Here is a 230,686-nt window from a genome sequence, read left to right as displayed (position 1 = left end):
TGTGGTTTTAGAGAGCCGTAAAAGTTACTTGATAAAGAAAGAAACCGGACGAACACCTATAAAAACTTAAGCAAAAAGGTTACCTTCGCGGAAACAAGATTTCGCTTTGGAAGTACAAGAATTATTGAAACTATATGCCGCTCACCCGCAAGTGACGGCGCTGGACACCTTACTGAAAAACGATACGTCCCGCAATATATTCCTAAAGGGACTGAATGGCTCGGGTCCGGCAATGACGATCGCCTCTCTTTTTACGAAAGGAAGGGGAAGTTATGTGTGCGTGTTGAACGACCAAGAGGAAGCCGGCTATTTCTATCACGACTTGATGCAGCTTACCGCCAGCAATGAGGTATACTTCTTCCCGTCCGCTTACCGAAGGGCCATCAAGTACGGGCATGTCGATCCGGCGAACGAGATCCTGCGCACCGAGGTACTCAGCCGGTTGCAAGACCCGGACGCCTCTTTCGTGATCGTCACGTATCCGGACGCCTTGGCGGAACGAGTCGTGGCCCGGGAGGTATTGAAGGAGAATACCTTAAAGATCAGCGTGGGTGAGAAGCTGGATAATATGTTTGTCTCCGACGTGCTGGACGAGTATGGCTTCGAGCAGGTCGACTATGTATATGAGCCGGGGCAGTACGCCCTCCGTGGCAGTATCCTCGACGTTTTCTCTTTCTCCAACGAGTTTCCCTACCGTATCGACTTTTTCGGCGACGAGGTGGAGACCATCCGTACGTTCGACGTGGAGACGCAGCTCAGCAAGGAGAAACTGGACAGCATCTATATCGTACCGGAGATGAGCAAGAACGCCAAGGATAGTACTTCCTTGCTAGGCTCCCTTCCCCGGAACACCTGCATAGCGGCGAGAGATCTCGCATGGTGCAAGGAGCGCATCGGAAGCGTATGGAACGACGATCCGGTGGTAGCCGACGAGGAATCCTTCGCCGATATCGACCAGATGCGGAAGAAATTAGTCCGGGGCGAGGACTTCCTACGGGAGGTCTTGGATTTCCGTCGCATCCATTTCGGGGCACGGCCGATGGGAACGGCGGACGCTACCATCCATTTCTCTACGCAAACGCAGCCGATCTATCATAAGAATTTCGACCGGGTGAGCGAGTCGTTCCATAAATACCTCGACGAGGGCTATACATTATATATATTGAGCGATCAAGAGAAACAAGCCAACCGTATCCGGATGATTTTCGAGGATAGGGGCGACAATATCCCTTTCACCGCCGTAAACCGCACGATACACGAGGGATTCGCCGACGATACGCTACGCATCTGCTTTTTCACCGACCATCAATTGTTCGACCGCTTCCACAAGTTCAACTTGAAGAGCGATAAGGCACGAAGCGGAAAGATCACCCTTTCGCTCAAGGAGCTGAACCAGTTCTCGCAGGGGGATTATATCGTACATATCGACCATGGCGTAGGACAGTTCGGGGGATTGGTACGCACCGAGGTGAACGGTAAGATGCAAGAGGCCATCAAATTGATTTATCAGAATAACGATATTATATTCGTCAGCATCCATTCCCTGCATAAATTATCGAAATACAAGGGGAAAGAGAGCGGCGAGCCGCCTAAGTTGAGCAAGCTCGGCACAGGCGCATGGGAAAAGATGAAGGAACGTACCAAGGCGAAGGTGAAGGATATCGCCCGGGACTTGATCCTCCTCTATTCCAAACGCAAGCAAGAGACGGGTTTCGCCTACACGCCGGACAGCTTCATGCAGCATGAGCTGGAAGCCAGCTTCATCTATGAGGACACGCCGGACCAGATGAAGGCTACCGCCGAGGTCAAGGCGGATATGGAAAGTACCCGTCCGATGGACCGGTTGATTTGTGGAGACGTTGGTTTCGGAAAGACCGAGGTGGCTATCCGTGCGGCATTCAAGGCGGTATCGGACAATAAGCAGGTGGCCGTGTTGGTACCCACCACCGTACTGGCTTTCCAGCATTACCAGACGTTTTGTGAGCGCTTGAAGGATTTCCCTTGCAAGATCGATTATATCAGCCGGGCCCGTACGGCCGCGCAAATCAAGGCTACCTTGAAAGAGCTGAAAGAGGGCGAGGTGAATATCTTGATCGGCACCCACCGGATCGTCGGCAAGGATGTACGTTTCAAGGATCTGGGCTTGCTTATCATCGACGAGGAGCAGAAGTTCGGGGTATCCGTCAAGGAGAAGCTTCGGCAGCTGAAGGTGAACGTGGACACCTTGACAATGACGGCCACCCCGATCCCCCGTACCCTACAGTTCTCCTTGATGGGGGCCCGGGATCTTTCCAGCATCACCACGCCACCGCCCAACCGTTATCCCGTGCAGACGGAGGTGGAGCGTTTCAACCCCGATATCATCCGGGAAGCGATCAATTTCGAGATGAGCCGGAACGGGCAGGTATTCTTCATCAACAACCGTATCCAGAACATTTACGAGATGGAAGCCTTGGTACGGCGGGAAGTCCCCGACGCACGGGTAGCCGTGGGGCACGGGCAGATGGAGCCGGAGAAGCTGGAAAAGATCATCCTCGATTTCGTGAATTATGAGTATGACGTATTGATAGCCACCAGTATCGTGGAGAGCGGCATCGACGTGCCTAACGCCAATACGATCATCATCAACAACGCCCAGCAATTCGGGCTTAGCGACCTCCATCAGCTACGCGGACGGGTGGGACGAAGCAATCGGAAAGCCTTCTGCTACCTCCTTTCCCCGCCCCTCACCTCGCTGACGCAGGAGGCACGGCGCAGGTTGCAAGCGATCGAGAACTTCTCCGAGCTGGGTAGCGGTATCCATATCGCCATGCAAGACCTCGATATCCGGGGGGCCGGCAATATGTTGGGGGCTGAGCAAAGCGGTTTCATAGCGGATCTGGGTTACGAGACGTACCAGAAGATCTTGGAGGAGGCGGTAGACGAGTTGAAAAGCGAGGAATTCGCCGATCTTTACGCCGATAACACCGAAGGGCACCGGGATACGGGCAGCGAGTACGTCCGGGAGACCTATATCGAGAGCGATCTGGAATTGATGTTCCCTCCCACCTACATCCCCAACGACTCGGAACGTATTTCCCTATACCGGGAGTTGGATAATATGGAGGAGGAACGTGACATCCTCGCCTTTACGGAGCGCCTGAAAGACCGCTTTGGCAAGATACCGAAGGAGGGCAAGGAGTTGATCCGGATCGTGCGCCTCCGCCGCATGGCCAAGAAACTGGGCATGGAGAAAGTGGTCCTGAAGAAAGGGCAGATGAGCCTCTTCTTGGTGAATAACCCGGACAGCCCGTATTACCAAAGCGAGGCGTTCGGCAAGCTGCTGGGCTTCATCCAAAAGCATCCCCGTGAATGCAACCTCCGGGAGCAGAATGGCAAGCGAAGCATCGTGATCAAGAACGTCCCTACGGTGGAAGCGGCATGCGGCTACCTGCAAGAGATGGAAAAAATAAACTCAACCAACTTTTGACACATCCTCTTACAAACACGAAAAGATATGGAAAAGAAAACGATTATAGACCTTTTTGAGAGTTCAGCCAAGCGATTCCCGAGTAATCCTTTTTTATGGGAGAAGACGGGCAAGCGATTCGAGCCAACCACTTACGCCGAGGTTCGCGACCTCGTCTATGAGGAAAGCGCCGGCCTCATATCGCTGGGTGTGCGAAAGGGGGATAATATGGCTTTACTGAGCGAAGGGCGCAACGCGTGGATCATCGGCGAGCTGGCCATGTTCTACGCCGGGGCGACGAACGTGCCCCTATCGATCAAGCTGGAGGAGGCGAACGACCTCTTATTCCGCCTCGTCCACGCCGACGTGAAATATATCATGGTATCGGGCCAGCAACTCAAGAAAATCCGGGCGATCAAGGATAAGCTCCCCGCCGTACGGAAGATCATCGTACTCGACGAGCAAGCGGAATACCAAGACCGTGAGATGCCGCTGTCCGAGATACGCCGGATGGGGAAGGTCTATCTGGGTATTCATCCGCTAGAGGAGTTCTTGGCGATCGGGCAATCGCTGGGCAACGATGATTACGCCACCATCACCTATACCTCCGGCACGACCGCCGATCCGAAAGGCGTGATCCTCACCCACCGCAACTATACGGCGAACGTGGAGCAAGCGCTCACTTGCGTGGATATAGACGATACGTGGCGTACGCTGGTGATCCTCCCGTTGGACCATTGCTTCGCCCACGTGGTAGGATTCTACATCTTCATGTCGAAGGGGGCCTCGGTAGCGACCGTGCAGGTAGGGCGCACCGGTATGGAGACCTTGAAGAATATCCCTATCAATATAAAGGAGTTCAAGCCGTACCTGATATTAAGTGTCCCCGCCTTGGCGAAGAACTTCAAGAAGAATATCGAGCAGGGTATCCGAGCGCGAGGCAAGAACGCCGTCCGCCTTTTCAACCTAGCCTTACGGATCGGTTATATCTATAACGGGGATAGCGACGAGGAGGAAGGAAAAGGTTTCCGCGTCCTCTTGAAGCCACTGGTCCGTTTGTTCGACAAGCTATTGTTCGCGAAAGTCCGTGAGAACTTCGGGGGCGAGCTGAAGTTCTTTATCGGAGGGGGCGCCTTGCTGGATAAGGACTTGCAGAAGTTCTATTACGCCTTGGGAATCCCGATGTACCAAGGATACGGGCTGAGCGAGGCGACACCGATCATCTCGACCAACGGCCCCCGCCGCCATACCTTCGGCAGTAGCGGCGTATTGGTGCGGCCCCTCGACCTAAAGATCTGCGACATGGACGGCAACGTACTTCCTCCGGGGGAGAAAGGCGAGATCGTCATCCGGGGAGAGAACGTGATGGCCGGCTACTGGAAGAACCCGGCATCGACGGCCGATACCGTAAAGGAGGGTTGGCTGTACACCGGGGATATGGGATATATGCGTGACGGGCTTCTTTATGTGTTGGGGCGTTTCAAGAGCCTGCTGATCGGAAGCGACGGGGAGAAATACAGTCCGGAGGGTATAGAGGAGGCCTTGGTAGAGCATTCCTCTTGCATCGACCAGCTGATCCTATACAATAACCAGAGTCCGTACACGACCGCCCTGTTGGTCCCTAACAAAGAACGGTTGAGGAAGCATCTGGCCCACCAGAATCTGGACCTCACGAGCGATCAAGGCCGGGAAGAGGCCATCCGTATCATCCAGCGCCAGATCGACCGTTTCCGCAAGGGAGGCGACCTGTCTAGTATGTTCCCGGACCGTTGGTTGCCGACCACCTTCGCCATCCTCCCCGAGCCTTTCACCGAGCAAAACGGCATGGTAAACAGCACCATGAAGATCGTCCGGGGCAAGGTAGAGAAAGCCTACGCCGCCCGTATCGCCCAGCTCTATACCCCCGAGGGGAAGAACCCGCAGAACAAGTGGAACAAGGAGGCGTTGTAGAGACGCGGCGTGCTCGCCTACTCCATGCACCCCCGAGAAGGCTCCCTAAGCACGAAGCAGTATTACAACCCGGAATATTATCCGTTCTTGGTTCCTACGTTAGATGACAATGGCAAGCAGATCGGGGATCTGGTACAGCCTGAGGGCGGCACGCGTATCATCGTGATCAAGAAGAAATGATTTATCGGCGAGGCCCGGCCACCAAGGTTGGGCCTCGCATTTTTTACAGATTTGACCTCGCGCCCGATATAAGTCCCATTTCAAATTTGAAATTCCACCTCGCACCCGATGTAAGCCCAGTCTCAAACTTGAAATTCCGTTTCACACCCAATGTAAGCCCCATTTCAAATTTGAAATTCCACCTCGCGTCCAATGCAAGCCCAGTTTCAAAATTGAAATTCCGTTTCGCACCCAATGTAGGCCCCATTTCAAAATTGAAATTCCATTTCATGCCCGATGTAAGCCCGAATATATGAAAAATGCGATAGGTTTTGGTGGCTGGATCCCAAAATTATCATACCTTTAGCACTGTAAAACGGATCTAGCGATCCTCCTAAAATTTTCAGATATGGAAAAAATAACCAAGGTGAATATTATTTATTTACAGAGATTGAACAACGCCGAGTACCGAACCTTCATGGCCCGCTACGGGAACCTGCTCGCGGGTGGCGGAGGCGACTCGGAATCTCCCGACGAGATCAGCTTCGACCCGAACGACCCGCTGGGCATCCCCCAAGAACTTCGTACGGCCTTCGCCACCGATTTCGCCCTGCTGACCGACGCCGTGAACCAATCCTCGGCCAGCGAGGAGACCGCGCAGATGTCCGCCCTCGACAAGGAGAGGGATGATCTCTTGATCTTCATTACTTCCACTATTACCCAAATGACGAAAAGCCCGCTGGCGGCGCAACGCACGGCGGCCGAGAAGCTATACCTTCCCGTGAAACCCTACATCGGAGCCGCGCGCCTCGCCAACTTGCAGGAGACGGCCGCCATCGAGGGCTTGCTGGTAGACCTCGACAAGGCTGGGATGCCCGAGGCGCTGGCGGCGATCAACCTCACCGAGGTAGTAGCAGCGCTGAAAGAGAAGAACAAGCAATACGCCACGCTCACCGAGCAACGCGCCAACGCCAAGGCGGACGACCCCGTAGAGAGCGCCAAGAAAATCCGCCTACGCATGGACGAGGAATACGACGAGATGTCCACCTACGCCTTTGCGCAAAGCGTGGTGAAGCCCACTCAAGAGACCGCCGCCTTCATCAGCCGCCTCAACGCGCTGGTCGACGAGACGAACGCCCTCTACAACCAACGCATAGCGCAGGCGAGGGCCGCAGCCGCCAAGAAACAAGAAGGCGACAAGCCCGCTACCGACAGCGACTCGCCATCAGAGATATAAAATAATGAAGATCTTTTTCGTTAAATAATGAAGCTCGCGTTTTCTACCGCCGGGTTTCCCATCGAGCGGTGGGAAACCCGGTGATTAATGATTATTAATAGCCTCTCCCCCCTCCCTCCCACGAAAAAAACATACCTTTGCCAACAGTATTATCCGTGAAGGAATAACGAGACATTTACATGATAAGATCTATTCGCTATATCACTTTGCTAGTCCTGTTACAATTCGTGACCGGCATTTCCGTCCTATACGCCCAGAGCATAACTTCCGCGTCCGGAATCGTGAGAGACTCCGTAAGCGGGGAACCCCTATCCTACGTATCCGTCATGTTCGAGAACTCGACGATCGGGGCGATGACCGACGATGACGGGGCTTTCAGCCTCCAGAATGACAAAGGACTTACCCGGCTGGTCGTATCCTCGCTTGGATATGACAATAAGGTCGTAAACCTAAAGGCGGGGCAAAAGAACAACGCCCTCAACGTGCTCCTCCGGCCTACCTCGTTCGAGATTGCCGAGGTAGTCGTCAAGCCTAAACGTGAGAAATATTCCCGCAAGGACAATCCCGCCGTGGAACTGATCAAGAAAGTCATAGAGCATAAGAACGACAACCGCATCGAGGCGAAGGACGAGTACCAAAGCGAGGTGTACGAGAAGCTCAGCATGTCGCTGGACGACTTCAACCCCAATCTCGAGAAGAATAAGTTCCTGAAGAAATTCAAGTTCATCAAGAACTATCTGGATACCTCGGAGTTCAACGGGAAACCGATCCTGACGATCTCCGTCCGTGAGACGATCTCCGACCAATACTACCGCAAACATCCCAAGGCGGAGAAGACGATCACCAAGGCCAAGCGCCAGCAGGGTATCGACAAGACCTTGGACGATGGAGGCGCCATCACCGCCAACCTTGAGGAGATATTCAAGGGCGTCAATATCTTCGACAACAATATCAATATCTTGTTGAACCGTTTCGTGAGCCCGCTGTCTTCCACGCTGGCCGTCTCCTATTACAAATATTATATCATGGATACGGTGGACGTTGCCGGAGATAAATGTGTGGATCTCGCCTTCGTGCCCGTAAACAGCCAGAGCTATGGTTTCACGGGCCGCTTGTACATCACGCTGGACGGTAATTACGCCGTCAAGAAATTCCTCTTGAACACCCCGGCGAACATCAACCTCAACTGGGTGGACAAGCTCCGGATCGAGCAAGAGTTCAAGCGGATGCCGGATAGCACTTGGGTGCTCGCCAACGAGAATACCTACGTTAATTTCTATATCGTAAAAGGGGCGCAACAGCTCTATGCCCACCAGCTAAGGAATTTCGATAAGTATCAGTTCGACGTGCAGAACGCCGACTCGATCTTCGGCCTTCTCGGCCCGATCCATGAGTTGCCCGAAGCCACCGCCCAGACCGACACCTTCTGGATACACAACCGCCATGTCCCCTTGAAAGAGAAAGAGAGCGCCTTGGACGACTTGCTGGCGCAACTCCGCAAGGTACCGGCTTTCAACGTGATCATCAAGACCGCCGAGATATTGATCACCGGTTATATCCCGACCACGGCGGACAAGGATAAGAGCAAGTTCGATTTCGGACCGATGAATACCACGTTCAGCGCCAACCATCTGGAGGGCTTCCGCATGCGTGTGGGAGGTATGACGACGGCAAACCTCAACCCGCACTGGTTCGGTAGCGGTTATCTGGCCTATGGCGTAAACGACCGTAAGCTAAAGTATAACGCCAAGCTGACGTATAGCGTGAACAAGAAGAAATATCACGAGGGAGAAAGCCCGGTGAACAACATCTCTGCGATCCAAGAGTACGACGTATATACGCCCGGTCAGGACTTCCTCTTCACCAGCAAGGATAATATGTTCGTGGCATGGAAGGTAGGCGAGCCCATCACCATGATGCAATACATCCGCAAGACCATGCTCCAGTACCAGAAGGAATGGCTGAATGGCCTGACCCTTACCACTTGGGCACGTAACGAGAACAACGAGGCGGCCGGAACGCTCCGCTACGACCGTTACAACGCCGACGGGACATTGACGAACCTAAAGAGTTTCACCAACACGGAGCTAGGGGCCCAGCTTCGTTTCGCCCCGGGCGAGCGTGCCTATAACGGACGAGAGGGTAAGAACTCGCTTTTCAACCTCTCGAAAGACGCTCCCGTATTCAAGCTATCCCATCAAATGGGATTGAAGAACGTGTTGGGGGGCGACTTCAACTACAACCATACGGAGATCAGCGCCGAGAAACGGATCTGGCTCTCTTCCTTCGGACATATCGACGCCTTGGTGACGGCGGGCAAGGTATGGGACAAGGTTCCTTTCCCCTTGCTCATCATGCCGAATACCAACCAGTCCATCACGATCCAGCCGCAAGCCTTCAACATGATGCGTGCGCTGGAGTTCGTAAGCGACCAGTATGTTTCGTTCTACTTCACGTATTATATGAAGGGATGGATCTTAAACCGTATTCCCGGCGTGAAGTGGCTACGTTTGCGTGAGGTGATATCGTTCAGCGGTTTCTACGGAGGACTGACCGATAAGAACAACCCGGCCTTGGACCCGACGGGACTATACCGTTTCCCCGAGGGAACCTCGCCGATGGGCCGTACACCTTACCTAGAGGCCAGCGTAGGTCTGGAGAACATCTTCAAGATATTACGGATCGATTATTACCGCCGGTTGACGTATCTGGACCAACCGAATATCAAGAAGGGGGGCGTGCGTATAGCGCTGCGGTTCTCCTTCTAAGAGAAGGGACGTAGAGAATTGACAGTTGACAGTTAATTTAAGAGAGATAAGAAAAAATGGGGGAGTTGGAACGCAGACCGAACGCTTGGGCGTTGACACCGCTGGTGGTATTCTTATTGACTTATTTGGTGGTATCTATCGTGGCGGGAGATTTCTATAAGATGCCGATAACGGTAGCCTTCGTCATCTCCTCGATCGTAGCGATAGCGATCTCCAAGGGAGGCAAATTAAGCAACCGCATCGAGCAGTTCTGCCGGGGGGCGGCCAACAGTAATATCATGCTGATGGTATTGATCTTCATCCTCGCCGGTGCCTTCGCGCAGACCGCCAAGGCGATGGGTGCCGTAGACGCTACCGTGAATCTGGCGATGTCCATCCTGCCCGGCAACCTGTTGGCGGCCGGAATCTTCCTAGCCGCTTGCTTCATATCCATCTCGGTAGGTACGTCGGTGGGCACGATCGTGGCCTTGGCCCCGGTAGCCGTCGGTATAGCGGACAAGACGGGGATGCCGGACGCCCTTATGCTGGGTGTCGTGGTGAGCGGCGCCATGTTCGGCGATAACCTGTCGTTCATATCCGATACGACTATCGTAGCTACCCGCACGCAGGGTTGCCAGATGTCCGATAAGTTCAAGGTGAATATCCGTATCGCCCTCCCGATAGCGATCCTGACCGGATTGATATACGTGCTGGTGGGAAGCGGCGTGGAGAACGCTTACGCCCCGGCCCCGATCGAATGGGTCAAGGTGATCCCTTATCTGGTGGTATTGGTAACCGCCGTTTGCGGGATCAATGTCATGTTGGTGCTATTCATCGGGATCGTCCTGTCCGGTATAGTAGGTCTGTGGACCGGTAGCTTCGATATCTGGGGCTGGAACGCCTCCATGGGACTAGGTATCACGAATATGGGCGAGCTGATTATCGTGACGCTTCTGGCAGGAGGCATGTTGGAGATGATCCGTTATAACGGGGGTATCGACTGGATCATCCGCAAGCTTACCTCCCGCATCCATTCCTCCAAGGGGGCCGAGATGAGCATAGCGGCCTTGGTAAGTTTCGCCAACCTCTGCACGGCCAACAATACGATCGCCCTCATCATGGCCGGCCCGATCGCCAAAGATATAGCGGACCGGTTCAAGATAGATCCCCGCCGCAGCGCCAGCCTATTGGATATCTTCTCTTGCTTCGTACAGGGAATCATCCCCTACGGCGCCCAGATGTTGATGGCCGCCGGACTCGGGCATGTCTCCCCTATCGAGATCATGCAATATCTTTACTACCCGTATCTATTGGGGGCAGGCGCCTTATTGGCGATCTTATTCAATTATCCGAGGAAATATACGGTAAATTAAATGGATAAACATTATCTTTGCTCACAGTACTCATTTAAAGAATAAGGAGGATCCGTATGACAACTATGGAATTAAGGGCAGACATCTTCGAGAATCTTAATTTCCTGCTAGATAACGAAGAGGCGATGACACAGCTGAAAAAATATCTGTGCCAGCTGCGAAATAAAGTCGAACGGGACAGCCCTTGTAAATATGACGTTGACGAATTGACACAACGTGTACGCCAAGGTGTACAAGATGCCCGCCAAGGCCTAGGACAAAGTCACGACGACCTAGTAAAAGAAGCCGAAGCATGGTAAAAATAAAATGGCAGAAAAATGCCAAGCAAGATTTATTTGACATCTGCAAATATTACCGTTCGGTAAAGCATAGTCCCCAAACTGCCGACAATATAAAGAAGGCCCTGTTTGATGCCGCACGTACACTGGAAATGTTCCCGGATCAAGGAGCGAGAGAACCGGCGTTGACGGATAATGAGGTTTGTTTCAGATACCTTGTTGTCAAACACCATTATAAATTAATTTACTTCCACGAGAAAGATACCTGTCATATCGTTGCGGTTTGGGATTGCCGTAATAATCCCACACTATTACAAGATAAGCTTGGAGAAGAATAAATAAGACGTACAGATCCTCTATGTGAAAACACAATAGTATTCAAAGCAAAAAGACTATTGTGTCCGGGATTGAATACTATTGTGTTCGCTGATGAATACTACTGTGTTCAGGTGGGAACACGGTAGTGTTTGGGAGCGATGGGAATACCGCTGTCGGATTAGCCGAACAAATCCAGCGTAAGCTGCTTCTTCGCGGCTTCCAGTTTACGAAGATGCCGCTTGCCTTGAGGGGTGACGATCTCCATCTTATCGAAACGGGTACGTATCACCGTAGTCACGGTATAGCTCACGTTGACCACCTCTCCTAGCTCCGACAGACGGCGGGCGATCTCCAAGACGCAATCGATGCACATACCGCTCGTGAACGAGATCTTGTCCTCGAACATCTGTTTCTTGAAATCCTCATCTTGCATATAGAAATCGATCGTCTCGCCTCCCTTGTTGTAGATACCTTTCCACCGATACTTACTGTCTTTCAGTACCGGCGAGATGATCTCTATCGTGGCCTTATTATCCTTGACCGTAGGCAGATCGTCGCTACGCAAGATAAAATAATCGAACTGGTCCCGTTTCACCTCCAGCGAACCGGAACGGTTGCGATCCTTCTCGTTCAACTCACGTACCGAGATTTTCGTCACCTTCGGATACCCTTTCAAAGCCTCGTAGAAATTAGACTTACACTTACAGAAACGGGGCGAGGCGTTCAACAGGTCGATCAAGCGGTGTGAAGGCGTAGCCCCCGGAGTCTTCAGCCGTAGTTCACGGCGTAACTTGGACAGCTCATGCTGCATCTCCTCCTCGTCCGCCGGCGTACGATCCATCAGCGGTTGTCCACCTACCGACAAGGAAGGACGGGTCAATATCTGCATCACCAAGTTCAACACGATAGAGATAGAGCGGCTACTCTCCCCAGCCACGCCCAGCTTCTCACGGAAACCACCCTCCTTATCGTAAGGCTCGTTGTAAACCGTCAGCTTCACGTCCAGCATATCCGCCAAGGAACGTATCAGCGTAAGAATCTCCTTCTCACACCGGTGCTTGGTCATGGCATCCATATAATTGGATTTATTATTAAAGGAATAACGTATCTCCAGCTTATTCGCGAATTTTAGAATAGAGTCACTCATTTGTTTCTAGTTTTTCGGTTCTTCTTTCGGTTTACGATCAAAAAACGGGTTCTTCGACGAGGCGCTGACCGGTATCGCCATCACGCATTTACAGTCTCCCAACAGCCCCAGTCGTTGGGCCGCCAAGCCGGCGCTGAACATGACACGAGTATCCACACGCAGGTCCGCCGCCGTAGCGCAAGCCGAGCCGATAGCGATACCCAGATCGACGGAATTAATAGCGCACGGAACCAAGTCCGGCTTCTCCACGCAGGTATCGAAACCACAATGGGCGCAGTTCAAGCCTTGTACTTTCTGGGAGGTACCGATAATCACCACGGCATCGGCACTCTTTATATTCTCGGCGTCACGGAGCAGGAACTTGAATCCGGTCTCGGCCGCTATCTGGATCATCTCATCGGACAAGCGCAAGATATCCCCATCCGTCACCATCGCTATCTCTATGATATCAATACCCTTGCCTTTAGGAGCCGTGCGAGCGGCTGTCATCATACGGCGTGCGGCCTGTAACACAAGCTCATGCCTGATTTCTCTTTCGTTCTGTATCATATCCTTCTAAATTCAGTGAAACAAAATTAAGCAAAATATACGAAACCAAGGCAAACATATGAGGATAGAATTCATAATTCAAGATTAGTCATTCGGTCCGTGGCCTTAAAGGGATAAGCCGGGTATTCATAAATACTGAAGCGAGGCTCCGTCTCTCCCTCACAATAATTCCAGATCGTACGGTACTCATTGACATCCTCGCCCATCTCCTTCAATTGCCTAAGGTAAGCGGCCACGGATTTATTCTCCACGATATAAACCTCACCCATTTGATCGATAATCGGGCTATGCCGACGGCTCCCGTCGTGATCGAACTTAAGAATCCGCTTTCCCTCGGAAGTCAGGCCTATGGTATGGAAAGTCATGCTCTTACCAATAGCGGGCAAGTTCAATACATTACGATCCGTACCTGCGAACAACAACCCGTTTTCCTTCAGGAAACGAACCAAACGCTTGCCTAAAGGACGTTGGTTACGGATCATATCATACAACTCCGCCTGTTTCTCCTCCGGCACCTGCCCGAAGATCTTCTCCTCACGAGCCTCTTGCAACGAGCGGCTATTCGGGGTGTAAACCGCATAATTCTCCAGGAATCCTTTCACGGAGAACGTATAATAGCAAACCACCCCAAGGGCGTTTAAGGTCTGCCGTAATTTCGCCGTATGTCCCTTACGGGAAGCCGAAACCGTATATACCAACTGATTCGTGATCGTCCAGCCCGCCGCCAAGATCGCCTCGATAGCGTGCCTCGCCTCCGGTGTCACCTCTAGTGGAGACTGGAAATGCGTTTGTATATAGAACTGGCTCACGCCGATAGCGGAAGCCTTCTCCTTGAACTCCCTCAATATACCGACCAACTCATCGGTCACACGCAGCGGAAGATAAGCCAGCAACCGGGAACCTAGCCGTACCCGTTGCAACTCGGCGTACTTCTCGCCCTCCGGACGGCTCTCGTTCGCCTTCCGTTTCCGCACCGCCATCTTATATACCGCCTCCAATATCTTACGCAAGGTAGCGTTCTGGCTCATCAAGGCATCCCCGCCCGTTATCAGGATATCCCGTAGCTGGGCGTCTTCCTCGAAATAACGCATCAGACGACGTAACTTCCGGTCCCAACTCTCCTTAGGCTTCAGGGCCTCGAAATCGAAATTCAACCGCTCGCTCTGGAAATCATACATGCGCTGGCAAGAAGCGCACAATCCACCGCAGGCACGCCCCATCGAATCGGGGATCAAGATCGCCACCTCCGGATACCTCCGGTGTATATTATGTCCCTCCGGCAATAGCCAACCCGCCGCATTCGGCTCATCGGCAACGACCATGTCTTCCTTTTCCCACGCCTTAATGCTTCCATACGTATCTACCAGCTCGTTCGAGTACATGATGTACGATCGCACCGTAGCGTCGTCATACCCCTCATGTTCTATATTTAATAGGGAAAGATAATAAGGAGTCACAAAAAAGGGCATCCCCTTCTTTTTGGCACGGGCCAATAAGCTCATCGTCTCGTCCGACAGGGAATATCCCAAAAAGAAGTTCAATTCCGTAGGACTCTTGATCGCCATCGACAAATGGAAACGAGCGGTATTCCACCATTCACGTACCCGGGCCTCTTTCTCCTCATAGGAGATGCCCTCGGCGAACTGAAAACGTGACGAAGGGCTATGGCGTCTTTCTATCTTCTTGATCAAGCAAGAGATGATACGCTCCTTGTTCCTCTCACGGATAGCGATTACCTCCGGGTCAAGCCCGGTCGGCCAACGGCTCATCTGCCTTTTCACCAATGCCCGGTCCGGTAGGATCTCAACCGGATATTCCAATAAATCAAACTGATGGTATAGGTCAATGAATAAATCAGGAGAGACCTCATTTTCCAAATGGCCGATCAGGAACTGCCAAAGATAAGTGACCGTCCGCACCGGAAGACGCTCGCCCGTAGACAGCTCGTCCACGAAAGTATCATCATGCTCAATCAAAAGAAGGATACGTCTCGCCACCGCCATTCCTACGTTTTCTTGGGTACTTTCCTTTTCCGTGAGCCGGGATAAAATAAGAGAACGCAAAGCATCCTTAAAATACTTTGCGTTCTCACTTTCTTCCGCTAAGGTCACCAACCAAGGGAAGCTCTGATTATATACTTTTTTTAGTTTAGAAATGTCGGATACAAGATGTTCTTTTTTTATCATAAGCATGTCATTTTTGTAGATTAGAATACATTTGTAAAGCGCCCTCTTGACGATTTTCTACAAAAATAACAAAAAATACGGCAAAATGCCGTTTATACAAATCTAAAACATCTTAATAAATCCTTACCATACGATCGACGGACAATACTGCGATATCGTATTTTTCAATACCTTTAGATTGATCGGCTTCGTGATAAAACCGGAAGCCCCGGCTTCTTTAGCGGCTTCCATATCAGAGTCGAATACATAAGCCGACTGCATGATTACGGGGATATCTTTCGATAGCTTACGGATTTCTTTCAAAGACTCGATACCCGTCATCTCAGGCATCTTTATATCCATCAAGATCAAGTCCACCTCGTTTTCCTTAAAGAGAGCCAAAGCTTCCAAACCAGTTTTAGCACGGATCAAATTACAATATTTATGTAAAATGGTCTTCAGAAGTAAATAATTACTTTCCTCATCCTCCGCGATTAGCAACGTGGGCTTTCCTCCACTCAAATCATTTTTCACATCCATATATATAACGTTTTATTCTTTTAATCAAAATCAAATAAACTCTGATGAAGCAAAGATAAAACAAATATTAGAAAGTAGACATAAAATTCAAGGAGATATGAGTATTCGGGGAAGTTCTTTTTCCACCCATGCTAGAAAGTTACGTCTATACCTCCCATAAATATCGCCTTCGGCATCGGGAATCCTTCGTTGATGGAATAACGGGTAGCCGTTAAATTCTCTCCTTTGACAAATAGATTCAAGCCTTTATCACGTGTACCGAAACGGTAGGCTGCCTTCGCATTCAAGGTTGTAAAATCTTCCTTCTCTGTACAACCTTCATTGGTATATAGATCAAAGATAGATTGTACATTTACATTTAAAGTAAAACGTCCCGGTTTATAAACAGCCCCTACATAAAATTTTTGACCGGGGGCACCAGGAATAGGCTTACTCATATGCAGATAACTGTAATTTAAGTTCATACTTAAATTCTCACAAATTTGATAACGAGTTTCAAACTCAATACCTTTATTTGTAAAGGTACCCGTATTTAGATTCTTGAAAGGAGGCCTATTATCCCCATTTACGCTCACCGAATAAATCATATCTTTCCCATCAATAAAAAATGCGGTTAACTCAGCATATAAATCACCACCCAAAAAAGATTGTCCGACAGCCACCTCATAATTCAACATACTCTCCGGTTTCAAATCTGGATTTGCAGCTCCCCACATATACATTTCACGAATATTGGGGCTACGAAAACCTTTAGAAACAGAAGCCCGAATCATATTTCCCTCAAAAGGACGAACAGTCACTCCCCCTTGAGGGACCCATTCTCCACCATAAGTACTGCTGTGCTCATAACGAACGCCGGCATTCAAACTTAACATATCAAACAAATCCTGTTGCATAATGACATATCCAGCCGTTTCATTCACAGTTTTGTCAACCAATTCTTTTTCAGAGCCATCGTTATTATCATTCCAAGCATGTCCACCCCAGTTTTTATAATCAATACCTACGGTAAAGTTATTCCCTTTAAACAAACGAAAAGACTCATATAATAAGACACCGACGTTGTGGTCATCAGATCGGAATAAATAAGTCAATGGTTTCTCTCCCGGATCGTAGCCATCATTAATCTTATGATTTCCCCAATTATAAAACAAACGTAAAGCCCCGCTCATTTTCCCATAATTATTTACCAAAGCCATAGATGCCGTACCACGCAGGATATCCATCTTATTATCTAATACAGGAGCCGAGGTCTTCCCTGGATTTTGAAATTTAGATTTAGCTAAGCTAACATCTCCTGTTATCTTATAATGTTCATTGAATGTATATCCCAAATTAGCAAAACCATTAGTAATATTAAAATCCGAATTCGGACGATGTCCGTCAGTACGATCATGGTTAATTGAGACAAAACTACTGAACTTCCCAACGTTAAAACCATTATTCACCATATATTTTTGTGTGTTATAGGAACCATACATCACACGGGCCTGCGTACGCCTTCCTTCTTGTTTATGATGACGAGTGATAATATTAACAACTCCTCCCATAGCGTTTGAGCCATATAATAAAGAACCCGGTCCACGGATAACTTCTACCCGCTCAACATCCGAAGCAACATATGTATCAGGTAATGCATGTCCGAACACACCTGCCCATTGCGGTTGTCCATCAAACAACATCAAAACCTTATTTCCACTCCCTACGCCACGAATATTTACGGTTCCAGCCGCTCCTTCCGAAACACCAAATCCTGTGATTCCTTTTTGTGTCACAAATAATCCCGGCACATACTCCGATAATACAGGAAGCAACGCCGATTCACTGCTAGCCTCAATCTCTTCCCGTTCGATGACCGAGATAGATAACGGCACACTGTTCCGGTTCACATGGATCTTGTTGGCGGAAACCACCACCCCTTTCAAATTGATCAGACTGTCAATCTCTGCCGGATCTATCGCAAACGCCATGGAGCCTATCAACAGTCCGGAAACTAGTAAAAGTTCTTTTCTCATATACTACTTACATCTATAATATTTATCATTTTAAACATCCCGTAGTGGCACGTTCACTAGAAAACGTGTTACCAAGCCTGCAAAAAAAAGCATTAATCCGCCCGGCTCATCACCAACTTACCATGCTTAATGCCTTTGATTGTCGTCAACTTATCCGACAATTCTGTCAAGCGGTGAGCCGTTCCCATCACCGTCACTATATGCAAGCAAAAATTCTGATTGATATAATACTGGGAAGACGACAAGATCACATCCTTATAATTTTGTTGGATACCCGTGATTTTCAATGAGATCTCTTTCTTGACTTGGTCATACATGATCACGATCGTCCCGGCTACGATATGGTTGCATTGCCATTTACGTTCGGCTACATTCTTCTCTATCAGAAAACGAATCGCCTGTGAACGATTGGCGAAGCCATTCTCATTCACATATTGATCCAATGATTCCAACAGATTGTCTTCCAAAGAGACACCAAAACGTTTTAAAGACATAAACCCTTTTTTTATAATTTTCGGTGCCAAAGGTAGTGTTTTTTCAAGAATCTCGGTATTCTATCGGCAGGAAGAGGAAAAATTAGTCGCTAATCACGAAAATTCATTCCGGTATCCCACCATAAGCGGGTACCTCCGGTATCCGGACCTCCCAGATACTCACACAAGGCGGAATATTGAGCCGGGTTACCGGAAATAATGCTAACCGGGAAATTCAAACGACGAATCATCGTTCGCGTATCGATCTTTCCATTGCTTTTATTCACCAAAACCGGGAACAAACGAGGATAACCGGTACGCCTCTGCTCCGCCCAAGCCTCACAGCCCTCGGGGTAACAAGCGATCCATTTTTGGGTAATGATCTTCTCCAGTTTGGTCTCCCTAGAGGCTTCTTCATCCCATGCCGGAGACACCAAGCAAAGCGCCTTCGCCGAATAGTCGGGAGTAAACGTATCCACGAAATCGGCGGCTACATGATCACTTTGTAAATAAGCGTTCGCCTCTCCTACCCTCCATTGATTGAACGATGATCGTACGCCTTGCTCATAGCAAGTCCCGGCGTCCTCCCCGGACCAGCCCCGCAAGGCTGCCTCCGCACGTAAGAACCAAACTTCCGCAGGCGTCATTAAGATAGCGTCCGTTTTCTGGGTAATCGTGCTTCTCGAATGCTCACTATAGCGGGAATGATTAAATCCTGTCCCTTGCCGGATTCCCCGGTACTCCCCGGAATATCCCTGTCCGGTAGCAGGCTCAAAATAACGGGATAATCGAGGGTCTTTATATCCTTTAAGGATCGATTCCATATTAGCGTTCATAAAAACCTCTCCCCACGCCTTATTGATCTCCCCCAGCGGATTCGAGTAGCCGGTTCCGGCGGTAGAAACCGCGACGACCTCATAAGCCTCCTCCAGCAAACCGGCTGGATGTGTCAGCGACTTATGCGCCTCATCCCTTGCCTTATCAGGGTCAGCCATAGCGATACGAATCGCCAAGCGCAAACGTAATGAGTTGGCGAAACGCATCCATTCCCCAAACGTCCTGTAATTCTCCGGCATAATCATATCGAAACGAGAAAAGGTTTCTTCTCCATCATATTCAGACAGCAGGTGAATAGCCTCCCCCAAATCTTGGAAAAAAGCATAATAAGCGTCTTTCTGGGAATCCGGCATTACCCCGGCATCCGACTCCCCAAACTTTGTATACACAATCGGGCCATAATAATCCGAGATCCGATGCATGATCTCTACTTTCAGTATTTTAGCGATCGCATAGAAAGCCGGATATTTATCACGGGAATGATCTTCCGTCTGCTTTATCTCCGTCATGATATATCCATACGTATTATCCCACATCGTACCATTCCAGCCATCCTGCAAATTATAGACCGTATTCCCCAATCCTGCGTTGAAGGGTTTAAAATCATGCATATAACCGGAAAACATATCCGCATTCAGATTTTGCATCGTCTGGAAATGCCAGTTCTTGCCACTCCCCCAATCATAATTAAAATAAATCCCCATCTGGACTACCTTTAGCCAGACACCGAACGTATTATAATCATACGTTTTCTGCTCATCGGTAAAACCCGTATTATCGGTATTATACTCCTCGAATTTACCCGTACAGGAAAAAAAGAGTAATACGGCCAACAGACCTGCCATCTTATTCAGAAATCTCGTCTTCATACGCTTAGAATGAAAGTTTCACATTAAAGCCGACACTTCTCGTAGTCGGTATCCCGAATATATCGATCCCTTGATTGCTATTGCTCGCCGAAAGCACGGCATCCGGATCAAATGGAGCCTTTTTATAAATAAAGAATAGATTCCGGGCGACAAAAGACAGTTCCGCCTTTTTAACAAATTGTTTCCTTCCCAGCAATCTCTTCGGTAGCGTATATCCTAAAGATAACTCCCGCAAACGGATATTGGTAGCATCGTACATATAATATTCAGTCACACCGTTTCGTCCTCCCACCTGCTCATAAAATCCTTTTATGTCATAAATATGATGTCCTTCCAAATCCACATACCCCATCGTACGGGCCTCTCCGGAAACTTTACTCACTCCCGTTTGGTCAAGCACAGCCTGAGTCTGGGCCAGCACATCTCCCCCAAAATGCCCGTCAATCAAGAAATAGAACGAGAAATCCTTATACGTGAAACTATTTCCCCAACCCAATAAGAACGCCGGATTGCAATTCCCCACCTTAGCCGTATTCCCGCTGCCGATCTCTTGGGGCAAGCCGTCCCGACCATACACGATCGCACCATATTTATCCCGCTCAAAAGCTTTCCCATAGATATCACCAAACGAGCCACCTTCCACCAAACGCATCGTATAGCTAGAGGAGAATCCTTCATCTCCTTGAATAAAGCTAGCCAAATCATCATGTAGTTTCTTTACTTCATTTTTATTCCGGGAAAAGTTGAGTGTCGTATTCCATTTAAACTGATTCGTTAAGATAGGAACCGCACCGAACGTCAATTCCACTCCCATATTCTGTATATTTCCCGCATTCACAAAATAATACTTGTATGCGGCTCCAGCGGAAGAAGGTAAAGAGAAGAGTTGATTTTTCGTATTGGTCTTATAGAACGTAAGATCCACGTCCATACGATAATCAAAGAATTTCCATTCGGTACCTATCTCAAAAGAACTGCTCATCTCCGGCTTCAAGGTACCGAACGGAGCCGTATCATTCGGCTGGGGAATCCCGCCCGCAGCGATATGGCCTACCGTATTGCTAACGAATAAGGGTATATCATTACCCACCTTACTCCAAGAAGCCCGTACTTTCCCAAAAGATATCAAGGAAGGCATCGAAAAGGATTTAGGGATAATCCAAGAAAGACCGACTGAAGGATAGAAAAAACCTCTTGATTTACGTTCCGTAAACGCAAGGGTAGATGACCAGTCATTACGTGCGGTCACATCTAAGTAAAGGCTTTCCTTATATCCCAACTGCGCCATAGCAAAAAAGGATTGCATTTGCCGGCGTGCGTCATCCGACTCCTCGATGTAGGCACTGGACGACATGTTAATATTAGCGATCGTAAAGACATTCGGATAATACAAGGAAGCCGTTTTCGAATCCAGCCTCAACGCACTGGTGCGTGTGTCCGTTATGCTCGTACCGATAGCGGCGTTCAAGGAGAAATCATCCCAGCTTTTATTCAATTTGGCCATCAAATCCCCATAGAGCAACGTAGTCTGGTAGGTGTAATAAATGTAACGCCCGTTCTCACCGGCGATACCCGGAGAGGTAGAAGCGTATATTTCCTGCTGATACTTATCATTCACATAATCGATATTTCCACGGCCCTGTAATGTAAGCCAATCTGTCACCTTGAAACTAGCGGAAGCCAACGCCAACACACGGGCACGTTTGTCCTCGTTTTCCGTACGGTTGACCAACCAATAAGGATTTTGCTCAAAATCAGTAATCGTAGTATACCAGTTCTGGACGTTCATATTCCGTTTCTCGTTATATACCTCAAAGTTCTCCTTATAAGGTGTCATATCCATCCCTCTAGGAAACGTGTATAAACCTTGTAACGGGTTCATATAAAATCCCCCGGCCGTAGGTTTTCCTTTGATTGTTTGGAGTATCAAGTTTACCTGCCCCTCCAAGATCAAACGATCATCAAAGAAAGAAGAACTTTCACGGAGATTAAAATTATGCTTGCTTAAATTATTCTTAGGAACGATGCCCCGTGCGGTCGTATTGGCATACGAAAAATAATTTTGCACATGGCTATTCCCTGCCGTAAATATCAATGAGTTAATAGCGGTAATACCCGTCCGGAAGAAATCGCCGACAGGGTCATAGACCGGAAGAGAAGCCCGGTCTCCCCAACAAGTTTCCGCCCCTTCCATCCGTCCGAACTCATTCTGAAACTTGGGGAGACTGATCGCTTGATCAACAGTCAGCGACGAGGAGAAATGAATATTCCGTACCCCGGCCTTACCTTTTTTCGTTTTGATCAAGATCACACCGTTCGCCGCTTGTCCCCCATACAACGCAGAGGCCGAAGCCCCTTTCAAGACACTCAAACTCTCTATATCATCAGGATTTAGATTAGAGATACCATCGCCCGCATCCCGGTTACCGGCATCGGCCGTACCACCAATCGTTGTCAAGGCTTGCTCACTGCTAATGCTCAAGATCGGGACACCGTCTATCACATACAAAGGCTGGTTATTTCCGGATGCGGAACGACTACCTCGAATAATCACCCGGGACGAGCTACCCAGACCGGCGGAAGTCCGGTTAATCTGGAGTCCAGCCATCTTTCCGGAAAGCGTACTCATAAAATTAAAATCCTTGGCCCTTACCAATTCCCCACCTGTGATTAACTGGGTGGCATAAGGCAAGGAAGATTCTTTCTTCTCGATACCAAGAGCCGTAACAACTACCTCGTCCAAAATCTGGGCATCATCCTCCAACTGCACATTCAATGACAATTGCCCCTCATACTCAATTTCCCGTGAACGATAACCGATATAAGAAAAAACCAAAGTAGCCTCCTCGGGAAGCTCCAATACAAAGCTGCCATCCATATCCGTAATCGTACCGTTTCTCGTTCCTTTTTCCACCACATTCACGCAGGCAATAGGCTCTCCTTTGTGATCGGTCACGATGCCTTTTACCTTACCATCCAGCTTTTGTTGCATTTGGATTATCGCCTCTTTCTTATTCAAGATGATCTGGTCATTCATGACCGTATAGACGATCTCCGTGTTCTTAAATAATAAATTTAAAATCTCGAAAACCGTACGTCCGGATAAAGATTTACGCACTTTCTCAGATAAATTGATCACCTGAGCGTCATAAATAAAAGAATAATTGGTTTGACTCTCAATCTCATCCAGAGCGCCAGCCAAGCTAACCGGGGGAGAGATACGAATATAGGATTCCGAACGTTCCTGTTGGGCGCCCAGCGGGAATATACATAATAATAGTAGAATGAAGATATAAATATATAATCTCATAATTTACACACGCACAATTTATCATGGGTAAATGTAAGAATTATTATCTAATACTATTCAATTATAACAAAAAATTCTCGCTTGGAGTACTGTTCTTCACAGATAAGTATCTCCAAACGAGAATAACCATCAGCTTCTGTTAAAGCTCAATATAATCAATCTGTCTGTTTATTTATTTTGAAGATGTGCAATAGTTGGAATTCTTATCCCACCATAACGGAGTAGCCACGATATCACCCTTACCTCCGAGCATAGACTTTCCCTTCTCATACTCAGCGGAATTGATCAAACTTTCCTTTGTAGGATATTTCATTCGTTTGATAAAGTTACCGGGATTCAAGACATCCGTATCGTTGTTGTTGTAAACAGCCTGGTCACGATAAACAGCCACATCCATACGCGGTAGGTTCAAACGACGCTTATCGCTCCAAGCCTCTTGTGCCAAATCAGGTATACCGGCGATATATTTCTGGGTAATGATTTTTTCCAGAGCCGTATTCCCGGCACCTTGCTGATCATCGTATTTTGCGCTTGTACCCGCATCGTTCTTTTCTGTGGAAGCTAAATAAGCATCCGCCTCGGAAGCGACTCCCCAAGTATTGAAAGAAGCACGAACACCAGCCTCATACTCCGACTTCGCGTCACCAGCTATAAAGCCACGTGCATACAACTCGGCCTTCAAGAAATGAACCTCCTCGGAAAGGAATAAATCATACGGACGAGATTTATACGGAGCACCGTCCTTGATAATAAAGCCCAGCTCGGCGCATTGTTTAGATTGATAAATTCCCGTATTGGCTTCCTCCGCCTTAGGCCCGTATACCAAACCTTTCCAATCTCCATTCTCGATACCCGGCTGGAAAACCTTCGGGGCACGAGGGTCCACTTTCTCAGGATGCACGTTAGAAACCGGTACACCGGATGTCTGGTTTACCACACCTTGCGGCCAAGCGACACCACCGATATTATTTACCAATTTCTCAACGGATTTAGACATACAGATCGGACCGCTCCATGTAATCTGGAACATGGTGTAATTGTAATCCTGTCCCCAAGAGCCATCGGCCTTCGGTGGCATATAAGCGTTATCAGCCTTATCAGAGATCAAACCTGCCGGAGAAGAAATAGCCGCATTCGCCTCTGCGATACATTTCGCCCGATCCACCTCTGTCAGACGGACAGCCAAGCGAAGACGCAAGGAATTAGCGAAACGTTTCCATTTAGACACATCATTCTTGTAAACCAAGTCGATACCCGCATCCGAGAAAATAGGCTGCGCACTATCACTAAAGCCATCCAAAGCGGCAGCAAGTTCAGTGAAATACTCATCATAAATATCCTTTACCGATTTATAAGGAGGATTCGCCTCAACGGTCTCATAAGCGGGGAAAGGCATCGGACCGAATTTATCGGCGGCCAAGGTATGTACATACACACGCCAGATCTTAGCGAAAGCGATCGTATTGGCATAAACATCCTTATCCTTCTCCGTCAAGCTACGAATCACGATATTGAGGGAAGCGATCTGTTTCAAATATTCCTCCCAAGTAAGATTATTCCACTCATCGTTCTGGATATAATTCTTAGTACTCCATGAACCACCATCCACTGTCATTTGCGAATAAAAATCAAGCTGTAACGGCTTCAAACGTTGTTCCACGTTACCTTCGATGATCACGCCACCACGCAATGTAGAGGCCAAACGGGGTTCGTTCATATTATAGTTCACGTCGTCCGTTGGTTTATCCGGGTTCTCATTTATACCCGTCAGGTCGCAACTAGTCACACCTAGCATCATTAACGAACAAGCTGTCAATATCTTTATACTCTTCATAATAATTCCATTTTTAGATTTATGTTTCCTTAAAAAGCCAGATTAATGTTGAAACCTAAGCTTCTCATTGTCGGCATAGAACCGTACTCAATACCTTGGGCGTTACCGGATGTATAAGCTGCTTCCGGATCAAAGCCCTTAGTCTTACTATAGATCATGAATAAGTTACGAGCCACGAAACTCAAACGGGCGGCGGTAAATGGAGTCTTAGCCAACATGGTTCTCGGGAAATTGTAGCCTAAACTCAATTCACGTAAACGAATATTTGTAGCGTCGTACATATAAGCTTCTGTCACGTTATTACTTGAAAGACCGTTCCAATAAGCCTGAGAGGTTATACTCTTTGTATTCGGGGTACCGTCTGCCAATACACCCGGAACTACCATACCGTCACGACCATCCAACGTCATCTCCAAATTACCGGATGAAGCGCCCGCACGGATAGAGCCCATGTAAACATCGCCACCGTAACGCATATCAAACATAAAATTCAATACGAAATTCTTATAAGACAAGGTATTGCTCCAACCCATCATCCATTTCGGCTGGTTATTGCCCAACAGTTCCATGTCACTCGTACGCAAAGGCACGCCATCCTCACCAATGATCACATTACCTTTATCGTCACGTTGATAAGCATATCCATAGATATCGCCGTAAGCGCCTCCTTCATGAGCCACGATCTTCAAGAAAGTAACCGAACCATCACTTAGGATTTGCTCTTTCGTATCATCCGTCAATGAAACCACCTTATTATTATTCTTTGACCAGTTCAATTGAGTATCCCACTGGAATCCGCTTTCCGTAATCACCGGAGTGGCATTCACAGCAATCTCGACACCCTTATTCTCAATATTACCGGCATTGATCATCTTCTTCTTAAAACCGGTCGCAGACGGAACATCGATCTTTATGATCTGGTCCTTTGCATTCTTCTTATAGTAAGCGACATCAACACCAACCCGGTTATCAAAAGCCTTTAACTCAAGACCTAACTCCCATGAATTGATCGTCTCGTTCTTCAAGTTCGGATTGGCCATCCAGTCCTCATTATTCGCACTGAAGATACCACCCTTGATATCGTAATCGATCTTATAGTAATCACGCAACATATAAGCGTCCGTATCATTACCTACCTGAGCCCAAGACGCACGGATCTTACCGAAAGAAAGAATACCCGTGTTATGCCCCATCTTATTTAACATCTGGGTGAAAATCCAGCTGGCACCTACCGACGGGTAGAAATAAGAGTCATTATCTTTCGGAAGTGTTGACGACCAGTCGTTACGAGCGGTTAAGTCCAAATACAAATAGTCGTCCCAAGACAATGATGCCGTAGCATATAGCGAGTTGATTTGTTTACGGTTGCGAGTATACTCACCACCATGTGTCTTACCGTTGGCGATCGCATGGAAATCGGGAATCACAAACTCACCGGATGATTCCTTGTACCATGTAGAATTACGGTACATCATATTACCACCTACCGTACCTACGATACCGAATCGATCCCAGTTGCCTTTAGCAGTCAATAAGAAATCGGAGTTGATCTCGGTGAATTTCTCCATATTGGCAGTCATGCTACCGTTGTTCTCCCAATACGGGTTACCTGTCGCACGGATTGTCTCATACTGGATGGTGTAATTATCCATACCAGAGCGAAGCTTCAAGCTCAACCAATCCGTAAACGTGAAATCCAAGGCCGCAAATCCGATAAAGCGGTCTTTCTTATCCTTGTTCGTATTGCGGTAAGCGGACCAATACGGGTTATTGGCGTTGGCTCCCGTGTCGATCAGATAACCAGCGGGCTTTCCGTCCGCACGTTTCCAATCATTATCTTTATAGGCGTCATAGTCAGAGAAGCCCACACTTCGGGGCATACTTAAATAGTTAAGGAAGATATTATCCGGGTCGCCCGCTAATTTCACACGGTTGTTCGTATGCTGGCTTACATAATTAACCTTCACGTCGGCCGATAACCATTTAGACAGTTTAGCCGTAGAACGCAAGTTGATAGACGTACGATCCATTCCGCTATTCGGAACAACACCCTTATTATCCAAGCGTGTCACGCCGGCACGGAAAGTGATATCCTCGGAACTCTTGCTCAAATCCACGCTGTTTGTCCAAGTGGTACCAGTGCGCAAGAAATCCTTATATAAATCATTGTCTCTCGCCGCATACTGGTAAGAACCCATCGCCATATCCTTAGAAGAACCGTCCATAGCGGCACCCCAGCTCGTCGCTTTATTATTATCGAAAGCGCCGTCGATACCTTGTCCGTATACATCTTGGAACTTCGGGGTTTGCATCGGGTTCTCAGCCGTGAAATTCGAGTTGATACTTACGCCCCAACCTTTATTCTGGCTACCTTTCTTAGTCGTGATCATCACGACACCGTTACCTGCACGGCTACCATACAACGCCGCGGCTGCCGGGCCTTTCAATACGGACATACTCTCGATATCATCCGGGGAGATATCAGAGATACCGGAACCTTTATCCACGTTACCGTTACCCCAATAGTCATCCGTACCACCGCTAAAGTTATCGATAGGTACACCGTCCACAACGATCAACGGCTGGTTATTACCAGTAATAGAGTTATTACCACGAATCACGATACGAGAGGAACCACCGACACCGGTACCATTTTGCTTGATCTGCAAACCTGCTACCTTACCAGCCAAAGCGTTGGCCACGTTAGCATCACGGGTTTGCGTCAGGGACTCACCTTTCAATTCAGACATAGAATATCCCAAAGCCTTTTTCTCACGCTTGATACCCAAAGCGGTTACCACGACTTCATCCAAGGCTTGCGTATCATCGACCAATTGAACCTCGATAGAAGGTTGTCCGGTAAAGACGATCTCTTGCGTATTAAAACCGATATAGGAAACTTGTAAAGTCGCATTGATAGGAACATCCAACTCGAAACGGCCATCCATATCCGTGATGGTACCGTTGGTAGTTCCTTTGACAATTACGTTAGCACCGATAATAGCCTCGCCCGTTTTGTCCGTAACGACACCGACTGCTTTTCGTGTCTGTTGTTGAGCGTTTAAGACTGTGACTTCATGCGTGTTCTCTGCGAAAACCATGGCCGGTACCAAACAGAATGCGCATACCCCCATGTTAATCATTAACGGAATTTTTCGAAAAAGAGAATAACTATTCCCCCTTAAAGCATTTAAGGTTACAATTTTATTCATATTTTTGTAGTGTTACTATTTATAATAAAGTTATTTGTAGCTGCGCCAACAGCTCTTCTTGACTTTTCGTACGGGAGAATACGCCAATATTCTTCCGTATGTTTTTAATCCTTGTTTATTCTTTCTTCATGGGCAGACGTATTTTAGAAGGTTACACATTATTTCTCATTTTGATATTTCCACGACTGAGGTTCCCGATCCACTGTCCTTAACGGTAGGTTTATGTATCGCATACTGGATTCCCGACGCCAATTTCAGGTATTCCAATACTTGAGGCAATTGCTCGTCCTTGAAACGGGCTGTTATTATGGACTTGAGTATCTCGTTATCTTTTACCTCGAATACTACATGATAATGACGTTCCAGCGTTTTCAATACTTTATCCATCGGATGGTTCCTGAAGATAATCTCCCCGTTCTTCCAAGCCGTGTCATATTCGGTATTCACGCCGAACACCTTGATCTTGCCAGCGCCCTTTTGATACTCGGCTTTCTCGTTTGGCTTCAACATCTGTGTCATTCGCTTTCCTCCGGACACGACGTTCAGCTTTACCGATCCCTCTACCAAGGTGGTCTCTATCATACTCTCGTCTTTGTAAGCGGATACATTGAAAGAAGTTCCCAACACCTCTACCGAGTAATCTTTATCCGCTTTCACAATAAAAGGCTTATGGGCATTCTTCGTCACCTCGAAATATCCTTGTCCGGTTAATTCCACCGTACGGGTATCCGCATTGAAGTCCGAAGGATATCTCAATTCGCTATTGGCATTCAGCCAAACCTTAGAACCGTCAGGTAAATCGAACGCCGAAACCACCCCAGGATTCGTGCGTACGGCTAGCGTACGCACGTTCCCTTGACCCTGCTGTATGAACAAATAAGCGGATAAAAGAAAGACTGGAATGAATAACACGGCCGCAGCCCGTTGAATAACACCTAACACTTGTCTTAAAGCTAATCTTTTCTCTTTCTTATGGATTCTTGATTTAAAACGAGACAACGCCTCGTCCGGGTTCACGGTCCGCATGACTTTTAGGCGACTTGCCACTTGAGTCGTAAAATAGACCTGCTCCAACAGTTTCTCGTTTTCTAGAGAGGCGGCCCGCCAGTTTTTCACCTCCGCAGCTTCCTCCTCGGTCAACATCCCATCGATGTATCGGATCAATATGTCTTCGTTTATTTCCATTTTTTCTTGTTTCTATAATTAATACAGTTGAGACAAAAGATGTACTAAACAAAAAAACGATTTTTTTCAAGAAAATTGAATAATGGCAAAAATACCGTTCCTAAAGAAAGGCTCAACAATATCCCTCTTTCTACTGTTTTACCACAAAATGAGACTTCTTATGGTAAAGATTCTTTTAAAACGGATTTATGAGGAGCCAAGTGAGGCGGATGGTTATCGCATTCTTCTCGACAGGCTATGGCCCAGAGGACTGAAGAAAGAGGATGCGAAGTTTGACGAATGGAGAAAAGACATCACTCCATCTAAGGAGTTACGCCAATGGTTCCACGAGGATAAAGACAGGCATTGGGAAGTATTCCAAGGTCGCTACGGGATGGAGATCAAGCAGAACCCGGATTTCATTCCTTTCTTACGAGAGATCGAGAAGCATCCGGTTGTCACTTTCCTCACGGCAGCGAAGGATGTACAACATAGTCATCTACCTATATTAAAAGAAGCCATCGAGGATTTCGAGAAAAACAAATCATAAAAATAAAAAGACCTATGAAAAGTATCGTATTGCTTCGCCACGGCGAAAGTGTATGGAATAAAGAGAACCGGTTCACCGGTTGGACCGATGTGGATTTGACAGAAAAAGGCGTGGCCGAAGCTTATAGGGCCGGCAACCTATTGAAAGAAAAAGGATATGTGTTCAATAAAGCCTATACCTCTTATTTAAAACGGGCCGTCAAAACCTTGAATTGTGTATTGGATCGCATGGACCAAGACTGGATCCCGGTGGAGAAGAGCTGGAGGCTGAACGAGAAACATTACGGATCGCTACAAGGGTTGAACAAGAGCGAGACCGCCCAAAAGTATGGAGACGAGCAAGTCTTGATCTGGCGTCGCAGTTACGATATAGCCCCGCTTCCCCTATCGGAAGGCGACCCTCGTAACCCTCGCTTCGATATCCGCTACAAAGACGTGCCGGATAAAGAGTTGCCCCGTACGGAATCCTTGAAAGATACGGTTGAGCGGATTCTCCCTTATTGGAAAGAGGTTATCTTCCCGACGCTCCGGACCGCCGACCAGATCCTTGTCGCCGCTCACGGAAACAGCTTGCGGGGAATCATCAAATATTTAAAAAACATCTCCGATGAAGAGATCGTTCATCTGAATCTCCCGACAGCCGTTCCATACGTGTTCGAGTTCGATGATGACTTGAAACTCGTGAATGATTATTTCCTTGGCGACCCGGAGGAAATCAAGAAACTCATGGAAGCCGTAGCCAACCAAGGAAAGAAAAAGTAGCGGGATTCATGCCTCTTATCCGGAATTATTCATTAAGTTTGCAACCAAACAAACTTAAACACTATTGTGGACGAGAACGCAGAACGAATTTCACTAGAACTTATCGTAGGAGACGAACAAGCGTTCGACACCGTGTACAAACAATATTACCGGGGATTGTGCGCCTTCGCCTCCCAATATGTAACAGTACCAGAATCGGAGGAGATCGTACAAGACGTGATGATGTGGCTGTGGGAAAACCGAAAATCCCTAGTAGCGGACATGTCCCTGAAATCACTCCTCTTCACCATTGTCCGCAATAAATGCCTCAATACGATCAGCCACATACAGGTTAAGCAACAAGTGCACGAGAGATTGTACGCCAAGTTCCAAGAGCAATTCGAGAATCCTGATTTTTATATAGGAGAACTGATGGCCTTGGCCTCCAAGGCCATCCGGGAGCTCCCGGATGAATACCGTAAGGCATTCGAGATGAACCGTTTCGAGGAAATGACCTACAACGAGATCGCCGAGCGGACAGGCGTATCCCCCAAAACAATCGCATACCGCATCTCTCAAGCGCTCAAGATATTACGGACGAAATTAAAGGACTATATCCCTTTATTGGTATGGCTGCTTTACGAACAAACACGCTCATAACGGAGGAAGCATCCTACCGCCATGAGCGTTTTTTTAATGAGTCAAAAGACTTATTTCACGAACGGTGCTTTCAATAAATAATCCACGCAGCCTTTCACGCCCTCAAACTGGGAACGTCCGTCAGGCATACCCTCCAACTCCACGAAATAATCCTTGATTCCATTCGCGTAAGCTTGCTGGAATATATTCTCGAAATTCATCATCCCGGACTCGCCTAGAATAGCACGGTCCTTGATGTGCAATACCTTAATACGGTTCGGATATTTCTTCAACCACTCTATCGGATCTTGTTGTCCCATCACGGCCCAATAAACATCCATCTCGAAAAATACAAGCGAAGGATCAGTATTCTTCAAGAACAACTCATAGATGCAATCTCCTTTCACACGCCTTCCCAGCTTGGCCTCCGTACTACCCGGATTTACCTTGGCGAACTCCATCTCATGGTTGTGATAGCCGAAAGGAATACCGGCCGCTTTCACGATCTTACCCGCCTCGTTAAAAATCTCGCAGACGAAAGCGGTTTCCTCGGTGCTACGGGTACTCGGTTGCCCGGGCTGGATCAAGTACTTCACGCCTAGTTTGGCATGGTCATCAGCCGTCTTCTTCCAATACTCGGAGATCTGGGAGCGATTGGCCTTCGTGTACTCACGTACCGGAGGATTCACGTGGGAACTGGTGATCTTCAATCCGGCATCATCCACCATCTTCTTGAATTCCATCATGTCTACACCGCCGATCTTGCCTTCCTTGTAACCGGCCAATTCCAGATTCGTGTACCCCATTTGCTTGATCTTTTTCAATCCACCGGGTACATCCGCATAAAGTTCCTTGCCTAAAGAATAGATTTGTAAACCAACTGTCTTAGCGGCCATCGTTTCAGAAGTGACAGGTTTAGCCGCATCTGCGCTCCCGACCTTTCCGGCCATCAGGCCACCCAAGGTGAAAAGGGACGCATTCTTTAAAAAATCTCGTCTATTTATCATGATTATTAGAATTAAGTCAGTCCAAAGATAGAGATTATAATCTAAAAAAAGACCGCATAGGATGGAAAAATCCACCTATACGGTCCACAAATGGTATACATTATATAATAGGACTCGATTAACGGCGAGGCTTGATATCCAACTTCACCGGCTTGATCATATTCTCCGGGCTTAAGATCGTATCCAATTCCTCCTTGGTCAAGATACCATGATCCAGTACCAATTGATAAACGCTAACACCGGTCTCCAACGCCTCCTTCGCGATCTTGGTCGAGTTCTTATAGCCGATTACCGGATTCAAGGCCGTCACCACGCCGATGCTATGATGTACCTCCTCACGGCAACGATCCTCGTTAGCGATAATACCGTCCACGCAACGGGTACGCAAGGTATCGAAACCATTGATCAGCAAATCCACGGACTCGAAGCAGCATTGTGCCATCACCGGCTCCATGGCGTTCAGCTCCATCTGGGCGGCTTCCCCGGCCATGGTCACACATAATTCATTACCCATTACCTTATAAGCGATCTGGTTCATCACCTCCGGGATCACAGGATTCACCTTACCCGGCATGATAGAAGAACCCGGCTGCATAGCAGGCAAGTTAAACTCACCCAAACCGCAACGAGGGCCGCTTGCCAACAAGCGAAGGTCATTACATATCTTATTCATCTTCACGCAAACCCGCTTCATGGCGGAAGCATAGCCTACCAAGCAAGAAGTATCCGAGGTAGCTCCTACCAAATCGGAGGAGAGACGGATATCCCATCCGGTTATCTCACGTAAAGCCGCGATACATTTCTCCGCGTATCCCGGCTCGGCACAAATACCCGTACCGATAGCGGTAGCTCCCATATTAACCACCAAGAAATCGGCGGCGGCCTCATTCAAGTGAGCGATCTCATCCTGCAAGATGCTGGCGAAGCCATTAAAGGTCTGCCCCAACGTCATAGGTACGGCATCCTCCAACTGCGTACGTCCCATCTTGATAATTTGCGAGAACTCCTCCCCTTTCTTACGGAAAGAGGCGATCAATTCCTCCAAATGGGGAAGCAATTGAAGATGCTTAAAATACATACCGATATGGATAGCGGTCGGATATGCGTCGTTCGTGGATTGCGAGCAGTTCACATGGTCGTTCGGTGAGCAGTATTGGTATTCACCCCGCTCATGCCCCATCAGCTCCAAGGCACGGTTGGCGATCACCTCATTCGCGTTCATATTCGTAGTGGTACCCGCTCCGCCTTGGATCATATCCACCGGGAACTGGTCGTGATGTTTACCATCGAGAATCTCCCCACAAGCGGCGATGATAGCGTCTTTTTGCTCTACGGTAAGCAAGCCTAATTCAAAGTTAGCCATGGCAGCCGCCATTTTTGTTATAGCTAATCCTTTAATGAATAAAGGATATTCGCTCAAACGGAATTTACTGATTGAGAAATTCTCGATTCCTCTCAAGGTTTGAACTCCGTATAATGCTTCGGCGGGGATTTCACGAGCGCCGATCAAATCGCTCTCTATGCGAGTTTTTCCAGTTAATTTAGTATCCATATTAGAAATATTAATCGTTTTTTATTGTTTCCGCAAAGGTAGAAACTATTATTTTGAAAGCAAATTATTCTTCGAAATAATAAAAACAAATACCAAAAACGTCAATACACGTCTACACAAGGCTCAATGAATTACAATTTGTCAATAGAGCAGTTTTAATAGACCTTCTGATCTTTTTTATCTCATTCATAAAAAAAGTACGATTTTATTTGCTGTTTGTCAAAGATTCCATATATTTGCTGCCGTAATAACAAAACAGAGTCATGATAACATTCGTAGTAAATACATATTGGTGGTGGCGCTCCGTACAACTCAAAAGGTCGTAAGGAACGAAGACTCGTATGTATATATAAACACTACATAAAGATATAAAGAGGTCTGTCGCACTTGCGGCAGGCCTCTTTTCTTTTTATGGCAAATTCAAAAGGAAAATAACTAAAATAGATAAAAGATGAAAACGTATCAAGTTGACAAGAATGGTTACTATGGTGAGTTCGGCGGGGCTTATGTTCCCGAGATCCTTCATCAATGCGTGGAAAATTTACAGAATACCTATCTGCAAGTGTTGGAGAGCGATAGCTTCAAGGAAGAGTTCGATCAGTTATTGCGTGATTATGTAGGCCGCCCCTCCCCTCTTTACTTGGCCAAACGGTTGAGCGAGAAGTACGGATGCAAGATCTATTTGAAACGGGAAGACTTGAACCATACCGGAGCACATAAGATCAACAATACGATCGGCCAGATCCTCCTAGCCCGCCGCATGGGGAAGACCCGTATCATCGCCGAGACGGGTGCCGGACAGCATGGAGTGGCTACGGCTACGGTATGTGCCTTGATGAATATGGAATGTATCGTTTATATGGGGAAGACAGACGTGGAACGCCAACATGCCAACGTACAGAAGATGGAGATGCTGGGAGCTACCGTCGTGCCCGTGACCTCGGGAAACATGACCTTGAAAGACGCCACAAACGAGGCGATTCGTGACTGGTGCTGTCATCCTTCGGATACGTATTATATTATCGGTTCTACGGTAGGACCCCATCCTTATCCGGATATGGTAGCCCGGCTGCAATCCGTTATCAGCGAGGAGATCAAGAAGCAACTGCTGGAGAAGGAAGGAAGGGATCACCCGGATTACCTGATCGCCTGCGTAGGCGGGGGAAGTAACGCCGCCGGTACGATCTATCATTTCGTGGACGACGAGCGGGTGAAGATCGTCTTGGCCGAGGCCGGCGGCAAGGGCATCCACTCCGGCATGAGCGCCGCCACGATCCAATTGGGTAAAGAGGGCATCATCCACGGGGCACGTACCTTGGTCATGCAGAACGAGGACGGACAGATCGAGGAACCTTATTCTGTTTCCGCCGGCTTGGATTACCCGGGCATCGGCCCGATCCACGCGAACCTCTCCGTAGAGCACCGTGCGCAAATCCTAGCGGTCGATGATGACGAGGCGTTGGAGGCTGCTTTCGAGTTGACCCGTTTGGAAGGAATCATCCCGGCCTTGGAAAGCGCCCATGCCTTGGGAGCCTTGGCCAAGGTAAACTTCAAGCCGGAAGACGTGGTGGTACTGACTGTCTCGGGCCGTGGCGATAAAGATATGGACACTTACATTAATTATAAATTGAGAATTGAAAATTGAAAATTATATGATGGATTATACCTTTAGGACAATAAGCAAGAAGGTGATGGGCGACCTTCATACGCCCGTAAGCATCTATCTGAAGGTGCGGGATATCTACCCGGAATCGGCCCTGTTGGAAAGCTCGGACTTCCACGGAAACGAGAATAGCCTTTCCTTTATAGCGCTCCGCCCCTTGGCGAGCATCGGTATCAACAACGGAGAATGCACGGCTACCTTCCCGGACGAGACCCGTGAGGTTACCCCGCTCACCGAAGACTATAACGTACCCGAGGCGATGAACGCTTTCCTCGGCCGCTTCAAGGTGGAGGGAGCGGACAAGAAGGTCTGCGGATTATTCGGCTACACGGCTTTCGATGCCGTCCGTTATTTCGAGAACATCCCGGTCATGGAAGTTCATCACGAGGAGAACGACGCCCCCGATATGCTATACATATTATATAAGTATATCCTTGTCTTCAATCATTTCAAGAACGAGTTGACCCTAGTGGAGATGCTCCAAGAGGACGAGGCTAGCCGGCTGGAAGAAATCGAGACATTGATCGAGAACCGTAACTTCGCCTCCTATAACTTCCAGACAGCGGGTCCCGAGACCTCCCCGATCACCGGCGAGGAATACAAGGCGATGGTCCGCCAAGGCATCAAGCACTGCCTCAGGGGGGATGTCTTCCAGATCGTATTGAGCCGTCGCTTCGAGCAACCGTTCAAGGGAGACGACTTCAAGGTGTACCGGGCTCTTCGCAGCATCAACCCCTCTCCTTATTTGTTCTATTTCGATTTCGGAGGTTTCCGTATCTTCGGCTCTTCCCCCGAGACGCATTGCAAGGTAACGGGCAGACACGCCAGCATCGACCCGATCGCCGGGACCGCTTTCCGTACCGGTAATATCGAGGTAGACAAGCAGCGTACCGAGGCCCTGCTTGCCGATCCCAAGGAGAACGCCGAGCACGTGATGCTGGTAGACCTCGCCCGCAACGACCTCAGCCGGAACGCCCACGACGTGCAAGTGGATTTCTATAAGGAGGTACAATACTACAGCCACGTCATCCACCTCGTATCCCGTGTGAACGGCGAGATCAACACCGATAGCGACCCGGTAAAGACCTACGTCGATACCTTCCCCGCCGGCACGTTGAGCGGAGCCCCCAAAGTACGGGCCATGCAATTGATCACCGACATCGAGCATCATAACCGGGGCGCTTACGGCGGCTGTATCGGCTTTATCGGTCTGGACGGTGATTTGAACCAAGCGATCACGATCCGTACCTTCGTCAGCCGTGGCAACGTACTTTACTATCAGGCGGGAGCCGGGATCGTGGCTAAGAGCAACGATGAGCGTGAATTACAAGAGGTAAACAATAAGCTGGGAGCCTTGAAGAAGGCGATAGATCTAGCGGAGAAATTAATCAATTGATTATCCGGTTGTAGAGACGGGGCGTGCCCCGTCTCCCACAGTCTGATAGTATTTTAAGTTACCATTTTGAAAGGATGAGACGGGGCACGCCCCGTCTCTACAACAACAACAATATATATAAAATGAAGATATTATTATTTGATAATTACGATTCCTTCACCTACAATTTGCTACATATATTGAAGGAACTGGGTGCGGATGTAGAGGTACACCGCAACGACAAGATCTCCTTGGAAGAGATAGAGCGTTTCGATAAGATCTTACTATCCCCGGGACCGGGCATCCCCGAGGAAGCCGGCATCCTCCTCCCCTTGATCCGCCGGTACGCCCCGACAAAGAGCATCCTAGGTGTCTGCCTAGGCGAGCAGGCCATCGGCGAGGCATTCGGCGCCACATTGATAAACCTTACCGACGTGCATCACGGCGTTTGCTCCGATATACGGATTGTCGCTAAAGATCCTATCTTCGAGGGACTGGAACCGGGTATACGTGTTGGGCGTTATCATTCTTGGGCGGTCTCCAAGGAAAACTTCCCGGATTGTCTGGAAATCACGGCGGTCGATACGGAAGAAGGACAGATCATGGGCTTGCGCCATCGTGAGTACGATGTACGAGGTATCCAATTCCATCCGGAATCCGTGTTGACACCCAAAGGGAAGACAATTATAGAGAACTGGCTGAAACGCTAATTACCTCCTAAGGCACTTATAGTTTCTTCCTAACGAAACATCAGTTTCTCTATGGTGAAACTAATGTTTCTCAAGCAAGAAACAAGAGTTTTCCCCTAGAGAAACAAAAGTTTTTCGATAAAGAAATATCGCAAAACTGCAATATTTTATCATTCAACACATTACAGACATGAAGCAAATATTATACAGATTATTCGAGCACCAATATCTAGGTCGGGAAGAAGCCCGGAATATCCTCCAGAATATAGCGGAGGGACGCTACAACGATTCCCAGATCGCCAGTCTGATCACCGTATTCCTGATGCGCAGTATCTCCGTAGAGGAATTGACCGGATTCCGGGAAGCTTTGCTGGAGATGCGTGTACCGGTAGATTTAAGCGAATACAAGCCGATCGATATCGTAGGTACCGGAGGCGACGGGAAAAACACGTTCAACATCAGTACCTGTTCCTGTTTCGTAGTGGCCGGTGCCGGTTACCATGTCGTAAAGCACGGTAACTACGGGGCTACCTCGGTGAGCGGTGCCAGCAACGTGATGGAGCAACACGGCGTAAAATTCACGAACGATATCGATAAGCTACGTACCTCCATGGATACCTGCCATATCGCCTACCTCCACGCCCCCTTGTTCAACCCGGCGCTGAAAGCGGTAGCTCCGGTACGGAAGAGCCTCGGCGTGCGCAGCTTCTTCAATATGCTCGGCCCGCTGGTCAACCCGGTCATGCCTACTTACCAATTGTTAGGCGTATATAACCTCCCGCTACTCCGCCTATATAATTATACGTATCAAGAGAGTGGTACCCGTTTCGCCGTGGTACATAGCTTGGACGGTTACGACGAGATCTCCCTCACGGCCGATTTCAAGGTAGCCATGCCGGAGAAAGAGAAGCTTTATACCCCGGAGATGCTCGGATTCAAACGTTGCACGGAAGCGGACCTCGATGGCGGAGAGACCCCGGAGGAAGCGGCCCGTATCTTCGACGCCGTATTAGGGAACAGGGCTACCGAGGCCCAAAAGAGCTGCGTGATCGCCAACTCCGCCTTCGCCATCCAAGTGATCTGTCCAGAGAAGAAGATCGAGACGTGTATCGCCGAGGCACGTGAATCATTGGAAAGCGGAAAAGCATTGGCTACATTCCGTAAATTTATATCTTTGAACCAAAGATAAAGAAACATATCCTATGAAAAAGGACATCTTACAAGATATTATCGCCAATAAGCGCATCGAGGTAGCCCGGCAGAAACAGGCCGTAAGCTTACAGACCTTATTGGCTTTAGGTAGCGACCGTATGGAGCGTGACACACGTTCCATGCGTGCGGCGCTGGAATCATCCCCCTCCGGTATTATCGCCGAGTTCAAGCGTAAAAGCCCCTCCAAGGGCTGGCTGCATCCGGGTGCGAATATCGCCGACGTGGTGCCCGCTTACGAGGCCGGAGGAGCCTCCACCTGCTCGATCCTTACGGACGGGGATTTCTTCGGAGGTTCCTTGGGCGACTTGCAAAAGGCCCGCAAGCTGGTGGATCTCCCATTACTTCGCAAGGACTTCATCATCGATACCTACCAACTCTTCCAAGCCCGGGTGATGGGCGCCGACGCTGTCTTGTTGATCGCCGCCGCCCTTACGGAAGAAGAATGCCGGATACTCGCCGAGACCGCCCATAGCCTGCAATTGGAAGTCTTGCTGGAAGTCCATAGCGAGGACGAGCTCAAATACATGAATGCGGATATCGATATGCTCGGCGTGAACAACCGTAATCTCGGCACCTTCCATACGGATGTAAACAACTCATTCAAGTTGGTCGATAAGATGCGAGGCTTCTCCCCTCTTTTAGTGTCCGAGAGCGGAATATCCGAGACCGATACCGTACGCCAATTGCGTGAGGCCGGTTTCCGTGGATTCCTGATCGGAGAGACCTTCATGAAAACCGAGAGGCCGGGCGATACCCTAGCCGATTTTATAGGAGGACTGGCATGATCATCAAAGTATGCGGAATGCGAGACTCCCGGAACATCCAAGAAGTCTCCGCCCTAGCCGTCAACTGGATCGGCCTCATCTTCTACGAACGCTCCCCGCGCTTCATCGGGCAAAGCCCGACGAAGCAGTGGACAGTGGACAGTGGACAATTGACAGTTAAATACCGCTTGTCGCAACTGTCAACTGTCAACTGTCAACTATCAACTAAAAAAGTGGGCGTTTTCGTCAACGCTACCATCGAGTCCATGATGGAGACAGCCTCCGCCTACAAGCTAGACTATCTCCAACTTCACGGTAACGAATCGCCGGAAGATTGCCACACCCTACAGAAAAGAGGATACTCCTTAATCAAAACCTTCCCGATCGCCTCCAAAGAGGATTTCAAGAAGACCAAGGAGTATGAGGGCCGGGTGGATTATTTCCTTTTCGATACGAGATGCGAGGGCTATGGAGGCTCAGGCAAACGTTTCGATTGGTCCATCCTAACCGAGTATAAAGGAGAGACTCCCTTCTTGCTCAGCGGAGGCATCCGTCCGGAAAACGCAGAGGCGATCCGGAACTTCCGGCATCCCCGTTTCGCAGGTATCGACCTCAACAGTGGCTTCGAGATTGAGCCGGGATTGAAAGACATCGACAAACTAAAGAATTTCATCCAACAAATTTTACATCTAACAGTAATGAATCGCATCACAAACTTATTCCAGACCCAGAAAGACGGAATACTCTCCGTCTATTTCACCGCCGGTTATCCGAACTTAAACGATACGGCAAGCATCTTAAAAGCCTTACAGGCTAAAGGTATCCACATGGTAGAAGTAGGAATCCCTTTCTCCGACCCGATGGCAGACGGCCCCGTCATCCAAGAGGCCGCCACGCAAGCGTTGCGTAACGGGATGTCACTCCACCTCCTATTCGAGCAATTGAAAGAGATCCGGAGCGAAATACAGATCCCGATCATCCTGATGGGCTACCTGAATCCTATCATGCAATACGGTTTCGAGAAATTCTGCGCCAGTTGCGTAGAGGCCAGCGTAGACGGAATGATCATCCCCGACCTGCCTTATGCCGATTATATCTCCGATTACAAGGAGATAGCCGATCGCCATGACCTGAAAATGATCATGCTGATCACCCCAGAGACCTCCGAGGAACGAATCCGGCTGATCGATGCCCATACCAGCGGATTTATCTATATGGTATCCAGCGCCGCCACGACCGGAGCCCAACAAGACTTCAACGAACAGAAGCAGGCCTATTTCCGTCGTATCAACGCCATGAACCTACAGAATCCCCGCTTGGTAGGTTTCGGCATCAGCAATAAAGCCACTTTCGAGGCGGCGACAGCTCATTCTTCCGGTGCCATCATCGGTAGCAAGTTCGTCCAGTTACTAAAGAGCGAAGCTACTCCCGCCGAGGCGGTCGATAAGTTACTGGAAGCCCTAAAACAATAGGAACCCTATTCATGTTTACATATAAAAACAGTAAATAGTCCTATGAATAACTTCACTTTTCACAACCCAACCCGTTTATTATTCGGTAAGGGCATGATTGAGAAACTGAGTACGGCCATCCCGATGGTGCATCGCATCATGATCACCTTCGGAGGAGGTAGCGTAAAGCAAAACGGTGTGTACGACCAAGTGATCAAGGCGCTAAAGGATCGTGACTATATCGAGTTCTGGGGCATCGAGCCTAATCCCACCATCGAGACCTTGCGAGAAGCTATCCAGATAGCGAAAGGCAAGCAGGTGGATTTCCTATTGGCGGTAGGCGGTGGCTCCGTCATAGACGGGACGAAGCTAATCTCCGCCGGCATCCAGTACGACGGTGATCCTTGGGAATTGGTACAGAAAGGGTATTACTATCATACCGTGCCCATGGGTACCGTACTGACCCTGCCCGCCACAGGTTCCGAGATGAATAGCGGGGCCGTGATCTCCCGGAAAGAGACGCAAGAGAAATTCCCGTTCTACAGCAATTTCCCCGTGTTCTCGATCTTGGACCCGGAGACGACCTTCAGCCTCCCCCCGTATCAAGTGTCTTGCGGTATCGCCGATACCTTCGTCCACGTGATGGAGCAATATATGACTACGACCGACCAATCCCGCTTGATGGATCATTGGGCGGAAAGTATTTTAAGTACCTTGGTTGAGATCGCCCCGAAGATCAAGGAAGATCCGAGGAATTACGACCTGATGGCAGATTTCATGCTATCCGCCACGATGGGCTTGAACGGCTTTATCGCTATGGGCGTAACGCAGGACTGGGCTACCCATATGATCGGACACGAGCTAACCGCCCTTCACGGATTGACGCATGGAGCGACCTTAGCGATCGTCTTCCCCGGAACCTTACGCACCCTACGCAAGCAGAAAGAGGGCAAGATCCTGCAATACGGCGAACGGGTATGGGGTATCAATAGTGGAACGACAGAGGAACGGGTAAGCCAAGCCATCGAGAAGACCGAGCAATTTTTCCAAAGCCTCGGTTTATCTACCCGCCTCAGCCAAGAGAAGATCGGCAATACGACAATCACCGAGATCGAGAATCGCTTCAATGAACGAAACGCCGCCTTCGGGGAGGCGAAGAATGTAACGGGTAGCGTGGCACGGGAAATATTGGAGAGCTGTAAATAACGTACAACTTGTAGAGACGGGGCGTGCCCCGTCTCTACAAATGGGTATAGGTTTTATCTTAACAGGACTACTACTTGGATCGGGCCATGCGCCCCGAATACCAAGGCTTGTTCAATATCAGCAGTCTTTGAGGGACCGGACATGAAGACTCCGTAATCATAATCCATAGTGGCAGTACGGCGGTAAGCCTCATTCATCGTATGAACCAATTGAGTCTTGTCCAACAAGATCACCAAAGCGTTCGAGATAAAGTACAGACCTTTATAACGTACCTGACGGGGTAACCAGACAGCGGCATTCTCCGCCACGCCGAAACTACCCTCCACCACAGATACGTCCGTCCCGTTCAACTCCCGGGGATCGGTCAGCTCATCCGGGTTAAAGGTAGCGCAAGTAATCTCCTTCAAATTCGAGGCGATACGTTTCGCCTCCGGAAACTCACGGCGGATCACCTCATTCACATCCTCGCCGGGCTTTAACTCGATGGCCTTGCCACCCGCCCCGGCTAACACCTCCGAGAACGTAGCCAACTTATCCGCATAGGTAATCGCCTCCAACGTAAGCTCAGGCATCTCGTGGCGTGCACCCGTATGACGACGGATACTCGCCAATATAGAATCTTTACTACTCATTATCTCACCTTATTATTCTTCCACATATCATTAAACGACTCCTTGGCGAAAGCCGGAAGCTCACGTCCCTTGCCCCAAGCGTTCAAGCCATTGTAGACCATGAAACGAGGCAAATGATTCACTACCGGAGCAAACTTCAACGCCGTATTGAACAATCCCGGACGTTCCATCAGGAACTTCATCCCGAAAGACATCACTTTCTTCTCCTTGCTCGCCTTACCGATCTTATCCAAATCTTGTCGCCAACGGTAAATCTGCTCGCCCAAATCGATCTTTACCGGACAAACGTTCGAGCAAGAAAGACATAAGGAGCAAGCCGATACGTTATCCGAATATTCCTCCGGATTCCTCAGCATACCCAAGTTGATCCCGATCGGTCCCGGAATGAAATATGTATACGAATAGCCACCACTCCTGCGATATACCGGACAGGTATTCATGCACTCGCCACAACGGATACAATTCAACGTACGAATATGATCCGGTTTCGCCAAGATATCACTACGCCCGTTATCCACGATAATGATATGGAACTCTTGTCCCTCGGACGGACGGCGATAATGGGAAGTATAAGACGTGATGGGTTGCCCCGTACCCGAACGAGCCAGCAAACGAGTGAATACGCCCAATGCCTCCAGATTCGGTACGATCTTCTCCATCCCCATCGTAGCGATATGCACCTTCGGGAAGGAGGTTCCCATATCGGCGTTTCCCTCATTGGTACAAACCACGATCTCGCCCGTAGAGGCGACGGCGAAGTTAGCGCCCGTCATCGCCACGTCGGCATGCAGGAATTTCTCACGCAGATTCTTACGGGCGGCATGCGTCAGGTAGGTAGGGTCGATATTCCCTTTCTCCGTTCCCATCTCACGCTCCATCATCTCGCTGATCTGCTCCCGTTTGATATGGATCGCCGGCATCACGATATGGCTCGGGGCCAAATGCATCAATTGCAAGATACGCTCACCCAAATCGCTCTCCACCACATCGATTCCTTTCGACATCAAGAACTCGTTCATATGGCATTCCTCCGTCAGCATCGATTTGCTCTTGATCAGGTTCCGGGCATCATGCTGGCGCAAGATCCGCAAGACGATCTCGTTATGCTCCTCGGCATCTTTCGCCCAATGCACGATAGCCCCGTTGGCGATCGCGTTTTTCTCGAACTCCTCCAGAAGCGTGTCCAGATGGCTGTTGGAGTAAAGCTTGATCTCCGAGGCCAACTCCCTCAACCGCTCCCACTCGGGAAGCGAATGGCTCATCTTATCCCGTTTGGTACGTACCATCCAAAGCGTATGGTCGTGCCAAGCCTCATTCTCCTTATTCTCTAGGAAACGGGCCGCTGCTATAGCATGTTTCGTACTCATAATCCGGACGCTAATATTTGAACGATGTGAATAGTCTTGATCGGAAGTTTCTCCCGCTTGATAACCCCTTCCATATGCATCAGGCAAGAGCTATCCGCACCGGTGATATACTCGGCGCCGGTACTCATATGATCCTTTACCTTGTCTTGTCCCATGCAAGTAGAGACCTCAGGCTCCTCGATGGCGAACATACCGCCGAAACCGCAACATTCGTCCACCCGCCTCGGCTCGAACACCTCGATACCTTTCACCAAGGAAAGAAGATCACGTAACTTGGAATAGTACGGGATATTACGCTCGCTGGGCGACGAGAGATGCAACTCACGCACCCCGTGGCAACTATTATGGATACTCACCTTATGCGGGAAAACGGCCGGCAGGGATTCCGGTCTCACCACGTCGTGCAAGAACTCGCAGATATCATAAATCTTCTTGCTGTTCATACAAACGTGATCCCGCTTCTCCAAGATATGGGGATGGTTCTCTTTTACGAAGGCTACGCAACTGGCCGAGGGGCCTACCACGTAGTCATAGTTCTTAAACTGTTCCTCCATCCGGAGGGCCAAGCGAGCCGCCTCATCCTCGAAGCCGGCGTTCGCCATGGGTTGTCCGCAACAGGTCTGGTCCATCGGATAATCGACATCCACACCCACATGCCTCAACAATTTATACGAGGCGATACCCACTTCGGGGTACACCGCGTTAATGTAACATGGGATAAATAATCCTACCTTCATACTAATTTTATCTTATATATCATATACGACACCGTATATAATTAACACCTACAAGCCCCTCATAGCTGCATATTGGCCCTTACCCTGCTTAATGTCTCGGGAGTCATCAGCAAATAAGAGGCGATATGGGACAAGGGGGCACGCTGCACGATCTCAGGGTGTTCTTTCAATAAGCGGGCATAACGTTCATTAGCGGTCTCGAAACGAAGGAAATCCGCCTTCCGTTGAGACAGGATCAGCGAATTCTCCAACAGGCGGCGATACATGACCTCGATCTCGTAATCCTCGGCGCACAATGCCAATAAAGGATCATGAGGAATGCCATACAGCACCGTATTCTCCAAGGCCTCCACCAACAGATTAGCGGGACGCTGGCGCAAGAAGCTCTCGATGCAAATGAAGATGTTGTCCTCGCTGGCGAAATGCTCGGTCAGCTCTTTCTTATTCTTGAAGTAAAACTGGCGAACCATTCCCTTATAGACATAACCGAGTTGCGTACAAACCTCTCCTTCGCTCAAAAACAGGGCGCCTTTTTTCAATTCTGTCCGGATTAAGATAGAGGCCAGTTTCTGGGCGGCTTCCTCACTGAGTAGAATCGATTGCGCCGCGATCCTGCGAGCTATAAATATCGCTGTATCCATATTCATGGTTGTTTTTGTTTGTTTCCGCAAACTTACGAAATAAATACCACTTGATTTACATCAAGCCCCCATTTATTTATATTCCTGCCAACTCTTGATGCAGATATCATCTACGCTCAAGGTACAGAAGGCTTGAATGAAAGCGCTCGCCAGACGGGCATTCGTAATCAACGGGATATTCAGGTCGATGGCGGCACGGCGGATCTTATAGCCGTTGTCAAGCTCGCCGGCGGAAAGGTCACGAGGAATATTCACGACCATATCGATCTGCTTCTCATGAAGCATCTTAAGCGCCTGCGGTTCTCCCTGCTCGCTCGGCCAGTACACCTTCGTACTCGGAATGCCATTCTCCTCCAAGAAACGGTGCGTACCTCCCGTAGCGAATAGGTTGTAACCTTTCGCCGCCAGCATCTTAGCGGCATCCAGCATGGCTACCTTCTGCTTCGGCGTACCGGTGGACAGGAGGATATTCTTCTCCGGAACCCGTTGCCCGACAGCGAGCATACTCGTCAACACCGCCTCGGATACATCATCGCCCAGACAACCCACCTCGCCCGTGGAAGCCATATCGACCCCTAATACCGGATCGGCTTTCTGCAAGCGGTTGAACGAGAATTGAGAGGCCTTGATACCCACGTAATCCAAATCGAACTCATTCTTATTCGGTTTCTCTACCGGCAAGCCCAGCATGACACGGGTAGCCAACTCGATGAAGTTTATCTTCAGCACCTTGCTCACGAACGGGAAGGAACGGCTGGCACGAAGGTTGCACTCGATCACCTTGATCTCATTGCCCTTCGCCAGATATTGGATATTGAACGGGCCGGAGATATTCAGCTCCTTAGCGATCTGCTTACTGATACGCTTGATACGACGAACCGTCTCCACATATAATTTCTGGGCCGGGAACTGAATCGTAGCGTCGCCGGAATGAACCCCGGCAAACTCGATATGCTCGCTAATGGCATACATCACGATCTCGCCATGATCGGCCACGGCATCCATCTCCACCTCTTTCGCATGCTCGATGAACTGACTTACCACCACCGGATGCTTTTGGCTGACGTTGGCGGCCAATTTCAAGAAACGCTCCAACTCCTCTTGATTCGAGCAGACATTCATGGCGGCACCACTCAGCACGTAACTCGGGCGAACCAACACGGGGAAGCCTACCTCCGCCACGAAGCCATTGATATCCTCCATGGAAGAAAGCTCTTTCCAGCGGGGTTGATCCACGCCGATACGATCCAACATGGCGGAGAACTTCTCACGGTCCTCGGCATTATCGATGCTCTTGGCGGATGTCCCCAAGATATTCACATGCTGCTCGTCCAAACGCATCGCCAAGTTATTCGGGATCTGGCCGCCGGTGGAGACGATCACGCCGTGGGGGTTCTCCAGCTCAAGGATATCCATCACACGCTCGAAGGTAAGCTCGTCGAAATAAAGACGATCGCACATATCATAGTCGGTAGACACCGTCTCGGGATTGTAGTTGATCATCACGGAACGATAGCCCTCCTTACGGATCGTATTCAAGGCCTGCACGCCACACCAGTCGAACTCCACCGAGCTACCGATGCGATAAGCGCCGGAACCCAGCACGACAATCGAGCGATGATCGCCCAAGTACGTCACGTCGTTTTCCGTACCGCTATACGTCAGGTACAGGTAATTCGTCTGCGCCGGATACTCGGCGGCCAAGGTATCGATCTGTTTCACCACCGGAAGAATGCCATGCTCCTTACGGAACTGACGAACCAACATCATACCCTTCTCCACATCCCCGTCGAGACCGATCGCCCGTGCGATCTGGAAATCAGAGAAACCTTGTATCTTCGCCCGGCGGATCAACTCCGGATTGATGCGCCAACGTTGGATCCCCTTCATATCGAAAGCGTGAAGCTCCTTGGAGGTCTGCATGATTCCATATAGTTTCTGTAGGAACCATCGGTCTATCTTGGTAAGCTCATGAATCTGGTCTACCGTATAGCCAGCACGGAATGCCTTCGAGATAACGAAGATACGGCGGTCGGTAGGCTCATGCAAAGCCTTATCGATATCCTCGATCACCAACTCCTTATTCTCCACGAAACCGTGCATACCCTGCCCGATCATACGCAAGCCCTTCTGGATAGCCTCTTCGAAAGTACGTCCGATCGCCATCACCTCGCCAACCGACTTCATGCTGGAACCCAACTCACGAGCCACGCCGTGGAACTTACCCAAGTCCCAGCGAGGGATCTTACATACCACGTAATCAAGAGCCGGCTCAAAGAAAGCGCTAGTCGTTTTCGTCACGGAGTTTTTCAAGTCGAACAAACCGTAACCCAAGCCTAATTTAGCGGCCACGAAAGCCAACGGATAACCGGTCGCCTTAGAAGCCAAGGCCGAAGAACGGCTCAAGCGGGCGTTCACCTCGATCACCCGGTAATCCTCACTCTCCGGATCGTAAGCGTATTGCACGTTACACTCGCCCACGATACCGATATGGCGGATGATACGGATCGCCAACTCACGTAATTTATGATAATCCGTATTGCTCAAGGTCTGCGAGGGGGCGATCACGATAGACTCTCCCGTATGGATTCCCAGCGGGTCGAAATTCTCCATGTTACATACCGTGATACAGTTATCGAAGCGGTCGCGCACCACCTCGTACTCTACCTCTTTCCAGCCCTTCAAGCTTTTCTCCACCAATACTTGCGGAGAGAAAGAGAAAGCCTTCTCTACCAACACGTCCAATTCTTCCTCATTGTCGCAGAAACCGGAACCCAAGCCCCCCAGCGCATAAGCGGCACGGACGATGACCGGATACCCCAGCTCGGCGGCCGCACGGCGAGCGTCAGCGGCGTTCTCCACGGCCTCGCTCTTGATCGTCTTCACGTCGATCTCATCCAGCTTGCGTACGAACAACTCCCGATCCTCGGTATCCATGATAGCCTGCACCGGGGTACCCAATACCTTCACGCCATACTTCTCCAGCACGCCGCTTTGGTAAAGGGCCACGCCACAATTCAACGCCGTCTGCCCGCCGAAAGCGAGCAAGATACCTTCCGGACGTTCCTTCTCGATCACCTTTTCCACAAAAAAAGGAGTAACGGGCAGGAAATAAACCGTGTCCGCGACTCCTTCCGAGGTCTGTACCGTAGCGATATTCGGATTGATCAATACCGTTTGAATCCCCTCTTCCTTAATCGCCTTCAGGGCTTGGCTGCCTGAATAATCGAACTCGCCCGCCTCACCAATCTTCAAGGCTCCGGAACCCAGTATCAGGACTTTCTTTATATCTTCTTTCATTGCTTTCTCTTGTTTATTTGGATTATGAATCTTGACAGCCTCTTGTCAGATGCCTTGATAGCCCCCTGTCAAGCCTCGTGACGGGATGAATCTAAAGCAGGTCGGCAAACTTGTCGAACATGAACTCCGTATCCAGCGGCCCGCTGCAAGCCTCGGGATGGAACTGAGAGGAGAAGAAAGGCTTCGTCTTATGCTTGATACCCTCGTTAGTCCCGTCATTCATATTGATGAACAGCGGTTCCCACTCCTCACCCAGCGTATCGTTATCCACGGCGTAACCATGGTTCTGCGAGGTGATGAAGCATTTCTCCGTGCCTACCATACGTACCGGCTGGTTATGGCTACGATGACCGTACTTCAATTTATAGATAGAAGCACCGCCGGCTTTCGCCAACAACTGGTTACCCATGCAAATACCGCAAATCGGCTTATCCCCGGAAAGCGCCTTACGGATATTCCGCACGGCGGCATCGCAAGTATCCGGATCGCCCGGACCGTTACTGATAAACAAGCCATCGTATTCCAGCTGATTGAAGTCGTAGTCCCAAGGCACACGGATCACCGCCACGTTACGCCTCAACAGGCAACGGATGATGTTATGTTTCACGCCGCAGTCCAAAAGCACGACGCGCTTTAGGAATTGAGAATCGAGAATCGAGAATCGGGAATCGGAGGCTTCCGATAAAGAACAGGTCTGGCTCGTACCATCGGGCAGGTAACAAATAATCTCCTTGCACGATACCCGATCCACATAGTTCACATGCTCATAATCCTCGATCTTCAATTCCCCATTTCCAATTTCGTTATCGGCATCGCCGATAACGATGCGTCCCATCATCACGCCATGCTCACGCAATTTCTTAGTCAACGCACGCGTATCGATACCGTATATGCCCGGGATCTTCTCCTCCTTCAACCAGTCGCCCAAACTGCACTCGGCGTTCCAGTGGCTATACTCATGGCTGTAATCGCTAACGATAATCGCCTCGGCATGGATCTTCTCGCTCTCCATAAACGTAGCGATCCCGTTCGGCTCGAACGTACGAGGCGGGACACCGTAGTTACCAACGAGCGGATAAGTCAACACCATCAACTGGCCTGCGTACGAAGGGTCCGTCAAGCTCTCCGGATATCCGGTCATAGCGGTATTGAACACGACCTCGCCAGCCACCGGTCTCTCATAGCCGAAAGAGTAGCCACGGAAGACGGTACCGTCGTCTAACATCAAAGTTGCTGTTCTGTTTGTCTGCATAGAATCTGTATGTTGTGTCATTTCACTAAATATTCTTCTTCCATATAGTGAATAAAAGCCTCGTTCACTAACCGAGTCCCGCCCGGTGTCGGGTAATCGCCGGAGAAATACCAGTCACCCGGATGCTCCGGACAAGAGGCATGCAAGCCCTCCAAAGTCTGGTAGACGATCTCTACTTTCGCCTGTGTCCCGGCCGGTGTAAGCAACTCCACCATCTTAACGGATATCTCCTCGTCCGTAAACGGGGCGTATATCTCCTTTACGTAATTCACCAACGGACCATCCGCCGCTGTTTGTTGTCGCTTCGCCTTCTGATAAGCGTCCAAGATCACGTATTCCATCCCCCGGTCACGTAACAGGGCCACCGCAGCCTTAAAAGCGATAAACTCGTTCATCCGGGACATATCGATACCGTAATAATCCGGGTAACGTACCTGCGGAGAAGAACTTACGATCACGATTTTCTTCGGATGCAGGCGATCCAAGATACCGATAATACTCTGGCGTAAGGTAGTACCCCGCACGATGCTATCATCTATCACAACCAGATTATCGATAAAAGGTTCAATACTTCCGTAAGTAATATCATATACGTGCGCCGCCAGATCATTGCGGCTATTGCCCTCAGCGATAAATGTACGTAATTTTATATCTTTTATAGCTACTTTCTCCGAGCGGACTCGCATGGAAAGGATTTGCTCCAGTTCCTCTTCCCTGAGCAGGTGACTACGATCGGCGATCCATTCTTTTTTCAGCTTATTCAAATAGTTGTTCAACCCCTCCTGCATCCCGAAATAAGCGACCTCGGCCGTATTCGGGATAAAAGAGAAGACGGTATGATTCAAGTCGTAATCCACCGCTTTCAAGATCGGATGCACGAGATTATCTCCCAAACGCTTCCTTTCCCTGTAAATATCCACGTCGCTACCCCGTGAGAAGTAGATACGCTCGAAGGAACAAGCCTTATTCTCTTTCGGCTCCACGATCTGGGAGATATGCCACTCGCCTTTCTTGTTGACGAGTATCGCCTCTCCCCGATTCAACTCCCGGATATCCTCTACCTGCACGTTCATCACGGTTTGTATAACCGGACGCTCGGAAGCCAACACGATAATCTCATCATCCGCATAATAGAAGGCCGGACGGATTCCCCACGGGTCCCGCACGCTGAACGACTCGCCACTACCGGTGATACCGCAAATCACGAAACCACCATCCCAGCCCGGGGTACAGCGTTTCAGCACGTTCGACAAATCAATTTGATCCTCGATGGCATGCGTGATATCCATCCCTCTCAATCCTTCCGCCTCACACTTTTGGTACAGGCGCTCCACTTCCCTGTCCAGCCGGTGTCCCAGCTGCTCCAGCATGATATACGTATCGGAATATTTCCGGGGATGCTGACCGATCGCCGTGATCTCCTCGAATACTTCATGAACATTTGTCAGGTTGAAATTTCCGCAAACGGCAAGGTTCTTTGCACGCCAGTTATTGCGTCGTAAAAAAGGATGGATATAAGAGATTCCGGATTTTCCGGTGGTACTGTAACGGAGGTGGCCCATATAAAGCTCTCCGGCGAAAGGTAGGTTGGCTTTGGCGAATAGCGGATCGTTGAGTTGCTCGGGGGTTAAATCCTTGTAGTGTTCGTGAACTGCGGCAAATATCTCGGTAATAGCTCCGGTCCCGACGGCCCGTTCACGGAACATATATTCCTCTCCGGCATTTGCCTCTAACTTCACGCAGGCTAAGCCCGCTCCTTCCTGCCCCCTGTTATGCTGCTTTTCCATCAGCAAATAGAGCTTGTTCAGTCCATACATCCAACTACCGTACTTCTCGTGATAATACTCCAAGGGTTTCAGTAACCGGACCATGGCAACACCACACTCGTGCTTCAATACTTCCATTGTCGAATCAACTTTTTGATTTTGCCGCAAAGATACAGACAATACCTAACATATTGTTTAAACAAACATAAAATAATTGACACTTTCACGGAAAAAATGTTTTTATCGGACGTTTGGTTAACAAAGCTTACATTTTATAAGCAAAAGGGAGGGTTTTATTTTCAATCCATAAGCCACTCATTTCCCTCTTGAAAGAGGCCTTTCAAAGATATCCATCCGAGAACCGTAATATTTCCGTAACAGAAAGAAAAACACCAATATTCTTTCTGGCACAGAAATATTCTTGCATAAATTCTTTCTATCATAGAAATAATTCGGTAATTTTGTGCGTAAATATAATTTCCATAGAATGAATACAAATATACTCCAAACACTGGTAACGGCCATGCAACGCCGATTAGCGGCTCTTCCGCAGAGATTGCGACCATTTACCACGGAGTTTGATGAGCTCCCTAAAAACCTGATGCTAACCGGTGCCAGAGGATGTGGCAAATCTACATTTCTACTCCATCATTCACAAGGCAGGCGCTTATTATACTTTTCTGCTGATAATCCGAAGATTATTGGCGAACCGCTCTATGACTTAGTTAGTAGCGTATTCATGCTTGGTTATGAAGGTGTTATTATCGACGAGATTCACTACGCATCAAACTGGAGCATACATCTGAAGGCCTTGTATGATGACTATCCAGGAAAAATCATCTGGATTTCAGATTCCTCATCGTTAGTACTTCGTGATGGCAAAGCCGACTTGTCCAGACGTTATGTAGCGATACAGATGCCTTTAATGTCGTTCAGAGAATTTCTATATCTTGAAACTGGCCAAATATACCCCAAGTATAAACTGGGAGACACAATACTACCTACACAACCAGATGCGGAGCTGTTGAACCATTTCCTCAATTATCGTAGTTACGGTACACGTCCTTTCTACCAAGAGAAAGATTTCGAAGCACGTTACATGGCTATCATCGACAAAATTCTCAATAACGATATACCGTTCTTCCTGCCTAGCATTTCCGAAAACAACCTACGTGTGATGCGAGCCATTATCGGCACACTGGCAAACTCCTCAATACCTCGTGTACAAGTCACCTCCTTATGCTCCGACTGGGGAATAGGAGCGGAAAAACTCTATCAACTACTCTTTGTGATGGAAAGTGTAGATCTATTGAAAATAGTAAGGTACCCCAATGACACGAAAGCCCGTAGCACTGGCGCAAAAATGTTGTTCGCAGATCCATGTGCTTATAAGGTTTTGAATGCAGACCAAGGAACGGAACGTGAAGCCTACACTATCCACTGCTTTTCTAGGGCAGGTTACGAGATAAACGCCATGAAAGACGAGAAGAAAGGTGATTATGTGATTACAAAAGACCATGTATCACAAACCCTAGAAGTTGGAGGAAAAAACAAAAATCCTAAAGAAGCGGACTACGTCTTGAGAGACAACACCGACTACCCTGTAGGCAACGCCATTCCATTCTGGCTCATGGGTATGATGTGGTAGTATTATAGTCATCACCTAAAAAAATAATCACCCAGCCATTCGTCTCCCCCCTTCAAAAAGGAAATGAATGTCCAAGGTGATTATTTTTTATCAGAAAGCAGGAAAATCCCTATCTTCCCCACTCCTTTATCATCTGCTCATTCCGTAAACGACATTACCATCCATAATGACAATATACGTGTTGTTGCTTTACTCCATAAAAATATCTGCTATTGTTTCCCTATACACTCATAAATAAAACCAGCTTCATGAAGTTCATGAGCGTCATAAATATTACGACCATCGATCAATAAGGAATTACGCATAAGTCTTTTAAGTACAGCCCAGCTAGGGATACGGAACTCTTTCCATTCCGTAACTAGCAACAAGGCATCCGCATCCACCGTAGCGTCATACATATCACTCGCATAGACGACCTTGTCACCCAGCCTACGTCTGCACTCCGCCATAGCGATCGGATCATACACCCTGACCGTAGCACCCGCTTTCGTCAGCAAATCAACCAAGATCAAAGAGGTAGCCTCACGCATATCATCCGTCTCCGGCTTAAAAGCCAAGCCCCACAAGGCCACCGTCTTGCCGGATAAGTCTGAAATATGTTTTTGAAGTTTATGAAACAACACGTTCTTTTGCCTCTCATTCACCTCCTCGACCGCTCTCAAGACATTCATCGTATAGCCATTCTTTTCCGCCGTCTTGATCAACGCCTTTACGTCTTTCGGGAAGCAAGAACCACCATAGCCACAGCCTGGATACAAGAACTTACTCCCGATACGGCTGTCTGAACCTATTCCCTTACGCACCATGTTCACGTCAGCACCCACCAGTTCACAAAGATTAGCGATGTCATTCATAAAACTAATACGGGTAGCCAACATGGAATTGGCAGCGTATTTGATCATCTCAGCGGAAGGAACATCCGTAAAAATCAAGCGATAGTTATTCATCATGAAGGGCTTATACAACTTCTCCATCAGTTTTCGTGCTCGCTCCGATTCCACGCCGACCACCACACGATCTGGCTTCATGAAATCATCCACCGCATTTCCCTCTTTCAAGAACTCCGGATTACTAGCCACATCAAACTCAACAGACACACCCCGTTTATCCAATTCCTCTTGAATAGCGGCCTTGACCTTCCGGGCCGTACCCACCGGCACCGTACTTTTAGTCACCACTAACGTATATTTATTGATATGCTGCCCTACCGTACGGGCAACCTCCAGCACATAACGCAGATCCGCACTACCATCCTCGTCCGGAGGCGTACCTACCGCACTGAACACCACCTCCACGTCATCCAGAACGGAGGAGAGATCCGTCGTGAACTTCAAACGTCCGGCATTATAATTCTTATGGACCATATCCTCCAAGCCCGGCTCGTAAATCGGGATGACACCCTTCTTCAAGTTCTCGATCTTCTCGGCCATCACATCCACACACGTAACGTCCACACCCATCTCCGAAAAACAGGTACCCGTTACCAAACCGACATATCCTGTCCCGACAATCGCTATTTTCATACCGTAGAATTTATTTTTATAGATTATAATATGATTTGAACCACGCCACGGTTCGATTAACACCCTCTTGAATATCCATTGAAGGCTTAAAACCCACTGCCTGTTGAAGCAATGTAGTATCGGCGTTCGTCTGATACACGTCCCCCGGTTGCATCGGAAGAAAATCCTTCATCGCCTCTTTCCCGCAAGCGCTCTCTATAGCTTGTATAAAATCCATCAACCTGACAGGCTGTGAATTGCCTATATTATAAATACGATAGGGTGCGGAGGAGGAGCTAGGATCCGGATGCTCCGGGTCCCAATCCGGATTCGGTGTAGCCGGGCGATCTAAGACCCGTATCACTCCCTCCACGATATCATCAATATACGTAAAGTCACGTAACATATCCCCGTTATTGAACACCTGAATCGGACGATCGTGCAGAATAGCGTCAGTAAACAAGAAAGGAGACATATCCGGCCTCCCCCAGGGTCCATACACCGTAAAGAAGCGTAAACCCGTGGCAGGAACCCCATACAATTGGCTATACGCATGCGCCATCAACTCGTTAGACTTCTTGGATGCGGCATACAAACTCACGGGATGAGCGATACTCGTTTTCTCCGAGAAAGGCACATCCGCATTCAGACCATACACGCTGCTAGAGCTGGCATACACCAAATGACTCACCTGATGATACCTACATCCCTCCAGCACATTGATAAAACCATTCAAGTTCGATTCCACGTACGCATATGGATTCGTGATCGAATAACGTACGCCCGCTTGGGCAGCCAGATTCACTACCGCATCAAACCCCTCATTGGCGAAAAGCATCCGCATCGCCTGCCGATCCTCCAGATTCATCCGGATAAAACGGTATCTCTCATACGTATGGCTCGGAGTCAATTTATACCAATCCACCTCCTCTTCCCGTATGCCCGCCTCCTTCAAGCGACCATACTTCAAGGCCGTATCATAATATCCATTGATATTATCCAAGCCCACAACCTCGTCTCCCCGCTCCAGTAAACGCCGTGCGACAAACGAGGCGATAAAACCGGCGGAGCCGGTCAATAAAACCTTCATAAATATGTATGTTGAAAAAAGATTTGTGTAAGAAATTATTCTAAGATCCTTTTACGAATATTACTTCCATAGATCTTTCTCACTACCGAGACAGGAAGCAACCTAAACATCAAACGAGCTATCGGATAAATATAACGCCAAGAGAAACGTCCATACAAACGAGAGATCCCATTGACATAAATCTTAAACTCATTGAAAGTATTTTTTCTTTTATTTCTTCGCTTAAAGACATCTCCTTCTCGGCGAAAATAAATCGTTACATCCTTGATATTTCCGATCTGATATCCCTTACAGAGTACATCATACCACAAAGCGAGATCTTGGCTCGTTCGATAACGCTCATCATACCTTAATCCATTGTCAAATATAAAACGACGCATCATCACAGTCGGATGAGCCAATGGTGATGCTTTACAAATAGAACTTTTTACATCTTTATTTGTCAGAGGATAATGACGTATACCCAAATCCTCATGCTCCGCATCAAACTCTTGCAAAGCACCTCCAAGCACCGATACCTCCGGATGTTCTTTCAGATACCTCACCTGCCTCTCAAATCGCAATGGATGCGATATATCATCGCTATCCATACGAGCGATAAAATCTGATTTTACCACACTCAGCCCCTTGTTCAAAGATTTAGTTAATCCCAAATTACAATCATTCCTCAATAAAACCAAGCGTTCCCTCAACAAAGACTTCCAATCAATAATGACACGTATCAATTCATCACCCAATGGTCCATCTTCAACCAAAACAATCTCATCCGGTTTCAAGGTTTGATCCGTCCAAACACTCCGCAAGGCTCGAGCCAAGTAGTCTGCTTTCTCTGATTTATAAACAGACATTAATACTGAAATACTCATACTACAATCCGTGATATATCTATATAACAAAGAGTCCGCTTACCCAAATAAACCGTATCAAAAAAAACATATCGTCCATCTTTAGAAAAACGAGGATGCAAATCACAACGACACTCCCCTGTATATTTCAGTCCATGATATAGTTCTAATAAAGGAAACAACTCACACGTTTTTATATGATAAAGATAAAGATGCTGCATCCTGCTTTTATCCGGATAAGTATCAAATGCGATCCACTCTCCATATACTGTCGGGTGCCCATCACCTGTAGCCAATTCCGTCATCTTGTCACACAAAGTAAACTTTCCAGTATTTATATCTATAAAATAGAAACCATCCTTACCCTCATAACGAAGATAACCAAACACAGTATTATCATCTACCCAACACATGTGACTGACTATTTCGTCATCAGCCAGAACTTTCATTCTCTTGAAATCCGAATACATCAAACGGTCAAACCTACGTTTTCCTCTATACCATCGATGTATGAAAATAAATCCTTTTCCATCAGGTTTTATCATTAAATGATTCACTTTATGAAGACTTACATCAAAAGTATCTTTAGGTTCGACGGATATGATCTCTTGCAAAGTATAAAGTAATTTACTCTCGCCATCATTATATGAGACATACCAAATACCATCATTATCCAAACACTCTAATTCCGTCCTAGAAGGAATAGCAAGACTACGATATCCATAATCCGGACGTAACGCCATTATTCTACTATAATTTATTGACAAGAAATAATCTTTGAGATAAGCATCCTGCACAGGAAACTCAAACTCTTTTACTACAATCCGTTCATCTAATGAATATGCCAATGCCTTATACTTATTATCCTTCAAGACATTGAAAACAACGACATCATCATCAATCCATTGAGATCGTACTCCTTGCTGCCATGTATAAGTTTCACTATCTATTAAATTCACCTCTTGCCTCGTCCTCAAATCAACAACCCTTATTCCTACGGGAAATCTAGGATTGGGCTTAACAGCGGTTGATTGTGTCGGAATATTCACTAACACCATCCCTTTATTATTAATGGAAGTCTTATCATAATAACCGCCAAAACTTTCCGAGTCAGAATAAAAAGAAACTATTTCATTCACTCTTGAATCCAGAATCTTTGCATTGTAGTCTTTATGATAAATAACTGCATTAATAGTTATATATATCTGCTTAACCAATCTTTTCAATCCTGGTGTAGCAGAAAGAAACGATGCTATTAATCGTTCCTTTGTAGAAAAGTTCGCCATATTACCGAAATTTCAATTTTATAAGTTCATAAATATATTTCAACCGGGTTCTTATTTTATAGACTATACCATTTCTAGATTTACCTGTTGATGTAGAAGCGTTCGTATCATGTCTCCTATAAAATATAAGAGGATCTTCAAGAATTTTATAAGTAAAAAAGAAGGAAGCGACATAACCTATCCAACGGTCATGAGATTGTATTCCTTTAGGAAAAGGCAAAGACTTTTCCAAAACGCTCCGCCTAAAAGCCGCACAACAACCCTGCCAAGGAGTGGGTTTATAAAGTGCCTTCCAACGGCTCAATGTAACGCTTCCATCAAAACGGGTATTACTTTTAACAATAAGATTTGAATCTGTCAAATAGCAATCACTTACCACATAATCATATTCTTTTAGTATCAATGACATTATCTTAACCTTATTCTCACACCATACATCATCTTGATCCGCTAAAAAGATAATCTCTCCAGTAGCCTTCTTTAAAGCATTCTCAAAATTTGTTGTTACTAGATTAATCAGCGACAGACCACTTTTATCTCTATCAAATATATAAATCTGAATTCTGCTATCATCAAGTTCTGCTATTCGTTGTAAAGTTTCATCAGTAGAACTATCATCCGACACAATCACCTCATCATCTTCCGATAGCTGGCACAATATAGATTCCAGCTGCTCCTTAATATACTTTGCCCCATTATAGGTAGCTATACAAACAGAGATCTTACCCATCATGCAACCAATGGATAAGATGAAACAACAGGACTAACCGCCTGTATATTTCTTATTATCAGACATTTACCCCCCCCCATTAAATTCTTAGTCAAACTGCTTAATATTAAGAATATAGGCCAATTAGATTTAACCGGGTTCAATCCTCTTATAACCCCATGTATAATATGTTTTAAATACATTGCCCTTGGTGCGATACAAATCGGGAAATAAAATAATTTCACTAAATATTTTACGCCATTCTTCTTTTTCCAATATCCGGGGACATAGTCTCTTCGGCAAAGCCACAAATAATTTCTAAACTGATAATACATCCTAAACGGAGAAGCAATGGCTATCGATCTTGAAGCCACTTTTTTATCACCTTCCCCTAATTGATGGTTAATCTTAGCGTCTTCAACGACAAAAGATCGCCATTGCGATTTATGCCATGCCCGCCAACACCATTCATGGTCTACGCCATCAATAAACAAAGACTCATCAAACCCTCCTACATCAAGCAATGATATCCTCGAGATCAATGATATCGAGGATATCACCGAATAATATTCGGTGATATCGGATGAATTAACAAAGGTTTCTTTAGAAAACCTCGCTATCATTTTTGACTTATCCCCATACGGCATTCCACTCTGCCGATTAATCGCCCGGGTTCCTACCGCTCCAACCTTTATTCCCTTCTTTTGAAGCGCTTGATAATTTTCAAGTAACTTGCTCACCACTTTCTCTGATGCAATCGAATCTTGATCCGAAAAAAGTACGAAATCATAACCTAAATCTATAAAATGACGAATGCCTATATTCTGTGCAGCAGCAATACCTACATTCTTCAGCAATGGTTTATACTCTACCGACTCATAACCGCCCAGCACCTCCGAGTGGTCAGAAGGAGAATTATCCACTACGCATATTTGGTCTACCTGACTAGCCAATGATGACAGAGCTTTCTTTGTCACCTCAAAATCAGGGTTATATAACACCATTACCACTCCTACTTTTACCATATCTTTTATCTAATAATCCATCTTTTACACCTCTAAACATTTGCACATAAATCTCTCGCCAACACCTAACCTTGAAAGGAAAAGAAATTGGAAATACAATTAACTTAATCGCACGATTAATCTTCCATTGCATTGGGACGTAACAACGTCTAATTAACCATAAATAATTTCGTACTTGATAATAATATCGTATCGGGGCTGAAATGATGACAAGCTGGTTAAATATCCGGTACTCTTGTTGCCCTACATAATGAATAAGTTTAATATTTGTGGTTAAACCATTCACAAAACCTTTGTTATTAGCCCTCCAACACAATTCAAAATCCACATAATCAATAAATAAGTAATCATCATTTAGTCCCACCTCCTCTATTTTCCGCAGGGCGACACAACTGCCCGAACTGATAATCTCTCGCCTCAATATAAAATCCTCTGCCGCCCATACATCCCGATGGATTGTCGATTTATACACTTCTTTAGTACGGCCATTTGTTACTGTCGGGCCCAACAAAAACAGATTAGGCACTAATCCATTAATACGCTTATATTCCTCAACCATCCTGTTAGCATACCCCTCAGGGATCACACTATCTTGATCGAAGAAAATCACATAGTCACATCCCGATTCACGAGCTTGCCCGATCCCTTCATTTTGTGCCGTCGCAATACCCAGATTATCCCCCAAAGGGATATACACCAGCCTATCCGCCCTTAAATCCAAATCTCTACCGGGTGTGTTATCCACGACTATTAGAATGATATTTCCATTCTTTAATAGATCCTTATGGAATAAACTCAACTCTGCTTTATACAAGACAACTACTATTGCCACAGATTCCCTCATAAACCTTCACACACAGTAAACGGCATAAGCGCCTGATAAGAAAATCGAGGAAAGCCTATCTCCCCCTTGACAATTTTTTCAAGATAATAATTGGACTCTAAGCTGTTATATTTAATCTTTCCATCAAACAACAAGAGTAACCTGGTTAACCAACTCTTTTGATAGAAGACAAAACTAGAGATAAGCCACACATCCTCCACGGAAAGCAAATTCTCATAAGCCAACAAGAAACGTCGATTTTGAAGTCCCAATACATGTTCTTTATAATTTCCTTCCATACATTTACGCATCCTTCTCATAAAACGCCATTTTCCATTTGATTATCAACATATTAACAATATAAGATATGAGATTTATCATCCTAAATCACCTTGCATAAAAACATGCACAATTTGGTACATCAAGAAGTCATGCACCTTAATCACTTCAGACAAGTAGTCACGTATGTTTCAGCCGCCATCCTATTGAACAACATCGTACATTCAGTAGCGAAACTTTGTATCAATGCCCACTCCTTAGTCAGTGCGACCCTCCCTTAATCCCATGCCTCCCTAATAACACCTAAATTCACATCTACCAATATGGTATTAGAGTAGCAAATCAACGGAATAAAATGATCCTCATCTTTTAGCTGATCAACTACCGCTACCACCTTCAATTTATCCGGCATCCAAACATCATCTTGATCGCAAAAGACAAAATAATCAGCATCATTGTATCGCTCAATTGCCTTCTGTAGTAATCACTCATGGCAAAACTAACGTTTTCCCCCTCAAATACTTCAAAGATCATCGGATACCGTTCTTTATAAGCGATCAATAAATCCGATGTACCATTGAAGCCCTATCATCTCTCCTAACACTTTCAGTTTCATACCCTCTTGGGCCAACAAGCTATCCAGCTGGGCACAAAAAAACGCTCCCCATTATAGGTAGAGAGAAGAACTACTATTTTGTTCATTGAAAGAATAGGAATATGGTACGATTTTTTCGAACTCTATATTCCAAGAAAACGCACAATTATAAATTTAGAATACAATATAGACTTTCAGTTCCATGGAAACGTAGCACTTTTTTGCCAAGAATTAAGCTACAATCCAAACAAACAAAGCAAAAACCTATAGTAAGTTCTTTTTACTGCTCCTTGAATTCGTTTCCATAACGAATTAGGATTATGTTTCACCCTTTTTATAGCCTCATAGTTATGAGTACTTACTCCATGAGGAAGCAATAATTCGACACTATTGATATGATTAGCCCAAAGTACATAGCAAAGGCTCAATTGATCCCTTTTCGAGTATGTCATATACATTTTCCACCAAGCTTCCGAAACAGTAACCGATGAGCAATGATTGTGCTTCCTAAAAATCAAATTATTCTCATACAGTCCATTGCCAAAAGGATAACCTTGACTTTTCAAATATTTTACCTGCTTTTTTATCATTGAGTAAGAATCACGACCATCCCATATACATTTAAAAGCATCCGCATAAATACAATTATATATAGGATGAGGCACAAAAGCCATAAATGTATCTTTTTGGATTAGTTCGTCCAATTTATCTTTTAGTTCATCACCTACAATCTGTAAATTTGAGTCCATCCACAGACTATATTCATATTCTGGTAAAGCTAAATGAGGATTTATCTTCACAAACCTAGACAGTCTCAATTTATCATTTGTCTCAAAAGGTATCTTACGGATTTCCCATATTCCAATATGAGATTCAGAAAACTCATTTGAAAAACAAATATAATCATATCCATCATAGATATACTTTGGTTGTTTTAAACCATCATAGTTTCCTGTTAAACAAGTATATATTACGTTCTTATTCACACCTTATACGTTATATCAATCAAAATTATACCACCTAATACGTAACCTTTTATTCTCAAAATTTTCGCTAAATACAGAATCATAAGGAATGCATCCCCTCACACCTCCTACTAAATTTCTTTCAAAATATACCATTAACAATAAGACAGAACATAGGATGATTAACCTTCTTCTTTCATATTTAATAAAAGCAGGAAATGCAAGCACTGACACCCAGCAGAAATAATTAGACATACGATCTATATTCAAATTTCCAGTAGAAAACAACAATAAAACCAATCCACAAAATAACAGATTTGAATAAACAGGTTTACGATGAGCCATTTTCACCATTAAAAACGAATAAAAAAGCATCAAAAAAAGGATTCCAAGACCAGAGCTGTATTCCATAGCTCCTAATTGTCTATCTGATTCAGCATAATGCGAATATAACCCAATACTATTAAACAGAAGAAGCCTAAACTGAGACCAAAAATCAAACAAAAGACCTATATACATAATAAGCACAACAAGACAATAAAACTTAATTCTAGGTTTTATTTTACGTATTATATATATTGGTGTTATCAACAATGCACTGAAATGAAACAAAGAAGCAAGTAGCATACAATAACAATAGTGCTTAAAATCACCCTTTTCTATATATTTTATTGCATAGATGAATATAGCTATTGATACCGCCTGTCTAATTTGATCATAAGATGTAAATAAAATAGGTAAAGCAAAAACAATAAACATTCCCCAAAACAGTTCACCATTTTCTTCCAACACTTTATATATAATTAATATAAAAAGCAATGAATATAGACCTATGACATACAAATAGGTATTATCCAAAACATGAAAGATCCAAATAAGTAGTTCGAAGATAGGCTCTATACCAAAATATGTACTATTTACAAATAAGGTATTCCACATACTATCACATGATTGGAACAACCTTTTTGAATCTTCAATTATCAACATATAGTTCTCATAGTCATTTCCTATATCAAAACGGAAGATTGATACCAAGATCAAAATCAATACCCCTAAATTAGCAAGTGTTCTATTTCGGGAGCCCAGCCATAGAAGCCACAATATTGAAGCAAAGATTACATGATAAAATACAAAACTTTGAAACAAACTCATCTTTTTTTAAACAAAATAAATATCTACACATTGTTGATACATTTAAACAAACACTTTATAACTGTACCATAATTGAGCTATATTAGAATCTAATCCATTTTTTGAATTGAAATTAAGAAATGTAGTAATCATATTAAACTAGTAACAAATCTAGAACACTTTACTATAAGTGTTTTTTGAGTGTTTACCTTTCAAATTCTCTAAATTCAACATCTCTCCCAACTTTAAATTCCATTCTGGAGGATTGATAGGGCCAAAACCTGCATTATGAAAAAACGTCAACTCTCCAAAATAGACCTGATGATCGATTATATAAAAATCAACCCGTAAAAAAGGTACTCCTTGACTAAGTTTACGCGCTAAAAATTTCATCTCTTCAAACTCAATTGGCTTTACAGCAGGTTCATTACTGTTAGGATCTTTCATACGTATAGGTAAACGCTGGTAGTTCATGTCAAAAAAATCAGTATAAGTATGTTCAGAATAATCTTTAGACTTATACATCATAAATGGCTCACCATTAAAACAAAAAAATTTATAATCAGTCAAAACATTCTCAGATAATCCATCAGCTGAATTAGAGATACTATCTTCCATATATTTCTCCGCAAAGATTCTACGAGGAACATTCTTATAGGGCCACTCTCTCCATTTCTTATAATAATTTTCTCTCAAACCTTTCTTTAACTCTTGAATAACGAAATCTTTATCCATTTTAGACTTATCCTTACAAATATACATACCTGTACCGCTATTGTGATTACATTTTATCACAAAACGGTCAGGTAAAAGGTCAAAATCAACATCTTCAGCCTTTTCCCACACACCTAAAATTGGAATTATGTATTTATCACCTATACGCTCAGAAACCCATTTTTTAGCTTTCACCTTATCTACCATAATGGTATATTCTGGCCTTCTATCATAAATTTTTAGCCATTGCATCTTTTCTGTCAGGCTTTTCGGATTATGCCAGTTCAGAAACTTATCAAACGTCATATAATAACGTAATGACAACCAAAGCCTATCCGGCAATATTCCTTCCACTAAAGATCTAATAATATTATTACACTTCATTATATATTCTAATTTTAACATTAAACAATTAATATGAAATATGGCAATCTTCAATCTAATATATATCATTTAATAGATTGTCTTTCTGTAAAAAACGAACAAACGATACAACAATTCTATTAAATATGAAATAATAGCAATAAAAACAAAACTATATAAACTATGAATGTATCCCAATATCCAAACAACAAATAAAGCAAAAAGATAAAACGTAGAAGTTATGATAATAGAATAAAGAACATACTTATTATATCCAAATCCAATAAAAAAATTATTACCAATAACAATACTTACACTTAGAAATATCGGCACAATAGAGAACATTCTTAATGGTAATAAATCAATCTCACTATGGAGAAAAAGTTTCACAATCCACGGAAGAAACAGATTCACAATCAGAACCAAAAATAAACTCAAAAAGAAGACAAAAGCCATAACATACTTTAAAGTCCTCACATTTTTATTTTTTGAGAATCGAGGTAGTAATACAGTCGTTATAATATTTGAAGGCTTTTGCATTATACCCATCAATTTCAATGCCAAATCATAGATTACAACATCCCCCATACTAACGAACAATCCCACCAATACTTGGTTCAATTTGTCCTTTACTGTACAAACCATATCTGTAGCCAATATGGGAGAACACTCTTTCAGGTAATTATATTGCGTACGATAGTCTGTTATCATGAAACGGATCTTATCCTTCATGAATATCAATAATAACGATATGATGCTTGCTATCAAATAACCAATTCCATAGAGCACAGGTACCAATAAATAATCACCTTTCTCTTTCACAAGGAAAAAAACCAGAGAAATAAAAACTAGCTTTACTAATATATTCAAAAATGCCACGACTTTCATCTTTTCTATACCCTGGAAATAGAACTGAGGAAAAATCAACTCATTCAACGTAAGTAGATAAGAAAATAAGAACAAGGTCTTATATTCATTATAGGTAGGTATTATGAAAACAAGCAAAACATACGCAAACAAACAAATTAGCCAAAGTTTCAAACGAATAAGTAAGACAGAACTAACTATTTCCGATAGTTTCTGCTTATCTTCCCTATGGATAGATACATTTTTGGCGCATACACTATTTGATCCAAAATCAATTACCAATACCATATACCCAACCAAAATCTGCGCCGTTATCACTAATCCGTATAATTCCATCCCCAACACATCCACTAGATAAGGATAGGTAATCAACGGAGCGAGTAAGCCGAAAAGCTGGATTAGTGAAACAAATAGGATGTTGTCAAATATTACTTTATAACGAGCATATAAATTTCTGATCGAATTCATACAATGATTCTATAATTTCACTTGATTAAATTCTAACCAGTTCGGCATATAGTCTTTAACTATTTTTGCCAGAGTACTGGCCAAAACAACATGTTCCTTGTCACAACTGCAATTCACTGTCGCATTCGCTCCTATAGTTGTATCGCTGGCAATATTATGTCACCAAAAAGAATTGCTCCAGGCCCAATATAACAACGATTCCCTAAACGTGGAGCTTCCTTATACCCAGCACTTACCCCTAAATTTGTATTAGCATGAATCCGACAAAATGAACCTATCTGGCAATTGGGATTTACTACAATCGTCCCATAATGAGCGATGCTTAGGCCTGGACCAAATACGTTCAATGGTACAGAGAAGCCCAACCTCACAGAAATACGTTTCAGCCTAATTTTAGATAAACACCTCATTATCACCCTCCCACATTTTTCGAAAGCAGATTTCCAGGGCATGCATTATTATAATACTCAGCCTTCCTAAGTGGCTTTTGAAAGCACCATATCCCAGAAGTCTCAAGCGTTGAACAAATCCATCATTAGCAATACCCAAAGCTTTCCTGTCTTGCGATAAATAATAGGCCAAATCTTCTTTAGTCTGTATCATACAATTATTCTTTATATAACGTTACGAATAGCTCATCCATTTACAAAAACTATTTACTATACATCTCCTTATAATACCTCTGATACTCCCCGCTAGTCACATTTTCCATCCACTCCTGATTATCCAAATACCAGCGCACAGTCTTCTCGATCCCCTCCTCGAATTGCAAACTCGGTTCCCAACCGAGTTCTTTTTGCAACTTGGTGGAATCAATAGCATAGCGTGCGTCATGGCCGAGGCGATCGGTCACGTAGGTAATCAAATCCAAGTCCTCCCCTTCTTTTCTACCTAACAGGCGATCCACCGTGTTGATCAGCACTTTGATGATGTCGATATTCTTCCACTCGTTGAAACCGCCGATATTGTAGGTCTCAGCGATTTTTCCGTGATGGAAGATCGTATCGATCGCACGGGCATGATCCTCCACAAACAGCCAGTCACGCACGTTCTCGCCCTTGCCATAGACTGGCAACGGCTTACGATGACAGATGTTGTTGATGAAAAGCGGGATCAGTTTCTCCGGGAATTGATAGGGGCCATAGTTATTTGAGCAGTTTGTCACGATGGTCGGCATACCATAAGTATCGTGATAGGCACGTACAAAATGGTCTGAACTTGCCTTACTCGCTGAATAGGGCGAATGTGGATTATACTTTGTCGTCTCATAGAAGAAATCATCCCCGTATGCCAAATGATGTTCACTGGACGACGCTGTTGTCGTGAACGGTGGCTCAATGCCCTCCGGATAATTCATGGTCAACGCTCCATACACCTCATCCGTAGAGATATGATAAAAGCGTTTGCCCTCGTACCTCTCCGGTAGACTCTCCCAATACAGCTTAGCTGCCTGCAATAGCGCCAGCGTACCCATCACATTAGTTTGGGCGAAGGTGAACGGATCTTTAATGGAACGATCAACATGGCTCTCGGCCGCCAAATGAATGATGCCATCGATCTGCTTATCCTGCATCAATTGATAGAATGCCTTGAAGTCGCAGATGTCCATCCTTATGAACCTATAGTTAGGCTTATCCTCGACATCCTTCAAGTTAGCCAAGTTGCCAGCATAGGTCAACTTATCCAAATTGAAGATGTTATACTCCGGATATTTATTCACGAGCAAGCGTACAACATGACTGCCAATGAAGCCTGCTCCACCAGTGATTACTATATTTCGTTTTGACATGATTCTGTTTATTTGTTTTTTATGTTAGCAATACATTGTCTCAGCGATTCTGTCCAATAAGGGATCCGAATACCGAATGTCTCCTTGATTTTAGATTTATCCAATACCGAATAAAATGGACGTTTTACAGGGCTGGGAAACTCGTCGCTATGACAGGGCTGCACATCGCAAGCGGTCGTGCCATTGTATTCAGCGATCGATTTCGTGAAGTCAAACCATGAGCATACCCCCTCGTTGGAGTAATGATAGATACCGGTCTTGTCATAATCATGTTCGTTTTTTTTATCCGCATAATCTTTCAACACCGTCTCAATGGCTTTCGCCAAATCCAAGGCGTATGTGGGTGTTCCCACCTGGTCGAACACGACCTTAAGATGTGGTTTGGTAGCCGTAAGGTTCATCATCGTCTTACAGAAGTTCTTGCCAAACTCACTGTACAACCAAGCCGTACGGATAATCACATGCTTGCAACCGATAGCTTGAATCTTCTGCTCACCATGCAATTTGCTCATACCATAAACTCCGGTGGGGGTTCCTTGTTGATCCTCTTGACAAGGCACATTGCACGGTTCTTTACCAAACACATAGTCTGTCGAGATTTGCACTAAAAAACCATTGGTCTCTTTCATTACCTTGGCTAAGTTTTCCGGAGCCTCAGCGTTCAACTTCTCCACCAATTCCTCATTACTTTCAGCCATATCCACATTGGTATAGGCGGCGCAATTCACGATAACATCTACACGCTGCGCCGCGACCATCTTCCTCACCGCCTCCAAATCCGTAATATCCAAAAAGCCGGTCTCTACGCCTTCCACTTGATTCACATCCGTGAATACATAGTGGTCGTCACTTTCCCGAGCGATGATACGCATCTCGTTTCCCAACTGCCCGTTGGCACCAGTCACCAATATATTCATCTTATTCAAATTCAGGGTATAAATTTACATGATAATCAAACGGTGAATCAAAATCCTCCAAACAAGGATGTTTTATGTCCTTCTCCGAAAGAAGGACCTTGTCCATCGGTATCCGCCAATCTATGCCTAGGCTCTCATCCTTTATACGGATGCCCCCATCCGCTTGCGGAGCATAGAAATTATCGCATTTGTATTGGAAAACAGCTATCTCACTCAATACCGCAAATCCATGAGCGAACCCTCTAGGCACGAAAAACTGGCGATGATTCTCTTCGCTCAACTCAACAGCCACATGCTTACCATACGTTGGGCTTCCTTTGCGAATATCCACGGCTACATCAAGGACGCATCCTTTCACGCAACGCACTAACTTGCTTTGAGTAAAGGGAGGTTTCTGGAAATGCAAGCCACGCATCACTCCGTATGAGGACATACTCTCATTATCTTGTACAAAATTTATCTTACGAACCTTCTCCTCAAACTCACGTTGCGAGAAACTCTCGAAAAAGTATCCCCGAGCGTCATCGAACACCTTCGGCTCAATGATCACTACACCCTCTATATCTGTCTTTATTACCTCCATCTTAACCTAAATTCGGATCTCCTGTCTCCTTTAATTCCTCAATTACTTTCAGTAAGTATTGACCATACTGATTCTTTAACATCGGCTGCGCCAATTCTCTCATACGCTCCTCCGTGATCCATCCTTGACGATAAGCGATGCCCTCCAAGCAGGCCACTTTCAATCCCTGACGCTTCTCCAACACCTCGATATAAGTAGAAGCCTCGCTCAGAGAGTCGTGCGTACCGGTATCCAGCCAAGCGAAACCCCGGCCTAAAGTTTGGACTCTCAGCTCTCCATCCTCCAAGAATCGTTGGTTGACCGTAGTAATCTCATACTCGCCGCGAGCGGACGGTTGAATGCTGCTAGCTACATCAACAACCTTGTTCGGGTAGAAATACAATCCGACCACGGCATAGTTGCTCTTAGGGCATTCCGGCTTCTCCTCAATACTCAGGCAATTGCCGGCCTGATCGAACTCGGCTACGCCATAACGCTCCGGATCACTCACCCAATAGCCAAAAACAGTAGCCCTATTCTCCTTCTCAGCAGTACGAACCGCCTCCTTTAGCATCGATGTAAATCCATTACCATGGAAGATATTATCACCTAGCACCAAGCAAACGCTGTCATCACCGATGAACTCAGCACCAATAGTAAATGCCTGCGCCAATCCATTCGGCGATGGCTGCTCCGCATACTCGAAACACACACCATAATCAGAGCCATCCCCAAGCAGACGCTTGAATCCGGGCAAATCGTATGGCGTTGATATGATCAAGATTTCCCGGATACCCGCCAGCATTAACACACTGATAGGATAATACACCATCGGCTTATCAAAAATAGGAAGCAACTGCTTGCTCACTCCCTTAGTGATCGGGTATAATCGGGTACCCGAGCCACCAGCTAAAACGATTCCTTTCATACGAATATTCTCTATATCATTCACACACTTTTTTATCTCACCCTTCCCCCAGCACATACTTCCTGATCCCATACCGAATGCTCGGTACATTCGCCCCGTTCACGAACGTGAGGTGAGGCAAGAGGGCGCTGATGAAGGCACGGCTCTTGACCAGCTTGAGGGGAGACGAGTAGTCGGCTAGGATCTCGTTGTAAAGGTCCGTCAATACCGTTTGGCAAAGGGTGACCGTGTCCGGGCAGGCGCATAGGCGGGCCTCGTAGACAAGACGGGTCGCCTCGTCCGGGATGAACAACGCCAACGAGGAGGGTTCAGCCGTCACCGGAGGGGCAGGAGAGTTTATCGGAGGAGACGGAGACTCATGAAGTCCCGATTCCGCGGGCGTAATCCAGCGTTCCGTCCGTGTCACCGTCCCGTCACCCCAATGGATGTTCTGGATAGCGATGGTGGCATTGGGCAGGATCTGCACGTTACCTCCATTGACCGTAAAGGCAGAACGTGCCTGTTCCGCCCGCTCTTGATTTTCTGTCATATCCGTTTTTAATTTAAGTGTTAACAATAATCACCCCTTTCACGGGGGTATATTTTATTTCTATCCTCATTTCATCCACCGTACGTCCGTTTCCGTACCCGTCCCGTCCATCGCTATTCCGGGAACGGGCAGGAACGCGTTCCTTTACCGGCAGTAACCGAATAATCAATTTATTTTATCCGATCATGAAAGAGTCTATCTTTTCCTTTTTCAACGCCCCCATCACCAATCAAGTACCGAACGGGGTCGTCTGTGTCAGTCAATTGTACGCCTATATCACCACCAGCGAGTGGCTGCGTGAGCGTACCGATCAGGTACGTGCCGCATCGAGCGACGAGAAACGGTTCAGGCGGCTGAAACAGAGTTTGCTACCCTATGTCACGCCCGCCGGTATCTTCTCCTACCGCAAGGAAGATCACTTGCTCGTGCCCTCGGGCGAGTTCGTCATCGACATCGATCACCTCTCCTCACCCGAAGAGGCGATCTGTTGGAGGGACACGCTGTTCGCCGATGAGCGGCTACGCCCCGATCTCTCCTTCGTGAGTCCCAGTACCACGGGAATCAAGCTCCTCATACCCTATCGCCTGTCGATCAAGAAAACCGTAGAGGAGTCTTTCGACGAGGCGGTACGATTCGCTTGGGAATACCTTGAGTGGAAATACGGGCTGAAAGCTGATGCCACGAACGCAGACCTCTCACGGGCTTGCTTCCTTTGCCACGATCCCTCAGCGAGGCTAGGAGACCGGAATCGTTGACAGAGGACAAGTGACAGTTGGCAGTTATAAATCGTTATTCATTCATTATTCACCATTCATTATTCATTCATCGTGAACCCATTATCAGATCTGGAGCGGCTCGTTGCCGCCATCGAGAAACAGGGGGCGAACATCGCTCCCACCTATCAAGAGTATATGCCGATCGCCTTCGCCATCGCCAACGATTGCGGAGAGGCCGGCCGGACATTCTTTCATCGTATCTGCCGGATGTCGGAGAAATATGTCTCTACCGAGGCGGATAAGCTATACGACCATGCCCTCAAAGGAGGCAATGGACGGAATGGCTTGGGATCCGTATTCCACTTGGCGGACCTAGCCGGCGTGAAACTGGACAAATCCTTGGCCGAGGCCGGGAAACTTTCAAACTTTCAAACATTCACGCCTCCTTCACACACGCACACGTGTACGCACGAGGAACAGTCCGTGAAAAATGTCCCGCCCGCCTTTCCGGAGTATCCTTGGCCCGCTTTCCTCAAACGGATGATCGACCGGGGCGATACCCCCGCCCAAAAGGATATCCTCCTGCTGGGAGGTATCACCGTGTTGGGAGCGACACTCAACAAATCGATCCGGATATCGTACGGGCGAAAATTCTACTACCCTTGCCTGCAAACGTTCATCGTCGCCCCTCCCGCCTCGGGAAAGGGAGCCCTCGCTTGGACACGCCGGCTTGCCGAGCCGATACATGAGGCGATGATGGCGAACTACCGGCAGAGGCATAAAGCTTACCGGGAGGAGAAGAGCCGTTGGGACTCGCTGGGCAAGAAAAAATCCGATACGCCGGAGCCCGAGATGCCTCCCCTCAAGATGTTCCTTATCGCCGGTAACAATTCCGGCACCGGCGTGCTGGAGAACCTCATCGAGGCCGACGGCATAGGGCTGATCTGCGAGACCGAGGCCGATACCGTGAGCACGGCCATCGGCACCGAGCACGGGCACTGGAGCGATACCTTGCGTAAATGCCACGACCACGAGCGACTGGCTTTCAACCGACGCACGAACCGGGAATACCGGGAGTGCCCGGCCTCTTACCTCAGTGTCTTGTTAAGCGGGACCCCGGCGCAGGTACGGCCACTCATTCCCTCGGCCGAGAACGGGTTGTTCTCACGCCAATTGTTCTACCGGATGCCACCCATCGACGAGTGGGCGGATCAGTTCGAGCAGGGCGACGAGGACATGGATAGCCTCTTCTCCGATTGGGGGAAGCAGTGGAAAATGCTCGTGGACTACCTGCGTGAGAGGGTCAATATCATACAATTCCATCTCTCCGACACGCAAAAGGAGCGATTCAACAGCTGCTTCGCACGCATATTCGGGCACGCCGGTCTTTCCTACGGTTATCCGATGCGAAGCTCCGTGGCCCGTATCGCTATCAATATCTGCCGGATCGCTTCCGTGGTGGCCTTCCTACGATCGGTGGAGAGTCTCCTCATCCCACAAGCCATTCTCGATTCTCAGTTTTCAATCCTCAATTGTCCCGGTCTCTCGCCTGCCCTCGAGATCCCGGAGGAGAACGTACGGGACGGTATCGTTCCTTCCCTAGAGTTACGCATCAACGATGACGATTTTCAAGCCGTCCTCTCGCTCGTGGAGCCGCTCTACCGTCATTCGGCGGGCATACTCTCCCTGCTTCCGTCTGACGAGGTGCCACGCTCTCGCACGCCCACGCCCCAAGAGGCTCTCTTCGCGGCCCTTCCACTCTCTTTCAACCGACAACAGGCCTTGGAGGAAGCAGAGAGGAACAACATCCCCACCGCCACCCTAGATACCTGTCTCAAGCGAATGCAGGAACGAGGCACGCTGGAGAAGAACGGCCGGGGCGAGTACAGCTTCGGCGGCCGTGTCACCCATAAGTAATCCCGGCCTCCCTCACACCCCTATATAACGTACCCCACGGGCGTGTGTGTGTGAGGGGGGGACGAATGTTTGAAAGTTTGAAAGTTTCATTCTCCCAAATCTATAAATCATAAATCAAATGTTCTTGCCATTAAGAAAGTCCGCACTAGCGGCATCCTATTTCCCGGAGCTGGCCTCCCATCAAGCTTGCAACCGCTTACGTCGTTGGATCATTCGATGCACGGAATTGCACGACAAGCTGCTGGAGACGGGCTACCGCCCCGAGCAACGTATATTCACGCCCCGACAGATCAGATTAATCATCCACTACCTAGGAGAACCGTAAATTAGTTGACAGTTGCGCACAGAGGTAAATAAAAACAGCCTACTGTCACTAGTCAACTGTCAACTTGGATGGGTATTCTAAGGTCTTTACAATGCCCATCCAAGGCTTCTTATAATGCCTATTCAAAGGGGCTTACGATAGGCAGCGTAAGAAACCGGCGGTTATCACTGCGTCCCATGTTAATTAATCGTTATTCCCTACCCCGGGCATCAATCGGCATCACCGCCCCTTACGGCGGAACCTATCTTTGTAACATTGATCAGCAAGCAATTAATTTTCTATTATTAATCTTTAATTATCAAACTATGCCACAAGCATTTCAAGCACGAAAGTTTTTTATCCCCAAGACGGATCCTAAGCAGGAGGTGTACAAGCCGGTTCCCTATTATTTCGGTACCCTGTCCACACAAGATGCGGCCGACCAGATCGCCGAGGAGTCTTCGCTCACGAAGGGTGACGTATTGAACGTGTTGGACCGCTACCAGCGGTATGTCATCAAGAACCTCCAGAAAGGCTACAAGGTGGAGCTGCTGGGGTTCGGAACCGTCTATAACCGCTTCGTCACGGAGAAAGGGGTAGCGACCGCCCCCGAGGTCAAGGCTACGCATATACGGACTATCGTGCCGGGATTCTCGCCTTCCTATACCATACTGAACGGGGCACGACGCTACTCGCTGCTGGGCGAGAAGACTTCGTTGCTCAAGGTGACGATACTTGGGACGCCGGTGGAGGAAGGGGGCGGTTCCGATTCTGAGTCGCCTGATGAGATCTGATGTGTCACTTTTGGCTTGACCCAAAAGTAACCAAAAGGTCAAGGCTGACGCTGACGGACTACTTCGAGACCTACGCTCGCTGTCGCATCCCAACTCGCTTCGCTCAGACAGGGATGCTCCGGGTGCTCGCTGCGGTCTCTTCGCTTGACGCCCGTCCGCTGAGGCCGTCCGAAGGAAAGCGAAGCTTTCCTCTTATATCAGCCGGGATTCCTAATTCATAATTCATAATTCATAATTTAAAATTCATAATTCATGAAAAAGTCCGTATGGAGTACCATTATCAAAGTGATCATCGCCGTAGCTACCGCCATCGCGGGAGCACTTGGCATCCAATCCTGTATTCTCTAATTTTCAATTTCAATTATCAATTTTCAATTATCATGGGTAAAGCTTATTGTTTCTACCAGAATTACAGGGAGGTCAGCCTCCTCGTAATTCATTGCTCGGCCACACGATATGACAGGGATTTTCCTGTGGAGGCGCTCCGTTCATCGCACAAGGCACGGGGATTCGCCGATATCGGCTATCATTTCTATATCACACGGGACGGGGAATTACACCGCTGCCGGCCGGTCAATCAGATCGGGGCGCACGCAGCCGGATGGAACGACAAAAGTATCGGTATATGTTACGAGGGAGGACTCGACGAACAAGGCCGTCCAGCTGATACCCGGACCTACGCCCAGCGGTGTACCTTGATGGATCTGCTACGGCAATTACGAAGGGACTATCCGGAGGCACGCATCCTAGGACATTACCAATTAAGCCCTTACATACGCAAGGCTTGCCCTTGCTTTGACGCAAGGGAGGAGTATCTCGTTTTATAAAATAGATACCGGCTCGTCATTCACTCGCTAGATTGTCCGGTTTCACGACTTACTTTGTAAAAATACCACCTATCTCTTTCAGCTCTTGCTCTTTATGATGCCTCGTTATGAAGCGGTTGATCGTCAAGTGAAGGATAGACCATAAAACCAAGTTCAAGAGCAAGAGGTAGGTGGCGTTTACCTTCATGGCCAATAAGACATTCAATACGATGAAAAAAACAGATACGCACAGAATCGTCACCATCACCATCCGTACACGCATACCCGTACGAAGCAGCTTGTGATGGAAATGATTCTTATCGGGCAAGAACGGGTTACGATGATTACGAAGGCGATGAAGCACCACACGGATCACATCGAGTAAAGGGACCAAGACCGTGGAGAAAGCGATCACCATATAGGGATTTGGTAACTCCGGTGAGACTTGGTTCGACACGCACTGGTGGATGATCAGGAAACCGATCACGTAACCCAGCGTAAGACTACCCGCATCACCCATAAAGAGCTTATGGCCACGGTTTGCGTTGCCAAAGACGTTGTAACACCAAAAAGGCATGAGGACTCCCAGCGTACAAATGGCCAACAAGGCGTACACATACTGCATGCGGATAAAGAAGATCACGCTCAAGACCGACAGGGCGATACTGCACAAACCGGAGGCCAAGCCATCGATACCGTCTATCAAGTTAATGGCGTTCGTGATATACACTACGATAAAGACCGTGACGGGGATTCCCACCCAAGCGGGAACCGAGTATACACCGAACAAGCCTCCCAAGGAACCGAACCAATTACCGGACAGTACCAATAATAATGCCGACACGATCTGGACGGCGAACTTGTAACGGTAGCCAACACCCACTAGATCGTCGCAGACACCCACTAGATAGAGTAACGTCATGCCCACGAACAGAAAGAGATACTCATAGAGCATGTTGAACGACAGGCTCGATGAGTCCATATCCCAAAAGTACAGGCGGAAGCCTATCACAAGGAACATGGACATCAGGATCACCGGAAAAAACGACAGGCCGCCCAGACGGGGGACCGGCGTCGTATGTACCTTACGGGAATCCGGGACATCATATAACCGTTTCTTGTGGGAGATCACCAAGATCCTCGGGATGATCACCATCCCGAACAGCACGGAGAAAAGGAAGCCCGACAGTAGTAGTAATGTTATTTGCATGATTTGCGTATTAGTTATTTCTTCTTGTCACCGGCCTCGAAACCGTAACCATAGCCGTAGCCATAACCGTATCCCTTGCCGTAGCCGTATTTCTTCCCGTAACCGTAGCCGTAGCTGTTCTTGCGCTTCGTCATGTCCAAGCCATTGATCACCGTCGCGAGCTTCGGGAACTTTCGCTCACGCCGCAACACGTTGATGTAGCTGAAACCGGCCTTCGGTGTCACGTCCGCACGGCAGACGTACACGCACATGTCGGCCACACGGCCGATGATCGCCGTGTCCGTAACCATGCCGATAGGGGCCGTATCCAAGATGACATAGTCGTAGCGTTCCTTCAACCGGGCGATAGCCTTCTCCAGCACGTCACGGGCGACCAGCTCAGTCGGGTTCGGGGGGATGGGACCGCCCGGGAGGATATCGAGGTTAGGGCTGATATCGGATCGCTGGACCATGTCGAACAACTCCACGTGATCAGGGTCGCTAAGGTAGTTCGTGATGCCCTCCATCTTACGGGAGATATTGAACACCTTGTTCAGGCCCGGCTTGCGGATGTCCATGCCGACCACCACCACCCTCTTGCCCAAGTAAGCCAAGCTCACCGCCAAGTTGCCAGCGACGAAAGACTTGCCCTCGCCCGGTTGCGTGGAGCTGAAAAGGATCACACGCTCGTCCTTGCCTAGCATGAACAAGAGGTTCGTGCGCAACCCCCGGAACATCTCCTCCATCAGGTCGTTCTTGTTCTCACGCACCACGATCGAGCCCTCACCCGTCTTCTTGACCAACGGGAGCTCCGCCAAGATAGCCACGCCCGTGATCGCCTCGACGTCCTCACGGTTCTCGATCTTGTATTTCAACAGGTCATGAAGGTAGACAATGCCCACCGGGATCGCCAGGCCCAAGATCAACGCCGCAAGCATGAAGACCATCCTCTTCGGGGCGACAGGACGCTCATCGGCGAGCGGCTCCTCGATGATGCGGCCGTTGTTCGCCGTGGCTGCCAGCGTGATGGCGTTCTCCTCGCGCTTCTGCAACAGCATGACGTACAACGTGGCCTTGATCTCCTGCTGCCGGGAGATCGTCATGAACTCCTTCTCCTGCCTCGGGGCGTCGCTGATGCGGCTCTCGAACTTGCTCGCCTGACGGTCGATGTCCGCCTTGGCGATCTGGAGACCCCTCAAGACACTGTTCACCGTCGTCTTCACGTTGCGGCGCATAGCCTCGATGCCGGCGTTCATGTTGATGATCGCCGGGTTGCTGTCCGAAGAGGTGCGCAACAGGCGCTTGCGCTCGATGATCATCGTGTTGTACTGGTCGATGACAGAGGTGAGGTTTTGATCCCGCAGGCCCACGTTGGCAGGGATCACCTCGTCCATGTTCGCAGGATCGTCGATATAATTGCGGAGATACTGCACCAAGTTGATCTGCGTGGCGTTCTCCGTACGTTGTTGCTCATACCTCGAGCTTTCCTGCAAAGCCATCTGGGCGTCGCTCGTCAAATTCGTCAGGCCGGAGCGTTGCTTGAAGGCAGCGAGCTCGCTCTCCGTAGTGCCCAGCTCGCCGTTGATGATGCCGATGCGCTCCTCGATGAACTCAGCCGTCTTCTGCGCCACCTCGTTCTTCTCGTCGTTGGCGTCCTGGTTGTAGAACGACACCAAGCGATTGATGAAATCAACGCCTCGTCGCCTCACCGTGTTCCTCAAGGATACCTTGGCGATCGTCGTCGTCTTGGACGAGGGCGTCACGCTCAACTCCTTGCCGTAAGCCTCGGCAGTGGACGTGGGCGTATGGACGTGGGCCACCAGCTCGATCTCCCCGCCCTCCAACTCCGGTATGGAATCCATGCCCGTGAAACTGAAAACCCCCACGGGGGTGGGCAATATGGCGGGGAGCCTGTCGAAGCCCTGCTCCATCGTCTCCTCGTCACCCTCCTTGTCGATCTTGTACTCCGCTCTCACCGTTAGCTGACCCTCCTTCGTGTAGCGCATGCGCAGCTCGACGGGGGCCACCAGACGGTCCGCCTCCTCGGGGGTGATGAACACGTTAACGGGGGAGTTCTTATATAACGGGGGGTTGAAGCCCAAGGCGTTCGACTCCTCCATGTCGATATACAGGCCCATGTCACTCACCACCTTCTTGATCAACGTGCGGGACCTCAGGATCTCGACCTCGTTGTCGAAGTTGCTCGTCATCGAGAGCATGCCGAGGTCCTGTATCGCAGCCAAGCCGCTGGCGGCGTTAGCCCCCTTCTTCTCGTCCTCCTTGATCAGCACCGACGACGTGACGTTATACACCGGCGTCTGGTAACGCAGGAAGACGTACATCCCGATGCAGCAGGCCAGTACGCTCGCCACGAACCAAGGCCAATAAACCATATACTTGAAAAACACGGCGTAAAGATTGATCTCACGATCCTCCCCCTCCGGATTGTTATTGTTATTATTATTATTGCTTGTATTTATACCATCGTCCACCATCTCTCTAAATTTTCAATTCTCAATTCTCTATTTTCAATTATTTAAGTATGTTCACCAACAGGCCGGCGATCGAGACCAAGATCGAGATCGAGCTCACCCACAACGTCGTGCTGTTACCGATATCGGAGTTCCTCGCCTTCGTCTCGTTCGGCGTGACATAAAGGATGTCGTTCTGTTTCAAATAATAATACGGGGAGGTCACGATTCCGGCGTTGTTCAGGTCCAGGTTGATGATCTCGCGCTTCCCGCCCTCGTCCTCGCGGATCAGCTTCACGTTGTCACGTACGCCATAGATCGTCATGTCGCCGGCCATCGCCAACGCCTCCAGAACGTTCACCTTCTCGTTGCCGATCGTGAAGCTGCCCGGACGGGCCACCTCGCCCAAGACCGAGATCTTGTAGTTCGCCATGCGCACCGTCACGATGGGCGCCTCCTTCAAGTAAGGCCTCAATCTCTCACGGATCAGGCTCTCCGCCTCGTTCTTCGTCAAGCCGCCGACCCTCAGCGTACCGATCACAGGGAAGTCGATCTCGCCGGAGTTGTTCACGAGGTATTGCTGCAACGTGGGTTGCGTCGTCGTGTTGATGTTCGTCAGGGCCGCGTTCAACGGGGTCTGCACCGTCAGGTTGAACGGGGCCGCCGCCTGCGGGTCCGTCGTGTTGACCGTGATGCTCAACAGGTCCTTGGGCATGATCTTGGCGTCATACAAAGGAAGCGTCCCCTCGAGATCGTTCACCGCCTCCGGGTTCTGGAGGTAGGGCACGTTCTTGTAAGACGTACACGCCGCCAGCAAAAGGGGCAGCGAGAATAGGAACAGTAGTCTTTTGATCTTCATATTATTTTGTTATCGTTTTTATTTCTTTAAACACGGATCACACGGACTTAACGGAAAAGGCGGGACAGGAAACCTTTGGGTTTCTCCGGCTCGTACTCCGACTCGTATTTACGCGTCAGGTCCTCATAGGACAGTCTCTTGGTCACCATCTCGTAGATCGTTCCCCAGTCCGGGAGGCCGCCGAGGTTGCGGTCGTCTATGAAAACGTCCGCCTTCAGCTTGCGGGAGAAGTGGTTGTTCCGGTCTCTCTCCTCCTCCGGGTAGTCACGGTTCACCGCGTAGAACTCCAGCCCGCGCTCGCGGCAGAAGGCCAGCGCCTCCTCCAAGAGCACTCCCTCACGGACCGTCCAAAGGATCAGCTTATGCCGATCCGATTGCAATTTCCTCAACGTCTCGATGGCGAAAGGAAGCTCACGACCTATCGCCGGATACTTGTGCTCGACGATCGTACCGTCGAAATCTACCGCTATTATCATCTCTTTAACTCTCAATTCTCAATTATAAAAGGGCCGGACCACCGGACGGCCGGAGTGGTATATGTTAAAGCGGGGTCAGCCTATCGGCCAAAGCCAAGGGGTCTCCTAGCCGCTAGAGACGGCCATTGCCATCCGGGGGATCCGACCGTTTCTTTTCTGCCCTTATCTAATTCTCCCTTAACCGGGGCAAGCCCACCACCTCGCCGGCGTGCCATTCACGGTAATCCGCCAAGGGAAACCCGGGGACGGTCAATAGCTTGTAATCCGACCCGTCTCTTCTCAATATATGTTTACGGGCGTACGAGCGGAGCGAGCGATCCGTAACGGACACCATCACGATCGGGAACGGGTAGGCGAACAGGCGCAGCGGCGTGGTCTCGCTATCCGGGAACGCACGATGCAGCTGGTAGGCCGAACGCTCGAACGCTACCCAGTAGGGACCCGTGCAATACAGGTGTATTGAGTTTCGGTTCGCACGCTCACGATCCATGATCTCTGTCAAACGCTCACGCAACAGGTTCATCAGCCGGATGCCCGAAGGGACGCCGCATGTCTCTCTCTCTTCTCTCATATCTTTTATTTATCGCCGTTCCCATGCCCGAACCAACGGTCGTAATCACGTAAACGACGTATCAACACGGACTTGCTCCTCTTGGGCGAGGCCTCCTCCATCCAAGGGTCAACCAGCTCGTGCGCCATGCGCTGGTAGAGGCTGCTGTCCGTACAGCCGTACAGCGTGACCAGCAGCAAGGCACGGGATTGCCCCGCTTTTACCACGGGGAGCATGCTGCGCATCGTGGAGCGCAAACGATCGAACTCATCCGACTCGCCCAAAAGCAGATAGGCAGGAAGGAGCAAAGAGTAAAGCTTGCAACGGATCACGTCGGTCTCACCACGGAGAGAGGCGTAGCCACGCAGGACCTCACGGGCCAGACGGGCATCCTCATCCACTACCACGCCGGAGGCGTGGTAACGGCCCAAGGCATCGTGCAAGCCCTCCGACAGACGGTCGTTGTCCAAATGGGTATACACGTGCTTGCCCCCCGTGTTCAGCTCGATCAACTCATACTCCCCCGCTCTCACCTCGAACAAGGGGACCCACAGACAGTCGAGGATACGCACCATCACGTCCTTATGCCCACCGCCCGGCTGCACCACCACCTCCGCCTCCATGTCGGTAAAAGGGCCGGAGGTGATACGCACACGGTCGCCTTTCAACAAGCGGCCGCTATCTGGCACGTACACCGGAAGCTCGTTGGAGTAAGAAGCCGCGACCCAACGCAAGGTATCCATCTCACGATCCGAGAGGTACGGGAAATAAGACCGCCCGCCGGAGGAAACCCGGGGGAGGAAATTATACAGGGGAAGCGTACGCTTCAGGCTAAAGATCTCGTCCTCCGAGGCGTGGACGAACACGTAGTTGTACAGCAGGGGCCGTTTCGTGTTGACCATCTTGCCGCCCACCTTCCTCGCCTCGACATACGAGGGGGAGAAATACTCGAACAAGGCCTCCCCACGACGCTCACGGCGGGAAAGCTCAGCGTCCAGCCCCTTCGAGGGACTGATCCTGTCACGCCCGCCACCGGCGGTAGGGAGCGTGAGCACGTACCAACGGACGGCCTCCTGGTCACGTCGCTTCAGAACATGCGCCATGAACCTATCCGAGCACTTGCCTGTCAATATATCCATCTCTATGATTATCTTTTCCAGTGGTTATCCCATGGCCCGAAAACAGACCCCACGGCAATTCAGAGCCCTACCAAGAATCATTTATATCATCTTGATAAACAGTACTTTATATTTTTAAATGTGGCATTACTGAAAATTACCATCTCTTGAAATCTTAGGCTACTTGGGGAGTAGCCTAAAAGGTGCGAGAACGGTTATCACCCGGTTGTAGAGACGGGGCACGCCCCGTCTCCCACTGTCTGATAGTAGCTTTAAGTTACCATTTGGAGGGGATGAGATGGGGCGTGCCCCGTCTCTACAGGAATACACACAGGTTATAAGGCATGGTGGAATGATACCGGGAACAAGAGGTCATTTCACCCGCATCACCATGTCTATACGTCTAGGATAAAACAGGAAAATCAAAAAATAGAGAGGATCAAACGCCTACAATGAGTAAACAAGCGCATTTGTTTGCTTGTTTTTAGTTATTTTTTACTACATTTGCGCCGTGAAATCTTACGCTACTCCCCAAGTAGCCTACTCCCTTTACCCTACTTTCGGTACATGATTGTACACACTCTCAAAACAAATTTTATTCACCGCAGACATCTTTTCCAACGAGAAACTTTTCAAATAGATTTGCGTAGTCTTGATCGATTTATGGCCCAATAGTTCGCTGATCATCTCAATCGGGACATCCTGTTCCTTCAAAATCATCGCAAAAGAATGACGGATCGAATATGAGGTGATCGGGATAGACACACCGCAGGCTCTCGCCAACCTCTTCAAATTCCGGTTAAAATGGGCCAAAGCGGAAGTGTACTCCTTGTAGGCTTCTTTTCCCACTTTTATCCCTTTCAAGAAAGGAAACAAATAGGGTGAGTCCTTACCTACATCACTTGACAGTTCCCTCAGCGACTCCCATGCGGTAGATTGTACCTCTATAAGCATCGGAGTACCCGTTTTCTGGCGTTTATATTCCAAAACCCCACCCCGGACATTCTCCTTTTTCAGATGAGCGAAATCCACGAATGCCATACCGCAAAACTGGAACATCAGGCACAATGCCTGCCGTGTTTTTCTCAGTTCCGGATCATCTAATGAGGCCGTCATCAGAGAACGTAATAAATCCTGTGGTAACGCCTTTTTGCGTTTGCTCTCTATACCCGTGAAAACTCCCTTAAATAAATAAGGGATATAGGGGGCCAACCCTTCCTCCACCGCCATGTTGTACACACAACGGATCCGACGCATATAGGTCGACACCGTGTTCCATGTACATCCTTTATTCAACAAAAAGGCCTGATAACGCCGAAGGTTCTCCTTATTGACATAGATATAGGGAATTACCTCCAACCCACAAAACCGCATGAATGAGTTCAATGCATCCTGATAGCTCTTCGCCGTGGAATAACGCCCATCCACACGCAATTTATAGATATACAACCTCATCCCTTCTACTAAATCCTTTTTCTCCATACTATCGCTATTTTTTCGTGATAAAACTTAGCAAATGTAATACAGATCCGGGAGGTTGAGCATATACAAAAAAAGGCGAACCAACCGGTCCGCCTTTATAAAATCTCCATTTCTAGATTATTTCAGTCCTCTATTCTTCAGCAACGGATCCGTACCCGGTTCCTTGCCACGGAAATTCTTGTACATATCCATAGCGTCGTCGATACCGCCCGGGGTCAAGACATATTTACGGAATTTATCGGCACATTCTTGATTAAAGATGTCGCCGGTTTCCTTGAATGCCTCGAAAGCGTCGCAATCCAATACCTCAGCCCAGATGTAGCTATAATAGCCGGCGGTGTAGCCGCCACCCATCGTATGGTTGAAGTAAGTCGTACGGTAACGGGAAGGGATTTGTTTCAGCAAACCACGACGGCCTAACGTCTGTTGCTCGAAATCCATCACGTTCAAGTTGGCCGGAACATTATTCGTCTGGTCAACGAACTTGATCACCTTCTTATCCGCAGCGTCACCACTGATCGCATGGAAATCCATATCCAGATAAGAAGCCGCCAGATACTCCGTCGTAGCGAAACCTTGTCCGTACTTACCGCTCTTATCCAACTTCTCGATCAACTCGGCCGGGATCACCTCGCCGGTCTGATAATGCTTAGCGTACACCTTCAATACTTCCGGCTCGAATACCCAATGCTCCATAACCTGTGAAGGCAACTCCACGAAATCACGAGGAACACCGGAAACACCGGAGTAATGCACGTCACGGAACAAGCCGTGCAAACCATGACCGAACTCATGGAACAATGTATTCGCCTCATCAGCGCTCAACAACGCAGGTTGTCCCGGAGCGGGCTGGCTAAAGTTACAAACGATCGTTACGACCGGAGCCACACGCTTGCCATCCTTATAAGCCTGCGGACGATAAGAACCACACCACGCACCACCACGCTTGCTGGCACGAGGGAAGAAATCGAAATAAATAACGCCCAAATGAGAGCCATCCTTATCTTTGCACTCAAAAGCCTGCGCTTCCGGATAAGGCAACGGAATATTACGGATCGGGGTGAACGTGATACCATATAACTTATTAGCTACATAGAAAGCACCCTCACGAACATTATCCAACTTCAAGTAAGGACGAACCTCATTCTCATCCAAATTGAATTTAGCTTTCTTGGCCTTCTCGAAATAATAACGCCAATCCCAGCCCTCGGCCTCGAAATTGCCGCCTTCTTTCTTGATCTCGGCGTTGATATCGGCCAATTCCTCTTTCGCTTTCGCCAAAGCAGGCTTCCAAACCTCGTCTAGCAATTGATAGACCTTATCCGAGCTTTTCGCCATACGATCCTCCAACACGAAAGAAGCGTAATCATCATAGCCCATCAACTTCGCTTTCGCCAAACGAGCGGCAACCAAATCACGAACCACTTCCTTGTTATCGTTCTCATTATTATTATTACCACGGTTGATATAAGCGTTGAACATCTTCTCACGCAACTCACGTTTATCGGAATATTGCAAGAACGGCATCACGCTCGGGTTCTGCAAGGTAAATACCCATTTGCCTTCCATCCCGGCATCCTTGGCCGCTTGAGCGGCGTTAGCGATCAAGGTCTCGGGCAGACCGGAAAGATCCTCCTGCTTGTCGATCACCAATTTAAAAGCGTTCGTCTCTTTCAGCATATTCTGTCCGAAAGTAAGCTGTAGCATGGAGATCTTGCTATTCAACTCACGCAATTTAGCCTGATCCTCAGCGGAAAGATTAGCGCCACCCCGAACGAAGTCCTTATAAGTCTCCTCCAATAACTTCATTTGCTCCTTATCGAGACCCAACTCATCCTTCTTATCGTATACCGCCTTCACACGAGCGAATAATTTCGGATTCAAGTTGATATCATCACTATATTTTGACAATAGCGGCGACATCTCACGGCTTAACGCCTGCATCTCATCATTCGTATTCACGCTATTCTGTCCACCGAAAACGATCTGGACCTTCCGAAGCAACGCACCCTGCTCATCCAAAGCGACAATCGTATTCTCGAACGTCGGCTCCTCCGGGTTATTCACGATCGCCTCGATCTCCTTGCGTCCCTCTTCCATGCCTTGCAATAGGGCCGGTTTGTAGTGCTCGAACTTGATTTGATCAAAAGGTGGAACTCCAAACGGGGTGGTATATTCCGCAAAGAACGGGTTCTCACCCTCCACGGTCTTCTTTTCGGAAGTACCGCAGGCAGTAAGCATAACGGCTAATCCTGCTGCCATAATTAATTGTTTCATCTTTACTGATTTTTTGATTTATGAGTTATAAATTGTTCTGCTCATTTTAGCCCTCTGTTCTCCAACAGCGGATCGATGCTAGGTTGTTTGCCACGGAAATTCACGTACATGTCCATAGCGTCGTCGATGCCGCCCGGGGTCAGTACGTATTTACGGAATTTAGAGGCAACCTCCGGGTTGAAGATATTACCCGTCTCCTTATAAGCTTGGAAAGCGTCGCAATCCAACACTTCCGCCCAGATATAACTATAATAACCGGCTGTATATCCACCTTCCATCGTATGTCCGAAATAAGTGGAGCGATAGCGAGACGGAATCTGACGGATCAGACCACGATCGCCCAAGACCTTCGCCTCAAATTTCTCAATATCCAAATCGGCAGGGATCTCTTTCAATACATGATAATCCATATCCAGATAAGAGGCGGCCAGATACTCCGTCGTAGCGAATCCTTGTCCATACTTGCCACTCTTGATCATCTTGTCTACAAGGGCTTGCGGTATTACCTCGCCGGTCTGGTAATGTTTAGCGTACACTTTCAATACCTCCGGCTCAACGGCCCAATGCTCATCGACTTGCGAAGGTAGCTCCACAAAGTCACGAGGCACATCGGACACGCCATAATAATGAACGTCGCAGAATAAACTATGTAGGGCATGACCGAACTCATGGAATACGGTCTCGGTCTCGTCGGCCGTCAAAAGCGCCGGTTGTCCCTCCGCCGGTTTACTGAAATTAAACACGGTAGTAACCACCGGGGCTACCCGTTTCCCATCTTTATACGTTTGTGAGCGGTAACCGCCGCACCATGCGCCACCTCCTTTGCCCGGGCGGGTAAAGAAATCCATATACAGCACGCCCAGATGCGTACCATCTTTATCCTTGCACTCGAAAGCGAGAGCGTCGGGGTCCGGTTTCGGGATGTCCTTGATCTCGGTAAACGTGATACCGTATAATTTATTGGCTACATAGAAGATGCCCTCACGTACATGTCCCAACTCAAAATAAGGACGCATCTCGTTCTCGTCCAAGTTATATTTCGCTTTCTTGGCTTTCTCGAAATAATAACGCCAGTCCCAGCCCTCGGCCTCGTAATTACCGCCTTCCTTCTTGATCTCGGCGTTGATATCGGCCAATTCCTCTTTCGCTTTCGCCAAGGCAGACGGCCAGATTTTATCGAGCAAGTCGTACACGTTCTTCTCGTTCTTCGCCATATTCTCTTCCAATACGAAAGCGGCATAATCCTCATATCCCATCAATCGGGCTTTCTCCAGACGAGCGGTAACCAGCTGCTTAACGACCTCCTTATTATCATTCTCATTATTATTGTTGCCACGATTTGTATATGCCTTGAAGATCTTCTCACGCAAATCACGCTTATCGGCGTATTGAAGGAAAGGCATCACGCTCGGATTATGGAGGGTAAACACCCACTTACCATCCAGACCATTCTCTTGGGCCGTTTGCGCCGCCTTGACGATCACGTCTTCCGGCAGACCGGATAAATCCTCTTTATTATCGATCACTAATTGGAAAGCGTTGGTCTCTTTCAGGGTATTCTGTCCGAAAGTAAGTTGGAGCATGGATATCTTCTCGTTCAGCTCACGCAACTTCGCCTGCTTATCCTCCGGCAGATTGGCTCCTCCCCGGACAAAGCTTTTATAGGTTTCCTCCAACAGCTTCTTCTGTTCCTTATCCAGATGGAAGCTCGCCTGATTCTCATATACGGATTTCACCCGGGCGAAAAGCTTGGGATTTAAGCTGATATCATCCGAATGTTTGGATAAAAGGGGATAAAGCTCACGTTCGAGCTCTTGGATCTCGTCCGTGGTATTCACACTGGATTGGCCACCGAAAGCATACATTACTTTAGTAAGCAACTCGCCACTTTGGTCTAAGGCCACGATCGTATTCTCGAATGTCGGCGCATCCGGATTTGCCACGATCGCCTCGATCTCCTTCGACTGCTCTTCCATGCCTTTCAAAAGAGCCGGCTTGTAATGAGCCACCTCTATTTGGTCAAACGGAGGCACCCCGAACGGTGTCGTATACTCCGCAAAAAACGGATTGGGTGTAGCGCCTTCCGCTACATCGCTTTTCTTTGAGGAGGAACAAGCTCCCAAAATAACCGCTAAACCTGCGGCCATAAGCGTTTTATTCATGCCATTGTTATATTAGAATTACAATGGACAAAGATAACGAAGTTTTGCGTTACAATTCTATTTCAAATTGTTATTATTTAGAATCCGGAAAAAGATTTTCACAATTCACACAAAAAAGATCCCCAAAGGGAGATCTTCCCTTCGGGGACCCAATATGCTTTCATTCAATGTTCAATCGAATCGCTCTCTATACCGTCCTCGATATTTTCATTTTCGATCGTTTCTTGTAAATCTTGAATGTCATTAGACGTGTAATCATCCGACAATACCGAATTGGTAGACATGGTCTCATCGTGAAGATCATCGCTCTCATCCCATAACGTTTTCATTATATTCTCTGGCATATCTCTTATATTTTAAAGTTATATGCCTATTCAACAACCTCGACAAAGAAATTGTTGTTCCAATAAAAATAGTTCACTAATTTTAGCGAGATTAACGCAAGAAATAATATGAATCGAATTTGTAGTCTTTTTGGTATTCAGTATCCCATCATACAGGCGGGAATGGTTTGGTGTAGTGGTTGGCGGCTAGCTTCAGCGGTTAGTAACGCCGGTGGATTAGGATTGATCGGGGCAGGCTCCATGCACCCGGAAGTGCTCCGGGAACATATCCGTAAATGCGAGGCGGCGACCGACAAGCCTTTTGGCGTGAATGTCCCGCTGATGTACCCGGAAATCGATACCTTGATGCGGATATTGGTGGAGGAAAAAGTGAAGATCGTATTTACCTCCGCCGGTAACCCGAAAACATGGACAAAGTATTTGAAGGATCATGACATGACGGTCGTTCACGTGGTAAGCAGCTCTAAATTCGCCACGAAATGCGAGGAGGCCGGAGTGGATGCCATCGTTGCCGAAGGCTTCGAGGCAGGCGGGCACAACGGACGGGAGGAAACAACTACGATGTGCCTGATCCCCGCTGTCCGGAAAGCGACCTCCCTCCCCCTTTTGGCGGCAGGAGGTATCGGAAACGGTCAAGCGATGCTAGCGGCACTCGCACTAGGGGCCGACGGCGTACAGATAGGCACTCGTTTCGCCCTAACCAAAGAAAGCTCGGCACACGAGAATTTCAAGAAACTATGCTTGAATCTTAAGGAAGGCGATACGAAGTTATTATTAAAGAAACTGTCTCCTACCCGTCTGGTAAAAGGAGATTTCGCTACGGCAGTGGAAGAAGCGGAAGCCCGGGGAGCGTCCGTGGAAGAATTACGTGAGTTATTAGGCAAAGGACGTGCCAAGAAAGGAATCTTTGAGGGAGACCTAAAGGAAGGCGAGTTAGAGATCGGACAGGTAGCGTCTTTATTCTGGGAGGAATTATCCGTGGAAGAGGTGATGAAAGAATTGATCCGGGACTTTAAGCTATCCTTAGAGAACGTAAAAACACAGTTGTGTTCGTGAGAAAACACAACTGTGTTCAAGAGAAAACACAGTTGTGTTCCTTATCATAATCGATACTTATACAATTGCGCCATGACCTTTTGGTATTGGTTTTGCAATTGCAGGTAGTTTTGCACGCTTTGGTAATAGGTCGTCACATCCACGAAATACTCGATCATAGAGATTTGCCCGGCCTGTATAGCCTTGTTCAACAAGACCAAGCTATTCTGCCTTTTCAGCACATCCTTATATTCATCGATAGATTTCTTTAAGGAGACAGACTGGTCATATAGCTGCCTCAACCCATTCTCTACCGTGAAAGAAGCACTCTCCAACTGCATCTCCGTATAGCGGGCCTGAGCCTTCGCCTGTTTCACGTTATTACGGTTCGAGAACAACGGGATGGTGATTCCTACCAAGAAACCATTGAAACGCTCTCCACCCGAGGCGGGATTCATACGATACCCTAACTCAAAGCCGGGCAGACCTTTCGCCTTATTCACGCTCACCTGCCGAAGGGCTGTCGTCTGGTCGCTACGCAAAGTCTGTAATTGCGGATCGGATTGTATCGCCTCCGTTCTCAGCTCATCAAAGGAAAGCACCTCCCTATCCGGCAAGGCGTAAACCGTATCCGTAAACTCGATAGCGATACCGCCATTCAAGGTAGCCAGCTCCTGCAGCTTGGCAATACGGGAAGTCTCGTTCATCCGGGCCTCTGTCCGAGCGTTCAATAATTCCAGATCGATCTTGTTTGTCTCAAGGATATTCGCATTTCCTTTCTCCAAACGAGTCGCATAAAAAGCGGAAAGTTGCTCGGCGTTCCTAAGACGGGTATCCAATAGGTTCTTCTGCTGGTTCAACAGCACCAAATCTAGGCAAACCTCTTTCACCTGCAACAAGATTTGCTGACGAAAAGCCATCCCTTGACGATCCAAACCCGCGGATTTCGCCTTCGTCAGCTTATGCTTCCGGACATATACGGACGGGAAATCAAAGCTTTGGGAAGCCACGAACTCGCCCGTGAATCCCATCCCTTCTTTATTCCCCCAGAAATGCGAATAAGAGACCGAAGGGTCTGGCAAATTATTATCCAACTTCGCCTCCAGCTTCTGCGACTGGACCAACTGGCTGTTCGCCTGTAAATCCTTATTGTTCGCCTCCACGCTCCGGAGCACGTCCTCTATAGAAGTCTGGGCGGAAAGGCCGCCTGTCAATACAGACAAGGCGGCGACTATAATATATGATTTCATAAAACTTATTCTTTATTCTTGTTCATTATCAGATAAACAATCGGGATGATGAATCCGTTTAAGAACGTAGAGGTTAATAAACCACCCAAGATCACCGTCGCCATCGGGCTTTGGATCTCATTCCCGGGAAGATCGCCATTCAACGCCAACGGGATCAACGCCAAGGCGGAACTCAACGCCGTCATCAAGATCGGGTTCAAACGGTCTAGGGAACCTTGTATCACGGACTCACGCAATCCCATTCCCTCTCCACGCAAATGCGTATAGTGGCTGATCAGCAGCATACCGTTTCGGGTAGCGATACCAAACAAGGAAATGAAACCGATAATCGCCGGGATACTGATCTCGCCGGAAGTAAGCCATAGGATAATCACGCCACCGATCAACGCCAACGGCAGGTTCAACAAGATCACGCCGCTCTCCTTCACGTCCTTGAACTCATTGTACAGTAACATGAAGATCACCAATAACGACATCAATGACGTCAGCAATAAGGTACGGCTGGCCGCCGCCTCGCTCTCGAACTGGCCACCATATTCGATATGGTATCCCTCCGGCAAACGGATATTAGCCTCTACCCGATCCTGTATCTCATTAACCACACTTCGCAAGTCACGTTCCGATACATTGGCACTAATCACGATCTTACGTTGCACATTCTCACGATTGATCGTATTCGGACCGGTCACGGAACGGATATCGGCCACGTAGCTTAGCGGCACTTTCTGTCCGGCGGCATCGATCATCAGATTACTAATATCATCCATCGTGGCACGGCTAGCGTCGGAGGTCTTCACGGTCAGGTCGAAGCTCTTGCCATCGTCGTACACCTGACTTACGGCCTCTCCACCCAACATCACATTGATATATTCCTCGAACTCCGGCAGGGGAATACCATATTTAGCCAGCAACTCACGTTTCGGGGTGATTGTCAACTGCGGACGCTCGATCTGTTGCTCTACCTTCAAGTCCACCAGACCCGGGATCGTTTGGATAGCGGCCTTGATCTGGTTTCCGACCGTAAACATCAGGTTCAAGTCCGTACCAAACAGCTTGATAGCGATATTCGCCTCCGTACCGGAAAGCATAGCGTCGATACGATGGGAAATAGGTTGCCCGATCTCTATATTAGCGCCACTGATCGTAGATAACTTCTTGCGGACATCATTCATCACCTCATCCCGACTACGGTCTTGCAATTCGAAAGGAGCCTCGATCTCGGAAACATTCACGCCCAAGGCATGCTCATCCAATTCCGCACGACCGGTCTTCCGAGCCACAGTCTTTATCTCGGGCACTTGCAACAGCAACGCTTCCGCACGGCGTCCGATCTGATCCGACCCGTCCAAGGAAATTCCCGGAAGCGAGCTTACGTTGATCGTAAAAGAACCCTCATTGAACGGGGGCAAGAAACTACGTCCCAAATGAAAGAAGATCACCAAGGCGACCACAAACAAAGCGATCGTGGTACCTAGCACCCATTTCTGGTAAGCCAACGCTAACTCCAAAGCCCGTTTATACACCACCTTCAACTTCCGGGCTATCCAAGCCTCACGCAGTTCCTTCATTCCCGTCGCTTTACGGTTCAGCAAATAGCTACAAAGCACCGGGGTCAAGGTAAGCGCCACCACCGTAGAAGCAAACAACGCCACGATAAAAGCGATACCCAGCGGAACCAACATACGGCCTTCCATACCACTCAAGAAGAACAAGGGCACGAAGCTCACCACGATAATCAAGGTAGAGTTCAAGATCGGCATACGTACCTCACGGGAAGCGTCGTAAACCACCTCCAAGGTAGAGCGTTGCTGATCCGGAGGCAAGAGCCGGTTTTCCCAGATTCGTTTATACACGTTCTCCACGTCCACGATAGCGTCATCCACCAAGGAACCGATAGCGATCGCCATACCTCCCAAGCTCATCGTGTTAATCGTCAATCCCATGTAGTGCAATACGATGATAGAGACCAGCAAAGATAACGGCAAGGCTACCAACGAGATCACCGTCGTACGTATATTCATCAAGAACAGGAACAAGACGATCACCACGAAGAAACTACCCTCAAACAAGCTCTTCTTTACATTATTAATAGAGTTATCGATAAAATGACTCTGGCGGAATATATCCGTAGAGACATGTACATCCACCGGCAAGTTCTTCCGCAAATCGACAACAATCTCGTCCAGCTTCTCCGTCAACTTCTCCGTACTCGTATCCGGCTGTTTAGTCACGGTAATCAGCACGGCTGGCTTTGTCCGCTCGGAAGCGGTTCCCAGCTTCGGGCTTTTACCGCCGATCTTAACCGTAGCGATATCACCCAGCGTAACCGGATACTCATTCACGGTCTTCACCACACCCTGAGCGATCTCTTCCGCCTTCGACGTAGACAAGACTCCCCGGATGATATACTCATTATCAAACTCATACAATACACCACCATTGGCGTTCCGGTTCATATTCCGACAAACATCCAACACCTCGTTCAACCCTACACCGTAGTGCTTCATACGAGCCGGGTCCAACAAGATCTGGTACTCCTTAATATCGCCACCGATCACGGCAACCTGCGCCACACCGCCCGTAGACAACAAACGGGGACGGATCGTCCAGTCGGCGATCGTACGTAAGTCCAACAAAGACGTGGAATCGGCGGTCAAACCGAGAATCATCATCTCACCCAAGATGGATGACTGCGGGCCTAAGGTCGGTTTACCTACGTTCTCGGGAAGGCTCTCACCCAAGACAGCCAGTTTTTCGGACACGATCTGACGAGCCCGGTAAATATCCGTACCCCAATCAAACTCTACCCAAACCACGGAGAATCCGGTGGTAGACGAGGAACGTACACGCCGCACGTCCATCGCACCGTTCACGGCAGTCTCCACAGGGAATGTCACCAAGCGTTCCACCTCCTCGGGAGCCATACCGTTCGCCTCGGTCATAATCACGACCGTCGGGGCGTTCAAGTCCGGGAACACATCCACGTCCGTATTAAACGCCGTGTACGTACCCCAGATCATCAGCAATAGCGCACAAACCAAGATTACCAACCGGTTGTGCAATGAATAATAAATTATCTTATTTAACATGCAACGTCCCTCCTATTAATGGCTATGGCTATGAGCCGGTATCGCGTTAGAAGCGGAAGACAACTTGATCTGGTAAGCGCCACGAGTCACGACCTCATCGCCCGGTTTCAATCCGGAAAGGATCTGTACCTCCGAGCCGTTATTCGCTCCCAGCGTCACCCATTGCTTCTTATAGCCTTCCTCATCCAGACGGATAAATACCGAATAAACGCCCTGCTCCTCGATAAGGGCGGAGACAGGCACGCTCAAGACATTCTCCATCGGCTTTGTCAACAAAAAGATCTCCACGAAAGAACCGGGGATAACCGCTCCTTTATTATCGAACTCGAAAGTCACCGGTACATAGAAAGAGTTCATATCGGAAGCCTTTCCATACGATAACAACCGTCCACGCAAATCAGACAATTTATAGAGAGCGTTATCATACGGAGTCATGAAATTAGCGGTTTGGATCATGGGAAGATCGTTGTAATACCTCTCAGACACGTCCGCACGCAATACCAAACGATTGTTTTGCGAGATCGTAGCCAAAGGCTGGCCTACGGATACATAATCACCCTCTTTCACTTGGATGTTCTTCAAGTAACCATTCAAGGGAGAGACTACAGACACGCCTTTCGCCGTCTGTTTTCCCGCTATCGCCTCATAAGCGACCTTGGCGTTCTCGTAATTCAAGCGGGCCTGCTCGAAATCCTTGGCGGATACGATCTTATCGCCTACCAAGGCTTGCATACGCTCGTATTCCTTTTTCGCCGTCTCATAAGCGAATTTAGCCCTTGCCGCCACGTCTCCATCCGAGAGGGCGTTGGAAGCGATACTCAACACGGCCTGTCCCTTGCGTACCGCCGTACCATCCACGAATGGCAAGCTACCAAACGAGATCACGCCGGGGACGGTAGCGACGATCACGGACTCCTCCCCTTGCGCTGCCATCACTCGTCCGCTCGTCTTGATCACATCCGTGAAAGGAGCGGGATTAACCGTTACGGTTTGTAAACCAACAGCCTCGGCCAAGGCTTTCTTAAAGACGATCTCATCGGGATGGGTACCACCGGCCTCATGCTCATGGTCATGGCCTTCGTGTTCATGTCCCTCATGATCATGATCGTGATCCTCACCTTCATGCTCATGGTCGTGAGCCTCTAATTCATGATTATGCTCATCGTGTCCGGCTTGCGACGCATTTCCCGCACAACCGGCAAACAGGTAAGCGCACATCGCACCTACCAAATATATTTTCTTCATTGTGTAAAAAATCTTGATATCGTTAATAATAAATAGATAGGGGCAAGTCTGTCCTCACCCACTCTCACAAACGAGGTATCAAGACATAGGAGGGGCACGAAGTCCCGAGGCACTCACTATCCAAGTGTCGTGCAGCGACTCAATGTAGGGGGCGTTCTCGTGATCAAGGAGCTGTCCGCAAAACGCCGGTTCAGGTGGATAAATGTAATCAAATAAGACGAGTAACGGCATCAGATGTATATCCACATCTCCATCCATAAAATGAGAAATATGCGTACTGAAATAGGCCAAGTTATGCCCGTCGCAACCGCAATCATGCGTATCAGTGCTTTTATCGCCATGCGCTTGCTCCGCGGTCAAGGATTGATAACAAGGCATCCCGTCCCGGTGATGATGGTGAGGGATAACCACAGAAAGCAATGCCAAGATGCCGGCCATCAGCACCACGTATTGTACAACCCTCTGTTTCATTTTCTCACGCATGGCACAAAGATAAGGATATTTTTCCGTTTTTTACATGAATGTTGTAAGTTTGCGGTAAATAAAAAGATAGATGAAGTTTGGAGTAAATAAAAAGGTATTATTATATACCGCCGGTTGCGTATGGATTTTCGCCGGTATCAATATCTTACGCATCGGTATCGTCACATGGTTAAACGATACCCATTATTGGTTATTCAAGATCGGGGAAGCGACCATCGTTTTCTTACTTTTCTTCAATTTGGTCTTTAAACGGCTTTTCTATAAACATTCCGAACGGATCTCCCGGAAAAACGGGAAACATTGCCCGTTCTCTTTCTTCGACGTGAAAGGTTGGATTATCATGATCTTCATGATCGCTTTCGGGATCACGATCCGTGCGCTCCATTTACTGCCGAATTCTTTCATTTCTGTATTCTATACGGGATTATCCACGGCGTTGATCATAACGGGATTCTTATTCTTGAGACAAGGAAAAACCGTTGGGAATTGAGAATTGAAAATTAAAGATACAACAATCAATAATTTTCAATTCTCAATTCTCAATTTTCAATTCCCAAGTTTTTCGCAGATCAACTCAGCAGCCTTCTTGCCGCTCATCAGCATGCCGCCAAAGATCGGTCCCATACGGAAGCTACCGCTTACGCCGTTAGCGGCCATACCGGAAACGAATAATCCCGGGTAGATCTCCTTCGTGTTCTCCACCGTCGTCTGCTCACCCAGCTCCACATTCAAGGAACGCTCGCCGATCACGCCTCCGGTCGGTGTATTCAATTGGATATCATTCTTACGGGCTACCACACGGGCAATCTCGCAATCATGCCCCGTACCTTCCAAGACAGCCTTTGCCATGATCGTCAACGGATCCACGTGCATCCCCTCACGGATTACCGGAGCCCAGTTCACTACCACACCGGCTACGGCATCGTTATGAAACACCACGTCCTCTACCGAATAGCAGTTAAAGATCGTAGCGCCCGCCTTCGTCGCCTGATAAATCAAAGCGGAAGTGGTATGTACCGAATCCATGATATACGTGCCGTTAGCACCTTCCTTATAGCTTACGCCCAATTCCTTGATGATCGGCATAGCCTCTTCCTGCACCACGATATCGTTGAACATCATAGCGCCGCCCCACATACCTCCACCGGGAGCCAGCTTACGATCAAACAACGCCACCTTCTTACCGGCTTTCGCCAAGAAATAAGCGGCTACGATACCGGAAGGTCCCCCTCCCACGATCGCTACATCCACAGACAAGTTGCTCTTCAACTTCTCGAAGTAAGAGTCAATGATTCCACTTGAAACAATCTGTTCCATCTTAATAACTAATTAAAGTTTAAACATCAGGGAGCACATAGAGGTAACGCCCCCTTTATTTCCTAGTTCTACCTTATTTTCCCTTCGCCGGCATTACCCGGATCAGGTTCGATGGGTATAATCTCAGCCCGTATGACTCGGGCACCCCTATGTGAAAAGTCGGGAGCAAATGTACAAAAAATTAGTATAACTGTACACCTTCAGGTTCCACTTCTATGTTTCCCCTCAATTTTTCCGTCATTCGGATGGATAATGTATAAGATGCCTTGAAGATTTGCCAGCAATTTCATCGGGTACAATAGCCAATAACATTCATATAAAACCATAGGTTATCAGTATAATTATCACGGTATGTTAGTCTTTTCCTTGTTGCAATGCAAATTCTTTGCAAAAATCATCGGTCAAATAATAAATATCTGTAACTTTGCTTACGATAAACGTAGTGGTATTAAATCTGTAAATCTTGTAATTAGGTAATTCAAACTTATAGTTTCTATCTCTGGTTTTCAATTTATCAACCAATAGGACTCATATTAATCCTTATAAATCACTGCAATTATGTCAATGCATGCTATAGAAAGTTTGGTGGAATATTCCGTGATAACAACAGCGACCGCCTCTCCTGTTCCACCTTTGGCACAAAGTATTTGTTATAGTCTTTACCAAATCCAGAATCAACTGGACTGCGGGTACACGGTATTACGGGTTCGTGATGAACTGGAACAACTCGGTTATCTCTCTCTTTTGCCTCCGGAGCAATTGCCTGAGCCGGAGCGTAGCGAGGCGAGGCGGCTTGCCATAGAGGGCGGTTTCTTGAAAGATGGTACTTATGTGGACGGTTGTTCCGGAAAGTGTTGTGTCACCGCAGGGACTGCGTTATGGAAAAAGCTGCTTGAGATGGGTGTTCTTCCTGTATCGGCAAAGGCGGAACTTCGGCTACTAGCCCCTTTGGAATTGGCGGAACAAATTGTTCCCTTAGCTTCTAAGGCACTTGCCGAAGGGGATAAAAGAGGAGCCGATACGCTGGGACATTGGTATGCGTTCTTTCCGCTACTTTGCGTAGTGGAAGGTTTGGACGATGACAATGCACCCGAACCGGAAAGAATCCAAGCGTTGCTCCGGCTGCTGGCAGTTCCCGAAGCGTTTGAAGTGGCAGGAGCCTATGGGAAAGAGATGGATTTCGATTTTGAAGAAGAGGAAATGTCTTTCCTTGCCGGTTGGGAGACCCCGTACAACCAGTGGAAAGAGAAACAGGAATCTCTATTTCCAGAATTTTGTAAACGCATAATGTACAAGCTTATAGAAAAGCATGATTTTGCGGAAGCCGACCGTTATGCCTCCCTTACAGGAGATGAAAATGATCCGTCACGCCTGCTCCACCGTTGCGTGGTCAGTTTCGCTTGCCACCAATGGCTGAAGGCACAAGAACCGGGCACGTTGCCACCGGAACGCCTGCTCTCTCTCCTTGAGGTCAAAGAGGGGCTTGAGTACCTGAGCGGACTGCCGTTAACTGAGCAGGAACTTGCTACTTGCCGTATTTATTTGTTACAGACACTTGTATTGTTGGGTGATTATCCGGCTACCATCGAAATGCAGCGATCCCTGTTTACGGAAGCTATCAACAAACTGGAACAATACCCCGAAGGAGAGACAAAACAGATACAACAAATCGCATTATCCATCAGCTACTACCAAATGCTATACACTAATCTTCCGGACGATTATCCCTCTAAGAAAGAATGGATGCGAAAAGGATTTCCCGGATTGATGGAACTACCCGGCATCAAACGGATATGTGGTGAACTGCTTCCTGAAATGCCGCAAATGGCAGATACGCTGCAAGGATATATGGAACAATGCGATGCCTTGATACAATATCTTAAATAAAAGAAGTTATGTGCTTTACCGTCAGAAAAATCAATATCATATTGTCGCTGCTGTTAGTGGTGGTATGTTCTTGGGGACAAGTAACGGATGCGAAGAATTTTACAATCACTCCGCAAACCGTAGTGAAAACCAATTTGCCCAAACAGGCTCCCTGCTTGTTTGAGTTGCAAGACATATTGAGAGAACGATTCGGGCAAAGCGCCATTATGGGAGGGTTACGGGCAAAAGGCAATTCGGTTATCGAGCTTTGGACAGACTCTGAGTTGGAAGGGAAAGAACATTATATACTCGATATATCGGCGAACAAACAAATTGCTCCTCAACATATTGAGAAATGTAAAAAGCTTAATCTTCTTCCGACCAGTCATCAGACCAACCGAATTCTTTATCCCGGAATAATTCAGCTAATCCCGAAATCTGCTTGAACCGAAGTAACTCATTTTTATCCATTCCAATATTACGCATGATCCACTTATCAGACATCCCAGATTTGACCAACTCCGTAACAATCTCCGTCATAAGTTCCAAGTTGTGCATCCCTCGAGCCCTGTTATGGCGAATGGTTGAAGCCATTCGGTTTGAAATATCTTTCTCAATCACCGTTACAGGCAACATTCCTTTCTCACGATCATAAATCCTTTGAGATTGCTTCATAACCAGATAACGATGATAACCATCTACTATCTCATATAAATCATCCTCTTCAAGATAATAACAGACGCAAGGCATCGTATAGCCATCCTCCCAAATGGAAAGTTCCAATAATCGCATTTCCGGTGGTGCCATGATATTAGGGTTATAGCTGTTGGCTACAATTTTTTCTATAGGGACAGCCCTAACACCATATGCCGGACTAACAAAGTTTCCCATGCTTATAAAAATTATATTTGTCCATTACTTCTTTTCTCATATCCCTCTCTCGTTTTGTCTGGGAAAAACCCATATACTTGCATGTATGATCGTTTTTCAAAATACAAACACACATACGTTTGTAAGTAGGGATTTCTTTAAACTCGGGTATATTGATATCATCGATATACTCCATCCGTACTGGTTTCTTATCCGTATGGTAAGCGGTACATTCTTCCACAATGATAGGAATATTAGCCGCCCGTAACTTAGCGATTGTCTCCTCACTGAGGCATCCCCCTTTTTCTCTCCAGAATTTACGGCTGACTCTTAACTTATTCAAATAGTTCTCACGAGTTTCTTCGGGTAAGGTATTTAGGAGAAAATACATATATTTCTCCCAAGAGAACCCGGCTGGGCACTTGATAGCCCTCCATCCCATAGCGGAGGTATTCCCATATATACCGGCAAAGCCAACACCGTTTACACGTCCAACCATCCTCCCCCACATGTCGGGATCGACAACTTTGTAAATGAACAGTGTGGATATCGCTTGGGATATGAATGGGCTCGCCACACGTTGCCGGGACAAAGGCACCCCTGCTTGATAATACAAATCATACAAATGATTATATGGCCAACCGAACTTTCCGTTCGCTATCCAGATATCCTGAGTTTTCCAATCATAAATAGGATATGCGTTATATATAGAATAATTCATTCTGCGAGTCCATTTATAATTAGCTAGTTTTCTGTAATTCTTATCACTATGTATGGCCCGCCACCTATTAAAACTCTCTTGGGTACGGATACCAACAAGGCAACATATACGCCGGCCCATTTTCCGTTGATACAACCAAAAAGGGAACATATTCTGAAAATCATAATCCCACATGTCCACCTTGAAGAAGTCAAAGTCTTTCGCCCGGAGACATGAATGGGGCATCTCTCGAACCCAGATATCCCGGCACTCCTCGCTCCAAGGTCTCCAATATTGTTGAAACATAGATGTACATGTCTGGACTTTAAAAGGAACACAACAATGATAAATATCAAGGATATCGGAATTAGCGGCATAAACCTTTTCCACATATTCGGTCGTCTGGCTGTATTGAACCTCATAATCCATATGAAATACACCTAGTTTTCGTCCCGGAGCGTATCTACGAATATAATCTACACACAAATTCAACAGTACACCACTATCCTTTCCGCCGGAAAAAGAGACGTATACGTAATCGAAATAATCAAAAATGATCTTCAATCTTTTCTCTGTCGCCTCGTACACATCCATTCTTCGCATCATGACTCTACCTCCGGTAAATAATGCATTTTATCATAATTTTTCCACTCAACACATGTCTGGAACTTTTTTTGTGAGAACACTTTTACATGACGTTTATGCACAACAGCCATAAGTGAAGCTTGAGATGAAAAATCCTTTATGACTTCTTCAAGAAGTTCACTCAATACCGAAGGATCGTCACCACTCACGAAATAATTGTCTATAGAGTAATAGATATGTCCTTTTTTTACAGGCATAAAACCAACAACAGCCGTTTCATGAAAGGCTATATACCAAACGTGGCTACGAGATGTTTTAAAAGGGTAATTGTTATTTTGTCGCAAAATGGCTGGATTCATGACCAAAGGCGCGACAAGTTCATATAACAATTTGTCCGTTCCCTGCAATGTCATAATTTTCATGGTCTGCACTTAATAATATTACCATGCAAATTTAGGCATTATATATAGATACCGTAACCACAAAAACACAAAAATGTAATTTACCCTATTTATATTTAGTCACTCGCTCATCATCGATAACGCCTTTCCAATTCATACCAAAAGCGAAATCATACAGATGGCCCTCGCTGTCCGTATAGCATTTCATATCCCGGGGAACATCCTCGAATTGCTCCTCCACGATACGCATATCTGCCGGCATCTGCAAAGGCAACAAAGCGGAAGGCTCGGCTTTTCCACTGATGATATCCAAGACCGCTTGGTTTTGTACACCGAAGTTCACCAAAATGGCATCCGCCGAACCCTCGAACTCGGACATAATCGTGGGCTTATCCATCTCCAAAGATACGATTACAGGCTTACCTTTCATTTTAGCCTTTGTCTCCAAAACAGAAAGCATATCCTGCTTATTAGCTGTTTTCACGGACTTACCTTTATAAGAACGGTTCGTGAAATTCTCAAACGGATCTCCCCCCGCCAAACTTGGGTTACGGGCATAGGTAGCGGTATAATCATTATACTGTAAACTGATAGGCATATAACCGTTTCCTCCTTTCTCACGATCGGATTTATCATACCCCGTACCACTGATCGGGCTCGTCATAAAGACGATAGCGAAATCCGCCTCATCGGGATTATCAACGACCGTAAAATACTTACGAACCAAATCCAAATTCACCGGATCATCCCTATGAGCCTCGCTAGTCGTTCCGAAGAAACCGACTACCGCCGGATAATAACGTTTCGGAATATACACCTTCATCTCCTTACTCATAGGTAAGGCGTTTCCCTTATTTTTCAGCATCACGACAGAAGCGAGCTGGGCATCGTAAGCCTCCTTCATAAAATCAGGATTCCCTACGATCTTTTGGGATTCGGCAGGGTCTAAATAGGGATTCTCAAATAATCCTGTCCGAAAGATATTCAGTAATAAACGTACGGCAGAAGTCTCGAAACGTTCACGCATGGCGGGCTCTCCCATCTCTTCCACACCCATCTTATAAGCCTCCAATACCGGGCCTTTATCGTTATTACCACCAAACTGATCTACGCCAGCCATCAAAATACGGTAATGCCGTTCGGCAACAGAAAGCTCCTCCGCTCCCCAAGGTTTTCCGGCGAAGGTCTCTATGCCCGTCTCATCACCCGTGATTCCCCAGTCTGTACAAACCACACCGTCGTATCCATATTTCTCACGTAATTGATCCGTAATCAGATAACGGTTGTAACTATTCGCAATATCCGCACCATCCGGATTCAGTCCAACAGAAATCGTATAATAAGGCATCACCGCAGAAGCTTTGCCGGTAGCTCCATCCAATTTAAAGGCGCCTTCCACAAAAGGCTTCTTTTGTTCCTCGATATTCTTTCCGGGGTAAACAGCGTATTTACCATAACCGTAATGAGCATCACGTCCAGCCTCACCCGGTCCACCCCCCGGCCAATGTTTTACCATGGCGTTTACGCTCTCATAGCCCCAACCGTCACGAATCTCTTTCCCACCGGTTGAAGTCTGAAAACCGTCCACATACGCACGAGACATATCCGTAACCAAGTCCGGATCCTCTCCAAACGTACCGCTCACACGGCTCCAGCGGGGCTCCGTCGCCATATCCACTTGCGGGGACAAGGCAGTAGCGATACCTAACGCCCGATATTCAGCAGAGGCGATCTCACCAAAACGTCTCATCATTTCCGGACGGAAAGTAGCCGCCAAACCTAAAGAACCGGGCCATAAGGAGATCTGTCCTCCACTACCAAAATTATACTCTGTATCCGCAGCCGTACCATGGCGAGGATCGGAACTATTATTGGCTGGGATACCGTGACCGATGCCCTCCACTAAAGCTTGCACATTATTATTCCAGCGAGCCGCCACTTCTGGACTTTGTACTCTCGTAACCAATACATGACGAACATTATCCTCGGTGAGGAATTTACGCTGCGCATCGGAAAGATCGGATGGCTGGGCTCCACTCTCATCAAAAGATTTGCCATTGTAGGTAGAAGCTCCAAACCCTTTCGAGGCACCGGGGATAGATTGATGGGCGCTATAAAGCATCAATCCGGCGATCTCCTCTGTAGATAACTGCCCGGCCAAATCAACGGCACGTTCCTCGGGGGTAAGACGCCAATCCTCATACGGATCAAGCAACCCGTTCCGATTCAGATCTTTGAAGGCATATCCGTCAACGGCAAGAAGTCTCACCCCCGAATTGGCCGAATATCCTAATACAGCTCCTTCTTGCTGGGTAACGATACGGATAGAATCTTTCTCTACCTCCGTCCACTTCGTGCCCGAACAAGCACAGGTGGAAACTAACAAGGCGCCCAACATACCATGGGTCAGCCGAACAGTAATAAAAGGTTTTCGCATACTTTCTTAGTTTTAATAGGTTAATCTCTATTCAATAATGGTTTCTCAAGAATACGATTTATCCGAAATGAGACGGACGCTTATTCAATCTGCGCTCGATAAAGCTTTTCATAAATTCCACGGTCTCGTCGATCCCTAATACGGATACATCGATCGAGAAATTATAAGAAGAGGCCATTCCCCATGTCTTATTCGTATAATAATTATAGTAAGCCGCACGGGATTTATCAGTCTTCTCCATCATGTTCTTCGCCTCTTCCACTGTCACACCATGCCTTTCCACGGTCTTTTGGACTCGGCTCTCCACTGAACTATGGATAAAGAAGCTCAAACAAGCCGGATCATCCCGGAGGATATAATCAGCGCAACGCCCTACCAAAACACACGACTCAGTCTCCGCCAATTTACGGATAGCGTCACTCTGTATCTTAAAAAGACCGTCATTAGACAAAATATCATTATAAGGCGTAAACATCCCTCCCATAAAAGAAGAGTACCCCATCGTAAAAGCGTACGATAAACCACTGGAGGCACGTTCGTCCGCCTTCTCGAAAACATCCTCGCATAATCCACTCTCACGGGCCGCCACGGTAATCAGTTCCTTATCATAGTAACCGATACCCAACTCCTTCGCCAAACGTTGTCCGATCTCGCGGCCACCGCTTCCGAACTGGCGGCCTATCGTCAATATGATTTTATTATCCATAGATTTCAAGTTTAATTCAACTATTTACAAACGTACAAAATTATTTTTAAAGCCACGATAATAATATAATAAACACTAAAACAAAAAATAATCAAAGTTTATACTTACATTTGTTTTCGAATAAATTTAGTACACTCAATTTATCATGAATAACATTCATTCCAATACAACATTTCTTAATGAGGCTATAGACAAGAAGACCGATGTAGAAGATGAAAAGACCGACTTGATTTTGGCCAATATGATTGATTTGCGAAAAACGATGTCGGATGTATTGTCACTTCTTCTTGGAGCCAAAGAAAACTCGGTTATTGACCAAGCGCTATTCCGCATCTTACAATTTTTCGATGTGGATCGGGTGTATATCGGAACATTTGACGAACAAACTCATACTGTTGACTTTACGAATGAAGTTACTTGTGATGGCATTATCTCTATGCGAGAGGATTTACTGCGTCAACTCCCGCAAGACGAGATTCCTTGGTGGTACGATAGTATCAAAAAGGGCATGGATATCGTTATTCATGATGTCTCTAAAATGCCGGAAGAGGCGAAGAGTGAGCAGCATCTTCTGATTTTGCAAGAGGTTTCATCCTTATTAGTCATCCCTATTTTCAAGCAAGGCAAACCATCCGGATTTATCGGCTTTGATTCTGTAAAAAAGAAACGGAACTGGAGTGCCTTAGATATAGAGAATTTACATATGTTGGCTGATATCCTTTCCATAGCCATTGAAAGAGGGGAAGTTCAAGGATTAGTAGAACATACGGCTATGCAAGTCATGAAAAGCGAGACGAAGTTTAAGATCATTTTCGACAAGATGCCTTGGGGCGCCGAACTTTATGATGAGAATGGAGTGTTGGTAGATATCAACCAAGCGGATCTCGATATTTTTGGTGTTACCCGTGAGCAGGCCGTGGGACTGAATATGTTCAAGAATCCTAATATCCCGAAATATGTAAACCAAAGCCTCAAAAACGGAAAAGATATATTCTTTCCACTTAATTATGATTTCAAGGTTGCTTCTCAAAATGGCTATTACGATAGTCATCATGATTCTAAAACAAAGCATCTGTTGGTAAAAGGAGTCACATTAAAAGACTCTCTTGATAATATATTCGGCTATATTTATATTGTATTCGACGATACCGAGAATCACATCAAGCGGGAACAAATCGAAAATAGCCTAGCCCGGCTAAAAGTATCGGTAGATACCGGGGATTCCATTCTTTGGGAATACGATGTAGAGAATGATAAATTGACCGTAGATTTTGGCCTCAATGAAGACATTAATAATAATGAGGGGCTAAAAGCAATTCATGATTACAACTTCAAGAATCAAGAAGACTATAAATCTTCAATCCATCCGGATGATTTTGACCGGGTATATAATAAACAGTTCAAACCTCTCCTGCAAGGGAAGATCAATAACTTCGTAGCGGCTTACAGGCGTATCCTCAATGGCAAAACATTCTGGTTCAACTCCAATGTACGCTCCTATAAATTCAACGATGACGGAACGCCTAACAGGATCGTAAGCTACACCTCCAATATAACCCAGCAACGGGAAAAGGAGATCGAGCTAATCAAGGTAAAGGAAGCTGATAAATTGAAGTCCGCGTTCTTGGCGAATATGAGTCATGAGATACGCACGCCGCTGAACGCTATCGTCGGGTTCTCAAATATAATCGCCGAGATTGATGATGAGGTAGAGCGTCAATCTTATTTAGATATCATCCATAAAAACAATGATTTGCTACTGCAACTGATCGACGATATCCTTGATTTCTCTAAAATCGAGGCGGGAACCATGGATTATCATTTCGAGGAAGTGGACATCAAGGATATATGTGGCGAAATCGCATTGGCAGACTCTATAAAGATGCCTTCAGACGTGGATCTGATCTTTGATCTCGACTCCCCATCCGTAATCGTTAAAACCGATGAGCGGAGGGTTATGCAAGTGATATCCAATTTCGTGAATAACGCTATCAAATTTACCACAAAAGGAAGTATCACGATTTATTATGAGATAGAAGGGGATTTTATCCGAGTCTGCGTGAAAGATACAGGTATCGGTATCTCCGCGGAAAACCAAAGACGTATATTCGAGCGATTCATCAAGGTAGATACTTTCCAGCAAGGTACGGGATTGGGATTAACCATCAGCCGAACCATTATCGAGGCATTAGGAGGTAAAATCGGCGTAGACTCTGAAGAAGGGGTGGGTTCCACTTTTTGGTTCACTCTGCCTTTGGACACAAAACGGACTGATATTGAGCTTTCACCGGACATCCTCGTCCAATCCGAAGAAACGCCCCGTTCAGATAGGCATCATTCCATCTTAATCGCCGAGGACGTTTATGAGAATTATTTCCTTTTGGAAACCTTGTTTGGCAAGCAATACCAACTTTATCATGCGCTAAACGGGCAAGAGGCTATCGATATGTTCGAGACATATCATCCGGACCTAATCCTAATGGACATAAAAATGCCGGTTATGGACGGATTCGAAGCAACTCGCAGAATCCGCACCTTATCCAAGACCATTCCGATCATAGCACTCACGGCATTCGCTTTCGAAAGGGAAAAGGAGATCGCCAAACAATGTGAATTCACGGATTATGTAGTGAAGCCCATTGATATAAAAGAACTAAAGAAATTAATCGCTAAGGTATTGGCATAAAAAAGCGTGTTGCGACAATCGCAACACGCTTTTTTATTTACTTAGGCATCGGAGCAGCAGAAGGAGGAGGCGTTCCCAATCCCCATTCCTTATTCGCTTTCGGCCCCATCTCTAACTCTAACAAACCACCGGCGGCGATATCGCTATGATTGAACCAAGGCTGGTTCAAGGTTACGCCGTTCAACTTAGCGGATTGTACGTATTTATTCTCATCGGACGCGTTATTCGCACGGATCTCGAACGTATTGCCGTTACCCATATCCACTTTCACGTCGGTAAACATCGGGCTACCGATATTATAGGTAGGAGAACCCGGAGTCACCGGATAGAATCCCATCTGACTGAAGACAACGAAAGCGGACATACCACCACCGTCCTCATCACCCGGTACACCCATCAAATCATTGCGGAACCATTGATTCAATAAGGTACGGATACGTTTCTGCGTCATCCAAGGCTTACCCGCATAATTATACAAGTACGGGATATGCAAGCTCGGCTCATTCGCCATAGAGAACATACCTACGTTACCCGTATGATCCGGAAGCGTGGAATAGAATTGCCATTTAGACATACCCAGCGGCGTATTGAACATGGAATCCAAAGCAGAGGTAAACGCCTCATTGCCTCCGATCAAAGAGATCAAGTCACCGATATTATGCTGTACGTCCCAACGATAAATATATCCGTTATTCTCATCGTAATAATCACGGGCACCCAGACCACCATCATAACGGTAATCCAATGGATAGATAAACTTGCCATCCTTATCTTTCGGATGGAAGAAACCTGTCTCCGGATTAAATACGTTCCGGTAATTGTAAGAGCGACGCAAATAATAATCCGCCTCGTCTTTCTTTCCCAATTCTTGAGCGATCTGGGACAAGCACCATTCATCATACGAAGTTCCTAAAGTCACGGCGATCGGCTGACGTTTTTCCCAAATGGATACGTTAGGCACCGTCTCTTTCTCTCCCGGTCTCAACGCGGGAATATAGCCATGTTCCTTGTAGAAATCGTCCAACCAACCGGCGGGAGCGGCAGACCACGGGATCAAGGTCTTTTCCTCGATACCTTTCTTACAAGCGATATAAGCCTTTTCCAGCTCAAACCCACGCAAGCCCTTGCGGTAAGCGTCGATCACGGTAGCGACGGCATGGTTTGAGTTCATACGGCGTGTATCTCCCGTCACCTCCGGGAAGGTAGGCATCCAGTCGGTACCCATCTGCTCCGCCATCAGGAGATAAGAGTTGATGATATCGTTCTCACGCTCATTATCGATCAAGACACGCAGGGGATGCGTAGCACGGTAGGTATCCCAAATCCAGTCGTCCGTATAGAAAGGCCGTCCGCCATCCTCATGGATCTTTCCGTCGAAAGCGCTGTAATAATGTCCGTCCTCGCTCAAACAAATCGGGCGTTCGTAGCAACGATATAAAGATGTATAGAATACGGTCTTCTCATCCTTGGTACCGCCTTGTACTTGTATTTTACCTAAAGCGTCGTTCCAATCGTTGCGGGCGATCTTCGCTACCACATCCACGTCGTAAGCGGCGATCTCACGCTCCAGATTCTTCTTCGCCTGTTCCTCGCTGATAAAAGAGATACCGTAGCGAACGCCAAGTTTCTTCACGTCCTCCCCGAAGGAAAGGGCGATAGCGGCATTGGTACCTTCCACGGAGGTCTCGTTATAGTTGACACTGCCGTTCGACAATACCCCCGCTTTCACAGGCTTCTGGTTCGTCTCGGCATATAAAAAGACTTTCGTTTTCTTATCTATATATTGATAACCGCTTACGGCGTTACCATTTACTTGTAGCTGTCCGTTACGGCTGTTAAATACCAGATAAGCCGGTCCCTCTTTCTCGAAAGTGAGCGAATATACGGCACTTTGATGGGACGGGGCGAAGTCCACGTCGATTTCCTCATTATCCAGATATACCTGATAACGGTACGGCAAGATCTTCTCCCGGTCATAGCTATAAGCGATCACGGGTCGCAAGCCGGATTCGTCACCTTGATAAGGGCATAAATTGAACGCGGAACGCTCACGATGGTTTGTCACGATAATAGGCAAACCGCCCAGACGGTCGCCCGTGAAGTCCGCACGCTCCGGATATACACGTAGCATACTGTTCGGCAAATGCACGGTCGGGAAAGTAGGCACCAATAAATGGCTGATGTTTCCCATATAAGGATTCACGTAATCCACCGGGTCCATCGCCGAAGGAGAAGTCCCTCCCCCACCGGCACATGACACCCACAGGAAAGCGGAAGCCAAAAGGGCCATCGAAGTTTTAAGCTTTGTCTTCATTTTGTCGATTATTAATTCGTTAATTATTCTTTGCTTCTCTGCCGGGTACTTTCCCGGCAATCCGTGAGACGTTGTCTCAGGGGTAACAGAGCAAACCGCTCACTAGTAAGGGAGCTATTTACTCAGCCGTCTTCGGACGATTTTCCGGGGCAGCTCCGAACTCCTTATTCGGCGTATTGCCCATCACAAAGGTAAGATTCCCTCCCTTCACGATATCATCATACAGGATATAAGAATTATTATAAGGTTTACCATTTAACAACACGGATTGGATATATACATTCTCCTTGCTGTTGTTCTGGGCTACGACCTCGAAAGTCTTACCCTCCGGCAAATGAACGGAAGCCTTATCGAATAACGGGCTACCGAACACGAACACGCCATTGGAAGGATTCACTTGGTAAAATCCCAAGGCAGACATGATATGCCAAGCGGACATCTGGCCACAATCCTCGTTTCCGATGATGCCCTCCGGCTGGTCGGTATAAAACACATCTTGAATGTAACGAACTTTCTCGGCTGTCTTCCATTGCTCGCCGGCGTAAGGATACAAGTAAGTAACATGATGGCTCGGCTCATTTCCATGGGCGTACATGCCGATCAAGCCACTGATATCCGGAGAGGCGTTCTCTCCTAACTCACCTTCCACCAAGAACAAAGAATCCAGTTTCGAGATAAACGGAGCGTCGCCACCCATCAACTCGATCAAGCCTTCCGGATGCTGGGGCACGAAGAATGTATAATGCCAGCCATTTCCCTCACAGAAATCGCCTACGCTATGTATGGACTGGATCGGATCGTACGGCGTACGCCAGCTGCCATCATTCATTTTCGGACGGATAAAGTTGATATCCTTATCGAAATACTGCGTATAATATTTACCACGTTTCAAGTAATTCTGGTAATCCTCCGTCTTGCCCATTTTCTTCGCCATCAAGGCGATACCCCAATCATCGGCTGCGTATTCCATCGCAATAGAAGTAGCCTCACGTACCTTATCACAAGGGATATAGCCTTTTTCCAACACGTACGGCACCCCGTTTTGCTTCTCATAGACAGAGGAAGCAACCATATAACGATACGCACGGTCAGCGTCAAAGCCGGTAAAACCTTTCAGATAGGCATCCGCGATAATAGGCACAGCGCTATATCCCGGCATTTGATCCGTCTCACCACCAATCAACGGCCAGATCGGTAATTTCTCTTGCTGGTCGTAAATGCTTAACATAGAGTTCACCAAATCCGACACATATTGAGGCTTGATAATCGTGAACAACGGATGCAAGGTACGATACGTATCCCATAGAGAGAAAGTGGAATAGTTCTTCCAAGTATTGTTCGTATACACCTTATCATCATGGCCACGGAAATCGCCATTCGCGTCGCAATACAACGTCGGAGCGATAAACGCATGGTACATGGCGGTATAGAAAACCTTCTTGGCACGCTCATCTTTCGTATCGATGGAGATACAAGACAATTGGTCATTCCATTTATCGATAGCCTCGTTACGAACCTCGTCGAAATCCCAATGAGAAAGCTCCGTACGTAAGTTAGCCAAGGCATTCTCACAACTTACGGAAGAGATAGCGACCTTTACCAAGGCGGTCGGGGCATCTCCCTTAAAGGTAATCACTCCCTTTACGGACTCGCCTGTCAACTCATCATTACCCGCGGCCTCATCATCGTTGAATACAGCCAAAGACTCGATCGGCTGATCACATTTCAACGTAAAGAATACTTTGTGACGTGGGCTCCAACCTTTGGAAAAACGGTACCCCTCGATCGTGTACTCATCAATCTTCTTCAAATAAGTGTCATACGCTTTATCACCGATACCTTCCTTCAAGTTGATCAAGAGGCGATGCTCGCTTCCCGACGGATACGTATAACGATGTAAGGCTACACGCTCGGTTGCCGTCAACTCCGCTTTTACGCCATTATCCATCAGCAAAGAGTAATATCCCGGAGCTACGGCTTCGTTGGCATGTTTATAATAGGAAGAAGCGGCTCCCTCTATATTATCTTGCTCGCCACGGGCGGTACGTACCTCGCCCGTATAAGGCATCAGAAGGATATCCCCCAGATCAGAACATCCGGTTCCGCTCAAATGCGTATGACTAAATCCGATAATGATACTATCGGAGTAATGATAACCGGAACACCAGTCCCATCCCTTAAAAATATTCTGAGGACCTACTTGAACAGCTCCAAACGGAACGTTCGCCCCGACAAATACGTGTCCGTGCTCTCCCGATCCGATATAAGGATCTACATATGCGGTAAAGTCTGTCTTGTTTTCCGTTTTCTCCGGTGTAGCACAGGAGTATGCGAAAAATGTCAGGCATATCGCTATGCCTGACATTAATGGTTTGCGAATGAAATTCATCTTAATTGCTTATTTCTTCTTTTTACTAGGTTTTACAGAAATAGGGGAAAGTTTATTGATCCCTTCCTCGTTTACGGAGAATGAGTAAGGCATATCCTCCGGATTAATACCACGATTCATATTCGGCTTGTCACCCATCTTGAAGTCGATCACGCCACCCTTAAACAAATCGTTATGATCCAAATAATTCTTGGTGTAGTTCTTGCCGTTGAACGTCATGGATTCGATATAGATATTCTTATCGCTGTTGTTCGGGGCGTTGATCACCAAGTTGTTTCCATTCTCAAAATGGATCGTAGCCTTCTTGAACAGCGGAGCGCCCAACACATATTGGGTCGTACCCGGAGCTACCGGATAGAATCCTAACGCTGAGAATACATACCAAGCGGAAGTCTGGCCATTATCCTCATCACCGCAATAACCATCCGGACCCGGAGTATACATCTTATTCATTACTTGACGCAACCAATATTGAGCCTTCCAAGGTTGACCCGCATAGTTGTATAAATAAATCATATGCTGGATCGGCTGGTTACCGTGAGCGTAGTTACCCATATTCATCACGGTCATCTCGCGGATCTCGTGGATCACACCACCGTAGTAGCTATCATCGAACAAAGGCGGTACAGCAAATACGGAGTCAAGCATCATCACAAATGAATCCTTACCGCCCATCAAGTCGATCAATCCCTGAGGATCGTGGAATACAGACCATGAATAGTGCCAGCTATTACCTTCCGTGAAAGCGTCACCCCATTTCAGCGGAGAGAACGGAGCCATGAACTCGCCATTCTCATTCTTGCCACGCATCAACTTGGTTTCCTTGTCGTACAGGTTCTTATAGTTCAACGCACGACGGGCATATAAATCCAATTCCTTTTTCGGACGGCCTAGTTGTTTAGCGATCTGCCAGATACACCAGTCATTGTAAGCATATTCCAATGTACGAGCGGCATTCTCGTTAATCTTCACATCGTAAGGAACATATCCCAACTTATTATAATATTCATGCCCCAGACGTCCTGTAGAAGAGACCTTCGGGTGAACGTTTTCCGTACCATGGATCAAACCTTTATATAGAGTCTCCAAATCGTCAACCTTCACGCCTTTCATATAAGCGTCTACCAAGATAGATGCCGAGTTATTACCAACCATGCAACCACGGTGGCCCGGACTTGCCCATTCCGGGAAGAAGCCGCTTTCCTTATACGTATTGATCAAACCCTCTTGCATTTCCTTGTTTACAGACGGGAACATCAAGTTCAAGAACGGGAACAAACTACGGAACGTATCCCAGAATCCGGTATCGGTAAACATATAACCGGGTAATACCTCACCATTATACGGGCTGTAATGAACCACCTCGCCTTGAGCGTTGATCTCATAGAACTTACGAGGGAACAACAATGAACGATAGAAGCAAGAATAGAAAGTACGGTATTGATCCAAATCTCCACCTTCAACCTCGATCTTGCTCAGATGCTCATTCCAAACATCCTTACCTTTCTGAACCAAAGTATCAAAGTTATCGTTACCTAATTCCTTCATATTGATAGCAGCCTGATCGAAGCTAATAAATGAGGAAGCCACCTTAGCGTGGACAATCTCACCTTTCTTCGTCTTGAAACCGATAACGGCTCCTACATGGTCACTCGTTTGTTCCTTCGTTCCCTCTTTCAAGGAAGCGTCGGCAAATGTAGCCTCGTATGTGAAAGGTTTATCAAACTCGATCACAAAGTAATTCTTGAAATTATCGGGAACCCCGCCGCTATTCTTCGTTGAATAACCGATGATCTTATTCTCCTCCGGAATTACCTTGATATAAGAACCCTTATCCAAGGCATCCACCACGATATAAGAATGCTCGTTTTCAGGGAAAGTGAAACGGAACATAGCCGCACGATCTGTCGGCGTTAATTCCGTCACCACATCATGCTCCGCCAAATATACCTTATAATAATAAGCCTTGGCGATCTCCCCTTTGTGAGAGAACCAGCTCGCACGTTTATCTTGGTCGAACTCCGGTTTACCAACCACCGGCATGATCGCAAATTGTCCGTAATCATTGATCCACGGACTTGGCTGGTGGGTCTGTTTAAAACCACGGATCTTGTTAGCCGTATATACATACTGCCATCCATCTCCCATCTTTCCTGTCTGAGGAGTCCAGAAATTCATACCCCACGGACGAGCGATCGCCGGATAGGTATTTCCTGTAGACAACTCAAAAGAAGATTGCGTACCCATTAGCGGGTTTACATACTCTACTGGATCAAAAGCCTCATTCACAGCCGCTACCGCAGGTTTTCCCACCCACATCAACATCGCCGCTAAAGCTAAAGCCCAAACGCTTTTTTTCTTCATGATATAGCTATTTAATTAATAATATAATTTATCCGTTTTTGTGTTTTATATTCATAGTTGGACTACAAATATCCATTTAATTAACATGAATAGAAAGTGATTCTCGTGTCATTTATTTAGAAATATCCCTTTCTTTCTTATGAATTTCTGGCATTATACGAATCTAGGTGCAAATCTAACAAAAAGAATTAGAAAAAAGAAATCCAATGAGCTAGATCATGCCCTATTCATCGCACTTTTATCATTCCCGAAAAAGATTAAATATCACATGCGAGTTCCGTACGAACTATGTCTATTCTAGAATATAATATTACATATAAATGTAATCAATCTAAACTTAATTTAAAACAAGAGCAAAATGACAAAGAATGAATCTAAGCTATTATCCATTCAGGGGATAGCTAAAGCCTCAGCGTTCTGTTTGCTGCTTTCTGCCTTCTCTGTAAACGCCGCTATGGCCGCTCCCGCTCCCGCAGGCACGGTTGATGAAGTAATGGCAGTGCAGCAAGGCAAGAAAGTAACAGGTGTGGTTGTTGACGGTACAGGTGAGCCTGTTATTGGCGCTAACGTGGTGGTGAAAGGCACTACAAACGGTACGATCACTGATTTCGATGGAAATTATACGATCGAGGGTGTGCCCGCCGATGGAATATTGGTATTTTCCTATATCGGTTACTTGTCGCAAGAGATCCCCGTAGGAAACCAGTCTGCTATCAATGTGACCTTGAAAGAGGACACGCAGACATTGGATGAGGTCGTGGTAGTAGGTTACGGTACGATGAAGAAATCTGACGTGACAGGTTCTATCTCTACGGCTAAAGGAGAGGATATGCTGAAGGCGCAGAACTTTAGCGCATTGGACAACTTGCGCGGTAAGGCTGCCGGTGTAAACATCTTCTCTAACTCTAGCCAGCCGGGTGCTTATGGTAGCCGTGTTGTTATCCGTGGTCAAGCTACGATTAACGCTTCATCCGACCCGTTGTACGTTGTGGACGGTGTCGTAATGGAGAACTTTTATTTGATGAACCCGAATGATATCGAGTCAATGGAGGTATTGAAAGACGCTTCCGCAACCGCTATCTATGGTGCTCGTGGCGCGAACGGTGTCGTAATGGTAACTACCAAACGTGGAAATAAGAAAGGGGAAGGAACGCTTATTAGCTATGCAGGATCCGTGAGTGTAGCGAGTCGTTCTCGTAAAATGGATCTAATGAACTCACAGGAGTGGTGTGACGCATTCATGACAGGTATAGAGAATGAAAATAAATGGGGATCGCATACCGTAAATGGAGTTGAGGTTCCGTTTAATTGGTCTACGGATCGTTCATATTGGTTTTCTGACAGTCGTTTCTTTGATTCCAATGGTAATCCCTTGTATGATACGGATTGGCAAGATGAGGCTATGCGTACAGCTATCTCCCATAATCATCAGTTGAATATCCAACAGGGAGGAGAGAAGTCTTCTGTGGGAGCGTTCTTGAACTACACGGATAATCAAGGCATCTTGAGGAATACTTATTCCAAACGTTTGAATGGAAAACTTACTTATGATGCGGATCCTACGAAATGGTTGTCTACATCAGTGAATTTAGCGGTTAACCATACATGGGGCAACTCTACGAAAGAGGAAGGTGGTGCCCAAGACGCTCGTCGTACGATGGTTGAGATGCTGCCTTGGCTGCCTGTATCTTATGATGGGAAATATACAAATTCCAATACGCCGAACATGCCTATGAACTTTGAGTCCATGGCGAATCCATATCATATTCTGACAACACAAAAGAATATGAACTACAACACGAAGATTTTTGGAAATGCCGCCTTGACTTTCCATATTATCGAAGGTTTGGATTTGAAGACCCAATTTGGTGTTGATGCGAACTTCCAGTCTTTACATGCTTACACTCCAAGCGACTTGAATAACTTGGGTAAAGACCAACAAGGTGTAGCGGAAAGAAGACAAGCGAATACCCTATACTGGCAGGAAGAGACTTATTTGACTTATAATAAGACTTTTGGAGAACATAGGATTAACGCTATGGCTGGTTTGTCTTGGCAGGAACGTAAGTACGACTACTCAAGAATGTATACGAAGACATTCAGTAGCGACCGTTATGAGGATTTCAATATGGGTGCCGGAACAGTTCCAGACTCTCCTACGACGTATTGGGAACGTTGGGCCATGAACTCCTATTTCTTGCGTTTCGCCTATACTTTCAAGGATCGCTACTCCGCGACGGTAACAGGTCGTTATGATGGTTCATCCAAGTTTGGTGATAATAATAAATATGCCTTCTTCCCATCCGCAGGTTTAGCTTGGAACATCACACAAGAAGATTTCATGGGTGACCAGAACACGATCAGCAATTTGAAATTACATACAAGTTATGGTTTGACCGGTAACTCTGAGATCGGTGTTTACAAATCGCTGGCTACGGTCTCTAGCGGTACATTATTGTTGAATGGGGTACGTAACGGATATTCCTATTTAGGTACTTTGCCTAACTCGGATTTGAAATGGGAGAAAACAGCTCAGTTTGATATAGGTTTTGACTTAGGATTGTTCCATAACCGTATCTCATTAGACGCTTCTTACTATAATAAGAAGACTAGCGATTTGCTGTTAGACTCTCCGGTTCCTCATACAACCGGCTTCAAGACCGTTTACCGGAATATCGGCTCTATCCGTAACCAAGGTTTGGACTTGATGGTAACCACTCGTAACATAGATACGAAGGATTTCTCTTGGACAACGTCTATCAATGCCAACTACAATAAGAACGAGGTACTTTCCTTGGGTGAGAACGATGAGGATATCCTACAGAATGGCTTCTTAAATGGTTATTCACTTTTGCGTGTAGGAGAGAGCGTCGGTAGTTTCTATGGTTTCAGACGCTTGGGCGTTTATACGACTGAGGATTTTGAGGCAGGCAAATGCGAGAAAAAGCAGATTGGTCGTGCCAAACGCTCTGAAGAAAGAGAGATCTTGGGTAAAGGTACACCGGACTGGACCGGATCAATGATCAATACTTTACGCTGGAAGAACTGGGACTTCACATTGGATTTGCAATTTGTGGCTGGCGTTCAGACAGTGCAAGAGTTCTACCACTCTACCTATGACCGTTTTGGACAAACGAATGGTTTGAGTAATATTTTGTATGATGCGTATAATGGAACGAATCCGGGAAGTATGCAGCAGGCTGTGTATTTGTTCAATACAGGTCATGCGGACCAAGATACCCAATTCGACTCTCAATGGGTAGCCAATGGCTCTTACTTGCGTGCGAACTTGATTCAGCTGGGTTATAACTTTGATTCTAACCAACTGAAGAAAACTCCATTCAGCAGTTTACGTGTTTATTTCAACGTAAACAATGCGTTCTGCATTACCTCGAAAGAGTTTAATGGATACGATCCAGAGAGTACCTCACAGATTGATAATAGCAGTGAAAGAGGTACTGTCTCAGCTGGTCAATTTGGTCAGAACATGACTTTCTTCTCATATCCAAGAGCGAGAACTTTCACTTTGGGTATAAATGTGGCATTTTAATTAAATTAAATTATCAAGAGAACAACGATGAAAAAAATATTAACAACAGCGATCTTATGCGCGGGATTGGTAGGTTTTACCTCCTGTGATAGTTTCTTGGAAGAGACTCCTAAGTCTGCATTGACCTTGGAAACTTATTACAAGACAGGCGCAGATATTATCGAGAACGTCAATTATTTATATCGTACAGGCGCTCCAGAGAAAATGGGTAGCATGACGGGTGCCTACCGTGGCTCCAGCTTGTCGGTAATGAATATGGTGACAGGGTATTTCACAAATGACTTTGAAGGCCAAGAGGTGGATTGCGCATATGCGCGTAAATTGACGCGGCAGAACTTTACGCAGTCTGTTTGTAACTATCAAACCAATGGTGTCTGGACGGATTGCTATAAAGTGATCAATATCGCTAACGCTGTATTGAAGTATGTTGATGGCGTGGAGATGGAGAACAAAGCGCAATATAAGGCTGAGGCTCGTTTCTTCCGTGCGTTGAACTATTTCTATTTGGTGAAGATGTTTGGTGATGTCCCAATGATGACAGAACCGACCGAGGACGCTACTTTGATCGAATATCCTACCCGTACGGCTAAGGCTACTATTTACGAGCAGATCATTGTTCCGGACTTAAAGGAAGCTGCAGAGAATTTACCTTCCGCTACATTCTCCGGTAATGGACACCGTGTAACAAAGTATGCGGCAGATATGTTATTGGCCAACGTCTATATGATGCTAGGTGATCATAGTAACGCTATCGCTCCGTTACGTGATGTGATCAATAGTGGGCTTTTCTCATTGACCGCTAATGAGGATTTGGCTTTAAATAGTGCGTTTAACAAGCTACGGGCTACCGACGATCTTCCCGAGGTTATCTACGCTCGCGAATTTGATGCGTCTATCTCCAATACTGGAAACTTGCCTGTCCATGCTTTTAATGGTGACGCTGAGGCATTCTTTACTGCGTCTTCTACTAAAAACAAATATTCCTTATGGGTGAACGTTTATGGCATAAGCAACCAATATTTGAATGTTTATGAAGGCAATGACTTACGTGTTCAACCGAACCAATTCTTCCAATGGGAATATACACATCCTATCGACGGAACAAAGATTACTTTTGGTACGGTCAATAATCCTGTAGCATGTAACTGGTATTGGTACGATGAGACCGCTATTTTGGAAACAGGTATCGGTACAAAGGACTGGAACTTTTACCGTTACGCAGAAACTTTATTGTCAGCGGCTGAATGTATCGCGCAATCCGGAAGTGTAACTTCTGAAGCTGCCAATTATTTAGCACAGGTAAAAGCCCGTGCGAATACTGAGGGTAAAACTGCTGCGGACATTGCTTCATCTTTACAGACTATGGGTAAACAAGCCTTCATCGAAGAGTGTTGGAAAGAGCGTTTGCGTGAATTTCCATTGGAGATGAAGATGTGGGATGACTGTCTTCGTACAAATAAATTCCCTGTGATTTCAACAACCAATAAAGGCCAAGTTACATTTGTTGACTTAGTAGGTGCTACTAATGGTAGTGGCGCTACGTTCAAGGCTACAGACTTGGTATGGCCGATCCCTGTTGAAGAGATCCAACGTAACCCGAGTTTGACTCAAAACGAAGGTTATTCCGCTCAATAATATTTAAGAGGGTGCTAAATTTAAAATGCACCCTCTCTAAATAGATTTATCTATAATAAGCTTTTTTGTTACATTATTCTTAAACTTTAAATTTATACATTTATGAAAAAGTTATTCAAGATTGTATTTGTATTAGGAGCTATTTTTTTTTCATCTTACTGCATAGCAAGTGACAATTATGTAGAGGCTAACAAGATAAATAGTGTAGAGACTGTAAGTTTTCCTTCCATAAAAGGAGAGACCTATATCCCTGTCGAGTTTACTTCATACTATGAGGTTGACTTAGGTGGAACAGTAAAATGGATGGTATCACCTTCTGAAAATGCTTATTTTAACAATCGTAAAGATACAGGTAATCCTATTGGTATCCGGTTTACGAGACCGGGTGAATACACTTTATCTTGTTCAAATGGGGAAAGAGGGGCGATGATCTCAATAACAGTACATAAATAATAAATAAAGAGATCATAAATCAATTTTTGAAAAATAAAGAATAAAACTAGATATATTTTAGTTTTTTTTATAACTGATGGCGTTTAAAGGGAGGGATGATTTATCATTCTTCCCTTTTTTATAGTATTCGGCTAACCCGTAAGTTGTCATAAAATACAAACTAACCTTCTAAGAACCGATCCAAAAGACTAGATAGTGTTTTTGCTGATAGAAAAGATTCTATTCAGTATGGATTTTTCCTTAATATAAAAAAACCATCATCCACAACGGAATCTTATTGCCAAACCCTATTTCTATATCATCCGCAACGATAAAACCGTTCGGTATTCCCTCTATTTGTGAGTACCCTTTTCGCTTGCCACCGATCTCGAACGTATAAATTCCATCCACCAAAAAATCGCTGGCTTCGCTCATTGTTACTTGGTGAGACTTTTTCAATTGGTTTGCGAAGAACGTCTCTCGTATGTTGCCGATATTCGCTTCCGAAGGCGAGAGGACATACATCAGATTCGTATTTTCCAAGTAGATTTTGTCTGGTTTTTGCAGGCGGGAGATGCCAAAAGCAGATTTCAGTAGATTGTAGGTCAGCTTGCTTTCCGCTAATACGCTTAGATAAGTCAATAAAGCGTTTCTCGTGATACCAATCCTTTCGCTGAGCTTACTGATATTCGGGATAAAAGGAGCCGACTCGGATATGATTAATAATAATTGCTTTATCTTGGGCAAATAGGAGATATCCACTCCTCTCAATTGTGGTAGCTCCACCTCCAGTGGGGGTATTTATGTACCTCATCCAAGTATAAGCGTGTTCCTCCTCGTTTCACGAAACGATCCGCAAAGTCATATAATCTATTGTCAGAGAAATAGATATTATCTAGGCTGACATATAAGGTTCGTTCGTCTTGCGGAAAATTTCGCTTGATATGTTGTAGCAACAACGTAGTCTTGCCCACTCCCCGAGCACCTCTTATGCCGATCAACCGGGCATCCCAATTAATTTCGTACATCGTGCTTTTAATAAAGGCGGTAGAGGTAAATCGCAACTTCTTTCGATACATCTCTATCAATCGATCCATAATCGTACTTATATATATGCAAATATATATGAATTGTTTATAGCAGAAAGCAATTTTAGGCGTTTTTTGTTTACAGGAGAAAGCAATTGCTTATCCCCTAGCCTGTGTCAAAGTAAAAGATGCTTATGAAGTACTAGTGACTTGGCAAAGTAATATATACTGCATGGGCAAAATAAGTATATATCCTTTGAGCAAGTCAGTAGTATTGCTCAGAAAATCATTTTTTTTCTTCACCTTCCAATCGTCCTTCTAACTTAGCGGAATCTAGTACGTTATTTCTTGCTCTTTTGTTTTCATAGTTGAAAGTGAATAATAAGACAACCAAACCAAAATTCTGTATATTATACATTGTTTCATGCAACTTGCTGACTAATCAAGCTACCAAAAAGAGAGGGAAGGATGATCGCTCATTCCCTCCCTCTCTAGCTATCAGTTATTGAAATTTATTATTGAACGGCATAACCCTCATTTTGAGTCAAACTCGGGTTACGTTGCATCTCGTTCAAAGAGATCGGCCATAACAAGTCGGAAGACTTGAAGGTCGCGCCGGAAGCGTTCTTTGCGCCAACTAAGTCAACGTATGTAACCTTACCCTTCTCTGTAGAAGAGATTACAGGGAACTTACCTGTACGCAAACAGTCATCCCAAATCTTGAATTCCAACGGGAACTCACGCAAACGCTCTGTCCAGCATTCCTCGATAAAGGCCTGCTTACCTAATTTCTGAAGATCGGCAGTAATTGCGGCTACCGTCTTACCTTCCATGTTTGCACGAGCCTTAACTTGTGCCAAATAGCCGGCAGCCTCAGCTGTTACACCTTGAGACTGAGCGATAGATTCAGCAGCGTCAAGCAAAGCCTCTGCGTAACGGAAGATATCACGGTCTTTCGTAGAACGTCCTGTGTTCAACAAAGCGTCCTCATCATACCAGAACCAGCAACCACAAGCATTCTCAGGAGCCGTCCAAGTCTTGCCATTATCCGGATTTGTATAATTCCAATGGAAGAATTGATTTGGCTGGATACGTAAGTCGTTTGCCGCATACACGTTCAAGAATTGATTCGTTGGCCCGTATGTACGCTCAAAGATAGAATACGTACCAAATATAGCTGTAGCCGCTGAGTTGAACGCATAAGTAGGCCACCAACCACCGTTACTGATCGTTGCGTTGTACTCATAAGAATAGATAGACTCAGCCAAACCGTCTGTCGTACGGATCTTATTATAGGCAGAACCCAATGCTAAATCATCGTTGGTTGCCAAAGCATGCGGAGAATCGATCACCGTCTTTACCGCAGAAGCAGCGTCGGCATACTTACCTTGTTGCATATAAACGGAAGTCAAAACCATAGCGGCAGCATACTTCGTGATACGGTTACTATTGTTGTAGAAAGTAGCAGCCGGCAAAGCATTAACGGCATCCTTCAAGTCGGATTCGACCTGAGCATATACTTGCTCTACAGAAGCACGCTCCAAATACATGTTCTCCATAGATTCGTACGGCTCTACTGTCAATGGAACACCACCAAAGATCTTCACCAAGTTGAAGTAGTTCCAAGCTCTAAAGAACTTTGCCTCACCGATCAAACGATTTGCCAAAGACTGATCCATTGAGATCTCGGGGATATACTTGATAGCGCCATTAGCTACGTTGATAGCCTTGTAGCAATCATCCCATATACCGTCAATAGTTACGGAAACAGTCATCGTATTCTGCTGACGAGTCAACTCGCGAGAATATTTACAAGTCAGCTCCTGACCTTCATAACTGTTTGTAAAGTAACCGGTCAATTGTCCTGTGATAGAGGCAAACGGACCTACGTAAGCACTACCCGCACCTGTGAGCTTACTTGAAGCTCCCGTACGATACAAATAGTTCACGTTAGCCTGAGCTTGAGCCTCTGTCTGGTAATAATCCGGGGCTGTCAACGATGACTTCGGTTTCTCTTCCAAGAAATCATTACATGCGCTGAACCCGGTTAAACAAGCGCATGCAATCGCTACTGTCAATATTTTTTTCATTTCTAAAAATTCTACTGATTAAATGAATTAAAATGTTACATTAACACCGAACGTGAAAGTTCTCGCTCTTGGATAAGAGAAGAATACCATGTTCTGACCGAACTTATTACTATCACCCTGCGATGTACCCTCAGGATCGTAACCTGTGAAATCGCTAGCAGTAATCAAGAATAAGTTATTCGCACTTGCGTACAAACGCAAAGCAGACAAACCGATCTTGCTAATCACGTTTGAGTCAAAAGTATAACCCAATTGCAACATGTTACAACGCAAGTAAGAACCATTGGCGATCCATTGAGAATCTACTGTCGTATCCTGACCTGCATGGCCTGAGTTACACAAGTAAACAGCCTGTTGCATCGTGTTCGGGTTCGATCCGTTATATGCGTCATATAAAATATTGCTCAAACCATTCGTGATACCGAAACGGTCGTAAGTAGAGTGGTAGAACTGTTGCATGGTCTCAACACCCCATACGAACTGCAAGTCCATCGTCAAATCGAAGTTTTTGTAAGAGAAGTTGTTGATCCAGCTTCCAGTCCAGTCCGGCATACCTTTGCCGATGATCTCTTTCTTATCCGTACGTTTCGCACGACCGATCTGGTTCTTCTCGCACAAGCCGTTATTGAAATCTTCCTCCGTATAAACACCCAAACGTCTGTAGCCATAGAAAGAACTCATGTTCTCACCTACACGCAAGATACTTTCAGAACCACCTACCCAGCTGTTCATCTCGATATCCTCATTATTGTCGCCCAACTGAAGGATCTTGTTCTTGTTGAAGTTTAAGTTAATCGTAGAACTCCAATTGAAGTCTTGTGTCTGAACTGGGCGTGCGCTGATCATTAAGTCCATACCTTGGTTTCTTACAGAACCGATATTCTTATACACTGTCGTGAAACCTGTAGTGTGAGGAATCGGGCAATCCAACAATAAGTCGGTTGTCTTCTTGTTATAGTAAGCTACATCGAAAGACAAGCGGTTCTGCCAGAATCCAATCTCGAAACCAACATCAAACTGACCAGTCTTCTCCCATTTCAAATCCGGGTTCGCCATAGAGCTGATGTAAGAATACGGAGCGCGAATATCGTTGATCAAAAGCGTACCAGAAGAAACACGAGCCAATGACCGATAAGTGTCAATCTCGGAGTTACCAGTCAAACCGTAGCTAGTGTGCAACTTCAAATTGCTGATCGTGCTTTGATCTTGCATGAAATCCTCTTGAGAGATATTCCAAGCCAAACCTGCGGATGGGAAGAACGCATACTTGTTGTTTTCACCAAACTTAGAGGAACCATCGACACGACCTGTTACGGTTGCGGAGTAACGATCTTTATATGTATAAGCGAAACGCAAGAAATAAGAGTTCATCGCCCACCGATCGTAAGAAGACTCAGGAGATGCCGGAGTTGTACCTGCGGACATATTATTGTCCTCAAAGAAATCATCCGAGAAACCTTCTGTTCGTGCCTTATTCCACTTTTGCACACGCTCTTGCCAAGACAAACCAGCCATAGCGTTGATACGATGATCACCGAATACCTTATTGTAAGTCAAGTAAGTCTCCTCCTGCCAATAAAGTGTATTCCAATTTTGGTACTCAGCCCAACCATTCGGCATGGAGATGTTGTTCAAATCGATAGAAGAATAACCTCTATACGTTTTATTATGATGGTCAAGACCTAGTTGAGTCTTCAAATCCAAACCTTCAGCCAAGTGGAATGTCAAAGCGGCGTTACCAAACACCTGCGTGTTGTAGCGCATACGTTTTTGCATATCCAAGATCATGACTGGGTTAGACATACCCTCAAAGCCTAATACATCACCAATGGAAGAAGAGGTAGAAGTGGTATATTTACCATTCTTATCGCGAATCGGCATCCAAGGAACCATCTCGATCATGGTACGACGAGCCTCTTGGCCACCACCATCCTCAGGCGTATAACGCCCCCATGTATGGTTAACCAATACATTGACTGCCGTAGACAACCACTTCGTAGGATTTGCGTCGTATGCCAACTTCGCATTAATACGCTTATTATACGTATTGTTTACAATACCCTGTTGATCCGTATAGTTCAAGAAAGCACCCATTGAAGAGCTCTTACCCGCTTGTTGGATATTCAACTGATGGTTGTGAGAAACCGCGGTACGAGTAGCCTCATCTTGCCAATTCGTATCATACAGAGGATTACCGTTTGCATCAAAGAAATCTGAATCATTAAACCAATCAGCACGGTTCAAAGACCAATTTTTACCTTGCCACTTATTCTCGTTTTCCAGACCAATCATGAATGCGTCACACCACTCTTGGGCGTTCATCGTATCCATCTTACGAGCGATATGGCTTGCGCTGACAGATCCTTGATAGCTAACCTGTACACCTTCACCATCTTTCTTACCACGCTTCGTAGTTACCATGATAACACCATTGGCACCACGAGCACCGTAGATAGCGGCAGCGGAAGCATCTTTCAAGACCTCCATAGACTCGATATCATTCGGGTTCACCAAGTCGAAGTTCTCCATAACAACACCGTCTACCACATATAGAGGGTTTGAAGAAGCGTTGATAGTAGCCATACCACGGATAACGACACGGTTAGAATAAGCACCCGGCTGGCTGGAGTTTGAGAAGATGTTTACACCAGATACCTTACCGCGCAAGTTGTCTAGCGCACTAAAGTTTTGATTCTTTGTCAAGTCGTCTCCTTTAGCCACACCGATAGAACCGGTCACGTCTGACTTACGCATCGTACCATAACCTACAACTACAACCTCGTCCAAAGTTTGAGTGTCCTCTTTTAAAGTTACTTTTATTGAAGATTGATTTCCCACCGGGATCTCTTGGGACAAATAACCGATATAGGATACCACCAAGATGTCATTTGCGGACACGCCTTCCAACGAGTAATTACCGTCGAAGTCCGTGATCGTACCATTTGTAGTGCCTTTCACCACCACGTTAGCGCCAATAACAGGCTCACCAGCACCATCAACAACCATACCTGTCACTTTCTTACCCTGCTGTACGACCATCACTTCATCAACCGTACCTGCGGAAGCGGGAACGGCCATAGCGGCGTCTACAGAGAAGGCAGAAAGCAGCAAACAGAACGCTGAGGCTTTAGCTATCCCTTGAAGGGATAATAGCTTAGATTCATTCTTTGTCATTTTGCTCTTGTTTTAAATTAAGTTTAGATTGATTACATTTATATGTAATATTATATTGTAGAATAGACATAGTTCGTACGGAACTAGTGCGCCATTCATGGTCTATATCATGAAAAACTGGGCAAATGTATAACTTTTTTGTAAACCAGACTTAAATCTATAGTATTTTTTTAATAAAAATGACACATTTATCACAAATCATCCCTTGAAACCAAGAATATCAACCCTTAAATGTACTAAAAATATATTGTTCCGTACGGACTTACAATAGTATCATCGTCTTTCTATCACATAAATAATTAACTATCAAATATTAGCAGTAAAAACACTTTAAATTGGTTACAACAAACAAATGTTAAATTTATTGAGATTCAAGGCTAGGCGAAAATGGCACTAGCATGGCTTCTATGAAAAAAACAGATAATATATTCAGAGACTGGATAATATGAAAAAACTTAGCCCCCCTTTATAAATAAAAGAAGAACCACATTATCTACAATCTTTCTACCAAGAAAGCGCCATGGACTTATTCCCACAAAGCTTGAAATCCAATAAGGAATTATCCGAAACAGAGTCTCTCATAACACTCTCCACCCATCACTCTAACACAAACAAGTCTTCTGCTTAGAATAATACCGATTTATTTGGGATTAAATCCTATCAAAACATTCAATATACAAACATAAGACAAACTGGATAAGGGCGGGCAAACCCCGCCCCTACCATGCTACCAAGATAATTTTATAAACTTATTCTCCCACGGAGCGAAACTCAACGGATTCCCCGAAACTGGGTCTCCTACGACATCACAAACCGTAGTTTTCACAAAATTAATTTTATCTGAAGTTACGGAGAAAGTAGCTGGCTTCCCGCCTATCTCACGCAATTGAAGCATAACAGCATTCTCGCCTTCCACAGGCCTCATGTTTACCAACAACAAATTCTCCGGTACGATCTTGAAAATGGAAGCCGATTGGAGAGGCTCCACCTTTTTATCTCCGGCAGGCAAAACACGGGTCAAGAACGGAATCCGGTTTTCCCAAGCGAACTTAGTCGCATACTCAATAGAGTTGTCTTTCGAAGAGTTGATGAAGTAACTCCATTGCATCTCTCCCATTTGGTCCGCATTGAAATTGGTTACCCAATAGTTGTTCATCGGCCATGAATACATATTCGTGGACTGAGGTACGGCTCCGGCCTTATACCGCCCCGTATTGATCGCCCCAAATTGCATTAATGGTATTTCTTGGCTACCCATCACGACTTGCGACTCTGCGTTACGAGCCGTAGCGAAGTTTTGCACCGTGTACCAATCGTTAGAGGAACCCGGGATTTGGTCTACACCCGCCTCGATCGATCCACCGGGTACATCCAAATGGATCTTTCCACCTTCAACCTCAAACGGGAAAGCGATATAAACCGCTTCCGGATCTGTTACCGCTTTTTTACGCAAGCGATAAACTACCTCGATTTTCTTTGTTACGTTAAATACACGGAATTCCACCATCAAATTATTCGGCTCACGTCCCGCTACTGTCTCTCCCCGGAAACGATATGTATCCCAAACATCGCCTTTCTCATATTTCTCGAAACGCATCTTCTCGGGACGACGGCGGAGGAATTGGGGAGCACGATATTGTTCCATCGGATGACGGCTATCGATAATCTCATAAATAAACTCTCCCATCTCCCATTCCGCATCCGGCGTAACCAATTGTTTGTTCAAATCCTTATCATATAATTTACGAATCGTACCTTTACGGGTATTGAAGTCGATGGCATACCAAGGATTCTCCACATGTGTCTCTTTTAATTCCGTTGCGCCCTGTATTTCCGGACGTGGCGCATCCTTTACTTTTATATAATACTGCGCATATCCCAAGGCCGGGACATCTTTCACGTAAAAGCTCCAATAGGTACCGTCGGAACGGCTTTCGCCAGCTTGTGCGGGAATTACGTTGCCAGCCGCATCCACGATCTCGAAAGCCTTGTCTTTCGGAAGAATCTGATGATCGACATAAGCTTTAGCGATACCGCTATAACTCCAGTTGAGCGTATTGAATACAGCGATAGACGGAACGTCGCTTTTAGGCACGAATGATTGTAATATACCCATAGTAGCCTCTCCCAGCAAACCGGAATGGCGATAGGCTTCCCACGCATACGATTGTTTCAAGGAGCGTTGTTCCCAAGTTTCCAGTCCATAAGCGTTACGTACGCTCTCGCTATGCCCGAAAGTATGCTCATCATAGAACAAAAGAGCTTTGTTGATGTCCTGAATCCGATCATTGATGTCTTTCGGCAATTGAGCGCCTAGCATTTTAGCAAATGACAATCCGGCTTGATTCGCGATAATATCCGAATGAGTCACACGAGATATGGCGGCTTCACGGGCACCGGAAGCGAAACCATCCGTCCACCAATCCGGCCAAGCTCCACGAATAGTCTGAATATGATCCGCATATTGGCTCTCTACCGTCTTAAAAAACTCACTGGCTACCGCCGTGCGTAATTTCGGCCATTCATACTTCTCATTCCATTTCTGTAACATCTCGCAACTTTTAGTCGAAGGGGGCGCATTATCCGTAAGATATCCCGAATGCTGCACCGCTAATATATCATACGGATAATTTTTCGCTTCCATTTCACCTAAATAAGTTAAAACACGCTCCTCAAACTGGTCAAAGTTATCTGTATGAATCCCGAAAAAATTACCATAGTGATAATGCTCCGCACGATAAGTCAAGACCTTCTTCCCAGAAGGTGATTCCCACCAAAACACCGTAGGTTTATCAAAGCAGATCAACGCTCGATGACCATGGGTTCCCATATTCACATATTTCACGCCGGCATCTGCGAAATACTCGCTGAAACACCAACCGATACCATTCACGTCGTCTTGCATAGCTACCTCGGCACGCATCCCATTTTCCCTGAATTGCTTGATCGGATAAAGAGAAGCGGCAAGTGTCTGCTCATCCGGTAATTCGTCAAAATTCAAGAACATCGTAGCTAATTCAATACGGCCCTCTTTTACCCGTTGCTTCAGGCGAGCGATCTGTTCCACAGGACGACATTTCAAATATTCGCTAACCGCCCAAGCGATCTCGCAAGTCCAACGGAACTTAGCGAAATCCGGATAATTATCCGTAGCGTCACAATAATCCAACGCATAATCAATGTATCGAAGCTGTTCTGCCAAGATTTCCATTTGGGAACGGGTATAACCGATATCCGTATGGGTGTGTTGCACCATATTCATCTGCCAATGTCGAACCGGTTTTACGGTCACCGTAGTTTCCTCTTTCTCTTTCCCACTTGTCAACGTCAACGGTAATTGGCGAGTCGTGCTAACCTCGGGTATCTCGATTCGGAATACATTATCCCCGGACACCAGTTTCTCTTTATGGCTTTGCTCGCCTAAATGGATCGTCACTGTAGAAGGTTCTCCTTCATGTTTTACGGAGATCTCGACCTTTTGGGTCAGTCCGTTTTTCGATTTATAAACCGCCGGTAATACACGGCTCTTGACATCCGATAATCCCGGAGACGCATGAACCGACAATGTCCCGATCAACAAAGCCAATCCTGCTGATAAATAAGTTCTTTTTTTCATCTTATCGTGTTTTTATTGATATAAGTCCTATATACAACATACATATTAATAATAGCATCAAGCCGGCTACCTGTCCGAACATATCGGCTATGCCTCCCATACAAGGCGTAATCAAAGCGCCTCCTGATACACCCATAATCATCAAGGCCGAGACCTCGTTCGATTGCTCCGGCCGATGTTCCAACGCAAAAGAGAACAGGATCGAAAACACATTCGAGCAAGCCAAGCCAACCAGTACGATCATAACGCCCATGCCCCACAAGCTATCCGAGATAAGCAATCCTACGAAAGCAAGGATAGCGATAAGCATGCTTCCCCTTAAGAAGGGTCGTGACGAGATCCTCGCCAGCAATATAGCCCCCAGGAAAGAACCTCCGGTACGAGCGGCGAAATAAAGGCTACTCCCTAATCCAGCCTCTTGCAACGGCATGGATAACTTTTCCATCAATAGCTTAGGGATCGTCGTATTCAGACCGACATCGATCCCGACAATACACAGAATCCCCAAGAAAAGCATCCGTATCCTAGCATCTTTACATAAAGCTAACGTAGAGGCGAACGAGGCTTCTTGCCCCTCTCCTTCCTCTTTACCCGGAATAGTCGTTATCAACCAGATGATAGATGACAAGGTAGTCACCGAATAGACAATGAATATCAACTTCCAATCTCCCCAGAAAGAAGAAGCTATACCTGCAATAATCGGCCCTAAGAAGGAAGATACCGCCTTAATAAACTGCCCTAAAGTAAGCACGCTCGTTACTTTATCCGGATTTACCACCCGCGCTACCATCGGATTCAAGGACACTTGCAAGATCGTATTTCCAATTCCCAGCAAAGCGAACGCAAACAAGATACAAGCAAAGTCATAGAAGAATAGAGGTATCAGCATCGCCAAGGTTGTGATAGCCAAGGCTACGACCACCGTATTCCTACGCCCGTGCCGTCCCATCCAGATACCGGTAGGGACAGAGAACAGGGCGAACCAAAGAAAGACCATCATGGGCAATAGGTTCGCCAACGTATCGGACAAACCAAAGTCCATCTTCACATAATTCGTGGCAATTCCCACGACATCCACGAATCCCATCACGAAAAAGCCGAAAAGGATCGGGAATATAGCGGAGTTCGTACTTTTAGTTCTCATATCGATCTTTTGGTTGGTTACCCATTTCTAAAACCAAATGTCCACCTTGAACAATCTCCGAGAAAGGAATACGAGTATCCGTCAATGGTTTCCCGTTTAAGTCCATGGATTGCACGTAATCATTTTGCTTACTATTATTACGAGTCTCGATCACGAATTCCTTCCCTTTATAATAGCGGTCATTCAGCCGGATCGTAATCTTATCGAACAAAGGACTACCCAAAGCGAAAGAAGGCGCTTGATCCGTCAAGCCTTTCATATCGAATAAGCCTAAGGAAGAGATCACGTACCAAGCCCCGAGCTGGCCTTGATCCTCATCTTGTCCGTAGCCATAACCGTGGATGCCATCCGTACCATAGAACTCATTCAAGATCGCCCGCACCCATTTTTGCGTAAGCGAGGGACGACCGGCCTCGTTGAACATCCAAGAGATGTGCAAACAAGGTTGATTTCCTTGGTTATACAAGGTTTGCAAACCGGCGAAAGCCCCTACTTCCGTGCCTCCGCTAAAGATTAATTTACGAGACACCGTGAAGATGCTATCCAACCGATGGTTAAACACGTCCGCACCTACTTTTGCGACCAAGCCTTTCGCGTCGTGCGGTACATAGAATGTATATTGCCAAGCGTTACCTTCTTGGAATCCGCGCCATACTTGCATCGGATTGAAGTCCTCGATAAACGTACCATCCTTCTTTTTAGGACGGACAAAATTACAGGAAGGGTCATAGATACGCTCCCAGCCTTTCGATAAGTCCATCAAACGGTTATAATCGTCCGTCTTACCCAGTTGCTTCGCCCATTGGGCCACGGCCCACGCACTATAAGCATATTCCAAGGTATGGGAAGCGGAAAACATGAAAGCCTCGTCCGGCCCGTCCCCTTTATCCAAATGAGGTACATAACCATATTCCACGAAATAACGGGTATCGATCTTTCCCGCGCCCAACGGACGATTCTCCCCATCCAACTCATTCTTCAAGCAAGCCTCATAAGCCGTATTCACATCGAAATCCCGGATGCCACATTGATAAGCGCCAGCGATAATCGTACTTAATAAATTCGTACCAACCCCGGAGACATAACGGCTATTAGCGATTCCATCCGCCAGCCAGCCGGCGTCCTTGTACACCAACAAATGGCTACTTATATAATCCGAATAATATTCCGGATAGGCCAAAGCCCAAACCTGTGTCAGATTCCATTGCGCTCCCCAAGCGGCATCGGTATTGTATAAGTTATGTACCGGTTTCCCGTCTTTCAAAGGGATTTGTCCTACCGAGCCATCATTTCTCGGATAAGCGCCATTCACATCGCTAGCTAACCCACGCCCCAATAAAGCGTGATACAAACCAGTATAGAATTTCACCTTATCCTCTCGCGCTGGAGTCTCTACCCGGATACGTCCCAAATATTCTTCCCATGTTTGGCGAGATATTTCCCTTGCCTCGTCAAACGTAAGGGTAGCGGCCTCAGTCTCCCTATTTAACCGGGCATTCTCCACGGATGTATAGGAAAGACCTACTTTAGCGGTTACCGACTCTTGATCTTGGGTACGGAATGTCAGATAAAGTCCGGCCCCCACGCCCGTCGCTTTCCGTTCATCCGGACGGATATCCGCTCCGTTGAAAGCGCCAAATCCAACGGGAACCTTGTCCAGCACCGCCGAGAAATACAAAGGAACCGATGCCCCGGGTTGATATTTCCTCACATATTCAGGCTCGGTAATCACCCAGCCCTCGATATGCCCGTCTTCCGTAAAAGTAATTTCAGCATCCCGTACAGCTCCGCTCTCTCCTTGACGGTTTCCTATATCGAACAAGATATGGCTATCCTCCCCGGCCGGAAATGTATAACGCTGAATAGCGACACGAGGGGTAGCGGTAAGCTCCGCACAAATCGAGTAATCTTTTAGGAGAACGGAATAATAACCGGCGGTAGCGATCTCGTCCGTACGGTCAAAACGGGAACGGTATCCTATACCTGTCGAGTCGTCTACCGCCCCGGGAATTGTTTTCAATGGACCCGTCGTAGGCATCAGTACAATTCCACCGATCTGAAACTCATGCAAGCAGGGGAAACCCTCGATCGATTGATCCCGATAATCGTAACCGGTCGCCTCCCAACCGGATTTATTCCCGATATGCCCGTTCGTAGAAGGAGCCGACTTGGCCATACCGAAAGGCATCGCTCCCGGGGTAAAATGAAACCAACGGCAATGCGCCGTACCGATCCGAGGTTCTACATATTGGCTAAGCTCTTCTTGCTGAACTTTCTTGCCTTGTGTCACACAGGATGTGAAGAAAGCACACGCAAACATCAGGAACCATACAGGTCCTATACTATATTTTTGTCTCATATTCCTTTAGATAGATGGTTTAACGCAAAAACATAAGCTCCCATAGCGATCGAGCGATTAGCACCTTGTTTACTTACGGTCACCCCTATCCGTTTACAAGGATCATACCCTACCTTGCGATTGGTACCCGGAATGGGTACCTCGACAGCTCCTCCTTTAGCGAAATCAGCGAAACTCTCCGCATCCTCCAAAAGATAAGCTTTCATTTGCAATCGGCCGAAACGACTTCCATCCATCATACCGGTAGATGAGTTCAATTCTTTCAACAAAGCAGGGAGAATATATTTAGAAGCCCCCGATAGTCCACCACCGATCACGATGATGCCATCGATTAAAGTAATGGCAGACGCCAACGCATCCCCCGCTAGCTCCCCTAATTCGGAGAAAGCCGTAATAGCAGCCTCCCGGTTACCCGGGCAAATACCCTCGGCAATCTCAAAGATCTCTTTCGGAGTATGCACTCCCGTATCACCGGATCGTTCCGCATATACTCGCATGACCGCACGTATGCTGACACTCTCCTCTACGATATACTCCGGATATTTCTTATTCCGAAAACACCAGATATCTCCTCCTGCCGCATTATCTCCCAATAGAAGCTCTTGATTAATGACAACCCCGGCACCAAAACCGGTACCCAAGGTGACTCCCAGCAGGTTCTTATATTGCTTCATGCTTCCTGCCTCCCGCAAACGGAGGTTTATATCCGGAAGGGCTCCGGTTAACGCTTCTCCATATGCGAATAAATTCCCATCGTTATTGATAAATACCGGTATCCCGAATATATCTTCCAGAAACGGGCCTAACGCTACTCCACCCCGGAAAGAGGGGAAGTTGGGTAAATCGCCTATGATACCGGCTTGATAGTCTGCCGGACCGGGAAAAGCGAAACTGATAGCGACCGGAGTTTCCGGCAAGCCTGCCTGAATTGCCTTAAAACCCTCTACCAAATTGCCTAAACACTTATCTAAACAATCCGCGCATGCCGGAAGAACTACCGGATCGGCTATCTCTTTTCCTCCTTGGATGGCAGAGAAAACAAAATTCGTTCCTCCCGCATCCAATGTCATTACTATTCTATTGTCATTTGTATACATCATATATTCCTTTTCTTTATTTACCCATGTTCCGCCAGTGCCACCGTGGTGGCACAGCCGTGCCATAGGGTTGGCATTGGCGTGCCATCGCAGTGGCACTACCGTGCCATCAAGGGTGGCACAGTTGTGCGATGCCTATGGCACGGTGATTATTGCCTAAATCGTACGTAAGCTTTTATAGTACCACAGTATTTACCTACGGACGATCCATACGGGCGGATCGTATATTCACCCACGCAAGCCGGAATGATAAAAGTCTCCGCGTAATGAACGATGAATGGTTCAAAAGCGTTTGTCGGACTCTCCACGATCAACTCATCTCCCTTGATTACATTCAGCACTTGCACCCCTCCATTCGTATTGTGAGGCACGATATCCGTGAACCAATGACGGCGGGTCTCGATGAACTCGTTCTCATGCAAGCCGGTCCGCTCCTCCCGCCAACCGTCTCCCTCGGCGATCATCTCCACTTGGTTGATCAAGTTATGACGGACAAACTCCGTTTGCCGCTCCCATTGGATCACTTTCGAGCCGTGGCCGATATTAATCGGTCGAGGCAGTCCGTCCAATCCCAAGCGGCCCCAGTCCCAAAGCTTAAAGGTAAAGATACTTGGGGTAGCGCTAATCTCCAGCACCATGGCACCGGCTCCCGAACAATGGACCGTTCCGGCGGGGATCAGATAATGATCATGGCGTTTGGCAGGCCATTTGTTGACATATTTCTCCGTATCGAAAGGCTTTCCGGTCTGTTGGGAGTCGTTTAGGGCAGCGATCATCTCGTCCGGGTTGACACCGGTTTTCAATCCCAGATAAACGGTAGCGTCCTCCTCGGCATCCAGCAGGTAGTAGCTCTCGTCCTGCGTATAATAAATCCCGAACGTATCCCGGATATATTGGGTGACCGGATGCACTTGCAAACTTAAATTACCTCCTCCCATCGTATCCAAGAAGTCGAAACGGATCGGGAAATCTTGTCCGAAACGAGCCTCGACCGGCCCGCCCAGCAAGTCTCTCGTCTTATAGAATACCAAGTCATTGGAAGGGATCTCAAACAGCTCTCCGGCAACTTTCAGGTATAAACTATTTTCCTCGGGCACGCAATCAAAACACCAGCCAAAGTTATCTTGCTTTTTATCCAGATCACAGACCTCTTTCATCCATTGGCCGCCCCAAGGAGCCGGATCGAAGAAAGGTACTACCCGGAACGGAGTATGCGCCGTTTTCGCCAACCCTTCTTTCAAGGTCTCCCCGGAAATCATCTTAGGTGTTCCGACGATATGGGTATCCAACCAATAATCGACCTTGGGAAGGACTTTCTTCTTCAGATTATCGCAAATAATCCAATCAATAAAATATCCTCGCTTATAATGGTACGACGGGGCTTCCTCTCGGTTTTCCACACCTAGCCCGTTCACCTCTTTTCTACGGGAACGCATCTGGATCTCCCAACGAGCCATATCCGCATAGATCAATTTATCCGGAGCGAGAACGATCTCGGCGGCGGCATGGCCATAAACGATTGTCCAGCCTTTTCCATCACGCAAGGACTCCTGGCAGGCGTTCACCTTCTCCTCATCCAAGAAATCCGTATAAGAGAAATGAGCCCGGCGGCCAAACAACCGGTCATCCGTCAGATAAGGATAGGTCATCGCCTCTATATCTTCTGCCGATTTAAATAGATCTCGCGTATTGATAAAACGATCGGGCGCGAGCGCTTGCAGTTCACGCATCAACTCCTCGTGATGAACCCCTTGGTAGCATTCCACCACCCAAACTTGTGATCCATTCGTTTCCGCATGTATCTCCGCCAATCGCTTCCGTATCGATTCCCAGCCTTTCCACAAGGTACCGTCTACAACGGTGGCCGGCATTTTATCATAATTACTTTTTCTCATCTCTTTTGATATTTAATATTGCACGCTTGTATTTAACTCTTATTTTTCTCTGCCCAATCCCTTAATAATTCAATCGCCTTAGATAACACTCCGGCCGACCCCTTGAAATTACCAGAGCCACTGGGGACACCGCCTTTGCCATACCATTCGTAGAATCCGTCATTTTGGATCACACGCTCGATCATCGGATGAATCTCCGCATAAGCCTCCTCAACCATTCCATTAACGACAAGCTGCTGGATCATCCGACCGCCAAACCAAGTCCAATCCCCGCCATTCTGATACAGATAAGCCTTTGACATTCCTCCATGGAAAAAACCATCCGGATACACGGGATATAAGGTAAGACCAATGCTTGGCATACCCGACAGGCGAACATTCTCAAGCATCTGGGCATTTACGGTACGTATCTCATCTTCCGACAACAAGCCGGCCTCTATAGCGATAGCCGTCCCACCATGATAATGAATGGCAAGTTCATCAAAACCTTCCGGAATCGGAGATTTCTCCGGATAAATATGAGGAATGAACTTCTGGCGCTTCTCGTCCCATAAATGAGTCCGTACGTTCTTGGCGATTCCCTCCCGTAAACTTCTCCAACGGGGAGCTTGCGGGGAATCGGGAGCCATCTCCAATAAATAATCTAAAGCGATAAGAAACATAGCGTTATCATATACGTCAATGGCCGGATCGGATAGCTCATTCATGTCACATCCGAAATCATCGTTCGGCTGCACGTCTCCCCAGTCCGCCGTCATCGCCCCGTATAGCAATCCATATTCCTTATTATATCGTTCTCGCATCAAGTAATCTACCATCAAGTTCATTCGCTCCAAGACGGTCTTTCCGGCCACCACCTCATCCAGAATACCCCGGTCACCCGTCTTACGAATGTATTTACCTACGATCTGAATCAAGGAAGACTCTTGGTCCGTCTCTACCGTATTCTTAAAAGCGACATGTTTCGGGGCGGCATTCGAATAATAAGGCGTATCATCATACCATGTAAAATCTTCTTTCAGCACATAACCATCGATCATCTCATCATTCGGCTGTTGAAGAGCGAAAAACAATAAGATAGCTTCCCGCAGTTCGTGTGGATCACTCTCCTCGCAAGCGATCTCTATAAACGTATTCATATCACGAGCCCATATCTGGGAATAACCGCTGCCCGCATTAAAACCATTGCGGATGGTAGCACGAGCCATACTATCGACCTTCAACAAATTCGTATCAGACAATATCTGATTGGCCAATCGCTGTCTATCGGTTAATCCCGTACAAGACAAAAAAGATACAAATACAAAAGAAACTACAACTAGAATTTTATTCATGGCATTATGTTATGATTTATGTCGGCAAAATTATTTCAATAATCCAGAAAGGAATACTACATTTGTTCCGATTTACTTGTACAATCTTATGATTTATAGATCATGGTCAAGATAAAAGAAGGATTTAAGGGAGAACGGCTCGTTTCTTTACCCGAGGAACTATTGGCAAGCTACCGGAGGGAACCGCTCATCAATAATTTATATGTACGCAAGATCGGTTTCTTCCCACGTGTTAAATATCATTTTCTCCAAAAAGAACATGGCTGTGACTACGCCATGCTTATTTATTGTACGGAGGGAAAAGGATGGTATCGTATCCTCGGTAAACAATATACCGTGGAGAAATACCAATATATCATCATCCCTCCCGGTATCCCCTACTCATTCGGGGCAGACGAGGGAGATCCATGGACTATTTACTGGTTACACTTCCAAGGGAAGCTTCGCGATCAATTCCTGCCGTCGCATCCGGTTCCGGTCACTATTTCGCCGAATGAATATTCCCGTTTACAAGATCGGTTACGGCTGTTTGAGGAGATATATAGCAGTTTCTCCATGGGATATATTAAAGAATATATGATTTATTCCTCCATGTGCCTTTACAATTTTCTGGCCTCTTTCATCTATCTGGAGCAATTCCGCCATATCATGATTCCCTCGCAAAAAGAATATCCGTTCACGGCACGGGTTATTCATTATATGCGTGAGAACATCCAGCAGAATCTTACCTTGAAGGAATTAGCGTCTTATTTCAAATATTCCCCTTCTCACTTCTCGGCTCTCTTCTTTGGCGAGACCGGGGTCTCGCCCATGAATTACTTCATACGCTTGAAAATACAGAAGGCTTGTGAATATATCGAGCTAACGAATATGAAGTTGAATGAGATCGCCACGCATCTGGGATTCGAGGATGCCGCCTACTTCTCGCGTACGTTTACGAAAGTTATGGGTTGCTCTCCTTCCGTTTATCGTAAAAAGGAGATGGAGATATAGAATTCGTTTGGATTTCTAGTATTTCTCATGAGAATAAAATATATTTGTACAATAGATATTTAAACGAACATAAAGTAAGTAGTTACTATGATAGACCTAACACAGTTCACCCCTTGGACTCTCTTTACGGATCTTGGATTCATTTCGATACTTCTATTGGTTGGCAAATTCATACGAGTCAAGGTAAAACTGATACAACAATTATTCATCCCACCCAGCTTGATCGCAGGCTTGCTAGGACTGGCGTTCGGACCTAATGGACTGGGGTGGATTCCGCTTTCCAATGACTTAGGTACTTATGCGGCTATCCTTATCGCCTTGGTGTTCGGCGCGTTGCCTTTATCTTCCCCGAACGTCTCCATGAAAGAAGTAGCGAAACGAGTCGGGCCGATGTGGGCGTACGCTCAGGTGGGTATGTTATTGCAATGGGCATTGGTAGGCCTTTTCGGATTGTACGTGATCAAACTGATCTGGCCGGACCTGAATGACGCTTTCGGCATTATGTTGCCGACAGGCTTTTATGGCGGACACGGCACGGCCGCTGCTATCGGGTCTGCGTTCGAGGGATTGGGCTGGGACGAGGCTCGCAGTTTAGGCATGACAACCGCTACCGTGGGGGTTATTTGCTCGATCATCGGAGGTTTACTGATGGTCAAATGGGCGGCCAAGCATAAACAAACCGCTTTTATCTCGGATTTCGACGATCTCCCGGATGAGTTGAGAAGCGGGTTGCTGCCGGAGGATAAGCGGGATTCCATCGGAGAGGCTACGACTTCCTCCATATCCATCGATACGCTGACTTTCCATGTGGCCTTGGTGTTTGTCGTGGCTTTTTTGGGATATATGGTTAGCCAAACCGTAAAGGTGTATTATCCGGTATTGGAGTTACCTGTTTTCAGTTGTGCCTTTATCATTGGATTAGTATTAAAGAAATTCTTCGACGCAACAACCATATCCAGATATATCTGTCCGCAGACGACCCAGAGGCTGAGCAGTTCCTTCACGGATATGCTGGTAGCTTGCGGTGTAGCGTCTATCAAGCTAGGGGTGATCGTAAAATATGCCTTGCCGCTTATCGTACTCATCATAGCGGGCGTGGCGATCGTCTGGTGCATAACATTCTTCTTAGGAAGAAGATTAGCCAAGACCTTTTGGTTCGAGCGCATGATTTTCGCTTGGGGATGGTGGACCGGCACGATGGCCATGGGCATCGCCTTGCTGCGGATCGTCGATCCGAAACTTTCCAGCAAAGCGATGGATGATTACGCGATGGCTTACCTGCCTATCGCTCCCATAGAGATCTTATTGATCACCTTCGTCCCCATCCTTTTCGTCAACGGATTGGGAGTTTGGTTGCTATTAGCCTGCTTGGTCCTTTCCCTACTGATCTTGCTACTGGCGTGGAAGATGGGATGGTGGATTACTCGCTCTTGATACTATTTACCGGGTTCTCGTTCGCCGCTTTCCAGTTCTGGAAGCTTACGGTCAATAATGTGATTACGGTTACGATCAATAAGGCGATTAAGAATACCCACCAATGAAGCGGAGTCTTATAAGCGAAGCCCTCGAGCCACATCTTCACGCCCTGCCAAGCGACCGGCGCCGCTATCACGAAGCAAATACCTACAATCCTCAGATAGGCCTTATTAAACATCAGCAGGATCTCTCCTACCGTAGCTCCATGTACCTTGCGGATACCTATTTCCTTACGGCGGTATTGAGTCTCGAACACCACTAAGCCAAATACCCCGACCAAAGAGATAATAATCGCCAGTAAACTAAAGACCGTAACCAGATCGCGCAGGTTCTCCTCTTTCCGGTAAAGATGATTAAAGATCTCATCATAGAACTCGATATTGAACGGATAGGAAGGGTCTAATTCTCTCATCGTCTCCTGGATGTGTCCTACTACGGCATGAATGTCCGATCCGGCTTTCAAGCGGATATAAGAGATTGGCAAAGAATAACCAAAGTTTCCGACCAAGAAAGCGATATTATCCTCTCCACCACGAAGCGAGGTGAATTTCACATCGTCGGAGAAACCGATAAGATGACCGGGAGAATAGCTATCGAACGCGTCACCCACTTGCATATCCAACCCCTCCATGGCCGTACGATTGAATATATAAGACACATGATCCGAAAGTTCGTCCGCCTTTGAGAAATCTCTCCCTTCTATAACCGGAATCCCCATCACCCGCAAGAAATTGGAAGATGCTATAATTATGAAATACTGAAAGTCCTTACCCTTATAATTACCGCCATTCGTGTTATACCCGTCCTTAGAGCCCACTTTCTCCATAGCGAAAGCTACATCCTCGATCCCCGGATTCTCTTTCAAGCGATTCACATATGTATCGTGATGCTTATTGTACATTGTCTCATTCAGCTCCACGATAGCTACCTGATCCTTATCGAATCCTAAAGAGAAATTCCGCATATAACTATTCTGGATTTGTACAAAGCAAGCCCCGATAATCAACACGATCGAAACAACGAACTGGACACAAATCAATGTCGTACGTAACTTACGCCCGGAAGGAGATAACCCGAAGCTGCCCTTCAGCACCAAGGCCGGAGGAAAAGAAGTTATATAATAAGCAGGATAAATACCCGCCAGCCAACCGATAACTAACGCTACGATGCCACACAAGAAAACGATCGGAAGATTTGAGACCAAACTCAAATCAGCCTCGATAAAAGGTAGCGCTTCCGCCCAATCCAATCCCCAAACGATAACGAGACTTACCAGCCATGCTATAAAACTAATAAGGGCTGCCTCTATCAATAAAGATCTGCGCAACAAAGTATCCGAACTACCCAATACCTTCTGCGTATTGATACTTTTGATTCGCAACGGAGTCAGAGAAGTGCTAAAGTTCGTGAAGTTAATAGCCGCGACAATGACGATCAGAAGAGCTATACCGAACAATAAGGCCGTGACTTCCTTGTTTCCGCTCCGGAATGTACCACCGTCTTGCGTCTCATTCATATAATAAATATCAGTCAGCGGAACGAGCCGGATCTGTTCTCCTTCATGGTAAATCTTCTTGAAATCAAAATGACGGTTGAAATTATCGGCAACCTCATCTGCCATGGCAGGATTATCAAGCAATAAATAACAAACCCAGTTACTTGAGCTAAAATTATTGATATTATAATCCGGATCGATCGCCGTATAGACCACGTTCCGAAGCTGCGTGTTCTCCGGGAAATCCTTATAAACCGCGCCAATCGTAAAGAGCTTAGCCGATTTAGTCCAGATATTTTCTTCCGCTCGCAACGTCTTACCAACCGCAGAGATATCTTCCCCAAACAACTTGTCAGCCAAGCTTCGGGGTACCATTACTTTCTCGGGATCTTTCAAGCAATCGATATCGCCTTCCACGATCGGGAACGCAAATATCTTCGGTAAACTAGCGTGGCAGGTTGTCACGATTTCCTTAAACCCAAACGGTTGCCCGTTTCTATCCACCGAGAGATAAACACCATTCTGGCCAAAAGAAGGAGTCAACAATGTACCCGCCTCTATATGCGGGGAAGATTGGATGACAGCCTCCACAAAGGCACGGGGTAATATTGTCCCGAAAGTACCCGGAATGGTCAAGTCCACCCTAAAAATCCGCCCGGACGTAGGATGGCAACGGTCAAAAGTCCGCTCAAAATTAATCTGTATCAAAATCACGATAAAAGCGGCGAAAGCAACCGCAAGACCGGCTACGTTCAATGCGGTCGCCATTTTAAACCGCCTCAACACACTTAGAAAGTTTCGAATAATCGTTTTCATTTTATTATAGTTTCATTTATTATTCCGTTTTAATGCTATCCACTGGATTCGCGTTCGCCGCACGCCAGTTTTGGAAAGTTACCGTAAACATCGTTATTAAGGAGACAATTAATAGAGCGAACGCAAATATCCACCAATAAATAGGAGTTTTATAAGCAAAACCCTCTAACCATTTCCGTACGCCATAATAAGCCAAAGGAGCCGCTATGATAAAGCAAACGCAGACAATACGGAAATAAATCTCATTGAACATAATCAAGATCTCATGAACCGTGGCCCCGAATACCTTACGAATACCGATCTCTTTCCGGCGATACTGGGTCTCGAATATAACGAGGCCGAATATACCGACAATAGAGATAATCACAGCCAACAGGCTAAACAATAAAATCATCGTACTTAAATTCCGTTCTTGATGATATAAATGATCGAAAATCTCATCATAAAATTCTACCTCACAAGGATATGTGGGATCTAAGTGGGCTACTGTCTTACGGATATGATCCACCACGCCCATGATATCGCTTCCCGCTTTCACACGAATAAAAGAATAAAGCATCAAACGAGGTTCATTAATAACAAAACCTAATTCGGAGACGCTTTGTCGCAAGGAAGTAAATTTAACATCATCTACAAATCCGATGACGGAACCATCGGCCGATTCCTCCTCAAGCCATGGAATCCGCATGATATCATTCGGTTCCATGTTCCATTTATCCCGCATTTGTCTATTGAATACATAACTATAGTTGTTACCTCTCTCATCAGACTCGGTAGGCATCCGCCCCCCAATCAATGGAATACCCATTACTTTGAAGAAATTCCAAGAAACAGAAAGAGAAGTGAAATTAACACTCTGCTCTTTATATACACCTCCCCACGTACGATAGCTATCCTCCGATCCAAACTTCTGGGAACAGAACGCCACATCCTCTATTCCCGGATATTCTTTCAATCCACCCACGTAGCTATCCTTATGGTCATGCATAATATTCCGGTTCAGCTCGACAACTACTACCTGATCTTTGTCGAAACCCAAAGAATATTTTTGCATAAACCTATTTTGTTGACGAACGAACATGGCTGATATAATCAATACGATAGAAACGATAAACTGAAAACCGATCAATGCCGTACGCAACTTCTTCCCAGAGGAAGAAAGCCCGAAAGAGCCTTTCAATACTAATGCCGGAGGGAAAGAAGTCATATATAAAGATGGATAGATCCCCGCAATAAGACCTATTATAACAGATAATACAGCTAAGCCACCTACTAAACCGGGGTAAGCAGTCAATGTCGTATCCGCTTGCACAAAATACAGCCATCCCATATGTCCTAATCCCCAAACGATAAACAAAGAACAAAGGAAAGCAAGCAAACTAATACCCACGGCTTCAAATAACAGGGAAGCACGTAATATGCCAGCAGAACTCCCCAGAACTTTTTGCGTGTTGATACTCTTGATGCGCAAAGGCGCCAAAGAGGTACTAAAATTCGTGAAGTTGATACCCGCCACAATAATCACCAGAAAAGCGATCAGCATCAGTAACCGGGCTTTCTCCGCGCTACCGCTTTTCACTAAACTTCCGCTGGAATCCTCGTTCATATAATAAATATCGGTTAGGGGGACCAGCTCGGCATGTATATCTTTCGCCATATCCCCATATTGCTTCGAATAGTCAAAATGGACATCAAAATTCCCAGCCACTTCTTTCGGGGAAGCAGAAGGATCTAGCATCACGTAACAGAAATAGTTACTACTTATCCAATTCGTCAGCGCGTAATCCGGAGACATCTCCGTATAAATCACGTTCTTCAACTGTGTGTTTTCCGGGAAATCCTTATAAACACCTCCTACGACCAAATATTTCACGCCCGGTTTTGTCCAGATCCCACCATCGGGAACGATCTGCTTTCCAATTGCCGATTCCTTTCCAAATAACCGGTGAGCCATACTTTCCGGTATCAAGGCTTTTTCCGGTTCCGACAAGCAAGAAGATTCTCCTTCACGCATCGTAAACTGGAACATCTGGGTAATCTCCGGATGGCAAGTTATGATCGTCTCCTTGAAACCTTGCTTTCCCTCTTTTCTTGTAACAGTCACATACATCTCTCCTATATACGGATTGATTAACGTACCGGCCTCAATATGCGGGGAAGAGTGGATAAACGACTCTATCAACGGGCGGCAATGGATCATGCTTGCTCCATCCGGGAAAGAAAGTCCCATCCGATAAATCCGGGTCGAGTTCGGATGACAACGATCGAAGTTATGCTCAAAGCTTACTTGCACCATGATAATTAAAAACGCGGCGAAAGCGACCGCTAATCCCGCTACATTCAAAAAGGTAGCCACCTTGAAACGTATTAATACATTGATGAAATTGCGTATGATTGTTTTCATAACTTGCTCTATTTTATTGATACTAAAATCGACCCAAAAAGAGTATTCCTTAAATAAGATGGCTGATATTCATTCGTTTCAAGATATTCAAAGAAACCTTGTTCAACGCAATTGTCTCAACCTCTTCCGTACGGAAAAACTTACTTAAACCTTCGATCTTAATCATGGCTGTATTTGTTTTAATTTATTATACTCAAATCCATCTAATAATATTCAAATAACGTGCCAAACTACACATCAAACTAATATTCAATAAATTAATTCTCAATTCATAAAACAGAAGTGTCCAATAATTGGACACCATTGTACAATTATTGGACACATACTTTTCTATGAAAGCAGCAATATGATTCTACAAAAATCTTCTATTCATTCTTAATACTATGTACTGGATTCTCATTCGCCGCACGCCAGTTCTGGAAAGTGACAGTCAATATCGTGATAACTGCTATGATAGCAAAAGCGATCAAATACACCCACCAATACATAGGAGTCTTATAAGCGAAATTCTCAAGCCATCGATGTACCACATAACCGGCGATAGGCGCCCCCAAAACAAAACAAACACATAAGATTCGTATGTATGTCTTGTTAAACATCACGATAATCTCCTCGGTAGTAGAGCCTAATACCTTACGGATACCGATCTCTTTCTTCCGGTACTCACTATCGAATACGACCAAACCGAATACCCCTACCACCGAGATAAAGATCGCGATTAAACTAAATAAGGTAATCAATGAACTGAGGCTTCTCTCTTTCTCATAAAGTCCGTTCAATACCTCATCGAAGAAACGGACATTAAACGGGTATTCCGGATCAAATGATTGAAGCGTAGTCTTGACATGTTGCATAGCCCCCCGTAAGTCAGAGCCGGCTTTTACCTTTATATAAGCGTAATTAGGTTGGTTTCCCCAATTATTAGTACCCCATACAAAAAAGGCCATAGGCGTTACCTCCGTACGGAAAGAGGCGAATTTAACATCCGGCATAAAACCGACAATCTCCATACTATCTATTAAAGATCCTATCTCCAGCCCATATTCTGTCCGGGCACGTTCGTTAAAGACAAACGTGCCATAACGTTTCGCCTTATCTTCCTCCCGGAAATCACGACCTTCCGATATTTTCACATTCATCACCTTCAAAAAAGAAGATTCAACCGGTAGACATTGGAATTGTATATCCTTATCCCGGTATTTACGTCCCCATCCCATGTATTGGTCCTGACTAGAAAGGAGCATCTCCGCATATGTAACCTCTTCGATACCGGAGAAAGATTTCACTTGGCTGGCGAAAGCATCCCGACTTTTCCGGATGTTGTTATTCATATTCGTAATAATTATCTCATCCTTATCATAACCGAGAGGGGTGTTTTGCATATAATAATTCTGCAAATACATGAATGTAGCACCAATAATTAATCCGAAAGAAGCTACATACTGCACTCCTATCAATGCATTTCGTAATTGACGTCCCTTCGGAGACAAGCCAAAACTACCTTTCAACACTAAAGCCGGTGGGAAAGAAGTCATATAATATGCTGGATATACACCGGCAAGAAGCCCGGTAGCTATTGAGATAAAAGCTGTAGCCAAAACCAATCCGATATGCATTGATAACGAAATATCGGCATTTATCAATGAGGCTATTTCCGTCTTCCCCGCGATATAAACTAATAGCAGTCCTAACAAATAAGAGATTATACTTATTAACACCGCTTCTAAAATCAAAGCAAAACGGATCACAGATTCTTTTCCCCCTAATACTTTTTGTGTATTAATACTCTTAATACGCATCGGGGTAAGTGCCGTACTGAAATTCGTGAAATTAATTCCGGCGATTATCACGATCACGATAGCTATGGCAAATAATATCATCAAAGTTTGCCTGCTGGCTTTCGGGGTCTGGTCATATTTTACATCAGTCGTATAATGAACATCAGGCAACGGATTAATACGGAAAGTCATTCCAGATCCCCCCCATGAGAAACTATTATCCTTTATTAGAGCAGGATCAAAATGTGCCTTGAAATTTTCAAATAACCCCTCGACATTCTTCGGATTGTCCAAACGGATATAGAAAATATAATTCCAGTTTCCCCAGCTTTGGGCGTTTTCCTTCGGGTCCATCTTTTGATAAATACAATTCCGTATAGATGAATTCCGTGGATAATCCTTATACACTCCACCTACCGTTAGATGATCTCCATTCTCAAACTTCAATTGCTTGCCTACAGCCGATTGATTCCCAAAAAACTTCTGAGCCATGCTCTGCGGCAACAAAACAACGTTTGGCTCCTGTAACGCCTCCGGATTTCCTTCCTGAAATTTAAAGTCAAATACCTTCGTGAATTCAGGATAAACATTTATACATTGTTCCTTAAAAGTATTCCGTACACCATTCTCTTCTACAGAGAAAAACAAGTCCCCTCCCCAAGGATTCGCCAAGGTCCCAGCTACGATATGAGGCGAGGATTGGATAAAAGCATCGGCCAGCGGACGGCAAATAACTGCCTGCCCACCATCCTCAAACATAGCTTCTACCCGAAATATAGATTCCGTATCCGTATATCCTCGGTCAAAATTCTGATCATACTCGACTTGCATCATAATCAAGATGAAAGCAGAAAAAGCCACAGATAGTCCTAATACATTTAAAAGTGTCGCCATCTTGAAACGGCACAATACACTCAAGAGATTCCTCAAAATAGTTTTCATACGTAATTTTATATTACCTGTTATATTATTCGTTCTTAATGCTACGGACCGGATTCTCATTGGCGATATTCCAAGATTTCAGGATCACGCATCCCCAAATGATCGCTAGAACCAGTAGAGCCGTAGATATGAAAATAAAAACAGTCAGCGGTATCTTATCCGCGAATTGCCTCAACCAGCTCTCTCCCACGACTCGTGAGGCTATCACTCCTAAAAGGATAGCCGGAAAAGCCGTGATCAAAACATCCTTAGATAAAAGACGTAAAATATTCGGGGCCGTCGCTCCATTCACCTTGCGAATCGCTATCTCCTTGCTCCTACGGTGCATCTCGTCCGTAATATATCCTAATAATCCCATTAAGGTTATCAGCAAGATAGCGATCGAGGCAACAAAGACGCCGTCACGGAAATGACGGGTTCCCTCATACTGAGACTCTATGATCGTTTTCAGCACCGTAAAACCGACATCCTCATTCGGGAATAGTTCCGCAATCCGATCATTCATTTCCCGCAAATATTCCGGAGTTAACTCGGAGACACGAACCGTAAAGTTACAATAACTCATCCGGTCACTACCAAACATGATGACCGGTAACTGGGGAGTGAAGAAGGAAGTCACCATGAAATCGCAGGTGACACCCACTATTTTTCCCTTTAAATTACCCTCATCATCATAAATATATTTACCGATCGCACCATCCGTCCACCCACGCTTACTCACGAATGACTCATTCACTAAGATATCCCCGTCACCTTTTAGTGGTTGCCCCTCAAGCAAGGGGATTTTCATCAGAGAGAGATAATCGGCGTTATAGTTTACCTGTCGGGCCGTGAACAGCCAGTTTTTCTCATTATCCAGAATAGGGAAACCACCATAACCACTTAGAATGTCCATTGACGAAAGCCCCGTAGCCGTGACATAAGGTAACTTCTTGAACTCGGCGGTAAGTTTGGCCGTTTCCGGATCATCCATATTATTCAAGGGGGCATACACTATATTTTCCGGATCATATCCTAAATCATTATTCATTAGCCGATCATATTGCAATAACACGATCACCAATAATGTAATGACAAACGCAATTCCCCCAAACTGGATAAAGAGCAAACTCCGCTTCCATCCCTGCTTACCCGAAGTAGATACCCGGAATACTTGGGTAACCGGGATAACGCTGAACAAACGGGCCGGTAGCAAGGCGGACAAAATGAATATAGCCAAGATCATGATCGCAGGAAGCCATATAGTCTGCGCATTCAATAAAGTGCCCCAAGTAGGAACAGCCGCCATATCCGCTACATATTCCCGGAAAGCGAATAAAAGCAATGCCATACATACAAGAGCCACTACAAATAAAGCCGCCGTCTCAAACAAGAACATATTGAAAATGTCCTTGCTGGAAGCTCCATTACATTTGTGTACTCCTACGGATCTCGCCCGGATCGGCAGAGAAGATACCGAGTTCAAGATATAATTCATCGCCGCCACGAATAACAAAGCGAAAGCCAGTACGCTCATGATCACCACCATCCGCTTCACCTCGGTACTTTGCGTATATATCTCCGAGACCGGCTTGATATAAAGCTCCATATCAAAACCTTGTTTCCTCTCTCTTTCTACATCTATATATTTAGGCAATAAAGCCGGTATTTTCTGATTGATTTGTTCCGGGAACACACCCGGTTTCAGGCGGATATAGCCCAGATAACTATCGTCGGCACCCCAACCGGCATAGGCACCGAACTGGGTTTTCATATTAATGAAAGAAGCGACAGCGTCAAAACGTAAATGACTATTTTCCGGTATGTCACGGAATATCCCGGCCACCGTATAAGGATAGTTTTTTCCGTACAGCAGTTGTTTCCCGATCGGATCTTCCTTGCCAAATATACGTTCAGCCATTTTTTCCGATAAGAAAACTTGATCTTCGATTCCCAACAAACGGTCATCCCCTCTTAGCACCTTGATTCCCATCGTACGGAAAAAGAGGGAATCCGCCATCATCAAACGGGGCTTGAACCGATCCTCACCATGATACAATACGGCTCCGTATCTTCTCCGGCAAACCGTCGCATACTGTATCTCGGGGAACTCTTGCCGCAAAGCCTCCGGGATCGGGGCAAATAGGATACGAGACCCATCTTCCTCTCCCGTTTTATCATCATTGTATCGCACATGCAAGCTATACAAATCTTCCACTTGGTCAAAGAATGTATCGAAGCTCAATTCAAAAGCGACCCTAGCGAACAGGATCAATCCCACTCCAAGTCCTAGTGTCAAGGACAGAACCTTGATCACATTTCCCCCTCGGCCTCGAAGTAAATAACGGATTGTATAATATAGCTGTCTCATCGATTTGTATTTAAGTTAAATTGAAAGCTAACCGACCTTCACAGGCCAATTAGCTTATAAAAAACTCTTGTGTGTATGTGTTTATGTCATGTTGACTAAATAAATTCACTAACGGAAGAAACAACGCTACCGTCGAATAAATTGATCACACGGTGGGCGAAACCCGCGTCGTGCTTGGAGTGCGTCACCATTACGATTGTCGTTCCCTCCTTATTCAGCTCGGTGAGCAGCTGCATAACCTCGGCACCGTTCTTGGAATCCAAGTTACCCGTTGGCTCATCGGCCAAGATTATCTTCGGGTTGGAAACTACCGCACGAGCGATCGCCACACGCTGCTGCTGACCTCCGGAGAGTTGCTGAGGGAAGTGAGCCGCACGGTGGCTGATATTCATCCGCTTCAAGATATCCGTTACCATCTGCTTACGCTCCGACGCCTTGATCTTTAGATAAGTCAACGGCAGCTCCACGTTCTCAAAAACGTTCAACTCGTCTATCAAGTTGAAGCTCTGGAACACGAAACCGATGTTTCCCTTACGGACCTGCGTACGCTCTTTCTCTTTCAAGTGTCCTACCTCTTGGTCGCCCAAGTAATAATTTCCCTCGGAAGGATTATCCAGCAAACCCAGAATATTCAACAACGTAGACTTACCGCAACCGGAAGGTCCCATGACAGCGACGAACTCGCCATCTTTTACCTCCAAAGAAACCTTATTCAACGCAATTGTCTCAACCTCTTCCGTACGGAAAAACTTACTTAAACCTTCGATCTTAATCATGACTGTATTTGTTTTAATTGTTATCTAACTATTTAATTTACCATATCTAATTCAAATAGTGTGCCAAACTAACTAAATATTTAATTCTCAAACAAGTAGTATTTTACTTTCCAAAACAGACTGTCCAATTATTTGACAGTGGTGTACAAAATTTAGACACTACTATCCAATATCTCGACATAAAAAAATAGTCTAAATTATAATAGTCTAACTCGCCACGCATATACCATAGTTTCAAAAAGACTTCCTGCATGATATCCTCGGCATCCTCCGGGTTATCAAGCAGCCTTCTCGCGTAAAGGAATAGTTTCTCCCGCAAAGGCAATATCTCTTTTTTAAACTGTTCTTGTTCCATTCTATCTTAATGACAATCGAGAAAAGAAAACGTAACATGGCTGGAGAAAATAAATTCAAGGTCTTTGTCATTCTAGTATTATAGTCGTGCCACCCTTATGGCACGATAATGCCACGGCGATGGCACGATGATGCCATAGCGATGGCACAACGATGCCACGCTGGTGGCACAGCCGTGCCACTATAACGGCATTGGCTTGGCACTGTAAGTTATTACTAAATAGCCCTATACATCACAGATACGGATACACTTCTCCAAGGAAGCGATCTTGTCTTCTTGGGCGGGGACGAACTCCTGCCCAACGAAGCCTTTATAGCCTGTCTCCATAAGAGCCTTGATGATAGCCGGATAATAAAGTTCCTGCGTCTCGTCGATTTCCGCACGTCCCGGGCTACCTCCGGTATGGACATGGGAGAAGTATTGATTATATTTCCGGATATTCTCGATGATATTCCCCTCCATGATCTGCATATGATAAATATCATATAGTAACTTAAAATTAGGGGAACCGATACGGCGACAAAGCTCCGCCCCCCAAACCGTATGATCGCACAGATAATCCTTATGGCCGACACTGTTCAAAAGCTCCATAGTCAAGACGACCTTATGTTTCTCCGCTAACGGGATAAGGCGCTTCAACCCCTTCTCGCAGTTCTCCCAGCCTTGCAAGTCCGTTACGCCATTACGTCTGCCGGAGAAGCAAATCAAGTTTGTCAATCCAGCGTCCGCCACCATCGGGATCACCTTCTCATAACTGGCGACCAACTCGTCATGCAAGGCCGGATCATTGAAACCTCGATCTATTCCAAGCCCGGCCCCTTGCGCCATCGCCACCGTCAGGCCATGTTTTTGTACGATCGGCCAATCTACCGGGTCCAGCAACTCAACGGATTCAATCCCTATATGCTTGCAGATCTCACAGAACTCGTCCAGCTTATAATCGCCGAAACACCATTTACTTACGGAATGGCGGACATTTCCTTTCAAGGTTTCCTTCACGTCTGTTTTCTTTTTCGCGGCGGCTGCCGCCTCGATACCTGTAGTCGCCAAAGCCACGCCTCCAGCTAAAAATGTCTTGATAGCCGTTCTTCTTGATATGTTTTCCATGTATTCGAATTTGATAGTTAATAGGAGACAAATATAAGAAAAATCGGATATAATATCCTGAGGCGTTGGTATTACATCCAAAAACACTACTTTTGCATCGGAAGTCACTCTACATGAAAAACACATCATATACAAAACGATCTATTTATCTGATCCTATTCTTTATAATAGGATGCACTTCATCCCTATACGGAATGGAAGGCGCAGGTGTGTATTTCAAGGCGAGCCTATGCGGAAAAATCTATAAGCATTTATCCTTTCTTGTAGAAGAGGACATCCGTCCGAGAGATGACTTTAAGGAAGCGGAATGGTTCCTCACCACCGTTGAGGTAAACTACAAGTTTAATAAATATCTTCTGGCAGGAAGCGGATATATGTCTCTAGCACGATACAAGGCATCCGACGAGTTACGAAACCGATATTATCTCTACGCTACGGGGACTTATTCGGCCGGACGTTTTACCCTCTCTGTCCGGGAACGTTTTCAAAGTACCTATAAGGTTCACGCCGAACATCCCAAGAATTATCTGCGTTCGATGCTGACCCTCTCCTATAAGATCGGCAAGAGTGGTTTCTGTCCTTTTGCCTACACCGAGGTCTTCAATGATACGCGAAATAAGATGCGGTCCGATAAGATCCGTTTCTCCACAGGAAGTAATTACCAACTAAACCCGAACAATAACCTCCAACTCTATTATCGCTACCATATATTTAATGTAGACGATCCCGTGAATTACCGCCATGCGATCGGTATCTGCTATACCCATCGTTTTTAATGAGAATTTTCGTACCTTCGCACCCCGAGTGCTTGATAAACCTCGTTAAAAACAAGAAGACATGCAAAAAACAGTTACAGTACCTTTCATGCTGCTAGGTATACTTTTTAATATATGCCTTGTAGCGTCCAATCTTTTAGAGACAAAAGTAGTGCAAGTAGGCGGTATAACGGCTACCGCAGGTTTGATCGTATTCCCGATCTCGTATATCATCAATGATTGTATAGCGGAAGTGTGGGGATTCAAGAAGGCACGGCTAATTATCTGGAGTGGCTTCGCCTCTAATTTTCTGGTGATCGCATTCGCGCAATTGGCGGTATTATTACCGGCCGCCCCTTTTTGGGAGGGTGAGGAAGGTTTCAATTTCGTCTTCGGGATGGCCCCACGTATAGCGGTCGCCAGCTTGATAGCGTTTTTGGCCGGTTCTTTCCTGAACGCCTATGTGATGAGCAAAATGAAAATCGCCTCCAACGGAAAGAATTTCTCGTTACGAGCGATCGTATCTACCCTTATCGGTGAGAGCGCCGATTCCCTGATCTTTTTCCCGATCGCCTTCGCCGGATTGATCCCGGCCGGAGAATTGCTTATCATGATCGGGACGCAGGCGGTACTTAAATCCTTGTACGAGGTTATCATCCTTCCCGTCACCATCCGTGTCGTAAAGTACATCAAGAAAGTAGACGGGAATGATGTGTATGATCTTGGTACCTCGTATAATATCCTAAAGGTTAAAGACATTTAGGCCGGGACCAAACAATGACCGGCCTTCATTTGAATAGATGCGACCAATCCTCCCTTTGCTGCGGCATATAGGACTTCATTCCCAATAATTCAGCCGCCCGGCAATTCACGGAAGCGTCATCAATCAGCATAGTCTCCTCGGCTAAAAGATTCGAGTCCTTCAGTACGTACTCAAAAATATCCACGTTCGGCTTCAGCATATGCAATTCGTAAGAGAGGTAAATCTTATGGAAGAAATCTTGGGCACAAAGACCTTGATAAGAGAAATAGGTATCTTCGGACCATTTCCAATGAAGCTCGTTCGTATTGCTCAGAAGCATCGTATTATAGCGTTCACGAAGCTCCAATAGCAGACGCAACTTATTTTCCGGGACGTCTCCCAACATGGCGATCCATGCCGTGTCGATTTGTTCGTCCGTCAGGGGCTTTCCCGATAAGGCACGAATATCATCGCGAAACTGTTCCACCGAAATCGTTCCCAACTCTAATCGCTCAAACAAGTCCTTATGTTGATAGTTATTCGTGATCTGTTCCCGGATATTCTCCACGCCCAGATTCTCGAAAGCCTCGATACAACGGTTGCGAGTCAAGTTAATAAGCACACCGCCCAAGTCTATAATCAAGTTCTTTATGCCTTCCATATCATTTCTTTTTATACCAGCTACGACGTCTACGATGTCGTCTTTTCTGTTGATAACGATTGATCCGCTTGTAAACGACCCAGACAAACAACAAGCCGAAAACAGCGAATATCAATATAACAATCCAAGAGTTAAGATTGTCACCTTTTACCCGGCTCCACATTTCCAGAACCACCTCCGTCTCGTTCCCGAAATCACGGATCATGGCACAACGTTCCACGACCTTCCGGTCCGGATATTGAGCCGGGTCTATCTGGACACGCTCCGCTCCCGGTCCGAAGAAATAACTTACGTCCGAGAACTCGGTCTGCGTCGTATCGATCTTTTCCGCCAATATTTCCGGGGTGGCCACGGTGCTGACATATCCGGTCACTTCCATATTACGGCAGACGATGTCCGGACGGCATAGATAGTCCATAAAATAACTGGCCGCCTTCACGTTGCGAGCGTATTTAGGGATCGCCCAACCATCGTACCAGATATTACTACCCTCCAAAGGAACCTCATACCCCAGATCTACGCCTACGGCACTCGCCTCTTCCATGGCCCAGACCGCGTCGCCGCTCCAAGTGAAATTCAGCCACGCCTTTCCTTTCGTCATCATCTCCTTACCGAAATCGGCCTCCCAACCGGCGATATTCGGTTTCATTTTCTTTAAGTATTCCTCGGCGATAGCGATCATTTCCGAGGAGCTATCGTTCATCAATTGCTCCACCGTGATCGTACCATTCGCCAATTCCCTCGCATGGGCGTATATGATAGCGGTTCCATAAGCGTCACGATAACTATCCTTCATCAAGATCTTATTCCTGAAACGAGGGTCCCAAAGGCATTTCCACGACATTACCTCGTCCCTCGAGACATCGGCTTTATTATACAACAGGCCGGCGGTTCCCCACATATAAGGAACCACGTAGTCGGTAGTCTTACGGCCCGGCTGACTTAACTTATTCAGTTCCTCTTGGATATAGGGAGAGACATTGTCGATATAATCCGGTGTCTTCCCGAAATTACGGTCGATCGGTAGCAAGAGATTTTTCCGCAGCATGCGCTCAAGGATATACTCCGAAGGGCAAATCAAGTCGAAATCCTCATGTCCCCGCTCGATCTTGGTCAACATGATCTCGTTGATATCAAAGACCTGATAGATAATCCGGACTTCCTCACCCGTCTGTTCCTTATACCATTTCGGGAAATCCGTCAGGACGTCCTCGTCGATATAATCTCCCCAGTTATAAATCTTCAAGATCTTGCTTCTCTCCTCGTCCGAGCGCCCGCAAGAAGTGAACAGCCCCATAAGCAGGGCCAAAACAGACAGAATCGATATAAATTTCTTCATTTTCATTTACGCTCGCTTCGCTTTCTCAGCACGTTTATTTATAACAATCAACAATACTAACACGGTTACGAATATAATCGTTGAGAGGGGACGCAGTTCCGGGGTCAAACCTCCTTTCCGGGCATCCGCGTAGATAAAGGTGGAAAGGGTTTCCAAGCCCTCATTACCAATTGTAAATATGGTCACGGCGAAATCGTCGATAGATAGCGTGAAGGCAAGGATAAAGCCACTGATCATACCCGGACGGATTTCCGGGAAGATCACCTTCCGCAAGGCCTGAAACGGAGTCGCCCCCAAATCCAACGCCGCCTCGTAGATATTCTGGTTCATTTGTTTCAAGCGGGGCATGACGCTTAATACCACATACGGCGTACAGAACGTGATATGCGCCAGCACGACCGTCGTCAAACCTTGAGAGATCCCTAAGCTGACAAACAACAGGAACAAGGAAATACCGGTAATGATATCCGGATTCAACATCGGGATGTTATTGACAAAACTCACGGCATTGCGGGCTCTTGCCTTCAAATTAAAGATCCCGATAGCGGCTACGCTCCCCAACAAGGTAGATACCGTAGCGGCTATCATGGCGATAGCGAACGTATTCCAAAGTGCGCTGACCAACGAATGTTGTACGTTGCCGGCAAAAAGAGAGCTATATAATTTCGTGGAGAACCCGGTCCAGTTACCCAGTACTTTCGCCTCCGTAAATGAGAAGATCATGATAATCAAGATCGGCGAGTAGAGCAATAATAACAAAGCCCATAGATATCCCTTAGCTAAATATTTCACCATCAGATAAGCCCTCCCTCATTCGCCGAATCACTGCTCTCATTGCTGAACAATCCCGTGATTCCGATTAATAACAACATGATAAGAGAAAGCGCCGCCCCGTAGTTCCACATACCGTTATTGATATTCTCCTGTATGGTCGTACCGAAGAGCTTGATATTGTTCATCGTCAACAACTCGGCGATGGCAAACGTAGAGATGGTCGGCATAAACACCATCATGATACCGCTCATCACTCCCGGCATCGATAGTGGGAATACGGCCTTGATAAATACCTGCGACGGATTCGCCCCCAAGTCTTGCGCCGCCTCTATCAAGCTGTGATCCATTTTCTGGAGCGTATTATAAATCGGGTAGATCATAAAGGGCAGGAAGTTGTACACCATACCAAAGATCAAGGCCCCCTCTCCCAGCGGGAAATTCAAGAAATCGAACAAAGCCACGGTAGCCAACGTACGGATCAAGATATTGACCCACATCGGAAGGATAAACAAAACGACCATCGTACGGGAAGTATTAAATCGGGCTTGGCTCAATATCCAAGCGGCCGGATATCCCAGCAGCAGACAAAGAATGGTCGTTATCAAAGCGATCCCGACTGAATACACGAAGGTGTTTATCGCCTCGGGATGGATCATAAACTTACGGAAATTGGCGAAGGTAAACATCCCTTCGTCATTCGTAAAGGCGTAATACACGATCAAGAGGAGCGGTATCACGACAAAGATGGCCAAGAACAGGACATAAGGAATGGTCCAGTTCCTTCGTCTCATAAAAAATGCAGAAAACGTATTGATCACTTCCTTCCCTTTTTAAGCATGAATAATTCGAATTTTATCCGGGGCGATCGTTATGCCGACATGGTCTCCATCATCCCATACATCGTTGGTATCGACAAAGATGTCCTCGTCCCAATCCGTAAACACGGTCAGATGATAATGGTTGCCTTTGTAGAGGATAAATTTCACCTCTCCGGTCAGGCGACCGTCTTCCTCGTTATCCTCCAAGATCACATCTTTAAAATCGATCTCGACTTTCACAGGCGTATTTGGCTCTATATCGGTTACCTCCTTGCATTCGAACGTACAGCCTAGGAATTCCACATGCGTAGCGTCGATGAGCTTTCCCTCGAAGGTATTGCAAATACGCTCTTTCTTCATTACATGGATATCGAAAGGCTTGATAAGAAGCCCGACCTCGCTACCCGCCTCGAACGGGTGGTAATCCTGTACCATGAACTCGTATCCGTTCGGGGTTTGCACCATCATCTCATAATGCACGCCCTTAAAGATGGAGGAGGTTACCGTACCCGTCAGCATCGCCGCCTCCGACGGCTCGAAGATGTAAATATCCTCGGGGCGCAACACGACATCTACCGGCATTTGCTCCCCGAATCCCTCATCCACGCACTCGAACTCATGACCGGCGAAAGAGACTTGCTTATCCTTGATCATCGTTCCGTTCAAGATGTTACTCTCACCGATGAAATCAGCGACGAACGAATTGACCGGCTCGTTATAAATATCGATCGGGGTACCGATTTGCTGGATCTTTCCCTCGCTCATGACAACGATCGTGTCGCTCAGCGTCAGCGCTTCCTCTTGGTCGTGGGTCACGTACACGAACGTAATGCCTAAGGACTTATGCATCTCTTTCAATTCCATTTGCATGTCCTTGCGCATCTTCAAGTCCAAGGCCGCCAACGGCTCATCCAGCAATAACACCTCCGGCTCATTCACGATAGCGCGAGCGATCGCCACACGTTGCTGCTGGCCACCGGAAAGGGAATCGACATCCCGATCCTCATAGTCTGTCAACCCTACCATTTTCAACGCTTGTTTCACTTTCTTCTCGATCGTGGCGGAAGGAAGTTTCTTCAGCTTTAGGCCAAAGGCGATATTATTGTACACATTCAGATGTGGAAATAAAGCATATTTCTGGAATACCGTATTTACGGGACGTTTATGCGGCGGCGTCTGCGTAATCTCCTTCCCGGACATCGTGATAACGCCCTCGGAGGCCGTCTGGAAGCCGGCTATCAAACGCAACAGGGTAGTCTTTCCGCAACCGGAAGGCCCCAAAATGGTTACAAACTCGCCCTTGCGGACCTGTAAATTTACATCATTCAGCACGGCTTTCTCGCCGAAATACTTCGATACGTGCTCCACGCTGATAATGCGATCCGATTTTCGTATTGACATTCTCGCTTGATCTAATTAGAATTAAACAATCATGAACAATGTTCTTATTTATTTTTGCGCGAATGTACAGATTTTAATAAGGCCGGGCACTATCGTTTTTACAAAATCTGACCTTACACCGGGTGAGAAGCACCGCATTTCTCCAAGATTCGACCTTGCACCCGGTGTAAACCCCGCATTTCTCCGAGATTCGACCGCGCACCCAGCGCAAGGTCAAATATTTCTCCAAGATTCGACCCCGCGCCCGATGTAAGCCCCGCATTTCTCACAGATTCGACTGCGCACCCGATGCAAGGCCAAATATTTTCTAAATATTCAATCCACACATATCCGGTAGCTCCCCGATCTCAATCGGTACACAGCCTTCCCATCCTTCAACCCCACGGACGTGATACCCTCCTGCCCTTTCTCCACATGAACGGACTTAACAGACCGGGCGGGCAGATATAAGGTAGCCGTCGTATTAGCGGGGATGGTTGCCTCGTATATATAGCCCTTCTTTTGGATTTGCCATCCACTCTCGATACGGCCATAGGCGGAATCGTAATGACCCCGGATGAACGAGAAGGTTCCGCCGATACGGGGTTGAAGGATGATGTGCTTATAGGCGGGTTGTTCCTCATCCCGCTGGATACCCAAGGTATAAGCTATCATCCACTCCTCGATAGCGCCATACGAATAATGGTTGAAAGAGTTCATGTCCACAGGGCCGAAGCCATTTACCAACGTGTAGGAATTCCAACGTTCCCAAATCGTGGTAGCGCCTTGCAAGACAGGGTATAGCCATGAAGGATAGGCGGTTTGCTCAAACAGCTTATAGGCGACATCGTCATAACCATTGTCGGATAATACCAAATTCAGGTAAGGCGTACCGATAAAGCCAGTCGTAAGCGTATAATTATGTTTCTTGATATTCTCTACCAGATGCCGGATCGCCAAGGGTTTGTTTTTCTCATTGAACAGATCAAACTGAAGAGGAACCACGTATGAGGTCTGCGTATCTACGATTTTCGCCTCGGTAGCCGCCGTTCCGGGCCACATACCTACTTGCGAGTCCTTGCCAAAGATAGATTCCACCGTCGGGGCGAACGTGCGTCCTTCCTCGTTTACGAACAGGTCGTTAAAAGACCTCTTCACGTTCTCGTAGAAAGTACGGAAACGCCTTTGGTCCGCGTCCTTCCCTAAACGTTTCGCTACCTGCTCCATAATCAAAGCGTCGTAGGCGGAGTAAGCGGTGTTCGTCAACATGGAATTCGTCGGCTCGATAGCCAGCCAATCGCCGAAACCACCGAAGGGCTGTACATAGCGTACAGCACGACGCTCCAAATAATCCATATAAGCGACCATGGAAGCGTAATGCTGTTCCAAAATACGCACGTCTCCGTATTGTTGATACATTTGCCACGGTACGATCACGCCGGCTTCCATCCATCCCATGGCACCTCCGCCATCCTCCGCGCCGTGAGGCGGGAAACCGACTACGGGTATATAGTTCGCGTAACTACCGTCATCTCCTTGATTATCCCGGACCGAGTAGAGCCAACGGGTGTAAAACGGATCGACATTCATATTATAAGTAGCCGTACGGGCAAATACCTGCGCATCCCCTGTCCAGCCCATACGCTCATCCCGTTGCGGGCAATCAGTCGGAACCGACAAGAAATTACCCCGTTGGCCCCAGATGATATTATTAAACAAACGGTTGACACGCTCGTCCGACGTCTCATAACCGCTCGTCCGCGCACCGATAGATTCCAGCACGATCCCTTTCACCGCCTCCAAGGGTAACGGCTTGTCCAACCCGTGAATCTCCACGTAACGGAAACCATGGAACGTAAAGCGAGGCTCATACGTCTCACCCGCCGCATCCCCTTTCAAGATATAACGATCCGTGGAAAGGGCGCTCCGGTAATTATCCGTATAGACTTGCCCTTTCTTCTCCTTATACATCGCGATCGTATACGGGGCGACAGGTTCGGTAGGGATCGTTTCCGGATAATTCATCTCCCCGAAACGGATCGTGATTTCCTGTCCGGCCTTTCCCTTGAAAGTCAGACGGGGAACACCGACCATATTCTGCCCCATATCATAGACATAGACACCGGGGATAGGCTCTACCACGGACTGAGCGGTCAGGGTCACATTATTTTGTATCGGGCTGCCTACATATCCTTGGATCTCCACATTTACCGGAGGAGCGGCGAATAAGGTCGCCGGTTTCCATGACGAGTCATCAAAACCCGGAGCATCCCAGCCGTTCACCTCTTTCCGGGCATCGTATTCCTCTCCATTCTGAAGGCCGTTAAAAGTGATCGGTCCCCGGTCATAACATTTCCAGCTATCATTCGTAACGATCGTCTCACGAGTACCGTCGGCATACTCGATCACGATCTTTCCCAATAAGGACTGGCGGGTTCCGTATTGATCCTGCCAACCGGTAAGGAAACCGCTATGCTCGCTCCACCATCCGGCGCCCAACATCGCCCCGATACCATTATCACCCGGTCGTAGCAAACTCGTTATATCATACGTATTATACATGATACGGTAACGGTAATCCGTCCAACCCGGATTCAGATAATCCTTTCCAACCTTCCGCCCGTTCACCGAGAACTCATAGATGCCCCTAGCGGTAGCATATAAACGGGCGCTCTTGACCGGTTTCTCTATCTTTATCGCTTTCCGGAGCATGGGAGCGGATACGTTCTCGCCCGGATACCAGACATTGAGCTTTCCCTCCCCTTTCTCCACATAAGTCTCGGCAGGATTGTACAGAAGCGTATTCCACGTATCCTCGCTGATACGCAAGTTGGAGAATGTAGCGGTCTGCCCTTTAGGTTGCAGGAAACCGATCGCGTACAAGCGGCAATGATAAACCAACTCTCCATCCGGATAAGGATACACGGTGAAAGCCCCTTCCTTGCCTCCCCAGAAATCACCACGGCTCTTCCGTTCTTTCTCCTCGGGAGTCAAAGAGGAATTCACCAAGGTCTTTCCATCGATCTCTATATCCACGAAATATTTCAAGGCATATTGGGCCGTCGTCACCTTCAACCGGATATGATGCACCTTATGCTTATCCGAGGCTGGGATGATAGAGGCCAGACTTTCCGCCGCATCTTGCCTCGTTTTTCCATCTGTGGTATGACGTAAAATGAAACGGGCATCCCCCGAACCATTCAAGTCCAGTTCAGCAGACACATAATTATCAGCGTCCCTCGACCCAAAGACAAATACGGCTTTATCATTACCCTCGGCAACCCGCACATCATAGTCGATCACATAATGCGAGCGATATTTGGAGAGTTGTGTCTCCGACGAGCCGATCCAACGGGCGCCACTCCATCCGGAACCCAGAAGACCGGTCTCGAACCACGCAGGCTCGGTGGAGGTAATTTCCGTTCCCGATTCATCCCATACGGAAACTTTCCAATAATAGCGAGTGGAAGGTTGCAATGCTTTTCCTTGATAAACTACGCCGACCGATTCCCCGGAAAGAACCTTTCCCGAATCATAGATATAACGCCCGGCAGCCAATTGCTCCGGACTATCGGCCACCCATAACCGATAAGCCTGCCCACAGGCCCCATAGCGATCGGACTCCATCTGCCAGTTAAAACGTGGCTGACTGACATCAATTCCCAGTGGATTGGTTTGATACTCAACCTGTAGGTTCTTCAATACGGTAACCGCACCCAGAGGTAGCCATCCGGCCAGCAACCCTAAGATTATAGACAAAATACATCGTGTGCTCTTCATAATACAAAGAATTAAAATGATAACGGTACAAAAATATCCATTATCATCTTAACTCTTTGTTTCATTTTTGGGAGAAGATGTAGCAGTTTTGACACTACTCAATCTCTCCTACCATCTTGGACGGGTCTACCCAACGATCAAACTCCTCGGCGGTCACATAACCGGACTCGATAGCCGCCTCCCGCAAAGTCTTATTTTCTTGATAGGCTTTCTGGGCGATAGCGGCGGCCTTGTAATATCCTATTTTCGGATTCAAGGCGGTAACCAGCATTAAGGAGCTATCCAGATGGCGTTTGATGTTTTCGTTCACCGGGGTAATGCCTTTTACGCAACGTTCACTGAAATTCAGGCAACCGTCACCAATCAAGCGGGCGCTTTGCAAGAAGTTCGAGATAATCACCGGCTTAAATACGTTCAACTCGAACTGCCCGTTGGAGCCGGCTATCGAGATTGTCACGTCGTTACCCATTACTTGAGCGGCGAGCATCGTCAATGACTCGCATTGCGTAGGATTCACCTTTCCCGGCATGATGGAGGAACCCGGCTCGTTCTCCGGCAAATGGATCTCACCGATACCGGCACGAGGACCTGAGCCCAACATTCGTATATCGTTCGCGATCTTCATTAAGCTGACCGCTACGGATTTCAAGGCTCCATGCGCCTCAACCAAGGCATCATGGGTAGCTAGGGCCTCGAATTTGTTCGGAGCGGTTACAAAAGGAAGCCCAGTCAACTCTGATATCTTCTTAGCGACACACTCGTCATAATTGACTGGGGCGTTAATACCGGTCCCAACCGCCGTACCTCCTAAAGCCAACTCGGAGATATGCGACAGGGAATCCTTTACTTTCCGTATACCATATTCCAATTGAGCCGCATAGCCACTGAACTCTTGCCCCAATGTCAATGGAGTGGCATCCATAAAATGAGTCCTCCCGATCTTCACGATCTTCATGAACTCCTCACTTTTTAGCGCCAACGCACGATACAGACTCTCCAATCCCGGGATCGTCACCTCCGCAGTCACCTTATAGGCGGCAATATGCATAGCGGAAGGAAACGTATCATTGGAGGATTGCGATTTATTCACGTCATCGTTCGGAAGCAGCACTTTCTCCTTATCCGTTAGCTTTCCTCCGCTCAGCACATGTGCCCGGTTGGCGATCACCTCATTGACATTCATATTCGTCTGGGTCCCGCTCCCCGTTTGCCATACGATCAAGGGGAAGGAGTCATTTAATTTACCCGCCAAGATCTCGTCGCATACCTTACCGATCAACTCGCATTTCTCCGGAGACAAGACGCCGGCGTCTTTATTAGCCAAAGCCGCTCCTTTTTTCAAGTAAGCGAACGCCTCTATCACCTCTTTGGGCATCCGGCTAATATCGGTGGCGATCTTGAAATTATTCACGCTCCGTTGTGTTTGCGGCCCATAATAAACGTCCACCGGCACTTCCACCTCACCTAAGGTATCTTTCTCTATTCTATACTTCATGACACATAAGTTTTATTAATCTCTTCTATGTATAAACTATCCGGATATCGAATTGTTTATGTTACATTCACAAGTATATCATGAAAAGACATTTATCATGGAACAGAATTCAGATCATAGAAAAACGGCTTATTTCGCCTCCGATGTTTTTTAATAGTTTTTCTTCTCGTCAATAATGTATTCGGGACGGGCCTTGATCTCGTCAAAGAGGATACCGACATATTGCCCTAACACGCCGACCGTCAATAGCTGCACACCTCCAAAGAAGATAATGGAAGTCATGATAGAAGTCCAGCCAACCTCGGCGTTACTAAAACCATAGATCTTACCCAACGTGAACCAAACCGCCAAGATTATACCGACCAATACGGATATAAACCCGAGACTCGTCGCCAAACGCAACGGCTTCTTCGAGAAATAAAGCATTGCCGTCGACGCGAATTTCAGCATCTTACTAATCGGATATTTCGTCTCGCCGGCGATACGCGCCTCACGCTCATAATAAAACGGCACTTGGTGGAAGCCCACCCAGCTTATCAAGCCACGGATATATTTTCCCCGTTCCTTAAAACGGTCGAACTCATTCATCACCTTCCGGTCCACTAAACGGAAATCTCCTGTATCCAGCGGGAAATGGACCTCGCTCATATAATTCATCACCCGGTAAAAAGCCTTGGAGGTGAACAGCTTGAAAAGACTCTCCCCTTCCCGTGACTTACGGACGCAATAAACCACGTTGGCATCCTCTCTCTCCTGCACTTCCAGCAGATCCGGAATCAATTCCGGCGGATCCTGCATATCGGCGTCGATGATAATCGCCAAATCAGCGTCACAGTTATTGATACCCGCCGTTACCGCCGGTTGATGACCGAAATTCCGGGAGAAGTGAATCACCTTCACATGAGGATCGGTAGCGGCTATATGATCCAACAAAGAACGTGTCTTATCCTGACTGCCATCATTTATATAGATAATCTCCGTAGGGTTCGGCAACTTTACCAAGACCTCTTTCGTACGCCGATACGATTCCTCGATCACGGCTTCCTCGTTATAACACGGGACTATAACCGCTAACTTCTTCATGCCTTTTAAGCTTTAAAGGTATAAAACTTATTTACTAAAAAATTAATCACCGTATAGAAAGCCATTCCAATCAAGTGGTTGTAGTAATGATCGATCGTAAGTCGGGAATTCAAGATCAGTACCAATCCGTACTGTAAGGCATAACAAATAATGAAAGCGATCGTGAACCGAACCGCCCCTTTCGTCCATCCGGTGGAACTTCCCTTGAAAGTCCATTGCTTGTTCCAGATGAAACTGTTTAATATGCCTGCCACATATCCCGTTAAGTTAGATAAACCTTCCCGGCATCCGAAGAGTTTCATCATCACCCAGATAACAATCATCGTTATCAAGGTATTGCTCAACCCGACTACACCATACTTAATAGCTTGCTTAATCGTCTCCATTCTTACTTATAATCTCGGAAATCTCCTCGGGTGTCAATTCCTTGACATTCGTGATCGTGAAAACATTCGAGAGGAAATCGCCGTATTGGTTACATTCATTGATCACCCGGTCCAACGTGGCTTTTATATCCGTACGTACCGGGATCAAGAACACCAGCTCCACATACTGCTCACCGATCGTCAAACGCTCGATCTCGCAGTCCGTTTTCGGCAGATAATAAGCGAACTCCCGCTCGATTGTCTGCCGCTGATATTCTTGGAAAGGTTTCTTGCCTTTAGACGTCATCAAGACATAGAAACGCAGCTTCTCCCCTTTTCCTCCCAAGCCGGTCGAGATATAAATTTGTTTCTCGTCGGAGAAATCGGACTCTAAGGAGATACGAGACTCCATCAAAGCCATGTAGGCCCAATCTGTCACTTCCGGGTCCGGATGCTGGGTGTATTCCTCCAACAAGCGGTACGCACGGACGGATTTCGAGGTAGCCAATTGAGATAACAAATATCTCTTCTCGGTCTTGTCCGTGGTTTCCTCCGTCAACAAAGTGTTGTACAGGATCTCGCACTCATCCTCCGATAAGGGACGGGGAGGCCGGTTTTCCTTCCGTACGTTTTCCGAGTATTTGAAATACTCCATCTGAAGTTCAACCGGCACACGCTGTTCTAGTATATGGAAATGTCCCTCCATCCTGCTGAAGGAATCACGGAACTTTTTGAATACATCACCTTCTTCTTTCATAGATCGTCTTTTTTCGTTATTAAACTCCCATAAACAAGAAACAAGAACAAAGGTAATGTTTTTTCCGGAATAAATAAAAATAACGTTATTTAAGCTCCCGCATAAATTAAGAACCCAAGTCCGATCACGAATAAAATAAACATCCCGACATTCAGACGATTGGAAATGGCTGGCGCTCCCTTGAACTCTTTCCAGATAAGGATACCCCATAAAGCGGAGACTAGCGTGGCTCCTTGCCCCAATCCGTAAGATATAGCCGCTCCCGCTTTCTCTGACGCTATCATACTGAAAGATTGACCGATACACCAGATAACACCCCCCAATACACCCACGAGATGCGTACTCATATCTCCCTTAAAATAACCGGATATGGAGACAGGCTTACCTTCCACCGGATGTTTCATTGCCAATGTGTTAAATAAGAAATTACTAACAAATACTCCTATGGCAAAAACAAATACGGCGGTATAAGGCGTCAACTTCCCGGGTGCCGGAGAAGCGAAATTCTCCATATCCATGGAAGCGGCGACAAAACGATAGAAAAAGGCCATGATCACGCCGGCCACAACCGATATAAGGATCCCCTTCCCCGATACTTTCTTGGTACCGACCAAGGCTTTCTTATAAGCCAGGCCATTCAAGATGATGGCGACCGTGATTAAGGCTACACCAATAAAGATATAAGTCGGTTCCCCCTTCGCCGCCCCGAAATAGTTAACCAATACGCCTAGCACCAAGGCCAATCCGATCCCTACCGGAAAAGCGACCGACAATCCGCAAATGGCGATCGCCGCAGACAACAAGATATTGGCAGCATTAAAAATAATACCACCCAAAAAGGCACTCCCTAAACTAGCGAGGTTCGCTTGCGCCAAATCCGGCAGGAAACTGCGTCCTTCCGTCCCGATGCTGCCCAAGGTAAAGCCGGAAATCAGAGAAAAGAGCAAGACACCAATCACGTAGTCCCAATAGAAGAACTCATATCTCCAAGTCTTGGAGGCTAATTTCTGCGTATTCCCCCACGATCCCCAACAAAGCATCGTAACGACACAGAATATGACAGCTAAAGAATAATCTTGTACGATATACATAAAAATACTATTTAATAGATGGTTGATGCATCATATAATTCTCTATCAAGGAAGCGACCTCCGTAGGCGGCATCTTCTCGATCAAACGAAGATCACGGCCATTGGGATTTGCCACCCAATTGTTAGTCCCCTCATCATCTACGACATGAAAGGTACCTCGCTCTACATCGAAATAAGGCTCATAACCTTTTATAGCGACCAATACCGCCGTATGATCCCAGCTCATGCGCCCTTCCGGGTCTCCCTCCGTGAAACAAAGGGCATACGCATCTTTTACAGGACTGTTCTCCACGTTCATTTGCACCAGTTTCTTTCCGGTCAAGATTACGTTCCCGATCTCAAAACCGCTAAAGACAATCTCTGTAGGCCATTCCTCCGCTACGACTTTCGAGGCAGGGACATCGCAATACACATTAAATTCTTTACCTTCCGGAAACAGGCCTGCCATAGAAACCAAACGTTTCACTTTCTTGGCGACTAATTCCTTTCCGGAGAGATCGCTATATTCATCAGCTCCCGATTGAAGCAAATCCCTTAAATTAGAGAAGAAACCAATCGTACAAATAACAACGCTGGTATCCGGTTGTTCGCTCAGAATCTTACGATACACCTTCAGAGCATCCGGAGCGTCGGAAGTCTTCGCCGTATGATGCGGATAGTTAGCGGGTAACTCGTCAGTCCACTTCGTTTTATGCCAAGTAGTCAAGGAGGCCCCCGGTTCGCTCTTTGGTGCCCCTACCGGTATGTCCGGACGGTTGAAATAAGTATTCAACACCTCAATGCAAGGTACCACCCGCTCATCATGGTTGGAGGAAAGAGTCGCAAGGATATTTACCTGACCGCTATCCGCCAAGGCATGCATCAAGGCCATAGCGCCCACATCATCATAATCCGGACCTAAATCGGTATCTAGAATAAGATTTACCGGTTGAGGCTTATCGGTTTGAGAAACATTCCCCTTACAGGAGATAAACAAGGCGAATAAGCCCATCAGAAACAATGATTTCTTCATAATCTTTATAATTTTATTGGTGAACAATCTCTTTCGGAGCATCCGAGTAAATCAGTATCTCACCGAAATGAACGGAGACATCATTACGTGGATTTAGCCATTTAAACGCAGCCGTATGTTTTCCCTTGGGCAGCTGATACTTCCAGAACAGGTCGTTCCTACGAGTCGTATAGGATGCCGGAAGGTTCGCCGTCTCAACCAGCTCCCCATCTAGGTACATCTCTACTTTCGCTACGTATTTATCATCTTTAGCGTTCACAAAGCCTTTGAATACGGCGCCTGTTCCCTCAAAAGGCAGTTCTCCTACATCGGGCAAATTCTTATTAACCGCCACTTTCTCTATCGGATACATACCCTCGAAAGCCTTCTCGTAACGAACGGCTACAGGTTGCTGGCATTTGATCGTCACCTCGTCACCTGAAACGGAACCGCCGTTGCGCTCTATCACTTGCAACGCTTGATCGAAGCCCATTTGGTAAGTCTTATTCAATGAGATGGTCGTATAGGCAAAATCCATATTCTCCACTTCTCTCAAGTTCTTCATCCAATAATCCGGTATATGGCTATAACCAAGGATTGTTCCTAAGATACCACCCGCGGAGGCTGGGTTGCAATCCGAGTCTTGTCCGCAACGGGTAGAGATATCCAATGTCTTATAGAAATCTCCCTCACCATAAAGCAAGCCGATAAGAATGTATGCGCTATTAATCACGGCATCGATATTGAACGGAACAAAAACACCATCCGGACAACCAATATCCGAGCTCCATTTCTTCTCACATTCAAACCAAGTGCGTTTCCAATCGTCCGGATATTCCTTATGCCAGCGGATCACATCGCTCATACATTTATAATAGATACTTTGCTCCGGTATCGTCTTCAATGCCTCAGTCACGATAAACTCGATATCATCCGAGATAAACGATAACGAATACATCGCCCCGACATACACACCGCCGTACCAACCATCTCCATAATTCATGATATGCCCGATCTTATCAGAAATCTCGGAAGCCGTATTCGGCATACCCGGCGACATCAGTCCGGCATAGTCCGCCTCGATCTGGTAATCAAGATCATCCGCATGCGGGTTATTCAGCCAATGACCGGATGCCGGAGGCATGATCCCTTGTAAAATATTATAACGTGCCGACTGGTTAGCATGCCACAACGTATATCCTGCCGTAGCGAACGCCATGGCGAATGAGTCTACAGGAGCATCCAATCCCAACCGGTCAAAGACATCTACGAACGTAAGGTCCATATAAACATCATCATATAATCCGGGAACATTCTCGTACCACCACTTGATATACCCGTCCGGCCATACGATCGGTACGTATTCCTGAATCATCGTTCCGTTATATTTGAACTCCGTCGGACCGCCATACGTACAGCCTATGGTTTGTCCGGCCCAACCTCCCTTAATCTTATCCATCAACTTTTCTTTACTAATCGTAAACTCAGCGGGAACCGTCGTTTGATCCTTTGCCGAGGGTTGTTGGGAACATGAGGTCGCCCCTATAAATAAAGAGGCTACCGCTATCATCGCAAATACTGTTTGTTTCATAATATTAGATTGTTTTTTAGATTAATCAAAGATATCTACCTCATTTCGATAAGGAGCGGAAGATTGCGCTCCCACACGAGTCACGGAAATGGCGGAAGCTTTGCAAGCGAATCTCACGGCTTCCCTTAAATCCCGCCCCTCGGCCAAAGCAACCGTTAAAGCACCGTTGAAAATATCCCCGGCCGCAGTAGTATCAACGGCTTCCACTTTTATCGCAGGAACCATATCTACCATGGAATCACAGTAAATCAAAGCTCCTTTTGAACCTAAAGTAATGATTACGTTCTGTACCCCCATCTCCATTATAACTTGCGCAGCCTTCTCCGCGGAAACCTCATCCGTGATCTTCACGCCGGAGATCATCTCCGCCTCTGTCTCATTCGGGGTAATCATATACAGATGGCGGAGTAACGCAGCCGACAATGGTTGAGCTGGAGCCGGATTTAGTATTACTCGCTTATTTTTCTTCCAAGCTGTCTTTGCGACAAACTCAACAGTATCCATCGGTATTTCTAACTGCATTAATATCAACTCGGCTTGTTCTATAGCTTCCTCTGCCTTCGCTAAATCTGTTGGCAGTAAATTCGCATTTGCCCCAGAAGCCACAACAATACAATTCTCAGCATGGGCATCTACCGTAATCAACGCTACGCCAGATGGATTCTTCGGATCTGAGAAAATATAGGAAGTATCAATCCCCTCTTCCTCAAATAGCCGCTGGGATTGATGCCCGAATATATCACTGCCTGTTTTACAAATAAACGAGACCTGTCCCCCTAACCGAGCAACAGCAACCGCTTGATTCGCTCCTTTCCCACCCGGGTTCATAAAAAATGTTCCTCCTAATACGGTCTCCCCCGGACGAGGAAGATGATTCGTCTTTATGACCATATCGGTATTGCTACTTCCAACAACCAATATATTATGATTCCGTAAGTCTTTCATGCTTTTCTCTTATTAATCATTCGTTTAACAAAAATATCATATATTCCGCTTGGTACACCAGATTTCATGTTAATTTAAATTCATTCACCGATGTCGCAAATATAAAAAGATCCAAAATATAAAAATCATCAATTAATCTTCATCGTAGATAAACCCAAATCGATATATTTGCATCATACAATTTCTCATATTCACTATATATCAAACACTTGATAATATCAAAAGTTCCATGAATAACACATACATATTATTAGTGCTTGTCAATATCTTGACAAAAGCTGAAAAAAGATATTTCCACCTTTACGCAAACCTTCAAAACGGGGATCAGATGTACCTCGCCCTTTTTAATCTAATAGATGCTAATACGTCTCCCGAACAGCTGTATACACGCTTTTGTCAGATTCAAGGTTGAATTAGATAAAGCAAAAAAATTAGCGGATAGATTAATGCCAAAGCAAGTCATGACGTATGTAAAACCCGGCTTTCCATAATACCACTCATCTGCTGCAACGCCCAATCCACCAATCCTTGGATATGGGGAATAAGACTTAATCCTCTTTCCGTTAAGCAGTATTCTACTCGGGGAGGAACTTCCGCATAGACCTTTCGTTCGATCAGACCATCCGATTCCAGCGTACGCAAGGTTACGGTCAGCATACGTTGCGATACATCCGCGATGGTTTTATGGATATCACTAAAACGCATGGTACCGTTAGCACTTAAAGTGATAAGCACTAGCATAGACCATTTATCTCCTAGCCGGCTCAATACGTCTCTCACGGGGCAATTCCCCGTCGGATGAAAGTTTTTCATTTTTTAACCTTTTCTATTTACTTGAATCTCAACAATGGTTACATCCATGTAAGTTCCTTATTTATAAGTGCCTTCTTGTTTTCTCTAAAAAAGGGGCTTACTTTTACGCCACAAAAGTAATAAACTTACGAAAAATAACTATTGTATCACTTAATAATTTACGATTATGGCAAAGAAAGTAGCAGTTTTAGCGGTAAATCCAGTAAATGGATTTGGTTTGTTCCAATATTTGGAATCATTTTTCGAGAATGGCATTACTTATAAAGTATATGCGGTAGCCAATTCAAAAGAGATCAAAACGAACTCTGGCATAGCTTTGACAGTAGACGATGTGATCGCTAATTTAAAAGGGCATGAAGATGAATACGACGCAATGGTATTCGCTTGTGGCGATGCGGTTCCTGTTTTCCAGCAGAACGCTAGCAAACAATACAATATCGATCTAATGGATGTGATTAAGAATTTCGGGGAAAAGGGTAAAATTATGATTGGACATTGCGCTGCCGCTATGCTCTTCGACTTCACCGGAATCACGGAAGGAAAGAAGCTAGCGGTACATCCGTTGGCTAAGCCTGCCATTAGCAAAGGACAAGCAACAGATGAGGATTCCGTAGTCGATGGCAATTTCTTTACAGCGAAAGAAGAACATTATATCTGTACTATGATGCCTCAAGTTTTGGAGGCCTTGAAGAAATAAGTTCTAGGACAAATAAAGCCAACTATTTGAACAAGACAAAATGTAAGGGAGGGACTATTCGCATAAATCCTCCCTTACAAATTTCAAATTAGTTAGAAAAATCGGTTACAATCCAATACCTTATCTGTACTTCCAAAGTATCTTAGCTTCATCAGCAAAGTATGTTAAGTTACTTTGCCGATAAAGTTAACTTCGTTGCCGATGTAAGTTGTCTATAACATATCCACCGGATTCTCATTCGCCGCCCTCCAACTTTGGAACGTGACCACTCCTACCGTCAGGATACTGATCCCTAGCAATGCGACAAAATAAATCAAATAACTGACAGGGACTTTCTCCATAAAATTACTGCCCCATCTCTCCATAAAATAATAGGAAACTGGAATCGCGATAACAAAACTAATGAGCAAGACCTTTAAATAGACTTTATTCAAACGATATAGTATCTCACTCACGGAAGATCCATACACCCGCCTTATACCAATTTCTCGCCGCTGATAGTGGACATCAAACAATACCAGACTTAAAATACCTGCCAATGCCATCCAGATAGATAAAACACTGGATAAAATAACCCGGTCGCCAAACTGGATTTCTTTTTCATACAGATGCCGGGAGAATGTATCGCAAAACTCAAAATCAGGTAAACATGAAGGGGAAAGTTCGTTGAGCATATTCCTAATATAAAGTAAAACATTCCCTTTATCAGCCCCCGGCATCAACTTTATATAAGCGTAAGGCATATATAATTCTTCATTCGTCACAAAAGCGACAGGATAAGTAGCTAGCGACTCCGATGCTTTATGTGTGGAAGCGATCACCACCTCATCCGTAAATCCTAATACCCGGGCATCATTCCCCCAAAAGGTTTTCATACGGTCACCCACATGAAGGTTTAATTGCCTTTTCGCTTTTTGGTCAAAAACCAAAAGCAACTCTTTATTCCTCCCATCTTCCATCCTTGAGACACGTCCCTCGTTCGCGGTAATATCCATAAGGGATAAAAAATTAGGTGATACATTCAAATAATAAAAATAAATAGTCTCTCCATTAAACTCTGCGGCCCCGCCACGATTCTCATTGGTCGCTCCTATCTTACTAGCGGCGAAAGCCACATCCTCAATTCCCGCATAACCACGCAAACGGTTGGTAAAATTCTCTTTATATTTCTCGGTTATCTCCTTATTCAATTCTACGACAACTATATTATCATTCCCGAAACCAAAGGAATGACTCCGCATTGTCTCTATCTGCTTATAAATAAACAGTGACAGGACGATCAATATAATTGAAACCGTATACTGAAAACCAACCAGACATTCCCGCATTCTTTTTCCCTTTGGAGACAAACCGAAAGAACCGTTCAGCACGATTCGCTGAGGAATAGAAGTCGCATAAATAGCCGGATATGCACCGGCCAATAGTCCCGCACACAAAGCCATAAATAATCCACCCAAAAAAACTATTCCCTTCATATGAAAGCCTCCTCCAATGCAACCTTCATAAACCAATAACAGCAACAAGGATATAGCATAAGACAATAACGCAAAAAGAAAAGACTCCAACCAAAGAAATCCACGCAACCGCCGTACCGAGTCCCCTAGAATTTTGCGGATGTTAATACTTTTTATTCTTGCCGGAACCAATGCCATTGTAAAGTTTATAAAATTAATCACTGCTATCAATACCACTAGAAACGAGGCGCTAAACAACAAATCCGTTTGTCTTTTATTCCCTGATTTTATGTAAGTAACGCTATTCATATCATTCATATAATAAATATCGCATAAATTCACCAAACGGGTCTGTACCTCTTGGAGCCTCTCGTATTGCTTGAAGGGAAATGCTTGGTTAAACTGGGAGCAAATGAGATCTTTTTGTGACGGATCATCTAAAAGGACATAACAAAGGAAAATCCAGTTATCCCAATCATCCATACAATAAGTCGACGATAAAGAAGTATAAATGGCATTATTCAATTGTGTGTTTTCCGGGAAATCTTTATAAACTCCTCCTACGACTAGTGATTTTCGTTCCTTGCTCCAAATCTCTTCTTCCGCAAGCAACTCCTTACCAATAGCCGATGACTCGCCAAATATCTTCCGGACCATACTTTCCGGCAAAAGGCATTTCTCCGGATCATCTAAGCAATCCAGTGAACCTTCCACCAATTGGAAGTCAAATATAGAAACGATCCCCGGAGTACAGGTTATCACCGGTTCCTTATAACCTTTGAGAATCTCGTCCCTCCCGATCGTAAAATAAACTTCCCCTACGTAAGGATTTATGATCGTACCTTCCAATATATGTGGAGAAGACGAGGCGAATGCTTGGGCGAAAGGCAGGATTTGCGTAGGCCATTGACTTTTACTTGTCACACAATCCAATCGATAAATAGCCTCGGCTTTCGAGTGTATTTTATCAAAAGTTCGTTCGGATTCCGTACGGATAGCTACGCTATCAAATAAAGTAAAGGCGATAACGAGGCCGCATATATTTAGTGTTGCCGCCATTTTATTTGCCTTCAACGTGATAATAAAATTTCGATATATAGAGTTCATGATACGCTTGTTTTTCGTATATAATAAATTGACACAATTCTCCCCTATACCCTTAAAGACAGGGCATAATCATGTCTAATCCAGCATACGACAAAGCACATAGCAAGAGTATCGTTCTTGCCAAAAGACGGATTTTAATCGAACATAACTTACCCTCCGTTCGTAAAACAACAAAGCTACCGACAGGGTAAACAAAGCGAGGAAAAAAGTCAATGAGGCAATAAGATACAAAAGCTTCTCCCCAAAAACGGGGAAAGATGTCAAAGGAGTTATGATTTCTTGAAAAGAGATGAAAGCAGCCGGCTCTTTATTCGCTATTGAAAATAAAGATGTAGAAGCACACACCCGTACCTCCTTTTGGGAGAAAGAATCGTTGGCGACCACAGTCAATGCGGCAAAAACGACCATGCACAAAAACATTGCCCTTAACCATTTCATAACAAGAACAAAATTGATCAAAGGCAAATGTATGGATTTTCACTCAATAAATCCAAACAATAAGCATGCAAATAACACGAATATGTAAATCATTGATTATCATCATCCTTAAAAACATGATTATATTTCTGAAAAAACACGTACATGTTTTCCACAAAAGTCGTACATGTTTTTCGGAAAACACGTACACGTTTTTACCAGGTCATACGACAGAAGACAAGAACAAATATAGAAATAGACAATAACCCTCCTTATCATGATGAGAATTTCCCTCATCAGTCCCGTGTAGGTTTGAGGCTATATCAAAACCCAAGCCCCAACTCAAAGGCGAACCGGAAACTATCCGTCGAGCCAAACCAAGAATATTTAGTGGTGAACTTATTCAAGAAAGTAAGCCAAATCCCGCCACCATAGGAAGTATGCCAACTATGGGAACGCTCACCGGGAAACCAGACCCTACCATAATCAAAGCCCGCAAATAGACCATATTTTAAGGGAGTGAACGGATTCTTTAGTTTTCCCATGTCCAAGCGTAAATCCGAGTATTGGTAAAAGGATTGCTTTCCGATAAAACGGTTCTCACGGAATCCCCTTAAATCAATCGTGGCGGCTTGATAGAACTCATAGTCATTATCAAATAGTACCGTTCCCTTCATCAAGGAGGCCCAAGTAAAACGATCCGAGAACCGTACGTTCCATGAAAGGCTTCCCTGCGCATAGGGGAAATTGCGTTCCGGCTTTTTCAAATTCATTTTCCATCCGGCCGTCCATTCGGTTTCCAATAGGGGAAGCCACGAATAAGGCTGTTTCGTTATCCGGTAAGTAGCACCAAGACCTACGAAATAATTCGTGCGGAAAATAGGATGATCTTCTCCATAAACCGTATAAATATATCGATCATCCGTACGTTTAGCCTTGTACATATCCAAAGAGCCAAAGAATGTCATCACCTCTTCTTTCCTCAAATCCATCTCGAAGGATGGATTAAACATATACGTCCGGAGCTTCACCCGGTTATAATTCTTTTTCTCCTCTTTATAGCCCGCCGTATTATTTCCAAATCCGAAGAAGTTCTCGAAGTTACGGGGTGAAGAGATGGAGGCATTTAGGTATAAACGTCTCCGGCCGTCATAATTAGGGAAGATACCTGCATACATGAACCCTTTCAAATAATTATACCCGATCCGATGCTGATAGGTGAATGGGGCTCGTTTAAAGCCATACATCGTATATGTAAAGAACGTACCCAAACTAATACCTTTATCCGAATCATATATTCCCCACGGGGTAAAAGATATCTTATGGTATTTTATCTTCTGGTAATCATATTTATAATCTTTATCGTAGACATGTATTTTCCGGTTATGATTCAATTGGTATTGGTTCTCCCCCTCTCCGGAGATCAAGTATATCGGAAAATCTTTCCGTGTATTTCCCTTCACTTCAAACGTATCGTTTCCCGCAAGCCCATATAACCACAGTTCCTTGGTTTCCTTGCCGGAGAATTGTTGTTCCAACCTACAGTCTCCGGTCTCGGGATCATAAATCCGTAAAACAGTCCGGTCCGGCGCTTGCCGCTCGATCAAGAAATAATCGGATTGATTGGTTCCGGCAACCACTGGCGTACGTTGCAATAAGCGATAATATTGGCTGGCAACCGCTTCCAGCTCTAGCCTCCTTCGTTTCAACTTTCGTTTAATCAGTTCTATCTCATCATGTTTTACACCTTCCGGCAAATAAGTAAAAGCGCTATCGATCAAAGAGTCGGTCATCTGTCTCCGAATTTCTTGGGCTTGGCGTATCCAAACCGACTCATCACTGCGGCCTGCTACCGCCATATCCAGCGCAAAAGCTAGCTTATTGATTTTCTTTGTATCTTTTAAAATCAGGCTATCATAATTACAGATAAAATCCAACGATAACATCTTCAACATTTGCTTGAACAATACTCCGTCCACCTTCGTGAAAGCATGATTCCTATCGATCACGATCGGGGTATAAATTACGCTATCATTGACGGTATGTGACTGCCACTCCCAGTTTTCGTTCGTCTTATTCCAATCTCCGGTCCACATATCGAAAATACGTTCCCGAATGTATAGATTTTGATCCGCCATATAGTTTTTACTCACTTGAAGGCTGTCTAGAAAGTCTTCCGTGGTATACAAATTAGACCTTAAATTAATATCCGGAACATTGATTAGATTGACCAGCCTATCTTGTATATCGCTGCCGTCCGCAACTGTGTCTTTCCGTATGTGGGAAGGAATATAGTAAATACGGGAGGGAGAAAAACTCAATCCCGCGGACTTCGCTAAATAATCTGCGACCAAAAAGGTATAGGGATTGATAATCGTATAAGCATCTCCTAAGAACTCATCCAAATATGTATTCTTAAAATCAGTCTTATTATATATTTCCCGGAAAAACTTCGACTCCAAGAAACTTGTAGAGCCACCCAAGGGCTTTAGCAAATACAATTGCTTACGCTTATTCTCCAACAATAATCCGTGAAACCCTTTCGCTTGCCCGACGATATCCATCCCACCCCCCAACGTTTCTATCGTAGCCGAAGGAACCCTGATCGGGATCGTATAAAGGTGACGATAATGCCTCCCCCACATCCAATTATAGATCTTGCTTTTACCACTATCCGCTTGCGGATAAATGGACTTACGTACCCAATCTTGAGATTGGGAATAAAGCAAGCCGGGCATAAGCACAAAGAGTATGAGTATGATATATTTATAGGACGACCGCATGGACAATTTCTTTCTATCTCTGTTTTACTAATAACAGGGGTAAGACAAGAGTTGTTTTGTTTTTTTAGCCTAAGAGAAGAATCAAGGACTTGACGTATAAACAAGCGATAATTATATATTTTTGGTAGACAAATCTAAAATCATGCTATAAAACATTATTCAGAAAGGTTATAAATACAAAGAAGAAAGTTACTTTTACACGCAATTTCAATAATATTGATACGCATGAAGAACATAAATACACTGTCGGGCTTGTCTGTTGCTAACTTCAGCAAGCAAATTGACGGGAAAGAAACGGCGCTTTATACCCTGTGTAACAAGGTTGGAGCAGAGCTAGCGATCACGAATTATGGAGCGAAAATCGTCTCACTGATGGTTCCGGATAAGAACGGAAAAATGACCGATGTCGTTACTGGCCATAATTCGATTGAAGAGTACTTAACATCAGAAGAACCTTATTTCGGTGCCATTTGCGGTCGTTATGGAAATCGTATCGCCGCTGGAAAATTCACGATCGACGGTATTACTTATGACAAATTAGCCATAAATAATGGCCCCAATAGCTTGCATGGCGGAATCAAGGGATTCAATGCGGTCGTATGGGACGCCAAACAAATAGACGAGCAAACCATTGAGTTGAAATATACCTCCGCCGATGGCGAGGAAGGTTTCCCCGGAGAACTAAAGACAACCGTAACTTATCATCTGACAAATGAGAATGAGGTCGTTATCTCCTATCAAGCCTCTACGGACAAACCTACGGTCTTGAATCTAACCAATCATTCTTATTTTAACCTATCCGGTGCGGGAGACCCTTATATAGGAGACCATATTCTCACGATCAACGCCGACTATTATCTGCCTACAGACAATACGGCAATCCCGTACGGACCTAAAGAGAAGGTAGAAGGTACACCGATGGACTTCCGGACTCCTCATGAGGTAGGCGAACGAATCAATGACAATTTCGAACAGCTTATATTCGGTAAGGGATATGACCACACGTACATATTAAATAAAGAGGACAACGAACTTTCTTACTGCGCTCGCTGCTCCTCCCCCAAGACCGGTATCGTAATGGAAACTTATACGACTCAACCGGGCGTGCAATTATACACAGGTAACTGGATGACTGGGAATTTCGAAGGTAAGAACGGACAACGCTACCCGGAACGGGCCGCTTTATGTCTGGAAACCCAGCATTTCCCCGATAGCCCCAACAAACCGGAATATCCGACAACGGAACTCCGCCCGGGCGAGGTTTTCCAAAGTACTACTATTTATAAATTCAGTGTAGAATAAGAGAATAATTTAAGTAATCTAATAATCTAAAACAACAAAAAAGAAATGGAATCAACAGCAAAAAAGAATTACACATTGCCTATTATCATGATGGTGGCTCTCTTCTTCATGATATCTTTCGTGACGGGTCTACAGAACCCATTCGGTATCATCGTTAAGAACCAGTTCGCTGCCAGCAACTTCATGTCGCAGCTGGGTAACGCAGCTAACTTTATCGCCTATGCCTTTATGGGTATTCCGGCCGGTATGCTATTGCAGAAGATCGGTTACAAGAAAACCGCTTTGTTAGCGATCATCGTAGGTTTCTGTGGTGTAGGTATTTCTTATCTTTCCGGTGTGGCTGGTAGCTACGCTGTTTATTTGACAGGTGCTTTCGTGTCCGGTTTCTCTATGTGTATGTTGAATACCGTAGTAAACCCGATGTTGAACACGCTAGGTGGTGGTGGAAACAAAGGTAACCAATTAATTCAGGTTGCCGGCTCCGTAAACTCTATCGGTGCTACGATCGTTCCGGTATTGGTTGGTTATTTGATCGGTGACGCTGCTAAGGCTCAGATCAGTGACGCTAACCCGGCATTGTTCTTGGCTATGGGTATCTTTGCCATCGTATTTATCGTATTGTTCTGCATGCAAATTCCGGAACCGCATATGGTTAAGGAAAATGAAGCCAAGACTCCGGACAAGCACAGCGCGCTTTCTTTCCGTCACTTCATTTTAGGTGCCATCGCAATCTTCTTGTATGTGGGTGTCGAAGTAGGTATTCCTAACTTCATGAACTTGTTCGCTACTTCTCCTGAGATCGGTATCGATCCTACAGTAGCCGGTTCTATCGTGGGTACATATTGGTTCTTGATGATGATCGGACGTCTGTTCGGTGCCTCTTTCGGAGCTAAGATCTCTAGTAAGGCGATGTTGTCATCAGCCGCCACGGTAGGTATGATCTTTATCTTGATCGCTATCTTCGCCCCTGCTACGACAAAAGTTAGTATGCCTGTATTCTTGTCTGATATCTCTTTCGGTATGGTTGAGGTTCCGGTTGGAATCATGTTCATGGCTCTTTGTGGTTTATGTACTTCCATCATGTGGGGTGGTATCTTCAACTTGGCAGTAGAAGGTTTAGGTAAATATACGGCAGCCGCTTCCGGTATCTTCATGGTGATGGTTTGCGGTGGAGGTATTCTTCCGTTGATCCAAGGAGCTGTAGCCGACGCTGGCGGTTTCATTACTAGCTTCTGGGTGGTATTCCTAGGATTGGCATATTTGCTATATTACGCTTTGATCGGTAGCAAGAACGTAAACAAAGACATTCCTGTTGAATAATAAGGACAGGACATAATATGATAAAGAAGAAATTATCCGGCAGAGTTATCTGAATGGGTAATTTCTTCTTGTTTATTCAATTATTTACCTTAATCAAATTAAGTATCATGCAACAAAAAATCAGAACTAAATTTAAAGAGTTATTTAATACCGAAGGTAGCTTATACACATCCCCGGGACGTATTAACTTGATCGGTGAACACACTGATTATAATGGAGGTTTCGTTTTTCCGGGTGCTGTAGATAAAGGGATGATCGCCGAGATCAAACCGAATGGGACGGGCAAAGTCCGGGCGTTTTCCATCGACTTAAATGATTACGCTGAATTTGGCTTGACCGAGGAGGACGCTCCTTCCGCAAGCTGGGCAAGATATATCTTTGGCGTATGCCGGGAGATTATTAAACGAGGTGGTAATATCCAAGGTTTCGATACCGTATTCGCTGGAGACGTACCTCTGGGCGCTGGAATGTCTTCTTCCGCCGCATTGGAAAGTACTTATGCTTTCGCATTGAATGACTTATTCTCATTGAATATCGATAAATTCGAGTTGGCTAAGATCGGTCAAGCTACAGAACATAATTATTGTGGCGTGAATTGCGGTATCATGGACCAATTCGCTTCCGTATTCGGCAAGGCCGGAAGTTTGATCCGCTTGGATTGCCGTTCTTTGGAATATAAATATTATCCGTTTAATCCGGTTGGTTACAAACTCGTGTTATTGGATTCGGTCGTTAAGCATGAGTTGGCGTCCTCAGCCTACAACAAACGCCGTAAATCCTGCGAGAACGTGGTAGCCGCCATTCGCCGCAACCATCCGAAAGTAGAGTTCTTACGTGACGCTACGATGGAGATGCTGAACGAGGTAAAAGCGGATGTCAGCGCAGAGGATTACATGCGTGCCGAATATGTTATCGAGGAAATCCAACGTGTACTCGACGTATGTGCCGCTTTGGAGAAAGGCGACTATGAGACTGTCGGCGAAAAGATGTACGGCACGCATCAAGGTATGAGCAAGCTTTATGAAGTTAGCTGCGAGGAACTGGATTTCTTGAACGATATCGCCAAGGAATGTGGTGTAACGGGTTCTCGTGTCATGGGTGGAGGATTCGGCGGTTGTACGATCAACTTGGTTAAGGATGAGTTGTACGACGATTTCGTGAAGAAAGCCTTCTCCGCTTATAAAGAGAAGTTTGGCCGTGAACCTAAATTATATAATGTAGTAATCAGCGACGGAGCACGCAAGCTCTGTTAATCTTTAAAATCCATAAAACGATGTCAGCAGCTTTTTATCAAGACGAAGTAAAATTCTATGTTGCCGTAGATTGTATCATTCTAGGGTTTAACAATAAGGAGTTGAATGTTTTATTATACAAACGTTCGTTCGAGCCGATGAAAGGACAGTGGTCTCTTATGGGAGGCTTCGTGAAATCCGGGGAAAGCGTGGATGAAGCAGCATCACGGGTATTAACCGATTGCACGGGCATCGAGCATCTTTTTATGGAACAAATAGGGGCTTACGGAGATGTATCGCGTGACCTAGGGGAGCGGGTTATCTCCGTAGCTTACTATTCCTTGGTGAATATGAATGATTTTAGTCCCGAGATCTTGGAAAGCCATAACGCTACTTGGACCAAGATATCCGAGCTTCCCGACTTGATTTTCGACCATAACCAAATGATAAACGATACGTTGTCCGTCCTTAAAAAGAAAGCGGCAAGCCGCCCTATCGGTTTCAATTTGCTTCCCGAGCAATTTACCTTGCCCCAACTACAGACATTGTATGAGGCCATCTACCAAACCCTTTTAGACAAACGGAACTTCCGCAAAAAGCTAAACGCCATGGATATTCTGGAAAAACTGGATATCAAAGACAAGAAAAGTTCTAAACGAGGAGCTTTCCTCTACAAATTCAACGAGAAAAAATACAACAAATGGGTTGAACAGGGTTTCGACTTCTCGCTCTAATCCGAATGATGTATACCCGCAAGAATAAGGCGCTCAGCGGGCTATCTTAAATATCTCTCAATTTATCAAAAATATAAGAAGATAGGAACCTTTACCGAAAAGGAATTGTTTGATTGATATAACGGCTCTTACAAAGAGTTTGATTATCTTTGCAGTCAAATAAATAATTCATCTGATAAAATGAACGATATTCAAGTAATGAACAAAGCAGCTGATAACATCCGTATACTGGCTGCGTCAATGGTGGAGAAAGCGAACTCCGGGCACCCGGGTGGCGCTATGGGTGGTGCAGACTTTGTTAACGTACTGTTCTCAGAGTTCTTAATATACGATCCCAAGAATCCCAAATGGGAAGGACGCGATCGTTTCTTCCTTGACCCGGGGCATATGTCTCCGATGCTTTATTCCGTACTGGCTTTAAGCGGCAAATTCACATTGGATGAACTTCAACAGTTCCGCCAATGGGGAAGCGTTACTCCGGGACATCCTGAGGTAGACGTTATGCGTGGTATCGAAAACACGTCCGGCCCGTTGGGACAAGGACATACTTATGCGGTAGGTGCGGCTATCGCAGCTAAATTCTTGAAAGCACGTCTGGGTGAGGAAGTAATGAACCAGACTATTTACGCATATATTTCCGATGGAGGTATCCAAGAGGAAATCTCCCAAGGTGCCGGACGTATCGCCGGAACTTTAGGACTGGATAACTTGATCATGTTCTACGACGCTAACAACGTGCAGCTATCTACCAAGGTAGAAGACGTCGATGCGGAGAACGTAGCCATGAAATACGAGGCTTGGGGCTGGAAAGTCATTCAAATAAACGGTAACGACGTAAACGAGATCCGCAAGGCTTTAAAAGAGGCTAAGGCAGAGATCTCCAAACCGACTTTGATCATCGGTAACACCGTTATGGGGAAAGGTGCTGTCGGCGCTGATAACAGCTGTTACGAGAATAAGGTATCTACTCACGGACAACCTTTATCCGCGGCAGGAGCTTCCATCGCAGATACGATCAAGAACCTAGGAGGTGATCCGGAACATCCGTTCGCAATCCTTCCTGAGGTAGCCGAATTATATGCCAAACGCACGAAAGAATTGGAAGTAATCGTCGCCGAACGTTACGCCGTGAAAGACGTATGGGCGAAAGCTCACCCGGACTTAGCGGCTAAGATGGAGCAATGGTTCTCCGGAAAGGCTCCTCAAATCGACTGGGCCGCAATCGAGCAGAAAGCGAACCAAGCGACCCGTGCCGCTTCCGCTACCGTATTAGGAGTGCTTGCTACCCATGTAGAAAACATGATCGTCGCTTCCGCCGACCTTTCCAATTCCGATAAGACAGACGGCTTCTTGAAAAAGACCCATGCTTTCGTGAAAGGCGACTTTAGCGGAGCTTTCTTCCAAGCAGGTGTAGCCGAGCTTTCTATGGCTTGTATCTGTATCGGTATGTCTTTACATGGTGGCGTGATCGCCGCTTGCGGTACATTCTTCGTATTCTCCGATTACATGAAGCCTGCGTTACGTATGGCCGCGTTGATGGAGCAGCCCGTTAAGTTCATCTGGACACACGACGCTTTCCGTGTTGGAGAAGACGGACCTACGCACGAGCCGGTAGAGCAAGAAGCTCAAGTTCGTTTATTAGAGAAATTGAAGAATCATAAGGGACACAACTCCATGTTGGTACTTCGTCCGGCAGACGTTGTGGAGACAACAATCGCATGGAAACTAGCGATGGAGAACGTTTACACTCCTACCGCGTTGATTCTTTCCCGTCAGAATATCACAGATCTTCCCGCTAAGGAAAACCGCTATCAAGAGGCTTTGCAGGCGGAAAAGGGTGCCTATATCGTCAATGAAGACGCTAACGCGGATGTAATTCTTTTGGCTTCCGGTTCCGAGGTATCGACTTTGGTCGAGGGCGCCGCCTTACTTCGTGCTGAAGGCATAAAGGTTCGTATCGTTTCCGTTCCTTCCGAAGGTCTATTCCGTTCACAAAGCAAAGAGTACCAAGAATCCATTCTTCCCGCAGGAAGCAGGATTTTCGGCTTAACCGCTGGTCTTCCGGTTAATCTGGAAGGTTTGGTAGGTCCTAACGGCAAGGTATGGGGACTTGAATCCTTCGGTTTCTCCGCCCCTTACAAAGTATTGGACGAGAAATTAGGTTTCACGGCTAAGAACGTTTATAACCAAGTAAAAGAATTATTAGCATAAAGATGGGTATAGTAGGTTTGTGTAGCGATCACGCTGGTTTTGAGTTAAAAGAATATATAAAGACAATCCTCGATGAAAGGGGATTGTCTTATAAAGATTTTGGAACTTATTCCTCTGACAGTTGCGATTATCCGGATTTCGCCCATCTGATGGGCAAGGCCGTAGAAGCTGGCGAGGTTTATCCGGGAATAGCTGTCTGCGGTACAGGGAATGGCATTAGTATGACCTTGAACAAACATCGGGGTGTCCGTGCCGCCTTATGCTGGCGAGAGGATATCGCGAAACTGGCACGTGAGCATAACGACGCGAACGTGTTATCAATGCCCGGTCGTTTTATCAGCAAGGAAGAGGCTAAGAAAATCGTTGAGATATTCTTGGATACACCTTTTGAGGGTGGTCGCCACCAACGTCGTATAGACAAGATCCCTTTGTAAAGTCCGCGAAAAAGTCACTTTATAAAATAAAGAAGGCTCTCCCATGGTTCGCTTACCATTCGGAGAGCCTTTTCGTATCACCGTTTAAACGGCAACGTACATATAATAGATGACGGATGCCAAATTTGAAGACTTTCTACTATTAAACATTCGATCTCGCTTTTTGTTCTTTCCATTTAGTTAAAAATGTACGGGCTACCGTCGGGAATAACTCCAGCAACAGTATTTCTTTCTCATTCTCAGCCAATAACACATCCAAATCCTCCAATACAGGATTCTCTTGCATCACGTAATGGGAACCGTCGTAAGGCACCTCATTTTGTACGCCGGTGATTTTCAACCGAAACGCCGGATCTACCGGAATCGGCGTCTTGCCATACTCTCCTTTTACCAAGGCGATAAACTGGTTGGAAGGATTACTATACATCGGGCGGCCTTTCAGCTCATCCAGCGCACAGGAAACCGCTTGCGCCCCGATAATCTGGCTCGTAGGCGTCACCAACGGAGGCAAGCCGGCATCCATCCGTACTTGCGGAATGAGCGACATCGCCTTCTCCAACAAGTCGATCTGCCCCAATTGCTTCAACTGGGCAACCATATTTGTGTACATACCTCCCGGGATCTGCGCTTTTTTCACCAACTCGTTCGGCTCGGGGAAATCAAAATACTCCTCGATCGCACGGCAATAAAGCAGCAAATCGTCCTCCTTATCTTTCCGAGCGGCCTCGATGGCATCGTTGAAGAAGCGGTCGATCTCGGCGGGGAAACTATCCTCTACGGGATTAAAGGGCCTCGGGAATTTCTTAGCGGTATCGAACGAGGAAAGTTCCTTGCGGATCGTCAATAACTCCTTGTTGATCTTAGCGATCGCATCCATATCAAGATCTAGCTCGATACCCAATTTCTTGCAGAAGATATAGACCAGCTCCACGGCGGGAGCGGCCGGTCCTCCGGCGAAGTTCCAGATATTCGTATCAACGATGTCCACCCCATTGATAATGGCGGATACGACCGACGCCAATCCGTAACCGGGCGTACAATGCGTATGGAAATCCACCGGTACCTTCAGGCTCTTCTTGAACAATCGCACCAATTCCGCCGTACGAGCCGGAGGTATCAAACCACTCATATCCTTCAGGGTGATCATATCAGCGCCCAGCGACTCCAGTTGAAGAGCCTTGTTTAAGAAATACTCATTCGTAAAAACAGGCTTATGCAAGGGCCGTCCATGCAAGGCGGCTTTTATACGTTCAACCGGGGAATGGTGAGGATCTATCGTATAACAGATGGCACAGTCAGCCTTTCCCCCGAATTTCTTCACATAACGGATCGTGGATTTCACGTTATCCACGTCGTTCAAAGCATCGAAAATACGCATGATATCGATACCGGAACGAATCGAGTTCCGGCAAAAGCCTTCTATAATCTCGTCGGGATAAGGATTATAACCGAATAAATTACGCCCACGGGAAAGAGCGGATAGCTTGGAGGAATTACCTATTTTCTCTTTGATGATCTCTAAACGATCCCACGGATTCTCACCTAAATAACGCATCACGGAATCGGGAACCGCCCCACCCCATACTTCCATGGCGTAAAAGCCTGCGTCTTTGTAGTAAGGAAGTACACGGTCTATTTGCGTTTGAGACATTCTTGTAGCGAATGCCGATTGCTGACCATCGCGAAGAGTCAAATCACGAATCAATAATTTACGTATCATACCAAATTTGTTTAGATCGTTTTAGTCAATATTCTGATTATATAACAGGATCTAAACAAATTTGATAAAGATTACGGGGTTAATAATAACCAATTTTTCTAAAACCTCAGTCTTTTACTTCCACAACGATCATTACGGGAAAGTGGTCGGAAGGGGTACGGGCCTCATATTTACTCAATGACACCTCTTTCGGGAAATTACCGTTTTGCTCCTTCTGGGCGCTTTCTTTCACCTCGGAGCGATAGGTATCCGTTAAGATTCCATACTTCTTCACCTCAAACTCCTTGGTCAAGAAAAGATGGTCGATACGGCTATCGGTCTTGCGGTCCGGATGGAAACCGTTGAAGGTACCATTCGGGGCATAGCGGAAATCTGCGATCTCATAAGAGTCACGCATGATACCGGAACCATCTAACAACTGATAGGACTCACTTGTTTGGTCCACGTTGAAATCTCCGGTAAGGATAGCGGGAAGTTTCTTGGGGAACTCCTTGATCTTCTCCAAGATCAGCTTGGCGCTCTCGGCACGTGCCTGTACGCCTACATGGTCCATGTGAAGGTTGAAGAACAAGAAAGTGAAACCGGTTTGCTTATCCCGGAACTCACCCCACGTACAGATACGGGGCAGAACGGCGTCCCAGCCTTTATTCGGACGGTCGGTGATCTCGGATAGCCAGAAATCGCCATGCTCCAAGACCTCGAACTTGTCCGTGCGGTAAAAGATAGCCGAATGCTCTCCCGCCTGCTTACCATCGTCACGTCCCACGCCGATATAATCGTATCCGGGCATGGCTTGCCTCAAGTCCTGCAATTGCGGATATTTGCCCTCTTGGGTTCCAAAGATATCGAACCCGTGAAACTGTACGATCTGGGCGATGTAGGGATAGCGTTGTCCCCTGCCATTACCGTTCGTGGAATCGCTGCCGTTGGCGTTACGCAAATTATAGGTGGCAACTACCATTGTCTCCGCCTGTAACGTCATCAAGGCGCAAAGGATAAAAGCGAAAGTATAAAAGAATTTCTTCATGGTTTATATATTTAAAATGCGTGACAAAGATAACGTTTATACCTCAAAAAACACCTCACCTCGGTTTGCCAAATCGGGGTTATCACTCGAATACTTTCAATAACGCCAGCCTATCCTCCTCCTTTTTCACCCGAAGATAATTCCGGTAACCACTAAAGCCTGCCATAAGTACCAGTTCCATATTAGTCTTGCCTGCATTCGCGGGAGATACCCGCAAGCGGTCGAGAGCCATCAGACGGCAGCGGTTTATCAAGCGACAGAAATTCATGCCATACTCCTTGTTGATAAAAGCCGACAGGTAGCTACGGTTGGTACTTAGCCCGGCGGCGAGGTCGGTGATCCGCAACTTGGGGTCCAGATAAGGTTTCTTCTCACGTAGGTAGCGTTCTAGGCGTTTACGGTCTAGAGCCGGGAGATTGGGAGGCATATCCTCCACTTTCAACGCCTCGGGCTGGACGATGAGATAATTCTTGTCGAGCATGTTATAACAGAGCATCATATAAAACACGAACGTTGGCAACACCCCCAGCCACACGAAATAGGAAGAGGAGAAAGTCTCCATATCGAGCAACAATCCCGCCAGCGGAACGGGTACGCAAGCCAAGATAAAAACTTGCACGGCCGCCAGCCAATCCAAGGAGATACGCTGCGCCTCCGACGAGTAATCTACGATGAACCGCCTGTAACGGTATATGTTCCGGAGGTTTAGCGCCGGGTAAAGCGTATTGTAGATAAAAAACACGAGACTTACCAGTATACCGCCTTCGAACGAGGCCCCCATAAGGAAGACAGGCACCACCCAGTGCCATCGATTCAGTCTCCGCCGCTCGCCGGTATCCGTTATCATGGATACCACCCAGAAAAACATCACCTGATCCAACATCAACGTCAATAAAAAGACGGGATGGTAATACGAGAAAGCGCACGGGGCGACCGAATAAAGCACCAACCCGAGCCAACCCAGCGACGTCACCAAGTAAGTCAGCGCCAAGAGCGCCCTCAACCGCCTTTCCTGCCCGCCCCTTCCGTACCGGCAGGCGTCCAGCAACATCAATACCATACATACCATGGCGCAGACGATGGGAAGGCTGAAAGCGAAAGCCTCCATAAGACCAAGGCTCATCATGCCGTGCCTCCTTCCTCCTTGGGCTCCCGCTTCCCGGCGGCCGCTTCCCGCTCGATGGCGACGGCACGGGAATAGGTACGGAAATCCTTGAAACCTACCTGCCCGATCAGCGAGCTCACGCTCTTGCCTTGGTTGGCGGGATGCGAGCGGAGCCTATCCAACTCCCTCAAGCGGAAACGGTTCAGGTAACGATTGAAGTTCATGCTATACGTCTGGTTGATAAAGGCAGATAGCACCGTGCGGTTCACGTCCAAGTCCTCCACCAGATCAGTCATCTTATAACCCGGCCTCAAAAAAGGCTTGTGTTCCCGGAAAAAACGCTCGAAACGTCTCTGGGTCAATTTCCCGGAATGGCTACGGCGGAGGCGCACGTCTCCCGCATCCGTTTCCCCGGAGGAAGAAGGCGGGGATTCACGGCGCAAGACGTAGAGGCAGTATTCCCGCCGTATGACATGGTACGATAGCAAAACGTGTTGGAGGGCGATGCCGCAAGACACGACTGCCGTCCAAAGGGAATAGTAGAACCGGCTCCGTGGTATGAACGTAGGCAGGACCGATGAGAGCAGCGAGGCGATGGACACACCTACCAAGAAGATCACCCAGCCCGCCGGCCCGCGAACCAGCGTATCCTTCCCTCTCGCCCTCTTATAATAAGATACCAGCAGCGCCAGCGTAAGGATATAATACAAGAGGCCAAAAACAACCCTCAGCAGGGGCTTGAGGGTAAAAAAGCGGGTATACCACTCGTACCCTGCGGGAATCACCTCCGCTTTCCCCCTCACGATCTCCAGCCGCACGTCGAAAGGCACGAAGCACGACCAGACCAACATCGCCAGCGCCAGCAGCCCGGGTACGAGATAATGGAGAGGCGGGAATTCCTCCGGCTCGCCCAGCCTCGTGAGGAAACGGACGATCCGGTAGAAGAAGATAGACGGCAAGACGAAACAAAGCAGGCAAACCACGTTGAGCCGGACAAACAACGAGGGATAAAACTGATAGCAAAACGTGACCAACCACCCGGTAGCCGAGACAGATAGGTAAACCAGCAATATCCTCTTCAAGTCACGCTCCTCCCGAGACAGGCAATCCTGCAAGGAAAGCCCCACCACCATCCCGCAAGACACGGCGGAATAGACGGGTACCAATACCATGATAGAGATCATATAAACAGTCAGGATATCCATGCCCCAAATATATCGCTTTTTTATCAAGGCCTGCCGCTTTTTGATAGAAAAGAGACATTTTTACCTTTTTGCGCGTGAATTACGATCTGTCCTATCAATAAAATCAGCTAATTACGATTTGTCCTAATAGATTCGGACGGATTGTCATGCGGGAAACCCGCTCCCTCCCATATCTTAGCGGCAACTAAAATACGAACATCATGAAAGAACAAATCATCCTAACAACAGGCGTCTTACTATTCCTTTCGCTCGTATCGGCATGGGGGCAAGGGACAAGCACAATAGATATAGATCTTAGTGACGATAGCCATAAAGGGGGAATTACCATTAGTCAAGACAATAGCGTATATCGTATTCACGGTACGTATGATGTCCAAAAACAAGGATTGCCATCACAAGAAACCGGATACGGCACAACAGATCAGAATAAATCGAAAGCCGTTATTGTGGTCGCCAGTGGCATACAGGTAAAGATCACGCTGGAGAATGTAAACATCGAGAATCTCCAAGAAGACGAACCTTATTGCGCCTTATACGCCGATGGAGCCAAGAAAGTAGAATTGACCCTAGCCGGAGATAACAGCTTAGCAGGTGGCCATGACCTACCCGCCATTTGCGCGCCTACAGGCGATGGTACCGAGCTTATAATAAAAGGTAAAGGAAAACTAACGGTCAAAGGAGGAAATGAAGCCGCCGGAATAGGCTCACGATACAGTAAAGATGCGAAAGGAACCATCACGATCGAGAACGGTACCATCATTGCCCATGGGAAAGGATATGGAGCCGGTATCGGAACAAGTGCTAATTCCAATGGTGGAACCGTCCGGATCAAAGACGGGAATATCACCGCCACAGGGGGTGATTCCGGGCCGGGTATCGGGGTATCGGGGACTCCCGCTCATGCTAATCCACCCATAACTTCCGGAACGATAGAGATCAGCGGGGGAATCGTAAATGCCACCGGATATAACGGTATGGGCGCAGGGGAAGGAAAGGTAGGGGAAACAGTCACGATAAGCGGGGGGATCATCTCCGCTATAACGAATAAAGATGGAGGCAAAGCTATAAACGCGTCATCTTATGTCCTCCCCTCCGGTCAGAATAGCGCTATCATATTTCTAAAGGAATATAATTATAGTAGCATTGAGGGTAGCATCAAGGGTAGCATGATAGATGGCAACAACGTCGACATTACCCACTATACCATCGACCGGGATTACGAGATACCGCCCGGCTATACACTCCATATAAGAAGGAAACAGACATTGACGATCGCCGATGGCGTAACCCTCACCAATGAAGGGACGATCAGCAATGAAGATAGTGGAACCATCGACGGCAACGGAACGATAGAGAACAATGAGGATCTCAAGAGTGACAATACCAATATCAAGGTTCAGCTTAATGGTCAGAAGATAAAGTACAAAGTGAACTTTCAAACCAATTATCCCATCGACGACGGCACTAATAGCACAGAATACCTATCAGAAACTGACGCATTAAGGCCAGGTGAGCTCACCTATACATATTACACCCTAGTAGAAGGCTGGTACGACGATAGAGAAGGCGGGAATCAAATAACCAAGATCACCGGGCCTATGACCCTCTACGCCCATTGGACAGAGAACCTGATCAAGACCACCGCCTCCCCGGCCACGCTGGAAGGGACGTACGCCACGCCACTGGAGCCGAATGAGCTTTATGACCTGTCCGGGCTCCTCGCTCCCGATACCTACGGCGATAAGTCCGACTATAAGTTCGAAATCGACGGTGCAGCTTATGGCCTGACGGTAAACAATGATAACAAGCTATGCGGTTCCCCCAACAAGGCTACCGCAACATCCGGGGATACGATACGCATTGCCATCAGCCATGTCAACTGCAAGAAGGATACCGTAAACATCCCGATAACGATCCACCCGAGAACACTCACCGTCACCCCGCAGGCCGACCAAATACTGTATAAAGGCGAGACCCCGGAATATGACACAAGCGGAGAAGCCACAGGAGAAACAGCAGCCTTCTCCGGGCAACTGGCCATAGACTCCCCAACCAACCTTATCATTCCGGGAGATCTCAAGCTAATAGATAACGGCAAGTTCCTAGCGTCCAACTACAAGCTGGAACTCACGCCGGATATCCCATGTACCTATACCGACAAGCTACCGGAAGAGGCCCGTGTAGAACTTGGTGGCGACAAGAAGGGGGAATGGTATGCCGGAGCCGTTACCTTCTCCGCTCCCCCCGGTTTCACCATCAAGCTGAAAGAAGCGGAAGAGACTGGCATACAAACCAAAGCGATTAGCGGGCTAATCGCTTCCGGCGAAGTCTTCGCCGCCTCCTTCACCTTCAGCCAAGAGGGAACCTTCGACGTGACCTACCTGCTCAAACGTGACGCCCCTTATACGCGAGAGTACGAGTATAAGGCCACGGATATCCGCCTCGACCTCAACGCCCCAACCGTAACCGTCTCCACCAATAACCTCGGCTATACCCTCACCGCCACCGATGGCAAGGGCAGCGGCGTAGCTTCCGTCCTCATCAACGGTACTTCCGTGCAGCTCACCTCCGACCGCTATGACGGTTCCGGAAGCGAGGGCCTCCATACCTACAAGGTGACGGACCACGCGGGGCACGAGAGCGCGGGCACGTTCAGCCTTGCCACTCCGCCCCCGGTATACACGGTCGTAATCCCCGAGACCGCAAATGCGACCCTCACCCCCTCTCCCGGTACCTATTACTATGAGGAGGGTGATCAATTCCTCCTCTACCTTGAGCTAGACTCGGCCTACAGCCAGTCTACCCCCGTGGTAAAGGCGAACGGCCGGGCGATCACCCCCAACCGGGACGGCAGCTACACGATAGCCGTCTACGAAGATATCCGGATCACGATAGAGGATATCATCGTATCCACCGCCCGGATCACCGACAACAAGAGCCGTATCCGCTCCTCCGGCGGTACACTCTACATCGACACCTCCGCCCCGCTCGACGTATCGATAACGACAATGGCCGGAAAGCTGATCCGCCATTCTGCCCTCCCCGCCGGTAGCAACCACTTGTACGGCCTGCCGGCCGGCTTCTACGTCGTGAGGCTATCCGACGGCACGACAGCCAAGGTAGGAATCGCCCGGTAATAAGCCAAAACGCCCCGGAAAGAATCAATCCTTCCGGGGCGTTCCTGTATTCCAAGGTTTGCCTAATCTGAGAACGCAGACATGATCGGGCGGGCGATCCACACTTGCGGCTGGGGTACATCCAAGAGGTAAGCTATCGTGCCGGCGATATCATATACCATCGTACTCTCCGGGATCTTGAAGCCTTTCTTTACGTTCTTTCCATAGAAAACGATCGGGGTTTGCATCTCGTTCATCGTCTTGCCACCGTGACCGGTCTCGATACCGCCGTGGTCGGCCGTCAGTATAACCACCGTATCATCCATGATACCCGCCTCACGAACGGCGTCCATCACTTGCGTCAAGCAACTGTCCAAATGATTCACCATCGCAAAATACTCCGGGGAACTCCATCCCTTGCCATGTCCGGTACCATCCGGCTGATCGTATATGATCGCGCAAAGATTCGGCTTCTTCTCCTTGATATACTGAACGGCTACCGGGGTACATCCGTTCGGGTTCTCAGCCGACATCGGGGCATGCTTACGGAAGCTCATGGCCAAGGTATCCACCAGATAATTCATGCCTTCCCACTCATAGATATAGCCGATCTCGGCTTCGGGAGCCTTATCCCGGTACAGGCCGAAGATATTCGGGAAACGGTTGTCGCTATTCACGACACGCGAAGGAAGCTCCGGCGTACGAGATCCCCACTCCGTATATCCGTGCAACTCCGGTCCCGCTCCCATAAACATGGAAGCCCAATTACAAGCACTCGACGAAGGCAGGATCGAACGATTCTCTAACGTGGAGGCGCCTTCCGCCATCATCTTACGGAAAGTAGGCATATCCGCCCCATTATTCAAGCAATGGGCGCTCAAGCCGTCGAAACCGATCAAGATTACATGCTTTGGCAGATTCTTCTCTTTCAAAGGCGCTTGCTGAGGTGCCGTATTACAGGCGCTCAGGCAGTATGCGATTACCGCACAACAAATAAATAAGATTTGCTTTTTCATCTTACCGTGTTTTTCTTTTATGATTAATATTGAAGTATCTTAGATTCCGTCAGACAAAGGTACAAAGTTTAACTAAAGTTCAAAAAGATCATTTATCTTTGTGGCTTAATCTAATCTTATTTTCATAAATACGTATGTACAAACATTTCCTGACAAGCGTATTGCTTGTATTTTTCATGCTATCCTGTAGCAAACCTTCCCCTTTTGAGGGAAAGATGCGAGAAAGCGTACAAACCTCCCTAAGCTGGAGAAACGACACGACCGGTATCTGGGAAACAGCCGGCTGGTGGAACTCGGCGAACGTATTGACCGCCACCATTCGCTACGGCGCCGTAACCAAAGATCCGGCCATCCCATCTGTCATAGAGGATGTATTCGAGAAAGCCCGTCATTACCAAGTAGGCGTAGACTCAACCGGTACTCCCCGTTATTGCGACAACTTCATCAATGATTATTACGATGACGAGGGTTGGTGGGCATTGGCATGGATCGAGGCCTCCAAACTGACCGGAGAGAAAAAGTACCTAGATATGGCCGAGATCATATTCGATGATATGACAACTGGCTGGAGCGACGCTTGCGGAGGTGGCATCTTCTGGAAAAAGAACCCTTTGCATTACAAGAACTCCATAGCGAACAACCTGTTCTCCCTGACAGCTATCCGATTATATAAAGCGACCCAAAATCCGGCGTATCTCGACTGGTTCAAGAAGAACGTGGATTGGTATACGCAAACCGGCATGATCAATACGGACATCTACCAAATCGAGGACGGCACGAAAGACGATTGTACCCCCAACCGCAACGCCCACTACACGTATAACCAAGGCGTAGCCATCGCTGTCTTAGCCGAGATGTATCTCCAAACCAACGATAAATCTTACTTGGAGCTAGCGGAAAAGATCGCCGACGCTACCATTACCACGCAATTGGTAACCGACGAGGGTATACTTCGTGAGATGAAGCCCGAGATCGATGATAGCAACGACGGTGTCCAATTTAAGGGTATCTTCATCCGTCATTTAGCCTTCCTGTATGAAGTGACAAAGAATCCGGCTTATAAAGATTTCATCTTGAAAAACGCAGAATCCATCATCACGAAAGATTATGACCCCACATCCAAAAGCTTCGGTTGTTATTGGTACGGCCCTTTCCACAAGGAAAGCTCGGCAGCAAACGCCTGCGCTTTGGAGTGCGTGATAGAGGCTTATGAGTTAACGAAATAGGTATCCGGGGAGACGCAGCTTGTCATTATTCACACAGCCAGCGGGCGATATTCCGCTCTGGCTCCCCCGGAGCTGGAACGGATGTCACGTACAGCTCTGGCTCATTGACAAAAAAACAGGACGGCGGACATCTCCGCCGTCCCGCCCAAAAGAGACAGCCTTATCTCTGTTTGTATTCATGTCAAGGTTGGTTGTTTACTGATAACGGGGCCACATAAACCCTGTTTTTCATATCGTGCACAAACATAAGACTTCTTTTTCACAAAAGAACAAATTCCTTCTTCTTTCTAGAAATACATGCTTTATAACATACCACACTCCCTCTCGGTTGCTAGCGTGGACTTCTATTACAAAGGATAGGCGACGCAGCACGCTACGTCTCCCTCCGCTTTCTTTTTACCAATAATAGGTATCCATAATCTCCTTCATCCTAGGGGTATTCGTGTCCTCATCCTTAACATCTTTCCGCAGCTTCAGCATCTCCTCCTTCATTTGCCGGATGATCTTGGCGCATTGGGGATCGTTGTAAGCGTTGTGATTCTCACGAGGATCGGATTGAAGGTCGTAAAACTCCCATGCTGGTGTCGTGGTCTTATCCTCCGAACCAGTCATATTCAGACGGTCGCCATAGAAAAACATCAGTTTATACCGCTCATTACGGATACCCATATGGGCCGGACGGTTCGAATGTTGGGTCCAATAACGATAATACATCTCCTTACGCCAATCCTTTGGGGTATTTCCTTTCAGATTATCGCGAAAACTATGGCCCTGCGATTCTTTCGGGGTCTTCACGCCTGCGTAATCCGCCAGCAAAGAGGCAAAATCCACGTTCAAGATTATATCCTTATTGCGGGTCCCCGCCGGGATCTCTTTCGGGTAACGGATCACGAAAGGCATACGTAGAGACTCCTCATACATCATACGCTTATCGAAGAAACCATGCTCTCCTAAAAAATAACCTTGGTCGGATACGTACACCACGATCGTATTATCGGCGATTCCCATATCGTCCAGCGCTTTCAATAACTTCCCGATATTATCGTCGATCGTAGCCCCGCAACGCAAATAGTCGCGCACCAATTTCTGGTAAGCGCCGCTACGGGCGGCAGATCGATGCATGCCCTTCGTCGTAAAAGGCAACTCCGGATACCGGCACCACCATTTATCAGGGTCTTGCGACGCCACGTCCCAACGACGGGCCAACTCCTCCAAAGGCTGTCCGGAGAAGGTACGTCCATTCGTCTCCGGCCCCCAATCAAATAAGTTTTCCGGTTCCGGGAAAACAACGCCGTCATATAAATGCCTCATCCGTTCCGGAAAATCCCAAGGTTCGTGTGTAGCCTTGAAATGACAACACATCATGAAAGGCCGGTCCTTATCGGCCTCTTTCATCCAACGGATCGCCTTATCCGTCACGATATCCGTGGAGAAACCTCGTACCCGCTCCCCGAAATTACGCTCACCCGGCCAAGGTTCCGTACAATTTATAAAAGTAGGGTCTCGGTACTCGCCTTGGTCATGAAACACGGAATAAAAGTCGAAACCTTGCGGTTGCGTTTTCAGATGCCATTTACCGACCAAAGCGGTCTGATAGCCTCCCGCCCGCATTTGCTTGGCGATATTATCCTGCTCCGGATCAAAAGAATCACTTAACGTGTAGACACCGTTCACGTGACTATAGGCTCCGGTCAAGATCGCCGCACGACTCGGAGAAGAGATCGAGTTCGTACAAAAACAATTATCCAATACGCAACCCTCCGCAGCCAAGCGACGGATATTCTCGTTGCGGGCATATTCCCCCAACACCCCCCCGTAAATGCCCCAAGACTGGGAAGTATGATCATCCGAAAGGATAAACAAGATATTAGGACGTTCCTCTTGCACTGGTTTATCGGCGGCAAAGAGGAACTGCCCGTTTCCCGAAAGACAACAGGCAGTCATTCCGATACTTATGATCGATTGTTTCATAGGTCATGACGTTTTTTCCCTTGTACTAGGCCCGGTTCCCTACGCTCCGTTCCCTTTACGCGCGTTAGGTTATCCCCTAACTCATGACGTTTCAGGTCGGCGATCTTCATCAACTTCGCAGCTTCCTCAGGATACTGGGTGATCACGTTATAACGCTCTCCCGGATCACGGCGCAAGTCATACATCTCAGGTTTCATGATCTCCAGATTCGTCAACTTACCCGGCTGGCCGTCGTTTCCCGGCTCATAAGCCCCGTAAGTAACGTATTTATGAGGGAATACCAGCTTAAACATACCGTCCGTGACAGCCTCCAAGTCATTCTTGTTATAATAATAGACAAAGGATTCACGAGGATTCGCGTCTTTCTTGCCCTCTATCAATGATAAGATACTAACGCCATCAATCTTGCGAGTAGGCAGCGGGGCCTGCGTGATCTCGGCGAACGTAGGAAGAAGGTCGATATTAGAAGCTAACTTATTACAAGTCGTGCCCGGTAACGTCTTACCTTTCCAGTACATGATACAAGGAACCCGGTTACCACCATCAAAGGTCGTAGCCTTTGCCTCACGTAACCCACCGGCTGAACCGGCATGATTCCCGTAATTGGTCCAAGGGCCATTATCGGAAGTCAAGATCACCAACGTATTATCTTCCAAGCCCAGCTCACGCAATGTCTTGAATATCTCACCTACACTCCAGTCGATCTCCATCATCACGTCGCCATATAAACCCTGCTCGCTCTTTCCCTTGAATTTATCGGAAACGGCCAACGGTACATGGGGCATATTATGGGCCAGATACAAGAAGAAAGGCTTATTCTTATTCTTCTTGATGAAATTAACAGAACGGGTGGTATAATCCGTAGTCAACCGTGTTTGGTCCGTATTATAACCGATAATCTCGTTTCCGTCATAAGTCGGCAAATCCGGGAAATTAAAGACCTCACCTTGTTGCGGGTGGAATGGCCACATATCGTTAGAATACGGCAAACCATAATACTCATCGAAGCCATTTTGCAAGGGAAGAAATTCCTTTTGGCTACCTAAATGCCATTTACCGAAGATAGCGGTACTATATCCTTTCTGTTTCAATACCTCTGCGATCGTCATCTCATCCGGATGGATTCCGTAGTTCGAATCCGGTCCCGGAGCGCCGGCGAAACCGATACGATTCGGATAACAACCGGTCAACAAGCCGGCACGAGACGCTCCACTGATCGGCTGTCCCGCCAAGAAGTGTGTAAAACGAACGCCTTCCGCCGCCATTTTGTCGATATTCGGAGTGGTATATCCGTAAGCCCCATTAAAAGAAAAATCTCCGTAACCCGCATCATCCAAATTAATTAGAACGATATTTGTGTAATCAGCGGCTATGCCTGCCATTGAAAAGGCTGAGGCGGCCGTCAGTAACATTAGTTTATTCTTCATGATATTATTTATTGATATATTGGCTTTGAAGTGCCATCCTGTGTTTGGCACTTCAAAGATAACAGTTTTTAATTTATCCAAAAATTAATCCCAGTTCGGATTTTGCTCCAAATTAGGGTTCAAGACTGTTTGGTTATAAGGGATCGGCCATAAATAATCTCGTTTCGGATTAAAAGAACGTTTCACGACTTCTATTCCATCATAATTATGCATCATACCATTATTCTCTTTCTCAGCGGTTTTCCAACGCAAGATATCCGAATAGTAGAGTCCTTCAAAGGTCAACTCGATACGGCGTTCACGGCGGATTACCTCACGCATCTGATCTTTCGTCAAACCTTTTGGTACTTCCGGCATATTGATATCCGGACGCCTACGCAATTGGTTGATGGCATCATAAACTGACTGATCAGGACCACTCGCCTCATTCTGGGCCTCGGCATACGTCAACAGAACTTCCGCATAACGAATTAAAATGAAATTGAAAGCCGAACGTTCTACTAAAGGAATCGTTACATCATCCTCATAAGAAGTGTATTTCTTCACACCGAAACCCGTAGTCGCCACATCTTCTTTTGTGATCGTCTTTCCTAAATACGGATAACCGATGCAAACGATCGATTTCAATAAACGGGGATCTCTGTTCTCATACGGACGAGTCGGATCATAAAGTGGTGACTCTTCTATCGTCTTCCCGTCAACACAGAGATATGTATCAACCAGTTCCTTCAAGGGAGCCGGACGATTCAAGCGCCAGATATTCTGATCATAATCCGTTGGATACTCTGGCAATTTCGCTTCTATATCAAAGATTACCTCACAATTATATTTATTATCTTCGCTAAAGAAATGACGATAATCATTGAATAATTGATAAACGCCAGACTCCATTACCTGCTTAGCAGCTTGGGCCGCCTCCGCCCAACGAGAATTATATAATAAAGTACGGGCTTTTAACGCTAACGCAGCACCTTTTGTCGCACGTCCCAAGTCTGAGCTAGCATAGGTGTCCGGTAGCACGGCAGCGGCCTCCTCCAAATCCTTGACAATCTGATTCACTACCTCTTCCTTGGAATTGCGAGGTAATTCGGCTTGCTCATCCGCATTGGGAGCATCTATAATCAGCGGTACACCTCCGAATTTATCGACCAGACTTAAATAATAGAAAGCTCGTAAGAACTTGGCTTCACCCACCATCTTCGCCTTCTCCGACTCATCCATATCGACACCTCCGACATTAGCGATGAAAGTATTCGTACGGCCAATACCAACGTAACAGTTCTTCCATAAACTTCCGATTAGAGCCGTAGTAGACAAATGTTCACCCTTTCCAATCGCTTGCGTACCATTCGCCTCGTTATAAGGCATCGCATTCGCTGTCAGCATATCGAATTCCATCGTATGCAATGAACGCCAAGGTTTCAATGCGTTGTAACATCCCATTATACCGGCGCTCGCATGCTCTTTTGTCTTCCAGAATGTTTCCGTGGAATATTGATCGGAAGGATCTACATCCAACCAGCTATCACAAGCGATTAAACTCATACAAGCGACAGCGACACATATCATCTTATATATTTTACGTCTCATATTATTATTCCTTATTATTTAAAATGTGACATTAACACCTGCCGTATAAGTCCGTACAGACGGATAGGCATACCAGTTGCTTCCCTTCAAGTTCTTCTCCGGATCAAAATCCTTCATCGGAGAGAACGTGAATAAGTTTTGCGCATTGACAAAGACCTTTAATCTCTTAACCACACCGCTTTTCAAGAAAGAGGCCGGTACGTTATAAGAAAGTTGCAAGTTCTTCAAACGTAAATAAGAGGCATTTCTCAACCAGAAATCATTTGTACGGAAATTCTCGTTCAAGCATCCTTCATACGTAGTCAAGATAGGCAATGTAGCGCTGGTTCCCCGCTCGGGAGTCCAAGCATCCGTCAACCATTGTTCCGGCAAACCACAACCAAACCATAAAGGAGTAGCACCAATGCGGTCTCCATATGTATAGACATCAGTTACACCTTGGAAGAAAGCGCCCAGATCCCAATCCTTATATCCTAAGTTGATATTGAATCCATAAGTTATCTTAGGAATCACACCACCACGTATCTGGCGGTCATCTTCGGTAATTTTCCCATCTCCATTCGTATCCTCAAACTTCAGATATCCCGGTTTAGTAGCTGCGGTTTGATACGGACTATTCTTGATTTCCTCCTCAGATTGGAAAATACCGATAGCATGAAGCATATAATAAGAATCGATAGGCTTTCCTTCTTCCAAGATAAACATTCCATCAATGATTGTTTGCCCCTTCAAGCTAACGATCTTATTCTTGATAAAGGTCATATTTCCATTTACCTCGTAACGGAAGTCCCCGATATTGTTCCGATATCCCATATTCAACTCGAAACCTTTATTGCTCACCTCGCCGATATTACGGATCGGGCCATCCAGACCACCTACTTGATCCGGCAAAGTAACCTTTCGCAAGATGTCGGAAGTACGTTTATCAAAGAACTCGAAAGAGAAATCTAAGTTTCCGTTTAACAAGCTAGCGTCAATACCGACATTCGTCATGGTCGTTGTCTCCCATGTGATGTTCGGATCGTTATAGGCGGTAATAGCCGCTCCGGATTGCATCGCTCCATTTAACGGGTAGTTATAATCCGTAATTGAACCATCATTTTTTATCACCTTCAAGTTCATTAGGTCCACGTAACGGAACAAATCGATACGCTCGTTACCCAATTGTCCCCAAGAAGCTCTCAATTTCAGATTATATATCCAAGGAATATCTTTCATAAACTCTTCCTCGCTCAAACGCCATCCGGCAGAGAATGATGGGAAAATACCCCAACGATTTCCTTTGGCAAAACGAGACGAACCATCATAGCGAAAGTTACCCTCAAATAAATAACGATCCTTATAACCATAATTCACCCTACCAAAGTAAGACATCAAGACTGATCTCGAGGAAGTACCCGCTACACTCGGATTACTAGAACCTGCGTTTAATTCGTGCAACTCGTTCCCTAAGAAACCTTCTACCTTAGCGGAAAACTCAGTCTTATCATCGCTCTCAAAACTATAGCCAGCCAATACTTTTACGTCATGGGCATCATTGAACTTCTTGCCCCAAGATAAAGTATTGAATACTGTAACTGCCAAGTCATTCTTATCACCTTTATAGGCATGGCGTGTATTCTGACCGTCATAAACCACTCGTTTCTCCTCATTGGTCTTCAACTGATATTCGTATACATCAGGCGCAAAACGAGATTGCAGATAATCATATTTGTTTAAACCGACATTCAAGTTATAAACGATATCAAACGGAAGCTTATATTCCGCAGACAAATTCGCCAACATACGCAAGGACTTATGCTTGTTCTCGCCCTCATCGGCCAACGCCAACGGATGGCGATAGATATTATGCCCAGGAGTACGGATAAAGGTATCCGCATAGCGACCATCGGCCGTATAAGTCGGGTGGAAAGCCTGCGCTTTATAAGTCATCTCCACTAAGTTTGCCACACCCGCTACCGGCTCATTATAGATCTGATAATGCGCATTGATATTAGCGCCGATCTTCAAACGGCTATTTACCTGAGCAGTCGTATTCACAGCTAAGGTATATTTATTGGAATCCGTTCCACGCAATACTCCATTTTGATCACCATAGCCTAAAGATACGGAATACGTATATTTATCATCACCTCCGGAGAAACGCATGTTATGCTCCATAATAAAGGCATTATTATACATAATATCCAACCAATTATTCTGCGGATACATAATCGGGTCTGTTAACATACCTTGTTTGTACTCCTCGATTAACGCATCAGAATAATCCACCGTTAGTTTACCTTCGTTCCGTTGCGCTTGGTTTCTCATTTCCATAAACACGACCGGATCATATACGAAGTTAGGCAGATAGGTAGCCTGCTGCACGCCGAAATAGTTATTATAATCGACGGTAAACTTACCTTTCTTTCCCCCCTTTGTCTTTACCAAGACAACGCCATTCGCCGCACGAGAACCGTAGATAGCGGAAGAAGCCGCATCTTTCAATACGGAAATACTCTCAATATCATTCGGATTTACCGCTTCCAACGGGAACTCGATGCCATCCACCAAAATCAACGGGTTATTATCGTTCAAGGTTCCCTGACCACGAATACGAATCGTCGCCCCGTCCGCTCCCGGCTGAGCACCCGCTTGATTTACGTAAACACCTTGCGTACCTTGCAACGCTTGGGTCGAGTTGGTGATCGGGCGATTCTCCAACGTCTCCGCATCCAAAGAGGAGATCGCTCCTGTTAAATTCACTTTCTTCTGCGTTCCGTAACCTACGACCACAACCTCATCCAACTTCTGGGTATCCTCGGACAGGCTAACCATTACTTTCGAAGAATTACCAACCTCGACCGTACGATCCGTATAACCGATATAAGAAACTACCAAGATCGCATTGTCCGGTACTTCCAGACTGAAGTTTCCATCGATATCCGTAATCGTTCCGTTCGTAGTGCCTTTAACGACAACATTCGCCCCGATAATGGGTTCTCCCAAGGCATCTTTTACTTGCCCGGTAATCTTTCGTGGCGAAGACTGGAATAAGGCATTCGGATGTGAGACACTTGAAACACTCTTTGACTTAATTATAATCTGCCGGTCTACAATCTCATATTGGTATCCCGTATTTTTCAAGGCTTGCTCTAAGACCTCCTCTAACGAAGCATTATTTGCTTTTACACTCGTTTTCCTATTTACATTTACTTGATTATCATTCAAGAAGAACGTGTACTCACTATTTTTCTCTATTTCTTTTAGCACTTCCGATATACTGCAATCCTGTTTATTCATGGAAAGCTTATAATTCTGTCCATAGGTAGAAGCGGATACAGTGCATGCGAAAGCCAAGGATAACAACGCACTTATCTTCATGACTCGGTTTACTTTTCTGATTTTTTTCATAACTTTGTAATGTTTCTGATGAATAAATTAGCAGGTGTGTCGGCCTCTCAACTCCTAACGCCTGCCGTCAAGAACATTTGATCAGGAGGAGAAACCTAGTTTGTCCTCCTGTTTTTTATTAGACTTAAGAACTGTTAACAAGCATATCTCTTAGAATTTAACGTTAGACACTCATTTATCTCCCTTTATATATAGTTCATATTCATTGTCTTTCTCTCTGTATTTAATGGGCGACGTATTGCTCAGCATAAACAGGATTCGCTCCAAGGACTCATCCCGTACCTTAAACGTAAACCGATATTTCTCCGCTATCTCCTTCGGGCACTTTATCTTCCGCCCGAACCAAGGCTCCAGACGGGTAAGGATCATGCTCAAGCGTTCGTTCTCAAAACTGAGGACACCGTTACGCCAACCCGAATACTCCTCGGCATTAACCGTCTTAACTCTAACCGTATTCGCTTGTTTGTCGAAAACCAACATCTCGTTCGGGTTCAATATCACCTCACGCCTGTTCTTCACATTGGGACCTCCCAAGCCAATCTTCACCTTACCGTTTAACAGGATCGTCTCCAACTTGCTCTCGGAATCATAATTGAAAACCTCGAAGGCCGTGCCCAAGGCCGTTACATCCATGTTCTTGGTATGCACGGTAAATGGTCTTTCCCGATCTTTCGCCACGTCGAAGAAGGCTTGCCCTTTTAATTCCACATCACGGGTCTTGCCATCGAAACTCTTTGGGTAGATCAATTGGCTATTCGGCCCCATTCTCACGGTCGTACCGTCCGATAAGGAAACCGACTCTATGCAACGGACACCGGAGGCCATTACATATATATATTGATCTTCTTTCGTATGAGACCAATAAACTACGCTTCCTACACCTAAAAGTAGCAATATGGAGGCGGCTATCGCCGTAATCTTATAGACCCAGAGTTTACGGACACCGTTTGTCGCCATTGTCCGGGCTATGATTCGTTCCCACATGCGATTCCCCACCATGGGATTCACGCGATCCGCAGCCTCGTCCCATTGGGAACGCATACGCTCTTCCACTTTTGGGTCACACAGCAAACGTTGCCGATCTTTCTCATCCAGAGCATCTCGCATCAACTTCTTCAATATCGTTCTCGTATCTTCGCTCATGTTTATTATTCTTGTTCTATTTATAAATACACGCCACGACTCCCTCCCCCCTATTGGAAGATAAAAAAATTCGCTTAGGTTAATCAAATTCAGATAAGATACCCAAATACGATTGAAAAATAATCATGCCTAAAGCCTCAAGTACAATTAAATGTCCATTACTTATAGGTACTCTTTAAAATTATCTTTACGAAATTGTATTTTATCAGTATCTTCCTTGCTTTCCATCCTTATATTTCCGTCCTTTGTATTCAATGAAATTGGTTGCCGACGGTGTCGGCAGTATTTCCGACGCCGTCAGCAATATTTCCGACAGCGTCAGCAGCATTGCCGAGGGCGTCGGCAACCGATTTCATCAAATAGAAACGCCAAAGAGATAAACGTTAAATCTCCGAGGCATCCTATACATTATCCATTTAAATAACGAGAAAATCATGGGTAAACCAAGAAGTGGCATCCAAGTCAGTATTTATAATACACCGGGCAATGAACAACGCGGGCCAACATCCTGCGCACGAGTCATCACCAGAGATACCAAACGCATGAACGATATATGTGAGTATATTTCCGAATGCTCATCCGTCACCTCCGCCGACATAAAAGGTGTATTGGAGGCGCTTACTTCCTATATCGGCAGGGAATTATCCTATGGGTACAGCGTGGAACTGGAAGGATTGGGACATTTCTCGCCATCGGTAAAAAGCAAAGAAGTAACGGACCAGAAAGGAAATACTAAATCAAGCGCTAGCATACACGGCGTTAACTTCCGCTGCTCTCCCCGACTGAAGGAGATGGTAAAAAAGAACGCCCCCATCTTGGTTAAACGGGAAAATCTGCCCAAAACGGGAATCGAGGGAAGAAAGGCTAAGATGTTATCTTATCTAGAAAGAAACTCATATATAAATCTCACCGATTACGCCGGCTTGAACAATTGTACCCGCTACCGTGCGAGCGAGGATATCAAGCAATTTATCAAGGATAACGTAATAGCCAGCGTAGGATATCGAACACACAGGATTTATGTGCTGCCTGAAAAAGAAGACGAGCAAAACTAAAACTTAGGACGAAAGTGGCACTTCCGGACTCTATAAATACGTGACCTAGGAAAGCGCTAGATAAACCAGATAAGTAACATGATATTTTTCTTCAAGAACTTCAAGGCTTCGCTGATTTGGTTCTCAACGGTCTTCTCGGAAATATTGAGTTGGAAGGCTATCTCTTTATAGCTTTTATGCTCCTTCCGGCTTAGATTAAAGATAACCCGGCGTCTTTCCGGCAATTCCTCTATCAAATGATCGATATACTCCCCCAAGTTATAGGCGGTGATCTCTTCCTCTAAGTCGTAGGAGGTCTCCATAGCGGACAAGACCGTCATTTTATAAAAGTCCTCGTTCACGTTCTTCCGGTGCTGATTAAAGATCAAGTTACGGGTGATGACAAACAGAAGCCCCTTGAAGTTATCATCCTCCCGGATGAATTCCCTCGACTCCCAGACCTTGATAAACACCTCTTGTACCACATCCTCGGCCACATCCCGATTATTCAAATAAAGCCCGCAGAAATGATAAACCTTTTCCCAATATTGTTTATACAACATCGAAAAAGCCTCCCTATCTCCTTCTTTCAACGACTTTATAATTTGTCTCTCTTTCATTTAGCATCACATATCGTTTCGCGAAGATACTAAAATCATATACTAATAAAAGTTAATGATATCCCAGTTTTCCCGGACTTCTTTGTACTATTAATATAGCACGAGAAATAATGGAAGAAAAAAACAAACATATAAGCGATTTATTAATCCGATACGTAAATGGACTCTATACACGGTACGATATAGAGACCTTGCGGAAGTTAGCCTCATCCATAACGGAGCGAGCAGAATTAGAAAGCGAAATGGACCGGGTCTGGAGCGAAGCGCAGGACTTACCTCAATCCGATTCCCATAATCATCTGCTTTATAAGAAGGAGGCGCAAGACCTGTTGGATAAGACACGTAAAAGAGAAAGAAGAATCTCCCTATCCACTTTCATCAAGTATGCGGCGAGCATAGCGATTATCGTTTCCATAGGATTCGGAGCGAAACTATACCTAAATCATTCAGCGAAGCAGCATGCATCTGCCAGCGACCATCTCCTAACGGAAATAAGCGTCAATCATGGCGAACATAAGCAAGTCACCCTTCCCGATGGCACGGTCGTTCATCTAAACGCCGGTACCGTCATGCGATACCCAACGGAATTTACCTCTGACATCCGTTTGGTAGAAATGGAAGGAGAAGCTTTTTTCAATGTCATGAGAGACGAGGGCAAGCCCTTCATCGTCCGTACCCGACAAGCCGACGTAAAAGTACTCGGAACCTCTTTCAACGTAAAAGCCTATCAAGAGGATGAGTTGATGGCCGTCAGCGTTCGGACCGGAAAAGTTGAGGTGGATATGCCCGAAAGCGTAATGCGCCTATTACCGAACGAGCAGATAATCGTGAATAACACAAATGGAGAGATTCTTAAAAAGAACGAGGACGCCCAAAAAGTAACGGCTTGGCTGCAAGGTGGCCTTTATTTCAACCGGACACCTATCAGTAGCGTTATACACGATTTGGAACGGATGTATAATCAAGCGATCGTACTCGATCCGAATAGCGTATTCGACGATTACATCTATGGCGAGCACGACAATAAAAGTCTGGAAGCCGTACTGAACGCGATTCAATATTCAACCGGCATCCGATACCGGACGGAAGGAAACCGGATCGTGTTATACAAAACGAGTTATTAACCTTAAAATCGATTTGTCATGAAAGATACGACCTAAGCATAGCCACATAAAAAAGGGAAACCGACCTCTGACCTTCGATCTCCCTTTATCTTTCCCGATATGTACACCCTTGGATTGGACCCCCTTGGAGATTACATAAATCGGACCGTTTTTAAAAGTGTATAAAAACAACCTTTAAACATACAAAATTATGAACTTTCCAACTATTACTAGGTATAATTGGATGTGTTGTTCTATTATTTTAGTTTTTTTAGCGTTAAGCTCCCCTGAACCTCTGCAAGCGCAAGAAAATCAGAAAGAAAGAATAACAATTCAAGTCAAAAACCAACCCATACAGAAAGTCTTTGATGATTTGTCGAAGCAGACAGGATTAAAATTTTTCTATGGAGAAGCCATAGCGAACCGGAACGTACAAGTTAACCTAAAGTTCAAGAACGCTCCCATCAACAGCGTATTGAACGAGATCACCCGGCAAGCCAATCTTTATTTTAAGCGAGAGAATAACACGATAGCCGTCAGTCTCGGAAACGCGGGCAATGCCTCCGTTCCAGTGACACAAGACCGGAAAGTGACCGGTATCATTACGGATGAACGGGGTGAACCGATCATCGGAGCGAACGTCGTGGTAAAAGGTACGTCCAAAGGGACAGTTACCGACCTGAACGGTGAGTATAGCATCGAGGCGAACGGTAAATCGATCCTGCTCATATCTTACATCGGCTATTTATCGGAAGAAGTGGCCGTAGGCAACAACAAGACCCTTAATATCCAGCTAAAGGAAGACGCCCAGAAGCTTGACGAGGTAGTCGTGATTGGTTACGGAACACAGAAACGAAGCAATCTTTCCGGAGCGATCTCGAAAGTCACCTCCGAGGTTATCGAATCTAAGCCCGTGACCAACGTGCTATCCGCCTTGCAGGGAGAAATACCGGGGATGGTTATCCAACGAAGCTCCGGCCAGCCGGGTAACGAGGACTTTAAGATGAACATACGTGGAGTCTCATCCGCTAACGGAGACAGTGCCCCGCTGGTTTTAGTAGATGGTATTCCCGGTGATATCAATATGATCAATCCGCAGGATATCGATGCCATCTCCGTCTTAAAAGATGCCTCTGCCTCTATTTACGGAGCACGGGCCGCAGGCGGCGTTGTCTTGATTACGACCAAGAAGGGAGCGACCGGCGCACCTAAGATCACTTACAATGGAAACTTGTCGATCTCCAAGATGACCGGTATGATGAAAGCGCCAACCAATTATGAGATGGCGATCATGGACAACGAGGCCAATATCCATAACGGCTCCGCCCCTATGTATACGCAAGAGCTTCTGGATAGGATCTTGTCCAACGACCCGAATCCGATCGATCACCCGTTGTATGGAGGATGGAAATTGTTCTTTACGAACACGGACTGGATGGACGAGCTGTTGAACAACGGCGTTCAGCATAAGCACAATCTCACTATCTCCGGTGGCGGCGAGAAATCCAATTATTATTTATCCGCCGGTTATAGCAAGCAATTCGGAGTCGTAAAATATGCCGACGACAATAACACCAAGTATAATCTACGTATGAACTACGATTATAGGATCACGGATTGGTTAAAGCTGGAAACCAAAGTAGCCTTGGACAATAATAAACGTACCGATGTAGGCAGCAACGGAGCGTGGGTAATCGGTGAGGCGATTCTGGATATGCCTAACCACCCGGTCTATAATGCCGATGGTAACTTCTTCACCCAAGGAGGCTGGAGCAATGCCGTAGCGTTGGCCAAAGAGAGCGAGACCGCCACGTTCAAGACCCGGGAGATGAATGGTAATTTCAGGTTAATCGCCAACATTATCGACGGGCTGACCTTAACCGCCCAAGCCGGTGTTAATTATAAGAACAAGAACAATGAGGACATAGCGAAAGCGATCCCTCTTTATACATGGGACAATAATATCACCTACTACACCGGAGCGGGAAGTCCGGAGCAGTCTGCCGTGGATCGCACGACAGAAGAGACCGTTTACCAAAATTACACGGCCTACTTGAATTACGATAAGAACTTCGGCCCGGACCACCATCTGGACGCCATGTTAGGTATGGCCTACGAGACGGAGGAAGTCCGCATGTTCATGGCACGCCGTGATAACTTCATCTCGGATGAGCTGTGGGAGCTTAACCTCGGAGGCACGGGAAATATGAAGAACGACGCCAAAGCCGAGCATTGGGCTACCGGCTCTACCTTCACCCGCCTAGGCTACAGCTTTAAGAACAAGTACATTCTGGAGACAAACTTCCGTTATGACGGTAGTTCCCGTTTCGCCCCCGGCAACCGGTGGAGGATGTTTCCCGGAGTCTCCGCCAGCTGGCGTATCTCGCAAGAAAACTTCTTGAAAAACTCCAAGGTATTCAATGAGCTGAAGTTAAGAGCATCATACGGACAGACCGGAAACCAAGAAGGTATCCGCCTGTATGACTATATCCAGTTGCTAAAGTTTAGGGACGATGGCTGGGGAACTAAATTAATCTATCCGTTCGGAAACGGTTCCCAAAGCCAAGCCATGGGCTTAGACGTATTGGCCGGGGTAGACCGGACATGGGAAATTCTGGAGAATGTCAACGTGGGTGTCGATGCCGCTTTCCTTGATTCCCGCCTCGGCTTCTCGTTTGATTATTTCGTAAAAATGAATAATAATATGTTAATTCCGGTAACTTATCCCAGCATGTTAGGCGCGGAGGCACCCTACTCGAACTCGGGTAAATTACGCACGAACGGCTTCGAGTTGACATTGAACTGGACCGACAAGATCGGCAACGTTGAATACTCTGCCCAATTCCAGTTGACCGACGCCGTGAACAAATTAGTTGAATACGGAGGTGCCGATACCTATAAACTAGGATTGAACGAGACCCGGGAAGGTTATCCCATGAATTCCTATTTCGCTTACGTATACGATGGCGTGATCAAGGACCAAGCGGATCTCGACGCTTATAAGAAACTAGAGGGCGTACCTTCCAATATCGGCATCGGAGACGCGAAGTTCAAGGATTTGAACGGCGACGGTAAGATCTCCACCTACGGTGATAAAGATGGGGATGACGGCGACGCCGAATACGTTGGCTCCACCACTCCCCGCTATTCCTTCGGATTGAATCTGGGCGCTAAATGGAACAACTTCGATATCAGCGTATTCTTCCAAGGAGTTGCCAAGCGCACCTTGTTCCGTGAAGGAGACTTCGCCATGCCTTGGAGCGACTGGTGGAGATACCCGCCCCAGTTCTACTACGGCCAGACATGGAACGAGGATCGCCCGGACGCCTATTATCCCCGCTTGACGCATGGAGAAATCCGGCATTGGAATTATCAGGCATCCACCCTGCAAAAGATCAACGCCGCCTACATTCGCCTAAAGAATATCCAGATAGGCTACACGCTCCCCAAAGGCGCGTTACAGAAACTAGGCATCGAACGGACACGCTTTTACGTAAGCGGACAGGATCTATTCGAGATACATAACGTAAAAGGAGGATGGGACCCCGAGTCGGACAAAGCCGGATTCAATTATCCGTTCCAACGTTATTATTCTTTCGGTATTGACTTAACTTTCTAAGGTTCCACGAAAAAACAAATTAGCAGTATGAGACGATTTAATATAATTATAGCGCTATCGGCCACACTCGGGCTATCTAGTTGCGACTTGGATATGACACCTATGGATCAAGTGTCCGACGCCGTATTTTGGCAAAAGCCTTCCGATTTCGAGTTGGCCGCCAATGATTTCTACTTCAGCCTGATGGAGGCCTCCCAATATATAGATAAGAACTCGGATATCGCTTTCGGTTCGGGGGCGGACGACGTAAGCGATGGTTCTTATTTAGCACCGGTCAATTCGGATGATTGGGATGAGCCTTGGAAATTCATCCAATCCACTTCCTATCTGCTCAAGAAAGCGGAGGAGTCTGGATTGACCGACGACGAGATCGGACGCTGGAAAGCCGAGGCCCATTTCTTCCGGGCCTACAACTACTGGAAACTGGTCAAGTTCTACGGAGGGGTTCCCAAGATAGAGATTCCCTTGAATACCTCCTCGGAACAGCTTTACACGCCTCGCTCCTCCCAGCAGGAGATCATTGATTTTATCATCGACGATCTCGATAAGGCGATTCCTTTGCTTCCCAAGCAAAGCCAGTTGACTACCGAGGAATTGGGCCGTACCACGCAAGGGGCCGCCTTAGCGTTAAAAGCCCGCATATCCTTGTACGAGGGAACTTGGGAGAAATACCATCAAGGCTCCAATGCCGATATGTATATCCAATCGGCTATCGATGCCGCCCAAGCCCTAGTGGATTCCAAGGAATACGCCTTGTTCCGGGATAAAGGGAAGGAAAGCTATAAATATCTACATATCTTAGAGGGGGATGATAGCAAGGAGGTCTTATTGGCAAGGCGTTATTATAAATTGAGAGTGACCCATAACTGGACACGGGAACTTTGGTTCGGTGCCATGGTTCCTACAAAAAACCTTGCGGATATGTATTTATGTAACGATGGTCTGCCCATCGATAAATCTCCTTTATTTAAGGGATTCCAATACTAGACGAGTGAATTCGAGAACCGGGACTCCCGTATGGAGCAGACGTTTATCGTTCCCGGTAGCGAGGTCTTTTTCGAGGGAGGTCTCTGGACACCTACCTATCCGGGATTTGTAGGGAATAGCGCTACACGCACAGGCTATATGATCCGTAAGTTCTTGGATGAGACATTGGATGCCGCTCAATTCATCGGCGAATACGACTTCAAGGAGTTTCGTTACGCCGAAGTCCTGCTGATCCTCGCCGAGGCTTTATACGAGAAGAACGGACAAATCACGGACGATCAGTTAGACATCACCATCAATGATCTGAGAAACCGGGCGAATATGCCTCACCTAACCAACGCTTTCGTCTCCGCCAACGGACTGAATATGCTGGAAGAGATCCGGCGTGAGAGAACCGTGGAACTGGCATTCGAAGGATACCGCCGGGACGACCTACGTCGTTGGGGCACGGCGGAAACGGTTCTTCCCCTTGCGATCCGTGGCGTGAAATTCGTGGGTACGGAGTATCAACAGAAATTCCCGGAGTTGGTGATCGGGCAGGATATACAGGTGGATAGCGATGGCTTTATCATCGCCCAACCCGCATCCGCCCGCAAGTTCCAGACACCGAAGCATTGGCTGTCACCGATACCTTTGCAACAGGTACAATTGTCGAAAGGAACCTTGGAACAGAATCCGGGCTGGTAAGGGTTTTTCCAAGAATAAGCGACTATATATATGAGGGTAGGCCCTACCTTCTCGTATAGGTAGGGCCTACCTATCCGGGAGGGGAATCCCATTTAAATATGAATTATCTTAAATTTTTATAGCATGAAGAAATACTTTTTAGCGGTAGCTAGTTTTTTTATTTATTCTCATATCAGTCTAGGCCAAGTGTATCCGGGGCAGATGGATTCCACGTTTGTCCCTGTACGGAGTCACCACTATGACCCGGAGTTAACATTTGATTTTTGCGTGAATGAACCCGCTTGGAGCAATCAGGCGGGTATCCATTCCGCCTTCGGATCGACCGACCGGCTTTATTTCCGGAAGGAAGTACCCGTAAACCATGACAACGATTTATCATCTTCCTACTCTACGACCGTTTGGAGGGGGGAAAGAGCGAATGCCCAGATATTGGTATGGTCGTCAGAAGCGTTGGAACAAGTACGTGTCTCTACGCAGGACTTGAGGAGCGCCGAGGGAAACATCATCCCGAAAGATCGGATTACCTTCGAGTTGGTGCGTTACGTATTGTCCAATTATCCGTATGCCGAGAAAAAAGCCATCTGCGGGGAATCTCCCTACAAATCCGGCTTCTTGATGCCAGACCGTTTCGAGACGCTGGACCGCTTCGATCTCCCTTCCCAAACCACCCGTCCGGTATGGATGATGGTGGATGTGCCGAGAGGAACCGTTCCCGGCACGTATAAAGGACAGGTGGAGGTGCGGGCGAAAGGCAAGGCTCCTCAACTATTGAATCTGGAGATCGTGGTGCAAAACCAGTTGCTCCCCTATCCGAAAGACTGGAAATACCGTCTGGACCTATGGCAGAACCCGTGGGCCGTGGCATGGTACAATCACGTGGAACCGTGGTCACCAGAACATAAAATGCTTCTCAAGCAGCATTTGAAGCATTATGCCGATGCGGGTGGTACCTACATCACGACTTATGGAGTACATTCTCCTTGGTCCGATAACTCCTATATGATCGAGGGGGGTATGATCGAGTGGATCAAGAAAGCGGACGGCACATGGGCCTTCGACTACAAGATCTTCGACGAGTACGTAGAATTAGCAATGGAATGTGGCATCGACGAGGCAATCACCCTCTACACCCCGATTCCTTGGGGATTCCGTCACCGCTATAAGGACGAGGCTACGGGCGATTATTCTTATATCAACTGGGCGCCAAGCTCAGAGGAATTCAAGAAGATGTGGAATATCTTCCTCACGGATTTCAAGTTCCATCTAGAAGCTAAAAGCTGGTTGGACATCACCTATATCGGAATCAACGAGAATCCGATGGAAGAGACCTTAGCGGCTATCAATGTCGTGCGCAACCATGATAAATGCTGGAAGATCACTTACGCCGGCAATTGGCATAAGGAATTGGACGGACTGCTGGACGATTATTCTTTCCTTTACGGAGAGGAACCTACCATCGCCGAGCAAAAGGTACGGGCCGCCACCGGACGCACGTCCACCGTATACGTATGCTGTAACCCGCCGATCCCGAACAACTTCGTGTTCTCTCCTCCTATCGAGGGACGTTGGATCAGTTGGTATGTAATGGCGTATGGGTACGACGGCTTCTTGCGATGGGCTTACGACGCTTGGCCGGAAGATGCCGATCGCGACGCACGTCATGGCTCTTGGGCAGCAGGCGATTGCTACATGGTATATCCGGGAGGCAAAAGTTGCATCCGCTTCGAGAAAATGAGAGAAGGTATCGTGGATTTCGAGAAGGTCCGTATCTTACGGGAACTGACCGCCCAATCGGGTAACGCTCAAGCCCAAGGCTTATTGAAGCAGCTAGACCAACATTTGTCTATCTTCCCGAAAGAGAAAGAGTTCGATGAGAACAAGATCTCGGCGGATGTACGTAAGGGTAACCTCATCATCCGTCAACTGTCCGATCTTTTGGCGAAATAATGGGCTTATATAGCAGGAAAGACATGAAAGCATATCGTTTAATCCTATCACTCATGGCAAGCGTAGCCGCAGGGCCAGCCTTCTCGCAAACAACAGGTGTTGTTTGCGAGGAGTTCGACCAGATACAACTGACGCACGTATTGACGCCCACCGGCCCGCTACCGACCGCCTTGGACCCGAATGGCGTATACCCCTATATGAGTTATAGCGAGACCTCAAATCGTCCGGTACCTAAAAGGTACCGGATGATCTCGCTAGAGAATGAGAAAGTCAAGGCTATCATCTGCCCCGATCTTTGCGGGAAAGTAATATCCCTCACTCACAAGGAGAGCGGCAAGGAGGTCTTGTACAGGCCGGACGTAATCAAATACACACGGATATTACCCCGTTTCTATTTCGTGGCCGGGGGGATCGAGGTCAGTTTCCCGATCTCCCACTCTCCCACGCAAAATGAGCCGGTGCTTTATCAGATCGATCATACGGGAGACCGCACATATGTAACATGCGGAGAACGGGAATCTCATTACGGTATGCAATGGTCTGTAGAATATTCCTTAGGAGATAAGGACGAATGCCTTACCCAAAGGGTTGTTTACTACAACCCGGGAAAGCAAGCCTATCCATGGATGTCATGGTCCAACGCCGCCCTTCCTTGCGCACCGGATACCCAATACGATTTCCCGAACGGAACCGTATTATCCCATGCCTCCACGTTGGACACGATCGACTGGAAAACCGAAGGAACCCATCATGAACGGGATATCAAAGAGATGACCGGCTACTTCTGGAAAACGAAAGACGTGAATGCTTTCGGGGCCTACACTCCCTCCTTGGGCAGCGGGCTCTATCATATCGCCGACGAATCCAGTACGCCCGGTATCAAGCTATGGAGTTATGGCGTAGCCAGCGACAAGGAATGGTCCATGCTCAGTACTCCCGACCGGCAGCCTTACGTAGAAATCCAAGGTGGCCCGATCAGCGACCAGTCCATCAAGCTCGAATTGCGTCCCGGCGAGAAAAAGAATCACGTAGAATATTGGATACCGACAGATCATCCTTTGGATATCTATTCCTTAAAGGTTCCGGCATTAAGGCTTCGCCCGATCGATCGCATCCCGCTATTCGACTGGGCCCGGAAGAATGAATCTTCCATCTGGATCGCCTTAGCCGATGCCTATAAGAATAAGTCCATGCTTCCCGCCGCCCCCTATCCGGAAGACGGGCAGTGGGCTCCATCCGGCATGGAAGATCTGGACGATGCTTTTCGTTGGGCGATCCAAATATCTCCCCGGCCGGAACGGGATTATTGGCAATTCCACTATGGGACTTGGTTGGCTGGAAGAGAACGTGTAGAGGAGGCGATCGAACAACTATCCATCCCGGATATCGATCTGGCGAAAGCTTTATTGGCAAGGCTATATGTTCGTCGGCAGGCGTGGGAAAAGGCGAGAGATACTTACGCCGCTATCCCCGAGACCTCGTGGTTGAACCTACATCCCCAGTTGGTTATCGAGCGGGATAAAGTATTAAAGAAGTTTGGAACAGAGGCTTTACCGGAACGGGAAAAATGTTTGGATAAGATAAACGCGTCCTCTGATGAATGGGTGGTCGAGCGAAAGGTACAGCTACTGATTGATAAGAAGCAATATCAAGAAGCCAAGGATTTATTACTATCCACCCATTTCCAGAAAGTGCATCAAACTTACACCCGTACGGGACTTTGGGAACAGATCAACGAAGGCTTGAGCCTCTCCCCTCAACCTGTACCGGAACAACTCGGCGAGGATCGCTTAGCCCGGTTCGGTGCCTATCGGGAATATGAATAAAGGGAGGTGTGTTTTTAGAGCAGTAGCTTCATATAAGTCTCCGCATATTTAGCCAGAAACGCCCGGATCACTTTCAAGGCCGTAGAGATATGTTGTTGTACCGTATATACCGAGATACCCAAACTGTCGGCTATCTCCTTATGGGATTTCATATCTTTACGGCTCATATCAAAAACCCTTTTTTGTTGTGGACTCAACGTTTCAAGCGCCTTATCCAACAATGCGTTTAAATCCGTATCCAATACCGAATCCTCCGTCTCGTTCGTGCTATCCAATGAGGCGGACCGTATCTTATCCCTCAGCTCCAACTCACGATCCAGTCCCGCCAACAGGTTTAAGATCCGATTTTTCACGATCGTATACACATACGGGCCAAAAGGTACATTCGGGTTCAAGAAACGGCGATTTTGCCAAATAGAGGCGAAAGCATCCTGAAAAACATCTTCCGCCATATCCCGGGATTTAAGGAATTTCAAGGAAAACCACATCAAGCGATCCTTATACAGGGCATATAATTCACAAAAGGCCGACTCGTCCCCTTCTAGCAAGTCCGCCACAAGCCTTCTTTCTTTCTCTGAATCAATGTCTGCCATTCGACTTATTCTCCCACTTCGATTACATAGGTTCAAATGTATGCAAAATTCCCAAAGGTAAAAACAAATTGAACCAAAATCAGCAACTCCATCATACAGCTTTATAAACTCGCGATAACAAACATCTTTGCTCATTCGGAAATAATCATGTATTTTTGTCTGTTCATTTAAGAAAGGATGATGTATTGATGAAAGTTTGTATCGCCGAAAAGCCGAGTGTGGCCCGGGAAATCGCGGAAGTATTAGGGGCAACCCAACGAATGAATGGGTATATCGAAGGAAACGGATATCAGGTAACTTGGACATTCGGGCATTTGTGTACCCTGAAAGAACCGCATGAATACGCGGAGAACTGGAAACGCTGGAGTCTGGGGTCGCTACCTATGATCCCTCCCCGGTTCGGTATCAAACTAATCGAGAATCCTACGTATGAGCAACAATTCAAGGTAATCGAGAGCCTGATGCAAAATGCCGAGATGGTCATTAACTGCGGTGATGCCGGCCAAGAGGGAGAGCTGATCCAACGCTGGGTCATGCAAAAGGCAGGTTGTAAATGCCCCGTCTACCGCCTTTGGATCTCCTCGCTTACGGAGGAGGCGATCCGGGAAGGTTTCCAAAAACTCAAAGAACAGACGGAATTCAATAAGTTATATGAGGCCGGGCTATCCCGTGCCATCGGCGACTGGTTGCTGGGGATGAACGCCACCCGCCTTTATACCTTGCGCTACGGGCAGAACCGGCAGGTATTATCGATCGGCCGTGTGCAAACCCCGACGCTCGCCTTGATCGTAAACCGGCAAGCCGAGATCGACAATTTCAAGCCGGAACCGTATTGGGAATTAAAGACCATTTACAGGAATACGACTTTCTCCGCCACGAAAGGTAAGTTCACGAAGAAAGAGGAAGGCGAGGCTTTTCTGGAGAAGGTAAAGGAACAGGATTTTACTGTTACCAGTATCACCGAGAAGAAAGGGAAGGAATTCGCCCCCCGCCTATTCGACTTGACCTCGTTGCAGGTGGAATGTAATAAGAAATTCGCATTTACGGCGGACGATACGCTAAAGTTGATCCAATCGCTCTACGAGAAGAAGGTGACAACCTACCCACGTGTAGACACGACTTTCCTTAGTGATGATATCTATCCGAAAGTTCCCAATACCTTGAAAGGGTTGGTGGATTATACGGAGCTTACCGCTCCTTTAATGAATCAGAAATTGCCGAAGAGCAAGAAAGTGTTTGATAACTCGAAGGTTACCGATCACCATGCGATCATCCCTACCGGAGTCCCCGCCCGCAATCTTACGGATACGGAACGGAAGGTGTACGATTTGGTAGCCCGTCGTTTTATCGCCGCCTTTTATCCGGATTGCGAGATATCGACCACTACGGTCTTGGGTCAAGTGGATAAGGTAGAATTCAAGGTGACCGGAAAGCAAATCCTCAAACCGGGTTGGCGTGTCGTATTCGGAGCCGAGCAGAAAGATCCGGAGGCTGAACCTACCGAGGAAGAAGGCGTATTGCCCGATTTCGTGAAAGGAGAAAGCGGCCCGCATAAACCGATCTTGAAAGAGACTTGGACCCAGCCTCCGAAACCTTATACAGAAGCTACTTTATTGCGGGCGATGGAAACCGCCGGTAAATTAGTGGATAATGACGAGCTGCGGGATGCCTTAAAGGAAAACGGCATCGGCCGTCCTTCTACCCGTGCGGCGATCATCGAGACCTTGTTCAAGCGTAATTATATACGGAAGGAGCGCAAGAATCTTTATCCCACCGCTACCGGTGCGGAATTGATCGGCACGATCCATGAGGAACTGCTGAAAAGCGCGGAGTTGACGGGTCTTTGGGAGAAGAAGCTTCGTCAGATCGAGCGGGGAACTTATGAGGCCCGTACTTTCCTTGATGAGTTGAAGCAGATGGTAAACGAGGTCGTCATAAACGTCCTTTCCGACCAAACCCGGCGAACGATTACGATTGAGGATACGTCTAAAGCAGCTAAAGAAACTCCCAAAGACGAACCCAAGGAGAAAAAGGAAAAGAAACCTCGTAAGCCTCGTGCCAAGAAAGAGAAAGAGAAAGAGAAAGCAGAGGCTACTCCTGAATTGGAGCTTCCATCAACGGATAAGCCCGTTTGCCCCATCTGTCACAAAGGCTCTATCCTCCGGGGCAAAACCGCTTATGGCTGCTCTGAATACAAGAATGGATGTACGTTCCGCTTGGATTACGCTACGTATGGAAATAATTTAACGGATGAGGAGTTAGGTACGGTTATCAGTAAATTAAAGTCTATTTAAAATATGAGAACAGAATGGTTTCCTCTGGTAAACGAGGAAGGTGAGACGATCGGAAAGGCTACTCGCAAGGAATGTCATAGCGGAAGTAAGTTGCTACATCCCGTAATCCATTTACATATCTTTAATAAGGATGGAGATCTATATCTACAAAAACGTTCCATGAACAAGGATATACAACCGGGAAAATGGGACACGGCCGTAGGTGGGCATATTGATTATGGAGAAAGCGTGGAAGAGGCCCTGCGCCGTGAGGTTCGTGAGGAATTGGGCATTACTGATTTTACGCCTGTCTTCATCAAACGTTATATATTCGAGTCTTCCATAGAGAAGGAATTGGTAAACAGCTTCCGGACCACTTACGATGGCCCCATCACCCCCGATCCCGAGGAACTGGACGGAGGACGTTTCTGGCCGATCGAGGAGATCAAGGAGAATCTGGGGAAAGGCGCATTCACCCCGAATTTCGAAAAGGAATTCACCGCTATTTTCCTATAAGATAAAAACGCTACACTTCGGCTAGAATAGTTATTCAAGAGCCTATTTATTCTTCGTAAGATACAGTTACATTCCACAAACCACGGCGTGAACTGTACAGACCACGACGTGAATTATACAAACCATGCTGTGGTCTGTACGATTCACGCCGTGGTTTGTGGAATGTAACTATATATGATTATCTTTATATATAGTAAATAAGATGTTTTGTCCTATAGTAATCGACCTATTATATTATAACTGTAACTCCATATGTATCTTACCTCGAAACCTAACAATCTTTGCCTAAAGCACTAATACCTCTACCTTAAATCTAATGTTTGTTCAGACCTTAAAACTAATCTTATATATTAATGTGTGGTTTATACATATCTTGCGCCGTCAAACCGCATTCCTTTTTCATACGGATGCAATAATCGAGCGTTCCTACCTCCGGCGTGATATTGTTGGAACCGAACGTGAACTTTACACCCGCGGCTTTCGCTTTCTGAATGATCGCTTTATTCGGAATATGATAAAGCTCGTTTATCTCCAAAGCCTTTCCACTTTTTGCCAAGGCATTCACGAAACGGTCGATACGCTCTTCTGTCCAAAACATATCATATCGGTCACTCATCGCATCGGGAAGGAAACAGGAATTCACGTACATATCGACCGGCTCTTCCAAGACAGAACAGATACGGTCCAACATCATATCCATATATGCTTGCTCATCATCGATAATCACTTCCTTGTTTACCCATAGGTGCGTACGCCGCCCCTTATGATCCAGAAACGTCATGGCATCGGTAAACACATAGTCAAAGCTGTTGCGGGCCGCCTCCGAAAAGGTTGTTACCCACTCACGTCCTTCCGCTTGCATAGCCAAGATAAAGGGTTGGGTACGCATGGTATCCAGATAATTATACAACTCCGTATCGTTCGTGATCGAGAAGCCGATGCCACAATTGATAGCCAAGCCATAATTAACACCCGTCTGGCGTGACTGCCGTGCGGCTACTTCCTTCGTCAATCCACCTTTTAAATGAACATGATAATCAAGCACGGGGAAGTCCTCTTGATGCAAACGAATAATCTCGTCCGTCTGCTCATCCACGGCATTCGCCCATTGAGCGGGAATGTCTATTCCTTTCGCGCTAAACGCCTCTAACGAGATATTCTTAAACTGAAGATTTCCACGTCCCGTACCCACCAGCGAGATAGTACCTTGGGATAACAATGCTTTAGCGTTCTCCTTCAAACGGAAAGGTTTGGAAGGCTCTATATATTCTACGACAGTCTCACCATTAATCCGCACCCGGACAAGCCGTCCTTCTACCCGGATATTCATCTTGAACCATTCGTTCTCTTTCACGAAACTCTTCGTCAGGTTCCGGACCGACACCAAGCTACCCGTCATCCGCCACCAAACCGGATCTTCCCGATCGTTGTTCAAGGCGATACGATATCCTTTACGATCCGTAGCGTCCGTATGGATACCAATATAACCTTTGCCACCGGTCGTGGTACGTACATCCATATCTAACTCGAAGTTCGTATAGCCTTTGCCATCGTTCAACAAAGCACGGGCGTTGGAACCGGCCAACGTAAGGACATCATTTTGTATGACCACGACGCCGGATGTTTTCCATGCGTTGTGATCGACCGTATCGGATACGTTCTCTTTCGTAAATCCCGTGAACACCAAACAGGCGATCACGGCGGCAATCATTAATTTAATCTTCATGACATCTCTTTTTAAAAGTTATGCCGCAAATGTATCCGGGAATAAGAAGCAAAAAGAAGATTGATATAAAAATGTAGACAGTACGATCCTCTATCCCATTAAATACAAATCAGTTAATAAAGATCACTATCCTAAAAAATGTAGATTGATTATAACGGATTCCGGTTAACCCCGATCCTCATCACCCAACCTTCAAACTCATCACGAGGCACTAACGCCTTATTACGTACCTTGGTCCGGTAGTTATAGATCGTACTCAACGAACAACGAAGAAAAGCGGCTATCCTTACGCTGTCCGTAACTCCCAACCGCATCAAGGCGAATATACGAAGTTCCTTATTCAACAGATCCTCCGATTTCAAGACGATACGTTCCTCGGGCTGCAACAAAGCGTTGAAGTCCCTGACAAACGTAGGATATAATCCAAGAAAGATTCGATCGAAGTTAACATAAAGCGCTTCCACCTCATTCTCCACCATACGGGTCGAACGGAGCATCTTGAATAACTCGTCCAACTGTTTATTCATCGCCTTTTTCTGTAGCGATTTCTGGTAATCCTCCAGTTTATTAATATAGGTGGAGCAGAGATCGAGGAAATGAGCGATGTATTCCTCCTTGATATGATTTGACTCCGATAGCTGTATATTTCGCTCTTGCAATAAATTATTCGTCTCGCTTATCTCTCCATTCAACTTTACCAAACAGGCATTGGTATTAACCAACTCTTCTCGTATCGCTGAGATCTTCCGCATCTGCCTATACACATAGGCAAGAGAAAGGATCAGAAAGAGCGTCAATAGGCTGATCAACAAGAAATAAGTCATCAATTGCCTTTTGCCTTGAGCTTCCCGTGTCTGATAGGAAGCATTAATGATAGGATAGAATTTAGAGATCTCATTCATGCGGAACTGTATATTACAAGTAACGGCACCTTCTATAGCTAGCTGCGCATATTTAAGGGCATTGGATAGATCACCACTTTCATAATAATTCAACGCCAGCTTTTGGATAGAACCACTATCCAAGAAGGCCCTCTTGATATCGGCGATAACCGACAAGGTATAATAGTCTCGGGCGAGATCGGTACGCCCATCCATCTCATAGACATCTCCCAGCAGATAAGTGATCATCGCGAAATTCGGGTTATACCGCTCCTCTTTCTCCAATAAAGGGATGAGCACCTTCTCCGCAGACCTCGCCTGTCCGTGAGCCAGATATTTCTGCGCCAGATTTATCTTATACCGATAAGAGGCCGTATCTAAGACAGACAATAACGAATCCTTGTATAAATCAAGTTGTTTCCTATATTCAAAAGAATCCAGATTCGTACTGTAATAAGAGAAAAACGAATAATAAGCCTCATAGAAATCCTGTTTCTGCTCTTTAGACAGCAATTCACGGTCTATGCTTCGCAACAGACTTTCCGACTCACGGTACATCCCGGAGAAAGCATAAAGCGTAGCCAGTCGTAAGCGGGAAGTATAGATGCGTGCCGTATCCTTCATAAATGACGCTATCTCCATATTCCGCTTTATGTAATAGATGGCCGAGTCTTGTTGTATTTTCTTGAATTCCTCGTATAATTGGTGGTTGATCTCATATTCCTGCCACAACGATATCTTGCTCAAGAGAAACATGTCCTTTAGCTGCGTGATCCGTTGCTCCCGTTGCTGCAGATAAAAAGATCTATTCAAGACAGCTTCATCCAGCTCCTTGGCCAACGTGTCCCCTCTCAGCCCTCCCCATGCGAAGGCTTGAACCATCCCGACAATTAGAAATAAGATTACCTTTATTAGTTTATTCATTACACGAACTGAGAATTATCCAAAAGAAAAGGGTTCAGTCAAATCAACAGAGCATAAATAGCTTACCTCGGCTGAAGACTGAACCCAATATTTTAAAACGCCCCGAAAGGGTGTTATTTACACATCTCGTTGATGATCTGTATTAATTGACCGCCTAATTCCTCGGCTTCCTCCATCGTATGGGCCTCAGAGTAGATACGGATGATCGGTTCCGTATTGCTCTTACGCAAATGAACCCATTTATCCGGGAAATCGATCTTCACTCCGTCGATATCCGTAATATCGTATTGAGAGAACTTCTCTTTTACTTTCGCCAAGATAGCGTCCACGTCGATCTCCGGCGTTAACTGGACTTTTTGCTTGGAGATGAAATACGGAGGATAAGAAGCCTTCAACTCGCTCGTCTTCATCTTCTTCTTTGCCAGATGAGTCAGGAACAAGGCGATACCTACCAAAGCGTCGCGTCCGTAATGGCTGGCCGGATAGATCACTCCACCGTTGCCCTCACCACCGATCACGGCATTCGTAGCCTTCATCTTGGCAACCACGTTCACCTCGCCTACAGCGGCGGCATTATATTCGCAACCATGAGCACGGGTAACGTCGCGAAGCGCACGGCTTGAGCTCAGGTTACTTACCGTATTACCCGGTGTATGACTTAATACGTAGTCACTGACAGCGACCAAGGTGTATTCCTCGTTGAACATCTCGCCATTCTCGCAGATAATCGCCAAACGGTCTACGTCCGGATCTACTACGAAACCGACATCCGCTTTCGCATGTCCCATCAAATCGGAGATCTCTGTCAAGTTTTCCGGAATGGGTTCCGGATTATGAGAGAAGTTTCCATGAGGGGCGCAATGCAGCTTGAAGATTTCCTTCACGCCCAACGCGTATAATAAATCAGGGATCACGATACCTCCCACGGAGTTCACGCAATCGATAGCTACACGGAAGTTAGCGGCCTTGATAGCCTCCACGTCCACGAGATCCAGATTCAAGACGCTCTCGATATGTTTTTGCTTATAAGTCGCATTCGGGATTACCTTGCCCAAATGATCCACGTCGGCGAACTCGAAGTCCTCGGCGGCAGCTATGCGTAATACCTCAGCCCCCTCAGCGGCATTCAAGAACTCACCTTTCTCATTCAAAAGCTTCAAGGCATTCCATTGCTTCGGATTATGACTGGCGGTAAGGATAATACCTCCGCAAGCCCCTTCCATAGCTACGGCCAATTCGGTAGTAGGAGTCGTGGCCAGATCGATATCCACCACATCAAATCCCATACCGGTAAGCGTTCCTAGGACGACTTGTTTAACCATCAGACCGGAGATACGTGCGTCACGCCCTACAACGATCTTATTGGTCTCCACTTTTGTGTTTTTTCGGATGAATGTAGCATAAGCGGCTACAAACTTAACAATAGCTAACGGATTCAATCCGTCTTCCGGGCTACCGCCTATTGTACCGCGAATACCGGAAATAGATTTAATTAGTGTCATAAGTTTTCTTCAAATATATATTCTAGAATTTCGTAATATACAGGTTGACCGTTTGATTGATCATTATAGGCTCCTCTTTTGAAAGGCACTATCATTTTCACTTTAGCCCGATCTCCAACATACTTCAAAGGCTCTTGCATTCCCTCACTTACATAATAATAAGAGGGATCATAAGGTGAATTCTTCGAATAATCCCCATATGTAAAAGCGATAGGAGAAGTTCCATTACTATGCGGGCCATAGTTCTCAATAGCGACAATAGTAGAATCCATGAAGTAACTCATCTTACAACGGTACAACATTTTCGTCTTATATTGCACCGCTCTCTGATCGCTTCCCTTATCAATAATATTCAAATAGACACCATTATCCAAGAGCACAAACTGATTTTCCTTAAATACGCTATCAGCAGGAAAATCATCTAAGATCTCAAGGCCCTTATCATCGATAAAACGCTCGATTGCCTTTTTCTCATCTTTCAACATATCCGTGTACGACTTTGTCTTGCTACAAGAGATAGCGACTAATGCGGCACACAGAATCAACAGGATATTAAAACCTTTCTTCATTTGTTAGTCTTTAATTGAATGAATCGCAAATGTAAATAATCTTCGTCAAACCTTACGCATGTTTGCCTAAATCTTCTGATTTATTAGGATTAAATTCCTGTAAACCTTTCTCAAACACGGCTACGGCCTCAGATAAAGAGCCATAGAACTCACCTCCGGACGCATTTTTATGTCCGCCTCCGTTGAAATAAGTAGAAGCAAACTGATTGCAAGGAAAATCGCCCACGGAGCGAAGCGATACCTTTATGTAATCGCTGTCCTCACGAATAAAGACACTAAAGCTTACGTTCTCTATGCTTAACGGCAAGTTCACGAAACCTTCCGTATCTCCAGTCTGGTACTGAAAACGATCCAGTTCCTCTTTCGATAACGTGATAAGAGCCGCCTGTTGTTCCGGATAGACCCTCATCTTCTCATACAACACATATCCCATCATACGTAAACGGCACTCGGAATAGACCTGATTCACCTTACGATAGATCAAATCCTTATCAATCCCCTTCTTGATCAATTCGCTGACGATCGTATAAATCTCCGGTTTATTCGAATTATAGGTGAACGATCCCGTATCCGTCATCATACCCGTATAGATACAAGCGGCGGCATCCCGATTCAATAAATCGAACATCCCCATACGACAAATAAAACGGAAGATCATCTCACTGGTAGAAGACATCTCCGGATACGACATCGTCACACGACAAAAATCCGCGGGGTTCAAATGATGATCAATCATCACCTTGCGGCCTTCTGAGGCGATCACCGCCGGAGCCAGTTTCTCGATACGTTTGGGCTCATTGAAATCAAGGCAGAAAATAACATCCGCTTCCTTGATCAATTTCTCGGCGAAATCCGGATATTTCTCATGTATCACGACATCCTTAGCGCCCGGCATCCATCTATAAAAAGAGGGAAATGCGTTCGGTACCACTACCGCTACATTATCCTTACCGTAAGCGGATAGGAAATGATATAAACCAAGGGATGAACCTAATGCGTCGCCGTCTGGTGAGACATGCGTCACGATAACAAAACTCTCGCCTTTCTCTACGTATTTTTTGGCTTTCTGAATCTTCTCTTCTTGAATGATTTTAGTGATCATATAATCTTTTTGTTTTCACCCCAAAGGTACGACTTTTTTAGTTTCCGGCTATCAAAAAAAGTTCAATAAGGATCTTTACTGATATTATTAACAAAAGGGTTAAGGCGGCCAACAAAACTTTTGGTTCCCGTATCTTCATATATATCAAGCATAAAACAAGAAAACCATAACCTCCTAGCATCTCAAAGAAGCTAAAACGACCCGTAATCGTCGCATAAGGCAGGGCGCTGAACACGTCCACCACCCTTACCATGCCATGAACCAGCCCTTCTACGATCTTCTGTATCCAGTCATATCCACAGAAATCCACCGGATAGCCTAACCAGAAAAAGGCAAAAGGAATCAAAAACATAGCCAAGAGAGTGACCGGTAGATTCGTAAACAAGAAAACTGTCGAAAATTGTCCAAAATAATAAAAACAGAGCAAAGCAGTCCCTATCTGCGCAGCTATAGACACCGTAATCCATTCCCAAGGCATGGCCAACAAAGGATTTCTCACCACTATCCATTCCTTGAAACGAGGCACTAGGAATAAAATAAAAAACACAGCCAAATAGCTTAACTGAAAACCAATATCAAACAGGTAATACGGATCATAGGCCAGCATACAGAAAGCGGCGGCGGCCAATGTATTATATCCATCCGTAACACGCCTAAGCGCCCTTCCTGTTAAATATAAAGATAGCATCAAGGCGGCCCGTACCGCCGAGGGCGCTAATCCTGTGATAAAGACAAACCCCCAAAGACTTCCCACCAGAATGATATAACGAACCCAACGTCCTATCCCCCATCTTGGCATAAACGAGCAAAAGAAAGATAAGAATCCACAAATCACGGCAACATGAAAACCGCTCACCGCTAATATATGAGACACGCCCGCCAAAGAGAAGCGCCTTTTCGTTTCCCGACTCATCGCTTTCTTATATCCCAATGTCAATGTAGCCAAAATAGATTTCTCCTCATCAGACAAACGCAAACGATCAAATGTATTTACCAAAGAATATTGAGCCTTGGTAGCCAATAAATCTAAAGAAGAAACAGGCTCATTTACAAGCGCTATACGTCGGTCACTATACCAACAGACCTCAACCGCCAAACATACAATCAAAACAGAGACTATAGCTCCCCATATCCAACGGGAATCGTATCGCAACTCCGCATGCGCTCTCCCACACGAGAAGCCCAGAAAAAGAAAAACCAAAGCAGATAAAACCCCTAAAACATATAGGAGCGAAGAGGCAGGTAAAAACGCATAGCATAAAATTCCGGTTATCCATAAAAAAAGCGGCCGTACAAAAGGCCGCTTTTGTATTTCCTCAATCATGATAGTTAGGTTTTGTGATATATTAATGTGTTCTACAAAGCTTTCAAGTCTTTAATTGTTTGTATCGGATCTGGAGATTTGAATACGAAGTTACCGGCGACTAACACATTGGCACCGGCGTCAACCAAGCGCTTCCCCGTCTCTAAATTCACCCCGCCATCTACCTCGATCATAGTACTCAATCCCTTCCGGTCTATCATTTCTCGTAAACGGGCCACCTTATCTACGGAATGCTCAATGAAACGTTGACCACCAAATCCCGGATTCACGGACATCAATAAAACCATGTCCACATCTTGGATAATATCTTCTAATAAGCAGATGGGCGTATGCGGATTCAAGGTGACACCCGCTTTCATGCCCGTTTCCTTAATAGCCGCTACCGTCCGATGCAAATGGGTACATGCCTCATAATGCACGTTCATCATATAGGCTCCCGTAGCCGCGACCTCAGGGATAAACTTCTGGGGCTCCACGATCATCAAGTGCACATCCATCGGCTTCTGGCATATAGACTTTAATGCGTTAAGTACCGGGAAACCAAACGAGATATTCGGCACGAATACCCCATCCATAATATCCAGATGCAACCAATCGGCGTCACTTTTATTTATCATCCCCACCTCCTTCCGCAAATCCAGAAAATTAGCGGAAAGCAGGGAAGGCGCTATCAAATGCTTCATAATCTTGTCTTTTGTTTTTACAAAAGTACACAAAAAAAGAAAGAGAACCTAATAATATAGATTCTCTTTCCGTAATTCTTAGTTCAACACATACCCGCAGAACTCCGGACGTACAGCCGGTTCCGCTTGATAAGCCCTCGCAAACTGTTTCAAGAAATCCATCGTTTGCTTCCGAGGCGAACTTTTCGCCTCCGGGGCACTTTTCACTTTTTTCTCCAAATCATCCATGCATTGCGTAGAAAGCTTCCTCATAGGCACCTTTATTTTTATCTTGTTTGCTAATAAAACGTAGGGACCTAAGACTTATTGCATGGAAAGAAAATTATTTTACACCATAGATAGCTCGATACGGTTCTCATCGGCCATACGGCGCATATTCAAGATAGCATAACGCATACGCCCTAAGGCCGTATTGATGCTAACCCCCGTGATATCGGCGATTTCCTTAAAACTAAGATCTTGATAGTAACGCATCTCCAACACCTCACGCTGGTTATCCGGCAAATGCTTTACCAATTTCTTCACGTCAGACAATACTTGATGGCGCACGATATTATCCTCTATCGTACCATCGCAAAGCTTGATGTTATTAAATAAGTCGATTTCTACCTCATCATTCGAGATCGTGTTCTCGCTACGTTCCTGACGGAAATTATCTATAATCAAGTTATGGGCAATACGAGTAATCCATGCCTTAAACTTGCCGTTCTCGGTATAGCGACCTTGTTTTATAGTCATGATAACCTTCACGAAGGTCTCTTGAAAGATATCCTCCGTAAGCTCTTTGTTACGTACTATGAAATAAATGTAAGAATGAATGCTACTTTTGTATCGATTTAATAAAATATCGAAAGCGGCATTATTACCTTCTGCATAAAGGACAACCAATTCCTCGTCGGTCATCATTTTTAAAGTCTTCATTACTTTCACATTTTTAGTTTATTCGAGTAATGTTTATGCTATAGGCGATGGGGTTTAACTGTTATACAATGTTATTTATGAAAGCAAAAGAACGAAAAATATTTTAAACCAACAAACATTTTATTTCAAATTATAAAAAGAATGTCCCCTGCCCGCACCTTTAACGTACGAACAGGGGACTTTACTGATCTAAAATATATGTATATTAGAACTTGTATCCCAATGTCAAAGCTACACGAGTCGTGTTTGTTTTCATCGTGGCGGGTTGGGCTTCGAGGAATGGCTTCGGATCATCTCCCGCAAACATATTAGAGAACGCATAAACATCTTCCTTATGCGTACGGAATACACAAGCCAAGTCCGTATAGAAGTTCGGGGTGAAGCGATAACCGATACCTACCGTATAATTCATGACCCCTTTATCGATCGTATAATTAGGAATCGTACCAACCGTAAAGACCTCTTTCTCTCCATTCTTCAGTTTATCCTTGATCGGACTATCGCTGTAGGCGACACCTGCTCTTACGGCAAATTGAGGAGTAACCTTTACCTCCGCACCTACACGGATCGTATTCATTGACTTGAAAT

Annotated in this window: 171 protein-coding genes, 4 pseudogenes and 1 riboswitch (1 of these 176 cut by a window edge); of the genes and pseudogenes, 56 read left to right on the top strand and 119 right to left on the bottom strand. The window is 46.4% G+C overall.

From position 1 onward, the window contains the following. Positions 1–106: 106 nt before the first annotated feature. The 8 genes from mfd (at position 107) to ACYIA1_RS04455 (ending at position 11,530) form a co-directional block, all read left to right on the top strand. The gene (gene mfd, locus ACYIA1_RS04490) at positions 107–3,469 is read left to right on the top strand and encodes a transcription-repair coupling factor (RefSeq protein WP_122377546.1); all 3,363 of its coding nucleotides are present in this window, start codon (positions 107–109) and stop codon (positions 3,467–3,469) included. Positions 3,470–3,496: 27 nt separating this feature from the next. After that, entirely contained in the window at positions 3,497–5,398 is a 1,902-nt protein-coding gene (locus ACYIA1_RS04485) for an AMP-dependent synthetase/ligase (protein WP_288655650.1), read from the top strand. A gap of 24 nt (positions 5,399–5,422) precedes the next feature. Continuing rightward, the gene (locus ACYIA1_RS04480; RefSeq protein ID WP_162613644.1) at positions 5,423–5,578 is read left to right on the top strand and encodes a hypothetical protein; all 156 of its coding nucleotides are present in this window, start codon (positions 5,423–5,425) and stop codon (positions 5,576–5,578) included. 388 nt (positions 5,579–5,966) lie between these two features. Continuing rightward, positions 5,967–6,794, top strand: a complete 828-nt coding sequence (locus ACYIA1_RS04475; protein WP_122144204.1) for a DUF6261 family protein — start codon at positions 5,967–5,969, stop codon at positions 6,792–6,794. 179 nt (positions 6,795–6,973) lie between these two features. Then, the gene (locus ACYIA1_RS04470) at positions 6,974–9,562 is read left to right on the top strand and encodes a DUF5686 and carboxypeptidase-like regulatory domain-containing protein (RefSeq protein WP_480334517.1); all 2,589 of its coding nucleotides are present in this window, start codon (positions 6,974–6,976) and stop codon (positions 9,560–9,562) included. 56 nt (positions 9,563–9,618) lie between these two features. Next, complete coding sequence (locus tag ACYIA1_RS04465) at positions 9,619–10,914, top strand: Na+/H+ antiporter NhaC family protein (protein ID WP_122144203.1); 1,296 nt, start codon at positions 9,619–9,621, stop codon at positions 10,912–10,914. A 56-nt stretch (positions 10,915–10,970) separates the two neighbouring features. After that, positions 10,971–11,213 carry a hypothetical protein gene (locus ACYIA1_RS04460; RefSeq protein WP_122144202.1) on the top strand — a complete coding sequence of 81 codons (243 nt, stop codon included), beginning with the start codon at positions 10,971–10,973 and terminating at the stop codon, positions 11,211–11,213. Continuing rightward, entirely contained in the window at positions 11,207–11,530 is a 324-nt protein-coding gene (locus ACYIA1_RS04455; protein WP_146374808.1) for a type II toxin-antitoxin system RelE/ParE family toxin, read from the top strand. The genes ACYIA1_RS04460 and ACYIA1_RS04455 overlap by 7 nt, the downstream gene beginning before the upstream one ends. Positions 11,531–11,688: 158 nt before the next feature. On the opposite strand, the gene ACYIA1_RS04450 is transcribed toward ACYIA1_RS04455, so the two are convergent. The 11 genes from ACYIA1_RS04450 to ACYIA1_RS04400 all read right to left on the bottom strand — a co-directional run bounded on the left by ACYIA1_RS04450 (position 11,689) and on the right by ACYIA1_RS04400 (position 29,646). Then, positions 11,689–12,657 carry a hypothetical protein gene (locus ACYIA1_RS04450; RefSeq protein WP_057326474.1) on the bottom strand — a complete coding sequence of 323 codons (969 nt, stop codon included), beginning with the start codon at positions 12,655–12,657 and terminating at the stop codon, positions 11,689–11,691. Positions 12,658–12,663: 6 nt separating this feature from the next. After that, positions 12,664–13,206 (bottom strand): ferredoxin domain-containing protein, encoded by a 543-nt coding sequence (locus ACYIA1_RS04445; protein WP_057326475.1) that lies wholly within the window; start codon positions 13,204–13,206, stop codon positions 12,664–12,666. Between the two features lie 71 nt (positions 13,207–13,277). Further along, positions 13,278–15,392, bottom strand: a complete 2,115-nt coding sequence (locus ACYIA1_RS04440) for a KamA family radical SAM protein (protein WP_057326476.1) — start codon at positions 15,390–15,392, stop codon at positions 13,278–13,280. Between the two features lie 123 nt (positions 15,393–15,515). Then, positions 15,516–15,911, bottom strand: coding sequence for a response regulator (locus tag ACYIA1_RS04435; protein ID WP_005863076.1), 396 nt, complete (start codon positions 15,909–15,911; stop codon positions 15,516–15,518). 131 nt (positions 15,912–16,042) lie between these two features. After that, a complete protein-coding gene (locus ACYIA1_RS04430) occupies positions 16,043–17,926 on the bottom strand; it encodes a TonB-dependent receptor plug domain-containing protein (protein WP_480334513.1) in 1,884 nt (627 codons plus the stop codon). 92 nt (positions 17,927–18,018) lie between these two features. Beyond that, positions 18,019–18,420 (bottom strand): nickel-responsive transcriptional regulator NikR, encoded by a 402-nt coding sequence (gene nikR, locus ACYIA1_RS04425; RefSeq protein ID WP_005857797.1) that lies wholly within the window; start codon positions 18,418–18,420, stop codon positions 18,019–18,021. Between the two features lie 89 nt (positions 18,421–18,509). Beyond that, positions 18,510–20,105: a SusD/RagB family nutrient-binding outer membrane lipoprotein gene (locus tag ACYIA1_RS04420; protein WP_480334511.1), complete on the bottom strand. Its 1,596-nt coding sequence runs from the start codon at positions 20,103–20,105 to the stop codon at positions 18,510–18,512. A 4-nt stretch (positions 20,106–20,109) separates the two neighbouring features. Further along, a complete protein-coding gene (locus ACYIA1_RS04415) occupies positions 20,110–23,415 on the bottom strand; it encodes a SusC/RagA family TonB-linked outer membrane protein (RefSeq protein ID WP_272060122.1) in 3,306 nt (1,101 codons plus the stop codon). A 172-nt stretch (positions 23,416–23,587) separates the two neighbouring features. Beyond that, complete coding sequence (locus tag ACYIA1_RS04410) at positions 23,588–25,249, bottom strand: SusD/RagB family nutrient-binding outer membrane lipoprotein (protein WP_480334509.1); 1,662 nt, start codon at positions 25,247–25,249, stop codon at positions 23,588–23,590. Positions 25,250–25,278: 29 nt separating this feature from the next. Further along, positions 25,279–28,461, bottom strand: a complete 3,183-nt coding sequence (locus tag ACYIA1_RS04405; protein ID WP_480334507.1) for a SusC/RagA family TonB-linked outer membrane protein — start codon at positions 28,459–28,461, stop codon at positions 25,279–25,281. Positions 28,462–28,626: 165 nt separating this feature from the next. Further along, complete coding sequence (locus ACYIA1_RS04400) at positions 28,627–29,646, bottom strand: FecR family protein (protein ID WP_005863089.1); 1,020 nt, start codon at positions 29,644–29,646, stop codon at positions 28,627–28,629. 160 nt (positions 29,647–29,806) lie between these two features. Here ACYIA1_RS04400 and ACYIA1_RS04395 point away from each other — a divergent pair, with 160 nt between their 5' ends. The 3 genes from ACYIA1_RS04395 to ACYIA1_RS04385 all read left to right on the top strand — a co-directional run bounded on the left by ACYIA1_RS04395 (position 29,807) and on the right by ACYIA1_RS04385 (position 31,575). Continuing rightward, positions 29,807–30,175, top strand: coding sequence for a DUF488 domain-containing protein (locus ACYIA1_RS04395; protein WP_008779678.1), 369 nt, complete (start codon positions 29,807–29,809; stop codon positions 30,173–30,175). A 14-nt stretch (positions 30,176–30,189) separates the two neighbouring features. After that, the gene (gene gpmA / locus ACYIA1_RS04390; RefSeq protein WP_048928687.1) at positions 30,190–30,936 is read left to right on the top strand and encodes a 2,3-diphosphoglycerate-dependent phosphoglycerate mutase; all 747 of its coding nucleotides are present in this window, start codon (positions 30,190–30,192) and stop codon (positions 30,934–30,936) included. Between the two features lie 66 nt (positions 30,937–31,002). Then, complete coding sequence (locus ACYIA1_RS04385) at positions 31,003–31,575, top strand: RNA polymerase sigma-70 factor (RefSeq protein WP_480334504.1); 573 nt, start codon at positions 31,003–31,005, stop codon at positions 31,573–31,575. A gap of 50 nt (positions 31,576–31,625) precedes the next feature. On the opposite strand, the gene ACYIA1_RS04380 is transcribed toward ACYIA1_RS04385, so the two are convergent. Both ACYIA1_RS04380 and ACYIA1_RS04375 read right to left on the bottom strand, forming a co-directional pair. Beyond that, positions 31,626–32,561 (bottom strand): sugar phosphate isomerase/epimerase family protein, encoded by a 936-nt coding sequence (locus ACYIA1_RS04380; protein ID WP_008779676.1) that lies wholly within the window; start codon positions 32,559–32,561, stop codon positions 31,626–31,628. A gap of 118 nt (positions 32,562–32,679) precedes the next feature. Next, entirely contained in the window at positions 32,680–34,113 is a 1,434-nt protein-coding gene (locus ACYIA1_RS04375; protein ID WP_005863095.1) for an aspartate ammonia-lyase, read from the bottom strand. 451 nt (positions 34,114–34,564) lie between these two features. Between ACYIA1_RS04375 and trpB the strand changes: the two genes are divergently transcribed. The 8 genes and pseudogenes from trpB to ACYIA1_RS04335 all read left to right on the top strand — a co-directional run bounded on the left by trpB (position 34,565) and on the right by ACYIA1_RS04335 (position 42,473). Beyond that, positions 34,565–35,758, top strand: coding sequence for a tryptophan synthase subunit beta (trpB, locus tag ACYIA1_RS04370; protein ID WP_122369237.1), 1,194 nt, complete (start codon positions 34,565–34,567; stop codon positions 35,756–35,758). Between the two features lie 10 nt (positions 35,759–35,768). Further along, positions 35,769–37,172: an anthranilate synthase component I family protein gene (locus ACYIA1_RS04365; protein WP_122369295.1), complete on the top strand. Its 1,404-nt coding sequence runs from the start codon at positions 35,769–35,771 to the stop codon at positions 37,170–37,172. A gap of 122 nt (positions 37,173–37,294) precedes the next feature. Then, positions 37,295–37,861 (top strand): anthranilate synthase component II, encoded by a 567-nt coding sequence (locus ACYIA1_RS04360; protein ID WP_008772464.1) that lies wholly within the window; start codon positions 37,295–37,297, stop codon positions 37,859–37,861. A 169-nt stretch (positions 37,862–38,030) separates the two neighbouring features. Then, the gene (trpD, locus tag ACYIA1_RS04355; protein ID WP_022192169.1) at positions 38,031–39,029 is read left to right on the top strand and encodes an anthranilate phosphoribosyltransferase; all 999 of its coding nucleotides are present in this window, start codon (positions 38,031–38,033) and stop codon (positions 39,027–39,029) included. Between the two features lie 13 nt (positions 39,030–39,042). Then, entirely contained in the window at positions 39,043–39,837 is a 795-nt protein-coding gene (gene trpC / locus ACYIA1_RS04350; RefSeq protein ID WP_048928683.1) for an indole-3-glycerol phosphate synthase TrpC, read from the top strand. After that, positions 39,834–40,484 (top strand): annotated as a pseudogene (locus tag ACYIA1_RS04345) (phosphoribosylanthranilate isomerase); the annotation flags it as partial. The gene trpC and the pseudogene ACYIA1_RS04345, both read left to right, overlap by 4 nt. A gap of 30 nt (positions 40,485–40,514) precedes the next feature. Next, complete coding sequence (trpA, locus tag ACYIA1_RS04340) at positions 40,515–41,288, top strand: tryptophan synthase subunit alpha (RefSeq protein WP_036628951.1); 774 nt, start codon at positions 40,515–40,517, stop codon at positions 41,286–41,288. A 42-nt stretch (positions 41,289–41,330) separates the two neighbouring features. Further along, positions 41,331–42,473, top strand: coding sequence for an iron-containing alcohol dehydrogenase (locus tag ACYIA1_RS04335; protein ID WP_480334500.1), 1,143 nt, complete (start codon positions 41,331–41,333; stop codon positions 42,471–42,473). A gap of 53 nt (positions 42,474–42,526) precedes the next feature. Here the strand turns inward: ACYIA1_RS04335 and ACYIA1_RS04330 are convergent, their stop codons facing one another. From ACYIA1_RS04330 to ACYIA1_RS04300, 7 genes are all read right to left on the bottom strand, one after another. Beyond that, positions 42,527–43,105: a LutC/YkgG family protein gene (locus ACYIA1_RS04330; RefSeq protein WP_022192174.1), complete on the bottom strand. Its 579-nt coding sequence runs from the start codon at positions 43,103–43,105 to the stop codon at positions 42,527–42,529. Then, positions 43,105–44,472, bottom strand: a complete 1,368-nt coding sequence (locus tag ACYIA1_RS04325; protein ID WP_009017214.1) for a lactate utilization protein B — start codon at positions 44,470–44,472, stop codon at positions 43,105–43,107. The genes ACYIA1_RS04330 and ACYIA1_RS04325 overlap by 1 nt, the downstream gene beginning before the upstream one ends. Beyond that, positions 44,469–45,209 (bottom strand): (Fe-S)-binding protein, encoded by a 741-nt coding sequence (locus ACYIA1_RS04320; protein WP_057318880.1) that lies wholly within the window; start codon positions 45,207–45,209, stop codon positions 44,469–44,471. The genes ACYIA1_RS04325 and ACYIA1_RS04320 overlap by 4 nt, the downstream gene beginning before the upstream one ends. Before the next feature lie 59 nt (positions 45,210–45,268). Next, entirely contained in the window at positions 45,269–45,850 is a 582-nt protein-coding gene (locus ACYIA1_RS04315; RefSeq protein WP_005857857.1) for a Crp/Fnr family transcriptional regulator, read from the bottom strand. A gap of 72 nt (positions 45,851–45,922) precedes the next feature. Then, positions 45,923–49,150 (bottom strand): carbamoyl-phosphate synthase (glutamine-hydrolyzing) large subunit, encoded by a 3,228-nt coding sequence (carB, locus tag ACYIA1_RS04310; RefSeq protein ID WP_122297688.1) that lies wholly within the window; start codon positions 49,148–49,150, stop codon positions 45,923–45,925. A 91-nt stretch (positions 49,151–49,241) separates the two neighbouring features. Further along, a complete protein-coding gene (gene carA, locus ACYIA1_RS04305) occupies positions 49,242–50,423 on the bottom strand; it encodes a glutamine-hydrolyzing carbamoyl-phosphate synthase small subunit (RefSeq protein WP_130882091.1) in 1,182 nt (393 codons plus the stop codon). Continuing rightward, positions 50,420–52,306: an amidophosphoribosyltransferase gene (locus tag ACYIA1_RS04300; RefSeq protein WP_005857863.1), complete on the bottom strand. Its 1,887-nt coding sequence runs from the start codon at positions 52,304–52,306 to the stop codon at positions 50,420–50,422. Before ACYIA1_RS04300 ends, carA begins: the two co-directional genes overlap by 4 nt. Before the next feature lie 349 nt (positions 52,307–52,655). Here ACYIA1_RS04300 and ACYIA1_RS04295 point away from each other — a divergent pair, with 349 nt between their 5' ends. Beyond that, positions 52,656–53,816, top strand: a complete 1,161-nt coding sequence (locus ACYIA1_RS04295; RefSeq protein WP_130882089.1) for an ATP-binding protein — start codon at positions 52,656–52,658, stop codon at positions 53,814–53,816. Between the two features lie 209 nt (positions 53,817–54,025). Here ACYIA1_RS04295 and ACYIA1_RS04290 read toward each other — a convergent pair whose 3' ends face one another. The 19 genes from ACYIA1_RS04290 to ACYIA1_RS04200 all read right to left on the bottom strand — a co-directional run bounded on the left by ACYIA1_RS04290 (position 54,026) and on the right by ACYIA1_RS04200 (position 71,203). After that, positions 54,026–55,339, bottom strand: coding sequence for a UDP-glucose dehydrogenase family protein (locus ACYIA1_RS04290; protein ID WP_122369243.1), 1,314 nt, complete (start codon positions 55,337–55,339; stop codon positions 54,026–54,028). Positions 55,340–55,355: 16 nt separating this feature from the next. Further along, a complete protein-coding gene (locus tag ACYIA1_RS04285) occupies positions 55,356–56,408 on the bottom strand; it encodes an NAD-dependent epimerase (RefSeq protein WP_122369244.1) in 1,053 nt (350 codons plus the stop codon). A gap of 35 nt (positions 56,409–56,443) precedes the next feature. Further along, the gene (locus ACYIA1_RS04280; RefSeq protein ID WP_122369245.1) at positions 56,444–57,274 is read right to left on the bottom strand and encodes a glycosyltransferase; all 831 of its coding nucleotides are present in this window, start codon (positions 57,272–57,274) and stop codon (positions 56,444–56,446) included. Then, on the bottom strand, positions 57,271–58,539 hold the full coding sequence (locus ACYIA1_RS04275; RefSeq protein WP_121962778.1) for a glycosyl transferase: 1,269 nt from the start codon (positions 58,537–58,539) through the stop codon (positions 57,271–57,273). The genes ACYIA1_RS04280 and ACYIA1_RS04275 overlap by 4 nt, the downstream gene beginning before the upstream one ends. A gap of 1 nt (position 58,540) precedes the next feature. Continuing rightward, complete coding sequence (locus ACYIA1_RS04270) at positions 58,541–59,272, bottom strand: glycosyltransferase (RefSeq protein ID WP_197730308.1); 732 nt, start codon at positions 59,270–59,272, stop codon at positions 58,541–58,543. Continuing rightward, complete coding sequence (locus ACYIA1_RS04265; RefSeq protein WP_227713896.1) at positions 59,269–60,273, bottom strand: glycosyltransferase family 2 protein; 1,005 nt, start codon at positions 60,271–60,273, stop codon at positions 59,269–59,271. The genes ACYIA1_RS04270 and ACYIA1_RS04265 overlap by 4 nt, the downstream gene beginning before the upstream one ends. Beyond that, the gene (locus tag ACYIA1_RS04260) at positions 60,239–61,105 is read right to left on the bottom strand and encodes a glycosyltransferase (protein WP_480334493.1); all 867 of its coding nucleotides are present in this window, start codon (positions 61,103–61,105) and stop codon (positions 60,239–60,241) included. The genes ACYIA1_RS04265 and ACYIA1_RS04260 overlap by 35 nt, the downstream gene beginning before the upstream one ends. 8 nt (positions 61,106–61,113) lie before the next feature. Continuing rightward, a complete protein-coding gene (locus tag ACYIA1_RS04255) occupies positions 61,114–61,395 on the bottom strand; it encodes a hypothetical protein (protein ID WP_147331063.1) in 282 nt (93 codons plus the stop codon). A 257-nt stretch (positions 61,396–61,652) separates the two neighbouring features. After that, a complete protein-coding gene (locus tag ACYIA1_RS04250; RefSeq protein ID WP_255417928.1) occupies positions 61,653–61,787 on the bottom strand; it encodes a hypothetical protein in 135 nt (44 codons plus the stop codon). Positions 61,788–62,206: 419 nt separating this feature from the next. After that, positions 62,207–62,956 (bottom strand): glycosyltransferase domain-containing protein, encoded by a 750-nt coding sequence (locus tag ACYIA1_RS04245; RefSeq protein ID WP_121962781.1) that lies wholly within the window; start codon positions 62,954–62,956, stop codon positions 62,207–62,209. 15 nt (positions 62,957–62,971) lie between these two features. Next, on the bottom strand, positions 62,972–64,087 hold the full coding sequence (locus tag ACYIA1_RS04240) for an EpsG family protein (RefSeq protein ID WP_121962782.1): 1,116 nt from the start codon (positions 64,085–64,087) through the stop codon (positions 62,972–62,974). Between the two features lie 150 nt (positions 64,088–64,237). Then, positions 64,238–65,185, bottom strand: a complete 948-nt coding sequence (locus ACYIA1_RS04235) for an ATP-grasp fold amidoligase family protein (RefSeq protein ID WP_121962790.1) — start codon at positions 65,183–65,185, stop codon at positions 64,238–64,240. 48 nt (positions 65,186–65,233) lie between these two features. Beyond that, positions 65,234–66,478, bottom strand: coding sequence for an oligosaccharide flippase family protein (locus ACYIA1_RS04230; protein WP_121962783.1), 1,245 nt, complete (start codon positions 66,476–66,478; stop codon positions 65,234–65,236). Between the two features lie 393 nt (positions 66,479–66,871). After that, complete coding sequence (locus ACYIA1_RS04225) at positions 66,872–67,081, bottom strand: hypothetical protein (RefSeq protein WP_121962784.1); 210 nt, start codon at positions 67,079–67,081, stop codon at positions 66,872–66,874. A gap of 49 nt (positions 67,082–67,130) precedes the next feature. Then, on the bottom strand, positions 67,131–68,267 hold the full coding sequence (locus tag ACYIA1_RS04220; RefSeq protein ID WP_129984484.1) for a dTDP-glucose 4,6-dehydratase: 1,137 nt from the start codon (positions 68,265–68,267) through the stop codon (positions 67,131–67,133). A gap of 8 nt (positions 68,268–68,275) precedes the next feature. Then, on the bottom strand, positions 68,276–69,184 hold the full coding sequence (rfbD, locus tag ACYIA1_RS04215; protein WP_005863149.1) for a dTDP-4-dehydrorhamnose reductase: 909 nt from the start codon (positions 69,182–69,184) through the stop codon (positions 68,276–68,278). Between the two features lies 1 nt (position 69,185). Beyond that, positions 69,186–69,767: a dTDP-4-dehydrorhamnose 3,5-epimerase gene (rfbC, locus tag ACYIA1_RS04210; RefSeq protein WP_005863152.1), complete on the bottom strand. Its 582-nt coding sequence runs from the start codon at positions 69,765–69,767 to the stop codon at positions 69,186–69,188. A 1-nt stretch (position 69,768) separates the two neighbouring features. After that, positions 69,769–70,674: a glucose-1-phosphate thymidylyltransferase RfbA gene (rfbA, locus tag ACYIA1_RS04205; protein WP_008779659.1), complete on the bottom strand. Its 906-nt coding sequence runs from the start codon at positions 70,672–70,674 to the stop codon at positions 69,769–69,771. Positions 70,675–70,711: 37 nt separating this feature from the next. Continuing rightward, positions 70,712–71,203: a hypothetical protein gene (locus tag ACYIA1_RS04200; RefSeq protein WP_005857907.1), complete on the bottom strand. Its 492-nt coding sequence runs from the start codon at positions 71,201–71,203 to the stop codon at positions 70,712–70,714. A gap of 185 nt (positions 71,204–71,388) precedes the next feature. Here ACYIA1_RS04200 and ACYIA1_RS04195 point away from each other — a divergent pair, with 185 nt between their 5' ends. The 4 genes from ACYIA1_RS04195 (at position 71,389) to ACYIA1_RS04180 (ending at position 74,934) form a co-directional block, all read left to right on the top strand. Further along, positions 71,389–71,958, top strand: a complete 570-nt coding sequence (locus ACYIA1_RS04195) for a BT4734/BF3469 family protein (protein WP_480334488.1) — start codon at positions 71,389–71,391, stop codon at positions 71,956–71,958. A gap of 72 nt (positions 71,959–72,030) precedes the next feature. Next, positions 72,031–73,836, top strand: coding sequence for a DUF3987 domain-containing protein (locus ACYIA1_RS04190; RefSeq protein WP_009017194.1), 1,806 nt, complete (start codon positions 72,031–72,033; stop codon positions 73,834–73,836). A 118-nt stretch (positions 73,837–73,954) separates the two neighbouring features. Then, positions 73,955–74,161: a DUF4248 domain-containing protein gene (locus tag ACYIA1_RS04185; RefSeq protein ID WP_005857913.1), complete on the top strand. Its 207-nt coding sequence runs from the start codon at positions 73,955–73,957 to the stop codon at positions 74,159–74,161. Positions 74,162–74,466: 305 nt separating this feature from the next. Next, positions 74,467–74,934, top strand: coding sequence for an HU family DNA-binding protein (locus tag ACYIA1_RS04180; protein ID WP_005857915.1), 468 nt, complete (start codon positions 74,467–74,469; stop codon positions 74,932–74,934). A 103-nt stretch (positions 74,935–75,037) separates the two neighbouring features. Here ACYIA1_RS04180 and ACYIA1_RS04175 read toward each other — a convergent pair whose 3' ends face one another. Continuing rightward, complete coding sequence (locus tag ACYIA1_RS04175) at positions 75,038–75,160, bottom strand: hypothetical protein (RefSeq protein WP_480334485.1); 123 nt, start codon at positions 75,158–75,160, stop codon at positions 75,038–75,040. A gap of 26 nt (positions 75,161–75,186) precedes the next feature. Between ACYIA1_RS04175 and ACYIA1_RS04170 the strand changes: the two genes are divergently transcribed. Continuing rightward, positions 75,187–75,282 (top strand): smalltalk protein, encoded by a 96-nt coding sequence (locus tag ACYIA1_RS04170; protein WP_005855736.1) that lies wholly within the window; start codon positions 75,187–75,189, stop codon positions 75,280–75,282. Positions 75,283–75,314: 32 nt separating this feature from the next. Next, entirely contained in the window at positions 75,315–75,761 is a 447-nt protein-coding gene (locus tag ACYIA1_RS04165; protein ID WP_217772849.1) for an N-acetylmuramoyl-L-alanine amidase, read from the top strand. Positions 75,762–75,810: 49 nt separating this feature from the next. Here ACYIA1_RS04165 and ACYIA1_RS04160 read toward each other — a convergent pair whose 3' ends face one another. From ACYIA1_RS04160 to ACYIA1_RS04115, 10 genes are all read right to left on the bottom strand, one after another. Next, positions 75,811–76,950, bottom strand: a complete 1,140-nt coding sequence (locus ACYIA1_RS04160; RefSeq protein ID WP_272059383.1) for an MraY family glycosyltransferase — start codon at positions 76,948–76,950, stop codon at positions 75,811–75,813. Positions 76,951–76,964: 14 nt separating this feature from the next. Continuing rightward, positions 76,965–79,424 carry a GumC family protein gene (locus tag ACYIA1_RS04155; RefSeq protein WP_172884467.1) on the bottom strand — a complete coding sequence of 820 codons (2,460 nt, stop codon included), beginning with the start codon at positions 79,422–79,424 and terminating at the stop codon, positions 76,965–76,967. Positions 79,425–79,461: 37 nt separating this feature from the next. Beyond that, the gene (locus ACYIA1_RS04150) at positions 79,462–80,259 is read right to left on the bottom strand and encodes a polysaccharide biosynthesis/export family protein (RefSeq protein ID WP_480334481.1); all 798 of its coding nucleotides are present in this window, start codon (positions 80,257–80,259) and stop codon (positions 79,462–79,464) included. Positions 80,260–80,306: 47 nt separating this feature from the next. Further along, the gene (locus tag ACYIA1_RS04145) at positions 80,307–80,735 is read right to left on the bottom strand and encodes a BT0820 family HAD-type phosphatase (RefSeq protein WP_034530398.1); all 429 of its coding nucleotides are present in this window, start codon (positions 80,733–80,735) and stop codon (positions 80,307–80,309) included. A 166-nt stretch (positions 80,736–80,901) separates the two neighbouring features. Then, a complete protein-coding gene (locus ACYIA1_RS04140; protein WP_048928314.1) occupies positions 80,902–81,306 on the bottom strand; it encodes a hypothetical protein in 405 nt (134 codons plus the stop codon). Positions 81,307–81,311: 5 nt separating this feature from the next. Further along, on the bottom strand, positions 81,312–82,424 hold the full coding sequence (gene nusG / locus ACYIA1_RS04135) for a transcription termination/antitermination protein NusG (protein ID WP_480334478.1): 1,113 nt from the start codon (positions 82,422–82,424) through the stop codon (positions 81,312–81,314). A gap of 528 nt (positions 82,425–82,952) precedes the next feature. Next, a complete protein-coding gene (locus ACYIA1_RS04130; RefSeq protein ID WP_005857932.1) occupies positions 82,953–83,885 on the bottom strand; it encodes a tyrosine-type recombinase/integrase in 933 nt (310 codons plus the stop codon). Between the two features lie 117 nt (positions 83,886–84,002). Beyond that, positions 84,003–86,162 (bottom strand): M3 family metallopeptidase, encoded by a 2,160-nt coding sequence (locus tag ACYIA1_RS04125; protein WP_005866465.1) that lies wholly within the window; start codon positions 86,160–86,162, stop codon positions 84,003–84,005. Positions 86,163–86,203: 41 nt separating this feature from the next. Beyond that, entirely contained in the window at positions 86,204–88,324 is a 2,121-nt protein-coding gene (locus ACYIA1_RS04120) for a M3 family metallopeptidase (protein ID WP_044546359.1), read from the bottom strand. 164 nt (positions 88,325–88,488) lie between these two features. Beyond that, complete coding sequence (locus ACYIA1_RS04115) at positions 88,489–88,668, bottom strand: hypothetical protein (RefSeq protein WP_005857938.1); 180 nt, start codon at positions 88,666–88,668, stop codon at positions 88,489–88,491. Between the two features lie 108 nt (positions 88,669–88,776). Here ACYIA1_RS04115 and ACYIA1_RS04110 point away from each other — a divergent pair, with 108 nt between their 5' ends. Further along, positions 88,777–89,724 (top strand): NAD(P)H-dependent flavin oxidoreductase, encoded by a 948-nt coding sequence (locus ACYIA1_RS04110; RefSeq protein ID WP_005857940.1) that lies wholly within the window; start codon positions 88,777–88,779, stop codon positions 89,722–89,724. Positions 89,725–89,768: 44 nt separating this feature from the next. On the opposite strand, the gene ACYIA1_RS04105 is transcribed toward ACYIA1_RS04110, so the two are convergent. The 4 genes from ACYIA1_RS04105 to ACYIA1_RS04090 form a co-directional block, all read right to left on the bottom strand. Beyond that, on the bottom strand, positions 89,769–90,953 hold the full coding sequence (locus tag ACYIA1_RS04105; protein ID WP_480334474.1) for a TolC family protein: 1,185 nt from the start codon (positions 90,951–90,953) through the stop codon (positions 89,769–89,771). A 5-nt stretch (positions 90,954–90,958) separates the two neighbouring features. Further along, positions 90,959–94,042: an efflux RND transporter permease subunit gene (locus ACYIA1_RS04100; protein WP_480334472.1), complete on the bottom strand. Its 3,084-nt coding sequence runs from the start codon at positions 94,040–94,042 to the stop codon at positions 90,959–90,961. A 15-nt stretch (positions 94,043–94,057) separates the two neighbouring features. Continuing rightward, entirely contained in the window at positions 94,058–95,287 is a 1,230-nt protein-coding gene (locus tag ACYIA1_RS04095; RefSeq protein ID WP_005866455.1) for an efflux RND transporter periplasmic adaptor subunit, read from the bottom strand. Between the two features lie 78 nt (positions 95,288–95,365). After that, positions 95,366–95,770 carry a DUF6769 family protein gene (locus ACYIA1_RS04090; RefSeq protein ID WP_005857949.1) on the bottom strand — a complete coding sequence of 135 codons (405 nt, stop codon included), beginning with the start codon at positions 95,768–95,770 and terminating at the stop codon, positions 95,366–95,368. Positions 95,771–95,840: 70 nt separating this feature from the next. On the opposite strand from ACYIA1_RS04090, the gene ACYIA1_RS04085 reads away from it, so the two are divergent. Further along, the gene (locus ACYIA1_RS04085) at positions 95,841–96,260 is read left to right on the top strand and encodes a hypothetical protein (RefSeq protein ID WP_005857951.1); all 420 of its coding nucleotides are present in this window, start codon (positions 95,841–95,843) and stop codon (positions 96,258–96,260) included. 56 nt (positions 96,261–96,316) lie between these two features. Here ACYIA1_RS04085 and ACYIA1_RS04080 read toward each other — a convergent pair whose 3' ends face one another. Next, on the bottom strand, positions 96,317–97,087 hold the full coding sequence (locus tag ACYIA1_RS04080; RefSeq protein ID WP_005857953.1) for a sulfide-dependent adenosine diphosphate thiazole synthase: 771 nt from the start codon (positions 97,085–97,087) through the stop codon (positions 96,317–96,319). 62 nt (positions 97,088–97,149) lie between these two features. Further along, positions 97,150–97,246, bottom strand: a riboswitch (TPP riboswitch). Between the two features lie 399 nt (positions 97,247–97,645). Between ACYIA1_RS04080 and ACYIA1_RS04075 the strand changes: the two genes are divergently transcribed. Beyond that, a complete protein-coding gene (locus tag ACYIA1_RS04075) occupies positions 97,646–98,974 on the top strand; it encodes a hypothetical protein (RefSeq protein ID WP_048927835.1) in 1,329 nt (442 codons plus the stop codon). Between the two features lie 345 nt (positions 98,975–99,319). Here the strand turns inward: ACYIA1_RS04075 and ACYIA1_RS04070 are convergent, their stop codons facing one another. The 5 genes from ACYIA1_RS04070 to ACYIA1_RS04050 form a co-directional block, all read right to left on the bottom strand. Then, on the bottom strand, positions 99,320–99,844 hold the full coding sequence (locus ACYIA1_RS04070; protein WP_005857955.1) for an IbrB-like domain-containing protein: 525 nt from the start codon (positions 99,842–99,844) through the stop codon (positions 99,320–99,322). Next, entirely contained in the window at positions 99,828–101,129 is a 1,302-nt protein-coding gene (locus ACYIA1_RS04065) for a DUF3440 domain-containing protein (protein ID WP_196009082.1), read from the bottom strand. The genes ACYIA1_RS04070 and ACYIA1_RS04065 overlap by 17 nt, the downstream gene beginning before the upstream one ends. Continuing rightward, positions 101,126–101,530, bottom strand: coding sequence for a hypothetical protein (locus ACYIA1_RS04060; protein ID WP_005866444.1), 405 nt, complete (start codon positions 101,528–101,530; stop codon positions 101,126–101,128). Before ACYIA1_RS04060 ends, ACYIA1_RS04065 begins: the two co-directional genes overlap by 4 nt. A gap of 85 nt (positions 101,531–101,615) precedes the next feature. Then, positions 101,616–103,946, bottom strand: coding sequence for a glycoside hydrolase family 3 protein (locus ACYIA1_RS04055; RefSeq protein WP_413634254.1), 2,331 nt, complete (start codon positions 103,944–103,946; stop codon positions 101,616–101,618). Between the two features lie 58 nt (positions 103,947–104,004). Further along, positions 104,005–104,652 carry a cytidylate kinase-like family protein gene (locus tag ACYIA1_RS04050; protein ID WP_008772507.1) on the bottom strand — a complete coding sequence of 216 codons (648 nt, stop codon included), beginning with the start codon at positions 104,650–104,652 and terminating at the stop codon, positions 104,005–104,007. Positions 104,653–104,797: 145 nt separating this feature from the next. Between ACYIA1_RS04050 and ACYIA1_RS04045 the strand changes: the two genes are divergently transcribed. Next, positions 104,798–107,338: a hybrid sensor histidine kinase/response regulator gene (locus ACYIA1_RS04045; RefSeq protein ID WP_480334466.1), complete on the top strand. Its 2,541-nt coding sequence runs from the start codon at positions 104,798–104,800 to the stop codon at positions 107,336–107,338. A gap of 37 nt (positions 107,339–107,375) precedes the next feature. Here the strand turns inward: ACYIA1_RS04045 and ACYIA1_RS04040 are convergent, their stop codons facing one another. The 3 genes from ACYIA1_RS04040 to ACYIA1_RS04030 form a co-directional block, all read right to left on the bottom strand. Further along, a complete protein-coding gene (locus ACYIA1_RS04040; RefSeq protein ID WP_195205844.1) occupies positions 107,376–109,652 on the bottom strand; it encodes a GH92 family glycosyl hydrolase in 2,277 nt (758 codons plus the stop codon). Between the two features lie 118 nt (positions 109,653–109,770). Continuing rightward, a complete protein-coding gene (locus tag ACYIA1_RS04035; protein WP_480334464.1) occupies positions 109,771–112,041 on the bottom strand; it encodes a GH92 family glycosyl hydrolase in 2,271 nt (756 codons plus the stop codon). Between the two features lie 9 nt (positions 112,042–112,050). Further along, on the bottom strand, positions 112,051–114,405 hold the full coding sequence (locus ACYIA1_RS04030) for a GH92 family glycosyl hydrolase (protein WP_146374836.1): 2,355 nt from the start codon (positions 114,403–114,405) through the stop codon (positions 112,051–112,053). 358 nt (positions 114,406–114,763) lie between these two features. On the opposite strand from ACYIA1_RS04030, the gene ACYIA1_RS04025 reads away from it, so the two are divergent. The 3 genes from ACYIA1_RS04025 to ACYIA1_RS04015 all read left to right on the top strand — a co-directional run bounded on the left by ACYIA1_RS04025 (position 114,764) and on the right by ACYIA1_RS04015 (position 120,043). Then, entirely contained in the window at positions 114,764–117,955 is a 3,192-nt protein-coding gene (locus ACYIA1_RS04025) for a SusC/RagA family TonB-linked outer membrane protein (protein ID WP_048927828.1), read from the top strand. Between the two features lie 27 nt (positions 117,956–117,982). Then, a complete protein-coding gene (locus tag ACYIA1_RS04020; protein ID WP_480334461.1) occupies positions 117,983–119,590 on the top strand; it encodes a RagB/SusD family nutrient uptake outer membrane protein in 1,608 nt (535 codons plus the stop codon). Between the two features lie 102 nt (positions 119,591–119,692). After that, positions 119,693–120,043, top strand: coding sequence for a hypothetical protein (locus ACYIA1_RS04015; RefSeq protein WP_121961057.1), 351 nt, complete (start codon positions 119,693–119,695; stop codon positions 120,041–120,043). A gap of 240 nt (positions 120,044–120,283) precedes the next feature. Here the strand turns inward: ACYIA1_RS04015 and ACYIA1_RS04010 are convergent. The 9 genes and pseudogenes from ACYIA1_RS04010 to ACYIA1_RS03970 all read right to left on the bottom strand — a co-directional run bounded on the left by ACYIA1_RS04010 (position 120,284) and on the right by ACYIA1_RS03970 (position 137,759). After that, positions 120,284–121,101 (bottom strand): annotated as a pseudogene (locus ACYIA1_RS04010) (AAA family ATPase). 464 nt (positions 121,102–121,565) lie between these two features. Further along, a complete protein-coding gene (locus ACYIA1_RS04005; RefSeq protein ID WP_005866428.1) occupies positions 121,566–123,140 on the bottom strand; it encodes a RagB/SusD family nutrient uptake outer membrane protein in 1,575 nt (524 codons plus the stop codon). 27 nt (positions 123,141–123,167) lie between these two features. Further along, entirely contained in the window at positions 123,168–126,314 is a 3,147-nt protein-coding gene (locus ACYIA1_RS04000; RefSeq protein WP_130882079.1) for a SusC/RagA family TonB-linked outer membrane protein, read from the bottom strand. Between the two features lie 727 nt (positions 126,315–127,041). Then, entirely contained in the window at positions 127,042–129,930 is a 2,889-nt protein-coding gene (locus tag ACYIA1_RS03995) for a glycoside hydrolase family 38 N-terminal domain-containing protein (RefSeq protein ID WP_480334458.1), read from the bottom strand. A 1-nt stretch (position 129,931) separates the two neighbouring features. Further along, positions 129,932–131,074, bottom strand: coding sequence for an MFS transporter (locus ACYIA1_RS03990; RefSeq protein ID WP_122145321.1), 1,143 nt, complete (start codon positions 131,072–131,074; stop codon positions 129,932–129,934). Beyond that, positions 131,064–133,433 carry a GH92 family glycosyl hydrolase gene (locus tag ACYIA1_RS03985; RefSeq protein WP_005866410.1) on the bottom strand — a complete coding sequence of 790 codons (2,370 nt, stop codon included), beginning with the start codon at positions 133,431–133,433 and terminating at the stop codon, positions 131,064–131,066. Before ACYIA1_RS03985 ends, ACYIA1_RS03990 begins: the two co-directional genes overlap by 11 nt. Then, positions 133,430–134,533 (bottom strand): ROK family protein, encoded by a 1,104-nt coding sequence (locus ACYIA1_RS03980; protein ID WP_413639482.1) that lies wholly within the window; start codon positions 134,531–134,533, stop codon positions 133,430–133,432. The genes ACYIA1_RS03985 and ACYIA1_RS03980 overlap by 4 nt, the downstream gene beginning before the upstream one ends. A gap of 146 nt (positions 134,534–134,679) precedes the next feature. Further along, complete coding sequence (locus tag ACYIA1_RS03975; RefSeq protein WP_480334455.1) at positions 134,680–136,425, bottom strand: class I mannose-6-phosphate isomerase; 1,746 nt, start codon at positions 136,423–136,425, stop codon at positions 134,680–134,682. 32 nt (positions 136,426–136,457) lie between these two features. Beyond that, on the bottom strand, positions 136,458–137,759 hold the full coding sequence (locus tag ACYIA1_RS03970; protein WP_122145319.1) for a glucosidase family protein: 1,302 nt from the start codon (positions 137,757–137,759) through the stop codon (positions 136,458–136,460). A 102-nt stretch (positions 137,760–137,861) separates the two neighbouring features. Here ACYIA1_RS03970 and ACYIA1_RS03965 point away from each other — a divergent pair, with 102 nt between their 5' ends. After that, on the top strand, positions 137,862–138,752 hold the full coding sequence (locus ACYIA1_RS03965) for an AraC family transcriptional regulator (protein WP_005866402.1): 891 nt from the start codon (positions 137,862–137,864) through the stop codon (positions 138,750–138,752). Positions 138,753–138,839: 87 nt separating this feature from the next. After that, positions 138,840–140,186 (top strand): sodium/glutamate symporter, encoded by a 1,347-nt coding sequence (locus ACYIA1_RS03960; RefSeq protein WP_005858025.1) that lies wholly within the window; start codon positions 138,840–138,842, stop codon positions 140,184–140,186. Here the strand turns inward: ACYIA1_RS03960 and ACYIA1_RS03955 are convergent. From ACYIA1_RS03955 to ACYIA1_RS03920, 8 genes and pseudogenes are all read right to left on the bottom strand, one after another. Next, entirely contained in the window at positions 140,173–142,539 is a 2,367-nt protein-coding gene (locus ACYIA1_RS03955; RefSeq protein WP_480334452.1) for an ABC transporter permease, read from the bottom strand. The two genes, ACYIA1_RS03960 and ACYIA1_RS03955, sit on opposite strands and share 14 nt — an antisense overlap. Before the next feature lie 19 nt (positions 142,540–142,558). Continuing rightward, positions 142,559–144,943, bottom strand: coding sequence for an ABC transporter permease (locus ACYIA1_RS03950; RefSeq protein ID WP_480334450.1), 2,385 nt, complete (start codon positions 144,941–144,943; stop codon positions 142,559–142,561). 82 nt (positions 144,944–145,025) lie between these two features. Then, positions 145,026–145,109: pseudogene (locus ACYIA1_RS03945) on the bottom strand (ABC transporter ATP-binding protein); the annotation flags it as partial. Between the two features lie 199 nt (positions 145,110–145,308). Then, on the bottom strand, positions 145,309–147,663 hold the full coding sequence (locus tag ACYIA1_RS03940; RefSeq protein ID WP_480334448.1) for an ABC transporter permease: 2,355 nt from the start codon (positions 147,661–147,663) through the stop codon (positions 145,309–145,311). Between the two features lie 25 nt (positions 147,664–147,688). Next, positions 147,689–150,013, bottom strand: coding sequence for an ABC transporter permease (locus tag ACYIA1_RS03935; protein ID WP_480334446.1), 2,325 nt, complete (start codon positions 150,011–150,013; stop codon positions 147,689–147,691). Between the two features lie 95 nt (positions 150,014–150,108). After that, a complete protein-coding gene (locus ACYIA1_RS03930) occupies positions 150,109–150,789 on the bottom strand; it encodes an ABC transporter ATP-binding protein (RefSeq protein ID WP_005858035.1) in 681 nt (226 codons plus the stop codon). A gap of 103 nt (positions 150,790–150,892) precedes the next feature. Further along, positions 150,893–151,144, bottom strand: coding sequence for an RNA polymerase sigma factor (locus ACYIA1_RS03925; RefSeq protein WP_005866389.1), 252 nt, complete (start codon positions 151,142–151,144; stop codon positions 150,893–150,895). Positions 151,145–151,369: 225 nt separating this feature from the next. After that, positions 151,370–152,251: a hydroxypyruvate isomerase family protein gene (locus ACYIA1_RS03920; RefSeq protein WP_122144118.1), complete on the bottom strand. Its 882-nt coding sequence runs from the start codon at positions 152,249–152,251 to the stop codon at positions 151,370–151,372. Between the two features lie 113 nt (positions 152,252–152,364). On the opposite strand from ACYIA1_RS03920, the gene ACYIA1_RS03915 reads away from it, so the two are divergent. Next, positions 152,365–153,027, top strand: a complete 663-nt coding sequence (locus ACYIA1_RS03915; protein WP_008774273.1) for a DUF2490 domain-containing protein — start codon at positions 152,365–152,367, stop codon at positions 153,025–153,027. A 61-nt stretch (positions 153,028–153,088) separates the two neighbouring features. Then, positions 153,089–153,769: a queuosine precursor transporter gene (locus tag ACYIA1_RS03910; RefSeq protein WP_005858047.1), complete on the top strand. Its 681-nt coding sequence runs from the start codon at positions 153,089–153,091 to the stop codon at positions 153,767–153,769. A 25-nt stretch (positions 153,770–153,794) separates the two neighbouring features. Here the strand turns inward: ACYIA1_RS03910 and ACYIA1_RS03905 are convergent, their stop codons facing one another. The 15 genes from ACYIA1_RS03905 to ACYIA1_RS03835 form a co-directional block, all read right to left on the bottom strand. Next, positions 153,795–154,409, bottom strand: a complete 615-nt coding sequence (locus tag ACYIA1_RS03905) for an HAD family hydrolase (protein ID WP_347172738.1) — start codon at positions 154,407–154,409, stop codon at positions 153,795–153,797. Between the two features lies 1 nt (position 154,410). Beyond that, positions 154,411–155,748, bottom strand: coding sequence for an ABC transporter substrate-binding protein (locus tag ACYIA1_RS03900; protein ID WP_480334441.1), 1,338 nt, complete (start codon positions 155,746–155,748; stop codon positions 154,411–154,413). A 6-nt stretch (positions 155,749–155,754) separates the two neighbouring features. Next, positions 155,755–156,543, bottom strand: coding sequence for an ABC transporter permease (locus ACYIA1_RS03895; RefSeq protein WP_005858053.1), 789 nt, complete (start codon positions 156,541–156,543; stop codon positions 155,755–155,757). After that, positions 156,543–157,340, bottom strand: a complete 798-nt coding sequence (locus ACYIA1_RS03890; RefSeq protein ID WP_005858055.1) for an ABC transporter permease — start codon at positions 157,338–157,340, stop codon at positions 156,543–156,545. The genes ACYIA1_RS03895 and ACYIA1_RS03890 overlap by 1 nt, the downstream gene beginning before the upstream one ends. A 12-nt stretch (positions 157,341–157,352) precedes the next feature. Next, positions 157,353–158,741, bottom strand: a complete 1,389-nt coding sequence (locus tag ACYIA1_RS03885) for a polyamine ABC transporter ATP-binding protein (RefSeq protein WP_121956415.1) — start codon at positions 158,739–158,741, stop codon at positions 157,353–157,355. 315 nt (positions 158,742–159,056) lie between these two features. Further along, positions 159,057–162,500: an alpha-L-rhamnosidase gene (locus tag ACYIA1_RS03880; RefSeq protein WP_480334438.1), complete on the bottom strand. Its 3,444-nt coding sequence runs from the start codon at positions 162,498–162,500 to the stop codon at positions 159,057–159,059. Positions 162,501–162,594: 94 nt separating this feature from the next. Continuing rightward, the gene (fumC, locus tag ACYIA1_RS03875; RefSeq protein WP_008779616.1) at positions 162,595–163,995 is read right to left on the bottom strand and encodes a class II fumarate hydratase; all 1,401 of its coding nucleotides are present in this window, start codon (positions 163,993–163,995) and stop codon (positions 162,595–162,597) included. Positions 163,996–164,145: 150 nt separating this feature from the next. After that, the gene (locus tag ACYIA1_RS03870; RefSeq protein ID WP_005866377.1) at positions 164,146–165,078 is read right to left on the bottom strand and encodes a glycosyltransferase family 2 protein; all 933 of its coding nucleotides are present in this window, start codon (positions 165,076–165,078) and stop codon (positions 164,146–164,148) included. A 5-nt stretch (positions 165,079–165,083) separates the two neighbouring features. Then, positions 165,084–165,464 carry a GtrA family protein gene (locus ACYIA1_RS03865; RefSeq protein ID WP_005858065.1) on the bottom strand — a complete coding sequence of 127 codons (381 nt, stop codon included), beginning with the start codon at positions 165,462–165,464 and terminating at the stop codon, positions 165,084–165,086. Next, on the bottom strand, positions 165,451–166,200 hold the full coding sequence (locus ACYIA1_RS03860; protein ID WP_413639473.1) for a hypothetical protein: 750 nt from the start codon (positions 166,198–166,200) through the stop codon (positions 165,451–165,453). Before ACYIA1_RS03860 ends, ACYIA1_RS03865 begins: the two co-directional genes overlap by 14 nt. An 89-nt stretch (positions 166,201–166,289) precedes the next feature. Then, positions 166,290–167,291, bottom strand: a complete 1,002-nt coding sequence (locus ACYIA1_RS03855) for a GRP family sugar transporter (protein WP_224202197.1) — start codon at positions 167,289–167,291, stop codon at positions 166,290–166,292. A gap of 7 nt (positions 167,292–167,298) precedes the next feature. Further along, positions 167,299–168,303 (bottom strand): nucleoside hydrolase, encoded by a 1,005-nt coding sequence (locus ACYIA1_RS03850; RefSeq protein ID WP_413641121.1) that lies wholly within the window; start codon positions 168,301–168,303, stop codon positions 167,299–167,301. A 13-nt stretch (positions 168,304–168,316) separates the two neighbouring features. Beyond that, on the bottom strand, positions 168,317–169,873 hold the full coding sequence (locus tag ACYIA1_RS03845; protein WP_413639471.1) for an ADP-ribosylglycohydrolase family protein: 1,557 nt from the start codon (positions 169,871–169,873) through the stop codon (positions 168,317–168,319). A 21-nt stretch (positions 169,874–169,894) separates the two neighbouring features. Then, positions 169,895–170,818 carry a ribokinase gene (gene rbsK, locus ACYIA1_RS03840; protein ID WP_122377577.1) on the bottom strand — a complete coding sequence of 308 codons (924 nt, stop codon included), beginning with the start codon at positions 170,816–170,818 and terminating at the stop codon, positions 169,895–169,897. Positions 170,819–171,277: 459 nt separating this feature from the next. Beyond that, positions 171,278–171,631 carry a winged helix-turn-helix transcriptional regulator gene (locus ACYIA1_RS03835; RefSeq protein WP_005858079.1) on the bottom strand — a complete coding sequence of 118 codons (354 nt, stop codon included), beginning with the start codon at positions 171,629–171,631 and terminating at the stop codon, positions 171,278–171,280. Positions 171,632–171,797: 166 nt separating this feature from the next. Between ACYIA1_RS03835 and ACYIA1_RS03830 the strand changes: the two genes are divergently transcribed. Next, complete coding sequence (locus ACYIA1_RS03830; RefSeq protein ID WP_022191891.1) at positions 171,798–172,328, top strand: DJ-1/PfpI family protein; 531 nt, start codon at positions 171,798–171,800, stop codon at positions 172,326–172,328. 212 nt (positions 172,329–172,540) lie between these two features. Here ACYIA1_RS03830 and ACYIA1_RS03825 read toward each other — a convergent pair whose 3' ends face one another. Further along, complete coding sequence (locus tag ACYIA1_RS03825; RefSeq protein ID WP_413639469.1) at positions 172,541–174,889, bottom strand: ABC transporter permease; 2,349 nt, start codon at positions 174,887–174,889, stop codon at positions 172,541–172,543. Between the two features lie 289 nt (positions 174,890–175,178). Here ACYIA1_RS03825 and ACYIA1_RS03820 point away from each other — a divergent pair, with 289 nt between their 5' ends. Then, positions 175,179–175,415: a hypothetical protein gene (locus tag ACYIA1_RS03820; protein ID WP_022191889.1), complete on the top strand. Its 237-nt coding sequence runs from the start codon at positions 175,179–175,181 to the stop codon at positions 175,413–175,415. 214 nt (positions 175,416–175,629) lie between these two features. Here ACYIA1_RS03820 and ACYIA1_RS03815 read toward each other — a convergent pair whose 3' ends face one another. Further along, entirely contained in the window at positions 175,630–178,089 is a 2,460-nt protein-coding gene (locus ACYIA1_RS03815; protein ID WP_480334431.1) for a hypothetical protein, read from the bottom strand. Positions 178,090–178,314: 225 nt separating this feature from the next. Here ACYIA1_RS03815 and ACYIA1_RS03810 point away from each other — a divergent pair, with 225 nt between their 5' ends. From ACYIA1_RS03810 to rpiB, 6 genes are all read left to right on the top strand, one after another. Next, entirely contained in the window at positions 178,315–179,391 is a 1,077-nt protein-coding gene (locus ACYIA1_RS03810; RefSeq protein ID WP_005866355.1) for an aldose epimerase family protein, read from the top strand. Between the two features lie 45 nt (positions 179,392–179,436). Next, the gene (locus tag ACYIA1_RS03805; RefSeq protein WP_005866353.1) at positions 179,437–180,711 is read left to right on the top strand and encodes an MFS transporter; all 1,275 of its coding nucleotides are present in this window, start codon (positions 179,437–179,439) and stop codon (positions 180,709–180,711) included. A 107-nt stretch (positions 180,712–180,818) separates the two neighbouring features. Beyond that, on the top strand, positions 180,819–181,964 hold the full coding sequence (galK, locus tag ACYIA1_RS03800; RefSeq protein ID WP_048927859.1) for a galactokinase: 1,146 nt from the start codon (positions 180,819–180,821) through the stop codon (positions 181,962–181,964). Between the two features lie 20 nt (positions 181,965–181,984). Beyond that, positions 181,985–182,677 carry an NUDIX hydrolase gene (locus ACYIA1_RS03795; RefSeq protein ID WP_008779607.1) on the top strand — a complete coding sequence of 231 codons (693 nt, stop codon included), beginning with the start codon at positions 181,985–181,987 and terminating at the stop codon, positions 182,675–182,677. 180 nt (positions 182,678–182,857) lie between these two features. Continuing rightward, the gene (locus tag ACYIA1_RS03790) at positions 182,858–184,888 is read left to right on the top strand and encodes a transketolase family protein (protein ID WP_146374856.1); all 2,031 of its coding nucleotides are present in this window, start codon (positions 182,858–182,860) and stop codon (positions 184,886–184,888) included. 2 nt (positions 184,889–184,890) lie between these two features. After that, on the top strand, positions 184,891–185,322 hold the full coding sequence (gene rpiB / locus ACYIA1_RS03785; protein WP_005866347.1) for a ribose 5-phosphate isomerase B: 432 nt from the start codon (positions 184,891–184,893) through the stop codon (positions 185,320–185,322). Between the two features lie 142 nt (positions 185,323–185,464). Here the strand turns inward: rpiB and ACYIA1_RS03780 are convergent, their stop codons facing one another. The 4 genes from ACYIA1_RS03780 to ACYIA1_RS03765 form a co-directional block, all read right to left on the bottom strand. Further along, positions 185,465–187,042: a carboxylase gene (locus ACYIA1_RS03780; protein WP_480334427.1), complete on the bottom strand. Its 1,578-nt coding sequence runs from the start codon at positions 187,040–187,042 to the stop codon at positions 185,465–185,467. Between the two features lie 106 nt (positions 187,043–187,148). After that, positions 187,149–188,069 carry an endonuclease/exonuclease/phosphatase family protein gene (locus ACYIA1_RS03775; protein WP_480334425.1) on the bottom strand — a complete coding sequence of 307 codons (921 nt, stop codon included), beginning with the start codon at positions 188,067–188,069 and terminating at the stop codon, positions 187,149–187,151. Between the two features lie 82 nt (positions 188,070–188,151). Next, on the bottom strand, positions 188,152–189,195 hold the full coding sequence (locus tag ACYIA1_RS03770) for a helix-turn-helix domain-containing protein (RefSeq protein WP_480334423.1): 1,044 nt from the start codon (positions 189,193–189,195) through the stop codon (positions 188,152–188,154). Next, on the bottom strand, positions 189,192–190,379 hold the full coding sequence (locus tag ACYIA1_RS03765) for an AraC family transcriptional regulator (protein WP_480334421.1): 1,188 nt from the start codon (positions 190,377–190,379) through the stop codon (positions 189,192–189,194). The genes ACYIA1_RS03770 and ACYIA1_RS03765 overlap by 4 nt, the downstream gene beginning before the upstream one ends. A gap of 200 nt (positions 190,380–190,579) precedes the next feature. Here ACYIA1_RS03765 and ACYIA1_RS03760 point away from each other — a divergent pair, with 200 nt between their 5' ends. Then, a complete protein-coding gene (locus ACYIA1_RS03760) occupies positions 190,580–193,516 on the top strand; it encodes an InlB B-repeat-containing protein (protein ID WP_480334419.1) in 2,937 nt (978 codons plus the stop codon). A gap of 62 nt (positions 193,517–193,578) precedes the next feature. On the opposite strand, the gene ACYIA1_RS03755 is transcribed toward ACYIA1_RS03760, so the two are convergent. Beyond that, positions 193,579–194,511 carry an alkaline phosphatase family protein gene (locus ACYIA1_RS03755; RefSeq protein WP_347172716.1) on the bottom strand — a complete coding sequence of 311 codons (933 nt, stop codon included), beginning with the start codon at positions 194,509–194,511 and terminating at the stop codon, positions 193,579–193,581. Between the two features lie 134 nt (positions 194,512–194,645). Between ACYIA1_RS03755 and ACYIA1_RS03750 the strand changes: the two genes are divergently transcribed. After that, the gene (locus ACYIA1_RS03750; protein ID WP_057329147.1) at positions 194,646–195,737 is read left to right on the top strand and encodes a glycoside hydrolase family 76 protein; all 1,092 of its coding nucleotides are present in this window, start codon (positions 194,646–194,648) and stop codon (positions 195,735–195,737) included. A gap of 396 nt (positions 195,738–196,133) precedes the next feature. Here the strand turns inward: ACYIA1_RS03750 and ACYIA1_RS03745 are convergent, their stop codons facing one another. The 5 genes from ACYIA1_RS03745 to ACYIA1_RS03725 form a co-directional block, all read right to left on the bottom strand. After that, positions 196,134–197,708, bottom strand: a complete 1,575-nt coding sequence (locus ACYIA1_RS03745) for a sulfatase family protein (RefSeq protein ID WP_196009171.1) — start codon at positions 197,706–197,708, stop codon at positions 196,134–196,136. Further along, positions 197,705–199,135, bottom strand: coding sequence for a sulfatase family protein (locus ACYIA1_RS03740; protein ID WP_195205259.1), 1,431 nt, complete (start codon positions 199,133–199,135; stop codon positions 197,705–197,707). Before ACYIA1_RS03740 ends, ACYIA1_RS03745 begins: the two co-directional genes overlap by 4 nt. Before the next feature lie 84 nt (positions 199,136–199,219). After that, positions 199,220–200,725, bottom strand: coding sequence for a RagB/SusD family nutrient uptake outer membrane protein (locus ACYIA1_RS03735; RefSeq protein ID WP_286757607.1), 1,506 nt, complete (start codon positions 200,723–200,725; stop codon positions 199,220–199,222). Between the two features lie 18 nt (positions 200,726–200,743). Then, positions 200,744–204,118 (bottom strand): TonB-dependent receptor, encoded by a 3,375-nt coding sequence (locus ACYIA1_RS03730; RefSeq protein ID WP_254887445.1) that lies wholly within the window; start codon positions 204,116–204,118, stop codon positions 200,744–200,746. 171 nt (positions 204,119–204,289) lie between these two features. Beyond that, a complete protein-coding gene (locus ACYIA1_RS03725; protein WP_211737374.1) occupies positions 204,290–205,261 on the bottom strand; it encodes a FecR family protein in 972 nt (323 codons plus the stop codon). Between the two features lie 434 nt (positions 205,262–205,695). On the opposite strand from ACYIA1_RS03725, the gene ACYIA1_RS03720 reads away from it, so the two are divergent. Next, positions 205,696–206,316, top strand: coding sequence for an HU family DNA-binding protein (locus ACYIA1_RS03720; RefSeq protein ID WP_005866317.1), 621 nt, complete (start codon positions 205,696–205,698; stop codon positions 206,314–206,316). A gap of 56 nt (positions 206,317–206,372) precedes the next feature. On the opposite strand, the gene ACYIA1_RS03715 is transcribed toward ACYIA1_RS03720, so the two are convergent. Next, on the bottom strand, positions 206,373–206,915 hold the full coding sequence (locus ACYIA1_RS03715) for an RNA polymerase sigma-70 factor (protein WP_005866315.1): 543 nt from the start codon (positions 206,913–206,915) through the stop codon (positions 206,373–206,375). Between the two features lie 110 nt (positions 206,916–207,025). Here ACYIA1_RS03715 and ACYIA1_RS03710 point away from each other — a divergent pair, with 110 nt between their 5' ends. From ACYIA1_RS03710 to ACYIA1_RS03685, 6 genes and pseudogenes are all read left to right on the top strand, one after another. Next, on the top strand, positions 207,026–208,039 hold the full coding sequence (locus tag ACYIA1_RS03710) for a FecR family protein (RefSeq protein WP_480334413.1): 1,014 nt from the start codon (positions 207,026–207,028) through the stop codon (positions 208,037–208,039). A 190-nt stretch (positions 208,040–208,229) separates the two neighbouring features. After that, on the top strand, positions 208,230–211,637 hold the full coding sequence (locus tag ACYIA1_RS03705) for a TonB-dependent receptor (protein ID WP_480334411.1): 3,408 nt from the start codon (positions 208,230–208,232) through the stop codon (positions 211,635–211,637). Between the two features lie 27 nt (positions 211,638–211,664). Beyond that, complete coding sequence (locus ACYIA1_RS03700; RefSeq protein WP_480334409.1) at positions 211,665–212,624, top strand: RagB/SusD family nutrient uptake outer membrane protein; 960 nt, start codon at positions 211,665–211,667, stop codon at positions 212,622–212,624. Positions 212,625–212,639: 15 nt separating this feature from the next. Beyond that, positions 212,640–213,311: pseudogene (locus ACYIA1_RS03695) on the top strand (RagB/SusD family nutrient uptake outer membrane protein); the annotation flags it as partial. A 123-nt stretch (positions 213,312–213,434) separates the two neighbouring features. Next, a complete protein-coding gene (locus ACYIA1_RS03690) occupies positions 213,435–215,258 on the top strand; it encodes a DUF4091 domain-containing protein (RefSeq protein ID WP_195400927.1) in 1,824 nt (607 codons plus the stop codon). A 23-nt stretch (positions 215,259–215,281) separates the two neighbouring features. Beyond that, positions 215,282–217,084, top strand: coding sequence for a DUF5107 domain-containing protein (locus ACYIA1_RS03685; protein WP_480334407.1), 1,803 nt, complete (start codon positions 215,282–215,284; stop codon positions 217,082–217,084). Between the two features lie 14 nt (positions 217,085–217,098). Here the strand turns inward: ACYIA1_RS03685 and ACYIA1_RS03680 are convergent, their stop codons facing one another. Continuing rightward, the gene (locus ACYIA1_RS03680) at positions 217,099–217,677 is read right to left on the bottom strand and encodes an RNA polymerase sigma-70 factor (protein WP_057325935.1); all 579 of its coding nucleotides are present in this window, start codon (positions 217,675–217,677) and stop codon (positions 217,099–217,101) included. 188 nt (positions 217,678–217,865) lie between these two features. Here ACYIA1_RS03680 and ACYIA1_RS03675 point away from each other — a divergent pair, with 188 nt between their 5' ends. Together ACYIA1_RS03675 and ACYIA1_RS03670 are read left to right on the top strand one after the other, a co-directional pair. Continuing rightward, on the top strand, positions 217,866–219,971 hold the full coding sequence (locus ACYIA1_RS03675) for a DNA topoisomerase 3 (protein WP_036610710.1): 2,106 nt from the start codon (positions 217,866–217,868) through the stop codon (positions 219,969–219,971). A 3-nt stretch (positions 219,972–219,974) separates the two neighbouring features. Then, the gene (locus ACYIA1_RS03670; protein WP_005866300.1) at positions 219,975–220,466 is read left to right on the top strand and encodes an NUDIX hydrolase; all 492 of its coding nucleotides are present in this window, start codon (positions 219,975–219,977) and stop codon (positions 220,464–220,466) included. Positions 220,467–220,809: 343 nt separating this feature from the next. On the opposite strand, the gene ACYIA1_RS03665 is transcribed toward ACYIA1_RS03670, so the two are convergent. The 10 genes from ACYIA1_RS03665 to ACYIA1_RS03620 form a co-directional block, all read right to left on the bottom strand. Further along, positions 220,810–222,192 (bottom strand): DUF1080 domain-containing protein, encoded by a 1,383-nt coding sequence (locus ACYIA1_RS03665; protein WP_005866298.1) that lies wholly within the window; start codon positions 222,190–222,192, stop codon positions 220,810–220,812. Between the two features lie 149 nt (positions 222,193–222,341). Continuing rightward, a complete protein-coding gene (locus tag ACYIA1_RS03660; protein WP_009017130.1) occupies positions 222,342–223,997 on the bottom strand; it encodes a DUF6377 domain-containing protein in 1,656 nt (551 codons plus the stop codon). A 113-nt stretch (positions 223,998–224,110) separates the two neighbouring features. Further along, on the bottom strand, positions 224,111–225,499 hold the full coding sequence (gene glmM, locus ACYIA1_RS03655) for a phosphoglucosamine mutase (protein ID WP_005866292.1): 1,389 nt from the start codon (positions 225,497–225,499) through the stop codon (positions 224,111–224,113). Beyond that, entirely contained in the window at positions 225,496–226,068 is a 573-nt protein-coding gene (gene bamK, locus ACYIA1_RS03650; protein WP_005858151.1) for a BamK family beta-barrel-assembly machinery protein, read from the bottom strand. Before bamK ends, glmM begins: the two co-directional genes overlap by 4 nt. Positions 226,069–226,120: 52 nt before the next feature. Then, on the bottom strand, positions 226,121–227,170 hold the full coding sequence (locus ACYIA1_RS03645) for a DHH family phosphoesterase (RefSeq protein ID WP_005866290.1): 1,050 nt from the start codon (positions 227,168–227,170) through the stop codon (positions 226,121–226,123). A 37-nt stretch (positions 227,171–227,207) separates the two neighbouring features. After that, complete coding sequence (locus tag ACYIA1_RS03640) at positions 227,208–228,494, bottom strand: ComEC/Rec2 family competence protein (RefSeq protein ID WP_480334402.1); 1,287 nt, start codon at positions 228,492–228,494, stop codon at positions 227,208–227,210. Between the two features lie 32 nt (positions 228,495–228,526). Then, positions 228,527–229,177, bottom strand: a complete 651-nt coding sequence (rpe, locus tag ACYIA1_RS03635; protein WP_005866287.1) for a ribulose-phosphate 3-epimerase — start codon at positions 229,175–229,177, stop codon at positions 228,527–228,529. A 78-nt stretch (positions 229,178–229,255) separates the two neighbouring features. Further along, a complete protein-coding gene (locus tag ACYIA1_RS03630; protein ID WP_005866285.1) occupies positions 229,256–229,429 on the bottom strand; it encodes a hypothetical protein in 174 nt (57 codons plus the stop codon). A 75-nt stretch (positions 229,430–229,504) separates the two neighbouring features. Then, entirely contained in the window at positions 229,505–230,098 is a 594-nt protein-coding gene (locus ACYIA1_RS03625) for an RNA polymerase sigma factor (RefSeq protein ID WP_008774229.1), read from the bottom strand. A 205-nt stretch (positions 230,099–230,303) separates the two neighbouring features. Continuing rightward, positions 230,304–230,686, bottom strand: partial view of an OmpP1/FadL family transporter gene (locus ACYIA1_RS03620; RefSeq protein ID WP_005866281.1) — the 3' portion only. The gene runs 1,228 nt beyond the window's last position; only the last 383 of its 1,611 coding nucleotides appear in the window; its start codon lies off the right edge, out of view; it ends in the stop codon at positions 230,304–230,306.

The sequence above is a fragment of the Parabacteroides sp. KHUB-02 genome (assembly GCF_056640955.1).
Note: the sequence above shows the minus strand (reverse complement) of the source record. Positions and strands in the feature narration are given on the sequence as shown.

Excerpts from the sequence above, each read along its gene's own strand:
- ACYIA1_RS04485 (WP_288655650.1), top strand. The coding sequence starts at position 3,497 with ATGGAAAAGAAAACGATTATAGACCTTTTTGAGAGTTCAGCCAAGCGA.
- ACYIA1_RS04480 (WP_162613644.1), top strand. The coding sequence starts at position 5,423 with ATGCACCCCCGAGAAGGCTCCCTAAGCACGAAGCAGTATTACAACCCG.
- ACYIA1_RS04475 (WP_122144204.1), top strand. The coding sequence starts at position 5,967 with ATGGAAAAAATAACCAAGGTGAATATTATTTATTTACAGAGATTGAAC.
- ACYIA1_RS04470 (WP_480334517.1), top strand. The coding sequence starts at position 6,974 with ATGATAAGATCTATTCGCTATATCACTTTGCTAGTCCTGTTACAATTC.
- ACYIA1_RS04465 (WP_122144203.1), top strand. The coding sequence starts at position 9,619 with ATGGGGGAGTTGGAACGCAGACCGAACGCTTGGGCGTTGACACCGCTG.
- ACYIA1_RS04460 (WP_122144202.1), top strand. The coding sequence starts at position 10,971 with ATGACAACTATGGAATTAAGGGCAGACATCTTCGAGAATCTTAATTTC.
- ACYIA1_RS04455 (WP_146374808.1), top strand. The coding sequence starts at position 11,207 with ATGGTAAAAATAAAATGGCAGAAAAATGCCAAGCAAGATTTATTTGAC.
- ACYIA1_RS04450 (WP_057326474.1), bottom strand. The coding sequence starts at position 12,657 with ATGAGTGACTCTATTCTAAAATTCGCGAATAAGCTGGAGATACGTTAT.
- ACYIA1_RS04445 (WP_057326475.1), bottom strand. The coding sequence starts at position 13,206 with ATGATACAGAACGAAAGAGAAATCAGGCATGAGCTTGTGTTACAGGCC.
- ACYIA1_RS04440 (WP_057326476.1), bottom strand. The coding sequence starts at position 15,392 with ATGATAAAAAAAGAACATCTTGTATCCGACATTTCTAAACTAAAAAAA.
- ACYIA1_RS04435 (WP_005863076.1), bottom strand. The coding sequence starts at position 15,911 with ATGGATGTGAAAAATGATTTGAGTGGAGGAAAGCCCACGTTGCTAATC.
- ACYIA1_RS04430 (WP_480334513.1), bottom strand. The coding sequence starts at position 17,926 with ATGAGAAAAGAACTTTTACTAGTTTCCGGACTGTTGATAGGCTCCATG.
- nikR (WP_005857797.1), bottom strand. The coding sequence starts at position 18,420 with ATGTCTTTAAAACGTTTTGGTGTCTCTTTGGAAGACAATCTGTTGGAA.
- ACYIA1_RS04420 (WP_480334511.1), bottom strand. The coding sequence starts at position 20,105 with ATGAAGACGAGATTTCTGAATAAGATGGCAGGTCTGTTGGCCGTATTA.
- ACYIA1_RS04415 (WP_272060122.1), bottom strand. The coding sequence starts at position 23,415 with ATGAGATTATATATTTATATCTTCATTCTACTATTATTATGTATATTC.
- ACYIA1_RS04410 (WP_480334509.1), bottom strand. The coding sequence starts at position 25,249 with ATGAAGAGTATAAAGATATTGACAGCTTGTTCGTTAATGATGCTAGGT.
- ACYIA1_RS04405 (WP_480334507.1), bottom strand. The coding sequence starts at position 28,461 with ATGAATAAAATTGTAACCTTAAATGCTTTAAGGGGGAATAGTTATTCT.
- ACYIA1_RS04400 (WP_005863089.1), bottom strand. The coding sequence starts at position 29,646 with ATGGAAATAAACGAAGACATATTGATCCGATACATCGATGGGATGTTG.
- ACYIA1_RS04395 (WP_008779678.1), top strand. The coding sequence starts at position 29,807 with ATGGTAAAGATTCTTTTAAAACGGATTTATGAGGAGCCAAGTGAGGCG.
- gpmA (WP_048928687.1), top strand. The coding sequence starts at position 30,190 with ATGAAAAGTATCGTATTGCTTCGCCACGGCGAAAGTGTATGGAATAAA.
- ACYIA1_RS04380 (WP_008779676.1), bottom strand. The coding sequence starts at position 32,561 with ATGATAAATAGACGAGATTTTTTAAAGAATGCGTCCCTTTTCACCTTG.
- ACYIA1_RS04375 (WP_005863095.1), bottom strand. The coding sequence starts at position 34,113 with ATGGATACTAAATTAACTGGAAAAACTCGCATAGAGAGCGATTTGATC.
- trpB (WP_122369237.1), top strand. The coding sequence starts at position 34,565 with ATGAAAACGTATCAAGTTGACAAGAATGGTTACTATGGTGAGTTCGGC.
- ACYIA1_RS04365 (WP_122369295.1), top strand. The coding sequence starts at position 35,769 with ATGGATTATACCTTTAGGACAATAAGCAAGAAGGTGATGGGCGACCTT.
- ACYIA1_RS04360 (WP_008772464.1), top strand. The coding sequence starts at position 37,295 with ATGAAGATATTATTATTTGATAATTACGATTCCTTCACCTACAATTTG.
- trpD (WP_022192169.1), top strand. The coding sequence starts at position 38,031 with ATGAAGCAAATATTATACAGATTATTCGAGCACCAATATCTAGGTCGG.
- trpC (WP_048928683.1), top strand. The coding sequence starts at position 39,043 with ATGAAAAAGGACATCTTACAAGATATTATCGCCAATAAGCGCATCGAG.
- trpA (WP_036628951.1), top strand. The coding sequence starts at position 40,515 with ATGAATCGCATCACAAACTTATTCCAGACCCAGAAAGACGGAATACTC.
- ACYIA1_RS04335 (WP_480334500.1), top strand. The coding sequence starts at position 41,331 with ATGAATAACTTCACTTTTCACAACCCAACCCGTTTATTATTCGGTAAG.
- ACYIA1_RS04330 (WP_022192174.1), bottom strand. The coding sequence starts at position 43,105 with ATGAGTAGTAAAGATTCTATATTGGCGAGTATCCGTCGTCATACGGGT.
- ACYIA1_RS04325 (WP_009017214.1), bottom strand. The coding sequence starts at position 44,472 with ATGAGTACGAAACATGCTATAGCAGCGGCCCGTTTCCTAGAGAATAAG.
- ACYIA1_RS04320 (WP_057318880.1), bottom strand. The coding sequence starts at position 45,209 with ATGAAGGTAGGATTATTTATCCCATGTTACATTAACGCGGTGTACCCC.
- ACYIA1_RS04315 (WP_005857857.1), bottom strand. The coding sequence starts at position 45,850 with ATGGATACAGCGATATTTATAGCTCGCAGGATCGCGGCGCAATCGATT.
- carB (WP_122297688.1), bottom strand. The coding sequence starts at position 49,150 with ATGAAAGAAGATATAAAGAAAGTCCTGATACTGGGTTCCGGAGCCTTG.
- carA (WP_130882091.1), bottom strand. The coding sequence starts at position 50,423 with ATGACACAACATACAGATTCTATGCAGACAAACAGAACAGCAACTTTG.
- ACYIA1_RS04300 (WP_005857863.1), bottom strand. The coding sequence starts at position 52,306 with ATGGAAGTATTGAAGCACGAGTGTGGTGTTGCCATGGTCCGGTTACTG.
- ACYIA1_RS04295 (WP_130882089.1), top strand. The coding sequence starts at position 52,656 with ATGAATACAAATATACTCCAAACACTGGTAACGGCCATGCAACGCCGA.
- ACYIA1_RS04290 (WP_122369243.1), bottom strand. The coding sequence starts at position 55,339 with ATGAAAATAGCGATTGTCGGGACAGGATATGTCGGTTTGGTAACGGGT.
- ACYIA1_RS04285 (WP_122369244.1), bottom strand. The coding sequence starts at position 56,408 with ATGAAGGTTTTATTGACCGGCTCCGCCGGTTTTATCGCCTCGTTTGTC.
- ACYIA1_RS04280 (WP_122369245.1), bottom strand. The coding sequence starts at position 57,274 with ATGAGTATTTCAGTATTAATGTCTGTTTATAAATCAGAGAAAGCAGAC.
- ACYIA1_RS04275 (WP_121962778.1), bottom strand. The coding sequence starts at position 58,539 with ATGGCGAACTTTTCTACAAAGGAACGATTAATAGCATCGTTTCTTTCT.
- ACYIA1_RS04270 (WP_197730308.1), bottom strand. The coding sequence starts at position 59,272 with ATGATGGGTAAGATCTCTGTTTGTATAGCTACCTATAATGGGGCAAAG.
- ACYIA1_RS04265 (WP_227713896.1), bottom strand. The coding sequence starts at position 60,273 with ATGGTAAAAGTAGGAGTGGTAATGGTGTTATATAACCCTGATTTTGAG.
- ACYIA1_RS04255 (WP_147331063.1), bottom strand. The coding sequence starts at position 61,395 with ATGGAAGGAAATTATAAAGAACATGTATTGGGACTTCAAAATCGACGT.
- ACYIA1_RS04250 (WP_255417928.1), bottom strand. The coding sequence starts at position 61,787 with ATGCCGGATAAATTGAAGGTGGTAGCGGTAGTTGATCAGCTAAAAGAT.
- ACYIA1_RS04240 (WP_121962782.1), bottom strand. The coding sequence starts at position 64,087 with ATGAGTTTGTTTCAAAGTTTTGTATTTTATCATGTAATCTTTGCTTCA.
- ACYIA1_RS04235 (WP_121962790.1), bottom strand. The coding sequence starts at position 65,185 with ATGTTAAAATTAGAATATATAATGAAGTGTAATAATATTATTAGATCT.
- ACYIA1_RS04230 (WP_121962783.1), bottom strand. The coding sequence starts at position 66,478 with ATGAATTCGATCAGAAATTTATATGCTCGTTATAAAGTAATATTTGAC.
- ACYIA1_RS04225 (WP_121962784.1), bottom strand. The coding sequence starts at position 67,081 with ATGATACAGACTAAAGAAGATTTGGCCTATTATTTATCGCAAGACAGG.
- ACYIA1_RS04220 (WP_129984484.1), bottom strand. The coding sequence starts at position 68,267 with ATGTCAAAACGAAATATAGTAATCACTGGTGGAGCAGGCTTCATTGGC.
- rfbD (WP_005863149.1), bottom strand. The coding sequence starts at position 69,184 with ATGAATATATTGGTGACTGGTGCCAACGGGCAGTTGGGAAACGAGATG.
- rfbC (WP_005863152.1), bottom strand. The coding sequence starts at position 69,767 with ATGGAGGTAATAAAGACAGATATAGAGGGTGTAGTGATCATTGAGCCG.
- rfbA (WP_008779659.1), bottom strand. The coding sequence starts at position 70,674 with ATGAAAGGAATCGTTTTAGCTGGTGGCTCGGGTACCCGATTATACCCG.
- ACYIA1_RS04200 (WP_005857907.1), bottom strand. The coding sequence starts at position 71,203 with ATGACAGAAAATCAAGAGCGGGCGGAACAGGCACGTTCTGCCTTTACG.
- ACYIA1_RS04195 (WP_480334488.1), top strand. The coding sequence starts at position 71,389 with ATGAAAGAGTCTATCTTTTCCTTTTTCAACGCCCCCATCACCAATCAA.
- ACYIA1_RS04185 (WP_005857913.1), top strand. The coding sequence starts at position 73,955 with ATGTTCTTGCCATTAAGAAAGTCCGCACTAGCGGCATCCTATTTCCCG.
- ACYIA1_RS04180 (WP_005857915.1), top strand. The coding sequence starts at position 74,467 with ATGCCACAAGCATTTCAAGCACGAAAGTTTTTTATCCCCAAGACGGAT.
- ACYIA1_RS04175 (WP_480334485.1), bottom strand. The coding sequence starts at position 75,160 with ATGAATTATGAATTAGGAATCCCGGCTGATATAAGAGGAAAGCTTCGC.
- ACYIA1_RS04170 (WP_005855736.1), top strand. The coding sequence starts at position 75,187 with ATGAAAAAGTCCGTATGGAGTACCATTATCAAAGTGATCATCGCCGTA.
- ACYIA1_RS04165 (WP_217772849.1), top strand. The coding sequence starts at position 75,315 with ATGGGTAAAGCTTATTGTTTCTACCAGAATTACAGGGAGGTCAGCCTC.
- ACYIA1_RS04160 (WP_272059383.1), bottom strand. The coding sequence starts at position 76,950 with ATGCAAATAACATTACTACTACTGTCGGGCTTCCTTTTCTCCGTGCTG.
- ACYIA1_RS04155 (WP_172884467.1), bottom strand. The coding sequence starts at position 79,424 with ATGGTGGACGATGGTATAAATACAAGCAATAATAATAATAACAATAAC.
- ACYIA1_RS04150 (WP_480334481.1), bottom strand. The coding sequence starts at position 80,259 with ATGAAGATCAAAAGACTACTGTTCCTATTCTCGCTGCCCCTTTTGCTG.
- ACYIA1_RS04145 (WP_034530398.1), bottom strand. The coding sequence starts at position 80,735 with ATGATAATAGCGGTAGATTTCGACGGTACGATCGTCGAGCACAAGTAT.
- ACYIA1_RS04140 (WP_048928314.1), bottom strand. The coding sequence starts at position 81,306 with ATGAGAGAAGAGAGAGAGACATGCGGCGTCCCTTCGGGCATCCGGCTG.
- nusG (WP_480334478.1), bottom strand. The coding sequence starts at position 82,424 with ATGGATATATTGACAGGCAAGTGCTCGGATAGGTTCATGGCGCATGTT.
- ACYIA1_RS04130 (WP_005857932.1), bottom strand. The coding sequence starts at position 83,885 with ATGGAGAAAAAGGATTTAGTAGAAGGGATGAGGTTGTATATCTATAAA.
- ACYIA1_RS04125 (WP_005866465.1), bottom strand. The coding sequence starts at position 86,162 with ATGAAACAATTAATTATGGCAGCAGGATTAGCCGTTATGCTTACTGCC.
- ACYIA1_RS04120 (WP_044546359.1), bottom strand. The coding sequence starts at position 88,324 with ATGAATAAAACGCTTATGGCCGCAGGTTTAGCGGTTATTTTGGGAGCT.
- ACYIA1_RS04115 (WP_005857938.1), bottom strand. The coding sequence starts at position 88,668 with ATGCCAGAGAATATAATGAAAACGTTATGGGATGAGAGCGATGATCTT.
- ACYIA1_RS04110 (WP_005857940.1), top strand. The coding sequence starts at position 88,777 with ATGAATCGAATTTGTAGTCTTTTTGGTATTCAGTATCCCATCATACAG.
- ACYIA1_RS04105 (WP_480334474.1), bottom strand. The coding sequence starts at position 90,953 with ATGAAATCATATATTATAGTCGCCGCCTTGTCTGTATTGACAGGCGGC.
- ACYIA1_RS04100 (WP_480334472.1), bottom strand. The coding sequence starts at position 94,042 with ATGTTAAATAAGATAATTTATTATTCATTGCACAACCGGTTGGTAATC.
- ACYIA1_RS04095 (WP_005866455.1), bottom strand. The coding sequence starts at position 95,287 with ATGAAGAAAATATATTTGGTAGGTGCGATGTGCGCTTACCTGTTTGCC.
- ACYIA1_RS04090 (WP_005857949.1), bottom strand. The coding sequence starts at position 95,770 with ATGCGTGAGAAAATGAAACAGAGGGTTGTACAATACGTGGTGCTGATG.
- ACYIA1_RS04085 (WP_005857951.1), top strand. The coding sequence starts at position 95,841 with ATGAAGTTTGGAGTAAATAAAAAGGTATTATTATATACCGCCGGTTGC.
- ACYIA1_RS04080 (WP_005857953.1), bottom strand. The coding sequence starts at position 97,087 with ATGGAACAGATTGTTTCAAGTGGAATCATTGACTCTTACTTCGAGAAG.
- ACYIA1_RS04075 (WP_048927835.1), top strand. The coding sequence starts at position 97,646 with ATGTCAATGCATGCTATAGAAAGTTTGGTGGAATATTCCGTGATAACA.
- ACYIA1_RS04070 (WP_005857955.1), bottom strand. The coding sequence starts at position 99,844 with ATGGGAAACTTTGTTAGTCCGGCATATGGTGTTAGGGCTGTCCCTATA.
- ACYIA1_RS04065 (WP_196009082.1), bottom strand. The coding sequence starts at position 101,129 with ATGATGCGAAGAATGGATGTGTACGAGGCGACAGAGAAAAGATTGAAG.
- ACYIA1_RS04060 (WP_005866444.1), bottom strand. The coding sequence starts at position 101,530 with ATGAAAATTATGACATTGCAGGGAACGGACAAATTGTTATATGAACTT.
- ACYIA1_RS04055 (WP_413634254.1), bottom strand. The coding sequence starts at position 103,946 with ATGCGAAAACCTTTTATTACTGTTCGGCTGACCCATGGTATGTTGGGC.
- ACYIA1_RS04050 (WP_008772507.1), bottom strand. The coding sequence starts at position 104,652 with ATGGATAATAAAATCATATTGACGATAGGCCGCCAGTTCGGAAGCGGT.
- ACYIA1_RS04045 (WP_480334466.1), top strand. The coding sequence starts at position 104,798 with ATGAATAACATTCATTCCAATACAACATTTCTTAATGAGGCTATAGAC.
- ACYIA1_RS04040 (WP_195205844.1), bottom strand. The coding sequence starts at position 109,652 with ATGAAGACAAAGCTTAAAACTTCGATGGCCCTTTTGGCTTCCGCTTTC.
- ACYIA1_RS04035 (WP_480334464.1), bottom strand. The coding sequence starts at position 112,041 with ATGAATTTCATTCGCAAACCATTAATGTCAGGCATAGCGATATGCCTG.
- ACYIA1_RS04030 (WP_146374836.1), bottom strand. The coding sequence starts at position 114,405 with ATGAAGAAAAAAAGCGTTTGGGCTTTAGCTTTAGCGGCGATGTTGATG.
- ACYIA1_RS04025 (WP_048927828.1), top strand. The coding sequence starts at position 114,764 with ATGACAAAGAATGAATCTAAGCTATTATCCATTCAGGGGATAGCTAAA.
- ACYIA1_RS04020 (WP_480334461.1), top strand. The coding sequence starts at position 117,983 with ATGAAAAAAATATTAACAACAGCGATCTTATGCGCGGGATTGGTAGGT.
- ACYIA1_RS04015 (WP_121961057.1), top strand. The coding sequence starts at position 119,693 with ATGAAAAAGTTATTCAAGATTGTATTTGTATTAGGAGCTATTTTTTTT.
- ACYIA1_RS04005 (WP_005866428.1), bottom strand. The coding sequence starts at position 123,140 with ATGAAAAAAATATTGACAGTAGCGATTGCATGCGCTTGTTTAACCGGG.
- ACYIA1_RS04000 (WP_130882079.1), bottom strand. The coding sequence starts at position 126,314 with ATGACAAAGAATGAATCTAAGCTATTATCCCTTCAAGGGATAGCTAAA.
- ACYIA1_RS03995 (WP_480334458.1), bottom strand. The coding sequence starts at position 129,930 with ATGAAAAAAAGAACTTATTTATCAGCAGGATTGGCTTTGTTGATCGGG.
- ACYIA1_RS03990 (WP_122145321.1), bottom strand. The coding sequence starts at position 131,074 with ATGAGAACTAAAAGTACGAACTCCGCTATATTCCCGATCCTTTTCGGC.
- ACYIA1_RS03985 (WP_005866410.1), bottom strand. The coding sequence starts at position 133,433 with ATGAGACAAAAATATAGTATAGGACCTGTATGGTTCCTGATGTTTGCG.
- ACYIA1_RS03980 (WP_413639482.1), bottom strand. The coding sequence starts at position 134,533 with ATGATGTATACAAATGACAATAGAATAGTAATGACATTGGATGCGGGA.
- ACYIA1_RS03975 (WP_480334455.1), bottom strand. The coding sequence starts at position 136,425 with ATGAGAAAAAGTAATTATGATAAAATGCCGGCCACCGTTGTAGACGGT.
- ACYIA1_RS03970 (WP_122145319.1), bottom strand. The coding sequence starts at position 137,759 with ATGAATAAAATTCTAGTTGTAGTTTCTTTTGTATTTGTATCTTTTTTG.
- ACYIA1_RS03965 (WP_005866402.1), top strand. The coding sequence starts at position 137,862 with ATGGTCAAGATAAAAGAAGGATTTAAGGGAGAACGGCTCGTTTCTTTA.
- ACYIA1_RS03960 (WP_005858025.1), top strand. The coding sequence starts at position 138,840 with ATGATAGACCTAACACAGTTCACCCCTTGGACTCTCTTTACGGATCTT.
- ACYIA1_RS03955 (WP_480334452.1), bottom strand. The coding sequence starts at position 142,539 with ATGAAAACGATTATTCGAAACTTTCTAAGTGTGTTGAGGCGGTTTAAA.
- ACYIA1_RS03950 (WP_480334450.1), bottom strand. The coding sequence starts at position 144,943 with ATGAAAACAATCATACGCAATTTCATCAATGTATTAATACGTTTCAAG.
- ACYIA1_RS03940 (WP_480334448.1), bottom strand. The coding sequence starts at position 147,663 with ATGAAAACTATTTTGAGGAATCTCTTGAGTGTATTGTGCCGTTTCAAG.
- ACYIA1_RS03935 (WP_480334446.1), bottom strand. The coding sequence starts at position 150,013 with ATGAGACAGCTATATTATACAATCCGTTATTTACTTCGAGGCCGAGGG.
- ACYIA1_RS03930 (WP_005858035.1), bottom strand. The coding sequence starts at position 150,789 with ATGATTAAGATCGAAGGTTTAAGTAAGTTTTTCCGTACGGAAGAGGTT.
- ACYIA1_RS03925 (WP_005866389.1), bottom strand. The coding sequence starts at position 151,144 with ATGGAACAAGAACAGTTTAAAAAAGAGATATTGCCTTTGCGGGAGAAA.
- ACYIA1_RS03920 (WP_122144118.1), bottom strand. The coding sequence starts at position 152,251 with ATGGAAAACATATCAAGAAGAACGGCTATCAAGACATTTTTAGCTGGA.
- ACYIA1_RS03915 (WP_008774273.1), top strand. The coding sequence starts at position 152,365 with ATGAAAAACACATCATATACAAAACGATCTATTTATCTGATCCTATTC.
- ACYIA1_RS03910 (WP_005858047.1), top strand. The coding sequence starts at position 153,089 with ATGCAAAAAACAGTTACAGTACCTTTCATGCTGCTAGGTATACTTTTT.
- ACYIA1_RS03905 (WP_347172738.1), bottom strand. The coding sequence starts at position 154,409 with ATGGAAGGCATAAAGAACTTGATTATAGACTTGGGCGGTGTGCTTATT.
- ACYIA1_RS03900 (WP_480334441.1), bottom strand. The coding sequence starts at position 155,748 with ATGAAGAAATTTATATCGATTCTGTCTGTTTTGGCCCTGCTTATGGGG.
- ACYIA1_RS03895 (WP_005858053.1), bottom strand. The coding sequence starts at position 156,543 with ATGGTGAAATATTTAGCTAAGGGATATCTATGGGCTTTGTTATTATTG.
- ACYIA1_RS03885 (WP_121956415.1), bottom strand. The coding sequence starts at position 158,741 with ATGTCAATACGAAAATCGGATCGCATTATCAGCGTGGAGCACGTATCG.
- ACYIA1_RS03880 (WP_480334438.1), bottom strand. The coding sequence starts at position 162,500 with ATGAAGAGCACACGATGTATTTTGTCTATAATCTTAGGGTTGCTGGCC.
- fumC (WP_008779616.1), bottom strand. The coding sequence starts at position 163,995 with ATGAAGTATAGAATAGAGAAAGATACCTTAGGTGAGGTGGAAGTGCCG.
- ACYIA1_RS03870 (WP_005866377.1), bottom strand. The coding sequence starts at position 165,078 with ATGAAGAAGTTAGCGGTTATAGTCCCGTGTTATAACGAGGAAGCCGTG.
- ACYIA1_RS03865 (WP_005858065.1), bottom strand. The coding sequence starts at position 165,464 with ATGGAGACGATTAAGCAAGCTATTAAGTATGGTGTAGTCGGGTTGAGC.
- ACYIA1_RS03860 (WP_413639473.1), bottom strand. The coding sequence starts at position 166,200 with ATGAAAGAAGAAGGTGATGTATTCAAAAAGTTCCGTGATTCCTTCAGC.
- ACYIA1_RS03855 (WP_224202197.1), bottom strand. The coding sequence starts at position 167,291 with ATGTATATCGTACAAGATTATTCTTTAGCTGTCATATTCTGTGTCGTT.
- ACYIA1_RS03850 (WP_413641121.1), bottom strand. The coding sequence starts at position 168,303 with ATGAAGAAATCATTGTTTCTGATGGGCTTATTCGCCTTGTTTATCTCC.
- ACYIA1_RS03845 (WP_413639471.1), bottom strand. The coding sequence starts at position 169,873 with ATGAAACAAACAGTATTTGCGATGATAGCGGTAGCCTCTTTATTTATA.
- rbsK (WP_122377577.1), bottom strand. The coding sequence starts at position 170,818 with ATGAAAGACTTACGGAATCATAATATATTGGTTGTTGGAAGTAGCAAT.
- ACYIA1_RS03835 (WP_005858079.1), bottom strand. The coding sequence starts at position 171,631 with ATGAAAAACTTTCATCCGACGGGGAATTGCCCCGTGAGAGACGTATTG.
- ACYIA1_RS03830 (WP_022191891.1), top strand. The coding sequence starts at position 171,798 with ATGGCAAAGAAAGTAGCAGTTTTAGCGGTAAATCCAGTAAATGGATTT.
- ACYIA1_RS03825 (WP_413639469.1), bottom strand. The coding sequence starts at position 174,889 with ATGAACTCTATATATCGAAATTTTATTATCACGTTGAAGGCAAATAAA.
- ACYIA1_RS03820 (WP_022191889.1), top strand. The coding sequence starts at position 175,179 with ATGAAAGCAGCCGGCTCTTTATTCGCTATTGAAAATAAAGATGTAGAA.
- ACYIA1_RS03815 (WP_480334431.1), bottom strand. The coding sequence starts at position 178,089 with ATGCGGTCGTCCTATAAATATATCATACTCATACTCTTTGTGCTTATG.
- ACYIA1_RS03810 (WP_005866355.1), top strand. The coding sequence starts at position 178,315 with ATGAAGAACATAAATACACTGTCGGGCTTGTCTGTTGCTAACTTCAGC.
- ACYIA1_RS03805 (WP_005866353.1), top strand. The coding sequence starts at position 179,437 with ATGGAATCAACAGCAAAAAAGAATTACACATTGCCTATTATCATGATG.
- galK (WP_048927859.1), top strand. The coding sequence starts at position 180,819 with ATGCAACAAAAAATCAGAACTAAATTTAAAGAGTTATTTAATACCGAA.
- ACYIA1_RS03795 (WP_008779607.1), top strand. The coding sequence starts at position 181,985 with ATGTCAGCAGCTTTTTATCAAGACGAAGTAAAATTCTATGTTGCCGTA.
- ACYIA1_RS03790 (WP_146374856.1), top strand. The coding sequence starts at position 182,858 with ATGAACGATATTCAAGTAATGAACAAAGCAGCTGATAACATCCGTATA.
- rpiB (WP_005866347.1), top strand. The coding sequence starts at position 184,891 with ATGGGTATAGTAGGTTTGTGTAGCGATCACGCTGGTTTTGAGTTAAAA.
- ACYIA1_RS03780 (WP_480334427.1), bottom strand. The coding sequence starts at position 187,042 with ATGATACGTAAATTATTGATTCGTGATTTGACTCTTCGCGATGGTCAG.
- ACYIA1_RS03775 (WP_480334425.1), bottom strand. The coding sequence starts at position 188,069 with ATGAAGAAATTCTTTTATACTTTCGCTTTTATCCTTTGCGCCTTGATG.
- ACYIA1_RS03770 (WP_480334423.1), bottom strand. The coding sequence starts at position 189,195 with ATGATGAGCCTTGGTCTTATGGAGGCTTTCGCTTTCAGCCTTCCCATC.
- ACYIA1_RS03765 (WP_480334421.1), bottom strand. The coding sequence starts at position 190,379 with ATGGATATCCTGACTGTTTATATGATCTCTATCATGGTATTGGTACCC.
- ACYIA1_RS03760 (WP_480334419.1), top strand. The coding sequence starts at position 190,580 with ATGAAAGAACAAATCATCCTAACAACAGGCGTCTTACTATTCCTTTCG.
- ACYIA1_RS03755 (WP_347172716.1), bottom strand. The coding sequence starts at position 194,511 with ATGAAAAAGCAAATCTTATTTATTTGTTGTGCGGTAATCGCATACTGC.
- ACYIA1_RS03750 (WP_057329147.1), top strand. The coding sequence starts at position 194,646 with ATGTACAAACATTTCCTGACAAGCGTATTGCTTGTATTTTTCATGCTA.
- ACYIA1_RS03745 (WP_196009171.1), bottom strand. The coding sequence starts at position 197,708 with ATGAAACAATCGATCATAAGTATCGGAATGACTGCCTGTTGTCTTTCG.
- ACYIA1_RS03740 (WP_195205259.1), bottom strand. The coding sequence starts at position 199,135 with ATGAAGAATAAACTAATGTTACTGACGGCCGCCTCAGCCTTTTCAATG.
- ACYIA1_RS03735 (WP_286757607.1), bottom strand. The coding sequence starts at position 200,725 with ATGAGACGTAAAATATATAAGATGATATGTGTCGCTGTCGCTTGTATG.
- ACYIA1_RS03730 (WP_254887445.1), bottom strand. The coding sequence starts at position 204,118 with ATGAAAAAAATCAGAAAAGTAAACCGAGTCATGAAGATAAGTGCGTTG.
- ACYIA1_RS03725 (WP_211737374.1), bottom strand. The coding sequence starts at position 205,261 with ATGAGCGAAGATACGAGAACGATATTGAAGAAGTTGATGCGAGATGCT.
- ACYIA1_RS03720 (WP_005866317.1), top strand. The coding sequence starts at position 205,696 with ATGGGTAAACCAAGAAGTGGCATCCAAGTCAGTATTTATAATACACCG.
- ACYIA1_RS03715 (WP_005866315.1), bottom strand. The coding sequence starts at position 206,915 with ATGAAAGAGAGACAAATTATAAAGTCGTTGAAAGAAGGAGATAGGGAG.
- ACYIA1_RS03710 (WP_480334413.1), top strand. The coding sequence starts at position 207,026 with ATGGAAGAAAAAAACAAACATATAAGCGATTTATTAATCCGATACGTA.
- ACYIA1_RS03705 (WP_480334411.1), top strand. The coding sequence starts at position 208,230 with ATGAACTTTCCAACTATTACTAGGTATAATTGGATGTGTTGTTCTATT.
- ACYIA1_RS03700 (WP_480334409.1), top strand. The coding sequence starts at position 211,665 with ATGAGACGATTTAATATAATTATAGCGCTATCGGCCACACTCGGGCTA.
- ACYIA1_RS03690 (WP_195400927.1), top strand. The coding sequence starts at position 213,435 with ATGAAGAAATACTTTTTAGCGGTAGCTAGTTTTTTTATTTATTCTCAT.
- ACYIA1_RS03685 (WP_480334407.1), top strand. The coding sequence starts at position 215,282 with ATGAAAGCATATCGTTTAATCCTATCACTCATGGCAAGCGTAGCCGCA.
- ACYIA1_RS03680 (WP_057325935.1), bottom strand. The coding sequence starts at position 217,677 with ATGGCAGACATTGATTCAGAGAAAGAAAGAAGGCTTGTGGCGGACTTG.
- ACYIA1_RS03675 (WP_036610710.1), top strand. The coding sequence starts at position 217,866 with ATGAAAGTTTGTATCGCCGAAAAGCCGAGTGTGGCCCGGGAAATCGCG.
- ACYIA1_RS03670 (WP_005866300.1), top strand. The coding sequence starts at position 219,975 with ATGAGAACAGAATGGTTTCCTCTGGTAAACGAGGAAGGTGAGACGATC.
- ACYIA1_RS03665 (WP_005866298.1), bottom strand. The coding sequence starts at position 222,192 with ATGAAGATTAAATTAATGATTGCCGCCGTGATCGCCTGTTTGGTGTTC.
- ACYIA1_RS03660 (WP_009017130.1), bottom strand. The coding sequence starts at position 223,997 with ATGAATAAACTAATAAAGGTAATCTTATTTCTAATTGTCGGGATGGTT.
- glmM (WP_005866292.1), bottom strand. The coding sequence starts at position 225,499 with ATGACACTAATTAAATCTATTTCCGGTATTCGCGGTACAATAGGCGGT.
- bamK (WP_005858151.1), bottom strand. The coding sequence starts at position 226,068 with ATGAAGAAAGGTTTTAATATCCTGTTGATTCTGTGTGCCGCATTAGTC.
- ACYIA1_RS03645 (WP_005866290.1), bottom strand. The coding sequence starts at position 227,170 with ATGATCACTAAAATCATTCAAGAAGAGAAGATTCAGAAAGCCAAAAAA.
- ACYIA1_RS03640 (WP_480334402.1), bottom strand. The coding sequence starts at position 228,494 with ATGATTGAGGAAATACAAAAGCGGCCTTTTGTACGGCCGCTTTTTTTA.
- rpe (WP_005866287.1), bottom strand. The coding sequence starts at position 229,177 with ATGAAGCATTTGATAGCGCCTTCCCTGCTTTCCGCTAATTTTCTGGAT.
- ACYIA1_RS03630 (WP_005866285.1), bottom strand. The coding sequence starts at position 229,429 with ATGAGGAAGCTTTCTACGCAATGCATGGATGATTTGGAGAAAAAAGTG.
- ACYIA1_RS03625 (WP_008774229.1), bottom strand. The coding sequence starts at position 230,098 with ATGAAGACTTTAAAAATGATGACCGACGAGGAATTGGTTGTCCTTTAT.